This window comes from Pseudomonas sp. CK-NBRI-02 (genome assembly GCF_008124495.1).
GTDB classification, from domain to species: domain Bacteria; phylum Pseudomonadota; class Gammaproteobacteria; order Pseudomonadales; family Pseudomonadaceae; genus Aquipseudomonas; species Aquipseudomonas guariconensis.
Genome location: NZ_VSJH01000042.1, coordinates 54,523 through 242,646 on the forward strand (window position 1 = coordinate 54,523; position 188,124 = coordinate 242,646).

Consider the following 188,124-nt stretch of genomic DNA (forward strand, 5'->3'; position numbering starts at 1 on the left):
ATAGATGGGCGATTTGGAGAAGTTGCGCCCCATGTCCTGTTCGCGAAACGGGTAACGCACCAGTATCGCCCCGTCGGTGTACGACAGCCCGATGGCGCCGTCCTGGCCCACATCCAGCTGTCCGAACAGGTGCAGGAAGTTCTCCACGCCCAGCGTCACGGCAACGACGCCGGCGAAATCGCCATGGGCATCGTTGAAGCGGCGGCTGATGGTGATGACCCATTCCTGGTTGGTGCGGCTGCGGATAGGAAGGCCGATGAACGGCTCGCGGGAAGGATCGTCGCGGTGATGGATGAAGTAGGCGCGGTCGCTGCTGTTGGCACCGACGGGCATGGGGCTGTTGGAGGACATGAGCCCGCGGCCATCCTTGTCATAGATGGTGATGCCGCTCAACTGCGGCATCAACGGGTGCTGACGGCTCACCAGCTGGCTCAGGCGTTCGATCTGCGAAGGCCCGCTGCCTTCGGTTTCCAGCCGCTCGATGAGGCCGAGCAACAGCAGCGAGCTCTGTCGCACGATGCCCTCAGAATAGGTGGACAGTGCCTGGGTGAGGTTCAAGGCGTGGGTATTGATGTCTTCCAGTGCCCGCTCGCGAGAGGCCATGACCTTCCACAGTGTCAACGATGCGAGCGAACAACCGATGATCGACAGCAGCAGAACGACGAGGTGGATGTCACGCTTCACATAGATACCTGATGGGAATTCCGATTTCTCTTGCGGGTCGCGAATGCGTGGGGGATTCGCAACGGGCACTCCCGGCCCTGTGCCACACACCAAGCAGACTGACACTGCCACGGGTGGCTAACCTAGCGGTCAAGAAGTAACCAGGTGGTCCAATTGGCGAAATATAACACTGCTTATGTCGGAGTGTCTGACAGATATTATGAAGAATACGTCAGATGACTGCCTGCTGAATCATTGCTTCCAGCAGGCAGCCCGGCGGGGATCAAAGCATGAAAACGGCGATCAACAGACTGGCCAGGGCGAGCAGCTCGAGTCGGTGGCCCTGGGTCAGCCTTGCCAGCCAGTGGAAGCTCGCACCACCTTGCGAAGGCAACAGCCTATGTTCAGACGGCTTGGGCCTGAAGTGCCGGCACGGACGTTTTCTTGAATTCATCGCCGACGATTTCCTGGACCTTGGACACGATGTAGGCCCCGATCGGAATGGCTGAGGTGGCCGCCGGGGAAGGCGCATTGCAGACGTTGACGCTACGGGCGGTGTTGACGAACAGGAAGTCATCGATGAGCTTCCCGTCATTGGACACCGCCTGGGCGCGCACGCCGGCCGGGTAGGGCTTGAGGTATTTCTTCTCGAGGCTCGGGCAGTACTTTTGCACGGTCTTGAGGTAGGCCCCCTTGAACAGCGAGTTCTTCATCTCGATCAGCCCTGGGCGAAGATTGTCCTTGAGCACTTTGCGGATACCACGGTGCCCCAGCATGTTGCCCAGGTCGCTCAGGGAGACATCGGATTTGCGATAGCCCTCGCGCTTCATGGCCAGCACTGCATTCGGCCCGACGGTGACGGTGCCATCGATCATCCGGGTCAGGTGTACACCCAGGAACGGCATGGACGGGTCCGGGATCGGGTAGATCAGGTGGTTGACGATCCGGTTGTGCTCCGGTGGCAGCAGGTAGTACTCGCCACGGAACGGGCAGATGGTAAAACCTGGCTCGACACCGAGCATGCGTACGACTCGGTCAGCCATCAGGCCCGAGCACGACACCAGGTAGCGGGTCGTGTAAGCGCCCCGGTCGGTCTGGACGACGATCGAGTCTGCCTGTTCGACCAGCCCGGTGACTTCGGTATCGAACTGCAGGGTGCCGCCTTTTTTCTCGAACTGCCTGGCCATCTGAGCGGTCACCGCAGCGTAGTTCACGATGGCGCTGGAGGGCACGAAGATCCCGCCCAGGCCGACGATGTTGGGCTCGCGTTCGCGAAGTTCGCCGGCCGACAGCCAGTGACGCTCCAGGCCATTGGCCGCAGTGCGCTCCCACAGGGCGCGCATACGCTGCATCTCCAGCTCGTTGGTGGCGACGAGCAGTTTTCCGCAGTTGTCGTAGGGGATGGCGTGCTCATCGCAGAAGCGTTTGGTGGCCTTGTTGCCTTCAAGGCAGAACTTTGCTTTCAGGCTGCCGGGCGTGTAGTAGACACCCGCATGGATCACACCACTGTTGTGGCCGGTCTGGTGCTGGGCTGGGCTGCTCTCTTTCTCGAGCAGCAGCAGGCGCGCCTCGGGGTACTGGTCAGCCAGCTGCATCGCTGTCGACATGCCGACGATACCGCCGCCGATGATCACGAAATCGTACATGAGTCTGTTCCTTGCAGATGGCCCCGGCCCACAGGTGCCGAGGCCATGCTGAGCATCAGTTGGAGGTCTGGCCCCGGTGGTGTTCCATTTTCGGGAAGCTGAAGTAGCCGCGCTGACGCATCAACTCGCGGCGCAGGCCCGGGTGAGCGACGAAGCGGTCACGGCCGTGCAGCCAGAACAGGTTGTTGATCAGCAGGAACGAGCCGACCGGAACCGGAATCGACACCTTGTGCGCACTGCCTTCGAGTGACTCGCCCAACTGGAACAGCCAGGTGCCTTCCTCGTAGTTCTCTGGCTGCACGAACTGGTCGATGTAGCGCATGGTCGGGCGACCCACCGAGTCGGTATCGAACACGGCATGGAATACATCCTCCCGGGTGTTCTTGCTCGGTGGCGCGGTCCAGCGCATCACCCGACGGGCGAGCGGGTGCTTGTAGAAACGGTCCAGGTCAGCCCAGTCGTCCAGGTGCAGCAACAGGGAATTGCCGCCTTCCATGTTCTGCTCGTCGATTTTCATCATCAGTACATAGTCGGTGATCTGGTTCACGAAGGTGCCGTCGTTGTGCAGCTCCATCACCCGGTGTGGCTGGCGCAGGTAGCTGTCGGAGTTATCGACGTTCTCGACCACGAAGCGCGCGTAGAACTGGCCGCTCATGGCATCGAAATTCGATCGGCCCAGCAGATGGGCCACAGCGGTAGAGAGTTTCACCATGTCTTCAGCCTGGGAGACGTTGTCCAGGCCCTCAGGGGTGACCAGCAGGCCGCCAGTGCTGCGATCGAGCAGGGTGTTGACGATGACCGGGCGCAAAGTGCCCTGGCACAGGTCATCGAGGATCTTGCCGAACTGGAAACGCAGGAACGATTTGTACTCCAAGGCCTGGACCGGCCATTGGGCGACCGCGGCGACGAAGGCGTCGACGGTCTCCTTGGCAAAGCGCAGTTCCAACAGGCGCTCGGACTGGGAGGTCGACTGCAAGGTGAAACCGTGCAGCAGGGCAGGTTGCTCGAGGACAGGCATATCGATGTGGGTGAGGGCGTTCATGGCGACTCCTTGTTAACCGGGCGGTTGAGAGGACGGGTCAGGGCGTGGGGCAAAAATATCGCCGAAATTAAAAAATGTCTACATTTTTAAATATCGTCGTAATTATTGTGTTTTGTACACGATCTGCGTGTCTGAACGGAGTCCGGTATGATAGGTGCGCCTAGCAAGAGAGCCCTCTGGATGGACCACACAGACCTCGCTGAAACCGCATCAGATGCTGCCTATTCGCGCTTGAAATCCGACATTCTCCGTGGCGTCTTCCGCCCCGGTGAAAAACTCTTGATGAGCGCCTTGAAAGACCGTTACGCCGTCGGTGTGGGGCCGATGCGCGAGGTGTTGGCGCGGCTTGTGGCGGAGCGGTTGGTCAGCGCGATCAACCAGAAGGGCTACCGGGTGGCACCGATGTCGTTGGACGAGATGCTCGATGTCTACACCGCCCGGGCTCACCTGGAGGCCTTGATCGTGGGGCTGGCGGTAGAGAAGGGCGATGAAGCCTGGGAGGCGTCCATCGTGGCGTGCTCGCACACGCTGTCGAAGGTGGTCGAGTTGCACAGTCCGCAGGAAATGGTCGATATCTGGGATGCCCGGCACAAAGCCTTCCACAATGCCATTGCCAGTGGTTGCGGCTCCAAGAGCCTCCTGCAGGCGCGTGCCTTCCTGCAGGATCAGGCCGAACGCTACCGGCAGATCTGGCTCAAGCGCACGGTGTTGTCCGAAGCGGCGTTGCGGCTCAAGCGCGAAGAGCACGCCGAGCTGGTCAGTACCATTCTGGGGCGCGATGCCGCCAAGGCCAGCAAGATGATGCTGGAGCATTTGATGACGCCGGTGCCGATCATCACGCAGATCATCGAACGCGAATCCGACATCTTGTAGCCAAACAGCAGGCGAGTGCTTCGCACTCGATCGCAGGCTGCGCCAGCGCCCACGAACCCTGGCGCAGCGTCCCCAGTGTAAAACCGCCTCACTGGATAGGAGTTGGCCTCAGTCTCCCCGGCGAAAGCTTGGTCCTCTCTTGTAGGCGCTGGCGAAGCCTACGATGGCCGCGCGCCTGACGTCCCCCGACCTCATCTGAATCCCTGGCTATGGGTGGCAGCCGTTTGCTGCGCCTGGCTTGACGCGTGAAATTTTTCATGTATTTTTTCATGAAAAATAAATCCAATAATTTCACGGCTGCCTCTGAGCGATGAAGATGGACGAAGAAGTTGAAGCCTTGGCGATCCTCATTCATGACCTGCGCAAGTTCAAGAATCTGACGCTGGGCGAGCTGGCTGAACGCATCGACCGTTCGGTTGGTTTTCTTTCCCAAGTTGAACGGGGTGTTTCGCGCCCGACCGTGGCCGACCTCACCGCCATCAGCGAAACACTCGGCGTCTCGACCGCGTATTTCTACAACCTGAGCAAGCCCCGCGCCGTCAGCTGGGTGACCCGCCCTCATGAGCGGCGCACGTTGTACTTCGGTTCGGGTATCACCGATGTGCTGGCCTCACCGACGATCTCGGGCGCCTTCTCGATGCTCGACAGCCGCCTCGAGCCTGGTGCGAGCAGTGGCCCCGAGCACCTGAGCGATCGCTCGGAGCAGGGCTGCTTTGTGCTCGAAGGCGAACTGACGGTCTGGCTGGACGACGGCGATGCCGTGACGCTGCACGCCAACGACAGCTTCCAGCTGCAACCTCATGCGCGTTTGCGTTACGCCAACCTCACGGACAGGCTCACCCGCGTGCTCTGGGTCTTCAACTGAATTCGTTTCACCTCACAAGGACAAGAAGATGAGTGTCATCTTTCCGGATCTGCTGACTGAAGTGCGCGCTTTTCGCGCCCAACACCCAGACGTGCGTTACGTCGACCTGATTGCGCTGGATATTCCCGGGCATTTTTATGGCAAGCGCTACCCCATGGACATGCTGGAGAAAGTGGCTGCAGGCGCGCCTTTGAAGTTGCCGCAGAACTGTGTGTTGCTGGGGACCCAGGGTGGCCTCTACAAGATTGGCGACTATTGCTTTGCCGATGGTGACCCGGATGCACCGCGGCGCCTGGTGCCTGGCACCCTGAAACCGGTGCGCTGGGAAAAGGAGGCGATCGCTCAGATGATGATCACCTCCGATGGCACCGCCAAGCCCATCGAGTTCGAGCCCCGCGAAGTGCTGGCCCGGGTGCTGCGACGTCTGGCCAGTCGTGGCATTCGTCCGGTGGTTGCCTTTGAGCTTGAGTTCTACCTGTTCGACCCCGCGCTCAAGGACGGCCTGCCGCAGTACCCACGCGATGTCGCTACCGGCGACCAGGACGACCAGCCGAACATGCACATCGAACGGCTGTCGCGGTTCTCGTCCGTGCTGCATGAGATGGTGGATGTCGCCAACGAGCAGGGTGTGCCGGCGAACGTCATCACCGCGGAACTGGGCCCTGGCCAGTTCGAGATCAACTTCTCCCACAGTGACGACGCGCTGAGCGCGGCGGACTGGTCAGCCTTGTTCTGCCGCAGTACGCGCGGTGTCGCCATGAAACATGGCTATCGCGCCAGCTTCATGAGCAAACCTTACCTGGACGCACCGGGCAGCGGCATGCATGTGCATGTCAGTCTCTACGATGAGGCCGGCAACAACCTGTTGGCCGGTTACGGACAACGCAACCTGCGCCATGCCGTCGCCGGTTGCCTGGAGCTGCTGCCCCACTGCATGCCGATCTTCGCCCCTAATCACAACGCCTACCGCCGCTACGGCGCCATGGTCAACGCCGCGAGTGTGGCCAGCTGGGGCTTCGAGGACCGGGATGCGTGCATTCGCATTCCCGAGTCCGATCCACGCAACCTGCGCATCGAACACCGCCTGGCCGGCGCCGATGCCAACCCGTACCTGGTGCTGGCGGCCATTCTCACTGGCATGGAGCATGGCCTTGATCGCGGCGTGGAGCCCATCGCACCGCTCAATGACGATCGCACGAGCGGTATCGATTTCCCCAAGGATGCCCTGAGCGCGGTGGCTTCGATGCGCAACCATCCGGTGGTCAACGAGGGGCTGGGCAGTGAGTTCGTGATGGTCTATTGCGAAAACAAACGCCAGGAACAACTGGATTTCATGAACGCCATCAACGCGCGTGAATATCGCTGGTTCTTGTGAGCATCCGTTTCACCCAACTGCGCCCCACTTTCTTAATCAGTTTGAATAACTCGCAATATTGATTTGCCGGAGGATGATATGCCACGCGTGCCCGTTATCGGCATCACTGCATGCACTCGCATGATTGAACAGCATGCGACCCAGACGATCAGTGAGAAGTATGCGCGCGCCGCGGCCAAGGCGGCGTGTGGCTTGCCCATCGTGATTCCCAGTCTCGGTGAACTGATGGATACCGCCGACATCGTCGACACAGTGGATGGGCTGATCTTCACCGGCTCGCCGTCCAACATCGAACCATTCCACTACAACGGCCCGGCCAGTGAGCCGGGCACCCATCACGATCCGTTGCGCGATGCCACGACGTTGCCGCTGATGCGTGCGGCCATCGCCGCTGGTGTGCCGGTGCTCGGCATCTGCCGGGGTTTCCAGGAAATGAATGTGGCGCTCGGGGGCACCCTGCACCAGAAGGTCCATGAGACCGGTCTGTTCATGGATCACCGCGAAGGCAAGGACGAGCCTGTGGACCAGCAGTATGGCCCGCGCCACGCAATGCATATCCAGCCAGGCGGCCTGATGGACCGTATGGGCTTGCCCGCGGTCATCGACGTCAACTCCATCCATGGCCAGGGCATCGATGTGCTGGCGCCGGGGCTGAGGGTGGAGGCGTTGGCACCGGATGGGCTTGTGGAAGCGATCTCGGTTGAAGGCAGCAAGAGCTTTGCCCTGGCCGTTCAGTGGCATCCGGAGTTCCGGGTACTTGAAAACCCGCATTACCTGACGATCTTCCAGACCTTTGGCAAAGCCTGCCGGCAACGCTCGGTATTGCGTCAGTTGATGTTGAAAACCGCCTGAGCCGTGAACGCTATTGAAACGTTGAATGTTTTTACGCAGCCCGGCTGCGCCTCGTTAAGGAGAGTAATAAATGAGTGAAAAGAATTCCCAGACGCTTGCCTGGCAAGCCATGAGCCGAGACCATCATCTGGCGCCGTTCAGCGACGTCAAGCAACTGGCCGAGAAAGGCCCGCGCATCATCACCTCGGCCAAGGGCGTTTATCTTTGGGACAGCGAAGGCCACAAGATCCTCGACGGCATGGCGGGCCTGTGGTGCGTGGCCGTCGGCTACGGTCGTGACGAACTGGCCGACGTGGCTGCCCGGCAGATGAAAGAACTGCCGTACTACAACCTGTTCTTCCAGACCGCGCACCCGCCAGCGCTGGAGCTGGCCAAGGCAATCGCCGATGTGGCCCCGCAGGGCATGAACCATGTGTTCTTCACCGGCTCCGGCTCCGAAGGCAACGACACCGTGCTGCGCATGGTTCGCCATTACTGGGCGATCAAGGGCAAGAAGGACAAGAAGGTCATCATCGGCCGCATCAACGGTTACCACGGCTCCACCGTGGCGGGTGCCGGCCTGGGCGGCATGAGCGGCATGCACCAGCAGGGCGGTTCGCTGCCGGATATCGTGCATATCCCCCAGCCGTACTGGTTCGGTGAAGGCGGCGACATGTCCGAGGCCGAGTTCGGCGTGTGGGCGGCTGAACAACTGGAGAAGAAGATCCTGGAAGTAGGCGAGGACAATGTCGCCGCCTTCATCGCCGAGCCGATCCAGGGCGCAGGCGGCGTGATCATTGCGCCGCAGACCTACTGGCCGAAGATCAAGCAGATCCTGGCCAAGTACGACATCCTGTTCGTGGCTGACGAAGTGATCTGTGGCTTTGGCCGTACCGGTCAGTGGTTCGGCACCGACTACTACGACCTCAAGCCCGACCTGATGACTATCGCCAAGGGCCTGACCTCCGGCTACATCCCCATGGGCGGTGTGATCGTGCGGGACGACGTGGCCAAAGTGATCAGCGAAGGCGGCGACTTCAACCATGGCTTTACCTATTCCGGCCACCCGGTGGCAGCGGCGGTGGGCCTGGAAAACCTGCGTATCCTGCGCGACGAGAAGATCATCGAGCAGGTGCGTGACGTCACTGCACCGTACTTGCAAAAACGTCTGCGTGAACTGGCCGATCACCCGCTGGTGGGTGAAGTGCGTGGCCTGGGCATGCTCGGCGCGATCGAGCTGGTCAAGGACAAGGCCACACGGGCCCGCTACGAAGGCAAGGGCATCGGCATGATCTGCCGCCAGCACTGCTTCGACAATGGCTTGATCATGCGCGCCGTGGGCGACACCATGATCATCGCACCACCTCTGGTGATCAGCACCGAAGAGATCGACGAGCTGGTGGAAAAGGCCCGCAAGTGCCTGGACCTGACTTACCAGGCTGTCCAGTAAGCCTGCGGCACCTCGGCAGGCTCCCTGCCGAGGTGCTCTTCAGGCATCGTGCCCGCCCAGTCCGTCCCCTTCGATCCTTGATCTTGCCTTGCACGGCCCACTCCAATACCCTCCGTCGACACCATCGCTCCCACCGCTAAGACCACACGATGAAAGTGCACGAAGAAATTGAAGGGCTCGCCATACTCATTCGCGATCTGCGCAAGTTCAAGGGCTTGACTCTGGGCGAACTCGCGCAGCGCATCGGTCGTTCGGTGGGCTTTCTATCCCAGGTCGAGCGGGGCGTGTCACGCCCAACCGTGGCGGACCTAACGGCGATCAGCGAGACGCTGGGGGTCTCGACGGCCTACTTCTATAGCCTGGAAAAACCCCGCGCGCTCGACTGGGTCACGCGACCGGATGAGCGCCGTACGCTACATCTGGGAGGGGGGATTACCGATGTGCTCGTGTCGCCCACCATCGCCGGTGGTTTCTCGATGCTCGACAGCCACCTCGAACCTGGGGCCTCGAGCGGGGAAGAGTATCTGGACGACAGTTCGGAGCAGGGCTGTTTCGTGCTCGAAGGCGAACTGACTGTCTGGCTGGATGACGGCGATCCGGTGACGCTCCACCCCAATGACAGTTTCCAGCTCCAACCTCACGCGCGTTTCCGTTATGCCAACCTGACGGACAAGCCGACCCGCGTGCTCTGGGTGTTCAACTGAGGGCTCGTCCAGCGCCTAGAGCTTCCCTCCTATCGGATATTCCACCGCCAGGCGTATCTGGTCGGCATCGAGTTCTGCCTGTGCGGCGTTGCCCCGGTGCACGTTGTGCCGCAGCGAAAACACCATGCCCTTGGCATTGCCGCTCTGCACCACATACCGTACCTGCAGGTCCCGCTCCCAATGCTTGCCGCCTTTGCCGTAGCCGAGGTAGGCGTAGCCGCCGTCCGGGTCGGCATGGGTGCCGTCGATATCGAACCCGCGCACATACAACGCCGTCAGGTCCAAGCCGGGCACGCCGTAGGGGCCCAGGTCCAGGTCATACCGCGCCTGCCAGGATTTTTCGTTCGGTGCGTTGAAGTCGGACAACTGCACCGCATTGCCGAGGTAGATCGCACCCCGGGTCACGTAGTCGAACGGGGTGCTTCCATCGACCTGTTGCCAGCCGAGGCTGAACGTATGCGGGCCGTCGCTGTAGCGGGACACCAGGCTCCAGGTGGTGTTGTCGATACGGCCTGACAAGGCGTCTGCGGTATCGGTGGTGCGGTACAGGTTCAGGTCCAGGCCCAGGCTGCGTCGATCATCCAGGGCATGGCTCAAGGTGCTGCCGAAGTAGTGCTGGTTCCAGGTGTCTTCGTAGCGCGAGGTATAGAGGCTGGCGCTGACCCGGGCATTGGGAGCCCACACCATGCCGGCCAGGTCGAACGTGTTGCCTTGACGGGCATTGGTGTAGTTCACCACGAAGCCTTGGTCGTGGCTCGACGCATTGCGGTCGGTGTTTTCGTTGAAGTGACCCGCGACCAGCCTGAGCGTCGGGATCTCTTTGCTGTCGAGAAACCACCCGGTGGTGGTCTCAGGCAGCAGGCGGCTGTCGGATGAACTGAACACGGGCGTCTTGATCCGTTGTTCGCCATACGACAACACAGTGTTGGAGAAACGCAGTTTCACCGCCGCACCGCCACGGCCGTATTGCGTTTTCGGATGGCCGTCGTTGTCCAGCGCGAGCAAGCGCGCCTTGCCGGCGCGGCCGCCGCCGCTGTCGAGTTGCACGCCGAGGTAGGCGTGCGCGTCCAGGCCGACACCGACTCGCCCTTGGGTGAAACCGGACTGAAGACTACCCATCAGGCCGTAGGCCCATTCTCCGGCCTGGTCGCTGCGTTCGCGGCGCGGCTTGAAGGCGTTGCGGGCACTGCTGTTGCGTGAGCCATGGCGATAGTCGCGCTGGTCGAGCACGCTGCGGTTGAGCACGCTCCAGGTGCTGCCGTCGAGGAACCCTTCGGCGTGCGATTGCGCGGCGTCGGCCATTGCCGCAGACGAGGCGCCTGCCAGCGGCAGCAGCAGGGCGATGCGATTGAACAGGGTCATCGCTGTGACTTCTACAAATACTTGAGCCAGGCAATGTCACGTCGCCGCGCCTTGAGGCGGGCGAAGCTGCGCACCGGCAGGTACAGCGCAATGGCCAACAGCAGGGCGACCAGCCAAACCGCGCCGATGCCGTCGAAGCCGAAGTAGTCACCCTGGTTCAGCCCAAACAGCGCGACGCAAGCGAGGTACAGCAGCTTCAACACATACAGGTGCAGCAGGTAGAAGAACATCGGCGCGGCGCCGAACACCGCCAACGTACTGATCCAATGGGCGCTGCCCGCGCGTTCGAAGCCACGCAGCACCAGCAGGCCGATGCCCAGGGTCAATGCCAGGAACAGCAGCGATGGTGGGTACTTGGTGATGTTGAAGACACTCATCAGCGTCTGCGTGGCGGTGGGGTAGCCACTCCAGGGCGCCTCGCCGTAGCCATTGATCATACGCAGCACGGCGAAGCCGAGCAGGGCAGCGGCACCTGTGAGCAGCAGTCGCTGCTGGCGCTCACGGGCATCGCTGCCACGGCCGAACCATGGGCCCAAGCCATAGCCCAGGGCGATCACGCCGATCCACGGCAGCACAGGATATGAAGTGCGCAGACGCAAGTCCTCGGAGACCACCAGCCAACCACGGTCATGCAGGATCGCCCACGGCACGTGCAGGGCCGACTCTGGCCCGAAGTGCAGGCCATCGAGCAGGTTGTGCCCGGCGACGATCACCAGGCCCAGCGCCACCAGCGCAGGCCGCGGCAGCCATACCAGCAGCGACAGGGCGATCATGCTCAGGCCGATGGCCCAGATCACTTGCAGGTAGATCACGCTCGGCGGCAGTTGGAAGGTCCAGGCGAAATTGACCAGGGTGAACTCGAGCGCCACCAGGAACAGCCCTCGCTTGAACAAGAACACCGCCGCAGCGCCTTGGCCCTGGTGTTTTTCGCCGTAGAGCCAGGCCGAAAGCCCCGTGAGCAGCACGAACACCGGGGCGCACAGATGGGCCAGGGTGCGGCTGGCGAACAGGCCGGGTTCGGTCGTGTCGATGTTCATCGGATCGCCGACCTGGTGATGCAGGAAGAACGTCTCGCGCACGTGGTCGAGCAGCATGAACAGGATCACCAGGCCACGCAGGGCATCGATGCTCTGCAGGCGCTGGGTGGTTTGGGTAAGGGCGGGAGTGGCACTGGTCATGGGCGAGGAGATAATCAGTATGAATGAAACGTTATCTTATAACGTAAATTCATGCCGTGGCTATCGCCTGGGTGATCGGGACTCCAAGCAAGCCCGCGCGAGGCGGGCGTGCTTGGGGGCGTTTGAGTTCACCGCCCTTGCGGCATCTCTCCCTTCGCCAGGCGTGCATTGATGTCGGCGATGACCTCAGGCAGCTCGGTGATGGTGTCGATCAGATAATGTGGACGCGAGCCTTCGAACAATCGACCGATGCGCAGGCGCTCCTGCGCCAGCCGGTCCGCCGGCAAGGCCTTGTACTGGGCGTAGGTCAAGCCCAGGGCATTGCCCGAGCAGGTGAGGGCGACAGTCCACATGCCGGCGCGCCGGCCCTCGAGAATGCCCGGCCAGGTGTCGTCGACCTTGACGCAGGCCGCGACGTCCTCGATGCCCAGCGCAATCACGTTGGCCAATGCCTGGGCCGGGTGAGGGCGGCCATTGGGGACTTCATCGGTGGCCACTACATGGTCGGCTTCATAGCCGTTGGTCTTGGCCAGGGCAACGACCTTTTCCATCACCACCGCCGGATAACCGGAGCACGAGCCGATCTTCAGGCCTTGCGCACGCAGTTGCATGATGGCTTCCAAGGCGCCTGGAATCAGCGCCGAATGTTCGGCGATCTTCTCGATCTGCAACGGCATGAAGCGGTTGTAGATCGCCGTCACGTCCTGGTCGGTGGGGTAGCGGCCAAAGGCCGCGTGATAGCGCTCGGCGATCTGCGGCAGGTCGCACAGGGTGCGGATGTGGTCCCACTTGCCCATGCCCATCGGGCCGCGTGCTTCTTCCAGGCTGACCTCGACGCCGAATTCGGCGAACGCCTCGACGAAGATCTGGGTCGGCGCGAAGGAGCCGAAATCGACGACGGTGCCGGCCCAGTCGAGCACGACAGCCTGCAGTTTGCTGGGGGTGTGATAGTTCATGGTGTTCTCCGGTGAGTGAAATTCAGGGCGTACGAAGCCAGCCCGCACGCGGCGGGCGGCAGGCAAGGCGAAGCATCAGTGCGGGGCGTTGGGAGCGGTGCTGGCGTCGAACAGCTCGCAGATGATCGGCCGGTTGCGACGAATGCCCAGACAGCACAGGTAGTAGCTGATGTGGAACGGGTCTTCGGCGAAGGCGATCGAGCGCGTGCCGGGGCGATCGGCATACTCCACCGCAGAGACGAAGCCAATCCCGATGCCATGGACCACTGCATGCACGATCGCCTCGCGGCTGTTGAGTTGCATCGCGCAGTCGAGTGTCACGCCGTGCGCCTGGCAACCTTCCTCCACCAGCTGGCGTGTGCGCGATGCCGGCTCGCGCAACACCACACGCTGATCGGCGATCTCCTGGACGCTGATCCGCTCGCGCTGGGCCCACGGATGGTCGTCGCGCACCACCGCGAGGATCGGGCAGGTGCGATACAGCTGGGTGCTCAGGCGATGGTCGAATTCCGACAGAGCGAGAATCGCCACGTCGATATCGAAGTTGTACAGCCGCTCCAGCGTGCCAGCTTCGCTGGTGAACGAGGTTTCCAGCTCGATGTCCGGATACTGCTGCATCAACGAATAGGTCAGGCTCATGGCGATCGGCGGCGAGACGGCGCCGATGCGCAACATACCCTGCTTGCGCTGGGCAAAGCTCTGCAGCAACTGCAGGGCTTCGTCCTCCTGGCCGAACAACCCTTGCGTGATCTCGTACAACTGCTGTCCGGCAGGGCTGAGCTCGATGAAGCGACCGCGACGATGAAACAGCTCCACCGAGAAGCGTATTTCCAGGCCGCTGACCTGCTCGCTGATGGTCGGCTGGCCGATGTTGAGCAGCGTGGCGGCCTGGGTGAAGCTCCCGCTCCGGGCAACGGCATGAAACGAACGCAACCACTTGTGGTACTGGTACATGGAGCCTCTCGGTCAGGTGCGCGCGGGCAATGACGGGCATCTTCACACCCTCAGCGCCGGACGAACAGGGCGACCAAGGCACTGCAGGCGCAGGCCGTGGTGACGACGATGAAGATCAACGACGTGTTGCCGGTCGTGTCCAGCATACGTCCAATCAAGGGTTCGGCCAGGCCTGCAAACAGATAAGACGAGAAATTCATGATGCCGGTGGCGGTGCCGGCCCGGCGTGCGCCGACAAGGTCCGGGCACAGCGCCCAGAAACTCGACGCCGGCCCGTAGACGAAGAACCCGCACAGGAACAGCGCCAACAACCCCATCGCGCTGTGCGCCGGCAGGCTCCACATCCACAGGCTGGTCAGGGCGCCCAGTACCATGTAGAGCATGATCGCCAGGTAGCGCTTGCTGCCGAACAGCCGGTCCGAGACCCAGCCGTTGCTCAATGCCCCGACAGCCATGCCTACCGGCAGAGCGACGGTGATCCACTTCGGATCGATGAAGCTGTCACCTTTCTGCCAGTTGGCGCCCAAGAAGTGCACGGGCACCCAGACGATCAGCCCGTAGCGCGCAGCGTTCTGGAAGCCCAGCGAAACAGCGGCCACCAGCAGGCGCGGGTTCTTCAGCACGGCCAGGTAGCGTTGCCGGGAGGTTTCCTGGTCGGCGTGGTCGGCTTCGTTCGCACGGTCCGCCGCATTGGCCACACCTGTGTCTGACAAGGGCTCGAAGCCCATGTCCTGTGGCCGCTCGCGCGCCACCAGGTAGAACACGATGCCACCGGCGAGCATCAGCAGCACCGGCAGGCGGAAGATCCACCGCCACTCCAGGTGCAGCACATCGATGACCACCACCGAGGTCACATACGACAGCACCGAGGCGCAGCCTGCGGCGAACACGTAGAAGCCATAGACCTTGCCGCGTTCTCCTGCGCCCCACCAGTTCGACAGCAGGCGGCTTCCCGGTGCCCAGCCCAAGGCCTGGAAGTAGCCATTGACGCCCCAGGGCAGGACCAGGCTGAACAAGCCTCCGGCAAAACTGGTGACCCAGTTTGCACCGCAAGACAGCACGGCCCCCAGGCTCATGATGCGGCGCCCGCCGAACTTGTCGGCGAGGTTGCCATTGATCGCCTGACCGATGGCGTACATCCACAGCATGGCGCTGGAGGCCCAGCCGAGGGTTTCCTTGCTCAGGCCGAACTCGGCCTGGATGCCGGGGATGGCGAATCCAAAGGTCTGGCGACCGGTGTAGAAGAACAGGTAGCAGAACATCGCCGCCAGCAGCATGCGCCATTGGGCGACGCGAAAAGGCGAGGTTCCGGTCAATGGGCCAGACAGGGTTTGTGTACGGTTCATGACGGTTTTCCTTCTTGTTCGTAGGCGCCGCCGTGAGGCACGGCGGGGCGGCACGCTTGTTCGGTGCAACAGGAAAGGGCGGCGGCGCTGGCCACCGGGGTCTGGACGCGTATCAGGCGGCGTGCGAGCCGATGAAGTTACGGCCGCGTGCGCCCTGCATGGCGAAGTCGATCATCGCTTCGGCCTCGGCATCCGTCACGCCGTAGTCCTCGAACTCGGTCTTGACCCCCAGCCGGTGAAGAAACCCACGCAGCTGATGCTGCGCATCGGCCAGGTCATTGCCGAACACCTTCTTCAGGGCTTGGTCACGTCCGGCGTCGCGCCCCCAGGCAAGGCCCAGCACCAAGGGCAGGGTGAAGGAGCAGGCGATGCCGTGAGGCAGACCGTGGCGCAGGGTCATTTCGTAGGAGATGGAATGGGCCAGGGCAGTCTTGGTGTTGGAGAAGGCCATGCCGGCCTTGAGCGCAGCCAACGCCATGCGCGCACGAAGTTCGCGGTTGCCCAGATCCTGCTCAAGACGCGGCAGGCATTCGAGGATGTCTTCGATGGCCGAAATGGCGAAAGTGTCGGAAATCGGATTGGCGTTGTGGTTCCAGATCGATTCCAATGCGTGGGACAGCGCATCCAGTCCGGTGGAAACCGTCACCGCCGCAGGCACGCTGAGCATCAGGTCAGGGTCGATCAGCGCCACCTTGGGCCAGGTGCACGCCAGGTGCAGGGAATATTTCTTCTGCTGCGCGGCATCCCACAAAGTCGCCCAAGGGGTCACTTCGCTTCCGGTGCCGGCGGTGGTGGGCGCGGCGACCAGGGTCTTGCAGCGCGCAGGGGTGAACGGTTTGCCACTGGCCAGCAGTTCCAGCAATTCGTCGAAGCGCCCAGAGGCGGTCCCCACGATCAACGCCTTGGCTGTGTCGATCGCGCTACCGCCACCCAAGGCAAGCACGGTGTCGCACTCGGCGTTGACCTGCCAGAAGCGCTCATGGACCGTGCGCAGCCAGGCGACATCGGGGTTGGGCTGGACGTCGTCGATCACGTACACCAGCCGCTCGCCGAGCAGGCCGCGCACGCGTTCGACCAAGCCCAGTTGCGCGGCTTCGGGGAAGGTCACCAGTGCGACTTTGCCCGGGCAGAGCGCGGGCAGGCGTTCCAGGCTGCCACTGCCGAACACGGTGGCGACAGGGTTGTGGAAGAGAGCGGGCATGGACAGTTCCTTGTTTTTGTTGTTGAACGGTGCGCCCATGCTCGGCGGCTTGCGGTTTTCGTTCCAATCGATTGATCGCAGGTAGCTATCGGGTGGGCCGATAATGGGTACGCTCCATCGTGCGCCACCCGACCCAACGCGGCCTTACTGCATCACCGCCACCTTCTCCTCCATCATGCGGACCAATACCACGTTCTCCACGGGTTCACTGAGCAAGAACCCTTGCACTTCATGGCACTGGTCATCGCTGAGCAAGGCCAGTTGCTCGGCGGTTTCGACACCTTCAGCGGTCACTGTCATGCCCATGGCGTTGCCGAGGTTGATGATGGCCTGGACCACACTGCGGTCGCTGCCGCTCTTGCCCAGGGACTGAACGAAGCGCTTGTCGATCTTGATGCTGTCGAACGGGTAGGTGCGCAGGTAGCCCAGCGAGGAGTAGCCGGTGCCGAAGTCGTCCATGTTCAGCCGCACTCCCAGCTCCTTGAGCGCATGCATGGTGTGCAGAGCGCCTTCGACGTCATTGAGCATGACGTTCTCGGTGATCTCCAGCTCCAGGCGGTGGGCAGGCAGGCCAGTGGCCCGCAGGGCATCGCCGACGTCCTGGACCACATCGGAGCGGCTGAACTGGGCCGGTGACATGTTCACCGAGACCATCACCGCCTGCGGCCATTCCCTGGCCTTGGTGCACGCCTCGTGCAGCACCCAATTGCCCAGCAGCACGATCAGGTCCGATTCCTCGGCCAGGGCAATGAAACGATCCGGTCGCAACAGGCCGAGCCGGGGGTGTTGCCAGCGCACCAGCGCCTCGACCGAGGCGACCGATATCCCGTCGACCTTGAAGCGCGGCTGGAAATGCAGCACCAGTTCCCCGCGTGGTATGCCCTCGCGCAGCTCGCTTTCCAGCACACGTTTGTCCAGCAGCGCCGCATTCATCTGCGCCGAGAAATAGCGCCAAGTGTTCTTGCCTGCCTGTTTGGCGCTGTACAAGGCCACATCAGCGTAGCGGATCAGGTCGCTAGGGGCGCCGGGGTATTCGGCTGACAGCACCACGCCTAGGCTGACGCCGACATGAACCACATGGCCTTCGACCTGCATGGGGCGCTTGAGCGCTTCGATCACCCGCAGGCAGAAGCGGTCCATGTCCTCTCGATCTCCGGGGTGCGTCAGCACGACGATGAACTCATCGCCCCCCAGCCGGGCCACCAGGTCACTGTCCCGGGTGGCCTGGCCAAGGCGCGCAGCGACCTCGATCAGCACCGCATCCCCGGCAGGATGGCCCAGGCTGTCGTTGATCGGCTTGAAGTTGTCCAGATCCAGCATCAGCACCGCGACCTGGCGCGTCTCCCCGCCCGGACCTGAGGGCTCGAGGAAGCGGAACAGCTTGTTGCGGTTGGGCAGACCGGTGAGTGCGTCGTGCAACGACAGGTGTTGGATCTGAGCGTGGGCAGCCACTTCATCGGTGATGTCGCTGCAGGTCCCGCGAAAACCGGTACAAGCGGCCTGGGCCATGGTCGCTCGCGCGGCGATGCGGCAGATGCGTTGCTGGCCCAGGTGATCCTGGTACTGGCAGCGCAAGGTGCCGGAAGCGTCGGTCGCCGCCAGGCCGTGCAGCCAGGTTGCGAGCTCGCTGGTGTCACAGGACAGCAGCTCGGTGATCGGGCGCTGCAACCAGGCCTCGACGGTATGCCCGGTCAGTTCGGCGAAGCGCGCCGAGAGGTAGGTCAGGCGCAGGTGCGCGTCGGTTTCCCAGATCCAGTCCGAGGCGGCTTCGGCTACGGCCTTGAAGCGCTCTTCGCTGGTCTGCAATGCGTGCTTGGAGGCCGCCAGGTCGCGATGGCTGCGGTCGATGCCTGCGCTTGCGCGCATCGCATGGCGGGCAAACAGGGCCATGGCCAGGGCGATGAGCAGCACCGCGATGGCCAGCGGGACGATCACGGTCTTGATCAGTTCGGTGCCGGGTTGGGGAATCTGCCAGGTCAAGACATGGCCGCTGCCTTCGAGCGGCAGCAGGCCTCGCCCGGTAGGGGCGCTGGCCGTGTCGCTCACGGCAAGGCCGGTCAGCCCTACCGATCGACCCAGCGGGGCGAGTACCGCGGGGGTGAGGATGCGGACGAACACCATTACGGTGGTGGGCTCCGGCACGTGATGGGGCAACGCCTGCGGGCGAATCAACGAGGCTGCGAACACCGCAGGCTGGCCGCGGAACAGCAAATAGCCCGAGGCTGCCTGCTCGGTCTGCGCAGCCTGGCGGGCCAGGAGCAGGACCTTGCCGGCACTGGCGCTGTGCTGCTCGAATCCCGCATCGCTCAAGCGTCCGTCGACCATAGCGTAGTGGGTGCCGTCATCGTTGAGTACGAATACGCCGTCATAGCCATCGGCGGTGTAGAGCGTGGCGCCGACATTGTCTTCATCGTAGGCCCAATGGCTATCGACCGGCCCGGCCAGGTGGTCGTAGGCGGCTTGCCAGTTGGCGTGCGTCAGCAAAAACGTTCTGTCGTTCTTTTGCAACTGGGTCATGGCGGACTCGGCGTGGAAGCGGCTTTGCTCCACCTCACGCGCATCCAAGGTCCCGGCGAGGCGGTACAGCGAGAACAGCCCCAGCACCAAAGCCAGCAGCAAGACGGAGGAAAACACCACGATCAGTTGGCGGACCACATGACTACGGGGCGACAGGCCATTGTCAGCAAGCACGTCCATTCGTTCACCATCGCTGCCAGGGGAATGCAAGGTTGACCGGGTGCGGGCCCGGGAGGTCGATGCAGCTGACGACCGGTGGTCTATCCAGCCAGCGACCGCCGCTTTGCCAGCGCCGACAAAGTGCACGCAGGCGTCGTTGGCAGCTATGGGATGTTCGTCGCCAGGTCGGGCAGGCTCCCCGCACCACTCGATAATCCCGAAATTCACTCAGGAGACGGTCGTGAAGCTGGAAACGCGAAGTATCGAGTTTGTCCCTCACGCTGAACGCTATGGCACACCCAGGCGGTTGTTCACCATCTGGTTCAGCTCCAATTTCCAAGTGACCGCCCTGATGGTCGGTACGTTGGGCATCGCCGCAGGCTTGAGCTTTGCCTGGACGCTGCTCGGCCTGCTGATCGGCAATCTCGTCGGCACTATCTTCATGGCCGCGCATTCGGCCCAAGGGCCGCATCTGGGCGTGCCGCAGATGATCCAGAGCCGGGCACAGTTCGGTGTCTACGGCGCGGCGATTCCGTTGCTGGTGATGGTGGTGGCCGCTGTGCTGTTCCTGGCCGCCAGCGGTGTACTGATGCGCGATGCCTTGAAAGCGCTGCTACCGATCAGCGACGACCAAGCCATCGTCCTGGTCGGTGTGTTGACCTTCGTCATCGGCTTCGTCGGCTATGAGCTGATCCACCGACTGGGCGCCTGGATGAGCTTGCTGTCCACGCTGGTGTTCGGTGGCGCCCTGGTGCTGATCCTGCTGCATCCCGGCCAGGCGTCGGCGAATGCCTCGGCCACTGGCGCGTTCTCCTGGACCGCTTTCAACCTGGTGGTAGCGCAGGCGGCGTCATGGACGCTGGGATATGGCCCCTACGTGGCCGATTACTCACGCTATCTGCCGGCCAACGTGAACACCCGCACCACATTCTGGACAACCTATTCGGGTTGCGCGCTAGGCTCCTTCGCCATGATGGCCCTGGGCGCGTTGCTGGCCGTCGCGATTCCGACAGCCCTTGGCCTGAACCCGGCCACCGCGATCGCCACGCTGTTCGGGCCTTCGGCGCCGATGGCGCTGGGCGTGATTGCGCTTGGCGTCATCCAGTACAACGTGCTCTGCCTGTACAGTGCCTACATGTCGTCGGTGACGATTTTCGGCGCTTTCGGTGGGCTGCGATATGTCACCCCCACCGCCAAGGCAGTGGTGATGGCGGTGCTGACCCTCGCCGCCACGCTGATCGCCATTGCCACCCAGTACCATTTCGACACCTTCTTTGCCGACATCCTGATCGGGCAGCTCTACCTGTTGATCCCCTGGAGTGCGATCAACCTGGCGGACTACTACTGGGTGTGCCGCGGTCACTACGACGTCGCTGAGCTGTACAACGCCAAGGGCCGCTACGGACGCTTCAATCGCCGGACCCTGGCGGTGTACGCCGTCTCGATCATCGGCACCATTCCGTTCATGAAGCTGTCGTTCTACACAGGCTTCGTCGCGAGCTGGCTGGACGCGGACATCAGCTGGGTGGTGGGCCTGGTACTGGCGGGGGCGCTGTATTGCATGGTCAACAGCCCATCCTCGGTCAGGCAAGGTCAGTTCCCGTCCTCGGTGCCGGAGTAACTGGCTAGTCGGCTATTTCGATAGGCTGAAAACCCAACACGCCCGCAGGAAGCGGGCTTTTCATCCCTTGCGGGGCGTCTTGGCAGCGGGCATGTGCAAGTAAGCCATCACGCTTTCGGTCAACTCTGTCGCCAGCTTCACCGCTTCCTTGTTGCGCGCCATGACGCCGGCCACCAGCCCCTCGATCAATGCCAGCACGGCAATGTTGGAGCTGGTCAATACCGGATGATCGGCGGGCGCGAACAATACATGGTCAGCGATGGCGGTGAGAGGGGAGGCGGGCGAGTCGGTAATTGCCAGCACCGTGGCGTTGCGCTCGCGAGCAAAGCGAGAAAGCTGGAGGGTGTCCTGGGAGTAGCGCGGCATGGAAATCGCCAGCAGCACGTCTTGCTCGGTGATTGCTGCCAGGCGGTAGGCGGCGTTCTCGTTACCGCCTTCCATGCTGATGGCGCAGGCATCCTTGCAGAACGGCACTAGCGTCGAAGCTGCGAGTCCGGCCATGTAGGCGCTGTTTCCGAAGCCCAGCACATAGATTTTGCGTGCCGAGATCAGCCGGCTGACGAAGGCTTCGAACGCATCGGCTGGATTGTTGCTATCGGTGCTGGCCAAATTGCTGCCGGCACTTTGGATCTGCTCATGCAGGCCGAAGTCGCCGCTGGGCCGCTGGGCCAGCTCGTTGCGGAGTTTGTCTACGGGCGAGACCATTTGCTGCAAGGTGGCCACCAGCTCGGCTTTCATGCCAGTGTAGCCGCCCAGGTCCAGGGCCTTGGCCAGGCGATTGACCGCAGCAGGCGAGGTCGCGGTGGCCTGGGCCATGTCTTCGATGGTCAGGGTCGCCGCTTTCAGCGGGTGGCGCAGAATGTAGTCGGCGACCTTGCGCAACGACGGTGGTAGGTCGAGCAGTTGCTGCGACAACTTGCGCATGACCGGCGAGGCATAGACGGTATTGTTCTTCGATTTGCTCGGCATCCGGCGCAAGCTCCCTGAGTGATTGGCCGTAGTCTATCTCAAGGCATTCCCCGGCCACAGCCGGGGCGCTCGTGCGGACTTACTTGAGGCTGCCGGCAAGAAACTGCTGCAAGCGTTGGGACTGGGGACGTGCGAGCACCTCCTGAGGGGCGCCGCGTTCCAAGGCCACCCCCTGATGCAAGAACAGCACTTGGTTGGAGACCTCCCTGGCAAAGCCCATCTCATGGGTGACCACGACCATGGTGCGGCCTTCCTGAGCCAGGTCCTGCATGACCTTTAGCACCTCGCCGACCAGCTCCGGGTCGAGCGCCGAGGTCGGCTCGTCGAACAGCATGACCTCCGGCTCCATGGCCAGGGCCCGTGCGATCGCCACGCGCTGCTGCTCGCCTCCGGACATGTGTGCTGGGTAGGCGTCACGGCGATGGCTGACGCCGACCTTGTGCAGGTAGTACTCGGCTTTTTCGCGGGCTTGCTTGCGGTTCATGCCCAGGACATGCACAGGGGCTTGCATGACGTTGTCCAGGGTGCTCATGTGCGACCAGAGGTTGAAATGCTGAAAGACCATGCTCAGCCGTGAGCGCAGGCGCTGCAGTTGGCGAGGGTCGGCGGCGCGCAGACCGCCACGGGGGCAGTTGCGCAATCTCAGTTGTTCGCCATTGACCAGGATCTGCCCGGCATTGGGTTGCTCGAGCAAGTTTATGCAGCGTAGGAAGGTGCTCTTGCCGGAGCCGCTGGAGCCGATGATGCTGATCACATCGCCCGCCTTGGCCTGCAGCGAGACGCCTTTGAGCACTTGATGGCTGCCGTAGCTTTTATGCAGGTCCTGAATTTCCAGTTTGTTCATCGATGGGTACTCGTTGTGTCAGTCGCTGAGCAAGCGACCTTGGCGAATGGGCGTGCTACCGGCGACTTTGGCCAGCCACAGACCTGGTTGGGCGAAGCGCAGGCGTTCGCGGGCATAGAGAATGCCGTCAGTGGTGGCCCTGACCACGCTGTGACGATCGCTGAGCGGATCGATCACTTCGAACAACGGGTCCCCGACCTTCACCTGCGCCCCCAGTGGTTGCAGATAGCTGACCACGCCGGGATGTTCGGCATAGGCGTATTGAGCGCCGGCAAAGGGTGTGGCTTGGCAGCAGTGGCTTGGCGCATCGGGCCATTGGCCGCTGATCAGTCCCTGATCGGCGAGGTAGGCAATGATGTGCTCGGCGTTGGCCTGGCAGAGTTCACGTTCGGTATCGGCCATGCCGCGCAACTCCACGGTGGTGGCGATACAGGCCAACGGGATGTTGGCCTGCTCGAAGTGCTTGGACAGCTTCGTCCAAGGCACCGCGCAGGCTTCGTCGAATGCGTTGCCGCCGGCGTCTTCGGCCAACAGCGCCACCTGCACCTCCAGGCGTGCCGCCAGAGCGCGCAGACGTGGCCAGTTCTGCGGCAATGCATACAGCAACATCACCGACTCGAAATCGCAGTGCAGGTCCAGCACCAGATCGGCGTCGCACGCGTGTTGCAGGAGCAAGCGACGAAGACCGTCGAGCTCCGACTGCGCGGGGGGCATGTGCTCGAGAATATCGAGCATGGTGCGGCGAATGATGGCTACGTTGGCCTCGCCGTCCTCGCCCAGCAGGCCCTCCAGACGTTCGACCAGTGCTGTCGTCAGTTCCGGAAAATCGCGGTTGAAGTTCTTGCCGCTGTTGAACTCGAAACGGCCTTGGTGTGTGGCCTGGAACATCTGGCCGATTCCGATCGGATTGGCCAGTGGCACCAGTTCGATCACGCCCTTGAGTTGGCCTTGGGCTTCCAGCTCGGCCAGGCGGGACTTCAAGGCTACCGCCACGCGCATACCCGGCAGTTCGTCCGCGTGCAGCGAGGCCTGGATATAGGCTTTGCGCGGGCCGTTACCGAAGCGGAACAGGCTCAGGGTGCGTTGGGTACCGCAGGCACTCCAAGGCAGGATATGGTCGATTTGCTGCATGGATGCTCCTCAGTGCTTGCGTGGGGCCAGGTAGGTCAACCAGCGGCGTTCGGCCAGCTTGAACAGGCGCACCAGTAGAAAGGTCAGGACTAGGTAGATCAGCCCCGCGGTAATGAAAGCCTCGAACGGCAGGTAGTAGCGCGCATTGAAGGTCTTGGCCGCGCCGGTGATGTCTACCAGCGTGACGATCGACGCCAGGCTGGTGGTCTGCAGCATCATCAGCACTTCGTTACTGTATTGCGGCAGGGACCGGCGCAGGGCCGAGGGCAGCAGGATGCGCCGGTACAGGGCGAGACGCGACATGCCCATGGCACGTGCGGCTTCGACTTCGCCCCGTGGGGTGGCCCTCAGGCTACCGGCCAACAACTCGGCGCTGTAGGCGCTTGTGTTGATGGCGAACGCCAGGCAGGTGCAGAAAGTCGCGCTGGACAGGTATGGCCAGAGCAGGCTCTGACGCACAAGCTCGAACTGAGCCAGGCCGTAGTAGACCAGGAACAACTGCACCAGCATCGGTGTGCCGCGAATCACGTAGGTGAAGAGCCAGGCCGGGAAGCGCAGCAGATATAAGTTCGACACGCGCATCAGCGCCAGCGGGATCGCTAGCGCCAGGCCGCAGGCCAGGGAAACCAGCAGCACTTTCAGGGTCAGCGCGATGCCGCTTAGGTACAACGGTAGGTTCTGCCAGATCAGGTGATAGTCAAGCATGATGCAAACCTTCCCTTCACAGGTCCGCGGCTTTGAAGCCGAACGAGTAACGGTTTTCCACGCTGCGCAGGATCCACAGCGACAGGCTGGTCAGCAGCAGGTAGAGCCCTGCCACGGTGAGAAAGAACGTGAACGGTTCATGGGTCGCATCGGCCGCGTTCTTGGCCTTGAACATCATGTCCTGCAGGCCGATCACGGAGATCAGCGCGGTGGACTTGGTCAGCACCAGCCAGTTGTTGGTGAAGCCCGGCAGCGCCAGGCGCACCAACTGCGGTACGCTGATTCGCCAGAACACCTGCAGGCTGCCCATGCCATAAGCGGCACCCGCTTCGGCCTGGCCCTTGGGTATGGCGAGAAAGGCCCCGCGAAAAGTCTCTGAGAGATAGGCCCCAAAAATGAAGCCCATGGTGCAAACCCCGGCTATGAATGGGTTGATGTCGATGTACTGCTCGTAGCCCAGGACCAGCGCCAAGCGGTTGACCAAGTCCTGGCCGCCATAAAACACCAGCAGAATCAAGACCAGGTCAGGAATGCCGCGCACCACCGTGGTGTAGACCTCGCCCAGTGCTGCCAGCCAGCGCAGCGGCGACAGCCGGCAGGCGGCGCCGATCAGACCAAGGCCGATGGCCAGTGCCATCGCCATCAGGGCCAGGCTGATGCTCAACCACGCGCCATCGAGAATGCTCGATCCATAGCCGTGAAGCATGATGTAAGTCCTCGTTAGCCGGAGCTATTGGCCATAGATGTCGAATGGGAAGTACTTGCTTTGCACCTGCTGGTAGGTCCCATTGGCACGAATGGCTGCGATGGCGGCATTCAATCGCGCCAGATTGGCGTGATCGCCTTTGCGCACGGCGATCCCCGCGCCCCGACCGAAGTAGCGTGGGTCGCTGATGTCCGGGCCGACCAGTGCGAAGCCTTGGCCAGCGGGCGTCTTGATGAAGCTCTCTTCGGTATTGACGATGTCCGCCAGGGTGGCGTCCAGCCGGCCGGCCACCAGATCGAGGAAGGCTTCGTTTTGCGAGGCGTAGCGCAACACCTCCACACCCGCGCTTTCCAGTTGCTCGGTGGCGAAGCGGTCATAGGTAGAGGCACGCTGCACGCCGAGCTTTTTGCCTTTGAGGTCGTGGACCGGATCGGTTATCTGGCTGCCGGCCTTCATCGCGAACTTGCCGGGGGTGTGGTAGTACTTGTCGGTGAAGTCGACCGACTTGAGCCGATCTTCAGTGATCGACATCGACGACAACACGGCGTCGATCTTGCGTACCTTCAATGATGGAATCATCCCGTCGAACTCTTGGATCACCCACTGACATTTGACCTTCATCTGCGCGCACAGGGCGTTGCCGATATCGTAGTCAAAGCCCGCCAGCTCGCCTTCGGGCGTGCGGTAAGCGAAGGGCGGATAAGCCGCCTCGATGCCGATGCGCAGGCTTCCTTCATCGGCCTGAGCCAACGCGCTGCAGGCACACAGCGCCAATGCGCCTAGAAGTCCGGTCTTGTTCATATTCTTGTCTCCGGTGGATAGGGCGTTACCGGCCTGCCTCTTTGCGGGGTGCGGCTCGGTGCGAAGAGAAAATGACACGTTTAATTTCACAAATCAATGATCGTGAAAATAAAAGTATCAGTGCCTGATTGCGCAAAGCGCGCGCCTAAGACTGTCGCGTCTTACCCATCGAGGAGGTTGTGTGGAGAACACTGGGAATCGCATTTCGAGCACCAGTGCAACATCGTACGGACAGGTGCCGATAGATTTCCCGCAGAGCCTAGCGGCCCTGCAAGGCGCTTATTCGCAGCTGTTTATCGCAGACAAGGGACTTGCACACGCTCGCCACGCACGCCAAGGCCGCAAACCCAACGCCGGCCCACAGCGCCAGAAAAGCGCCCTGGGCGGAGTACACCTGGAAGAGTCCCGCCACCAACGCCGCGCCCAATACCTGCCCGAGCATTCGCATCGTGCTCGACAGGCCGCCCGCCCCACCGCTGCGCTGCGGTGCGATCGACGAAATCATGTCGCGCATGTTCGGCGACTGGAAGAACCCGAACCCCGCGCCACATACGGCCATGCGCAAGGCGATGTCCCATGGCGCGGGCGAAGACGGTAGGGTGCAGAGCAGTACCAGGCCGATCCCCAGTATGCCCATGCCCATGGCGGTGAGGGTGCCGGTCGCGTAGCGGTCCGAGAGCCTTCCAGCGATGGGGGCCATGAGCGCGGCCATGGCAGGCCAAGGCGTGATCAGAAATCCGGTCTCGACCTGGGAGAGCCCCCACTGGTGCTGCAACATGAAGGGCAGGGCGACGAACGCCAGGCTCTGCGCCGTGAGCGACGCCGCAGCGCTGGCGGCAGACAGCGCGTAGAGCGGCTGGCGCAGCAGGTCAAGAGCAAGGATCGGCGCGGGATGACCGGCCTGGCGCCGCAGCAATAGGCACAGGCAAAGCCCGGCGAGCACCGCGCTGCCCAGCGTGACGCTCCATGGCCCGCCTTGGGCAAGGCCATTCACGGCATACACCAGGGCAGCAAGAAACAGCGCGCAGAGCCCTGCGGCCATGGCATCGAATGCCCGCGCGCTGGTAGGGGTGGGCGGCAGCGAGCGCAGGCCGAGAAACACGCCGACCAAGCCCACCGGGACATTGATCAGGAACAGCCAGTGCCAGCTGGCAAGGCTCAGGATCAGTGAAGCCACGCTCGGTCCGGCAGCCAGCGAGGCGCCCACGACCAGCGCATTGACCCCCATGCCGCGCCCGAGCATGTGATTGGGAAAGACGAAACGCGTCATCGCCACACCCACACCCAGGATCCCGGCGGCGCTCAAACCTTGTACCAGGCGACCGACCAGCAGCCACTCGAACGACGGGGCCAGGCCACACAGCAGCGACGCCAGGATGAACAGCACCAGGCCCGCCATGGAGATGCGCCGGTAGCCGACGATGTCTCCCAGCGAAGCCAGTGGCAGCAGGGCGGCGATCATCGCCAGGTGATAGATGCTCACCACCCAAATCGATTGGGCGTCGGTGGTGCCCAGGTCGGCGGCGATGGTCGGCAAGGCCGTGTTGGCGATCGCCGTTTCCAGGTTGGCCATGGCGATGTTGAGCATGATCGCGATGACGGCGATGAGCCTTTGAGGTTTGGGCACCCCTTCGCCGGGGGGCGGCAGGATGGTCTGCTTGAAGGCGAACACGGCGAGACTCATGGCAGGGACTGAACGAGGGAGGCGGCAAGGCGCCTGGCACATACTAGGAAATGTCATCCGGCGCTTGAAATTAAATATCGGCATCGTTCGCAGTGGGATTTCGAATCCCTGGGCCTGCAACCTCGGAAATCATGCTCCTTCGGCTCAGCATAGGAAGAGGAGTGCCGGGTCTCATTCCAGCGAGCTAATGTCTCTCTTTACCCGTTTCAAGTGACCTTCTACATAGAACGCAGCGGCCTGCTCGTCGCCGGTCACGATGGCTTCGTAAATCAGCCGATGCTCGGCGGCATACAGCTGGATGCGCTCGGCATCGTAGATCCCGTCGTCACGCAATCGATTCCAGAGGGGTTGAGCCATGGTCTGCTCGATTTCATCGGCCATTTTGGCGATCAGGGCATCGCCGGTCATCAGCGCAAGGCGGTGATGAAACTTGCGGTCGCATTCGCTCCAGAGCGCTTGCTGGTGCACATCGGTGATGTCTTTCACTTCCGCCATTTGCGCCAGATACCGTTCTGCCAGCGGATCCCGCGTGGCTTTGCGCGCCGCCAGCCGAGCAATCGCAGGTTCCAGCAAGAGCCTGACTTCCAGAGCACTGATGGGGCTGTAGTCGGCTTCTGGCGCAGGCGAGGGTAAATGAGGTGGGGTGCCATCCTGAGCGAGTACATAGGTTCCCGAGCCATGCCGGGTAATGACCAAGCCTTCGTTCTGCAGGGCGCCAATAGCTTCGCGTACTGCGGGCCTGCTGACCTTGAGCCGAGTGGCCAGGTCCCGCTCGGAGGGCAGTCTGGAGCCGGCCGCATAGGTGCTGTCGGCGATGCTCTGTCTGATCTGGTCGGCGACCTGTTCATAGATTTGCTTGGGGCGGAATGCTGGCTGGGTGAGGCTTTGGTCTGTCGACATGACCACTGACCTTTGAAGAGAAAGACGTGCGGAGTATACGTCCGGTCTGGCGTAGAGGCTAACCACTTATGGGGCTTGTACAGATAAGTGGTTTTGTTTTTTACCTGTTCTTACATTTTTCGGCGATAACATCGTTGCCAGTTGGGTGATGTGGGCATAGGATCCAGCAGGAATTGGGCGCTTTTAAGACCGGTTGTTGCGCTGCATGACGGTCTGTTCCAGCCGGATACTATCGCTGTACTCATAGTGGTAATTTTTTTTAGCCACATGATTCCACCTCAACCCCATCCCAACGCAGAGTCATCCTCTGCGTCCACGTCATTGCCCCAGGGAGTCAGACTCGTGCGTGATGCTTCCACCCCCCAGCAAACCATCATGGTTTGCGATCAAGCCCAAACCGCTGCCTTGCTGGACTTCACCGAACTGATCGAAGCCATCGCCCGAGCGGCCCGGGAGCTGGACACCGGTACGCTTCTGAGTCCAGAACGCATGGTCGTGCCGCTCGGGGAGGGTGGGGTATTGCTCAGCATGCCTGCCACCGCGCAGGACATCGCTATCCACAAGCTGGTCAATGTGTTGCCGGGCAACGCCCAGCGCAATCTGCCAACCATCAACGGGGTCGTCACGGTTTGCGATGCCGCCACCGGCAAGGTTGTCTGCCTGCTGGACGGCCCGGAAGTGACTGGGCGCCGCACGGCCGCCGTAACGATGCTGGCCATTCGTACCTTTCTTGAGCATGCGCCGCGTGACATCCTGCTGGTGGGCACTGGCGCTCAGTCGCGCTACCACGTCCAGGCCATTCATGCGCTGTATCCTGATGCGAACATCTGGGTGCGTGGTCGCGACCTGTCGTCAGCCGTCACATTTTGTGATCGCAACCGCGAGCTTCATCGACACCTCGAAGGGGTCGGCAGCAGCGCGCCAGAGGTCGATGTTGTCATTACCGCCACTACCAGCACCGAGCCTGTCTATGACGAGCCGGGCAGGGGCGGGTGCTTGGTCGTCGGGGTGGGCGCCTTCAAGCCAGAGATGGCTGAGATCGGCAAGGTGACCCTGGACTCCAGCGCCATCTACGTCGACGAACCTGAGGGCGCCCGGCACGAGGCAGGTGATCTGCTGCGTGCGGGTGTCGATGGCTCCAAGGTCACGTCGCTGGCCAGTGCACTCAAGGATGGCGTCGACAGGTCTCGGCCTGCCGTGTTCAAGAGTGTAGGAACCGCCGCCTGGGATTTGGCCGCCGCCCGCGTGGTCCTCGCTGCCCTGGCCAACCATCCTGTGTGATCGCATTCAAGGAGACGCATCCATGCAAATCACCCGCAGCATCAGCACCGTCGAAGTCCACACCGGTGGCGAGCCGTTCCGTATCGTGACATCCGGGCTGCCGCGCATGCCGGGCAATACCATCGTCGAGCGCCGCGCCTGGTTGCTGGAAAACGCCGATGACATCCGCCAGGCCTTGATGTTCGAGCCTCGCGGTCACGCTGACATGTACGGTGGCTACCTTACCGAGCCGGTTTCGCCCACGGCGGACTTCGGCATCATCTTTCTGCACAACGAGGGTTACAGCGACCACTGTGGTCACGGCACTATCGCACTGGCGACGGCCGCGGTCGAACTGGGCTGGGTCGAGCGTACCGAGCCGGAAACGCGTGTGGGTATCGATGCCCCTTGTGGCTTCATCGAAGCGTTCGTGAAATGGGATGGCAAGCACGCCAACGGCGTACGCTTCATCAACGTGCCGTCGTTTATCTACAAGCGCGATGTGACCGTCACGACCCCAAGCTTCGGTGAGGTCACAGGGGACATCGCCTACGGTGGCGCCTTCTATTTCTACACCAGCGGCGCGCCGCATGGCCTGGAGATCCGCGAGTCCGCGGTGGAGACACTGAAGCAGTTCGGCGCGCAAGTGAAGCAGGCGGCCAACGCTGCATTCGCTGTGGTGCATCCGGACATCCCGGAAATCAACCATATCTACGGCACCATCATCGATGGCGCGCCGCGTTTCGCTGAGTCCACCCAGGCCAACTGTTGCATCTTCGCCGATCGCGAAGTGGACCGCTCGCCGACCGGTTCAGGCACCAGTGGCCGTGTCGCGCAACTCTATCTGCGCGGGCGGCTGGGCAAGGACGAGGTGTTGGTCAACGAGTCGGTGATCGGTTCGGTCTTCACCGCCAAGGTCATCCAGGAAACCACCGTGGGCGACATTCCAGCGGTGATTCCTGAAGTATCGGGCAACGCTTACATCTGTGGGTTTTGCAACTGGATCATCGATGATCGCGATCCGCAGAAGCACGGCTTCCTCGTGCGGTAATGAGAGGGGCAAGAGGTCGCTTTGTGGGAGCACCGCTCTTGCCTCCACATGGGTGTTGCTTTCTAGGTCTAAAGTCTGTCGAATTATGACTTGGACGGTCTTGGTGGGGGAGGCATAGGATGACGGCCACTGGAGTTCACAACTGACTCCCCTCATCAGGAAAGACATCAATGAGCCTCAAATCGCTTATCGCCAACCCACTGGGCTTCGGCACCGCGCCGCTTGGCAACATGTTCCGCAACGTACCCCAAGACGAGGTGCAAGCCACCGTCGATGCCGCCTGGAACAACGGCGTGCGTTACTTCGATACCGCGCCGTTCTACGGCGCCGGTCTCTCCGAGTCGCGTCTGGGCGATGCCCTGGTCGGTCGTCCACGTGACGAGTACGTGCTCAGCAGCAAGGTCGGCCGGATCATCCTCGACGAACTGGAAGACCCCACCAGCCGCGAGCTGGGCGAGAAGAGCGGCCTGTTCGAACACGGCAACCGCAACCGCATCGTCAACGACTACAGTGCCGATGCCACCCTGCGTTCGATCGAAGACAGCCTGCGCCGCCTGAAGACCGACCGCCTGGACATCGTCTGGATTCACGACATCGCCCAGGACTTCTACGGTGACGAGTGGCTGGAGCGTTTCGAGACGGCCCGCAAAGGCGCCTTCCGCGTCCTCACCCGCCTGCGTGAAGAGGGCGTGATCAAGGCCTGGGGCCTGGGTGTGAACCGCGTCGAACCGATCGAACTGACCCTGGATCTTGACGAGCCGCAACCCGATGGCTTCCTGCTCGCCGGCCGTTACTCGCTGCTCGATCATGACCGCGCTCTGCAACGTGTCATGCCGCAGGCGGTCGAGCAGGGCGTCGGCATCGTCGTCGGCGGCCCCTACAGCTCTGGCGTGACCGCCGGTGGCGAGCACTTCGAGTACCAGAAAGCCACCCCAGCGGTACTGGCCAAGCTCGAGCGTATCCGTGCTGTGGCGCGTGCCCATGGCGTCGAGGTCAAGGCCGCCGCCTTGCAGTTCGCCCTGGCTCACCCGGCTGTGGTCGCGGCCATTCCTGGCTCTACCCGCGTGGCGCACGCCAACGAAGACCATGCCGCGCTGAGCGCAGTGATCCCGGCGGCGTTCTGGAACGACCTGCGCCAACAAGGCCTGATCAACGCCCTGGCACCGGTTCCGGCCGCCTGAGCATGACGGGGCAGGGCTGCGCCGCAGCCCTGTCAACATCCGCGCCGCGCGTGGCCGATGGGGCACGCGCGGCGTTTTCATGCGTTGAGCGTGCCGCGCGTTGTAACTCGTCGTCCTCTCGGTGTGGAGCGTTGTAATGCCAGGATGGCCCGTGCAGGCGCTTCTTTCACAGGGGAAAGCGTGCTTGCGCGCGTGGTAAGGTCCAACGCATCAATCAACGAGGAGCCAACATGGATCTAGGTATCAAGGGCCGCTGGGCCATCGTCTGCGCCGCCAGTCAAGGGTTGGGCAAGGGCTGCGCCGAGGCCCTGGGCGGCGAGGGCGTCAACCTGGTGATCAACGCCCGCACTGCCACCACCCTGGAGCAGGCGGCTGCCGAACTGCGTAGCCGCTTCCCGGGCATCGAAGTCCGCACGGTCGCTGGCGATGTGGCCGAGCCTGCGGTGCGCGAAGCCCTGCTCAGCGCCTGCCCGCAGGTCGATATCCTGGTCAACAACGCCGGTGGCCCACCACCAGGCGATTTCCGGAACTGGGATCGGGAAGACTGGCTCAAGGCCTTGGACGCCAACATGCTCACGCCCATCGAGCTGATCAAGGCCGTGGTCGATGGCATGGCCGAGCGCGGTTTTGGACGGGTGGTGAACATCACCTCGGGCGCGGTGAAAGCGCCGATCGATATCCTGGGGCTGTCCAATGGTGCGCGCAGCGGCCTGACCGGTTTCATCGCAGGGCTCGCCCGCCAGCAGCGTCTGGCCGGGCGCAACGTGACCCTGAACAACCTGCTGCCAGGCGCCTTCGACACCGCTCGCCTGCAAAAGACCTTGCAGGCGGCCAGCCAGGTCAGCGGCGACCTGCAGGCAACCACCCAGGCACGTCGCCAGGCAATCCCGGCGGCGCGGTTCGGCGATGCCAAGGAGTTCGGGGCGTACTGCGCCTTCCTGTGCAGCGTCCATGGTGGCTATATCACCGGGCAGAACCTGCTGATCGACGGCGGTGCTTACCCGGGCACTTTCTGACCTAGCACGCCTGGGCGAGGCGGCTGGATCACCCCAGCCGCGTCACCCACTTGCCCGATGCATGGCCTTCCTTGAGTTGGCGCAATGCCCTCGGTAGCGCATCAAAGGCAAAGTCCAGGCGCTGTGGCACTACCAGTCGGCCCTCGGCGACCATTTGCAGCAAACGCTCCCCTTCGACCTTCAACGCCTGGCGATCGAGCAGTCGACCGTGGGCGTGGATGCTGTTGAGCGCGACTTCATGCAACGAGATCGCTGTGCTGAAGGCAGGCAGCGGCGCGGTTTCCTGGCGGTCCTGGATGCATACCAGATGGCCGTAGCCAAGCAGGCAGGCCAGGCTCGCCGCATGCGCGCCGCTGACGGTATCGAACAGGGCATGCAGCGGGCGTTCGCCCAGGGCGGTTTGCAGGTGTGCCTGCCAGTCCTCGGCGCGGTAGTCGAATACACCTATCACGCCCAGTTGCCTGAGGCGGTCATGGTGTTTCTCGCCAGCGGTGGCCCATACGCGCAAACCGCGCTGCACAGCGAGCTGAACAAGGTAGAAGCCCACCGCACCACCCGCGCCCACCACCAGTACATCACGTGAGGCGCCGTCGGCGACTTTGGCCAAGGCTTGCCAGGCCGTGAGCGCCGGGCAGGGGATGGCGGCTGCAGCGGCATCGTCGAGGTTGGCGGGGATGTGCATCACCAGCGTTGCGTCGAGCAGGCAGTACTGGGCAAAGCTGCCATCACGGGACAGCGACTGGTGATAGGCGACACGGGTGCCCAAGGGCAGGTCGATACCTTCGCCGACGGCGGCAACGAGGCCGGCGCCGTCGACGCCGGGCACGGTGCCCTGGCGCCAATCGGCATGGCCCCATTCGCAGATCTTCCAGTCCACCGGGTTCAGGGAGATGGCACGGTTGGCCACCAGTACTTGACCGGGGCCGGGTTTGGGGAGGGGTTTTTCGATGAGCTCAAGGCCGTCCAGGCCGGCGCCCGGGGTCCAGCCCCAGGCTCGATGCGTGGTGGACATGGGGAGTCCTCTTGGGGGAAGAAGGGGGAGGGTAGCGAGGTGTTGCGAGGGGAACAGCAGTGTTAGCGCAAAGGCCTGTTGACCTGCGGTCAACAATGACGAGGGGCCGCTGCGTGGCGGCCCCTTGTGTTCATCTCAGCCCAGGGTCTTGGCCAGGGCTTGCAGGCCACCTTCGTAGATGCCGGTGAACAGGGCGATGGCTTCCTCGTCGCTCACGCCAACCGGGGTGAACTCGCCGAGCCATTCCACCAGGCTGCCCTGGCCGTCGGCCTTGACCCGCAGGGTCGACAGGTAGTCGGTTACCGGGAACGGGCTGGTGAGGATCGAGTAGCTGTAGCTGCGCTGGTGTTCATCGAAGGCCATCAGACGCTCGATGATGGCATTGCCCTCCGGATCTTTCAGCGAGCGTACGCGGCCGCCTTCGCTGGAGAGGCTTTCAGGGATGAATGGCAGCCAGTCGGGCAGGCTGTCGAAGCCGCCGATCAGGGCCCAGACGTGATCAGGGCTGTGTTGGGTTTTCAAGGATGCGTAGGCGTTGGCCATGATGGGATTCTCCAGTTGAATTCAGATAGCGAGGCTGTCGACCACACCGCCGTCGACCCGCAGGGCTGCACCGGTGGTGGCGGAGGAGTAGGGGGATGCGAGGTACACCACCAGGTGGGCGACTTCGTCCACTTCGGCGGCGCGTTGAATGATCGAGCTCGGGCGAGCGGTGCGCACGAAGTTGTCCGCCTCTTCGCGAATGCTGCGGCCGGACACCTTGGCTGCTTCAGCCACCAAGGTGGCAACGCCGTCGGTGAGCGTCGGGCCAGGCAATACCGCGTTGACGGTGACGCCCGTGCCGGCCAGGCGCTTGGCCAGGCCGTGGGAGACGGCGAGGTTGGCGGCCTTGGTCACGCCGTAGTTGATCATGTCGGCCGGGATGGCAATGCCGGATTCGGAGGAAATGAACAGGATCCGCCCCCAGCCTTTGTCGACCATGCCCGGTGCGTAGTGGCGAGCCAGGCGCACGCCGGACAGCACGTTGGTGTCGTAGAAGCGGCTCCACTCGCTGTCGGGGACATCGAAGAAGTCGACGTCATCGTAGATGCCCAGGTTGTTGACCAGGATGTCGGCGCTCGGGTGGGTGTCGAACAGCGTCTGGGCGCCTTCGGCGGTGCCCAGGTCGGCCACCACGCCGTGGACTTTGCCGCGGCCACCTTGGGCGTGCAGCTCGGCCAGGGCGGCGTCGACCGACTTCTGGCTACGGCCGGCGATGACTACGTCGGCGTGGGCGCGGGCCAGGCCGCGGGCGATGGCCAGACCAATACCGCCGGTCGAGCCGCTGATGATGGCGGTACGTCCGCCAAGGTCGATGTTCATGGAATGGCTCCTGTGGATGAGTTGCATCGATGGGAGCCATGCTAGGGCGGTCTGGTAAGACTGTAAAAGACTTAATTCGACTGAGTTAAGACCTATGCGGTCTCTTCTGCCAGCGCCAGCACCCGCTCGCGGAACACGCCCACGATTGGCCGCAGGTCTACCTGGTGCCAGGCTGCCCACAACTGCACGCAGGGGCTGAACCACGGCAGCTTGCGCAGCACGACGGTGGAGCCGGCGCTGGCGGACAGGCTGCTCTGGACCATCGCCAGGCCCAGCCCGGCGGACACCAGCCCGAGCACGCTCAGCGGGTCGTTGGCCTCCAGCGACAGGCGCGGGGTGAAGCCTGCGTCGGCGCAGCGGGCGATGAAATCGTCGCGTTTGTTGATCTGGTCAGGCTGGCCGCCGGTGATGATCCATTCCTGCTCATGCAGGTCGGCGGGCGTGAGTTCGGCCTTGATGGCCAAGGGGTGCCCGGCGGGGATGGCCAGCAGCAGAGGGTCGTCCAGCACGGGGTGGCCACGCAGGTCGGGGTCGGTGCTGGGCGGGGGCTCGCAGACCAGGGCGATGTCCAGGCTGCGCTGGCGCAGGCCTTCGAACTGCTCGCGCGGGGTCATGTTGTACAGGGCGATATGGATGTTCGGACGTTCGCTGCGGATGGCCCGCACCGCGCCGGGCAGCACGCCGGCATGGATGGCGTGGTTGACGTAGCCGATGCACAAGCCGCCTTCCTCGCCCCGGCCCAGTCGCTTGCCCAGCGACTCCAGGCGTTCGGCGTGCTTGAGCAGGCCGCGGGCTTCGGACAGGAAGGTGCGGCCGTCGGCGGTCAGGTACAGGCGCTGATTGCGCCGCTCGAACAGGGCAAGGCCAAGGTTGTCTTCGAGCTGGGCGATCTGCCGGCTCAGGGGGGATTGTGAAATGTGTAGCTGCTCGGCCGCGCGTCCAACGTTCTCGCATTCGGCGACAGCGACGAAGTAGCGCAACTGACGTAGATCTTGCATGAGACCTCCAAGGGAACTGCCCAAAGTTTTACGCGGACAGCTCTGCCTTGGCTAGCCTCCTCAGGTGGGGGAACTACACGGTCTCGCCCACGGCCCTGGCGGCGACCTTGCCGCGTCCGCCCAGCCAGACCAGCAGCAGGCCGCCTGCCGCCAGCATGCCGCCGGCGACCGGTACCGCGGCGTAGCCCAGGTCCAGGCTGATGACCGCGCCACCCAGCGCTGCCCCCACCGCATTGCCGAGGTTGAAGGCGCCCACGTTGATCGACGAGGCCAGGCCCGGAGCCTCGCTGGCGGCGATCATCACGCGCATTTGCAGCGGCGGTACCACGGCGAAGGTGAATATGCCCCAGACCAGCAAGGCCAGCGCCGCGCCGACGTGGGAACCCAGCACGAACGGCATCAGCACCATGATCAGCGCCAGTACGCCGAGGAAGAGACGTGCCGAGCCGTCCAGCGACCAGTCGGCCAGGCGACCGCCGAGGCTGTTGCCCAGGGTGAAGCCCACACCGATCAGCACCAGGCCCAGGGTGACGAAGCGGTCCGAAGCGCCAGTGAGGTCCGCCAGCACCGGGGCGACGTAGGTGTACAGGGTGAACATCGCGCCAGCACCGAGCACCGTGGTGGCCATGGCCAGCAGCACGTTCGGCCGGGCGATCACTGCGAGCTCCCGACGCACATCGGGCACGCTGCCGCGCTCGCCCTTGGGCAGGGCCCACCACAGGGCGGTCATGGCCAGGATGCCAAGCAGCGCAGTGCCGGCGAAGGCTAGACGCCAGCCGACCTGCTGGCCGATCCAGGTGGCGGCGGGGACGCCGCCGATATTGGCGATGGTCAGACCCATGAACATGGTGGCGATGGCGCTGGCCTGCTTGTCGCGAGGCACGACGCTGGCGGCCACCACCGCACCCAGGCCGAAGAAGGCGCCGTGGTTGAGGCTGGTGACCAGGCGCGAGGCGAGCAGCGTGCCGTAGCCCGGCGCCAGGGCCGACAGCAGGTTGCCCACGGTGAAGATGGCCATCAGCGCGATCAGTGCGCCGCGCTTGCCAAAGCGGCTGAACAGCAAGGTCATGATCGGTGCGCCGACCATCACGCCGACGGCGTAGGCGGTCACCAGCATGCCGGCGCTGGGGATGCTGACATCGATGCCTTCGGCGATCACCGGCAGCAGGCCCATGGGGGTGAATTCGGTGGTACCGATACCAAAGGCCCCGATGGCCAGGGCGAACAGGACGTGTCCGGGTTTCATTGCAAAGGCTCCTGGGGGCGAAGTGTGTGAAGGTGAGGCGCAGTATGGCAACGGCCGGCAGGCCGATTAAGTCACGACTGCGCCAAGGACTTTTGATTTGAAATCAACGATCGCCTGGGCGGCGATCAGTGGATGGCCACCGGATTGATGTTGACCTGGGTCGAGCCCTTGTACAGCGGCTGGCCCAGCACGAAGAGGAACTCGAAGGCCTTGTCGCGCACCAAGGCGCGGGTGTCGATCAGCTCCAAGTTGTAGATACCGCGCTTGGCCAGCATGAACTGGTTGACCGGAAACTCTTCGCCTGTGGGGTTGGGGTAGACCTCCGAGGCCCAGGTGTCACCGCCAAAGGCGACGATGCCCTGGTCGGCGAGCCACTGGGCTGCTGGCAGGTCGATGCCGGGCTCGGTAGCGAGGAACTGCTGGTTGTCCTTGCCGATCAGCTCCAGCCAGCCGGTGTTGAACAGCACCACATCGCCCTTGCGCAGGGTGATGCCTTGTTTCTTCAGCACAGCCTTGATGTCGTTCACGGTGAACGATGTGCCACCCGGCACGATGGCCTTGCCGTAGTAGGCGGTCATGTCCAGCACCACGCCGCGGGTCACCATGGGCGGTACTTTCTCCACGCCGAGCTTGGTGACGCCCTCGACGGTGACGAAGTCCGCTGCCTTGTTGCCGTTGTAGTAGACGTTGTCGATACCGATATGGCCGATGCCGTTGAGCTGGGTGCCGACGCCGGTCCAGCCGTTGACCAGTTCATCGTTGAAGCTGAACTTGTTCTTGCCCAGCGTCTGGCCGGCCTGTTCGCCGGGCTGGATGTTGTAGAGGTGGAAGCTGCGATGGCGGAAGGCGGGCAGGTCCTTGCTCACAGGCACGGCCAAGGGGTAGGTCTTGCCGGTCTTGACCAGACCCACGGCCTGTTTGACCACCTCGGGGGTCAGCAGGTTGGCGGCGCCGATTTCGTCCTGCTTGCCATAAGGCGAATCCTGCCAGTCGGCTGCCAGGGTGGCCTGGGCGGTGGTGGCCAGGGCGGCGGCCAGAAGCAGGGGCTTGAAGTAGTTCATCCGGATTCTCCTGATCGGGAAGTGATGTCAGGGACGGATTCTGGGCGGGTGCAGGGGGGAGAAAAAGCAGCGGGCGGGACAATGACTTTTGCGTACGGGTCAAGGAGCGAAGCCTCAGTCGCAGGTGAGCCCGCTCCGCAGCGATCAAGCGCAACCGATCCAAATGCCTTTAACATGGTTGCGGATCGGCCCCTTCGTTGAAAGAGACCTGTATGGAGTTACGTCAGCTTCGCTATTTCCTGAGTGTCCTGGAGTACGGCAGCCTGGGCAGGGCTGCAATCGAGCTCGGGGTCGGCGCCTCCGCCTTGAGCCAGCAACTGTCGAAGCTGGAGAGCGAGGTGAGTACCCGGCTTTTGACACGTTCGAGCACGGGCGTCTCGCCGACGGCGGCGGGCCTGGCCTTCGAGTACCACGCACGCCTGGCGCTTCGCCAGGCCGAACATGCCGTTCTTGCCGCGCAAAGCGGGCGCATGAGTGGCTATGCCAGCGTGGGGCTGGCGCCGACCACCGCCTCGATTCTCGGTCTGGCCTTGATCGACAGGATGCGCGAACGCTATCCCGATATCCGTCTGCATCTGGTGGAAATGCTCTCTGGCTACCTGATGAACCAACTCAATGCCAGACACCTCGACTTGGCAGTACTGTTCCAAGCGGAGTCGGGGCCACGCCTGGATGTCCGGCCGCTTCTGAACGAGCGGCTGTTCGTTCTGGTTCCCGCCCCGTTGGTCAAGGCCGATTGGGGCGAGTCCCTCACGCTGGAACAGATCGCGACGCTTGCATTGGTGATGCCCAGCACACAGCATGGCCTGCGCACGACACTGCGTTCGATCTTCGAGGGGGCCGGGCTGGAGGCCAACATCGTCATGGAAATCGATGGCCTGTCGCTGTTGATGGATTGTGTCTGTGCAGGTCACGCCGCCACCATCCAGCCCGGCGCGACGGTGGCCCGGGCGCACCAGGCGGGCTTGCGAGTGTTCGCCATCGATGAGGCTCAGGCGCAGCGGCGCAACGTGATCGTCAGCCTCACCGATGACGAACTTTCGCCAGCGGCGTTGGCGACCCGGATCGTTCTGCAGGAGCTCGCACGGGAGCTGGTGGAGCAGGGGCGATGGCCGGGCGCCCGGTTACTTTGAGCCTGGGCACGCCATTGCCGCCCAGGACCGTTTAGCAAAACTGAATGCCTCCCCTCGGCGATCGCGTTTCGCCGTCCATGCCCGCTCATTAGAGTCCCCGGTCACGAGGAGCACCCGAACAGTCGGCTCCTCGTGATCTGGAGGCGAAATGATCGATGTGCTTGTCATCGGAGGGGGCAATGCCGCCCTCTGTGCCGCGCTGATGGCGCGGGAGGCCGGAGCCAGCGTGATGCTGCTCGAAGCGGCCCCACGTGCCTGGCGGGGCGGCAATTCCCAACATACCCGCAACCTGCGCTGCATGCATGATGGGCCGCAGGACGTGCTGGTCGAGTCATACCCGGAAGAAGAGTTCTGGCAGGACCTGCTCAAGGTCACCGGTGGCCAGACCGACGAAACGCTCGCGCGTTTGGTGATTCGCGCGTCCTCCAATTGCCGCGACTGGATGCGCCGCCATGGTGTGCACTTCCAGCCGTCGTTATCCGGTGCGCTGCATACCGCTCGAACCAACGCGTTCTTCATGGGCGGTGGCAAGGCGCTGGTCAATGCGTACTTTCGCAGTGCCGAGCATCTGGGCGTACAGATTCGCTACGACACCCCCGTCGCCGACATCGAACTGCACAACGGACGCTTCGTTGCCGCGCACGTGCCGGCGCGTGAAGTCCAAGGCCGACACTTGCCCGCCGAACGCATCGAGGCGCGCAGTTGTGTGCTCGCCGCCGGAGGTTTCGAGTCCAACCGCCAGTGGTTGCGCGAGGCCTGGGGACAGAACGAACGAGGGGAGTGGCCTTCGGACAATTTCCTGATTCGCGGTACGCGTTTCAACGATGGGGTGCTGTTGCGCCGCATGATCGAACACGGCGCCGACACGATCGGCGACCCGACACAGGCGCACATGGTGGCGATCGATGCCCGTGCGCCGCTGTACGACGGCGGCATCTGTACGCGCATCGATTGTGTGTCGCTGGGCGTGGTGGTCAATCGCGACGGTCAGCGTTTCTATGATGAAGGTGAAGACTTCTGGCCCAAGCGTTATGCCATCTGGGGACGGCTGGTGGCCCAACAGCCCGGGCAAGTGGGCTTCTCGATCATCGACCAGAAAGCCCTTGGCCGCTTCATGCCCCCGGTCTTCCCGGGGGCTACCGCCGATAGCCTGGAAGCCCTGGCCGGCCTGCTCGGCTTGCCCGTGCAGCCCTTCGTCGACACCGTGCGGGCCTACAACCGAGCCTGCCAGGCGGGCACCTTCGACCACACCCGGTTGGACGACTGCCACACCCTGGGCCTGGAGCCTGTGAAGAGCCACTGGGCACGACCGATCGATACCCCTCCTTACTACGGCTACCCGCTGCGTCCTGGCGTCACTTTCACCTACCTGGGGCTGCGCACTGACGAAACCGCCGCGGTCCATTTCGCTGGACGGCCCAGCCCGAACCTGTTCGTCGCCGGCGAAATGATGGCGGGCAATGTGCTCGGCAAGGGCTACACCGCGGGTGTCGGCATGTCCATCGGCACTGCCTTCGGCCGCATCGCCGGGACCAGCGCCGCGGCGGCTGCCGGCCATGTATATCCAGAACAAGAGAATCGCCATGACCGCACAACTGCCTGAACCCCGCCAACCTGATGCCGAGCAGCCAGCCCTCGCCCTGATCCCAGTGTTGAACCTTGAGGAGCAGGAAGTGGACCGGCAGATGCGGATCTGCAATGCCTGCCGATACTGCGAGGGCTTCTGCGCCGTGTTCCCGGCCATGACCCGCAGGCTGGAGTTCGGCAAGGCCGATATCCATTACCTGGCCAACCTGTGCCACAACTGCGGCGCTTGCCTGCACGCCTGTCAGTATGCCCAGCCCCACGAGTTCGCCGTCAACGTGCCCCAAGCCATGGCCAAGGTGCGCGGGCAGACCTACGCCGAATACGCCTGGCCGAGCCTCTTCGGGCGGCTGTATCGGCACAACGGCACCTATGTCGCCAGTGCCTTGGCAGTGGCCTTGTCGCTGTTTTTGCTGCTGGCATTGTGGGCCAACGGTACGCTGTTGCCCGGGCGGTTGGCGGGGAATTTCTATGCGGTCTTCCCGCACAACACCTTGGCGTTGATGTTCGGCAGTGTCTTTGCCGCCGCAGGTGTGGCGCTGGCGGTGGCGGTGCGTCGTTTCTGGCGCTCGGTCTCGCCTGCCCAGGCCCAGGCGCAACCGGCCAAGGGAGCGGTGCTCGAGGCCTCGAGCGCGGCGCTGACCCTGAAGTATCTGGACGGTGGGCATGGCCAGGGCTGCAACAACGCCGATGATCGCTACACCCTCTGGCGCCGGCGCTTCCATCACTTCACCTTCTACGGCTTCCTGTTGTGCTTCGCTGCCACAGCGGTCGCCACCGGCTACCACTACCTGTTGGGCTACCCGGCGCCGTATCCGCTGCTGAGCGCACCGGTGTTGCTGGGGACCTTGGGTGGGCTTGGCTTGGTCGTCGGGCCAGCCGGGTTACTGGCGCTGAACCTGCGCCGGGCGCCGGAGCAGGGCGATGTGGCCCAGCGGCCCATGGACCGGGCGTTCATCCTGCTGCTCTTGCTGGTCAGCGTCACGGGCCTTGCCCTGCTGGGCCTGCGCGACACCGCCGCGATGGCGATCCTGCTGGCGATCCATTTGGGCACGGTCATGGCGCTGTTCATCACGCTGCCTTACGGCAAGTTCGCCCATGGCCTGTTCCGCAGCGCGGCACTGCTCAAGTTCGCGATCGAAAAGCGCCGCCCCAATGACCTGGGTCTGGGAGGGGAGTGAGCCATGGATGCAGCCGGTTTCTCACCTGCACCGTTTTGCGCGTCTCGCTCACCGGTTGGGCCATTTGTCCAACAGGATCGACACGAACTTCTCCGCCGCCGGCGACAGCGATGCCCCGCGTCGGTAGACCAGCCCCAGGGTGCGGGTCACCTGGGGTTCGATCAGCGGCACGCTGACCAGCGTCGGATGATCGGCGCTGGGCATGGCCAGGCTGGGCATGGCCGAAACACCCAGCCCGGCCTCGACCATGCCCAGCGAGGTGGACAGGTGCTGGACCTCATAGAACCACTTGGGCCGCAGGTTGAGCCCGGACAGGGCATGGTCCAGCAGCATCCGGTTGCCGCTCAGCCGGCCCACGCCGATCAGTCGGTAGTCGGCCAGTTCCGTCCAGGTCACCGCGTCGCGGTTCGCCAGCTTGTGGTCCCGACGGCAGGCCAGGACAAAATGCTCCTGCACCAGGGAGACGAATTCGATGTCCGGGTGCTGGCCGCTCATCATGTTGATGCCGAAGTCGGCCTCGCCGCGCAGCACGGCCTCGAGCCCGTCGTTGGCGCTGAGGTCGAGCAGGCGGATGCGGATCTTGGGGTACTGCTCGTTGTAGTCGCGGATCACCGACGGCAGGAAATAAAACGCCGCAGTCGGGATGCAGGCGAGGGTGACCTGGCCGGTCTGTCGTTCGGCGAGTTCGCGAATGCTCAGGATCGAATCCTCGAAGTCATCCAGCAGGCGCCTGGCTTTGGGCAGAAAGTCCCGCCCGACACTGGTCAAGCTGACGCGGCGGGTCGTGCGCTCCAGCAGGGAGGTGCCCAATCCTTCCTCGAGCTTTTTTATCCGCCGACTCAGGGCGGGTTGGGACAGGTGCAGCGCTTCCGCTGCTTCATGGAAACTGCCCAGTTCGGCGATTTTCACGAAAGATCGTATGTCTTGCAGCTCGTATTCCATCTCGGATCGCTCTTTGGCCCTGGCTTTGGATTGATTCATCAATCGCAATAATGGCTACGATATTTGCATTGGATTGATTTATCCATCCCTGTCAATCTTGTGTCCACAACATCAATGATGTCCATTGATCAACAAGAGTGCGAAATCATGCAACGAATTCCTTGCGTACTCATGCGCGGCGGCACCTCCAAGGGGCCCTTTTTCCATGCATGGGATCTTCCTGCCAATGTGGTCGAACGCGACGAATTGCTGATCAACCTGATGGGTTCCGGGCATGAGCTGGAAATCGACGGAATCGGCGGCGGTAGCCCGCAGACCAGCAAGGTGGCGATCGTCAGCCCCTCGCTGCATGCCGACGCCGATGTCGATTACCTGTTCGTGCAGGTCATGGTCGCCCAGCGCCGGGTCGATACCGCACCCAACTGCGGCAATATGCTCTGCGCCGTTGGCCCGTTCGCCATTGAGCAAGGACTGGTCAAGGCCCAGGATGGCAAGACCTTGGTACGCATCCGTAACTTGAACACCAACACCTTCGTCAATTCGCTGGTGGAAACGCCCGGTGGCATCGTGCGTTACGAAGGCCGCACGGCAATCGACGGCGTACCTGGCACTGCCGCCCCGGTGCACCTGACCTTCCTCGACGCGGTGGGCAGCAAGACTGGCAAGCTGTTCCCCACAGGCCAAGCCCAGGACGTGATCGACGGCGTGCCGGTGACCTGCATCGACATGGCCATGCCGATGATGATCGTCGAGGCCAGCCAGCTGGGCGTGACCGGCTCCGAGACCCCCGCACAGCTGGATGCCGACACCCGCCTGCTGCAACGTCTGGAGGCCTTGCGCCTGAAGGCCGGCAAGGCCATGGGGCTGGGCGATGTCAGCGGCATGGTGATCCCCAAGCCCGTACTGGTTTCTCCGCCCCGCCATGACGGCACGCTGCAAGTGCGCTACTTCATGCCTCACAACTGCCATCGCGCCTTGGCCATCACCGGTGCGATCGGGATGGCGACTGCCTGCGTCAGCCCGGGCACGGTGATCATGGACATGCTTGGCGAACAAGCACAGCACCTGGATGAAGTGCGCCTGGAGCACCCGAGCGGTGGCATCGACGTCGCGCTTTCGCGCAGCGGCGCCGATGGCAAGACACTCCAGGCCTCTGTGGTTAGAACTGCCCGCCGGCTGTTTTCAGGCTTCGTCTACGCCCCAACCTTGCGCAGGCTGGCGGGGTAGGCAGCTGCTTGCATCACATCGCAACCCGCACATCCGCACAATTTCAACAATGGGTGATGCCTCATGAAACTCGCGAAATCACTGTATTTCCAGATCCTCTGCGCCGTCCTGCTGGGCGTGGTGGTCGGTCACTTCTGGGCGCAACAGGCCGTTGCGCTCAAACCACTGGGCGACGCGTTCATCAAACTGATCAAGATGATGATCGCCCCGGTCGTTTTCTGCACCATCGTGACCGGCATCGCCGGCATGACCGACAAGCGCTCGCTGGGTCGGTTGATGAGCAAGACCCTGCTGTTGTTCCTGGGGCTGACGATCGTCAGCCTGATCATCGGCCTGGCTGCGGTGTACCTGTTCCGCCCGGGTGTGGGGATGAACATCGATCCGGCCACCCTCAGCACCGAGGGCCTTGGCCAGTACGCCGCCTCTGCGGCGAAGCTCAGCGTGGTCGATTTCTTCATGCACATCATTCCGGACACCTTCATCGGGGCGTTCAACAAGGGTGAAGTGCTGCCGGTGCTGTTCATCGCGGTGCTCAGCGGTTTTGCCCTGTCGTCCATGGGCGAGAAGGGCAAGCCGGTACTCGATGTGCTGGAGTCGGCCTCGACCATGGTGTTTCGCATCTTCGGCTACCTGATGCGCTTCGCCCCGGTCGGTGCCTTCGGGGCGCTGGCCTTCACGGTTGGGCAGTATGGGGTGACCTCCTTGGGCGCATTGGCCCAGCTGGTCGGCACGCTCTACATCGCCTGCGCATTCTTCGTGCTGGTGGTGCTCGGTGGCATCTGCCGCGCGCACGGCTTCAGCCTGTGGAAGCTGCTGCGTTACTTCCGCGAGGAGTTTCTGGTGGTGCTCGGCACATCGTCCACCGAGCCGGTGCTGCCGCGCATGCTGGAAAAACTCGAGAAGCTGGGGTGCAAGAAAGGTGTGGTGGGGCTGGTGCTGCCGACCGGCTATTCCTTCAACCTCGACGGCACCGCCATCTACCTGTCGCTGGCGGCGGTGTTCATCGCCCAGGCCTGCAACATCGACCTGAGCCTCGGGCAGACGGTGACGATGCTGGCGATCATGCTGTTGTCGTCCAAGGGCGCTGCAGGTGTGACCGGCAGTGGTTTCGTGGCGCTGGCCTCGACCTTGACCGTCATCCACGACATCCCGTTGGCAGGGCTGGCCTTGCTGATCGGCATCGATCGCTTCATGTCCGAAGCGCGGGCCCTGACCAGCCTGGCCAGCAACGCCGTGGCCACCGTGGTCATCTCGCTGTCGGAGAACGCCTGTGAACGGGAAACCTTGCTGCGTCGTCTGAACGGCACCCCGGCTGCACCGGCCGAGACGCAGACTGCGCAGGCCGACTGGTCTGCCGAGCCTCGGCATCACGGCTGAAAGCCTCTTCCACCTCCCATCGTTGACGTAAAATCCCACTCGACATCCCGGCGATGCCGAGTGGGGTAGGGGGCCGTCTGCCTTGCCGATGGCCGCAACACAATAAAAACAAGAGAAAAGACCATGCTCGCACTCCTGGGCCTGATCATGGTGGTGACCTTCACCTACCTGATCATGAGTAAACGCCTGTCGCCGATCGTTGCGCTCACCGTGGTACCCATCGTCTTCGCGGTGATCGGTGGTTTTGCCCCCGAGCTGGGCAAGATGATGCTCGATGGCTTGAAGATGGTGGCGCCCTCGGCGGCACTGTTGCTGTTCGCCATCCTGTTCTTCGGCCTGATGATCGATGCTGGCCTGTTCGACCCGCTGATCCGCAAGATTCTCAAGCGCGTCAATGGCGACCCGATCAAGATCGCCATCGGTACGGCGCTGCTGTCGCTGCTGGTGGCACTGGACGGTGACGGCACCACCACCTACATGATCACCTGTGCGGCCATGCTGCCGCTGTACAAGCGCATTGGCATGAACCCGATGATCCTGGCCACGGTGTCCATGCTGTCGCTGAGCATCATGAGCGGCATGAGCCCCTGGGGCGGGCCGGCCACCCGGGCTATCGCCGCGCTCGGGCTGGATGCGACCGAGTACTTCATTCCGATGCTGCCGACCGTGATCGGGGGGGCGGCCTGGGTGGTGTTCACCGCCTACCTGCTGGGCCGTGCCGAGCGTCGACGCATCGGCAACATCGCCCTGGAGTCCGGCGGGGGCAATTGCTACATCAAGGAAATCCTTGGCGACAACCCGCACAAGCGCCCACGGCTGGCGTACGTGAATCTGGTGCTGGTGATTGCCGTCATGACGGCCTTGGTGATGGGTGTGATGCACTCCGCGCTGCTGTTCATGATCGGTTTCGTCGCGGCGCTGATGATCAACTACCCGCAGTTGGAATTGCAGAAGGAGCGCATCCTCGCCCATTCGGGCAATGCCATGACCGTGGTGCTGCTGGTGTTCGCCGCCGGCATCTTCGCGGGGATCTTCTCCGGCACCAAGATGGTCGATGCCCTGGCGCAGACCCTGGTCGACTGGATTCCCGAGGCCTGGAGCCACTGGTTCCCGCTGGTGGTGGCGCTGACCAGCATGCCGCTGACCTTCGTGCTGTCCAACGATGCCTACTACTTTGGCGTGGTGCCGATCCTGGCCAACGCGGCTGCCGCCTACGGCATCGACCCGGTCGAAATTGCACGCGCCTCGGTGCTAGGCCAGCCGGTGCACCTGATGAGCCCGCTGGTAGCTTCGACCTTGCTGCTGGTGGGCATGGTCGATCGCGATATCGGCGACTTCCAGAAAGCCACCGTCAAATGGGCGGTACTCACCTCGCTGGTGATCACGGCACTGGCGTTGCTCACGGGGGCGCTGTCCTTCTTCGTCTGATCTGCATGGGGCGCTCCTGGCGCCCACCTCTATCCAAGAACAACAACCAGAGTACCGAACATGTCCCGAGCTGTTTTCCGTGGGGCCACCTGTGGCCTGCTCTGCGGCTGGCTGCCTGTGGCCGGCGCTGCCGGATTCGTCGATGACGGCAAGCTCAAGCTGCAGCTGCGCAATGTCTATTTCAACGAAAACTTCCGTGACGAACAGGGCATGAGCCCCCGCGCTGCCGCGAACGCCAAGAGTGAGCGGGTGGAATGGGCGCAAGGTTTCCTGCTCGATTACCAATCAGGGTTTACTCAAGGCCCGCTGGGTGTAGGCCTCGATGCCCTTGGCTTGGTCGGTGTCCGGCTCGATTCGGGCCGTGGGCGCAGCGGTACTGGCTTGCTGCCGGTCCACGACGATGGCCGCGCCGCAGACGAATTCTCCAGCGCCGGGGTGACGGCCAAGGCGCGCGTGGGGCAGACCGTGGTCAAGCACGGCACTTTGCTGCCCAAGACGCCGGTGTTGGTCTACAACGATGCGCGGCTGCTGCCTCAGACCTACCAAGGCACACAGCTGATCAGTACCGATGTCGAAGGGCTGACCCTGACCGCCGGCCATCTGGATCGCTTCAAGCAGCGTGATTCCTCCGACAGCACTGGCCTATTCCTGGATGGCTACGGCGGTAGCGAGTCTGGCGATTTCAGTTTTGCCGGCGCGGACTATGCCGTGAGCAAACAGCTGCGTTTGAGTTATTTCCATGGCCAGCTCGAACACTTCTACCGCCAGGACTATATGGGGCTGGTACACGACTTGCCATTGGCCGGCGGGGTGTTCACCACCGACGTGCGTTACTTCAAGAGTCGTGACAGCGGAGCCGCTTACGGTGGCAAGATCGACAACGACATGTTCAGTGGGCAGGTGTCGTATACCCACTCGGGGCACACCGTCGGCGCCGGCTACCAAGTGCTTGATGGCGATGCTGGGCTGCCGTACATCAGCGGCGCGACGGTCTACTCGTTCAGCAACGTCGGCATCGGTAAGTTCATCGAGGAGGAAGAGAAAACCTGGATGGCAAGCTATGCCTACAACTTTGCAGCGGCCGGTGTCCCTGGGCTCACCTTCATGGCGCGCTACTTGAGCGGGGACAACGGTCGCTCCGCTGACGCTGAACTCAACGAATGGGAACGTGATGTGGAACTTGCCTACGTGGTGCAGTCCGGTCCGGTCAAAGGGTTGGGCGTGAAGCTGCGCAACTATGTCTACCGCTCTGATTTCTCCCGCGGTCGCGACAGTAACCGGATCTACCTGACCTACGACATCGCGCTCTGGTAATGCAGCGACGCGAGCCGGCGCACTTCGGTGCGCCGGCTCGCGCTGTGTCGGACTTTCTCGAAGACGAACTACACGCCGGACGGCTGTGGCGCTTTTTTGCCCAGCCGGATCAGCTCGTTGCGTCTGGAGCGGGCCCGCTGTCACAGGTATTGTTCGAGTCCGCTCAACCGGGTTGCCTCAGTGGGCCAAGTCGCCTTTGACGTAGCGCACCGTCTTTTCCAGCGTGCGCGCCATGTCGGGGTGTGTGAATTGATACTTGTGCTCCAGAAGCTCGCTTTGACGCATGTCGAAGCGCTGGGTCTGAATGAAGTCCAATGATTCGGCGCTGACCGCCAGTCGGGCCGCCAGGCCCGGAATCGTCAAAATCCACCTGAGCAAACCTATCGGTACATGGTGGCGGGGTGCCTTGACCTGCAGCGTTCCTGCGATCTGCCCGAGCATCCCTTGCAGGTTCGGTGTGTGCGCGCAGAGCGCCAGGACCTGCCGGTTGGCCATCGAAGGGTCGAACGCCACGCAGGTCATCATCTTCACCAGGTAATCGACGCTGACCAATGGCAACCAGTGCCTGGCAGAGCCGGGAATCGCTTTGAACCGGCCTTGTGCCAGGTTTCGAATGAGCTCGGCCAAAGGTTGTTCTTGCGGGATGTGCCCAGTCTCGCTGTGGCCACACACCGTAGCAGGATGGACAACGGTGTAATCCGCACCGGCATCGTGCATGTAACGCATGACTGCGAAATGGGACTCGATCTTGCTGCCTTCGTAGCCCCCAGCACGGGCGTAGACTGCAGGCCAATCTGTGTTTTCAGGGCGCTCGTTATCGACGCCGATCCTGGCAAGGTGGGCCAGGTTTTGCAGCATGAAGCCACCTACCATGAGCAAGCGGATGTCCTGGCTCGCCGCAAGCCTGGCGACTCTGAGCGCCCCTTGCACATTGACGGCGCGGGCGTGCTCCATCGTCAGCCCCCAGGAAAAATCCGCCGCAAGGTGGAAAACCACCGAAGCCGAAGACACGCACGCCTGGTCCGCCTCGCTCAGACCAAGCCCCTCTGTGCTGATGTCGCCCTCAACCGCGTGGACATGTGCAGGGTCACCGCCCAGCCGGCTTACCTGTTCTCTGAGCCGTTCGATGTTTCCAGGATTGCGCATGAGCACCCAGGTCTTGTGCCCTGTCGCAGTAAGACGGGCCAGTAGGTGTTGGCCTATAAATCCGCTGCCGCCCGTGACGAAGCATTCCACGCTCATGCCTGATTCCTTGTTTGGATGATGGGTGCAGGCTAAGGTGTAGAGCGTGCTCTACAGTCAAGGAGTTTCTTTAGGTGAACATTGGAGAGTTGGAGCGCCGAAGTGGACTCGGCCGCCACGCATTGCGCTATTACGAAAAGCTCGGGTTGATCGTGGCCCATCGACAGGCCAACAACTACCGCAGCTACAGCGATCAGACAGTTAGTGACCTGGCATTCATTCAAAGTGCCCAGGGGGCGGGATTTTCACTCGCCGAGATCGGGGACATCCTGGCGGCCAGGCGCGGTAACTCGATCAATTGCGCCCAAGGCGCAGCCTTGGTTGCCGGCAAGATGGCCGAGATTCAAGCGAAGATCTCCACCTTGCAGGCCGCGTATGTCTTTCTCGACGCCGAGCGTGCCAAGCTTGAAGCCAGTGCCATTGCCCAAGGGCTGCCGCTGATTGCCAGCTACACGAGGTAGGTCGTCCGCTCCTTCTTCGACGAAAACGGTGGACAGCAACTGTCGATACGATTTCGACTTCACCCTTACCCCTTGAGCAACACCGTAAACGTCGTCCCTTGCTCTTCATTCGACATGACTTCAATCCTGCCGCCGTGACTGGCAACGATTTCCGCCGCGATGAACAACCCTAGCCCAAGACCTGCAGCTGAACCCTTTTCTCCGGCTGCATAACTGGAATAACGCCCCTCCGGCTTGAAGAGGTAGGGGATCACGTCAGCAGGAATGGGTTCTCCCCAGTTATGGACTGTCACACGCGGACCGATAGCGTCGTTCTCCACCGTGACCTTGATAGGGCAGGCTATATCGCCGTGGCGGATGGCATTGCCTATCAAATTGGAAAAGACCTGGGCGATACGGGCCGAATCAAACGGGCCGGTCACCTGCGCGACTTCGTCAAAGACGATGTCGGCCACCGGGAAAGCGGTTTGCAACTCCTCGATCACGGTGCGGCATATCGGGTTCAGTTCGACCTCCTCTGGATAGACCGGGATGCCGGTACCCAGATTGCAGCGCGCCAGGTCGAGCAGGTCATTCACAATGGCCGTAGCGCGGCGAGCGCTTGTACAAACCTGGGATGCCAGTGCCTTGCCTTTCTCATCCAGCCCTTTCTGGCGCAAAAGCAGATCGCCAGCCATGTGTACCGCCCCCAACGGTGACCGCAGGTCATGGCCTAACACGGCAAGCACCTTTTTTCGTGTCGACTCCACTGCCACCCCATAAGCTGCGATCGACTCTACCAAGGCTTGGTCTATTGCCTCGTTGAACCGAATCATGTCTTGGACCTGGTATTGGTCGAATGCTTCGTGCTTAAGCCAGAGGGAGAGCACACTGGAGCGCAGCGCTCGATATTCGGAGACCATCTGATCCATGGAGAAGCCTGCCATCAGACGTACCACCGCATGTGTCTGGGCCGCTGTCTCGCTGGATATTTGCGGCCCCCTTCCTTGCGCTTTTTCAGACTGTTGATGGGCTGTCTGAGTCGTTCGCATGTCCTGGGCGACCGTGTGCAGGATCTTCTCGGCGTGATTCCTCAAACCGGTCGCATCCAGATTTGGCTGCTGCGTCTCCACCGAACGCGCGAAATCCTCCCAGGCTTGGAGAATCGGCTCCATGTTGCCCTCGATGAATTCGTACAGTCTCATAACGGTCCCTGGCACTGTCCTCAAACGGCGTCCCAATAGACTAGATCATCGAACTGTAGGGGTATAACAACCAGTACGTTAACTTCTGTCACGCTTTTGCAACGACGCGCTATATGGCTTGGAATTCACCGATGATCACGATGGTGAAGTCGTAGGGTTTATCCGCGAAGGATGATGTTGCCCGTCAACGGTCGAGCAGCGTTTTCATGAACCGAGCGAATGCCTTGATACGCGTGGACTCGCGATTGGCCGGCAGATACACCATGTTGATACTCGTGTCGACCGAGGTTGGATTGACTTCGAACATTGGCAGCAAGCGGATCAGCCGGCCGTGCCGCACGTCTTCGGCGACCAGCCAGTCGGCCAGCAGCGCGATGCCTTGACCGGCGACGGCAGCCTGGCGGAGAACGTCGGCGTTGTTGCTCTGCATCTGGCCGTGCACTTGGACCGGCACCGTCTGGTCGTCAATCTGGAACTGCCAGGCGCGCATGGGCCCGCCGTAATCGAAGCGCAGGCATCTGTGGCGGGGTAGCTCGAGGGGATGGGCGGGGGCAGCGTGCTGCTCGAGGTAGGCAGGGCTTGCCACCAGCCAACGCTGGAAATGGCCGAGCGGGGTGCAAATGACTTCATCGCTGGAAACCGTTGACCCTAAACGCACGGACAAATCGATGCGCTCCTTGAAAAGGTCCACCCGCTCATCGCTGAGGTTGAGGGTGACTTCCAACCCCGGGTGGCTGTCGAGAAAACGCCCCAGATGCGGTGAAATCAAGTGACGGCCGAACTCCACCGGCACGCTGACCCTGAGCGTGCCTTTGGCCTCGCTCCCCCGGTCCATCACCAGGCTGTCGGCCGCAGCCAACGCATCGAGGATGGCCACCGCGTTCGCAAAGTAGGCCTGGCCCAGGTCGGTCGGGCTGTTTCGCCGCGTGCTGCGGGTGATGAGCGTGGCCCCAAGGTCTGCCTCCAACGCTGCAACCTGACGGGCCACCGACGAGGTGGCCACGCCGAGCTTCCGTGCCGCTGCGGAGTAGCCGCCGCAGCGTACCGTCTCGACGAACATGCTCAATGCCAGAAATTTATCCATACGTACAACCTTGTCGAAGAGGACCGGGAGCGCCAGCCCGAAGGTAACGGCTGCACGGATGATAGCCATGTCAAGCGTCATCGAGATAGCGCGATGCCGGCTCAACGAGCACTCCTGTGTTTGACCACGAACACCAGCAATGCCAAGACCGGGAGCAGGGCAGCGGTATAGAGCGCGGTACTCCATCCGAAACGCTCGTACAGCGGGCTTGCCATCATCGAGCCCACTGCGCCGCCGACGAAGATGCTGGTCATGAACACGGCGTTGAGGCGAGCGCGGCTGTGAGGGTCCAGCGCGTAGACCTCACGTTGCCCCAGGACCATGTTCAACTGCACGGCAAAGTCCAAGGCGACAGCTGCCACTACCAGGCCCAGGTAGCCAAGCCCGGAAATGGCACCGATCAGTAGCGAAGCGGGCGCCAACAGCAAGGCAGCCAAAGTGCTGACCTGCCCGTGACCTGCATCGGCAAGGCGCCCGGCGATGGGGGCTGCAACCGCCCCGACCGCACCGACCAAGGCAAAGAGCGCGACGCCGTTCTGGCTGAGGCCGTAATGACGGATCAGCTCGATGGGCGCCAGGGTCCAGAAGCAGCTGAAGCTTGCGAACAGCAGCCCTTGGTACAGCGAGCGCTCGCGCAGCACTGCATAGCGTCTGGCCAATGCGAACACCGATCCGATCAAGCGGCCATAGGTGGTGTGATGGTTCGGGATCCGTTCAGGCAACAGCACCGCTACCAGGGCTGCGATGGCCACCATCAGCAGGGCGGCACTGAAGAACACGCCCCTCCAGCCAACGTACTCCGACAGTAGGCTCGAGACCGGGCGGGCGAGCAAGATGCCGAGCAACAGGCCACTCATGATGTTGCCCACGACGCGACCCCGGCTGCTTTCTGGCGCCAGGTGCGCGGCCAGGGGCACGAGGATCTGCACGGCGACGGAAGTCAGGCCGATCATCAGCGAGGCGGCCAGAAACAGCGAAGGCGAACCGGCAAAACCTGCCGCCGCCAGGCACACCCCCACTACCAAGGTAAAGCCGATGACCAGGCGTTTGTTTTCCATCAGATCTGCCAGCGGCACCAGCAACAGCAAGCCGACGGCATATCCCAACTGGGTCAGCGACACGATCAGGCTGGCATGCTGCGGCGAAAGCCCGATGCTGGGCGCGATGAGTTCAACGATCGGCTGGGCGTAATACAGGTTGGCAACGACGGCGCCGCAACAGAACGCCAGAAACACAACCAGCGCCTTGGACAGGGCAGGCGTGACGACGGCGGACGCCGACGGTGAAGCAACAATCTCAGGGCTGCTCGCTGACATGGTGGACACTCCAAATGGGTTGACAGGTCAGCGACAAGCCTAGGGCTGCGGTCGGGAAGGCGGTAGACCCACTCGCCGCAACGAACTTGTGCGTGTTGCGCAAAACTGGGCTCCCCGTCCTGACGGAACTGCCATGGCACCCAGGCTTCGAATCTGTATCTGGCCTCAAGGCGCATCGATCGCCGCTTGGCCTTGTCCTACCGCCTTGGAGCGCACCATGGCCGTTATCGGATACCACGCATCCCATGAACAGTTCGCCCCCGCCGAACTGTTGAGCTACGTCGAGCAGGCGCAGGCGGTGGGGTTCGACTGCGCCATGTGCTCGGACCATTTCCATCCCTGGAGCGAGCGACAAGGCCATAGCGGCTTTGCCTGGTCTTGGCTGGGCGCGGCGCTGCAAGCCACCACGATGAGCCTGGGCGTGGTCAACTCACCGAGTTTTCGCTACCACCCCGCTGTCATCGCCCAGGCCGCCGCGACGCTGGCGCAGATGTATCCGGGGCGCTTCTGGCTTGCCGTGGGCAGTGGCGAGGCGATCAACGAAGCCATGACCGGCCAGCCCTGGCCAGACAAGGCCCGGCGCAACGCGCGCCTGGCGGAAGCGGTGGCGATCATCCGGGCGCTGTGGGCCGGCGAGGAAGTCTGGCACCGAGGCACATTGGTGACCCAAGGGGCGCGGCTGTTCACGTTGCCTGCGGCACCAGTGCCCATGTATGCAGCGGCATTGTCGGTCGAAACGGCGAAATGGGCGGGCAGCTGGGCGGACGGCTTGATCACCATCAGCGCATCGCATGACCAGCAGCAACGCATCATCGATGCGTTCCGCGAGGGGGGCGGGGAGGGCAAGCCGCTGCTGTTGCAAGTCAAGCTGTCCTTTGCACCGGACCATGCCCAAGCCGTGCACGGTGCTCATCAGCAGTGGCGGACCAATGTGTTGCCCGGTCGTCTTGGACAGGAACTTGCGACGGTCGCGGACTTCGACGCGGCGGCCAGCCTGGTCCGCCCTCAAGACCTGGTCGGCCAGGTGCGCATCAGTGCGGACCCTGGCCAGCATGCTGCCTGGCTGGAAGATGATCTGCAGCAAGGGTTCGATCGCCTGTATCTGCACAACGTCAACCGTCAGCAGCGCGTCTTTATCGATACCTTCGCTAGCTTGGTGCTTCCGCGATTGCGTTAGCCACGCTCGCGCCGCTTTCGGCTGGCGCGAAAATCGAGCCCACCCGCCACCAGCAACAGCCGTAGCCGGGCAGCTGCAGGATCAGTTGCCCCTTCGCATCGCCCCGGCCCTTGCGCCGGGCTAGCAGCTCATAGCACTCGCGTTTGGCCAGTTTGTCATGGCGCAGGGTGACGCGCCGAGCGTCCTTGGAAAGGTTGTGTACGCAGAGAACATGGCCCTCGTCCAGATAATAGCTTTCGGCCAGAACCGATGGCCCGCCGTCGCACTCCAGCGGCTCATGGCGGCCCAGGCCCAGCTCCGGGCAAGCGCGGCGTATCTCGATCAGACGGCGGGTGTAGTTGAGCTGGGAGTCAGCCTTGAGCCACTGGGAAGTGACGTTGACCTTGGCATACCCATACGCGCCATCCTCGATCAATGGCCGGATCAGCTGCGCCTTGGGGGCTGCGGAGAACCCTGCGTTGGCAGCGGCCGACCACTGCATCGGCGTGCGCACGGCCAGCCGATCAGGCAGCTCCAGGGCGTCACCCATGCCCAATTCGTCACCGTAGTACAACATCGGCGCGCCGCTACGGCTGAACAGCAAGCTCAGGGCCAGGCGAATACGCGCAGGGTCGCCGAGCAACGGAGCCAGGCGGCGGCGCGTGCCGCGACCATAGATACGCATGTTCGGATGCGGCGCCCAGGTATCGAGCAGCGTCTCGCGGCTGGCTTGGTCCAGCCAGATCAAGCTCAGTTCATCGTGATGGCGTAGAAAGTTCATCCACTGGGTGCCAGGTGGCAGCGATGGCAGCAGGGCCCGTAGCGCATGCAAGGGCGTCGCGTCCTCCAATGCCAGGGCCTGGAAAATACGTTCGGCTCCCAGAAAATTGAACAGCTGGTTCAACTCATCGCCAGCGCCAAAGAAGCTGCCAAGTTGCGCCGGCGCCACATTGGCTTCGCCCACCAGCATGGCGCCGCGCCCGTAACGCGCGACATGGCGTCGAATCTGTCGCAGGTAGGCGTGGGGATCTTCACTGTGTTGGGCCGGGCCCTTGGGCCAGATCAGAAAGGGCGCGGCGTCTACCCTGAAGCCATCCACGCCCAGCGCCAGCCAGAAACTCAGGATCTGCATGACCTCGCGACGCACCCGCGGATGACCATGGTTCAAGGCCGGTTCGAAGTCATGGAAGCGATGGAAGTAATACCCCTTGGCTTGCGCATCGTAAGACCACACGCTGTCGTAGCGGTCCGGAAACACCACCTGGTCGGCATGGGGATCGTCCGGCTCATCCACCCAGACGTAATAGTCGCGAAACGGCGAGCCGGGTTTTCGCGAGGCTTGGAACCACGGGTGTTGATCGGAGGTGTGATTGACCACCAGGTCAAGCATCACCCGCATGCCCCGCGCCTTGGCCTCGTCGATGAATTCGCTGAAATCCCCGAGGGTGCCCAAGCGTGGGTCCACGGCATAGTGATCGATCACATCGTATCCGTCGTCGCGCTCGGATGAGGGGTGAAAGGGCATCAGCAGCAGGCTGTTCACTCCGAGCTCGCGCAAGTAGTCCAGGCGGGCCGTGAGGCCGCGGAAATCGCCGACGCCATCCCCATTGCTGTCGTGGAAAGTGGCGACGTCCAGTTGATAGGAGACGCAGTTGTCGTACCAGGTATCGTTCGCTTCCATCGACCTGCTCCTGTGATGGTGTCTTTGCAGTGGAGCAGTGGCTTGGTTGCAAGTTCCTGCGGGCACCGTGCGTCGTGCAGGCGCAACTTAGGGCAGCGCATGCCGCTCTCGGGTCGTAACGACCCACATTGGAAGGAGACAGGCATGAACGAACCCTCATGGTGGCAAACAGGCGTGATCTACCAGATCTACCCTCGGTCCTTCATGGATACCAACGATGATGGCGTCGGTGACCTGGCAGGCATTCGCGCCCGGCTCGATTACTTGCAATGGCTCGGCGTCGACGCGCTGTGGCTGTCGCCCATACAACCCTCGCCCATGAAGGACTTCGGTTACGACATCAGCGACTACTGCGATGTCGACCCGCTGTTCGGCAGACTCGACGATCTGCGAGATTTGCTGGATGACCTGCATGCACGAGGCATGAAACTGGTGCTGGATTTCGTGCCCAACCACACGTCGGACCAGCATCCCTGGTTTCTCGAGTCGCGCCAGTCTCGGGACAATTCCCGCCACGATTGGTATCTGTGGCGTGACCCAGGCCCTGACGGCGGGCCACCGAACAACTGGTTGTCCAGCTTCGGTGGCAGCGGTTGGGCATTCGAGCCCAGGCGTGGGCAGTATTTCTTCCATGCGTTTCTTGAAGAGCAGCCGGATCTGAACTGGCGCAATCCTGCCGTGCGTGAGGCGATGCTCGAGCAAATGCGATTCTGGTTGGAGCTGGGTGTGGATGGTTTTCGCATCGATGTGATCTGGCACTTGGTCAAGGATGAGCAGTTTCGCGACAACCCGATCAACCCGGACTTTCGCCCGCAAACCGGTGACCACAACCGTTTGCTGACGACCTACAGCGCCGACCAGCCCGAAGTGCACGAAGTGATCCGGGGCTTTCGTCAGCTGCTCGATCAGTACCCTCAGCGAATGATGGTCGGCGAGATCTACCTGCCGCTGGAGCGGTTGATGAGCTACTACGGCAGCGCCGGGGACGGCGTTCACCTGCCGTTCAACTTCCAGTTGATCCGCCACCCGTGGGACGCCGAGGCCATCGCGGCGACCATCGACCGGTACGAGGCGGCGCTGCCTGCCGGCGGTTGGCCGAACTGGGTACTGGGCAATCATGACAACCATCGGTTGGCTACCCGGGTCGGGGCGCAGCATTGCCGCATCGCAGCTTTCCTGCTTTTGACGTTGCGCGGCACGCCCACGCTCTACTACGGCGACGAAATCGGCATGCAGGACGTACCTGTGCCTGCCGAGGCGGTACAGGACCCTGTGGAGGGGCGGATGCCCGGGTTGGGGCTGGGGCGGGATCCGGAGCGCAGCCCCATGCAATGGGACGATGGCCCGTTCGCAGGCTTCAGTCGGGTTCGCCCTTGGCTGCCCATCGCTGCCGACCATGTCCAGGTCAACGTAGCGAGCCTGCGATCCTCGCCGACCTCGCTGTTGAATCTATATCACCAGTTGATCGCCATACGCCGTGCCGAACCTGCGTTGGCGCTGGGCCATTATCGCCGCTTCGCGACGCCGCCTCAGGTGCTGGGCTACCTGCGTGAGCACAACGAGCGACGCCTGCTGGTATTGCTGAACTTCTCGGCCCAGGCGCAGGAAGTGGCGCTGGGCATGGCTGAGGGGCGGATCTGCCTGTCCAGCTTGCTGGATCGTCCGGCCCAGACGGTAGCCGAAAGCGTCACCTTGCGGGCCCACGAGGGGCTTTTGCTGGACCTCACCTGCGAATGAAACGCTGCGTTCATGGGCGCAGGGAGATCACCGTATCGCCACCTGAGCAGGGTTTTCTGGAAGAACAAGCTGCTAAAGCAGCTGGAGCAAGGGCACGCACCGGGTTGCGCCTGCCGAGCTGGCACACACAGCGGGCGAGCGCCCGGTACGGGGCTCAGGCTGCGACGGTGATCGGAGCGGTCTGTGCGCCATACAGGAGGATGCTCCACTCGGTCAACCAGCCGAACTTGTCCATCGCCTAGCGATCCGGGGCCGCCTCACAGCATCGGCTTGCCCCCTGTCACACCATAGCGTGACCCGGAGATGTAGCTGCCCTCGTCGGAGCCAAGCAGGACAAAGACCGGGGCCAGTTCCACTGGTTGCGCTGGCCGGCCAAGGGGCGTTTGCGCACCGAACTGGGAGACTTCCTCGGCAGGCATCGTCGAAGGAATCAACGGCGTCCAGACCGGGCCCGGGGCCACGCTGTTGACCCTGATCCCCTTGCTGCCCAGCAGTTGCGCAAGACCGGCGGAAAAATTGGCGATGGCCCCCTTGGTGGTGGCATAGGGCAGCAAGGTGGGCTTGGGCGTGTCGGAATTGATGGAACTGGTGTTGATGATCGAGGCGCCCCTTGGCATCGATGGCAAGGCCGCCTGGCAAATGCGGAACATGGCGGTGATGTTGACATCGAACGTACGCACCCATTCTTCATCGCTGATGTCCTCGAGCGACTCGTGGGACATCTGGTAGGCCGCGTTGTTGACCAGGATGTCGATGCGACCGAACTGTTCCACTGTCCTGCGCACCAGTTCGTGGCAGTGCGCCTTCTGCGCCAGATCGCCGGCAATCAACAGGCATTGGCGGCCGGCCTGTTCGACCCAGCGCGCTGTTTCCCGGGCGTCTTCGTCTTCGTTCAGGTAAGCGATGGCCACATCTGCGCCCTCGCGGGCAAAGGCGATCGCGACGGCGCGTCCAATGCCGCTGTCGGCGCCGGTGATCAATGCGATTTTTCCGGTCAGGCGGCCGTGACCTGTGTAGGACTGTTCACCGCAGTCGGGATAAGGGTCCATCCGGCTCTGCGAGCCGGGCACTTGTTGGGGTTGTGAAGGAAACGGCGGGGTAGGGTAGTCACGCATGATCGTAGCTCCAGCTCGTCGGTGGGTTTCAAGATTCGAAAGGCCCAGCCATTGGAAGTTGGTGGCGAGGGGCCGATGACGCGACAGGTGGTGCCGGGTCCTGCAAGGGTGTCGTCGGACCACACCTTCCAGAGCACTCAGCGCCGTTTGCGTCGAAGCGTGGCCAGCGCGCAGCTCCCCAGGATCAGCACCGCCGCAGTGACCAGCAACGCAGGTGCAGGGTGTCCAGCGGTGCGCCAACCCCCTTGCACGCCACGGGTGCCAACAGGGGGCTGGAACAGATTGCCGTCCGACACCGCCGCCTTCGGGCTACGCTCGATGCCCAGACGGGTCAGCCAGCCGGTGAACTGGGCAAGGCGAGGCACCAGATGACTGGCCAGGTGCGCGAGCCGCGCCGCTGAGCCCACAGTGGTGTGAGCACGGGGCGATACTGCGCAGGCCACCATGGCCTTGGCCACCAACGCCGGATCGTAGACGGGCCCCGGCGGTTTGAGCGCATGGCCTGTGTAGTTGCCGCCGTCCCTGAAACCCGGCGTGTCCATCACCGCCGGGTAGATATCGCACACATGGATATCCGGATATTCCGTCAACTCGCCCCTGAGCGCTTCGGTCAGGCCACGCAAGCCGAACTTGCTGGCCGAATAGGCCGCTGCGTAGGGTTGGGCCACCCAACTGCCGACCGACAAGGTGTTGATCAGTATCCCGCGCCCCTGGGCCTTGAAGTACGGCAGCGCCGCGTGAGCGCCACGCAAGTAGCCGAGCAGGTCGGTCTGGATGACTTGCTCATGGGCGGGGAGCGGCGTCTGGTCGAAGCTGCCCACGGCTCCGACACCGGCATTGTTGATCCAGATGTCGATGCGTCCGTGGCCGAACTCCGCCGCCCGTACGGCCAGCGCTTCGACCTGTTCGCTACGGGTGACGTCGGTAACCACGACCAAGGCATCGGTGCCGCACTCGGTGCACTCATCCAGCACCTCGAACAGCGCCTGTTCGTCGCGGGCGGCCAGCACGAGGCGGGCACCTTGGCAAGCAAAGGCCTTGGCCGTGGCCCGACCGATGCCACTGGATGCGCCGGTGATGACCACCAGTTGGCCCTGCAGCCGGCGCTGGGCCGAGGGGCGGTGCGGCGTAGGACTGGGTCGTTCGGTGTGAGACGCAGCCGCTTCGCCAGCGCCGGCATCGACCCTCGACAGCTTAAGGGCCGGACCCTCCACCACATGAAGCGTGAGGTCCTCGACCGTCCCGGCGAAGCGATCCGCGAACACCGGCTCGCCTGTGGGCGTAAGGTTGTCATAGATGAACCGCCGACCTTCCAGCCAGCCGACGGCCGTCAACAGCTCAGGTTCCAGGTAATACTTTCCGTCCAGGAAGAATCCCGGAAACTGCTGGACCTCGTCGGGATCGCTTACCCGGTAGCGTTCACCCGGTTTCATTCCCGTTGCCGGATCAATCATGATCGAACCCTCTCTCAGGCAGCCATCGCCGTGAATGATCAAGGCCAACATGCAAACGGAACCGCCTGTTGGGCCGGTGGTGGTTTAAGTAGAGGAAGCTGGACAGCCTGAGGAAGTTCAGGCCAAACGCTCGATGGTCAGGCCCGCTGACACCGGGCATCCTTTTCCTGCTGGTTGGTCAAGGCATACTGCATCTCCCATCGGTCATGGCTGCAGAACACCTCCAGTCCCGGCCCCTGGGTCAGGACCAGGTCGCGCAGGCGACGCTGGTTGGCCAGGCGCAATTTGTGGTCGGTGTCCATCATGCGCTGATACAGACGCATGCCTGGCGGGCAGCGACGTTGGGGGCTGTGCACCTCCAGGTGGTGGAAGTACGCATCGCCGGCATGCAGCAGCCAGCCCTGTCCGGTGCGCAGTGCGATCCCGGCATGGCCATGGGTATGGCCGCCCAGGGGTACCAACAGAATGTCGTCCTGGACATCGATCAGCGCGCGCACGGCATCGAAGCCGAACCACTGTTCGCCCAGCTCGGGATAGAACTCCCAATCCGCCACGGCTTGCCACTGGCGGGCGCGGTAACGCCGTGATCCGATCCAGCCACCGGCCTGGGTGGCATGCGATATTTCCTCGCCCATCACATGTACCCGGGCCTGAGGGAAGTCTTCCAGCCCGCCGGCGTGGTCGAAATCCAGGTGCGTCAGCACGATGTGCCTGACATCCCGCGGATCGAAGCCCAGCCGCCTGATCTGATCCAAGGCTGTCAGGCGGTGGTCGAGGCGGATGTTGTTGAACAGCCGAAAGAAGCGGCTCAAGCGCTGTGGGTGCTGGATATCGTTGTAGCCAAAACCCGTGTCGACCAGTACCAGCCCGTCACGCTCGGTTTCGACCAACAGGCAATGGCACGGCACGGTCGCCGTCAGGCCTGGACTGTAGCCGTCGAACAGCGCACCGCCCCAAGGGCACATGCAACCGCAGTTCAAGTGATGAATGTGCATGGTCTTCCTCCAGTGGCCCGAGCCCTCAACGGCGTGCGCAACGCTGCTGAGCGCGTTGTCGACAGGCGTCGCCGAAGACTTTGAAAATGGCCAGGTAATCCGGGTTGAACATGACCTGCCACTCAGGATGCCATTGCACGCCCAGGGCAAAGCTCTGGCTGCCTTCTACCGAAAGCGCTTCCACAAGGCCGTCCTCAGCGACGGCCTCGACACGCAAGCCTTTGCCCACCTCGGCGATACCCTGGCCATGGACCGAGTTGACTTCGATACGGCCCGCCAGGCCCAGACGATAAAGCACACCGCCTGGCAACACGGTCAGGTTGTGTGTGCGCGCATATTGGTCTTCCACCGGCTCGTTGCTCGGCGGTTGATGTTCGGTGCCGGTTTCTGGCAACCGCTGTTCAAGGGTGCCGGCGAAGGCGACGTTCATTTCCTGGAACCCTCGACAGATGCCCAATACCGGCAGGCCGGCGTCGACGGCTTCGCGCCACAGCGGCAGGGCCAGATGGTCACGGGCCGCATCATGCGGGGTGTCGGGTGGGCTGGGAGGACCTTGGTAGTGATGTGGCTCGATGTTCGAGGGCGACCCGGTAAACAGCAGGCCGTCGACACGCTCTATGATGTCGCGGGGCATCAGAAGCTCGGCGAACACAGGAATCACGACAGGCAGGCCATTGGCAGCCAAGGCAACGGCGCGCCCGTATTTGTCGTCCATGATCTGCACGGCATGGGGGCCGATTTTCCAGGAGCTTGCCACTATGCCGATTACAGGAAGACGTGCCATACCTTCAGGCCTACTGGTTAACGAGAGAAAAACAACCTGTGTCTTGGCAAAGGATGCCGCCCTGTCCCGAACGTTCAAACTGCGTATGCAGGCGGTTTGGGAAATCGGCGCAGGCAGGTGCGCGCTAAAGCACGGCCCTAATGGATCGTGCACGAGCCATTGGCACCCCGGCGAACCGTTGCCGATCGCTTGGACTGAACTCCCTGTGTTGCGCCCACGTCCCTCGAATGAATGTCGCAAGTTCCGGCATTCACCCAATCGTCAACTTCGAGGACGTCATGATGGAAAAAAACGACCCCAGCGCCACCTCCAGGCCGGGCAGTACACAGGATCACCTCCACGCCATTGCCGATGAAGCCGGAGCTTTGCTCGATGATGCGAAAACCCAAGGTACCCACCAGTACGAGCAATACCGCGACCGTGCGGCGGAGCAGCTCGACGCTCTCAAGGAAGGCGCGCGTTCGGCGGCTTCGGAGCTTGAGGGCCATGACAGCCTAGGGCTTTCCCACTATCTGAACGAGGCGGCCGCCTGCATCGGCAGCTTCGCCGAGCAGGTTCGTCATGAAAGTGCCGAAAGCCTGCTACAGCGAGGTGCACAGCTGGCGCGGGACAATCCTGCGCTCTTTCTCGCAGGCAGCGTGGCGGTGGGATTTGCCTTGTCGCGTTTCGCCAGTGCCAGCAACCGCCACGCAACCGCCGAACCCCCTCAACCTACGACGCACGCGCGCCCTGAGCCCGATCACACCCTACCAGCCGTGCCCGATCGGGCGAGCGATGTGTCCACCCACAAACCCTACACCCCCGTCGACCCTGTGGGGCTCGGCGCCGGAAGGCCGGTGAGTGACAGCCCACTGGATCGCGATCCACTCAAAGGAGGCGAGTGATGAACAAGGACCCTTTGCAACACACCCCAACTGCACATTCGACGGTCGACGATCCCGTGGGCGTGACGGGCCTGCTGCGCCAATTGATGCGCGAAGTTCCGGAACTGTTCGCCAAGGAGCTGGCACTGGCCAAGGCCGAACTGCAACAGAACCTGGCCACGCTCAAGGCCGGCACGGCGGCCGTAGCGACCGGCGCGATCGTGTTGCTGGCAGGTTTTGTCATCCTCCTGCTGGCGGCGGTCTATGCCCTGGCGATGGTGCTGGAGCCGTGGCTGGCTGCGCTGATCGTGGGTGCCGTCACCGTCATCGTCGGCTTGATCATGGTGCAATCGGGCAAGAAGCAGTTCGAGCCTTCGCACCTCAGACCTGACCGTACGTTGCATGCCATGGAGCAGGACAAGGACACCTTGAAGAGGAAACTGCCATGACCAGCACCTTCGAACGCGACGCACAAAAAGACCCCGACTTGCTCGAGCAGGAAATCAACGCCAAGCGCGAGCACATCAACGAACTGGTCGATGCACTGGAGCAACGACTGAGCCCTGGGCAACTGGTCGACAGGCTGCTTGCCTATGGCAAAGGCAATGGTGGCGAGTTCCTGCACAACCTGGGCACCACCCTCAAGAACAACCCGGTACCTGCGACCCTGACGGTCCTGGGCCTGGCTTGGCTGGGCCTTAACCAGCACCGGCCCTTCAATCCAGGCCCTGCATCCACAGGGCCTGGGCTGGGTGACAAACTGGGCGATGCGGTCGATTCCGTGAAAGGTGCATTCGCCCAAGCCGCACAGACGGTGCACGATGCCAGCCACAAGGTGCGCAGCAAAGCCCACGATGCGAGGGACCGCGCCAGCGAGCTCGGCCAGGGCGCACGCGCCTCGGTGAGCGAATCTGCCCAATCCTTGGGCAGCCGGGCACATCAGATAGGCGACCAGGCCACCGCCCTGAAGGGCCAGATGGACCACCTGCTCAAAGAGCAGCCGCTGGTGCTGGCAGCGCTGGGCGTACTGCTGGGGGCGGCGCTGGGCGCTGCGCTGCCCGGCACGCGTCAGGAGGATCGGCTCATGGGGCCCAGCAGCGATCGGGTCACCGACGCGCTCAAGGCCAAGGGCGAGGGGCTCAAGGCCTCGGTGAAACACGCCGTCGACGATACCTCGGGGCAGCAGGCGCCTGGCACGGCGCGTGATGCCAAGGGGGCCGATCTCTCCGCAGGGTTGGGTTTTCCACCTTGATCTGCCGGTAATGGCCGCCAGCCTCCGGAGCGTCCCAGGAGGCTGGCGCTACTGCATGCTTAACCCCAGAACGCCTGGCCGCCATCGAGCGGCAGCGTGGCGCCGGTCAGATAGCCTGCTTCGTCGCTGGCCAACCACGCGACCGTCCGGCCGATGTCGTTTTCGCAATCCCCGACCCTGCGCAGCGGAATGCCCTGCAGGAACGCTTCGGCTTCTTGCGGGTGGGCTTGCATCCAACCTTCGAGCCCTGGAGACAAGGCGTGGGGCGCGATCACGTTGACGCGTATGCCATCAGGCCCCCATTCGCATGCGGCTGCGCGGCTGAGGCAGCGGATGGCTTCCTTGGCCGCCGCATAGGCACCATAGCCGCAGGCGTCCCAGCGCATTGCGGCAGAGGAGGCCAGGTTGACCACCACGCCGCCGCCCCGCAGATACGGGTGGCATGCACGCATCAAGCGCAGGGTGGCCAGGGGGCCTGAGTCCATGCCTTGGGCGAAGGCCTCGTCGCTGACCTCCAGCAATCGGCCCAGGGGTACGATCTGGGCGTTGTTGACCAGGATGTCGATCGTGCCGAACGCTTCCAGCACCTGGGCCACGCACTGCTCGATGGCCTGCGCCTGGGTGACGTCGCAGACCACCGCCAGTGCCTCGCCACCGCGCGCGCGGATTTGCGCGCAGGTCGCTTCCAAGGGGGCCAGTGTGCGTCCTGCGACGGCCACCCGCGCGCCCTCGGCGCACAACGCCAGGGCAATGCCTTGGCCTACGCCCTGACCCCCGCCGGTGACCAAGGCTGTCTTGCCGGTAAGACGGTTCATGCGAGAAATTCCAGAGACAGGGGGTATTGACTGGTGGGCAGTACGCCCAGCTGGTCGAAATCGATGAAGCGCTGGCAGCTGTCCATCATCAGCGCCAGGTTGTGCTGGAACTTCGCCTCATCGCCCGGCGCATCGAAGAACGCCTGCGGATCGTCCATGGCTGCCGGCGGGAAGCATTCCTCGACGATGGCCGCCAACGCGGTGGCGCCAGGGGTGAGCACCTGCACCACCAGGTTTTGCACGTACTGGAAGTTGTCCTGGGTATCGATGGCTATCCGTGTGTGGTGATTTTGCCAGATCTCGAGCCAGGCCTCGTGGCTCAAGCGCGTCGGCCGTTGCAGGAAGGCCAGTTGCGAGAAGCCGTGGGTGCGCTGGCCGGGGCTGGCGGGGAATCGCGTGTTGCGGATGGGCACCGACTCGCAGACCAGGTACCCCGCAATGCGCGAACAGATCGCCTGCAAGGCCTCGTCGAATGGGCGGCGGAATTCGCCGACGGCGCTGTCCAGCCAGAAGCTCAGTACGGCCTGGGGCAGGGGGCCTGCCTGTGTCTGGCGCAAGCCGTTGGCGGCGCTCACGTCGGCGTCGGCCAGGTTCAGCTGCAGGTGCCGGGCGCCGAGGGTGTGCAGGCGGTCGGCGAGGGGGCCGCTCAATTGCTGGGAGAACGAATCGAACGTGTCGTGCTCGGGTTGCCAAAGCAGGTAGATGACTTTCTGCACGGAGCGCTCCTTGACACAAGGCATGGTTGAGAGATGACCGTGACCATGGTTGATCGCCGTCGCTGCAGAGGAATCCTCCAAACGGACTATCCCGCGCCGATGAGCAGGCTCGTCTTACTTGTTGCCGGGCGATCTTTGCCTATGCTGCGTAGCGAGGGGCTGTATGAAATGTATTCGCGCAACGGCCAGACAAGGCGAAACCAACACGTCACGAGGGTCGATACCATGTATTACGTGCAACGCGATGCCGCAGGCCAACTGTTGCGGGTCGAAGCCGCTCCTTACGCCGACTACACCGAAATACTCCCCGCCGACCATGGCGAAATCCAGGCCTGGTTCGCGGACGATGTGGTGGAAAACAGCCTTCGCCAGCTCAAGCAGAGTGACTTGGACATGATCCGTGTGCTCGAAGACCTGATCGACGTGCTGACCACCAAGGGCGTGATCAGCATCACCGACCTGCCGCCGGATGCTCAGTCCAAACTGCTCAACCGCTCTTCGGCGCGCAAGGCGCTCGGCAGCCTGAACAACCTGATCGAGGAAGACGAGGGCGGTGGTCTGATCTGACCCCGTCCGGGGGCGGCAGCGCTGACGTCAGCGCCAGGGTGCAGGCTCGCCCACCCGCCGCCCTTGCATCCCTTGCACGCCCATTTCGCGCAGAACGTTCGATTCCCCTTCGGACTCGACCCGCTCGGCAATCAGCGGCAGGTCGATGCTGTGCGCTGCCCGTTGAATGGCTTCGATGAACAGGCGTTTATGCTGCTCCTGATCGATGTGGCGAATGTAGCTACCATCGATCTTCAAGTAGGCAAGTCCCAGGTTTTCCAGGTTACCGATCATGCTGAAGCGCCCGCCGAAGCGCTGCAGCGCCAGGCCAACGCCCAACTCGCGCAGGCGTCGGGTCAAGTGCTCGAGCGAGGCCTGCCGGGGCAGTTGCTCTTCGCCGATTTCCAGGGTCAAGCGTGCGGCCAATGCGCGATGATGGCCGAGCTGTTCGTAGACCTGGCGCATCGCGCCGTCATCGGCCAGGGTGGCGGCCGAGAGGTTCAGTGCCAGGGAGGCATCGTGGCCTTCCAGATGCCTGAGGACCTTCTCCAGCATCAACAGGTCCAGGCGCGGCATCCAACCGAAACGCTCGAGCCACGGCAGGAAGCGACCCGCCGCCAACGGCTCGCCCTGATCATCGTGCAGACGGGAAATGACCTTGTAATGCAGGATCCGGCTCGGCACCTGGCAATCGACCACCGGCTGGAAGAACAGCTCGAACAGCCCCCGGTCCAGGGCCCGGTCGAGCCGCGAGTGCCAGGCATTCTGACTGTCGGGTGCCTGTGTCGCGGCGCTGCGTTCCAGGCACACCCAGCTCGGTGCTCCCTGGTGCTCGGCGCGCGCCAGGGCTTCATCGGCCAGCTTGAGCAGTGCGTCGGGCTGATCGCCTGGCGTATAGGGGGCAAGGCCCATGCGGGCCACCGGGCTGACATCGCTGGCCTCGGTCTGGTGCAGGCTGTGCAAGGCCTGCTCCAATGCCTGGGCCAGGTGTACGGCTTGCTCGGAGTCCAGGCCAGGCGCCAGCACGGCGAATTCGCCGCCACGGCTGCGCGCGATCAGGTCGCGGGTCTGGGGATGGGAGGCGCAAGCGCGGCGTAGCTGTTCGGCCACCGCCTGGATCAACTGATCGGTACGTTGCCCGCCCAGGCGCGCGTTGAGGCCGGCCAGGTCCTGAATGCGCAGCAGCAGCAGGTAGCCAGCCCGGGCGTCCTCGACGTTGCTGACTTGGTCGTTGAGCTGCATCTGGAAGTAACGCCGGTTGGCCAGGCCAGTGAGGCTGTCCTGATACGATTCGGCACGCAGCTGCTCGCTGCGCTCGGCCTGTTCGTGGAACAGCGCCTTGAGCTTCTCGACCATCTGGTTCATGGCTTGGACTACGCGGCGCAGTTCGGGCGTGCGGGGAAGATCCGGAAGGCTGAGGAATTCCCGGCGGGCGATGGCATGGGACTGGGCAACCATGTAATCGAGCGGGCGCAATTGGCGGCGCAGCAGCAAGGCGCCCAACACGGCGCTCAAGGCCCCGCACAGCAGCAGCCAGCCCAGGCTGCCCAAGGCGCCTTGCCAGAGCTTGGCCAGGGCGAACATCGGGTGGCTGACCACCTCGACCCGTGCCGCCTGCTGCCAGCCGCGGCTGACGATGGCGTCCGCGCCGGCGGCCTGCAATCCCGCCAGGCGAATGAACCAGGCGGGCACGCCGTTGCTGTCGGGTTCGGCGTGGCGCTCCACGAGCACGGCGTTGGACGCCAGGTCGATGACCTTGATGCTGGCGTAGTACCCGCTGTCGAACAGCGAGCTCACCATCAGCTCGACCATGGCTGGATCGTCGATGTTCGGCGTCAGCGACAGGGCCAATGCAGTGGCACCGTCCTGGGCATGCGAGCGCAGCTGGTTCACGTACTGGCTACGCGAGCTTTCCAGGCTGACCATGAAGCTGCCGGTGAAGGCAACCACCAGGAACAGGCAAATGGCGAACAGCAATTGTTTGAACAGTGACATCTGCGCTCCTTAGTAGACCGGTTCGGCCGGGAAGCCTTCGGCCTGCATCTTTTTCAGCACGTCCTGCCAGCGCGACAGCCGTTTGGTATCGCCGACTTTCTTGTTCCCCGAGGCGCCGGTCAGCCAGAGACCCTCACCGTTGAAGGCGTAGACCGGCAACAGGTCGGTGCGCTCGTCCGCCGGCTTGATCGCGTCCATCAGGCTGTCGAGCACCAGCGGCTGGGCCTGTGGGGTCGAATAATAGGTCAGGACCATGTGCGCCCGATTCTGGCGCAGGGCCTTGACGTAGGTGATGCGTAGTTTCTCGCTGGGGATGCCCATGCGCCGCAGGCTGAAGTACTTGGCGATAGCGTAGTCCTCGCAATCGCCTGCGCCCTTGATCAGTGACTGGATCGGTGTGGCCCAGTAATCGATGTCGCGCCACAGGTCGATATCTTCGACGTAGCGCAACTGCTGGTTGAAGAAGAGATTGACCTGCCGCAGCCGTTCCAGCTCGCTGCCTTGTTGCTGGGTGGCAAGCAGCTGCTGCCAGGCATCGATGCGCGCCTGGCCTGGGCCCAGAGGGCCATAGAGGGCCTGGGCCCGTCGGCTGATCTGCGAGAAATCCCAATCGGCGCGTAGGCTGCCCAGCAGCACAAGCGCCAACAGGACGGCGAGGCCGAGGCGCCACACGACGGTTTCGAGCATCCTGGGTTTCGCCACTGCTAAGGCCTATTGAGTACCGATCCTTGACAACCGTGGTGCTGTCGTCCGGGAAAAGCGCAGGGCACGTCACTGCCCGGCGACAACGAGCAGTGTAGATGATAGGCGCCCAGCTATGGCCATGCGCCAGCTATGCAATGAAATCCGATTCGGCGGGCGGCTCTGCCCGGGCATCCTGCTGGATCGTGCCATGCACGGCAATGCCACACACACCGCACAAGCCAACGCTGGCGAGCACGATGTCGCCCAGGATCATGCCGACGATCAACAGCAGCAGGCTGGCGCGAAAGAGGGTGGTCATGACTGCCTCCATGGCAATTGACGTGGGGATGGTGCTAACCATAACGCCTTTGGATCCCAGGATGCAGCCTGGTTTTTGGCAGACGGCAGGCTTTCCATCGGAATTGGCCGATTGGTCCTGTCCGCGTGCTCGGCCCTGATGGCCGCTGGCCGTTGCAGGGCTGGAAACCTCATCCCGACCGAGGCCAGCCTTGGGGGAGGCGAAAGCGGCGGATCAGGCCGGGCGACGCGGAACTTCAAGCGGTGGGCCCGGTCGATAGCATCCCTTGCCTTCCGAACAAGGGCCCAGCCAACCTGGACGGCTGCAAACCTGCCCATCGTGTGGCAGTCCACCCGGTCTTGTCGAGTTCGTTTCCGATGCCAAGCACGCCTGTATGGTTGGCTTTATGCCTGTGTCTGACGGTGATCGTATCCCAGTGTGCCCTGGCTGGCGGCCGTGCCACTCAAGCCCGTAGCAACAACGCCTCCACCGCGTTGATCGAAGCCGCCTCGCAGCAATATGCAGAAGGTCATCTGGACCAGGCGGCGGCGACATTGGAACGCGCGCTGCACATACAGCCGAACAATCCCGCCACCTTGCATTACCTGGGTGTGTTGCGCCTGCAGCAGGGGCAATACCAGCAGGCCGAGACGCTGGCGGCCCGCTCCAACCTTCGTGTCGGCGCCAATCGTGCGCTGTACGCTCGCAATCTTCAGCTGATAACGGCGGCCCGCAACGCTCAGCGCTCAGGTGCAATGCCTGCGGCGATCAAGGACTCCGAGCGGGCCGGCGGCGATGCCAGCGGCATGATCACCGCCGAACAACTCATCCGCTACTGACCCCGGCAGGGCGCCTAGGCCTCACGGGCAAAGCACAGCACCTTGCTCGTCATGCGCTGCAAGGTTTCGCCCCGCTGGTTGGACGTGATGCATTCGACCACCACCATGCCGCGGTCGCGGCGCGTGCGCGAGGGCGTGATGCTCACGATGGTGCTCTGCACACGCAGCCGGTCGCCTGCTCGGGTGGGCTGCGGCCAGGAAACCTCGGCAGTGGCACCGATCACGCCGCGGGCCAGAGGCAGGCTGCTCACCAACAGCTTCATGGTCAGCGCACTGGTCTGCCAGCCGCTGGCGGCCAACCCTTCGAAGAACGTGTCCTTGGCAAGGCTTTCGTCCAGGTGAAACGGCTGCGGATCGTACTCACGGGCAAAGCGAATGATCTGTTCAACATCCAGGCAATGCTCACCGCTGGTGAAGGTATCACCTACGGCCAGGTCCTCCAGATAGATCGGGTCGGTCATGTCAGGCTCCTCACGGGGCAGAGGCCGGGAGCGGCACGCTGCGCTCGGCTCATCAAACGCGATCGTGGGGCCTTGTTCAAGTCGGCCGACACTTGTAGCCAGAGGTCGCGGCGCTGGAAAGCGCCAAGCGAAACCTTGACCTGACTCGAAGTCCACTCTCGCTATCGACAACACCCCAGGCGGCCTTGCGTCGTGAAAGCACTGCGAGGCCTTCGCCAGGGCCGATACTGCTGGTATCGGCGGCGTCTGGCTGGTGGCGCGGGCCGCGAGGAGGTGTGAAGTGAACAAATTGTCCATTGTGGGTGCCGGAATGGTGGGTGAGGCGGCGGCGCAAATCATCGCCCGGGAGGAGTTCTGCCGTGAGCTGACGTTGATCGATGTGCAAGGGGACATGGCGCAGGGCAAGGCACTGGATGTCTGGCAGGCAGCCGTCGAGTCCGGTTCCGATACCCGGGTCTACGGAGGGGGCGATGCTCAGTTGCTGCAGGATTCCGAGTTGGTGGTGATCACCGCGGGCGTGCCGCGCAAGCCGGGCCAGTCGCGCCAGGATGTACTGAGCATCAACCTGCCGATACTCGACGGCATCATGCGGGACATCAATCGGCATGCCCCGTCGGCGATCGTACTGGTGGTGTCGAACCCGGTCGATGTGCTCACTTACCGGGCCTGGAGCCTCAGTGAGCTGGGCCGCGACAAGGTGTTCGGGCAGGCCGGGGTGCTGGATACCGCGCGGATGAAGTGCTTCATTGCCGAACAGACAGGCTTTTCTGCCCGGGATATCGCGGCGCTGGTGCTCGGAGGCCATGGCGACAGCATGGTGCCGTTGATGCGCTACTGCACGGTCGGCTCTGTACCGCTTTCGCACTTTTTGACCTCTGAGCAGATCGAGCGGATCGTGCAGCGTACCCGTCAGGGAGGCGGCGAAATCCTGGGCCTGAAGAAGGTGGGGAGCGCATGCGATGCACCGGGCGTGGCAATCGCCCAGATGGTGGATGCGATCGCCAACGGTCGAAACCGCATACTGCCTGCGGTCGCGATCCTCGAGGGCGAGTACGGGCGCCGGGATATAGCCATGGGGGTGCCTTGCGTGCTGGGAGAGCAAGGGCTGACGCGGGTCGTGGAACTGCCCCTGGATGCGCAGGAGCAATCGATGTTCGACCACTCAGCCGACCAGGTGGCGCGTGACATCGGCGAAATGAAAGCGCTGTGAGCCTGTAGGGCGCGGGTTCAGCCGCAGCGCCCCTCAGGCGTGCCGCGGGCCAACGCCTGCGCGAGATAGGGCGCGGTGCGGCTGCCCTGAACCTGGGCAACCTCGGCGGCGGTGCCGGTCGCGACGACCAGGCCACCGGCCTGGCCTGCCCCGGGTCCAATGTCGATCACCCAGTCGGCCTGGGCCACCATGCGCATGTCGTGCTCGATCATCACCACGCTGTTGCCGGCATCGACCAGCTGTTGCAACTGCGCCATCAGCCGGTCGGCATCGGCCACATGCAGGCCGGTGGTCGGCTCGTCGAGCACGTACAGCGTGCGCCCTCGCTGGCTGCGCTGCAGCTCGGTGGCCAGCTTGATGCGCTGCGCCTCGCCGCCGGACAGCTCGGTGGCCGGCTGGCCCAGGCGCAGGTAACCCAGGCCGATCTCGCGCAGCACCTGCAGCGAGCGCGATACCGCTTGCTCGTCGACGAAGAAATCGCAGGCTTCTTCCACGGTCATGCGCAGCACGTCGGCGATGTTGCGGCCATTCCATTGCACCGCAAGGGTGTCCGCGTTGTAGCGGGCGCCGTGACAGGTGGGGCAGGGGGCATAGACGCTGGGCATGAACAGCAGCTCGACGCTGACGAAGCCTTCGCCTTCACAGGTGTCGCAACGCCCCTTGGCCACGTTGAACGAGAAACGCCCCGCGTCATAGCGGCGCTCGCGGGCTTCGTCGGTCGCGGCGAACAGTTTGCGCACAGGGTCGAACAGCCCGGTATAGGTCGCCAGGTTGGAGCGAGGCGTGCGACCGATCGGCTTCTGGTCCACCTGCACGACCCGTTGCACGGCCTGTACATCGCCGCCCAGGTGACCGCCGGTGCGCTCGATGATCGTCGGGCCTTCGGTGCTGGCTTCGCTGTCTTGCTCCTCAGGTTCGTGCCCCAGGTGCAGCAGCATCAACTCGGGCAATGCCTGGGCGATCAGGCTCGACTTGCCGGAGCCGGAGATGCCGGTCACCGCCGTGAGCACACCCAGCGGCACGCGTGCGTCCACGCCGTGCAGGTTATGACGTCGGATGGCCTTCAGCTCCAGCCAGCCGGTGGGTGTGCGGGCGCGAGTGCTGGGGGCGGGCAGTTGGTCGAACAGGTAGCGGGCGGTGTGCGATTCGGCCACTTCGCGCAGGCCCGCCGGGGCACCGCTGTAGAGCACGCGGCCGCCGCGCTCACCGGCATCGGGACCGACATCCACCAGCCATTGGGCGCGGCGCATCAGTTCCAGATCATGCTCGACCACGAACACCGAGTTGCCGGCGTCGCGCAGGCGGTCGAGGGCGTCGTAAAGCGCCTGGCTGTCGGAAGGGTGCAGGCCGGCTGAAGGCTCGTCGAGCACATAGACCACGCCGAACAGCAGGGCGCTCAGTTGCGTGGCCAGGCGCAGTCGCTGAAGCTCGCCGGTCGACAGTGTCGGTGTGGCGCGTTCCAGGGTGAGGTAGCCAAGGCCCAGCTGCTGCAGCGTGCGCAGGCGCGCCAACACCCCTTCGGCCAGGCGCTGCGCGGCCAGTTGTTTTTCGCTCGAGCGGGTGTCCTGGGCAGAGACTTGGCCTCGGCTGACCGGTTCGAGCAAGGCCACGACCTGGTCCAGCGGCATCTGGGCCAGGGTGCCGATGTCCACCCCGCAGAACGTCACTGACAATGCCTCTGGCTTCAGACGCTTGCCGTCGCACGCTGGGCAGGGGCGACCCTCCATGAAGCGCGACACACGCTTGCGCATCAGCGCGCTCTGAGTGTTGGCGAATGTGTGCAGTACGTAACGCCGGGCACCGGTGAACGTCCCCATGTAGCTGGGCTCGAGTTTGCGCTTGAGGGCGGTGCGGGTTTCGGCCGGCGTGAGGCCCGCATAGACCGGCACGGTGGGCGCTTCTTCGGTGAACAGGATCCAGTCGCGGTCTGCCTGCGGCAGGTCTTTCCAGGGCCTGTCGACGTCATAGCCCAGGGTGACCAGGATGTCGCGCAGGTTCTGCCCATGCCAGGCCGGTGGCCAGGCGGCGATGGCCCGGTCGCGGATGCTCAAGGTCGGGTCGGGGACCAGGCTCGCCTCGCTCACCTCATAGACGTGCCCCAGGCCATGGCACGCCGGGCAGGCCCCTTGCGGTGTATTGGCCGAGAAGTCTTCGGCATACAGCATCGGCTGGCCGCTGGGGTAGGTGCCAGCGCGCGAGTACAACATGCGCACCAGGCTGGACAGGTTGGTCACGCTGCCGACCGAGGAACGGGCATTGCTCGCACCGCGTTGTTGTTGCAGCGCCACAGCCGGGGGCAATCCATCGATCGCGTCGACATCCGGCACGCCCACCTGGTCGATCAGTCGCCGGGCGTAAGGCGCTACGGATTCGAAGTAGCGGCGCTGCGCTTCGGCATACAGAGTGCCGAAGGCCAGCGATGACTTGCCGGAGCCGGAAACGCCGGAAAACACCACCAGCGCATCGCGGGGGATGGCGACATCCACATCCTTGAGGTTGTGTTCGCGCGCGCCGCGCACCACCACATAGCCATCTTCGGTCTCGAGGTGGGCACGGTCGGTCGGGGAGGGGGTGCGTGTCATGGGGCGGCGGCTCGGCGGCTGGCAAAAGGGTTACGGTAGCCGTTGTCGGGCCTCGGCGCCTACCCCTGGGTGTCTTGAGGGCGTTGGGTGTGGAGTCTGGTGTGCATGTACTCTGGCGTGCCCTTGTCCTTTGCCAGAAGCTTGCGGGCTGTCTCTATAAAGGGCGTGACCACCAGGCTGTACAGCGTCAGGTAACGCTGCTGGTCTTGTTCTGCGGTGCCGAAGCGGATGTCTTCAGGCGTTGAGGTGGTGACATAGAGCGTGCCGAACATCCAGTCCCAGAGGGACAGGTTAGTGCCGAAGTTGCGGTTGAAATGGCGCGGGGCGTCACTGTGGTGGATCTGGTGCTGGGCCGGACTGTTCAATACATGCTCAAGCCTCGGACCGAACGACAGCCAGACATGGCTATGGCGAAGGTTGGCCGCCAGGCCATTGAAGATGAACACCAGGTAGGTCACCCCGAACAAGGTGTAGCGGCTGATTTCGCCGCCGCAGGCGTACCAGAAGCAACCGGCGTACAGGCCGATGAATAGGCTGGTGCTCAGTTTTTCGACGATCTTTTCCACGAAGTGCACCCGGCTTGCCGTCACGGGTACCAGCACGGGCGCTGAATGATGAACCTTGTGAAAAGCCCAGAGCCAGCGGGAATGAAACGCCCGATGCGCCCAGTAATGAATGAAGTCTTTGACCAGGAACACCCCCAACCCGTACAGCAGTGAGAGCCCGAGGTTTTCACCCACGCGCGGGCGTTCGCCCCAGAGATTGACGAAAAAGGCCTGGTAGTCGCCTGAATGCAGGATGTAGGGATCGACCCAGTTGACGATAGGCAGCACCAGCGCGACTTTGAGGACGGCTCGCACGAAGTAGTAGCGGTAATCCAGCAGCGCCGAGGGATGCAGGTGTACTCGGCCAGCGCCGATGAACTGCCAGAACGAAGGGGCGTCGGTCAGGCCGTGATGCTTTCTGAAGCGGAACAGGCCATAGGCGACGCCATAGGAGATGCAAAGGAACAGGACCCCGAAACGGCCGTTCAGGTTGAATATGCCGAGAAACTGCTCGGTGACGGGCGCGATCACCCACTCGGTCAGATGTTCGAAGGCAAGCGACAGTGCATCCACGAAACGGCGGCCTCGGCGAAAGAAACGGCATTGTAAATCAGATTGATTTACTTAAGCGTCTTTATATGAAGCATCAACCGTGGGTTTGTGGGCGCTACGCCACGGTATGATAAGCGCAACGCGATCCCGCCAGAGTGAATCATGAACCGTCAGAAAAAAATCAAGCAGTTGCTCAAGGCCCATGCCAAGAAAGCCAGCGCCAAGCTCGCACCGCGCAGCAACAAGCCCAAGTACATCAGCAAGGCCGAGCGGGAGAAGCTAGCCGCGCAGACGGCGAGTGAATCAAGCGCAGAGATCGAGCAAGGCGCGCATTGATCACCGCCGGCGCTTCCTATCTTCGCAGCGGCGCCACCGACCGCTGCTGATGGCGAGCCAGGTGTTCAAGGCGACGCAGTGTACTTCCTTGTGGCTGTACCTGTTCGAAAGGCACGCCTCCTGGAGGCAAAGGGGCATCCATAGCCCCTGTGCCTCCATGTCTGCCGAATCAATCAGCCGCGATTTGCAGTTCCGGCAGCTTGACACGAAACGCCCGGGTGACCCCCAGCAGGCAAATGAATCCAAGCCCCATCCAGCCCAGGCCAATCATGAACGACATGCTCGACAGGCTGGTCCACAGCCAGATCGTGCTCAGGAACCCCAGCCCCGGAAGCATGCCGTACAACAGGTAGTTGCGCAGGCCACGCAACTTCTGGCCGACCAAGTAGTGCTTGACCACCGCCAGGTTCACCGCCGAGAAGGCGAACAGTGCACCGAAGCTGATCATGTTGGCGACGGTATCAAGGGTGATGAACAGCGCGATCAGCGACAGAAGGCTGACCACCATGATGGCTGTGGCCGGCACCCGCTTCTTGGACACCAACTGGCCAAATGCGCGCGGCAGCACGCCGTCCCGGCCCATGGCGAACAGCACCCGTGACACGCTCGCCTGGGACACCATCGCCGAGGCGAAGCAACCTGCCACGTAGGTGGCCGTGAAGGCGCTCACCAGCAGTTCACCGCCCACCCGGCGCATGACGTCCACCGATGCGGAGTCGGGGTCGTGGAAAGTGCTCCACTCTGGAAACACCATCTGGGCACACCAGGACACCACCAGAAACAGCAGGCCACCGATCATTGTCACCGCCATGATCGCCTGGGGGATGCGACGTTGTGGGTTGGGGGTTTCCTCGGCCATGGTCGACACCGCGTCGAAGCCCAGGAACGACAAGCAAAGTACGGCTGCGCCGGTCATGATCAGCGGCACGCTGAAGCCTTCATGGTGGAAGGGCGCCAGCAGCGAAACAGGCCCCGCTTGCTGGTTCAGGTGACTGATCGACAGCGCGATGAAGACCACGATGAACACCAACTGGGCAACGATCAGCACCCAGTTGACACGGGTGATGGACTCGATGCCGATCAGGTTGAGGAAAGTCACCAGAGCGATGGAGCCGAGCGCCCATACCCACGCGGGGACTTCGGGGAAGTATTCGGACATGTAGATGCCGATCAACAGATAGCTCAGCAGCGGCAGGAAGATGTAGTCAAGCAGTAGGGTCCATCCGGCCATGAAGCCGAAGTAGGTGCCGAAGGCCTTGCGGGTGTAGGTGTACACCGAGCCGGAATAGGGGTGGGCCTGGACCATTCGTCCATAGCTGTAGGCGGTGAACAGCATGGCGACGAGCGTCAGTATGTAGGCGGTGGGCAGATGCCCTTGGGTCATTTGGGTGACCAGTCCGTAAGTGGTGAATACCGCCAGCGGCACCATGTAGGCTAAACCGAACAGCACTAGGGCGGTCAGGCTCATGGACTGGCGGAAACGACTTGATGAGGTGCTTTGCAACGGTGAATGGTGGGAGGAGGTATCGGCCGCATTTGTTGTTATATTCATTACTGACTCCTGAAAGTTCAGAGGCAAGGCACTGGCGGTATTTGAGTCGATCTTGACTTTGGGGGTACGTTTGTTCTCTTTGTAAAAACCTCGGTGCGGGCACGTGATGACCTGCGTTGAAATAACGCATTCAGCACGTCCAAGAGTCGCTACGTTGAAACTTGCAGCTTCACAAGCGTTTTACGGCATGAGTGGGGCGGCCTGCGGGCTCGAATGGCGCCAGGCCATGGCAGCGATATAAAACCGGGCCTTCGGAACGAGAAGAGCCGTAACAACGCAGGTCAATTCCTGTAGTTCATTAAGTAGGTGTAACTACTTAGTACTTTCAAGGCATTTATATTGCCATCGAACGGATATCGGATTTCGAATGACAACAGCGGCAATATTGCTCGATGACCACTAAATGCCTTGATCAAGAAAGCATGACAAGACAATCCCTGTTGGCCCAACGACGATCCTGTTTTCGACTTGGGGATTGAACGAGTCCGTTGTCCAACCAGGACTCAAGCTTCAGACGGTTTGGATCCACCTCTCATGGCCTGTCACTCCACCCCTGGAGTGTCAATTCTTCATATCGTCCGTGCTTGGCTATTTTTCCATGGCTGTGCGGTGGCCACCATCACCCTTTTGTGTGAGCTGGCGCTGGGCAGATACGGTCACAGGAGATACAGATTGATCAGGGCCCAGCGCCACACCGCAGCGACTATCAATTGCACGGCAAATGCGCCGAACCTGAGCCCTGCAAGCACACTAGGGACGATCGTGTCGCGTTGGCTCCATCGCTCTCTGCAGGGTCGTGTCATCGAACCTTTCCAAGAAGCGGTCGATCTGCGTCTTGCCGCACAGATGCACGGTTGGAACCTGCGGCGCCACAGTCAGGCGGATGGCTTCAATCTCTGCGCGGTAGCTGCTATCGAACTGCCAGACGAATTTCAAGAACTCTAGAAACGCTTTGTCCAGGCGTTCCTTGCAGCCAACCGGCCGGTCGGCCCGGGGCCTGTCCAGCAGGCTGCGAACGATCACCCGGGCGAGGCAGGTGAGTCGCGGGGTATCAAGCCAGATGACCAGGTCGGCTTGGGGCAGGCGCAGGTCGAAGGTGCGCCGTGCATAGTTGCCTTCACAGACCCAGGCGGGCGCGGCAACGGCATGGCGTACCCGTTCGCGAAACTGTTCGGCGTCGGGTTCTTCCCAGTTTGGTTCCCAGAACAACGTATCCAGGTGCACGACGCAAGCGCCGAGGCGTTTGCCCAGCGCCCGGGCCAATGTCGATTTGCCGCTGCCGGCGTTACCGAGTATCACAATCCGTTGCATGGGAAGACTTCCAGTCGCCAAATGAGGGGCGGCGATTTTGCGGATTTTGTGGGTGCTGTCAAGGCGAGAAGGGCCAGGCGCCCACGGCATAACTGGTGCGCGCATCGTTCGAGGCCTCATCGTTCAAGTGGCTGATGGCCGCGCTTTTCGCCTGGGCATCCACGAGCGCGGTCTGTCGATCCGAGAGCTGCTGGTTGGCCGTGAACAGGTTCGCCACCTGTTGCTCCAAGTGGTTCAGTGCATCCACAAGTACCTTCCTTTGCTCAAGCTCATCAGCCAGTTGGTGGGCGAGATCGCTCACCCGAGCGATTTGCTGCTCCTGCTCGGGCGTGACGTTCGCTGGCGAGGCAACGGTGAATCCGCTGAACACCGAAGACAGGCTGCAAAGCGCAATGCCAAAGTACTTTTCCATCAGGATCCAGAGCCTGTCACGGTGATGGGTCATCGATTCACGATGGGACCATGACAGGGCCAGGCGGCCAATAAGTTGAGTCTTAAAAGTGCCTTGGTGGGAACACCGAATGCCGGCGTGTTTGCAGTATCATGCGCGCCCGCTTTCGGAGCAGCCCATGGCCAAAGACATCGACAACCCCTGCGTCTCGCTTTGCCAGCTCAATGGCGAGCTGTGCGTGAGCTGTGGCAGAACCCGCGAAGAGATCCGCAAATGGCGCGGCATGAAGCGGCCGGAGAAGATGGCGACGGTGCAGCGTGCGGCGACGCGGTTGAAGGCCATCGTCAAGAAGGGCGCCAAGCGTCAGGCGCGTGACTGACCGGTGAATACCCTTGAGGGCTGCTCAGGGCAGCCCCAAGGGTATCGCCAGCGCACTTGAGCCTTTATCGCAACGCCTTGCCTTTGGTCTCCGGCGCCCAGGCCACCGTCACCAGCAGGCCCAGCAGCGGGAAGAGCGCCATCATGATCAAGGTCGCCGAGAAGCCGAACGCCTGCAGCAACGAGGGCAGCAGGTAGGTCACGCCTGCTGCCGATATCCGCGAGAAAGCCGCCGAGAAGCCGATCCCGGTCGCACGGACATGGGTGTCGAAAATCTCAGGCGGATAGACGAACTGAATGTTGTTGATCGCAGGCCCGATGAACATGTACGTCGCGAACAAGCCTACGACGACCCAGGTCGGCGCATGGGCGAACAGACCCAGTGCCAAGAAGATCGCCAGTACCGCGACGAAGGTCCAGATGACGAATCCGCGACGGCTCATCCAATGCACCAGGAACACCCCAAAGACCACCCCGGCGATCTGAATGGCGTTCAGCGACAGGTCGACCCGGTGATCGCCTTGCAGCCCCAGCGTTTCCAGCACCGGCACCATGAAGGTGAAGATGGCGAAGAAGGGGCCGACCTGACAGAACCAGAACAGGCCGGAGAACAAGGTGTGTTTCCAGGTGTCGCGCTTGAACAGCTCGCCCAGCGAGGCGCCCTTGGGGCTGACATCGACATCGGGAATCGCGTACTCGGCGCCGAAGTGCCGATCGACGATGGCCCGGGCCTCGGCGTCCCGTCCCTGTGCCTTGAGCCACATTGGTGTTTCCGGCAGCAGCAGGCGAAGCAGGTAGATGATGACCGCTGGAATCACACTCGAACCCAACAGCATTCGCCAGTTATCACCGTCGTAGAAGGCGCCGATGATGAAGGCGGCGGTAAAGCCGATTTGCCAGGCGATGGTGAAGCAGCCAAGCAAGGCCCCGCGGTTCTTGCGTCGGGAAAACTCGGCCAGGACCGTGGAGCCGACGGCGTACTCGACGCCGATTGCCAGCCCTAGAAGCAAGCGGATGACCACCAGTTGCCAGATGTCCTGCACGAAGAACTGGCACACCGACAGGACAATGAACGCCGCCAGGTTCCAGGAGAACACTGGTCGACGTCCGTAACGGTCGGCGAAGTTGCCGAACACCAGACCGCCGATGAATACACCGATCAACGCACTGCAGGCAATCAGGCCTTGGCTCGTGGCGGTCAGCAGCAGTTCGTTCTTGGCCAGCGCCAGCGCAGGGCCGACGATTCCCAGGATGTAGCCATCCAGCGCAGCGCCGCCCAGACAGGCGAGCGCGGCGATGACATGGATGGGCATCAGGCGCGCCTCATCCAGCAAACGTTGACCGGACGTGCTGCTTGCTTCGCGTGGACTCGAAGCGATTGGCATACCCATAAAAGCCTCCGCAATCTCTCGTTGTAATTATTGATGTGCGCAGACGGTCCCCCCGCCGTGGCGGGCGCCTGCATGACGCGTGCTGGGTCTATGTGGCGGTGCGATACCGGGGCCGTCGGAAGCAAAGACCTCAGGCCCCGGCAGTGGGACTAGGGAAGGGCGATCACCGCCTCGATCTCGACCTGGGCGCCTTTGGGCAAGGCCTTGACCTCATAACAGGCGCGCGCTGGGCAAGGCGCTGAGAAGAACTCGGCATAGGCCCCATTGACCAAGGCGAACGCACTCAGGTCGGTGACCAGCAGCGTCGTCTTGACCGTGTACTTCAAGGAGGTGCCGGCCTCGTGCGCGATGGCGGCAATGTTCTCCAGGCACTGGCGCGTCTGCGCGACGACGTCATCGGAACAGAACTCGCCGGTGGCCGGCACGATGGGCAACTGGCCCGAAACGAACAACAAGTTGCCGATCCGGATGGCCTGGGAGTAAGGGCCTATGGCAAGCGGGGCGTGGGTGCTGGAAACCTGGGTGATCATGTCGATATCCGTTGTCGTGGGAAAGGTGCGTTGCTGTAGTGCGATCAGTCGGTGCTCAAGTGATCCGTCGCGCCGTCCAGGAAGGCTTCGATGCGCGCGTACCAGGGCGCGATGTCGAGGTTGTTGCACGCCAGCCATTGGGCGTTGAAATAGGTATCTGCGTAGCGATCGCCGCTGTCGCAGATCAAGGTCACCAGCGAGCCCTCTTCGCCACGGCGTTTCATTTCGCTGGCAATGCACAGCAGTCCGAAGAAGTTCGTGCCGGTCGAGCCGCCGACGCGGCGGAACAGACGCTCCGACAGCACATGGGCGGCGGCGATCGAGGCGGCGTCCGGCACCTTGAACATGCGGTCGATCACGCCCGGAATGAACGACGGCTCCACACGCGGGCGACCGATGCCTTCGATCCGCGAAGGGTGTGCACAGGTCGTTGACAGATCCCCGGTCTGCCAGGCTTGGCAGAAGGCGGAGTGCTCCACGTCCACGACGCACAGGCGGGTGTCGAAACCGCGATAACGGATGTAGCGGCCGAGGGTGGCCGAGGTGCCGCCGGTGCCGGCGCTCATCACCACCCACGCTGGGCACGACTGCTCCTCGCACTCCATCTGGTTGAATATGCTTTGTGCGATGTTGTTGTTGCCGCGCCAGTCGGTCGCCCGTTCGGCATAGGTGAACTGGTCCAGGTAGTAGCCGCCTTTTTGTGCCGCGATCTCGGCGGCCACGCGATAGACCTCGCCGGGGTGATCGACGAATTCGCAGACCCCACCGAAACGCCGGATGGCGCCGATCTTCGCTTCGCTGGTGCTTCTGGGCATCACGGCAATGAATGGCAAGCCCAGCAGGTTGGCGAAGTAGGCTTCCGACACGGCCGTGGAACCGGAGGAGGCTTCCACCAAGGTGGTGCCCTGGTTGATTCGCCCGTTGCAGATCCCATAGAGAAACAGCGAGCGGGCCAACCGGTGCTTCAGGCTGCCGGTGGGATGGGTACTCTCGTCCTTGAGGTAGACCGAGAGCTTGCCCAGGCCTGGGAAGGTCGGCTTGATCAGATGGGTGTCGGCCGAGCGATGACCGTCGCCCTCCAACAACCTGACCGCGTTGCGTGACCAATCGATCGCTACGGATTGCGTGGTATCAGTGCCCATATCAATGTTCCAAGTTATGCCGATCGTTATGAATTGCGCCCACGACCCTGCGCGGACAGCCTCGAGGGCCGTCCGGGGTGCAATCAATTGCCGTGGGGCAGTGCGTCAGTTGCTGGAGGCGTCGGCCGACAGGCGCTCGTCCAGGTCAAGCACCGCATCGAGCAGTACCGTGGCGCCCTTGGCGCATTGCTCGGGTGAGGAGTATTCGCGCACGTTGTGCGAGAGCCCTAGGTACGACGGAATGAAGATCATTGCGCTCGGAGCCAGGCCGGCCACGTGCGCAGCGTCGTGCCCGGCGCCGGAGACCATGCGTCGTGCCGAAAAGCCCAGGGCCTCGGTGCAGGCGGCCACGACATCGACGATGCGTGCGTCGAACCTGACCGGTGGTTTGAGCCATACCCTGCGCACCTGCGCCTCGGGGGAGATGCGCCGGATTTCGGCGGTCAGTTCGGTTTCCAGGGCCGTGAGCCCTGTATCGGTGGGGTGGCGCAGGTCCACCTCCAGCGACACCGAGCCCGGTATGACATTGCGTGAATTGGGCCCGGCACTGATGTAGCCGACCGTGCCCACGCCAGGGCTATGGCGGGCTGCCATGGCCTCGACCGCCAACACGATCTTGGAGGCCGCGACCAGGGCATCCTCGCGCATCGTCATGGGACGGCCACCGGCATGGGCTTCGACGCCGGGCACTTTGATGTCCAGCCAGCAGACCCCCTGTACCGCTTCGACGACACCGATCTCCACGTTCTGCGCTTCCAGTACCGGCCCTTGCTCGATATGCAGTTCCAGGTAGGCGGCAAACGGCAGGAAGCCAGGCTCACGATCACCGGCATAACCGATGGCGTCCAGGGCCTGTGCCACTGAAACACCGGACTTGTCGCAGGTCGCAGCAACGGTTTCCAGCGAATGGGCGCCGCAATAAACGCCCGAGCCCATCATGGCCGGGGCAAAGCGAGAACCCTCTTCGTTGGTCCAGACAATGACGGTGATCGGATGGGCAGGGCGCATCCCGGCATCCTGCAATGCGCGCAACAGCTCGACACCGGCCAGCACCCCGAGGATGCCGTCGAAGCGGCCACCGGCAGGCTGCGTGTCCAAATGGCTGCCCATGGAAATGGGGGCCAGGTTTGGGTCGCGGCCTGGGTAGGTCGCGAAGATATTGCCGATCCGGTCGATGTCGATCGTGCAGCCCAGGGCACGGCACGCGGCCACGAACCAGTCCCGAACCTGACGGTCCTCCTCGCTGAGGGCCAGGCGACGCATGCCGGTTTCGCCCAAGGCGCCGAACCTGGCGGTCGACATCAAGTCCGCCCAGAGACGGTCTTGCTGGATGAGCACTTTGCGCGCCTTGCTGGTCGATACGCTCATTGCTGGCCGTCCTGTTTTTTCACGTAGCGGTATTTGAAGTCGCAGCAGGGCGCGCCTTCCATCAAGGTCTGGGTACGTTCGAGTTCGATGTTCGGGTCGTAGCCTTGCGGGAACATGTAGTCGCGGTTGCACGACAGCAGGTGCCCGATGTGGCCCAGGCCCATTTCCCGGTACATCTCGGCGTAGCGGCAGCGGTGGACGGTGTAGTTGAAGTGCTCGTCGGTGGCCGTGTCGACGGCGATGATCAGCGCATCGTCCTGGGTCCACAGCGACTGTAGCTCCTGGAAGGTGCGCAGGCTGGTGCCACCCGGGGTCTTGGCGGCGAAGGCCTGGCCGGCCTCGACGGCGGCCTTGCGGATCGCGGCATCGATGATCGATTGGGCCATGTCCTCGCCCAGGCGGGCGCAGAGTTCCTGGTAGATCGGTGCGATGACACCGGCTTCGATACGGCGCCGGGCAAGGATGCCGATCTCGCCGTCGGTGGCGGATGCCGGACGGTCACCTGGCTTGTCACTCATGCTGCTTCTCCTTTGCTGGAGTTCTTATGGGTATGTGTCGGCACTATACCCAGCAGCACTTATTGGCTGGTAACGGATTTATCTGATAGTTTGATCGCGATTTGCAATAAATCAGGCGCGATCGAGCCTGCGCCCAACGGCCTCAAGCCTGTAGAGGAAACACTCCGATGGATACCGTCCTGCTGCGCAGTTTCTACAAAGTGGCCTCGGTGGGGAGCTTCAGCGAGGCAGCGCGTCTGCTCAATGCCAGCCAGTCCACGGTCAGCGGGCATATCGCCAAGCTCGAGGACTACCTGCAGACCCAGCTTTTCCGGCGTACCACTCGCAGTTGCCAGCTGACCACGGCCGGTGACGTGCTGCTCACCCATGTCACCACCTTGCTGCAGGTCATCGACCGGATCGAGGAAGAGTTCTGCCCCGCGCGTATGGGCGGCACGATCAAGCTCGGGCTGCCGGATGAATATCACCTGTTCTCGCGCCTGGCGCCGGTGCTGCAAACCTTCATGGCCATGCGCCCGAAGGTGACCATCAAGGTCACCTCGGGGTTGTCCTACGAGCACAGCCGGGCGCTCGCCGATGGCTTTCTCGATGCTGCGCTGATGCGCGAGCCGTTGCAGGAAGGGCAGGTGGCAGATCTATGCCCCTCCCAGCTGGTGTGGATCGGCCTGCCGGGCTTTGACCTGGACCAGGCCGAGGTCCTGCCGCTGGCGCATATTTCAGGGCATTGCCTGTACTTTCGCGAGGCTTTCACGGCGCTGGACCAGGCGGGTGTGCCGTGGCGTTCGGTGTATGACTGCAACACGCTCGAAGGCATTCGCACGGCGGTGCGCAGTGGCCTTGCCATTGCTGCCATCCCCGAGGAAGACTGCCCTGATGATCTTGTGAAGCTGCATCATCCGCGGTTGCCCAGGCTGCCCATCGTGCATGGGCAGTTCAAGACTGCTCACCGCGAACCGCCGGTCATCGTGCAGCAGTTGCTCGCGACCCTGCGCGAGGCCTTGCAGGCCGATGGAAACTAGCAAAGCAGCTTGCCGAAGCCGGTCATGGAGGGCGTACGGCCCATGCAACGCAGTGCATGCCAGAAGGCTGCCTGGTTCGAGGTGATCACCGGCAGCCCTGTTTGCGCCTCCAGCGGTGCGATCAAGTCCAGCGTGGCAGCGGTGGTGCAGGAGAGGAAAAGTGCATCGGCGGTGGCGATATCCATCTGAGCGATGGCACGTCGATAATGCGCCAGCCCCGGAGTGGCGATCTGCACGTCGCTGGTCAGGCCAAAGCACAGACGATCGGAAAAACCGATGCCGGCCTCAGCGAATACCCCGCTGGTGATCTCGGCGACATCCTCGGTATAGGGCGCGATGAATGCGATCTTGCTGCATCCCAGGTACTTCAAAGCTTCCACGGCGGCGGTCGCTGGATTGGTGACCGGCACGCCGGGACGCAAGGCAGCGATTTGCCCGGCGATTTTCGCGGGTCCGATGATCGCGGAGCCGGAAGTACAGGCGAAGACGATGGCATCGAGTTGTGCTTCAGGCAGCAGCAAACCCATGGCGTCCGGGATGCCGTCTTCGAGCCGCGCGAGCGTGGTGGGCGTCAGTGGCATCGATTGCGCGATCCGCGTGGTCACGATATCGACGCCGGCCGCCAGGCCCATGCGCCAGAAGTCACGCTCGACCAGCACATCCGACGCCAGCGCGATCAAGCCCAGGCGAGGGCGGCGCTGCGGTGGCTGAGTGAAATCGATACCCGTCTGGTGCTGCTTCATGACCTGATCTCCCGGCAGTCAGTGCTATTTGGTGCCCGGTCCGCATCATAGCGGAGGGACAAACGCACGACTGACGGTGTGTTTCGGCAGGTCCATCGCGATCTGCGATGAATGAGGGCAAAGGTGGCGCCAGGTACCTGGGCATCGGGCGATGTCCAGGTACCTCGGTGAGCCAGGCGCTCGTCGCGGAGCGAGCCTGATCAGCGATCGTTCTTGGTGGAGGAGTGGACTGCGTTGTCCAAGCCTTTGGTGTTGTGACTACCCGGCGTGGTGTCGGAGATCGCTCGGGCCTTGTCCAGGCCGCGGGTTTCCTTGGAGTGTGCGACTCCGGAGGTCACCGAGCCATGCCCTTCGCTGTCATTTCTGTCCTGGCCGTAATGCTTGCCGCTCACGCCGTGGTCGCGGGTGGCTTTGCCGGCATGCAGACCACCCTCGTTGGCGCCATTGCTGTTGCTGCCATGGTTGCCGCCCAGCCCGCCCTTGCCGCCGCCATGGCCACCGCCGTGACCGCCGCCGCCGCCATGACCGCCGCCACCACCATGACCGCCGCCGCCGCCGCCGCCGCCACCCTTGGCATAAACCGAACCAATCGGGGAAAGGTCAGCGGGCAGTATGGCTGTAGCACCAAGCGCGAACGCGCACACTGCTGCAACTACCAGGGTTTTCTTCATGATCGAATCGCCTCCAGGGGCGGGATTGGGATGCCGATATGACATCGTCCAGGCCACTGAGTTCACGGCCTGGCGACGAAATGCAGGCACGCCGGTGCCAAGTTTTCGCTGTCGGGTTCTGTTGATGGGCGCTACGCTCAGTAGCGGCATTCTCAAGTAAGGAGACAGATGCAATGTCCAGACTCAACACACTGCTCGCCACCACGCTGGGGCTGGCCTTGCTGGGCGCGCCCCCAGTGCTGGCCGACCCAGGCAAGGGCAATGGCCACGGCAAAAACATGCAGCACGGTAATCAAGGTCATCAGAATCCGGGCGGCGGCAACGACTGGCGCGGTGGCCCGCAGATAGACATCGGGGGCATTCGGGTCATCCTCGACGATAATCGCGGCTACTGGAGCCCGGGAGCAGACCTGCCGCCTGGCGTGCGGAAGAATCTGGCACGCGGCAAGCCGCTTCCGCCGGGCATCGCCAAGAAGCTCGATGGGCGCCTGATTGGCCGGCTGCCTCACTATGACGGCTATGAGTGGCGCCAGGCGGGCACCGACTTGCTGCTGGTCACGATCGCCACGGGCCTGATCTATGAAGTGCTGATCAACGTGCTGGATTGATCCGCCCTGGCGCTGCCACGCCGCCTTGCAAGCTCAGCGGCGTGGCTGCTGGAAAGTGCGCGGGGGCTGCCCGAATTCCCGTTTGAACATCGCCGTGAACGCGCTAGGCGTGGAATAGCCGGCATCCAGCGAGACGTCGAGAATGTTGTGGCCTTGGGCAAGCCTGTCCAGCGCGATCAACAGCCGCGCCTGTTTGCGCCATGTACCGAAACTCATGCCCACATCCTCATGGAACCAGCGCTGCACAGTCTTGATGTTCAAGCCAAGGAAGCCGGCGCACTCGGCCAGCCCCCAGTCCAGCGTCCTGTTCTGGACAAGGTGCTGGCACAGCGCTTGAAGGCGCTGTCCCCTGGGGCGCGGCAGGTAGATCGCCGAGACTCTGGCGAGCGCCAGTTCATCGAGCAGCAACCCGACCAGGCGGGCATGCCGGCTACCTTTGGCAATCTCCAGGTCCATGCCCGAGGTCTCGATGATCAATTCGCGCACCAGATTGGAGATGGCGTAGACCGCGCACTCGTTAGGCATGCCCGGGGTGCGCTGTGGCGCGAAATAAAGCGTGCGGATACAGGTGGCACCGAGGCTGCGTGTCCAGTGGGCGACCTCGGCGGGAATCCACAATCCGTAATTGCAAGGCACCACCCAGCACCCCTGATGGGTGTTGACCATCAACGTGCCCTGGGTGGTGTAGAGCAACTGCCCATGGGGGTGTCGGTGGGTTTCGATGCAGGTGCCGTCCGCCAGATCCAGGGCCAGCGTGGCCACTTCCCGGTCAGGTGGGAGGAAATGCTGGGTCGCGATCGGGGTCTTGTTGTCCATTATTCGACGATTTGTGTCCATCAGTCGTTAGACGGGAGCGCGCCAGCTTAGCATCATGGCGCCTCATACCCTCGCCCTGTGTGCCTTCGCTCATGAACACGCCTTTGCCTGACCCGGCCGATTTCTCCCAGCAGGTCCTTGCGCAGCTCAAGCGCATCGCCGATTCCCTGGAACGCGCATTCGCGCCTCCACCCGTGCCCGTCCTGGACCCCGATGCCATCGCCTACCAATGGCAGTACCGGGCCAGCCAGGGCGGCCATCGCGCCACCTTGGTACCGGTCAGGCGGCCCATGCTCATCGGCTTCGATCAACTGCAGAACGTCGACCGGCAAAAGGCGCTGATCCGCCAGAATACCCAGCAGTTTCTCGACGGCAAGCCAGCCAACAATGTGTTGCTGACCGGCTCCAGGGGCACGGGCAAGTCCTCGCTGGTCAAGGCGTGCCTCAACGAGTTCCACTCGCGTGGGCTCAAGCTGGTGGAGATCGACAAGGAAAATATCGGGGACCTGCCCGAGGTCATCGAGATCGTCAGTCACCAGCCTGGATACTTCATCCTGTTCTGCGATGACTTGTCGTTCGAGGAAGGGGATATCGGTTACAAACGTCTGAAGACCGCCCTGGACGGTTCGGTGGCCGAGCATTCGTCGAACGTGCTGATCTACGCCACGTCCAACCGCCGGCACCTGATTGCCGAACGCGCCTCGGACAACCTGTCCATGACCCGCGGCGAGAACGGTGCACTGCACCCAGGGGAAGAGATTGAAGAGAAAGTGTCGCTGTCCGAGCGCTTCGGGCTGTGGATTTCGTTCTACGGCTTCTCGCCGGACGAATACCTGAACGCGGTGAACCAGTGGCTGGCGTTCTACGGTGTGCCTGCGCATGCCATCGAGCAGGCCCATGTGCACGCGGTTCGCTGGGCCACTCAGCGCGGCTCGCGTTCCGGGCGCATCGCCGCGCAGTTTGCCCGGGACTACGCCGGACGCTGGAGCCAGGACACGCCCTGATATCAGGGCGTGAGGCGCTTAACGACGGTAATAGCGCTGATCACGCCCGTAATAGCGTCGGTCGTGATCGTAGTAACGGTGATCGTGTTCGTAACGGGCGCGGTAGTGACGGCGTTCCCACTCGTGACGACGCTCGGCCTCCCGGCGGGCCTGCTCGCGGCGCCATTGGGCACGGCGCCAATCGTCCCGTCTGTCGTGCCAGCGGCCGTCTCGCCAGTAGCGGTCGTCGTGGGCGAGCATCGGGCCTTGTTGCTTATCGGTCAGGCTGGCCAGGCTCGGCCAAGGGTTCTCGACCACCCGAGGGGTCGTGATCGGGGCGGCGGGCGCTGGGCTTGCCGCTTTCATCGGTGAAGCAGATGCCGAGCCCATCGACGCGAACGCGAACAGGCCAAGGAGCACCATTCGTGGGACGTTGATTTTCATGAGCAAAGACAACCTCTGAATGACATTGGGATCGCGGCCATGGGGCTTAAACAGCGGTGAGCCGCGTTTATCGAGCTGAGCTCCCTCACATAGACCGATAAATAGCAAAAAGTTCTAGGCGAGGGCCCGAATGATTTTGCCCACGAACCCAGTGAACTCGCGCGGGCACTATTCTGAAACGTTGGGGCTTTCTTTCGAGGAGGTGTGCCATGCGTACGTTCACAGGGTGTTGCCTGGGGTTGATGTTGCTCGCAGGGCCCGTCAGCGCCCAGAGCGTCGTGCCGCTCAATGGCCAGAGCAGCCAGCAGATGCAACAGGACATGGACTACTGCAATGGTGTGGCCAACAACGCGGCCAACAGCGCCGGCACCTCGTCCGAGGCCCATGTCGGGGGCCGCGTGCGTGGCGCGGCAGCCGGGGCGGCGGCAGGGGCGGTGGGTGCCGAGGTCCGTGGCCGGCAGCACGAGGAACTCTATGACCGGGCCGGTGACGATGCCAAAGCGCAATACCGACAGAACCGCGCCGGCGAAGTGGCCGCAGCGGGGGCGGCAGTCGGTGGAATGCGCCAGCGTCAGGAGCGCCGGCAGGACCGCCGCAGCCAGAACCAAGCCCAGGACTCCGCCCACGCCAGCGCCTACAGCAGCTGCCTGCAGGGACGTGGCTATCAGGTCAGCCCTTGAGGTCGATGACGCGTCGCAACAGGCCGTGTGGCCTTACATATCGACTGCCCCGAGCAGACAGCGGCAGGGGGGCGATGCGCGTCTGTAAACCCTGCGCGGAAAATAAAAACCTGCGACAAGCAAACGGCCATTAATCACCCATACTCAATTCCATCTTGACTGGCGGGACTCAGGCAATCGACTTCGCGCGGGCGATTGCCTGGCATTCGAGCAAGGGGGAGGGAAATGCCTCATGACGGCAGCCTGTTGCAGGCGACGGTAGTCTTTCTGTTGGCTGTGGTGCTTCTGGTTCCTCTGCTCCAGCGCCTGAAGTTGGGCGCCGTACCTGGTTATCTGCTCGCAGGTATCGTGATCGGCCCTTCGGTGTTGGGGTTGATCGACAATCCCCACAACGTCGCACGGCTCTCGGAGATGGGCGTGGTGATGCTGTTGTTCATCATCGGCCTTGAATTGTCGCCGCGTAAATTGTGGACGATGCGCAAGTCGCTGTTCGGCGTCGGCTCGTTGCAGGTGGGCCTCACTGCGCTGGTTCTGGGAGGGCTCGCCTTTGTGCTGTTCGACCAGTCGCCTGCGGCGGCGGTGGTACTCGGCGTGGGCCTTGCATTGTCGTCCACCGCGTTCGGCCTTCAGGTACTGGCCGAGCGCAAGGACCTGAACAAGCCACATGGGCGCTTGGCCGTGGGGATCCTGTTGTTCCAAGACATCGCCGCCATCCCCTTGATTGCCGTGGTGCCGTTGCTCGCCGGTGGCGCGACGACTACGGCCGAGGGCACCCGGCCATTGCTGGCGGTGGCGATTGGTATCGGCATCGTGATCATCGGAGGGCGTTACCTGCTGCGGCCGGTGTTTCTCTGGGTGGCCAAGTCGGGGCTGCACGAGCTTTCCACCGCCACGGCGCTGCTGGTGGTGTTGGGGACGGCCTGGGTGATGGAGCACGTGGGCGTATCGATGGCGCTGGGTGCATTTTTGGCCGGTGTGCTGATGGCTGAGTCTCCCTTTCGTCACGAGCTCGAATCCCAGATCGAGCCGCTCAAGGGGCTACTGCTGGGGCTGTTCTTCGTCGGCGTCGGCATGACCGCCGACCTGCGATTGCTGCTGGGTTTCCCCCTGCAAGTGCTGGGGCTGACCCTGTTGCTGGTGGGCATCAAGCTGCCTGTGCTGTTTGGCCTGGGACGTTGGGCCGGCGGCCTGAGCTGTGCCCAGGCGCTGTGCCTGGCGGTGGTGCTGGCGTCGGGGGGCGAGTTCGCCTTCGTGGTGTTCAAGCTGGCGCTGGATCATCAATTGTTGGCGCAACAGGTGCACGACCTGCTGGTGCTGGCCATCACCTTGTCGATGGCGGTGGTGCCGCTGGTGATGATGGCGCTGGCGCGTCAGCTGCGTGAAGAGCGGCCGGTATTGGAGGCCCCGGACACGCTGCCGGCAGTGGATGAAGCGCCGCAGGTGGTGGTGGCCGGCATGGGCCGCATGGGGCGCGCCATCGCCAGGATGCTGCACGCCGAAGGTGTACGCCTGGTAGCCCTGGATACCTCGGTCGAAACCTTCGGACGCCAAGCCGACAAACAAGGCCCGCCGGTGTTCTATGGCGACCCGTCGCGCTCGCAGATCCTGCGCGCGGCCAAGGTCGGCGAGGCCGAACTGGTGATCGTCGCCACCGACGATCCGCAGGTCAATCTCAAGACCGTGGACCTGCTCGCCCAGCAGTACCCGCATACCCCAGTCATCGCCTCCGTACGCGATCATCGGGATGTCCTGCATCTGCTCGAGCTGGGCGCGAGCCCGGTCCGCGAAACCTTCCATTCCAGCCTTGAAATGGCGCGTCGCGCCTTCATCGCCCTGGGCCAGGACGAAGCCCAGGCCGCTGCCTGGGTGCGGCGCTACCAGCACCAGGAGCAGCGATGGCTGCTGGAGCTTTACCAACGACGCGCGTCCAGTGAAAGGCTCGAGGACGATGACGGTTCGGCAGACGACCACCGACCGCCGGATTGACGACCAACATCGCGCCAATCGGCGCACCGACTGTTCGACCCGCCCACGGCGGCCCGGAGGTGATTCATGCAGCCGAGTTTCAAACTGGACAGCGCCCTGTCGCGGGGATTGCTGGATGTGCTCATCAAGGCGGGGTTGGTGGCAGGCTTGGTGATTTTCGCCTTTCAGGTGTTCCAGCCATTTCTCGAACTGATGCTCTGGGCAGTGATCCTGGCGGTCACGCTGTACCCGTTGCAGCAACGGATCAAGCGTGCCAGCGGCTTGAAGGACGGCCATGCGGCGACACTGGTGGTGCTGTTGGTCCTGCTGGTGCTCCTGGTGCCGATTTACTTGGTGGTGGTGTCCCTCGGCGAGTCGGTCGAGAGCCTGGTGACACTGCTCAAGAGCGGCGCCTGGAGCGTGCCGGCGCCGCCAGAGTCGGTCGCCACCTGGCCATTGGTGGGGCCACGGGTGTATGCCCTCTGGCTGTCGGCCTCCGAAAGCCTGAGCGGGGTGCTGAACAACCTGATGCCGTACCTCAAGGATGCCGGCCGGTTGCTGCTCGGGGCCATCGCCAGTGCTGGCGGCGCGTTCTTGCTGTTTATTGCGGCGATCATCATCTCAGGGGTGATCATGGCCTTTGGCGAGCGCGGTGAATGGGCGGCGCAACGCATCGCCATGCGGGTCTCAGGCGAAGCTCAGGGCAAGCCCATCGCCAAGCTGTGCACCGCCACCATCCGTGCGGTGGCCCAGGGCGTGATCGGCATCGCGTTCATCCAGATGCTGCTGATCGGTGTCGGCTTCGTGATCAAGGGGGTGCCAGGCGCAGGCATCCTGGCCATCGCCATCCTCATGCTGGGTATTGCCCAGGCGCCTGCGACGCTGATCACGCTGCCGGTGATCGCCTACGTCTTGAGCACCGAAGGTTTCACGGTCGGCACCATCGTGTTCGCCATCTACACCTTCGTCGCCGGCCTTGCCGACAACGTGCTCAAGCCCTTGTTGCTGGGGCGTGGCGTGGACGTGCCGATGCCGGTGGTGCTGATCGGTGCGCTGGGTGGCATGGTGGTCAAGGGCATCATTGGCCTGTTCATCGGCCCGGTGATCCTGGCCGTGACCTACAACCTGTTCTGGCAGTGGGTCGCGCAGCAAGTGCCCGAAACGCCCGTCGACAAGACGTATTGAACCAGGGCTTGCCATGGTCAAACGTGTTTTTTGCTGTGCACTGAGCCTGGCCGCCTTGGGCGGTTGCACCCAGGTCGGCCCGGATTTCAAACCCGTGCCGACACCCTGGCTGGACACCTGGAATACCCCCTTGCTGGAGCAGGCCACCCACCCGGCGGCATCGCCGGACCTACGCCAGTGGTGGGCGGTATTCGCCGACCCGATGCTCGATGCGCTGATCGCCGAAGCCGATGCACATAACACCGACCTGCGCGTGGCCGGCCTGCGCATCGCTGAGGCGCGCGCGCAGTTGGCCATCGCCCAGACCGGGCGCTACCCCCAGGTGCAGCAGCTGCGTGGCGAGAGCCTTTACCTCAAACAGGACCAGTCCGGTACCCCCACGGCCCGGGACTCGGTGTTCTGGCAATCCAGCCTGGGCTTCGACATTGCCTGGGAAGTGGACTTCTGGGGGCGCTTCAGCCGCGCCATCGAGTCGGCCGACGCGCTGTATTTTGCCTCCCAGGCCAACTACGCCGATGCTATGGTGCTGTTGCGGGCGCAGGTGGCCGATACCTATTTCAGCCTGCGTACCGTCGAGGCCCGCCTGGACATCGCCCAGGAGAACGCCCAGCGCCAGGCGCGCAGCTTGCAGATCACCGAACGGCTGTTCCGCCATGGCGAGAACGACGAACTCGACTGGCAGCAAGCCCGCACCCAGTTCCTGGCCACCCAGGCCAGCATTCCAGAGCTGGAAAACCAGCTCAACGCCCTGCGTAACGTGCTGTGCGCATTGCTGGGCCGACCACCTGGGCCATTGCCTGAATTGGCGAGCGGCCACGGGCAGTTGCCGCTGCCTGACCGGGCGATCCTGCAGGACGTGCCGGCGAGCCTACTGCAGCGCCGCCCGGACATCCGCGCTGCCGAACAGGCGGTGGCGGCGCAATCGGCGCTGGTGGGCGTGGCCGAGGCCGACTTGTACCCATCGCTGAGCCTGTTGGGCAGCATTGGCTGGACGTTCGTCTCGGCCAGCCATCTGCCCGACAGCTTCCAGCTCGCCGCCGGCCCCAGCCTGATCTGGAACCCGTTCGACTATGGCCGGCGCAAGAACGCCGTGCGCGTGGAAGATGCGCGCCTTCAGCAGTTGATCGAGTTGTACCAGCGCGATGTGCGCGAGGCCGCTCGCGAGGCCGACGATGCGGCCAGCGGGCTGGTGCGCTCGCTGCAAAGTGCCGAGGTTCGTCAGCAGGCCTCCCAGGCCGCGCAACGCTCGTTGGAATTGGCCACGTCCCAGTACCGTGAGGGCTTTGCCGATTTCCAGCGGGTGCTCGATGCCCAGCAACTATTGCTGCAACAGCAGGACAGCTACCTGGTGAGCCGTGGCAATGCGGTCGGCAGCCTGGTGGCCCTGTACAAAGCCCTCGGTGGCGGCTGGGATCCGCACCGTGCGCCCATCGCCCCCGACACCCGCCAACACATGCAGCAACGCACCGACTGGGGGGATCTGCTCGACAACCCCGCCCCAGCGCGCAACGACATAGGTGAGCCGAAATGAGCGATGCCCCAGCCCCTTCGCCGACACCCGCCAAGCCCGACCGGGGCATGCGCTGGGTCTTGCTGCTGATTCTCGTGAGCCTACTTTGGTATGTGCTCGCCGACCGTTTCACACCCTATACCCAGCAGGCACGGCTGCAGGCCTATGTGGTGCCGGTCAGTGCCGAGGTGGCCGGGCAGGTGAAGCGGGTGGCGGTGGGCAACAACCAGGAAGTGCGCAAGGGCGAGGTGCTGTTCGAACTGGACCAGGCGCAATACCGCATCGCCCTGGCGCGGGCCGAGGCCGAGCTCGATACGGTGCGCCGGCAGATCGGCGCCCATACGGCCGGCATCGACGCCGCCCAGGCTTCGCTGGCTGCCGCCCAGGCCAACGAGCGCAAGGCCCGCCAGGACGCCGAGCGCCTGGCACGCCTGTATCGGGAAGACCCGGGCACGGTGTCCGTGCGACGCCTGGAGGGCGCCCAGGCCAGCCGCGAGCAGGCCAGCAGCCAAGTGGCCGCAGCCCGCGCCGAAGTCGAGCGCGCCCGCGAGCAGCAGGGCGGACAAGAGGCGGACAACGCCCAGGTGCGCAGCGCGGTGGCCAACGTCGAAAAGGCTCGGTTGGACCTGGCACGCACCGCAGTGCGGGCCGACTCCGATGGATTGATCACCGACCTGCGCACCGATGTCGGCCATTATGTCGGCGCCGGCAGCCCGGTGATGACCTTGATCGCCATCCACGACCTGTGGATCAGCGCCGACATGACCGAGAACAACCTGGGCCACCTGCGCCCGGGCACCCCGGTGCTGGTGGTGCTCGATGCCTTGCCCGGCGAGTTGCTGCACGGACGGGTACGCAGCATCGGCTATGGCGTAAGCGTCGGCCAGAGCCCGCCGCCAGGTTCGCTGCCCCAGGTGCAGAACAGCCGCGAGTGGCTGCGTTCGGCGCAGCGCTTCCCGGTGATCGTCGAGCTGGAGCGCGATGGGCGGCTGAACGTGAGCAACCTGCGGGTCGGTGGCCAGGCCGAGATCATGGCGCTGCCAGGGGAGGGCAACCCACTCAACCTGCTGGGCCGGGTGTTCATGTGGGTGATGAGCTGGTTGTCCTATGCCTATTGAACTGCGTCGCCTGCGGGCGCTGCGCCTGGCCTGGGGCACGGCACTGTGCCTGGCGGCGAGCTTCGGCCTGGACATGCCGGTGCCGATCCTGGCGCCGGTGTTCGCCGTGCTGTTGCTGGCCATGCGCAGCCAGGCACTGGGGCTGCGTGCGGCGCCGGTGCTGGCGCTGATGGTGTTGCTCAGCTGTGGAAGTGGCCTGTTGCTGATTCCGCTGCTGCGCCATGCGCCGCTGAGCGGCGTCCTGCTGGTGGGTGTTGGTTTGTTCGCGGTGTTCCGCTACGCCTTGCGCGGCGGCAACGGGCTGCTGGCGAACCTGCTGGTGATCGGCTTGACCATGATCGCCGCGGCAGGGACCAGCGATTTCACCCTGGCGTTGTCGGTGGTCGAGGCACTGGCCAAGGGCATGCTGCTGGCGGTCATCGGCTGTGCGGTGGCCCATGTGTTGTTCCCCGAGCCGGCCGACGTGGCGGCTGCGCCAGTGCCGCCGCGCTTGGGCCCCGATGAGGCGAGCTGGATCGCCCTGCGCGCGACGCTGATTGTCATGCCGGCGTTCGTGCTGGCGCTGATCGCACCGGACCGCTTCATGCCGCTGATCATGAAGGCGGTCAGCCTCGGCCAACAGGCAGACCAGACCGATGCCCGCCAGGCCGCCCGCGAACTGATTGGCTCGACGTTGCTGGCCGGGCTGCTGGCGATTGTGCTGTGGGGTGCGCTCAGCTTGTTCGTCCATCTGTGGATGTTCTTTCTGTGGGGGCTGCTGTTTGCCCTGTGGCAGGCCCGGCGGCTGTATGCGGTGATCGGCAGCCGGCATGGACCGGCGTTCTGGGTCAGTTGCCTGACGACCATGCTGATCTTGCTCGGGCAGTCGGTGCAGGACAGCGTGGCAGGCCAGGACGTGTACCGTGCGTTCGCGGTGCGCATGGCGTTGTTCCTGGCGGTTTCGCTGTATGCCAGCGCCATGCTGGTGTGGATCGACAGCCGGCGTGCGCGACGTGGTAAATCGCAGGTGCAGCGCTACCCTTAACGCACAGTCATTTCAGGCGATAGGCCTTTGCGGGAGGTGCAATGCGCGTTCCAATGCTAGGCGTCATCACAATGATGTTGTGCCTAGGCGGCACGGCGAGCCTCGCCCAGACGGCGACGACAGCGCCTGCCCCGGCTGGCGAGCCGGCGCCGAGCACGGGCGCCGCCAAGGCGGCCGTGTTCACCCAGGAGCAGTTGGATCAGATGCTCGCGCCCATCGCGCTGTACCCCGATGCGCTGCTGGCACAAGTGCTCATGGCGGCCACCTACCCGGGCGAGGTCGCCGAGGCGGTGACCTGGTCCAAGGCCAACAGCACGCTCAAGGGCGACGAGGCGGTCAAGCAGGTGGCCGGGCAGACCTGGGACCCCAGCGTGCAGGCGCTGGTGGCCTTTCCGCAGGTGCTGGTGACCTTGGGCCAAGACCCGGTCTGGGTGCAGCGTCTGGGAGATGCCTTCCTGGCCCAGCCCGACGACGTCATGAACAGCGTGCAGCGCTTGCGTCACCAAGCTCAGGCAGCCGGTAACCTGCAGAGCAACCAGTACCAGAACGTGACCGTGCAGGCCGCGCCCGCGCCGTCCTCCGCCGGCGGTACCGGCCAGAGCGCAGCGGCCGGCAACACCACCATCATCATCGAGCCGGCCGACCCGCAAGTGGTCTACGTGCCCAGCTACAACCCCAACACCACCTACGGCACGTGGCAGTACCCCGCCTCTGCGCCGGTGTACTACCCACCGCCGCCGGCCTATTACGCAGGTTCAGCGCTGGTGGCGGGGTTGGCCTTCGGCACTGGCGTGGCGATCATCAATTCGCTGTGGGGCGACTGCGACTGGGACGATCACGACATCGATATCGATGTCGATCGCTACAACAACATCAACAACATCGAAAACCGCATCGACAACAGCCAGAACAAGTGGCAGCACAACGCCGTGCATCGCGATGGTGTGCCCTATCGCGATGCCAGGAGCCGCGAGCAATACGGCCGGCAACTGGACGGCGCCCGCCAGCGCGCCGCGTATCGGGGTGACGATGCCCAGCGCGCCGAGGCCCGAGAACGCGCCCGGGCTTCGATGGACCGGCACGGCATCGAACGTCCGGCCACCACCAACCGCGAGGCCCGTGAACGGGCACGCGAAGCCCAGGCTGGCCATCGCCTGCAAGGTGCGACGAACGCACCCCGGGTAGCCGACCGTCGCCAAGGCGATGGCCAGCTCCGCCAGGCTGCGCACAAGCGGCCTACGGCCTCGGCCGGGCGGGCCCGCAACAATGCTTTCGATGGCGTTCGCTCGCCGTCGCGAGCCAACGTTCAGGCCAACCGTGGACGGTTGAGCCAGTCGTTCGCCCAGCGGCCCAGTTCCGCGCGGGCGGCGGGACGTCCGGTGTCCAGACCGGTCAGTGCGCCGATGCGCAGGGGAGGAGGGCGGCGATGAACCTCAAGTTGCTTATGGGACTATGGGCCACAGGCCTTGCCTGGTCGTGCATCGCCTCGGCCCAGCAGGCCTTCCCGACGCCGGAAAAAGCCGTCGAGGCCTTCGTCCAGGCCCTGGGTGTGGAGCACCCCGACGAAGCGCGCCTGGCGCAGCTGCTCGGCGAAGACTGGCGTAACTACATTCCCCGCGGGGGCGTGCAGCGCAGCGACGTGGATGCGTTCTTGCAGCAGTACCGCGAACGACACCGCATCGAGCCAGACGGCGAGCGCAAGGCGATTCTGGCAGTGGGCAACGCCCCCTGGACCTTGCCGATCCCGCTGGTCAAAGGCAATGGCGGTTGGCGCTTCGATCTGAAGGCCGGCAGCGCCGAGATCCGTGCGCGGCGCATTGGCCGCAATGAGCTGGCGGCTTTGCAGTCGGTGCTGGCGTATCACGACGCGCAGATGGACTACGCCACCCAGGATCGCAACGGCAACGGTGCGCTCGAGTACGCCCAGAAAATCTTCAGCAGCCCAGGCAAGCACGACGGCCTCTACTGGGCGGACGAAGGCGACGGCCAGATCAGCCCGCTGGGCCCGCTGTTCGGTCAGGACGTAGTCGGCGATGACTGGTATGGCTACCACTTTCGCATTCTCGATGGCCAGGGCCCGTCGGCACCTGGCGGCGCGTACAGCTACCTGATCGGCGACCAGATGAGCCGAGGCTTTGCGCTTATCGCCTGGCCTGCCAAGTACAACGAGACGGGGGTGATGAGCTTCATGATCAGCCATGACGGCCAGGTGTTCGACAAGGACCTGGGGCCTGATGGCGAGAAGGTCGCCAAGGCGATGAAGCGCTTCGACCCGGACGACAGCTGGCAGGTGGTGAAGGTAGACCCAGCCGAGTGAGGGCTGGCACTGAAAGCGCAGGCTGAGCCCTGGGCCGAGCTGTGCAGCGATACGTCGGCAATTGCCGAAGCCCACTTCTTGGCCTGGCTATTTTTTTCGAAGCGCCGGCGTATCTACAGTCGCAGGCGAGAGGCAGGCCTCTGTGCGGCTGCGGGCTCACCGGCGAAAGTGTCCCTACAGGCAACGCAACGACAGGGTGCCGGGGCTGCCTGTGCAGTCCTGATTCAGAACTTCTTGCTCGCACTCCCTACCCAGGTCGCCGAACACAGGTCATCGAACCCATAGCTGCTGGCGCACTCGGTCTTGGACAGGTCGGTGTCGATGTACGACAAACTCCAGGTCAGCCCAGCCAGTTCACGGGTCAGCTTCACTTCCCATTCGTGGTGGTCGGACGATGTCTTGCCATCGCCGGCCGTGTACATCGGATCCTTGAAGTCCATGCGCCCGTAACGCAGCTGCAAGCCGATCTCCAGCGGCAGGGCGGTTTCGTAGGCCACGTAGCTGTAGAGGGTGTCCTGGTCATCGCCCAGGGCGCTGCCGGTGTCGTTGGAGTAGTTCGCTCCCAGGGTCACGCCGTAGACGGTGAGGGCGGCGTAGTAGTCGCTGAGGTTGTACAGGCTCGACTTGGGGTAGGTGTACTTGAGATAGCCCACATCCAGGCTGACTTCATCGGTGGCCTGCCAGTACCAGCCGGCGTAGTAGTCCACCTCCTGGCGGGTCTGGGTGCCGAAGCCAAAGTCCACATTGGAGGTCCAGGCGCCGAGATACAGGCCGCTGGTGTGCTGCAGGGTGATGGCGAGTTGGGCGGCGGGGTCGTTCTGGGTCTGGGAGATGCCGCGGGTACGGTAATCGCTGACCAGAGCGGGTTCGATCTCCAGGTAGAAGTCATCACTCAGGGATACGGCTTGGCTGGTCAAGGGGGCCAGGGTCGAGGCAATGAGCAGGATGCGGCGCATGAAGGTACCTGTTTGTTGTGATTGTTCTGGCAGGTGCGGGCAAAGCGCGGCCTGGCTCCCGGGTAGCCCGGGAGCTTGGCGTGGTGCAGAGGGAGTCAGTGTTCGGCTTTGTAGACTTCGCGGCCGCCGAACCAGGTCTGCAGGACGCGGGTGTCGGCCAGGTCATTGTCGGCGACGGTGAGCACATCGCGGTCGAGCACGATGAAGTCGGCTTGCTTGCCGGGCGTGAGCGAGCCGATCTGCTTGTCCAGGCCAATGGTGCGTGCGGCGTTGAGGGTGTAGGCCTGGAACATGGTCTGGCGGTCGATGCGCTCCTTTGGGTTAAGCACGCCCTTGGGGCCTTCGCGGGTGATGGCCTGGTGAATGGCCAGCCACGGGTTGGGCGAGGAAACCGACCAGTCGCTGGCCCCGGCGATGGTGGCGCCGTGGCTGAGCAGCGAATGGGCAGGGTACTGGTAGGGGAAGACATGGGGGCTGACGTAGGGCTTGACCATGTCCAAGGTGTATTCGTCGCCCGAGGCCCAGAGCAGCTGCATCGAGGCGATCACGTTCAAGGGCTTGAAGCGGGCGAACTCGGTGGGGTTCACCAGTTGCAGATGAGTGATGGAGTGGGTGACGCCACTCTGGCGGTCCTTGCGCGCTTGGGCGATGCCGTTGAGCGATTCGCGTACCGCCCGGTCACCGATGGCGTGGATATGTACCAGCCAGCCTCGGGCGTCGGCGGCACTGACCAGCTCGCCGAAATGCGTCGGGTCGATCAAGAGCTCTCCGGTTTTGTGGGAATTGCTGTAGGGCTCGAGCATCGCCGCGCTTTGCGCCGGGTATTCCACCACGCCGTCGGCGAATATCTTGATGCCGGGCAGTGTCAGGTTGGGGATGCCCTGGAACTGCTGGCGAACTTTGTCCAAGGTGTCGAGATCGGCCGGCAGGCTCTTGGGGTTGGCCACCAGCAGCGCAGCGACATGGGCATTCAACTGGCCTTTCTCGGCCAGGGCCTTGTAGGCCGGCAGTACGCCGATGGATTTTTCCGTGGGCTGGAGGCTGAACACCGACTCCCCAGGTGCGGCGTTGGCGGCCGGGTCCATCCAGGCGGTGATGCCGAAGGCGTTGTTGTATTTCACCGCAGCGTCGGCGGCGTGCAGCAGGGCGTCGGCGCTGGGGGAGGGCATGGCGGCGCTGATGCGGTCCCAGCCTGCATCCACGGCAAAGCCATTGGGTGTGCCGTCTTGTTTCTTGCCCAGGGTGTCGCGTTCGGCGGCGGGCAGGGTGGCCAGGAGCCTGGCGTCGATACCGGCGCGGTCGAGCATGGCCTGGTTGGCCCAGGCGGTGTGGTGGTCGCTGCCAATGAACACCACCGGGACCTTTGCCCACTCGCCGTGGTTGAAGGTCGCGCCCAGCTCCTCGGCCTTGGCCCAGTAGGTGGAGCTCACCCCGACCACGGTCAGCACATCGCCCTGGCGGGCTGTGCCGTCGTCACGCCAGGCGCGCAAGCGTTTTTCCAGCTCCGCGGTGGGCACGTTCTCCTCATCGGCCAGGCTGGCTGCCGACAGCTCCAGGCCACCGAAGATGGCGTGGGAGTGGCTGTCGATCATCCCCGGCATGACCCGCTTTCCGCCCAGGTCGATGACTTGGGTCGTGCTGCCGGCCAGAGCCTTGATCTGGGCATCGGTGCCTACTTTGAGCACTTTGCCGTCCTGTACGGCCATGGCCTGTGCAGACGGGTGGGCGGGGTCGGCGGTGTACAGCTTGCCATTGAGCAGCACCAGATCCACAGCGGCCATCGAATCCATCGAGGCAAAGGCCAGCGCCACGGACAGCAACGTAGGCGTGAAACGTCTCATTGCAAAACCTCTTGTTTTTTGGGGGCTGTTGGCGAGACTAACGGCTGGCCCGGGCAGGCAGAACGCCCGAAATGCGCAAAAGCTTTTTTCCTGAATGGAAAAACCATGGACAAGTTCGCCGCCATCACCATGTTCGTCGCCACTGCCGAGCACGGCAGTTTCAGCCGCGCCGCCGAGCAATTGGGCAAGACCCCGTCGGCCCTGACCAAAGCCGTGAGCCATCTGGAGGATGACCTGGGCGTGCGGCTGTTCGAGCGCAGCACGCGGCGCACGGTGCTGACCGAAGCCGGCAAGGTCTACCTGGAAACCGCGCGCCAGGTGCTCATGCGCATGCATGAAGTCGGCGAAGTGGTGGGGCAGATGCAACATGGCTTGCATGGGATCCTGCGGCTGACGGCGCCGCTGGCCTATGGGCGGGCCTTTCTGGAACAGGTGTGCTCACAGTTTCTGCGCGACTATCCGCAGATCCGCCTGCGCGTGGACCTCTCCGATGACTTCGTCGACCTGGTGGAAAGCGGCTACGACCTGGCCCTGCGCGAAGGGCACAACGACTTGCCCGGGTTGATCGCCAGGGAGGTCGGCCGCAACCGCCTGACGCTGTGCGCGAGCCCCGACTACCTGGCGCGCAACCCGATACCGGTCACACCCCAGACCCTCGATCAGCACGACTGGCTGTTGTATCGCCATGCCGCCCTGAGCCGCACCTACTGGTGGGTAGAGAAGGACGGCGAACGTCTGAGCCTGCTGCAGCCCACCCATGCTCGACTGGAAAGCGACAACTACGACCTGCTGCTGGCCAGCGCGCTGGCCGGTGGCGGGTTGTTTCATGTGCCGCTGTGGAGTGGCGCGCCCTATCTGGCCGATGGGCGCCTGGTGCGCTTGATGGAAGACTACGCGATCGACCCCGACGCCTTCGGGCCGAAGATCCTGGCGGTGTACCCCAGCCATCGGCGAGCGACGGGGAAGGTGCTGGCGTTCATCGAGTACCTGGCGGCATACCTGGAGCGCATGGGGTTGGCCTAGCCTTCGATGGCCGGCTCGTTGGCTGCGCTGTGCTCGAACACATGGACACGGTTGCGTCCCGCGGCCTTGGCGGCATACAGCGCGTCGTCCGCCAGCGCCAGCAGGCGCGAGAGTTCGTAGCCTGCGGCCTCGCTGGTGACGACGCCGATGCTGACGCTCAGACTCCCTGGCGTGGGCAGTGCAGCGCTGTGAAAGCGCTGACGAATGTTCTGCGCGACCAGGGTCGCGATCTGCTCCCCCGCACCGGGCAGAAGGCAGGCGAATTCCTCGCCGCCGATCCGGCCGAACACATCGCCGTGGCGCAGGTTGCGGGTCGCCAGCTGACTGAAGGCGATCAACGCCTGGTCGCCTGCCTGGTGACCGAGGCTGTCATTGAGGCGTTTGAAATGGTCCAGGTCGAACAGCAGCAGGGTGATGGGGGTGTGGGTGCGTTTGGCCTCGGCCAGGATCTGCTCACCCTGGGTGATGAATGCCCGGCGGTTGCCGATGCCCGTCAACTCGTCGGTGTTGGCGGCCGTTTTGTACTTCTTCTCGGCCTGCTCCTTGACCATTGCCAGGGTGATATAAGCGATGCCGGTGGCATAGAGCATCGACTCGAACAGCATGACGGCAAAGAACCGTGCGCCATCGCCACTGCCGGACAAGGCGTTTTCCAGCGAGAGGCCTTCATCGACGATGAGGCGCACGAGGTAGAAGATGGTGTGCATGCCCAGGATCAACAGGGCCGGCAGGTACGCCATGTCCAGGCGATTGCGGCTGCGCCACAGCTCGACGATGCCCAGGCCCGAGTAGGCCGCGGCAAGGGTCGAATACACCGTGATGCGCAGTGACAGCGAGTCGTAGAACACCGGCGTGAAGCAGAACAGCAGCCACACCACCACACCCATGGCAATGCCGGGCAAGTAGGGCGCGCGCCCGGCCAGGGTGCGCATGGCTGTCCAGCCCAGTGCGGCTGACAACAACAGCACGATATTGCCCAGCACCAGGGGAACGAGGTCGTAGCCGCGCTCGCGCAGGCTGATCAAGGCGACGCCCACCGAGGCCAGCAACAACATCGCGCCCAGATAACCCAGCGGCCGCTCACGTTTGCCACGCGCCCAGGTGTGCAGGGTGAGTGTGCCCATCAGACCGAGCAGGAAGACGGTGACGAGAATGAGGGTGGGAATACTCAAGAGCACGGGAAGTCCTTTGGGCTCGGCGGCAGGTCCATCAGTTTTGCCATGTTAAGCGCCAGCGTGGCAGTTTGCCAATGTGCGGAAAGTTATTAAATTCGTTATGGGTGGGGCTGTCGTTAATGTCGCAAGAATAAGCTCACGGATGGCGTACTCTCGGGAAAAAGTATTTTTAAACAATCTGTTCATTGTTCGGGGAAGCATTATGCCGGGCCGGTTGGTCGGGCTTGCGCAGGTGACCAAGCACGGTGCATGCAGGCCCGGGAGCGAGCCTGAACAAGCCGGGAGGCGCCCTGCGCCTGGCCTGCCGGGCGCCGCGCCCACGGCCGAAAAGCACAAGACTTTCGCGGGGAAAAACCGGATAATGGCCGCCATTTTCGTTTTGCTCGTTATCACGGTATCCCCCGCATGGAAATCAAGGTCAACTTTCTCGACAACCTTCGACTTGAAGCCAAGTTTGATGACTTCACGGTCGTGGCCGACCAGCCGATTCGCTATAAGGGCGATGGTTCGGCACCGGGGCCGTTCGATTATTTCCTGGCCTCTTCGGCCTTGTGTGCGGCGTACTTTGTAAAGTTGTACTGCAATACACGAAACATTCCGACCGATAATATTCGTCTGTCTCAGAATAATATTGTCGATCCGGAAAACCGCTATAAACAGATCTTCAAGATCCAAGTGGAACTGCCGGCGGACATCAGCGAAAAAGACCGCCAGGGCATCTTGCGTTCGATCGAGCGATGCACGGTGAAGAAGGTCGTGCAGACCGGTCCTGAGTTCGTCATCGAAGAGGTGGAGAACCTCGATGCCGATGCCCAGGCATTGCTGATGGTGGACACCGACCCGAGCGCGAGCACCTATATCCCAGGCAAGGACCTGCCACTGGAGCAGACCATCGCCAACATGTCGCAGATCCTGGCCGGTCTGGGCATGAAGATCGAGATCGCCTCCTGGCGCAACATCGTGCCCAACGTATGGTCGCTGCACATCCGCGATGCCCACTCGCCAATGTGCTTCACCAACGGCAAGGGCGCGACCAAGGAGAGCGCCCTGGCGTCGGCCCTGGGCGAGTTCATCGAACGCCTGAACTGCAACTTCTTCTACAACGATCAGTTCTGGGGCGAGGACATCGCCAACGCGCCGTTCGTGCATTACCCGGACGAGCGCTGGTTCAAGCCGGGCCGCAAAGACGCGCTGCCAGCGGAGATCCTCGACCCGTACTGCCTGGAAATCTACAACCCTGAAGGCGAGCTGCGTGGCTCGCACCTTTACGACACCAACTCTGGCAACGTCGAGCGTGGCATTTGCTCGCTGCCCTATGTGCGTCAGTCCGACGGCCAGGTGGTGTATTTCCCGTCCAACCTGGTCGAGAACCTGTTCCTGAGCAACGGCATGAGCGCCGGCAATACCCTGGCTGAAGCGCAGGTGCAGTGCCTGTCGGAAATCTTCGAGCGGGCGGTCAAGCGCGAAATCCTCGAAGGCGAGCTGGCATTGCCGGATGTGCCGCAGGAGGTACTGGCCAAATACCCCGCTATCCTGGCCGGTATCCAGGGGCTCGAGGAGCAGGGTTTCCCGGTACTGGTCAAGGACGCCTCGCTCGGCGGTGAATTCCCGGTGATGTGCGTCACCTTGATGAACCCGCGTACTGGCGGTGTGTTCGCGTCCTTCGGTGCACACCCAAGCTTTGAAGTGGCGCTGGAGCGCAGTCTGACCGAGCTGTTGCAGGGGCGCAGCTTCGAGGGCCTGAACGATCTGCCTCAACCGACCTTCTCCAGCCATGCGGTGACCGAGCCGAACAACTTCGTCGAGCACTTCATCGATTCGAGCGGTGTGGTGTCCTGGCGCTTCTTCAGCGCCAAGGCCGACTTCGAATTCGTCGAGTGGGACTTCTCCGGCCACGGCGAGGATTCCAACGCCGAGGAGGCCGCCACGTTGTTCGGCATTCTCGAGGGCATGGGCAAAGAAGTGTACATGGCGGTGTACGAGCACCTCGGTGCAACTGCCTGCCGCATCCTGGTGCCGGGCTACTCGGAAATCTATCCGGTGGATGACCTGATCTGGGACAACACCAACAAGGCCCTGTTGTTCCGTGCCGACATCCTCAACTTGCACAGCCTGGACGATGACGCCCTGGCGGCGCTGGTCGAGCGGCTGGAAGAGAGCGAGCTGGACGACTACACCGACATCACCACCTTGATCGGCGTCGAGTTCGACGACAACACGGTCTGGGGGCAGTTGACCATCCTGGAGCTCAAGCTGCTGATCTACCTCGCCCTGGAGCAGTTCGAGGCGGCGAAGGAACTGGTGGAGACCTTCCTGCAGTTCAACGACAACACCGTCGAGCGCGGGCTGTTCTACCAGGCCTTGAACGTGGTGCTGGAAGTGGAACTGGACGAGGACTTGGAGCTGGCCGATTACGAAGCCAACTTCCGCCGCATGTTCGGCGATGCGCGCATGGATGCGGTACTGGGTTCGGTCGATGGCAGCGTTCGTTTCCATGGCCTGACACCGACGAGCATGAAGCTCGAAGGCCTCGACCGCCACCTGCGCTTGATCGACAGCTACAAGAAGCTGCACAGCGCCCGGGCCAAGGTGACCCTGCGCTAAGCCAGTCGCCAGCCTTGGTGGCTACCGGGGGCGCGGTGCGCCCCTTTTCGCGGCCCTTCGCCGCTCCCGCAGACGCCGTAGTCCTCCTCGCACAGTTTTTGCGGATGAACCCGCTCCCATCGGATCGGCACCGATCCTGTGGGAGTGGGTTACCCGCGCAGAACACGCTGCACAAAGGCTTGGCTTTATGCGCAGGCGCCGGCCAGCGCCTTGCGTCTGCCCATCAGCCAGTAATAGGTCAGCGCTGGGAAAATCAGGCCCACCGCCCAGGCCAGGTCAACCCCTTGCAGGTGGGTGGCGATGGGCCCGGCGTACATCGAAGTATTCATGAACGGCACCTCGAGCACGATGGTGACCAGGAATACGCCGATCGCGACGCCATTCACCCGTCCATAGATCCCGCTCGGCCGGAAGATGTCTTCGATGCGGTATACCCCTTTGCGCACGACGTAGTAGTCGACCAGGTTGATGGCCGTCCACGGGATCAGGAAGTAGCTCATGAAGAAGATGAAGTTCAGGAAGAACGCAATGAAGTCATCCTGGGCAAGCGTGCACAACCCTGTAGCCGCAGCGGCAATCACCAGCAGCAACCCTGCCCGCACCCACGCGGTGACCTTGAGTGCGGTGAAGGGTTCGATCACGGTCACTGTCGACATGAATGCTCCGTACAGGTTGAAGACGTTGATGGCGATCTGACCGTAGAGCACGAAGGCGAACATCAACACCGTGCTGCCGCCGAGCAATCCCACCAGGTTCAAGCCAACGTTGTCTCCGAACCCGGCCATCGCCTTGGCCAGCACCGCACCCAGCAGCATCATCCAGCTCCCGCCGATCACCGTGCCCAGGTAGCTGTACCAGAACACCTGCTGCGTCGGGGTTTCGGTAGGCAAGTAGCGGGAGTAGTCGGCCACGTAGGGCGCATAGGAAAGTTGCCAGGTGACCGCGATGCTCACCGAGGCGAGGAAGGTCGGCAGGCTGAAGCCCTCGAGCGACCATTGCCCGGCGGGCACCGGCAGGCTCAGTGCCATCCAGGTCGCGATGCCGAACACCCCGAGCGAAGCCAGCGTCAGCAGCTTTTGCAGGCGATGGATCAGTTGGTAGCCGAACAGCGCGACCAGGAAGCACACCGCACCCAGCACCACGATGTTGCCGCCATTGCCGATCGGGCTGGCGCTGGCGACGGCCTGGGCGGCGAGCAAGGTATTGCTGACGAAGAAGCCCAGGTAGATGAGCATGACGAACAACAACGGCACGATCGCGCCATAGACGCCGAACTGGGCCCGACTCTGGATCATCTGTGGGATGCCCAGCTTGGGCCCTTGGGCAGAATGTGACGCCATGAAGAGGGCACCGATCATCGAGCCCAAAAGAATCGACAGCGCACTCCAGAACAGGTTGAGGCCCAGGCTGATGGGCAAGACGCCGGCCGCGACCGTGGTGATGTTGGCATTGGCGCCGAACCACACGAAGAACAGCGAACGCGCCTGGCCGTAGCGCTCGCCCTCAGGGATGAAATCGATGCTGCGATTTTCAACTTTCATCAGGATCTCTCCACACTCAGCAATCATGGGCAAGGCGGTGTTCGAAGCGTTGGATCGCGTCGACGAATGCCTCGGGGTGGAAGGCGAGGTGGTCGGGCGTATCGGTGCGCACCGAGCCTGCCGGCTGCTGCTGCCAATGGCGCAGCAGCTGTGACGTGGAGAAGATCTCCAGCCCGTAGATCCAGTTGGAGAGGATCATCAGGGCTGAATAGTGCGCACCCAGCGTCGTGGCCGTGCAGGCATCGGCGACCAGGCTCAGGGTGAAGCCGTGCTGGTAGGCATCGAACACGCTGGTCATGACGCACACATCGGTCAGCACGCCGAACACCACCAGATGCTCGATCCCCTGGCTTCGAAGCCGCTGCGCCAGGTCGGTGCCATGGAAGGCGCTGTAACGGTGCTTGTCCAACACCTGGTCGCCGGCGTGTGGCGCCAGGGCGTCGAGGACCTCCACCGCCGAGGTGCCGGCGCGGTAGCTGGTCGGTTGGCCATGCTCGTCCACCGGCTCCCCGTGCGCCAGGTCGTGGCCTTGGGCGTTGTTCACGTGGCGGGTGTAGATCACGGGGATGGCAAGGCGGCGGGCTGCGCCGAGGAGGGCGCCGGCGTTGCCGACGACTTGGTCGAAACGCTCCAGGGGGAAGCCGTCCTCCTGTTGCAGGTCGATCAGGAGAAGTGCGCTGGTACAGGTCATGGTAAATCACTCGGGTACAGTGCCCCTGGCGCCGTCGCAGGAGGCGCCTTGAGGGCGAACGAACAGTCGCAGCGTCCAGGCGAGCCGGGCGCTTGTGGGAAGGTCGAGACGACGCTCGAAGGGGACTTACGCGACTATTTGCCAGAACCCGTTCTGTTTGGCTGCCACGCAGGCAGGCAGGCGTGGCAGGGTGACCTGGGCGGGCGCGCGCCCATGGCGAAGGAAGCCTTGCATGGCACTGGGCAGGTCATGTCTGTCAACGCCTGCCCTGCAGAGGGCAGCGTGACGACGATTGCCTGTGAGAGTGAAAAAAGTGCCCATGTGAGGTGCGCCTTGGAACGGTTGAGCAGGAGCAAAGCAAACGTCGGGCCATTATTGGCGTTTTGGCCGTAAGGCGCATTGCAGGGGCATTTGGGGTGCTTAGCGGGGTCGTGTTTCTAGGTATACCGTAATACGGTGATACCAAAAGTAGCGATTTGCGCTGAATCAACAGGCCGTGAGGTCCAGCGCGGCATCCTTGATCCAGATCCGCGCCCCGGCATCGCCCGCCACCGCCTGAACCGCAGCCCCCGGCGGTCGGCGCATCCAGCTCCAAGGCCGCAACGCGAAGTCGTCACCTTGTAACTGGCCGTCGAGTACGAACAGCTCCAGACCTCGCGGGTTGGCAATGTTCAGTGTCTGTCCGGGCTGGGCCTGCTGCACCCAAACCCGTTCATGGATGCTGTGCCACAGTAGCTGGTCACCCTGCTCGGGCACCTGTGCGACTACGCGTTCATGGTCCTCGGGATGGAACTGGCGCAAGTGCACGAAGATGACGCAGCCCTGGGCCGACCCCGGCGAGTGCTGGCTGCCGGGTGGGTTGCGTACGTAGCTGCCAACTGGATACTGACCCTGTTCGTCCTCGAAGACCCCCTCCAGCACCAAGAACTCCTCACCCCCCGGATGGGCGTGGGCATTGAACCGACTGCCAGGCGCATAGCGCACCAGCGAAGTGGCGCGGGCCTGCTCCTGTCCGATGCGGAACAACAGGCGTCGCTCCACCCCGGCTTGCGGGCTGGGAATCCAGGGCAGGGCATGTCCCTGCACGATCACCGTTTGCCGCAGGTCGGCATTGATCAGGGCCGGCATTACCATCGAAGTCATCTCCACACATCCGACCGACTGATGATCCACCGCCATGGCCCGAAAATCGAGCGTAAAAAAAGCCCAGCGCTGGCGCTGGGCTTGGGCGTCTCCGTTACTGCACGACGCCGTTGTACACCACCGTCGCGACGCCATCCTTCTTGATCGTCAGCTTGTTGCCCTCGGCCAGCGACTCGACCACTTCGGAGCAGCCATCGACTTCCTGTTTGCCGTCCACGTACTCGCCCTTGGCGTCGAAGCTGAAAACATAGGTGGACGCGGGGCAGGCGTTACCACCTTCACCGGTGGACACCACCACGACGTACTTGCTGGGACCGAACGAATAGGCCTTCTCGATGGTGACATAGCCGGTGGCTTCGACATCTTCGACGACCGACTCCATGACGTTCACGACGCCGGCCCGCGACGGGTACATCAGCGCGGTCCCCAGTTCCATGCGCTGGATGCTGAAGGGACCTGCGCTGTCGCCGCTGACCAGCAGCGTTTCGTAGGCCATGGTCGGTGCAGCGGGGGCCAGTTCCGGCGCCACCGGGGGCTTGGCGGCGAGGGCTTGCGGGGGCTGCGGGCTGACGCACTGGCCGCTTTCGCAGATGCGATCGCCTTTGCAGTCGATGTCCTTGGCGCATTGTCCGGCGGGTACGGTGGCCTGGGCGGTGTTCTGCTCGGTTTTGTCACAACCGGCCAGGGCCAGTGCGACCAGGGTGCAGGCAAACAGACGCTTCATGGGGTGAAGTCCTTTTCCAGAAAAAAGTGGTGGCACAATAGTATCGCGCAATCGCGCCAGGTTGTCTCAAACGCTTGATTTCAGGCGCGTATCAGCGTGTGCCCGAACGCTGTCGCTTGATCCGGTACATGTCGTGATCGGCATGGCTGAGCAGCGCGTCGGCATCCTCGCCGTCCGCCGGGTAGCAGGCCACGCCGATGCTGCAGGAAGGCATCTCGACCTCGCCGAACTCGGCGCCCAACGGCTCGGCCATGGCCGCGAGGATCTGCGCGATCTTTTCGGCCACCGCGCTGTGCGACGGGATGTCGGTCAACAGCACGATGAACTCATCACCGCCCATGCGTGCCACGGTGTCGGTCTTGCCCACGCAGGCTTCGAGCCGTCGGGCGACCGTGCACAGCACGCGGTCGCCCGCCGCATGGCCATGGACATCATTGATGCCCTTGAAGTCGTTGATGTCCACGAACAGCAGCGCCAGTGCGCTCTGTTGGCGGTGCGCCGTGCGCAGGGCCGATTCCAGCCGGTCATTGAACAGCGAGCGGTTGGCCAGCTGGGTCAGCGGGTCGTGGTGGGCGAGAAAGCGCAGCTCCTTCTCGGCCTGGGCCAGGGCCGTGACGTTGCGCGCCACGCCGATGCGAGCCCCGACCTCATCGGACCAGAAGGCCGCCCACAGGATGTGCACCACGCCGCCATCCTTGCGGATGTAACGGTTGCGAAAATCCACATGGGGCTGGCCATTCATGATGCGGATGATCGAGGCGCGGGTGGCTTCCAGGTCGTCGGGGTGCATGTAGTGGGTGATCGGGGTGCCGACCAACTCGCTGGCTCGATAGCCGAGCAGGGTTTCGCAGGCGTCACTCACGAAGACGATTTCGTTGTCCCGGTCGACCACAAAGACCGTGTCCAGCATCAGGTGGATCAACTTGGGGTAAAGCGCTTGGAGGTCGACGGCCATAGGTCAGCGGAGTCCGGTGCAGAAGGGCGTTCGCGGCGCAGGACAGCATACAAGGCTCATGCCTGCGTCACTACTGGGGCGGGCAAGAAAACCCTCGCTGGCGATGGCCGGCAAGTCGTTCAAGTTCTTCTAGAATTTCGCTAATGCGGGCACCGCTCTGTTGGGAGCCTGATCCTGGTCTCGGCGGTGCTGCTGTTGCTCAATGTCAGCGATACGCTGCACCGCTTGGCCAAGTTGCCTTACCACACGGTGCTGCAGGTGGTGTTGTGCGTGCTTTATCTGGTTCTGGCTTCACGGGTGGTCGAAATCGTCTGGAGTTTCAGGGGCCAATAGTCGCGGTTGAAATCTTCAGGCAGACCGGCCAGGCTCTGCAGCTTTTGATTCTGGAGTCCTCCAAATGTGGGGAAAACCTGCGCGCCAGAGCCCGCCATGGGCCTTGTGCACCTTGCTCGCCATCAATCTCGCCCTGGCCGCCGGCTGCAGCAGCAAAGCCAGCACGGCTCGGTATGCCGCAGCGACGGCGGGGTCCAACTGCTATGCCAAGGCCTTGCCGACAGCGGGCGAGGGCGGTCTGGCCTGGGGGGCGAGCATGAGCATTGCCCGGCAAAAGTCCCTTCACAACTGCATGCGCTACGCAAGCCGCTCCGGCGGTACACCGCATACCTGTCAGGTGGTGTTGGCCAAGTGCAAGCGCTGATGGCCCGAGCCCTGTGACCGAAAAAAAACATTCATCTTTAATGCCTGTGGCGAAAGTTCGTACATCGGCGCGACAAGTTGTCTGCTTGACTTTGCCAGAGGCGCGGTCGTTGCGCTAAACTTGACGCCAAGGTCAGTTTTTGTGATTTCCACTCCGACCTTGCTTTCGGAACGTCAGTGATTCCGCCCTCCGAGCTATCAAGTACCAGAATACGTCATGGGCAGGCGCGCTCTGCCCAGAGGATGAAGCATGACCCACCGTGATATTTCCCGGCGCGCCTTCCTGCAAGGCGGCGTGATTGCGGGCGTAGGGGTGACCCTCGCACCGCTCGGCAGCCCGGCCTTCGCCGCCCTGATGGAAAACAGTGTCACCACTTCCCCGCAGAAGTGGATGAGCCATGACGGCAAGACACGTTTTCGCAACGATGCGCTGTCCAAGGTGTGCGGCAACAAGGTGTTCGCCCGCGACATCCGCGCCAAGGACATGCCCGGCTGGCCGCAGCAGCAAGGCCACGCCCTGTTGCTCAAGACCATCAAGGCCGACCGCATCTATGCAGGCCTGGACCTTGCCTGGCTGGGCGCCGACCTGCAGCCGGACCGCGTCGTCACCGCCGAGGACCTGCACAAGGATGGCATCGCCTGGCCTGAGGCCCACTCGCCGGACCCGCTGCTGCCACCTGGCAAGGTGCCGATGTTCATCGGCCACCCGGTGGCGATCCTGATCTGGAACGACTTCGAGCGTTACCGCCAGGCCAAGCTCAAGCTGCAATTCAACGACAAGGCCATCCGCTACGGCGCCCAAGCGCCGCTGTATCAAGGCGACCCCTATGGCAGCTTCCGTTTCGTGCGGGTGGCTGGCAAGACGCCGTTCGAGGAGGACGAGTTCTCCAGCCTGAAGAACTCCATGCTGTTCCCCACCATCCTCAACCGCAAACCGGTCTGGACCAACGAGCCCAAGCAGCACGGCACCCTCACCGAGCAAGGGTTGTTCTATGCCGATCGCATGGCCGACCAGCTCAAGCAGGCCCCTGAGGACTGGCTGGTGTTCGATGAGCGCTACAAGACGCCCTCGATCGAACCGGCAGCGCTTGAGCCGGACAACGGCAACGGCTGGTACGACCCGCAAAGCGGCACCCTGCATTTCGTGGTGGCGACGCAGTGCCCCTTCGAGGTGGCACAGGAATGCGTGCACATGATCAAACCGTCGCGCTTTGCCCTCAAGACGCTGAACATGCACCCCGGCTACACGGTCGGCTACGGCTCCAAGGACAACAACATCTTCGTGTTCTACGCTGCCGTCGCGGCCCTGTACGGCAACGGTGTGCCCGTGCGCCTGGCCAACGACCGCTACGAGCAGTTCCAGAGCGGCATCAAGCGCCACCCGTTCGACATCCACTACCAACTGGCGGTGGACAAGAAAGACATGTCGTTCAAGATCTTCCGTGCCGACATGAGTGTCGACGGTGGCGGACGCGCCAACTACAGCTCCTCGGTGGCCGCCGTGGGCGCGACCGCGGCGCAGTCGATCTACTACATGCCTCAGAGCGATCTGGCCGTGACCGCCTACCACTCCCGCGGTGTCGAGGCCGGTTCCATGCGGGGTTATGGCACCCTGCAGACCATGGCCGCGACCGAGATGATGGTCGACGAGATCGCCGGTCGCCTGGGTGTGGATGCCATCGAGCTGCGCCGGGTCAATGCCCTGAAGTCGGGCATGAAGAACACCCAGGGCGCCGTACCCGCCGGGGCCTTGCGCCTGCATGAGATCCTCGACAAGGCCAGCGCCCACGAACTGTGGAAGAACCGCGACGCCTACAAGAAGACCATGGAAGCCAAGGACGCCGACAACTGGTACGGCGTGGGCTTTGCCATCTGCCAGAAGGACTTCGGCACGGGTGCCGAAGCGCCCATGGCGAGCATCGAATTCACGGCCGACGGGCGTATCAGCCTGCGTCATATCGGCACCGAACTGGGCACTGGCATGTCGACCTCCCAGGCGTTCGTGGTCAGCGACTTCCTGGGGCGTCCGGCCGATGAAGTGAAAACCGCCGAGACCGAGTGGCCGGAGCTGCAACTGGCCACCCACGGCAACCCCTATCTGATGAGCCAGGCCGAGCAGGACGCTGCCCTGCGTGACCCGCGCTGGGTCGGCAAGCTGGCCTCGCCATCCTCGGCGACCAACTCGGCCTTCTACTTTAGCCACGCCACGCGCGAAGCCGCTCGGGTGCTGTTCAACCATGGCCTGTGGCCGGCGGCGTTATCGCTGTGGCGCCAGGGCCCGTTCGGTGGGCAGGCCAACCCGCTGGTGGTGCGCCGCGAGAACGCGGTCTGGGTCAACGGTGAACTCACCGGCAATGGCCTGGCCCCGATCCCGTTCGCCGAGCTGGCCAAGAAAGCCCATGAGATGGGGCTGGTGACCGGCGTCAGCGTCCACGCATTCAACCGCTGGAGCTGGGCTGAATCCGATTTCGTCATCGATGGCGTGCGTGAGCGCCTGCCGCTCGATGCGATGGCGGTCAAGTACGGCGACGGTGCGCCGAACGTCAAGAAAGCGCAGATGAACAGCGCCAGCTACCACCTGCTGGACCGCCAGAACGCCGCCTATCCGGCCACCCAGCTGAACAACGCCATGGTGACTTACTACAGCCCGGTGGCGACCCTGGTGCAGGTGAAAGTGAACAAAGGCAGCGGCCAGGTGCAGGTACTCAACCACCACAGCTGGGTGGAGTGTGGCCGTGTACTGGTACCGGAACTGGTCAAGGGCCAGCTCGAAGGCGGTATCGCCATGGGCATCGGCCATGCACTGACCGAAGAAATGCCGCTGTACGAAGGTGGCCCGGGCGAGGGCGACTGGAACTTCAACCGCTATCGCCTGCCGATGGCCAAGGACGTGGCAGTGTGGCAGCAGACATCGGAGATCCTGCCGCCACTGTCACCGACCGACCCCTCCAAGGGCATCGCCGAAGTGGTGATGATCCCGGTGGTCGGCGCGATCGGTAACGCCGTGGCCCATGCCATCGGCAAGCGTGTTCGCGACCTGCCTATCACCCCCGCCCGCGTCAAGGAGGCCCTCAATGGCTAACCGCCCGCTTCAAATGACCTTGAATGGTCAAACCGTCGGTCCGGCCGAAGTGCCTGAAGACCTGGCAATGATCGACTACCTGCACGAATACCAGAACCTCACCGGCTCCCGCCTGGGCTGTGGGCAGGGCATCTGCCACGCCTGCGTGGTGATCGTCGACAACCCTGACGGCACCAGCGAGGAAGTGCGCACCTGCATCACCGGCGCGCATTACTTCGAAGGCAAGAAGGTGCGCACCATCGAGGGCCATGCCAAGCATGACGAGGCGGGCAACCTCAGTGAGCTGAACCCGATCCAGCAGAAGTTCGTCGACCGCTTCGCCTTCCAGTGCAGCTACTGCGCACCCGGCTTCGTCAATGCCGCCACCGTGCTGGTGGAAAAGGCCCAGCGCCAGCCGCTGAAAAAGAGCGAGCTCGAAGGGGCCATCGAGGCCAGTCTCGGCCATCACATCTGCCGCTGCACCGGCTATGTGCGTTACTACGACGCCACTCGCGAAGTGCTCAGTGACCTCGGCCTGGTCAAGGAGGGTTGAGCATGAGGCACGTTCTTTCGGGCCTGGCGCTGGCCATGGGTGCGGCGCTGTCGCTCGGTGTACAGGCAGCCGACCAGGCGCAGGTCAAGCGTGGCGAATACCTGGCCCGCGCGGCCGACTGCATGGCCTGCCACACGGCCGAAGGCGGTGCGCCGTTCGCCGGCGGCCTGCCGATCCATTCTCCGTTCGGCACCATCTACGGCACCAACATCACCTCGGACAAGCAGTTCGGTATCGGTGACTACAGCCGCGACGAATTCTTCGCCGCCCTCACCGAGGGCAAGCGCAAGGACGGCGCCAACCTGTATCCGGCGATGCCCTACACCTCGTACCACTTGATCAAGCGCGAGGATGCCGACGCCATCCACGCGTACTTGATGACCGTGCCGCCGATCAACCGGCCCGCGCCTGAAACCAGCCTGAGCTTCCCGTTCAACGTGCGCATGGGCCTGGCCGGCTGGAACATGCTGTATGGCAAGAGCGTGCAGTTGCAGGCCACCGAGGGCAAGAGCGAGGCTTGGCAGCGCGGGCAGTACATGGTGGAGGTACTCGGCCACTGCGGCGAATGCCACACCCCGCGTAACCGCATCGGCGCCCTGGAGCAGGACAAACGCTTGACCGGCGGCCTGTTGGCCGGCTACCTGGCACCCAGCCTGCTGGCCCAGGACCTGGCCGAGCGCGGCTGGACCCAGCCGGACCTGACCACGTTCCTCAAGCACGGCATCAGTGCCCAGGGCAGCATGTTCAACGAGATGTTCCCGGTGGTGCACCACAGCACCCAGCATCTGGAAGACGCCGACCTGGCCGCGATGGCGACCTATCTGCTGGGTGACCAGCCACCGAAGGCCAAGGTCGTGCAGGCCGTGCCGGTGGACCAGCTCGGCGAGAGCGCCCAGCGTGGCCGCCAGCAGTACCTCAACGTCTGCGCCGGCTGTCATGGCGTCGAGGGCGAGGGCAAGCCGCACATCGCGGTCGCCATGCAGGGCAACACCGTGCTGCGCCAGGCCGACTCGCGCAACCTGGCCAAGGTGATCCTCGAAGGCATCCGCGAGCAGCAGTTCACCGGTTTCGAGCGCATGCAGCCCATGCCGGGCTTTGCCGACAAGCTCGACGACGGGCAAGTCACCGACCTGGTGAACTACCTGCGTGAAGCATGGGGCGGGCTGCCGGGGGACTTGAGTACCCAGCAGCTGGCGAACCTGAAGACGGAGTGAGCCGTGCAGCATCTTGATCTGCAAGTGGTACGACAGGCGCTGCAATGGTCCGGCCAGGGCCAGCGTGTGTGGCTGTGCACCGTGCTCTTCACCTACGGCTCGGCGCCCCGTGCGCCGGGCTCGCTGTTGGCGGTCAATGAGCGCGGGCAGTGGGTGGGGTCGCTTTCTGGCGGCTGCGTCGAGGAAGACTTCCTGGCGCGGGTCGGCGAAGGCGAGTTTGCAGGGCCGGTCGCGGTTGTGCGCTATGGCGATGGTAGCGACAGCCGCTCGAATATTCGGCTTCCGTGCGGCGGTGTGCTCGATGTCCTGGTGGAGAACCTGCCAGCGGATTGCGACGTGCAGGCGCACTTGCGCGAGCTGGAGTCGGCCTTGCTCGGCCAGCGTCGGCTGTTACGCCAGGTGAGCCTGCACGATGGCCAGCGCCGGTTGAGCGACGATATCGAGCAGGGGCCTCGGGTGGCCTACGACGAGGCCGCCGTCCATCTGCGGGTGGGCGCGGCCCAGCGTTTGCTGCTGGCAGGGTATTCCAGCGTCGCGCACTTCTGCGCGGAGTTCGGCAAGGGGCTTGGTTTTGAAGTCATCCTCTGCGAACCCCGCGAGGAGGTGCTCGACGGCGTGGAGCTCGACGGCATCGAGATTCGTCGCGAGCTGCCGTCGGTGTTCATTGCCAATGGCGGCTGCCACCGCGACACGGCGGTCGTGGCCCTGACCCACGATCCCAAGATCGATGATCTGGCCATGCTCGAAGCGGTACGCACCGAGGCGTTCTACATTGGGGTGATGGGTTCGCGCACCACCTCAGAGAAACGCCGCGAACGCCTCCAGCGCATCGGCAAGCTGGATGAGCAGGCGCTGGGGCGGATTCACGCTCCCATCGGCCTGAACCTGGGCAGCAAGACACCTGCGGAAATCGCCTTGGCAGTGCTTGCGGATGTGCTGCGTACCCGCAGCGGCATCGCCCGCGAGGCGCTGTGACGGTCGTTGCGCTGGTACTGGCCGCCGGACGCAGTGCGCGTTTCGGCAGCGACAAGCGCCGTGCGCCTCTGGCTGACGGGCGTAGCCTGTTGGCGCACAGTGTCGAGCAGGCCTTGGCCGTGTTCGACGAGGTGCGGGTGGTGCTGCGTGAGGGGGAAGGCATGCAGGAGTTGGGACTGCCTGCCGGCTGCCGGGTGGTCCCCAGCCCGGATGCTGCCTTGGGCATGGGCCACAGCCTCGCGGCGGGCGTGGCCTCGCTTCAGGACGGCAATGCCCACGCGGTCGCTATCTTGTTGGGGGACATGCCCTGGATCTTGCCGGACACCTTGCGGCGAATGGCGCAGGCCGCTTCGGCATCCAGCATCCTGTTGCCCTCGCATGAGGGGCGACAGGGGCATCCTGTGGTGTTCGGCCGTACCTTTTGGCCGGAACTGATGCGCCTTACTGGCGACGAAGGTGCGCGCTCGGTGCTGCGCTCACACCGGGATTGCTGCGTGCTGCTCGAGGTGGACGACGCCGGCGTATTGCGTGATGTGGATACGCCGGACGCGTTGGCGGCAAGGGCCTCGCCCCTGTAAGAGCGGGTTCACTCGCGAACACCGGCCACCGCTGCACGGTCTGCTTCGCGGCGGTTCGACGCTTAGATAACCCCCCATCCACAGGCTCAGTGGTGCTGTCCTTGTGGGTAGGGGGCTTGTCCTGCGCCGGGCTGCGCAGCAGCCTCGATGGTCTTCCGTCTGGCTAGGCCGCCAGGCGCCCACTGGCAATCGCCTGCGAAGCCGCCAGCATGGCGCGCAGCAACACCGCGCAGCCGGCCGCCAGGTCCTCTGGCGTGGCATTCTCGATTTCGTTGTGGCTGATGCCGCCTTCGCAGGGTACGAAGATCATCCCTGCAGGGCCAAGCTCGGCGAGGAAGATCGCGTCGTGCCCCGCACCGCTGACGATGTCCATGTGCGCCAGGCCCAGGTTGCGCGCCGAGTCGCGCACGGCTTCGACGCAACCTGTGTCGAAGTACAGGGCAGGGAAGTCCGCGGTCGGTGTCAGCGTGTAGCTCAGGCCATGCCGCTGGCAGGTGCTGTCGATCACCTGGCGGACCTCAGCGATCATCGCATCCAGCTGCTCACCCTCCAGGTGACGAAAATCGAGGGTCATGCGCACTTCGCCGGGGATGACGTTGCGCGAGCCAGGGTAGGCCTGCAGGCAGCCCACGGTGCCGCAGGCGTGCGGTTGGTGGCTCAGTGCGGCGCGGTTGACCGCGGCCACCACGTCGGCCGCGCCCACCAGGGCGTCCTTGCGCAGGTGCATCGGTGTTGGACCGGCATGGGCCTCGACGCCGCGCAGGGTCAGGTCGAACCACTTCTGGCCCAAGGCGCCCAGCACCACGCCGATGGTCTTGGCTTGGTCCTCGAGGATCGGCCCTTGCTCGATGTGCGCCTCGAAGTAGGCACCCACCGGGTGACCGAGCACGGCCCGTTGACCGGCATAGCCGATGGCATCGAGCGCCTCGCCGACGGTCATGCCCTGGGCATCGACTTTGGCCAAAGTTTCTTCGAGGGTGAACTTACCGGCGAACACGCCTGAGCCCATCATGCACGGGGCAAAGCGCGAGCCCTCCTCGTTGGTCCATACCACCACTTCCAATGGCGCCTCCGTCTCCACACCCAAGTCATTGAGGGTGCGGATCACTTCCAGGCCGGCCATGACCCCGAAGCATCCATCGAACTTGCCCCCGGTGGGCTGGGTGTCGATGTGGCTGCCGGTCATCACCGGTGGCAGCTTCGGATTGCGTCCTGGCCGGCGGGCGAAAATGTTACCGACTGCATCGATGCTGACGTCGCAACCGGCGGCCTCGCACCATTGCACGAACAGGTCGCGCGCCTGGCGGTCGAGGTCGGTCAGGGCCAGGCGGCAGACGCCACCCTTGGCGGTGGCGCCGAGGCGCGCCAGGTCCATCAGGGATTGCCACAGGCGCGCACTGTCGATATGGCGCTCGCTCGATTGCAGGACATGCTGGGCGGGAGTGCTCATGGGTATCTCCTCAGGCTGTTGTTATCCGGTTGGGCGCAGGTCTTGCGTCACGGTATTGGTTTGACCAGTCGGCTGGGTTTGCGCAGCGCCACGCTGCCCAGGGCGTAATAGAGCGTGCCGCCGAGCAGGGAGCCTGTGAACCAGCCGTAGTCGTAGAACCAGCTGAAGCGGTCGTTGCCGATGGCCATGATCGTCAGCGCCACGGGCAGGGCGAAGGCGGCGAAGCCCGCCCAGTTCCAGGCGGGGTAAACGTCGTCACGGTACAGACCAGCCAGGTCCAGGCGTTGCCGGCGGACCAGGAAGTAGTCCACCACCATGATTCCGGCAATCGGCCCGAGCAGGCTGGAGTAGCCCAGCAACCAATTGGAATAGACACTCTCAAGGCTCAGGTCCGAGACGATCCAGCCAAGCTTTTTCAACAGCTCGTGAGCCATCAGGGCCAGGCCGATGAAACCGGTGAGCCACACGGCGCGGCTACGGCCGATCAGCCGTGGGGCGATGTTCTGGAAGTCGTTGGTGGGCGAGACGATGTTCGCCGCCGTGTTGGTCGACAGCGTGGCGATGATGATCAGCGCCATGGCCAGTGCCACCCAGCCTGGGCTCTGGATGTGACCGATCAGGCTGACAGGGTCCGACACTGTCTCACCGACCAGGGACGCCGAGGCCGCCGTCATGATCACGCCCAGGGAGGCGAACAGGAACATGGTCAGCGGCAAGCCGAAGATCTGCCCGAGGATCTGGTCTTTCTGGCTCCTGGCGTAACGGCTGAAATCCGGGATGTTCAGCGACAGCGTCGCCCAGAACCCCACCATGGCCGTGAGCCCCGCGCAGAAGTAGCCCACCACGCTGGCGCCTTCCGGACGCTTGGGCGGCTGGGCCAGCAACTCGGTCATCGACATGTGCGGCAGCGCCCACATCAGCAGGCCGAAGCCCACCGCCACGAGCAGTGGGGCCGACAGGGTTTCGAGCCATTTGATCGACTCCGCACCGCGCAGCACCACCCACAAGTTGAGCGACCAGAACACCATGAAACCGATCACCTCGCCGGTGCCGCCCAACGACTTCCAGCCCTCGAACAGCGACCCGAGGAACAGGTGAATGGCCAGGCCACCGAACATTGTCTGGATACCGAACCAGCCGCAGGCGACCACTGCGCGGATCAGGCAGGGCACGTTGGAGCCCAGGATGCCGAAGGAGGCGCGTAGCAGGACGGGGAAGGGGATGCCGTACTGGGTGCCGGGAAAGGCATTGAGCGTCAAGGGAATCAACACGATCAGGTTGGCCAGCAGGATCGCCAGCAACGCCTCGCCGACGCTCAGGCCGAAATAGGCGGTGAGCACGCCACCGAGTGTGTAGGTGGGTACACAGATGGACATCCCCACCCACAGGGCGGTGATGTGCCATTTGTTCCAGGTCCGTTGATGCACCTTGGTCGGTGCGATGTCGTGGTTGTAGCGCGGGCTGTCCAGGACATCGCTGCCGGCGGACAGCTCAAACAGCCCGTCCTGCTCGATCACTTGCGATCTGCTCTGTTGCATGGGGCTCTCCAGGTTTTTCTTGTAGTTGTTCGCTCATCGGGCTGATGCGATGGCCGGAGTACACACACCATCAGTACTGCACCTTCGGTCCGGCCAGGCGGTTGGGGCCGCACTCAACAAACGTGCCGGGTTGGCCCTGGACCTTCCCGGATGGCCGCCGCCGACCGAAGGTAATGCGCTGCAAAGCATTTCTCGACAACAACAGCGGGCGCGGCACCTGCCGCGCCCGCTGTTTTCGTGTTGTACGGACCAGATTTCAAACAGCTGAATTTGCATGGAAAATCTCGACCAATTTCGCTTCTTGTCAAGTGAGTCAAGCTGGTTCGAGGTCCGCTGTTTTTCCTGTTTTTTATAAAAAACTAATAAAAACAAGATGTTAATGATTGACGGTTTTGCCAATTAATTTTTTGACCAAACCCGGATCAGCAACTAGATTCCAATCTTGTCAGGTCTGACAGGATTGCATGTTCCTTTCCAGGCCTAGGCCACATAACAATTTCAAGAACCGGCCCTGACCGGTCAGCCTGCGAGGAAAACGGCATGTCCCTGTTGATCCGTGGCGCCACCGTGGTTACGCATGAAGAACACTATCGCGCAGATGTCCTGTGCGCCGATGGCCTGATCCGCGCCATCGGGGAAAACCTCGACCCACCGGCCGACTGCGAGATTCTCGACGGCAGCGGCCAATACCTGATGCCAGGCGGCATCGACCCCCACACTCACATGCAGTTGCCGTTCATGGGCACGGTAGCCAGCGAGGACTTCTTCAGCGGCACGGCCGCAGGCCTTGCCGGTGGCACCACGTCGATCATCGACTTCGTCATCCCCAACCCGCAGCAATCGCTGCTGGAGGCTTTCCACACTTGGCGTGGCTGGGCGCAGAAATCCGCCGCCGACTATGGCTTTCATGTCGCCATTACCTGGTGGAGCGAGCAGGTGGCCGAAGAAATGGGCGAACTGGTCGCCCACCACGGGGTGAACAGCTTCAAGCACTTCATGGCCTACAAGAACGCCATCATGGCGGCCGACGACACTCTGGTGGCCAGCTTCGAACGTTGCCTGCAACTGGGGGCGGTGCCCACGGTGCATGCCGAGAACGGCGAGCTGGTGTTCCACTTGCAGCAGAAGTTGCTTGCCCAAGGCCTGACCGGGCCAGAAGCGCATCCGCTGTCGCGTCCCTCCCAGGTCGAGGGCGAAGCCGCCAGCCGCGCCATTCGCATCGCCGAGACGCTCGGGACACCGCTGTACCTAGTGCATGTCTCCAGCCGCGAAGCCCTGGATGAGATCACCTACGCCCGGGCCAAGGGCCAGCCGGTGTACGGCGAGGTGCTGCCGGGCCATTTGCTGATCGACGACAGCGTCTACCGCGACCCTGACTGGGCCACGGCCGCAGGCTACGTGATGAGCCCGCCGTTCCGCCCGCGCGAACATCAGCAAGCGCTGTGGCGTGGGCTGCAATCGGGCAGTCTGCATACCACCGCGACAGACCATTGCTGCTTCTGCGCCGAGCAGAAGGCCATGGGCCGCAACGACTTCAGCCGCATTCCCAATGGCACCGCCGGCATCGAGGACCGCATGGCGGTGCTGTGGGACGCCGGCGTGAACAGCGGGCGCCTGTCGATGCACGAGTTCGTTGCGCTGACCTCCACCAACACCGCGAAGATCTTCAACCTGTTCCCGCGCAAGGGCGCCATTCGCGTTGGGGCCGATGCCGACCTGGTGCTCTGGGACCCCCAAGGCACGCGCACGATTTCCGCCCAGACCCATCACCAGCGAGTGGACTTCAACATCTTCGAGGGGCGCACGGTCCGTGGCGTGCCCAGCCACACCATCAGCCAGGGCCGCGTGTGCTGGGCCGATGGCGATTTGCGCGCCGAGCCCGGGGCAGGGCGCTATGTGGAGCGTCCGGCCTACCCAGCGGTGTACGAAGTGCTGGGCCGACGTGCCGAGCAGCAGCGGCCGACGCCCGTCAGCCGCTGAGCCTGAGGGCTGCGCTGGCAGCCCTTCAGACACCACGAACTGCCGTTGACTGCCATCCCGAGAACGCCGGGCGGGTGACCGCCGCCCGGCCAATAAGAAAGAGAGGCTACAACCGTGATCGATGCCCTGAACCACTTGCCCAAGCCCCGGGCCAGCCGTGAGCAGCTGGCCGAGGCGTTCACCGATCTTGCACCTGCGCTGACGGCGCGCCAGGCTGCCGTGGAAAGCGCACGCTGCCTTTACTGCTACGACGCGCCTTGCGTCAATGCCTGTCCCAGCGAGATCGACATCCCCTCGTTCATCCGTCGCATTGCCGACGAGAACCTGCAGGGCGCTGCCGAGCGCATCCTTTCGGCCAACATCCTCGGTGGCAGCTGCGCCCGCGTCTGTCCGACCGAGATCCTCTGCCAGCAGGCCTGCGTACGCAACAACGCCCAGGAGTGCGCGCCAGTGCTGATCGGCCAGTTGCAGCGCTACGCGCTGGACAATGCAGGCTTCACCGGGCATCCGTTCCAGCGCTCACCGGCTACCGGCAAGCGCATTGCCGTGGTCGGCGCAGGGCCGGCCGGGCTTTCCTGCGCCCATCGCCTGGCCATGCAGGGCCACGATGTGGTGATCTTCGAAGCGCGGGAGAAGGCCGGTGGCCTCAATGAGTACGGCATCGCCCGCTACAAGCTGGTGGATGACTACGCCCAGCGCGAGGTCGAGTTCCTGCTCGGTATCGGCGGTATCGAAATCCGCCATGGCCAGGCGCTGGGAGCCAACCTCACCTTGACGGAGCTGCGTGGGCAGTACGATGCAGTGTTCCTCGGCCTGGGCCTTGGGGCCGTGCGCCAACTGGGCTTGCAGGATGAAGAGGCCCCAGGCGTGCTTGGCGCTACTGCATACATCCGCGAGTTGCGCCAGGCCAGCGATCTGACGCAACTGCCCGTGGCCGACCGCTGCCTGGTCATCGGTGCAGGCAACACCGCCATCGACATGGCGGTGCAGATGAGCCGCCTGGGCGCGCGGGACGTGAATCTGGTGTATCGCCGCGGCCAGGCCGACATGGGCGCGACCGGGCATGAGCAGGACATCGCCAAGGCCAACCAGGTGCGCCTGCACACCTGGGCCCGCCCCGACGCGGTGCTGCTCGATGACTGCGGCCGGGTGCGCGGCATGCGCTTTGCCCGCACGGCGCTGGTCGATGGGCGACTGACCGACACGGGCGAGACATTCGAACTGGCCGCCGACGCCATCTTCAAGGCCATTGGCCAACGCTTCGACGATGCAAGCCTGGCCGATCCGCTGGCGGCGCAGCTGGAGCGCGACGGCGAGCGCATCCGCGTCGATGCGCAGATGCGCACCAGCCTGCCAGGCGTCTATGCCGGTGGCGACTGCACCGCGCTGGGCCAGGACTTGACTGTCCAGGCCGTGCAACATGGCAAACTGGCTGCCCAAGCCATCCATGCCGAACTCATGCTCAACGTGGAGGCTGCGTAAATGGCCGACTTGTCTATCGTCTTCGCCGGCATCAAGGCGCCTAATCCTTTCTGGCTGGCCTCCGCGCCGCCCACCGACAAGGCCTACAACGTGGTGCGCGCCTTCGAGGCCGGTTGGGGCGGGGTGGTATGGAAGACCCTCGGCGAGGACCCTGCGGCGGTCAACGTGTCGTCGCGCTACTCCGCGCACTACGGCCCCAACCGCCAGGTGCAGGGCATCAATAACATCGAGCTGATCACCGACCGCTCGCTGGAGATCAACCTGCGCGAGATCACTCAGGTGAAGAAAGACTGGCCTGACCGCGCATTGATCGTGTCGCTGATGGTGCCCTGCGTGGAGGAGTCCTGGAAATTCATCCTGCCGCTGGTGGAGGCCACGGGCGCCGACGGTATCGAGCTGAACTTCGGTTGCCCCCATGGCATGCCGGAACGGGGCATGGGTGCGGCGGTCGGCCAAGTGCCGGAGTACGTGGAGATGGTCACCCGCTGGTGCAAGACCCATTGCTCGCTGCCGGTGATCGTCAAGCTGACGCCCAACATCACCGACATACGCCAGTCAGCCCGCGCCGCCCATCGTGGCGGAGCGGACGCGGTGTCGCTGATCAACACCATCAACTCCATCACCAGTGTCGACCTTGATCGGATGGTCGCGCATCCGATCGTGGGCGAGCAGAGCACCCATGGCGGTTACTGCGGTTCGGCGGTCAAGCCGATTGCGTTGAACATGGTGGCCGAGATCGCGCGGGATCCGCAGACGCGCGGCCTGCCGATCTGCGGCATCGGCGGTATCGGCAACTGGCGGGACGCCGCGGAGTTCGTCGCCTTGGGCTGTGGCGCGGTGCAGGTGTGCACGGCAGCGATGCTGCACGGTTTCCGTATTGTCGAGGACATGAAAGATGGCCTGTCGCGTTGGATGGATCAGCACGGCCATCACAGCCTGGAGGCCTTCCGCGGTCTGGCGGTGGGGCACACGACCGACTGGAAGTACCTGGACATGAATTACCAGGTTGTGGCCCACATCGACCAGCAGGCCTGCATCGGCTGCGGTCGCTGCCACATCGCCTGCGAGGACACCTCGCACCAGGCCATCGCCAGCACCCTCAAGGCCGACGGCACCCATGCCTACAGCGTGATCGACAAGGAATGCGTAGGCTGCAACCTGTGCCAGATCACTTGCCCGGTGGAGGGCTGCATCGACATGGTGGCGCAGGACACCGGCAAGCCCTACCTCAACTGGACCCAGGATCCACGCAATCCCTATCGCGAGGCCAGTTGATCCCTGGCTGGCCGGACGTGAGCTTGGGGCTGCTGCGCAGCCCATCGCAGGCTGTCGCCAGTTCCCACGGTTAAACAGCAAGATCTGTGGGCGCTGGCGACAGCCTGCGATGGGGCGTGTATCGGCCCCAGGGGCAGCAATGGGATCAGGGTTCCAGGCCGATGCCGCGCAGGATCACGCAGGTCACGGTCTGCACGGCCCGCTCGAAGGCCGGGTCTGACAGCGGCTCGCCGCCATTGAGCAGCGTCACCTGATAGCCGAAGTCGGCGTAGTGCTGGGTCGCGGCCCAGATCATGTACAGCAGTGCCGAAGGCTCCACCGGCAGGATACGTTTTTCCTCCACCCAGCGACGGATCTTGGCTTCCTTCATCAGCGCCCAGGGCACCAAGTCGTCGTCCAGGCTGGCGCCGAGCAGGGGCGCGCCATGCAGGATCTCTTCGGCCCAGACCTTCGAGCCCAGCGGCCGCGAGCGCGAATGACCCATCTTTGCGCGAATGTAGCTGGTCAGTACCACCCGCGGATCCTCGAAGCGCTCGAAGCACAGGGCGTCCTGCTTCCACACTTCCAGCAGATCGCGCAGCACCGCCTGGTACAGCTCGTCCTTGGTGCTGAAGTAGTAGTGCAGGTTGGAGCGGGGCAGTTCGGCTTGCTCGGCGATATCGCCCATGGAGGTGCCGGCGTAGCCTTTTTCGGCAAATACCTTTTCGGCGGCCTGCAGGATCTTTTCGACGTTGCGTCGACGGATCTCGATCTTGTGGTTGGTCATAGCCTGTCCATTGCAACCTTCGCCCGCCAAGGCTAACAGCTTTACAGGGCACGGCCCAAAGCGAATGCACGACCTGCAAGCCTCTGGTTGGCATCTATGGCCACTGTGCACTACCGTTCAAGCAACGGGGCCTGCGCCATTTATCGCTTTCTTTGATGCCCAGACCACGAATCAACGTTGTCAGGACGACGTCACTCGTTTGGCTTACGGAGTAGACAAGCAAATGCAGGATGTCCGTCCGAACCCGCGTCTTCTCTTGGCCCACGATGCTGGGCAGCCGATCTTCATGGAATTTTTGCAGCAGGCTCAGCGCTCGCCGCAGGCGCCTGCCATTGTTTCCGAGCATGGCATCTGTACTTTTCTTGAGCTTGAGGCGATCAGCCGGGGTATTGCAGCGTTGCTGATCGAAAGCGGGGTGCATCAAGGCGATCGCGTCGTGATCGTTTCGAGCCGGTGCGCGGGGCTGGTCTACGCCATGCTCGGTGCCTCGCGGGCGGGCGCGATCTTCACGGTGGCCGACACGGCCTACCCGAAGGCGCGTATCGCTCAGATCCTGCATACGCTGCAACCTGCCTTCGTCTTGTTGGCCGGGGCGGCGCAGCTTGAACTCGATGACGCGTCCATTCGGGTGGAACGGGTGCCTGAGCCGGCAGGTGAGGCCCTGGCGCGCTTTGCCCATCATCAACAGCAGTTGCCGTTGGTCGATCCTGATCAACCGGCCTATATCACCTTTACGTCCGGCAGCACTGGCGAGCCCAAGGGCGTGGTGACGACCCACGCGCCATTGGTGCACTTCATCGGCTGGCATGTTCGCCAGCATGGATTTTCCCAAGACGACTGCTTCTCGCTGCTCTCCGGGCTGGGCCATGACCCGGTGTACCGGGATGTGTTCACGCCGCTGTCCATCGGTGCCAGGGTTGCGATCCCTGCACAGACCACAGTGATCGACCCGACTGCACTGGCGGCCTGGCTGCAGGCCCAGGCGGTCTCGGTGGTTCACCTCACACCGCCCCTGGGCAAGCTGATCGAGACCGGCGCCAGGCTCGGCGGCATCAGGCTCGATGCGCTGCGCTACCTGTTCTGGGGCGGCGAAGCGCTGGGCAGCGCCCTGTATGGGCAAATACGCGAAATCGCCCCCAACGCCTGCTGCGTCAACTTCTACGGCACCACCGAAACGCCCCAGGCCATGGCGTACCACCGGATCGATCCGGGCGCCGACCACAGCAGGATCCCCCTGGGCAAAGGCATCGATGGCGCGCAGCTGCTGGTCGTGGATGACGCTAACCAACTGGCCGGGCAAGGGCAGGTTGGCGAGATCCTGATCCGCAGCCCCTATCTGTCCCAGGGGTACTGGGGCGATACGGTCCAGACCCGCCAACGCTATGTGCCCAACCCCTTCACCCAGGCCGAAGACGACCTGTGCTACCGCACCGGTGACCTGGGCAGTTACGGTGCCGACGGCAGCGTCACGTTCCTTGGCCGTGGAGACAGCCAGGTCAAGATACGTGGGCACCGGATCGAACTGGCGGAGATCGAAGCGGTGTTGGCCCGGCACCCGCAGCTCAGGCAATGCGTGGTGCTGGCCGACACCGAAGGCCCCAGCACCAAGCTGGTGGCCTATTGCGTTGCCAACGATGCGACGTCCTCCCAGGCGCTGCGCGAGTACGCTGCCAGCCAATTGCCGGACTACATGGTGCCGGCGTTGTTCGTGATGCTCCAGGCGATTCCGATCACGCCGAACGGCAAGGTCGACAAGCGTGCCTTGCAGGCGCTGCGCGGCGACATCGAGGCGAGCACCGTGCAGGCAAACCAGGCGCTGTCGCCGGTGGCGCAAAAGCTGGTCAGCGCCTGGTCAGAAATCCTGCAGACGCCTGAGATCGACCCGAACCTGTCATTCGTCGAACTGGGCGGCGATTCGCTGTCGTTCGTCCAGGCCTCGATGGTGCTGGAGACGCTCATCGGCCCGCTACCGGCGCAATGGGAGCTCAAGCCGATCCATGAGCTGTGTCAGCTAAGTGCCACGCGGCCAGCGGCCAGGCCTATGATCCGCGCCGTGGAGATCCCGGTGCTGTTGCGGGTGCTGTCGATCCTGCTGATCGTCATCGGGCATTTTCACGGTGGCTCGGGTTGGCCGATCGTGGGCGAAACGTCGGTGTTGTTCGCGGTGTCCGGGCTTGCCCTGGCGCGGTTTCAACTCAAGGCCATCGACGACTATGGCAGCGTGCGCACGCTGATTCGCTCGATCGCCGTCATCGTGGTGCCGACCCTGCTCTATACGCTGTTGACCCAGGTCGTGTTCGGCAACGTGCACTGGCAGGCTTTCTTGCTGATCGCGAACTGGTACCCGCCAGCGGTCACCGGAGGTTTTTCGTATTGGTACATCGAGCTGCTGGTGCAGATGCTGGCGATCATGGCGGTGGTGCTGTCGTTCGCCCGGGTCAGGACGCTGGTCATGGCGGCGCCGTTTCGCGTGCTGCTGGCCGGCGCCTGCGCGGCGGCCGTGGCGGGCCTGTTGATCGATGCCTATATCTTCGATGCAAGTGCGCTCTACAACCGCGTGCCCCAGCATTACCTTGCGGTCCTGGTGCTGGGCATGGCGATTCATTTTGCCCGGACCACGCCGCAGAAATGGCTGGCCAGCGCGGTGGTGGTGCTCGTGCTGGGCGGGCAGCGTGTGGTGGATGTGCTGGCGCATGGGGTGGACTTCAGCCAATACGTCGATGTGGCCATCCCGGCGGTGCTGACGATGATTTGGTGGCGCGCCGTTCCCCTGCCTGACCTCATTGCCCGTGGGGCTGCCTTGATCGCATCCTCGACGCTGTTCATCTACCTGACCCACTATCAGTTCCAGTCCGTCGCGCGCCGTCTGGGCGATGTGCCGGGGCTCGATGTGGTTCTGGCCATCGTCGGCGGGATCGCTGTGGCTTATGCCTGGAACAAAGCCGTCCGCTTCGTCTCGATGCGCTGGAGTGGCGGCGCCAAGCGCAGCGCGGAAAAGTTCGAGCGCGTCCTGTGACGGGGCTGTGCGGGGGCTGACTGGCCTGCTAACGTGCCCACTTGCACCTGCACAGGCCTCGCCCCATGCCCGTCGTCGACAACCTGATCGCCTTCACCTTCGCCGCCACGGTGCTGACCCTCACGCCGGGCCTGGACACTGCATTGATTTTGCGTACAGCCACGGTGGAGAGCCGCACCCAAGCCATGCGCGCCGCCTTGGGCATCAACGCAGGCTGCCTGCTGTGGGGCGCTGCGGTGGCATTCGGGCTCGGGGCCCTGATTGCGGTCTCGGAGCTGGCCTACAACCTGCTGAAATACTGCGGCGCGGCCTACCTGGCTTACCTGGGGCTGAACATGCTGTTGCGCCCGCGCCAGGCCTTGTCGGCTGCCGGCGAGCAGGCCAGGCCTGTGGCCAACTGGTTTCTCAAGGGCATGATGGGCAACCTGCTCAACCCCAAGGTCGGCATCTTCTATGTGTCCTTCTTGCCTCAGTTCATCCCCCAAGGCGAGCCGCTGGTGGCCTGGACCTTCGGCCTGGTCGGGATCCATGTGGTGCTGGGGCTGCTCTGGGCGAGCGCCCTGATCGCCGCGACCCAGCCGCTGGCGACGGTGCTGCGCCGGGGCCCGGTGATCCAATGGATGGACCGCACCACCGGGCTGATCTTCGTTGCCTTCGCCGCGCGTCTGGCCTTGAGCAGGCGCTGAGCAGCACGCAGTTCAGCGGCGCACGGGAAGTACCACCTGCGCCAGCAATCCGCCGCTGTCGCGATTGCGCAGGGTCAGCTCGCCGCCCTGCTCGCGAACGATCGCCCGCGCCGCCGAAAGCCCCAGGCCAACGCCACCGGTGTCACGGTTGCGCGAGGCCTCCAGGCGAAAGAACGGGGCGAACACCTGCTCCAGCGCGGCCTCGGGAATCCCTGGCCCTTCGTCGCTGACATCGATGCGCACCGCCTGATCGTCCTGGGTCAGGGTAATGGCCGGGTTTCGTCCGTACTTGAGGGCGTTTTCCAGCAGGTTGACGACCACCCGCTTGATGCCCAGCGGACGCCCCAAGTGCACCAGGTGGGCGGGGCCCGTGAAGTCGACGGCGATGTCCTGGTCGCGGTAGTCGTCGACGATGGTGTGCAAAAGCTCGGAGAGATCGAACGCGGTGCTGGGCTCGCGCTGGGTGTCTTCGCGAAAGAACGCCAAAGCGGCGTTGATCATCGACTGCATTTCCTCGACATCGCGAATGAGCTTGCGCTGGTGATCCAGGTCTTCCATGAACTCGCTGCGCAGGCGCATGCGTGTGAGCGGGGCGCGCAGGTCGTGGGAGATCGAGGCGAGCATGTGGGTGCGTTCTGCGACGAAATGCTGGATCTGCGCCTGCATGGTATTGAAGGCGATGATCGCCTGGCGGATTTCCTCGGGGCCTTGCACCTCGATGGGCGGGGCGCGCAGGTCATCGCCGAAGCGCCGCGCCGCGCTGGCGAAGCGCTGCAAGGGACCTGCCAGCTGGCGCGTGGCGATCCAGGCCACCAGCAGGGTGGCCACCAGGCCGAGGGCGATGATCACGGCGATGCGCACGTTAGCGCGCAAGCCCCAGCTGCGTTCGGGCGGGGTGAAGGACAGCCAGCTGCGGTCCTGAAGCTGAACCAGCGCCACGTAACGGGCCTGAGGGCTATCGCCGGGCCAGTCGTCGGGGGTGAAGATGTCGATTTCCCGGCCATCGCCCAGCAATCGGTGCAGCACCGGCACCTGGCCTGCATCGAGCCGTGCGCCGTCGCTGGGCAGCTGGAAGTCGGCGCGCTGCGCATTCCAGGCCACCCGCAGCATGGGGTTGCTGGCGGCGCTTGCCAATTGCGCTCGCAGCGGCGCAGGCGCAGCTTCGATCACCCGGGTGGTCGAGGCGATCTGCTCCAGCAGGCCGGTGCGTTCGATGGGCGGGCGCGCCCAGGTGCCGGCGACCTGGACGAACAGGGCGTTGAGGGCCAGCGAGGCGAGCATCGCGGCGACGATGGTCAGGGCGATACGGCGCCTGAGGGTGTCGCGACGCAGCAGTGGCTCGATCATGAGCGGGTGACCTTGGCCGTGAACAGGTAGCCACCGTTGCGCACCGTGCGGATCAGTTCGGGGCGTTTGCTGTCCGGCTCGATCTTGCGCCGCAGGCGGCTGACCTGCACGTCGATGCTGCGGTCGAACGCCTCATGGCCCTGGCCGTGGGCCAGGTCGATCAACTGCTCGCGGGTGAGGATGCGCTGGGGGTGTTCGAGAAACACCACCAGCAAGTCGAACTCGCCACCGGACAAGGGCACCATCACGCCCTCGGAGGAGCGCAATTCGCGGCAGGTGATATCCAGGTGCCAACCTGCAAAGTGGATGACCGGCCGTGTCGGTTCGCCTGCCGGGAGGTTTGGCTGGCCGATGCGTCGCTGCAGCGCGCGAACCCGGGCGAGCAATTCGCGCGGCGCAAAGGGTTTGGTCAGGTAATCGTCCGCACCGAGCTCCAGGCCCACGATGCGATCGCTCAGCTCGGCCATGGCGGTGAGCATGATGATCGGAATACCGGTCTGGGCATGGACCTTCTGGCACAGGCTCAGGCCGTTTTCCCCGGGCAGCATCAGGTCGAGGATCACGGTGTCGGGCCGCTGCGCCGCAATCGCCGCCCACATGGCCTCGCCGTCGGCTGCGACGTCCACCTCATAGGCGTGCTGAACGAAGAATTTCTTCAGCAGGGTCAGGATTTCCACGTCGTCGTCGACGATCAGCAATCGGCTCACGTTCACAGGGTCCAGGGCTAGAAAGGGCGGTATCTAAAACCATTCTGCTGCTTGGGTCATTTATTTCAATCGAGCAACATTCCTTCAGGCCTGACATCAAGCGGACATCCTCTGGCAAAACGCCTTGGGTACTTTGCACGCCTTCGTTTTTGGGGGCTTGCATGAAGGATTTGAGCAACAGGTACACCACCGATCAGGGCGCGGCTGCACGCCCGTTGATCCTGGCCCAACGCACCACCGCGCCAGAGCAGGATGCACCGATTCTGTTCCAGCAGTCCTGCCTGGGCGTGGCCGAGGATCAAGAGCGCATCGTCCTGCGTCGCTATTTCGAGCGCTACAGCCCGGACAGCGGACATTGGGTGCAATACGTCCACTCGATCCCCACGGCCGATTTCATCCACTGGATCATGACCCATGGCCAGTTGCACATCGAATGCTCGGACAACACCCCGGACACCCACGGCCACGCCTGAGCGGCGCCGGCCATCGAGCAGAACAAGGACCTTTGATTGATGAAAAAGCATCGCTCGCTGCCGCTGGTGCTGGCGGCCACCCTGAGCTTGTCGGCATGCAGCAGCAAGACCGTCAGCCCCAAGATGTACACAGGGTTTCTGAAGGACTACAGCCAGTTGGCGCCGCACCAATCACCCTCGGGCCAGCAGGTGTCGAGTTGGGTCAGCCCGGCGCTCAAGACCGGTCGCTACAAACAGGTGTACCTGGAACCGAGCCAGTTCTATCCGCGGCCTGAGCCGACCGAGCGGATCCCCCGCAGCACCTTGATCAACGTCACCGGCTACTACGATGCGGCGCTGAGGCTGGAGTTGGGAAAAGTCGTCCCCCTGGCCTCCAAGCCTGGCCCGGACACGCTGGTCGTCAGGCCTGCCATCACCCGGATCGCCACCTCCACCCAAGGCCTGCGCTTCTATGAGTGGCTGCCGGTCACGCTGGTGGCCGCTGGCGTGAGTGCGGCGACGGGGATACGCGACCAGGACAGCGAGATCGCCACCGAGGTGTCCTTCGAGGACGGCGAAACCGGCGCGGTCGTCGCCGAGCTGGTGCGCAAGGGCACGGGTGTACCGCTGGACAATGACAAGCAGGTCTTGACCGCGCACAACGTCAAGGCAGTGCTCGATGGCTGGGCGGGTGACCTGCGTACGGCCTATTCGGCGCGTCTTCAGTAGAAACTCTTGCGCGGGATGAACGAAAGGGCTGCGTAACAGCCCTTTGTTTTTGCATCGGTAGACGTTTGCCGTGGCTCAGTCCCAGATCGGCGCCAGGCCGTCAGGGCTGACCTCGCGTCCGTTGCGCTCGAGCTTGGCGATGCGCGCCATGTCCTCGTCGTCCAGGCGCAGGTCTCGGGCAAGCAGGTTGCTGGCCAGGTTCTCGGGCTTGGTGGAGGAGGGGATGACCGCATAGCCCAGCTGCATCGCCCAGGCCAGCGCGACTTGTGCGACGGTCGCCTTGTGCTTGGCGGCGATGTCGGCCAGCACAGGGTCCTTGAGCACCTTGCCGTAGGCCAGGGTCATGTAGGACGTGACGGTGATGCCTTGCTCCTTGAGGAATGCTGCGAGCTTGGTGTTCTGCAGGTACGGGCTGAGTTCGATCTGGTTGGTGGCGATCTCGCCCTTGCCGACCACCTCGATGGCCTGGCGGGTCAGTTCGATGTTGAAGTTGGAGACGCCGATCTGACGCGTCAGGCCTTGCTTCTTGGCGTCGGCCAGGGCGGTCATGTATTCGCGCAGTTCGACGCCGTTGCCGGGGGCTGGCCAGTGGATCAGCAGCAGGTCGACATGATCGGTGCGCAGCTTCGCCAGGCTCTCGCGCAGGCTCGGGATCAGCTTGTCGGCGGCATAGTTGTCGACCCAGATCTTGGTGGTGATGAACAGCTCGTCACGCGGTACGCCGCTCTCGAAGATCGCCTGGCCCACGTCGGCTTCGTTGCCGTAGATCTGCGCGGTATCGATGACGCGGTAGCCCAGCTCAAGGGCGGACTTGACCGAGTCGATGACGGCTTGACCGGTGAGGCGGAAGGTGCCGAGGCCGAAAGAGGGAATGCTCATTGATCTGCTCCTGGTAAGTGTGGCAAGGATCGAACCCAGAGATAGTGTGGCCCGGAATCGATCGAGTGAGACCAGTGTGCGGATTTACCGAAGATTGATTAAGACGCCGGTGAACCAAGGTCATTTGACTTCAAATCATCAATGGCCGGTGGCGCGTGCGTGAGGCAGGGGCAATGGGCGAAAACGACACGGCCCGCCAAAGGGCGGGCCGGTCGGTGCTGGCTGTGACGATCAGCGGCGGCGGAACAGCGGCAGCGGCTCGTCGGTGGCGCCCTGGTAGGTCACCGAGAAGTCCTTCAGGCTCTGCAGCGCGTCTTCTGGGTCCTTGTCCGCGCGGATGGCGAAGGCGTCGAAACCGCAGCGGGCCATGTAGAACAGCTGGTCGCGCAGCACGTCGCCAATGGCGCGCAGCTCGCCTTTGAACCTGTAGCGGTCCCGCAGCAGGCGCGCGTTGGAGTAGTTGCGCCCGTCGGTGAAGGCCGGGAAGTTCAAGGCGATGACCTGGAAGGCATCCACGTCTTCGCCGATCTCTTCGGCTTCTTCGTCGCTGTCCAGCCATACACCCAGGCCGCCGTCGCGTGCCTTGAGGGCATGGGCGTGGTCACGCCACATTTGCAGCGGGACGATGTAGTCGTCGCAGTTGGTCAGCTCGTCGAACGAGGTGCCTTTGGGCAGCAGGTGCCAGGTTTCGTCGACCAGTTGGTTGTTTTTAATGATTCGCTGCATAGACGCGTTCCTTGAAGGGGTCGATGCCAATACGCTGGTAGGTGTCGATGAAGCGCTCGTCTTCGGTACGCTGTTCCACGTACACGTCGATCAGCTTCTCGATCACATCGGCCATTTCGTCCTGGGCGAAGGAGGGACCGAGGATCTTGCCCAGGCTCGCATCGCGCGCGGCGTTGCCACCCAGGGAGACCTGGTAGAACTCTTCGCCTTTCTTGTCCACACCGAGGATGCCGATGTGGCCAACGTGGTGGTGACCACAGGCGTTCATGCAACCGGAGATGTTCAGGTCGATCTCGCCGATGTCGAACAGGTAGTCCAGGTCGTCGAAGCGGCGCTGGATGGATTCGGCGATCGGGATCGACTTGGCGTTGGCCAGCGAGCAGTAGTCGCCGCCCGGGCAGCAGATGATGTCGGTCAAAAGGCCGACGTTCGGCGTGGCGAAGCCCTGTTCGCGCAGCTCCAGCCAGAGGGCGTGCAGTTGGCGCTGCTCGACGTCGGCCAGGATGATGTTCTGCTCGTGGGAGGTGCGCAGGAAGCCGAAGCTGTAACGTTCGGCAAGGTCGGCCACGGCGTCGAGCTGCTTGTCGCTGATATCGCCCGGGGCAACGCCGGTGGGCTTGAGCGACAGGGTGACAGCGACATAGCCGGGCTTCTTGTGGGCGCGGGTGTTGCGTGAGCGCCAGCGGGCGAAGCCTGGGTATTGCTCGTCCAGCGAGGCGTAGTCGACGTTGTCCAGGGCCAGGTAGGCCGGGTCGACGAAGTGGCGCGACACGCGCTGCAACTCGGCTTCGGTCAGGGTGGTCGGGCCGCCACGCAGGTGGGCCATCTCGGCCTCGACCTTCTCGGCGAACACTTCCGGGGTCAGGGCCTTGACCAGGATCTTGATCCGCGCCTTGTACTTGTTGTCACGGCGGCCGTAACGGTTGTACACGCGCAGGATGGCGTCCAGGTAGCTGATCAGGTCTTGCCAGGGCAGGAATTCATTGATGAACGAGCCGACCACAGGAGTACGGCCCAGGCCGCCGCCGACCAGTACACGGAAGCCCAGCTCACCGGCCTCGTTGTACACCGGCTCCAGGCCGATATCGTGGACTTCGATGGCGGCGCGGTCTTCCTTCGAGCCGTTGATGGCGATCTTGAACTTGCGCGGCAGGTAGGCGAATTCCGGGTGGAAGGTGGTCCACTGGCGGACGATTTCGCACCACGGGCGTGGGTCGATCACTTCATCGGCGGCGACGCCGGCGAATTGGTCGGTGGTGGTGTTGCGCAGGCAGTTGCCGCTGGTCTGGATCGCGTGCATCTGCACGGTGGCCAGCTCTGCCAGGATGTCCGGGATGTCCTCGAGTGCCGGCCAGTTGTACTGGACGTTCTGGCGGGTACTGATGTGGGCGTAGCCCTTGTCGTAGTCACGGGCGATCTTCGCCAGTACGCGGACTTGGCGTGCGTTCAGCTGGCCATAGGGCACGGCGACACGCAGCATGGGCGCAAAACGTTGGATATACAGGCCGTTCTGCAGGCGCAGAGGGCGGAATTCTTCTTCGCTCAGCTCACCGGCCAGGTAGCGGCGGGTCTGATCCCGGAACTGCTTGACGCGGTCCTCGATGATCCGCTGGTCGTACTCGTCGTATACGTACATATAAGTCCTGTCTCAGGCTGCAGGCAGCTATTCGCGCGCACGGCCGCGCACTCCGCTTCGGAGCCGGAGCACGATATCAGGTTGTGTTTATGCGCTAAAGTGATGTTTTTGCATATGAAAAGAACCAATAGGACTAAGTGAGATCCACTGGCATTTGCCCGCCTTCAGGCCCCGTCCGTTTATACTCGCGCGTTTGTTTCGCAACGGATGTCATCGAATGCTCAAGGCCTTGTGCCAGGCCCTGTCGCTGAGCTTGCTCCTGGCAGCAGCGAACGCGCAGGCCGCCTCCGTGGTGTTCCTCAACCCAGGCTTTTCCCATGAGGCTTTCTGGGTCGGCTACTCGCGCTTCATGCAGGCGGCCGCGCAGGAGCTGGGCATGGACTTGCGCATCGAATACAGCGAGCGGCGCACGGACCTGGCGCTGGCCCAGGCCCGCGCGGTGCTGACCGGGCCCCAGCGCCCGGACTACCTGGTCTTGGTCAACGAGCAATACCTGGCCCCGGAAATCATCCGCCTGGCACAGGGGCTTGGCGTCAAGTTGTTCCTGGTCAACAACGGCCTGACCGAAACCCAGGCGCGCAGCATTCAGGCTCAGCCGGACCGCTATGCGCAGGTGCTGGGCACCCTGACTGCCAACGACGAGCAGGCGGGCTACCAGATGCTGCGGCAGATGGTTGCCATGCTGCCGCCAGGTCCGGGACCGGTGGACCTGGTGGCGTTCGCCGGGGTCAAGACCACCCCGGCCTCCCAATTGCGCGAGCAAGGCATGCGCCAAGCCCTGGCGGACTTCCCCCAGGTGCGCCTGCGCCAGGTGGTCTATGGCGGCTGGAGTCGCAAGCGCGCCTATGAACAGGCCCAGTTGCTGGCAGAGCGCTATCCGGATACGCAGTTGGTGTGGTCTGCCAACGACGAGATGGCTTTCGGTGCCATGCAGGCATTTGAAGAGAAGGGACGCACGCCTGGGCGTGATGTGATCTTCGGCGCCATCAACAGCTCTCCCGAAGCGCTGCGCGCGCGAATCGATGGGCGTCTGAGTGTGCTGATGGGCGGGCATTTCACTTTGGGCGGCTGGGCCATGGTGATGTTGCATGACGATGCCTTGGGGCTGGCGATCAATCGTGATGGTCTGCAAGCGCACACGATGCCGGTGTTGCAGTCCTTCGACCAGGCCAAGGCCCGCCGCTGGCTCAAGTTGCTTGAAAGCTGCGACGACATGGGGGTGGATTTTCTGCGCTACAGCGCAGAAGGGCGACCGGAAGGTTTTCGTTATCCGTTTTTGGCCAAGCCTGTCGACTATTGAAAGACCTTGCTTGAGAGAAGGCCATTGCTGGGCTTAACTGCTGGTTGAAGTGCATTCCCATAACCACTACAAGAGGCAATGCAATGGGAAACTCGACCAAGTTGCGCAAAGCTGACAGCACTGTCGACGCCTGGGCGATCCTCTGCCTGATCGTCCTGGTCGTCGTGGCCGCCGTGTATTGGGTCAGCCACCAATAGCGCCGATCTTCAGACCTTGAGCAAACCGGAACCGCCCGCGGAAGGGATATCCGCGGGCGGCTTGCGTTCTAGCGGGCGGTCAGGTGCATGGCCAATTGCACCAGGCCGATCAGTGCGAGGATGAACACCAGGGTGAACAAGGTGCCCAGTGCGATGAAGTGACTGGCCTTGCCATGGGTGAAGTCGCGCGCGCGGTTCTTGCCGCTCTGCACGCCGAAGGCGGCGGCGAGGATGCTGTGAAGCATCTGCCAGAAGGTGGGCGGTTTGCCGGGGTCGTTGTCATCCATGAAGGGCTCCTGAAAACAGAGACAATCACACGACAGTGTAGACAGGCCTGTGGACGCTGCGCAGCTCTTCGCGGGTAAACCAGCTCCCACAAGGATCACTGTGAACCCTATGGGAGCGGGTTTACCCGCGAGAGTGCCGCAGCGCGGCCGCCTAGCAGATCAGCTCTCGTAACCGAGGTTCGGTGCCAACCAGCGCTCGCTGACGCTGATGTCCTGGCCCTTGCGCGCGCTGTAGCGCTCGATCTGGTCTTTGTCCACCTTGCCCACGGCGAAGTACTGCGCCTGCGGGTGAGCGAAGTACCAGCCGCTGACCGCCGCTGCCGGGAACATGGCGAAGTGTTCGGTAAGGAACACACCGCTCGGCCCGGTCTCGCCGATGGCTGTGCCGTCGAGCAGGCGGAACAGCGTGGCTTTCTCGGTGTGGTCCGGACAGGCCGGATAACCAGGAGCAGGGCGAATACCGCTGTACTGCTCCTTGATCAGCGCTTCGTTGTCCAGGTGTTCGTCCTTGGCATAACCCCAGTACTGCTTGCGGACCTGCTCGTGCAGCCACTCGGCGCAGGCTTCGGCCAGGCGATCGGCCAGGGCCTTGACCATGATCGAGTTGTAGTCGTCGCCTTTGTCCTGGTAGGCCTTGGCCACTTCCTCGGCACCGATACCGGCGGTGGTGATGAAACCGCCGACGTAATCGGTCACGCCACTGTCCTTGGGCGCGACGAAGTCGGCCAGGGAGAAGTTCGGCTTGCCGTCCGGCTTGATGGTCTGCTGACGCAGGTGGTGCAGGGTGGCGAGCTTCTCGCCGTTGTCGCCGTAGACCTCGATGTCGTCATGCTCGACCTGGTTGGCCGGCCAGAAGCCGAAGACCGCACGGGCACTGATGAGCTTTTCGTCGATCAGCTTGTCGAGCATCTCGCGGGCATCGTTGTACAGCGAGGTAGCGGCCTCGCCGACCACTTCGTCGGTGAGGATACGCGGGAATTTGCCGGCCAGGTCCCAGGAAATGAAGAACGGCGTCCAGTCGATGTATTCGGCCAGTACGCGCAGGTCGATGTCCTCGAGCACCTTGACGCCCGTGAAGGAGGGCACCGCTGGGGTGTAGCCGGCCCAGTCATACTGAGGCTTGGCGGCGATGGCCTGGTCGTAGCCCAGGCGCTCGGTGCGGGCGCTGCGGTTGGCGGTGCGCTCACGGACTTCCACGTATTCCTGGCGGGTCTTCTCGACGAAGGCCGGCTTGAGTTCCTTGGACAGCAGCTGAGTGGCCACGCCCACCGCACGCGAGGCGTCGGTGACGTAGACCACCGCGTCGTTGGAGTACTTGGGCTCGATCTTGACCGCCGTGTGGGCCTTGGAGGTGGTGGCACCGCCGATCATCAGCGGCAGCTCGAAGCCTTGGCGCTGCATTTCGCGGGCGACGTGGACCATTTCGTCCAGCGACGGGGTGATCAGGCCGGAGAGGCCGATGATGTCGCATTTCTGCTCTCGGGCGGTCTGCAGGATCTTCTCCGCTGGCACCATCACGCCCAGGTCGACGATGTCATAACCGTTGCAGCCAAGCACCACGCCGACGATGTTCTTGCCGATGTCGTGCACGTCGCCCTTGACCGTGGCCATGAGGATCTTGCCCTTGGCCTCGGGGGTATCGCCTTTCTCGGCTTCGATGAACGGGATCAGGTGGGCCACGGCTTGCTTCATCACTCGGGCGGACTTGACCACCTGAGGCAGGAACATCTTGCCGGCACCGAACAGGTCGCCAACTACGTTCATGCCGCTCATCAGCGGCCCTTCGATGACCTCGATGGGGCGCGCGCACTGTTGGCGGCACTCCTCGGTATCCTCGACGATGAAGGCGGTGATGCCTTTGACCAGCGCGTGCTCCAGGCGTTTTTCCACCGGCAGCGTGCGCCACTGTTCGTTTTCCACTTCCTTGGTCGCGCCGCCGCCCTTGTAGTCGTCGGCAATCGCCAGCAGTGCGTCGGTGCCGTGCGGGGTGCGGTTGAGCACCACGTCCTCGACCTTCTCGCGCAGCGCCGCCGGGATCTCGTCGTAGATTTCCAGTTGGCCGGCGTTGACGATGCCCATGGTCAGGCCGTTCTTGATGGCGTGGTAGAGGAATACCGAGTGGATCGCCTCGCGCACCGGGTTGTTGCCGCGGAAGGAGAACGACACGTTGGACACGCCGCCGCTCGACAGGGCGAATGGCAGATGCTCGCGGATGTAGGCGCAGGCTTCGATGAAGTCCACGGCGTAGTTGTTGTGTTCCTCGATGCCGGTGGCCACGGCGAAGATGTTCGGGTCGAAGATGATGTCTTCCGGCGGGAAGCCCACTTCATTGACCAGGATGTCGTAGCTGCGCTGGCAGATTTCCTTCTTGCGCGCGGCGGTGTCGGCCTGGCCGACCTCGTCGAAGGCCATCACCACCACGGCGGCGCCGTAGCGCTTGCACAGGCGGGCATGGTGCTTGAATTGCTCGACGCCTTCTTTCATGGAGATCGAGTTGACGATGCCCTTGCCCTGGATGCACTTGAGGCCCGCTTCGATTACCTCCCACTTGGAGGAGTCGATCATGATCGGTACCCGGGAGATATCCGGCTCGCCCGCGATCAGGTTGAGGAAGCGGACCATGGCAGCCTTCGAATCGAGCATGCCTTCGTCCATGTTGATGTCGATCACCTGCGCGCCGGCCTCGACCTGCTGCAGGGCCACTTCCAGTGCTTCGGTGTAGTTCTCCTCGCGGATCAGGCGGGCGAACTTGGCGGAACCTGTGATGTTGGTGCGCTCGCCCACGTTGACGAACAGCGACTGACGATCGATGGTGAACGGCTCCAGACCCGACAGGCGGCAGGCCTTGGGGATGTCCGGAATTTCGCGTGGTTTGTACTTGGCCACGGCCTCGGCGATGGCCTGGATGTGCGGCGGGGTGGTGCCGCAGCAACCGCCGATGATGTTGAGAAAACCACTGGCAGCGAATTCCTCGACCACCGCGGCCATTTCAGCCGGGGTTTCGTCGTACTCGCCGAAGGCGTTGGGCAGGCCGGCGTTGGGGTGGGCCGAGACGTGGGTGTCGGCCTTGGTGGCCAGCTCTTCAAGGTAGGGGCGCAGGTCCTTGGCGCCCAGGGCGCAGTTCAGGCCTACGGAGATTGGCTTGGCGTGGCGCACCGAGTTCCAGAACGCCTCGGTGGTCTGGCCGGACAGGGTACGGCCGGAGGCGTCGGTGATGGTGCCGGAGATCATGATCGGCAATTCGACGCCGTCTTCCTCGAACACTTGCTGCACGGCGAAGATCGCCGCTTTGGCGTTGAGGGTGTCGAAGATGGTCTCGATCAGCAGCAGGTCGGCGCCGCCTTCGATCAGGCCGCGGGTGGCCTCGGTGTAGTTTTCGACCAGCTCGTCGAAGGTGACGTTGCGATAGCCCGGGTCGTTGACGTCCGGGGAGATCGAGCAGGTGCGGCTGGTAGGGCCGAGCACGCCAGCGACGAAGCGAGGCTTGTCCGGGGTTTCCAGTGTCTTGGCGTCGGCCACCTGGCGGGCGATGCGCGCGCCTTCGACGTTGAGCTCGTACACCAGCGCTTCCATGCCGTAGTCGGCCTGGGAAATCTGCGTGGCGTTGAAGGTGTTGGTCTCGAGGATGTCGGCGCCGGCGTCGAGGTAGGCTTTCTCGATCGAGGCGATGACATCGGGGCGGGTGAGCAGCAGTAAATCGTTGTTGCCCTTGACGTCGCTTGGCCAATCGGCGAAGCGCGTGCCACGATAGTCGTGTTCCTCGAGGCGGTAGCTTTGGATCATAGTACCCATGCCGCCGTCGAGGATCAGTATGCGCTCCTTGAGTGCTTGCTGGAGTGCTTGGAAACGAGCGCTGCGGTCGGACATAGGAACTACCTGGTCGGGCGAATTTCGGAAGGTGCTGAATAATAACAAAGCTGCACGGATTTTAGGCGTGCCGGCCATTTGCATGAATTTCCTTCATGTTGGTGAGCGCGCCAAAGCACCCAAGGACCGGTCAGGCAATCGTGATGGCTTTCAGGAATCAGGACATTCGGCACATGGTGCATCGTTTACTTGCTGGCGCTTTCGCACTGCTCATCAGCGGCGTGGCGTTCGGGCAAGCCCCTCAATCGAGCCCGGCGATTTCGTACACCCGGGACATTCAACCGATCTTCACTGAGAAGTGCGTGGCCTGCCATGCATGCAACGACGCGGCCTGCCAGCTCAAGCTGGAAAGCCCAGAAGGTGCGGTGCGCGGTGCTTCCAAGACGCCGGTATACCAGGGTGAGCGCAGCAAGGCGGTGCCCACCACGCGGCTGTTCTATGACGCCCACGACGAGCAGGCCTGGCGCAAGATGGGCTTTTATTCGGTGCTCGACAACCAGGGCAGCCAGGCCGCGTTGATGGCACGTATGCTCGAGCTGGGTCACAAGACGCCGCTGACGCCCAACGCCAAGCTGCCCGAGGAGATCGTCTTGGGGCTCAACCGTAACAACATGTGCCCATTGCCCCATGAGTTCGACGCCTACGCCGGTGCCCACCCCAAGGAGGGGATGCCGCTAGCTGTCACCGGGCTCACCGATGCCGAGTACCAGACCCTGCAGCGCTGGCTGGCGGCCGGTGCGCCGGTCGAATACCAGCCGATCCAGCCCAGCGCCATCGAGTCCCGGCAGATCGCCGAATGGGAAGAGCTGCTCAACCGTCCGGGTTCCACCGAGGCCCTGGTGGGCCGCTGGCTGTACGAGCATCTGTTCCTGGCGCATGTCTATTTCACCGGGGGCGAGCCGGGGCACTTCTTCCAGTGGGTGCGTTCGCGCACCCCAAGCGGCAAGCCGGTGGACATCATCGCCACCCGCAGGCCCAACGACCCGCCCGGCACTGACTTCTATTACCGCCTGATCCCGGTACAGGGTGTGATCGTGCACAAGACACACATCACCTACCCGATGGGCCCGCAGAAGCTCAAGCGCGTCAAGCAACTGTTCTACAGCGGCGACTGGCACGCCACGTCACTGCCGGGGTACGGCCCGCGCCACCGCTCCAACCCGTTCGAGACCTTCGAGGCGATCCCGGCGGTGGCGCGCTACCAGTTCATGCTGGACAACGCCGAATACTTCGTGCGCACCTTCATCCGTGGCCCGGTGTGTCGTGGGCAGATCGCCACCGATGTGATTCGCGACAACTTCTGGGCGCTGTTCCAAGAGCCGGCCCATGACCGCTACATCACCGATGCCGAGTACCGCGGCAAGGCGACACCGCTGCTGGCGATGCCTGGGCAGATCGACGACGTGGGCAGTGTGCTGAGTCTGTGGCATGCCTATCGCGACAAGCGCAACGAGTACGAGAAGCTGCGTCGCGAAGCTTATGCCCAGATGCCTGCACCGAGCTGGTCGACCCTGTGGGCGGGCAATGACAATGCGCTGCTGACCATCTTCCGCCACTTCGACAGCGCGTCGGTGAGCAAGGGCCTGATCGGCGACGTGCCGCTGACCACCTGGTTGTTCGACTACCCGCTGTTCGAGCGCACCTACTATCAATTGGCGGTGAACTTCGATGTATTCGGCAACGTCTCGCACCAGTTGCAGACCCGCCTGTACTTCGACCTGATCCGCAATGGTGCCGAGATCAACTTCCTGCGCCTGATGCCGGCCGACCAGCGCGGCGCGATCCTGAGCGACTGGTACCAGAACAGCGGCAAGGTAAAGATGTGGCTCGACTACGAGGACATCGACACCAGTACACCAAGTGCGCTGAAGCTGGACGAGGCAAATCCCAAGCGTGATTTCGGCCTCAAATTGCTGCAACGCACTGGTAGCCTCAACGCGGCGCCCGATCCGATCAACCGCTGCACTGGTGCCCATTGCTCGCGTCCGCAGATGAGCGCCGAGTTCCAAGATGCCGAGCAGAGTCTTAGCCGCCTGGTCTCGCGCCCGGCTGCCGGGCTCAAGGTGATCAACCAGTTGCCCGAGGCGACCCTGCTGCGCATCGAAGGGCAGGGCGGCCAGCGCCAGGTCTACAGCCTGTTGCGCAACCGCGCCCACAGCAACGTCGCCTTCCTGCTCGGCGAGGCCTATCGCTACCAGCCAGGCCTGGACACGCTGACCCTGTACCCGGGCGTGCTCAGCAGCTACCCGAACTTCATCTTCAACATCCCGACCCAGGATGTACCGGAGTTCGTCGAGGACATGGAGGCTGCCCGCGACGATACGGCCAAGTTCGAGCGGATCGTCATGCGCTGGGGCGTGCGCCGCAGCCACCCTGAGTTCTGGCGCTACTTCCATGACCTGAACACGTTCATCAAGGAGACCGAGCCTGTGGAAGCGGGTGTGCTGGACATGAACCGCTACGAGAACCTTTGATCGGGTCGGGCTGACCTTTTCGGATACGTTGCGGTCGGACCTGCCGGGTGGTCCTGATCCATCGCGGGGGCTACGTGGCAGCCCTTGGCGGGTAAACCCGCTCCCACGGTTTCGCCGCAAGCCGTGCGCAAGCGGGTTTAGCTTCGACGAGCGCGCAGTGCGCGCCGCTGCGTTCGATCGGGGCCTCAATGCACCGAAAACCGCAGGAACCGGCATGCTGTATTCGCTTCAGGCTCTCCGGGCATTCGCCGCCTGGGTGGTGGTCTGCCACCACTTCATGCAGATCTTCTTCGACTTCAACGCTACCGGGCCGATCGGCCGACTGCTCGCCGAACGAGGCGCCGTGGGCGTGGATATCTTCTTCGTCATCAGCGGGCTGGTGATATACCTCTCGACCCGCGACAAACCTATCGCGCCCGGGCAGTTCCTGCTCAATCGGGTGCTGCGCATCGTTCCTGCCTATTGGTTCTACACATTGCTGATGGCCTTGCTGTTGCTGGTGGCCAGTCGCTGGATGCCGCACCAAGTGTTCGACGGGCAGCATCTGCTGCTGTCACTGTTATTCATCCCGGCGGAGAACCCCGGCGGCTACGGCTTGTATCCGACACTCAACGTCGGCTGGACGCTGAACTTCGAGATGTTCTTCTACCTGTTGTTCGGCCTGGCCTTCCTGGTGCGACGGCGACACCATCTGTTGCTGGTGAGCGCAGCTCTGTTGATGGTCAGTGAGGTGCTTGGACGCATGGGCGTACTGAGCCGCTTCTACAGCAACGGCATCATCTACGAGTTCTTGCTGGGCATCGGCATTGGCGTGCTGTACCGCCGCGGGCTGGTGCGCGAAGGGCTGTGGTTGCCGCTGATGGTACTGGGGTTGGCGGGGTATGCCTTGTATCAGCTGGATGCCTCCGTGCGCCTGCTGCACTGGGGCGTGCCGAGTGCGTTGGTAGTGTTGGCGTTTGTCGCACTGGAGCCGTATTTCCATGGCAACCGGGTGCTCAAGGCACTGGGCGACTGCTCCTATTCGGTGTACTTGATTCACGTGCTGGTGCTCTATGGCGGCTGGTTCGCCAGTCAGCGCCTGGGCTTGAATCCCTATGCGGTGTTTGCCGTCTGCGTGCTGTCCATTGGACTAATGTCGTGGCTCAGCTTCCACTGGCTGGAGCGCGGCCTGTACCGGCGTATGCAGGCCTGGTTGCGTGAAGACAGGGAGCCAGCCCAGGTGCTGGCGCTTTCCCGAGTCAAATACTAGGACTTTGTTCGGGGGCCAGGTTGGCGTACACTTGCCGACAAGTCTGTGAGGAACTTCCATGAGCGCTATAACCATTACCGACGCCGCCCATGATTACCTGGCCGATCTGCTGTCCAAGCAGAACACCCCGGGCATCGGCATCCGCATTTTCATCACCCAGCCGGGTACCCAGTACGCTGAAACCTGCATTGCCTACTGCAAACCAGGCGAGGAGAAGCCCGACGACACGGCCGTGGGCCTGAAGAGCTTCACCGCGTACATCGATGCGGTCAGCGAGCCGTTCCTGGAGGACGCGCTGGTCGACTACGCCACCGATCGCATGGGTGGTCAGCTCACCATCAAGGCACCCAACGCCAAGGTGCCGATGGTCAACGAGGACAGCCCGCTCAACGAGCGCATCAACTATTACCTGCAGACCGAGATCAACCCGGGACTGGCCAGCCACGGCGGCGCCGTGAGCCTGGTGGATGTGGTCGATGACGGCATCGCCGTGTTGCAGTTCGGCGGCGGCTGCCAAGGCTGCGGCCAGGCCGACGTCACCCTCAAGGACGGCATCGAGCGCACCCTGCTCGAGCGTATCCCGGAGCTCAAGGGTGTGCGTGACGTGACCGACCACAGCAACAAGGAAAACGCCTACTACTGATCCATGCTCCCTGGCGTGGGTTCATCCAGCGTTCTCTTTGCAAGATGTTGCACCTAGCAACAAAGTGTTACGGAATCAAGCCCTGCGACAACAGGCCGCAGCCCGGATTTCAAGGGCTGCAGGCCGATCCCTCCTTCGTCGGGTGGATGCCCCTGGGGTGTCATGCCAGAATGCCTCGGTTTTTCGTCGGCCCATCCCAGGGGCCGGCACCTTCCCTATAAAGGATGGTTCCATGACTGATTTACTGACCCGGCGTGCTGTCGTCGCCGGGATGGGCGTTCTGGGGCTTGGCCTGCTGGCCGGTTGCAACCCGGCCCGGGGGCTCGAGTTCAAGTACGGCAAGAACATGAGCAACGAAATCCTCGGGCGCAAATTCCGCCTGAAGGACACCCAAGGCAACGAGCGCACCCTGTCGAGCTTCTATGGCTCCATGCCGATGATCTTCTTCGGCTTCACCCAGTGCCCGGCTGTCTGCCCGACCGCCATGGCGCGCGCGGCGCAAATCAGGAAGTTGCTCAGGGGCCGCGACCGCGACCTGTTCCAGGTGGTGCTCATCACCCTGGACCCGGAGCGTGATACCCCAGAAGTGCTCGATGCCTACGTCAAGGCCTTCGACCCGTCGTTCACCGCCCTGACCGGCACCCCCGAGGAAATCGCCGAGGTGGCCAAGGAATTCAAGGTGTTCTACGAGAAGGTCCCCGCCGGCGATACCTACACCGTCTCTCATTCGTCCACCAGCTACGTCTATGACACGCGTGGCACTCTGCGCTTGAGTCTTGGCCATTCCCTGACCGCCAAGGAATGCGCCGAAGACCTGGTCACCCTGATGGAGATTTGCTAATGGCTGTTTCACTGCAACCTGCCAAACGTACGCTGGCCGTTCTGGCCATGATGGGCCTGGCCTTGCCGGCCCTGGCCCAGACCACCGTGAGTGATGCCTGGGTTCGCGCCAGCGTGCCGCACCAGCAGTCCACTGGCGCGTTCATGACGCTGACTGCCGACACCGACAGCAAGCTGCTCAGCGTGGCCTCGCCGGTCGCCAAGACCGTGCAGATCCACGAGATGAGCATGAAGGGCGACGTGATGAGCATGGGGGAGGTCAAGGCCGTCGACCTGCCCGCCGGTAAAGCGGTCTCCCTCGACCCTAACGGCTACCACGTGATGCTCATGGGCCTGACCCAGCAGGTCAAGGAAGGCGAGCAGGTGCCGCTGACCCTGACCATCGAAGATGCCAAGGGAACAAAGCAGACCCTGGAAATCCAGGCACCGGTTCGCCCGCTGGGGGCTGAAGCCGGGCATGATCACGCGCACATGCACTGATCGGTGGCATGGGCTGCCGCGCAGCCCAACGCGACACAAGGCCGCTCCCACCGTGTGGGCGCGGCCTTGCTACATAAAAGGGGCGCCAAAGCGCCCCGATCGACTTTACAAATACTGCTCAGCTACGAAACCTCGGCAACGGTCGCTCGATGGTCAGCGAGGTCAAGGTCTTGCGTACCTGGGCGTCTTCGGCCTCCAGTGCCTTGAGGCTGGCGCGGATCTTGCCAGCCGCGGGCACATCGCCCTGCCGGTCGATCCAGTCGGCAATCTCCTTGCAGGCACTGCTCAGACAGGCTTGGCGCTGGTTCATCAGCGTCAGGAGGGTGGTGAGCTCTCTATCGGACATGGCAGGTTCCTCCGTTCAGCCCTTTCAGTGTAGCAGGGGGTGGGGCTCCTGCCTGATGTGGTGGCTGGGTACTCACTGCGCATCAGCACCCTCACGTCTCGCGCGATGCACAACGACTGCATTATCCATTGAATGGCATATACACACAGCTTGGGTAAGACGGTCTTCATCCTCTCTATATGGGTCTTGGTCGGAGTGCGAGGCGCCTGTTGGAGTTGGTATAGGGCAGGTGCTGTTTACAATATTTTGTATGCGTGGGAATTTTCATACAAGTTTGGCTTCATGATTTTTCCTGTTACGGCTTCGTCGTGGATTCATGTTGTTTTTATGGGCTTATCAAACTACGGTTTATTTGCTCGGTCATTGCTGGGGAAACAAAAATCATCAAGTGCTAGAGAGGATGTTTAACATGAAATCAGCAAATTCGTGTTGGGTAGAGAAGGCGTGACGGGGTTGTTCCTGCTTTGCGAATCTCATCTTTCCTACCATACCCATCCCGAGAATAGTTACATCAGTATCGATGTCTACACCTGTGGCAAGAGCAATGCGTCTCGACACGCCTAGGCGGGACATCAGTGAAGACGAACTGATCTATGTGACGGCTTAGGGAAGGCGAAGCGGCATGCGTGGATTGAACTTGAATGCGGGTACCCGGGCGCTGGCGACCGGCTACTTCTTTTCCAAATGGGCGGCGGTTGGCTACGTTTTCTCGCTGCTGGCCACGGGTACCGTGCTGGGCGGCCTGCTCTACACCAGGTTCAATCGACACACCTCGGCGCGTCTTGTGTTGCGCTATTGGGGGCTATATGGCGCGTTGTTTTTCATCGCTGCCGTGGCGCTTCAGTTCAACACCTGGCTGTTCCTGTTGGTACTGTTCTTTGTGGGGTTCATCGGCGCCTTTGTCGATATTGCCATCGTGACCAATATCCAGTGCTTGTCGAACGAGCAGGAGGTCGGGCGCAACTTCTCGCTGTACTACTTCACTGCGGTAATCGGTGATGCCTTTTCAGGGTTGATTGCCAGCGTCGTCTATTTCCTGGTCGGCCCGGCCACCTTCGTTGGGATGACGTTCATGCTGGTTGTCGCTCCCCTGCGCTGGAATATCAAGAAAGGAGCTCCGGATGAGCATCAGGATCGTGCATAGTGCTGTTATTAACCTTTGAAACCCCTGCACAAGGCCTGGAGCCAGAGGTCTTCCTGGGGCTGTGCAGACGGATTTGGGAGACCAAGCGCCAGGGGCGTGCAGTGCGTTTGGTGGGCATTGCGGTCAAGGTGCGACGCAAGGCATTGACCCATCTGCAGTTGGAGCTGCCTTTTTGAACTGTGTGACCGGGTGCTAAACGAACCGACACGCCTGCCGATACGCCCCCGGCGTCACGCCATAGGCCTGCTTGAATTGCCTGCTGAGGTGGCTCTGGTCGGCAAAACCCAGGGCGAAGGCGACTTCTGAGGCGGGGAGGCCGCTCTTGAGCAGCTCTCGGGCGCGGGACAGGCGGCGCTGCTTGAGCCAGGCGTGGGGTGGCAGGCCGGTGGCCTGGCGGAACACCCGGGCGAAGTGGAAGGGGGAGAGGTTGACCGCTGCGGCCAAGGCTTCGAGCGACGGTGGGTCGGCCAGCTGGCTTTCGAGCAGTTCGCGGGCGCGGGCCACAGCGCGCGGTTCGTTGCCGGGGGCGGGCGCCTCGGCGCCGTGGCCATGGCGTTGTACCAGCGCCAGGACTGCCTGGCGCCAGGCGGTCTGTTGTTCCAAGGCGCTTGCGTCGGACTCCGACAGCCGATGCAACTCGCTGAACAGGGCGGCCAAGGCGGGGTCCTGGATCACGCTGTCCTTGAAGTGCGGCATGCCATGGCGACCCAGCTCCAGCTCGTCGAGCACGCCGGTGACCCGTTCGTGCTCGGGGTAGAAGCCACGATAGCGCCAGCCTGCCTCGTGTGCCGTGGCGCCGGTGTGCAACTCGTCCGGGTTGATCAGCACCATGCTGCCCACCGGTGCCAGGTGCTCGCTGCCACGATGCCAGAATCGCTGGGCGCCGGACTCGATCACAGTGAACACGTAGCCTTCATGCACATGGGGGGCGAAGCGTTGCTGGAAATACCGCGCGTGCAGCATTTCCACATCGCCCAGTGCCGGGGCTTGCCAGAGGTGGGTCTGTTCGCGCGGGGGCGTGTTCATGCCAGCCAGCTGCGCAGGAGGAAGAAGATCAACATGCTCACCAGCATGCTCAGCAACACACTGCGGGTCAACAGCACCAGGGCGATGGCCACCAGTGAGCCGAGCAGGTAGGGGTTGGTGAGGCTCAGGTCCAGTTGATGCCCAGGCAGGAAGATGATCGGCCCGCAGATGGCCGTCAGCATGCCAGGTACGGCGAAGCCCAAGAATTGCCGGGCATTGGAGCTCAGGCGCAGGGGCAGGCGCGGTTCCAGGAAAGCGTAGCGGTTAAGAAACACCACAAGGCCCATGGCGAAGATCAGCAGCCAGGTCATGAGCGGCCTCCGGTGAGTTTCTGGCAAGCGAAGCCGGCGCTCATGCCCAGCAGGCCGGCGGCGACCAGAGCGGTCTCCCAATGCCAGTGGCTGAACAGCACCGAACACAACAGCGACACCGCCACGCACACCACTGTCGGCAGGTTGCGCACCAGCGGTGCGATCAACGCGACGAACGTGGCGACGATGGAAAAGTCCAGGCCCAGCTGGTCCAGGTGTGGAATGTTCTGGCCTAGCAGGATGCCGGCCAGGGTGAACAGATTCCAGGCCACATAGAACGTCAGGCCGACGCCCAGGGCGTACCAGCGGTTGAACTGCTGTTGGTCGTAGCGGCTGGTCAGGGCAAAGAATTCATCGGTGAGCAGAAAGCCCAGCCCCAGGCGCCAGCGCAGCGGCTGGCCGGACAGCACCGGACGCATGCTCAGGCCGTAGAGCAAATGTTGGGAGGTCAGCAACAAGGTTGTGAGCAGGATCGAGAACAGGTTGGCACCGCCCTTGAGCATGCCGATCGCTACCAATTGCGCGGCCCCTGCGAAAACGATGGCCGACAGCCCTTGGCCCTCCCAGGCGCTGAGGTTGGCCTCGATGGCCATGGAACCGGCGAGCAGGCCCCAGGGGGCTACGGCCAGGGATAAGGGCATGATGGCGATGGCGCCATGGAGGAATGCTTGGCGGGCGACAGGTGGGCTGCAGGGCATGGTGGTGACTTGAATCGGCAAGGCAGTCCAGCATGCCAGAGCGGATGGGGCATGGCTTGAACATTCTTGCTGCCTGCCCCTTGCTAAGCGAGTCTAGCGTTTGCTGGTCAGGTGTCGTTGGGCTGCGGCGCAGCCATTGATGTCCACTGCCTTTTGCAGCAAGGTCTGGCGTTGTTGAGGATCGAGGTCGCCGAGCAGACGATACACCTCCGCCTGGTAGTCCCGCTGGCGCCCCCACTGCATTTCCAGGCCTTGGGGTTGACTGCGGTTGCAGGCCAGCCGTATCGCAGGCTGAGGGTAATAGGCGGCATAACGGGTGGCCATGCTGGGGATCGCTTCCAGCGCCTGACGGTAGGCGGGGCTTGCGTTGTAAGGCGGGCACCAGGTCGCGATCGCCGGGGCGGGTGGCGCGAATCCTTGTTGCAGGCTGGCTTCGAGCAGCGGGCAGGCCGCATCCGGAATTTGCGCCGTCGGCAGGTAGGTCATGTAGTACAGCGCCAGGCGGTACTGGGCGACCGGATGGTTGAGTGCCACCGATTTTTTCAGCAAGGCCACGGCGGTGGGCAGGGTTCGCGCCAGGGCCTGGCCTTGGCGGCTGAGTTCCGGGTCGCTGCCAATCGAGGTGCGCAGTGGGCTGGGGCTGTCGTCCTGGAGGTCGGCCTGCTCCAAGAGGGGCAGGGCCTGGCGGTAGAGCAGATCGGCATGGGGGTCGATCTGTACTTCCAGCGCTTGGGCGTCGAGCGCCAGCACGGCCATGAACAACGGCGACCAGAAGAAGGCGCGGTTCACAGGTAGGCCTCGCAGGCGGACTGGCCAGGGTGGGCCAGATACGGCAGGACGGCTTCGATCATCATGGCAGTTACGCATGTACCTCAAGCGAATCAAGAGCGACGACGCCGTATTCTAGCCACCCAACGCTGCCTGCCGAAAGGCCAATCCTGTTTTGTCAGACTAGCCTGACGGGCGGTGGTCGATAATTGGCGTGCTTTTCCTGGGCCAGCCCGAGCTTGGCGGTGATCACCTTGGCCAGTGCACTGTTGCCCAAGTCGTTGAAATGCAGGCGGTCGACGAACAACGGTTGGTCGAACATCGCGCAACTGCTGAGCATGCAGTTCATGTCATAGCAGGGCACCTGCGCGGCCTGTTGCTTGATGCGTCGAAAGAAGTCCGTGTGCAACTGGCTGTCGAAGACGTCGGCCAGCAGGCGGTCGAAGTTCGTCGGCTGGCGTTGCAGGTGCTGCAGCATGAGCTGCTCGCCCTGTGGAATGGCCTCCCGGCACCAGGGCAACAGGGGCTGAAGGATGAAGGTGAGGGTGGCATAGCCACCGCCCAGCAGGCGGTCCCACTGCTGCAGGCTGCGGCCGATGGTGTCGGCGGCGCGTGCCAGGCGTTTGTCGGGGGGCGACAGCTTCCAGGCGGGGGCCGGCGATTGTCTGCGAGGCGCCAGGGCTTGGCCCAGGCGGCGCCAGAGCGACTCGCCGGGTGGTGGATGGGCGGTGTGCACGCCTTCGTTGAAGCTGTTGAGCAGGTCCTGGTAAGCCAGGGCGTGCCCTTGTTCGTGATCGCCCGCCAGCACTTCGCCCAACGCCTCGTGTGCCACGGTGTTCAGGCCGCTGAGTACGACTACGTGGCCGACCTCTGTGAAGCGATGTTGGTGGGTCAGGAACATCAGCAGTTCCTGAGTGGCATTGAGGCCGCAGCCGGCCAGGCTCAGCCAGACCTCGCCGGTCAGCGCCGACAGGTAGGAGGCGATCGTGTGTTTGTCGGAGCTGGCGCCGATGCCCAGGGTGGTCGAACCACCTACCAGCAGATTGACCCGCTTGACGCCGCTGTGCTCGGTCACCGAGCAGCGTCTGTCGGCACAATGGCTGTAGCGCATGCCATGGCTGTCGGTGTTGATGGTGCCGGAGCGATAGCCTCGTTCATGCATGTAAAGGGTATGCGGTGCGCGACGGCTGCCCAGTAGCAGGAAGCGCTGATAGTCCTGCTGCAGGGGAAGAGGGCTGCCCTGGACGTTCGTGTCATGGTCGATCGGTCTCATGGGCGCTCCTTTGGCACGCGAGGTCGAGGGTGGCGCGGTTCAGCCGGCCAGCTCCTTGATGTTGTAGGCCAGTCCGGCAAGGGCGATCAGCAACAGGGCAATGCCCGAGGCAAGTGTGATGATGCGGTTGCTGCGTTGCGAGGCGATCTTGCCGATGGCGAATATGTACAGGCTGAGCACGGCGAAATCGATGGCAATCCATAATAGCGACAGCACCACCATGCTCTTGCCGAACGATTCGGTGATCTGGATGAACTGCGGGAAGAAGGAAATGAAAAAGATGATGTCCTTGGGGTTGGAGATGCCCACCATGAACCCTTGGAGCAGCCCGCCGCGTCCAGGCTGTTCAGGGGCCTGCGCTGGCACGTCGAGGGCTGGCGCTTGCAGCGCTTCCCGAAGGGTAGTGATGGCGATGTAGGCGATGAACAGGCAGCCCAGCAGGCTCATGCCGCTGAGCCAGGTCTTGTCGACCGCAGCGCTGGTCATGATGATCCAGGCAGCGGCGGCGATCAGGACAAGCGAAGCCCAATTGGTGCCGATGGCGGTCGACAGCGCCTTGCGCGAGCCTGAGGTAGCCGCGGTATTGACGATCAGTGCCACCACTGGGCCAGGGGTGGCGATCAGCAGCAGCACGGTGAGGGCATAGGTGGCGGTGAGTGCGGTGTTCACGGTCAGTTCTCGATCAGGGTTTCAGGTGTTGCATGCGCATGGAATGGGCAGCGCGAAGGGTTGAGCGAGCCCGGTTCCTGGAGTTGATACTGGCGCCATTCGAAATTGTCCTCCTGGCCGAAGAAGCCCAGGGTATCGGGGACGACGCCATCGTTGTAATGGCGTACCCGCTCGCGAATGCGTGCACGGATGCGACGGCCGCTTTCGGTGGCGGCGCTGGCGACCTCGTCGAAGCTCTCCCGCGGGTTGATGACGAAGGCGATGTGCGCGCCCAGGTTGCGGCTTTTCATCTGCCGGTGGGCCGGGAAATTCATGTTGATGAACAGCGCCATGCCAGCGAAGCAGAACGACCAGCCGCTGTCATGAGGGTCTGTGGGTAGCGTCCGAGGCCAGGGTTGCGGGTCCAGTTCATGGACTTGTTGCAGCACCGACCAGGCCAGCGCCTGCTGTTCGGCCAGCGTGCTGTCTGGCTCGGTTTCGAGAAACACCAGCAAGGGGTTGCCGATGCGCTGCCTGAGCGGGATCGGTTCGAGGATGCTCACGTAATCGGCGAGCCCTCGGGCAATGTCTGTCGCCAGTTGCGTCGCGCGCGCGAAGACCAGATGGCAGGTGCCGGCGGCGACCGCCTTGCGGCCGAACAGGCAGGGAAAGTCGGGATGGCCGAGCAAGGTACGAAACTGTGCGAGGGTTTGATACGCCCAATGTTGGCATTTTTGGATATGTTCAGCGGCCAGCTCTAGCGCATCCAGGCGATAGCAATTTCCATAACCCGTAAACATGGTGTCCCCAGAGATTCAGTGACATCTAAGCAAGATGTATGCGGTTTCCATTGTAAATTTGTGATTTAACAGCATTTTCTGAGAACCCTCCGACGTTGTAAAACGTGTGGAACTATGACCTACTATTAGTCTCACTCATGCTTTGGGCAGGACCATGTCAGAACGGATTCAAGCACTCCACGCCTTACGCGCCTTCGAAGTGGCCTCGCGCTACGGCTCCTTCACCCGAGCAGCCCAGGAGTTGGCCTTGACCCAGGGAGCGGTAAGCCATCACGTCAAGACCCTAGAGGCCATGTTCGGCTGCGACCTGTTCGAGCGGCGCGGACCCAAGCTGCGCCTGACCGAGCATGGCCGGTTGCTGGCCCAGGAGCTCAAGGTGGGTTTCAAGATCATCGAAAACGCCTGCGCCTTACTGCGTCAGGACCGCTACGGCCTTCGTCTGAAGGCGCCTTCGACCCTCACTGTGCGCTGGTTGCTCAAGGCGCTGGATGGCTTCAAGAAAATCGACAATAGCTGCACTGTGCAGTTGTCGAGCGTCTGGATGGACATCGACACGGTGGACTTCTATTCCGAGCCCTACGACTGCGCCATCCTGTTGGGCAATGGACGCTTCGCCGCGGATGTCGAGAGCCTGAAACTGTTCGACGAGTGGCTGATCCCGGTGTGCCATCCTGAGTATCTTCAAGGCGCTGAGCCGGGGCTATCTGCGCTGCAGCATTGCGACCTGTTGCACCCCTCGCCGGATCGGCGCGACTGGCGGCGCTGGCTGGCGCGGATGGACGCCCAGGACATCAGCATCGACCAGGGACAGGTTTTCGACACTCTCGACCAAGGTATATCGGCGGCCCAGCAGGGCCTGGGCATCTCGGTGGTCGACCTGGTGCTGGCCAGCGCCGACCTGGCCGCGGGCCGTCTGGTGACGCCGTTCAAGCACGCGGTGGCCACAGGTGATGGCTATTACATGACGTGGCTCAAGTCCAGCCCCAAGGCGCGCCACATGCAGCGCCTGCGGGACTACTTGCTCAGCCAGGTGCCGCCACTGGCTCACAAGGACATCGATTACCTCTACGGCTGATGACAAGCCCAGCGTACGGATCGGGCGCGCCCTGGATTGAATGGCCCCATGCAATCAAGACAGTCGCTCCCGTCCCGGCGCGGTAGAATGACGCTTTGCCAACGAACATGATCGAGGTCGACGCGGTGCAGTTGCAGCAGGGCTTTGTCCTCACCCGCCATTGGCATGACACGCCCGAGGGCACCTGCGTGGAGTTCTGGCTGGCCACCGACCAGGGCCCACGGCAGTTGCGTCTGGCGCCGCAGGTGTCGGTGGCGTTCATCGCAGCCGGGCAAGGCGAGCACGCGCGGCTGTTGCTGGGGAACGAGCAAGGGGTCGAGCTGCGCCCGCTTGGCTTGCGCGACTTCGAACAGCGTCCGGTATTGGGCCTGTATTGCCGGCAGCACCGTCAATTGATGCAACTTGAGCAGCGCCTGCGCAGCGCCGGCATCGAGGTTTTCGAGGCTGACATCCGCCCACCGGAGCGCTACCTGATGGAGCGTTTCATCACCGCGCCGGTGCTCTTCAGCGGTCAAGCCGATGCCCAGGGCGTGATCTGCGATGCCCATCTCAAACCCAACCCTGACTACCGCCCTGCGTTGCGCCTGGTGTCGTTGGACATCGAGACCAGCGAGCGCGGCGAACTCTACAGTATCGCCCTGGAAGGCTGCGGCCAGCGGCAGGTCTATATGCTGGGGCCGGCCAACGGCGATACCCGCGAAGTGGATTTCGACCTCGAATACTGCGAGGACCGCGCCCAGTTGCTTGAGCGCCTCAACCAGTGGTTCGCACGCCATGACCCGGACGCGATCATCGGCTGGAGCCTGGTGCAATTCGACTTACGCCTGCTGCATGAGCATGCCGCGCGTCTGCAGGTGCCGCTGACCCTGGGACGCAACGGTGCGCCGCTGACTTTGCGCGCCCATGGCAGCCGCAACCACGTGTTCGCCGATGCCCCAGGCCGGCTGTTGATCGACGGCATCGAATCACTGCGCTCGGCCACCTGGAGCTTTCCGTCGTTCAGTCTCGAGAGTGTCGCCCAGACCCTGCTGGGCGAGGGCAAGGCCATCGACTCGCCCTACCAGCGCATGGACGAAATCAACCGCATGTTCGCCGAGGACAAGCCTGCGCTGGCGCGCTACAACCTCAAGGACTGCGAACTGGTCACGCGCATTTTCGCCCATACCCGTCTGCTGGAGTTTCTCCTGGAACGCGCCACAGTCACGGGCCTGCCGGTCGATCGCAGCGGTGGTTCGGTGGCAGCGTTCTGTCATTTGTACATCCCGCCCATGCACCGGCTGGGGTATGTCGCGCCGAACCTGGGCAGCCGCCCGGACGAAGCCAGCCCCGGCGGCTTTGTCATGGATTCGCGCCCTGGGTTGTACGATTCGGTGCTGGTGCTCGATTACAAGAGTCTGTATCCCTCGATCATTCGTACCTTCCTGATCGATCCGGTGGGGCTGGTCGAAGGCCTGGCCCAGCCGGACGATGCGCATTCGGTGGAGGGATTTCGCGGGGCCCGGTTCTCCCGTACCCGGCACAGCCTGCCGGCGATCGTCGAGCGGGTCTGGCAGGGCAGGGAGGCGGCCAAGCGCGCAGGCAATGCGCCGTTGTCCCAAGCACTGAAGATCATCATGAACGCCTTCTATGGCGTGCTGGGTTCCAGTGGCTGCCGGTTCTTCGACTCCCGGTTGGCATCGTCGATCACCATGCGCGGTCATCAGATCATGCGTCAGACCCGGGCGCTGATCGAAGCCCGTGGCTTCGATGTGATCTATGGCGACACCGACTCCACATTCGTCTGGCTCAAGGGGACGCACAGCGAAGAGGCCGCCGCGCGTATCGGCCGTGAGCTGGTAAACGAGGTCAACCAGTGGTGGCGCCAGCACCTTGAGACAACCATGGGCCTGGACAGCGCCTTGGAGCTGCAGTTCGAAACCCACTATCGACGCTTTCTCATGCCGACCATCCGCGGTACCGACGAGGGCAGCAAGAAGCGCTACGCCGGCCTGGTCCGCCGCGCCGAGGGCCAGGAGGAGATGGTCTACAAGGGGCTGGAGTCGGTGCGCACCGACTGGTCACCGCTGGCCCGGCAGTTCCAGCAGGAGCTGTATGGACGTATTTTCCGCGGCCAGCCCTATCGGGACTATGTGTGCGATTTCGTGCGACGCACTTTGGCCGGTGAGCAGGATGACTTGTTGGTCTATCGCAAGCGTCTGAGGCGTCCTCTGGCCGACTACCAACGCAACGTGCCGCCGCATGTGCGCGCCGCGCGCTTGGCCGATGAGTACAACAGCCGCCTGGGGCGAGCGCAGCAGTACCAGAACGGCGGCTGGATCAGCTACGTCATCACCACGGCCGGTCCCGAGCCGTTGGAAAACCAGCAGTCTCCGATCGATCACGAGCATTACCTGTCGCGTCAGTTGCAGCCAGTGGCCGACGCGATCCTGCCTTTCGTCGGTGATGACTTCGGCACATTGACCGGTCGGCAACTGCTGTTGTTTTGAGGTGGTAGCTATCTAGCGTTCCTTCGCCAAGCCAGGCGCCTAGCCTTGTCGCTCCAGTCAACCAGGAGATGGACATGGGCGGCGAGTGCAATGAACCGCAAGTGAACGAAGCAACGCAGCTGGCAGCGGAGCGTGCCTATCAGGATGGCTTCATCGCCGAACGCCTGCCGCTGTGGATGAAGTCGGCGACACCGCAGCAACGGGCTCGGTTTGCAGATGCGATGGACGAAAGCGTGGTGCTGCGTTCGCATCTCAAACACGTGCTGGGGCGGATCGAGGCGCTGGACGGCTTTATCAAATCCAAGCTGCAGGCCGCATTGCGAGCGCGCTATTCGGCTCAGTTCAATCTTCATCAGTGGAGCTTCATCGGCGGGTACCCGGAGCTTGTGATCTATGCCCAGCCCGTTGGCGTCCACCTGACCAAGCAGCAGTACGACCAGCGTTCGCTTCTGGAGGTGGCAGTACGCAACTTCACCGCTGAGGAAGCCGTAGCGGGCGGGCAACCGCGCGGCAATCGCTTGACCAGCGCCAGGCAGGGCAGGATCAAGGCGCCGTCTGCAACCGAGTTTGCCAAGCTGTGTCGTGAACTCGATCTTGGCAGCGCATACCAAGCGCATCTGGCCGAGGTTTTGAGCGGACCTGTGACAGACGACAAACCGGCATGGACCGTCCCATGCTTGCTGGCTGACTGGAGCCGCCATGCCATGCTGTTTGATGCCTACCAGGCCCGTGACCGCGCTGGACTGAGCGAGCGTGAGCTCGAGACGATTGCCGAACTCTGCGCGAAAGAGGGCGCGCAAAACAAGGCTTCGACCGTGACAGCGCAACGTCTGCGTCTGCTGGACTGCGACCTGCAGCAGATCGTAGTCATCGATGAGTCGCACAACGACGGAAGGTTGCTGCTCTATGTGCCTGGCGATCCAAACGGGGCCTGGAGCGCGTTCTCCAGCCTTCGCAAGCTCGCCAACGAACTGGGTAGGCGCCTACGCAGCCAGGCGTACCAGACATTCTTTCGCCGCTTCGTGCGCAGACGCGACAGTCATGCGTTCTATTCAATCGTGATTCCCGCGTACAAAGACTTGGTCATCTGGGCCAACATCAGCCTGGATGAAAGCCTCGTGCCCTATGGCACGCCGTTTTTTCAACGCCTGGCCCATGCGCGTATCGAGCAGATAAAAGATGACGCGAAGGTGCTCGTGGCGCCGGTTGAAGAACTGGACCGCACCCTGCAGCGCGAATACGACGAGCGCCTCGCTGCCGATGGCCAGGCATTGTTGTCCGCCGCAGGCCTGTTTGTGCCGGTGCTTGGCGAGGTGCTTTTGGCCGTCAGTGCCTGGGAAACGCTCACTGAGGTCTACCACGGCATCGAGGCCTGGCAAGACAACCACACACGCCAGGCATGCAAGCACCTGCTCAATGTCGTTACCGCGGTCTCGGTGGCCGGCGCCACCACCGCGGCGGTCGCTGGGGTAGAGGCCCTCTCGGCGCGCTCGAGCATCATGGACAACCTGTTGCCGGCCTATCTGGAAGACGGTTCGGCAAAGCTGTGGGCTGCGGACGTCAAGGCCTTTCGCAGTGACGTGCCACCGTCAGGCGCGACGCGCGATACAGCCGGGGTCTTCCGGTTGGGGGAGCAGGCCTGGATCGAGATGGACGGACACTACTACCGCGTGCGTCAGCGAACCCAGGACGGGCAATGGCAACTGCTGCCGCAGGCTGGGCATGGGCCGTTGTTGAGACACAACGGTGCGGGTGCCTGGCGGTTGTGGTTCGAGCAGCCGGCCCAGTGGGAAGACGTCCATTACTTGTTCCGTCGATTGGGTGGGCACTTTCGCGAGCTGGATGACGAGCGGATCGATCTCGTCCTGAGTTTCCACGGACTAAAGGCGGATGATCTGCGGGGGTTGCACGTGTATGGTCGCGCGCCGGCTTCCGGGTTGCTGGACAGCACGGTCCGTGCCCACCTGGACTTGCGCATCCGCGACATGGTCGAGCGCTTGCGCTCGGGCAAGCAGGTGGAGGATGCCTTAGCATTGCAGGGCGCCCAACGTCTTCCCGGAGCTGGCGGACTGCCTGACCAGGCATTGGCCGAGGTCGCATGGAAGGCTCGGCGCGAGTTGCTGCAGGATCTCTACGAACACATGCCCAACGGCGAGAACCTCGCCAGCACGATGTTGCGTCGAGTGTTTCCCAGTCTGCACTGGCGTGCTGCGCAAGGGTTGGTGGACGCGGCGACGACTACGGACCGGCAACGCCTACTCGACAGTGGACGTGTGCCGCTGCAACTGGCGGAATCGTCCAGAGCGTATGTACAAAACATGCGTGTGACACGCGTGTATGAAGCGCTGCACCTGGACACGCCGCAAAACGCTGATGTGGCCCGGGTCGCCATCGGCATGCTGCGCTATTTGCCCGGTGCTGCCACGGGTATCCGCTGGCGTTTGCTCGAGGGCAGTGCCAGCGGCCCCTTGCTCGTTGCGAGCGAGGAGGGGGCCACCGCCTGCGATCTGATACACGTCGAGGGTAAGTTCCTGGTCGTCGATTCTGAAACGAACCTGTTGGGCGAGCCGCATGAGTTGTTCGACGCGCTGGCCGCCGCCTATCAAGGCCAGCAAGCGGCCATGGGCATTGCCGATCCCTTTGCCCACAACCTGCGCGTGCTGCTGGCCCGCCAGGCGATCGAACGCCCCAGCGAGGTCAGGGAGCTGTTGAGCAAAGGGCAAGGCAAGGACCGCTGGTTGGCCCCGCTGCGCCAGGACGATGGCCGGCTCGGTTATCCCTTGAGTGGGCGCCTGTCCGGTAGCAGCCGGAGCCGAGGAGGGCCTTGGATGATCCAGGCGGAACTGCGGCGGATCTATCCCACTTACTCCGACGCCCAGGTCAGTGCCTGGCAAGTGAAAATGCAGCGTACCGGCAGGGACATGGCGCAGGAACTGCGTCAGCTTCGTCACGAACTCAAGACCCTGGAACAATCGCTCAATACTTGGCTCACAGCCACCACTGCGCTGTTGGAAAGGTCAGACCGCAGGCGGGTCACGGGGCAATTGCTGGCGTGCTGGCAGCGAGTCACCGACGAGCCTTCGCTGCTCAATTCGTTGGCGATCGACTATCGCTTGGAACTTAACGGCCTGAGGCCAGGATTCTTGCCCCCTCTGCCTACCCGCAGCTTCTCCCATGTTTCTGAGCTGGCGATTCTGGATATGGACTTGGCGCATGTGCCGGACTATTTCCTGCAGGCGTTTCCCAACCTCCGGACGCTGCGGGTCAGCGGCAACCGACTGTCTCGACTGCCGGCACGCCTGCATCAACTGCCGCGCCTGCGTGAACTGAACCTGTACGACAATCAAATCGCCCTGGATGACAGCCAAGTCTCTGAGCTGACTCGCTGCTCCCGCCTGGAATACATCAATCTTTCGCACAACCCTCTGGGGCTGGTGTTTTCCGTCAGCGGATTTTCCAGGCTCAGGCGACTGCTGCTGCGCAACACTTTCATCGATGTGCTGCCTCCGGGATTGCTAGAGTGCGCGGAGCTGGACTACGCGGACCTGAGCGACAATCGAATCACCCGGATACCGCCGATGTTCCATCAGGCCCCCTTGTGGCTCAGGCATCGCGTGCTGTTGATGGGCAATCCGCTGGCCGAGGACGATGTCCAGGCCTTGCGCGTGGCGTTCCAGTCCGTCAGGGGAGCCAATACCCATGCCATAGCCTGGAGCAATGCCGTTGCGAGCGCTGACCGGGACCGGCTGCTCGAGCTGTGGCATTCGATCGAGGCGGCCGAGGGCTCGGCTGGGCTCATGACACTTCTGCGCAGGTTGCTCGATACCGCGGATTTCCAAAAACAACCGCAGGTATTGGCCCAGCGTGTGCTGACCATGCTGAAAAACATGCACGAGCAGACTGATTTGCTCACAGAGTTGTTTACCCATGCTGACGATGACCTGACTTGCCAGGACAGTGTGGCGTTGCGGTTTCACAATTTGGAGGTGCGGATGTTGGCGGTCCAGGCCAAGGCCCAGGCCGGCACCGAGCAGGGCGCCACGACGCAGGCATTGCTTAGGCTCGGACGGCGCTTGTGGCGCCTGGAGCAGGTCCGGGATCATATCTTGAGCTTCCTGCGTGCCCAGGCTGAAGCCGGCACCCCCCTAGATGAGGTCGAGGTAATGCTGGGCTATAAGCTGGCATTGCGTGAATCGCTTGATTTACCCATCGAGGCGGGCGAAATGGCGTTTCCCGAGTATGCCCATCTGGATCCGGCCCGGGTCGACCGGATCCGTACCCAGGTTCGCGCCGCAGAACAGCACGAAGCGCTGGCCGGCTGGATGGTGGATCAGGATTTCTGGCGTGAGCACCTGTTGGCGGAAAACCCTGGGCACTTCGACAAAGGCAATGCACGGCATCACCGACAGCTTGAGCAATTGACGGCGCAGAGGGATGCGTTGACGCAGGGCGACACCCAGGCGCAGGCCTTATCGGCCCAGGTTCTGCAACAGGTGGAAAACATCGAAGACCAGATGAAACGAATCCAGAAGCTGCAAAAAGCTGACGAACGATACGAGATGCGTGTTTTGACCAACCGGGTGCTGGGGAAGGCCCCGGCCGGTGCCGGCATCGATGTCCGTTGATGCCAGAATTGCCTGCAGGTGCCGCGCTGGCTGGAGGGCTTTGGACTATGCTCAGTTAGGGGGGCCGCGGTTTCTGCAGAGGTCGCAAGCCTGGTTCGACGTGCTGCTGGTAATGGCCAGTTACCTTTCGCCTTATCACCTGACTTGTCAGGTGGTTTAGGCTCGCACGTCGGATCTTTCTCAATGATCTGTAGTCTTTGAGTTATCGAAATAAGGAGATGCGCATGCTCGTCCGGTCACTGACCCTCGCCACTCTGCTTGCCCTCGCAAGCCCTGTGTTCGCTGCGGACAGCGATGCTCCGCTGGCCAAGGAACTGGGCAAGGCAAGGCCCTTGGTCATCATCGCACCCAGCAGCGCCGACCCGACTTTGCGCGGGTTGAACGAGGCACTCCAGGACCCCGCTACCCAAGCCGCCTTCAAAGAGCGCAGCCTGGTGCTGTACAGCGTTGCCAACATGATGGGCAAGCGCGAGGACAAGAACCTCGAACAGCAGACCACCATGGCGTTGATTCGCGAACTCAAGCTCGGCGCCAGCAAGGGCACCAAGGTGATCCTGGTGGGCAAGGATGGCGAGCGGCATGTGCTCAAGGACGACGACAGCGGCGAGAAGATCGATCCGCAGGTGATCATCAAGGCCGTGGACGAACTACCTGCCAGCGAGAAGGCCGTGAGCGCGCCGGAGCCGGTGGCGGCTTCCGCGCCTGCTGAGCCCAAGTCCAAGGGCAAGGACAGCAAGCCTGCCAAGCCGGCAAAACCGGCGGCACCGCCAAAGCCGCTCGAGGACTGATCGATACAAGCGAGGCGCCGGTCGGCCTGGCGCCTTGCCTGCGTGAGCAGATGACCCTACGCTTCGGCTTGCTTGGGCTGCGTCGAAGCTTGCTGTTTCTTCGCAGGCTTCAGGCGTGTCACGCCGTACAACACCAGCGCCAGACCCGCCAACTGATACCCCGAGATCTGCTCGCTGAGGATCGCCCACGACGCGAGCATCGTCAGCACCGGTCCCAGATTGCCCACCGCTGCGGTATGGGTGGGGCCCAGGCGCTGGATCGCCAGGGCCACCCAGTAGATCGGCAACACCGTGGAAAACACCGCCATCAGCCCCGCATGTATCCAGATCGCCAGTGGCTGCTGCCACAGCTGGCCGATGTCCGCCACCAGCAGGTAGTGCGCCAGCACCATCAATGACGAGGCGATGCCGCAGAGCCCAGCCAGACGCATCGAGCTCATGCGCTTGAGCATGATGCCCGTACCCGAGTAATAGAGCGCGTAGCTCACCGCACTGGCCACCACCCACAACGATCCCAGCACCACTTGCTCGCCGACCCCGGCCACACTGACATCGTGTACGAAGGCGATGCCCAGGCCCAGGTAACACAAGCCCATGGCCGTCAGGGTCCGCAGGGTAGGGCGCTCGCGCAGGGCGATGGCCTGGAACACCAGCACGAGCGTGGGATAAGTGAACAGGATCAGCCGCTCGAGGCCGGCGCTGATGTACTGCAGACCATAGAAGTCGAACAGGCTCGCCAGGTAGTAGCCCAGCAACCCGAGCCCGGCCACGCGCAGGCCGTCCCCAAGCCCCAGCTTCGCAGCGGACTGGCCACGGCTGAGCCAGGTCAGCCAGGCGAACAGCGGCAGTGCCAACCCCATGCGCATGGCCAACAGGGTGATGGCGTCCACCGGACCTGCGGCATAGGCCAGCTTGACGAAGATGGCCTTGAAGCTGAATCCCAAGGCCGCCAGCACGGCATAGACACCGCCGTTGTGAATCGCAGTCTGAAGGCGAAGGTGCAAACGCGTCATGGCAAAGTCCAGGCAATTGAAGGCAGGACTTATTCTGTACAGAACGGGTTGTGGCTAGAATCGCTTTTTCTCGAACATGGCTTTCGCTTTTGGAGAACGCACAAGGATGCACTTCGACTTGCCCGATCTGCGCCTGTTTGCCGCAATTGCCGTTACCGGCAGCCTGAGCAAGGCGGCGGCGACCATTCCGGTGGCGGTGTCCGCTGCCAGCACCCGCCTGCGCCTGTTCGAGTCTCGCTGTGGCTTTGCCCTGTTCGTTCGCAAGGCTGATGGCATGCAACTGACCCCCGCTGGCCGGCTGGTACTGGAGGCGGCCCGTGGTGTGCTGGGGGAGGCGCAAAAGCTGCAGGACACCTTGAAGGAGTTGGCAGGGCAGCGGCGCATCACGCTGCACCTGGCGGCTTCCACCGTCAGCAACAGCACGCTGTTGCCGGCGGTGCTCGGACCCTTTCTGGCCGACTACCCTGAGGTCGACCTGCAACTGGTCGAGCACAAGAGCATCGATGTATTGCGCGTGGTGCTGGCCGGTGAATGCGAGTTAGGGGTGTATGACGGCAACCTGATCGACGAAGGCATCGTCTCGCTGCCGTTTCGCAACGAGCGCCTGGTAATGCTGGTACCAGTGGATCATCCCTTGGGCGGGCGCGAACAATTGCGCTTGGTTGATGCCCTGGGTTACCCGTTTGTGTGTCTGCCGGCAGAGCGGGCGATGCAGCGCTTCGTCGAGGAGCTGGCGATGAATCTGGCCATGCCGTTGAAGGTGCGTGTGCGTGCGCCGAGCTTCGAGGCCATCGCTCAATTGGTGGCCCAGCGCGCGGGTATCGCCATGCTGCCGGAAACCGCCGCTGTGCGCGCCGAGCAGGAGCTGGCGGTTCGCAGGGTGATGCTGGAGGAGCGCTGGGCCACCCTGGAGCTGCGTATCTGTTTTCGTGACTGGGAGCGCCTGAGTTCTCATGGTCGGCAATTGGTCAGCTATCTCTCGACGGCGTGAGCCCACCGGATCGGCGACTGACATGTTGATGTTTCGCCGCCCGCGAGGCGCTTTTGAAAGGACCCTCCAGTCGGTAGCGACCTGCTAAAAGTGCATCCGAACGCTTACAATCCACGCCCTTCAATACGATCGCTCAGGCCTGTCCGCTCATGGCTCTAGACCCCCTCACGATGTTGACCATCAGCATTGCCCTCGCGGCTGCGGCTGCTTTGTACCTGGCGGTCGAGTGGCGCACCGTGCGTGCCACCTCGCTGCTGTTCTGGGCCGCTGGGTTCGCCACCATCAGTGTGGGGTCGACCTTGGCATTGTTGCGCGTCAGTGGGCTGATGCTCGTCGGGGTGTGGTTCGCCAATGGCTTGCTGGTGTTGGCGCATTGGTTCTTTCTCGTGGGTGTGGCGCGGTTTACCGAGATGCGGCTTTCCCGTGGCTGGTACCTGTTGCCCGTTGTCTGGCTGATGCTGTTGCTGCTGCCTGAAAGCCCGCAGTGGTCGAAGGTGATGTTGCTGGCCAACTCGCTGCTGGTGGCCTTGCCCACCCTGTGGGCCTGCGTGCTGCTGCGGCCCCATGGCAAGTCGTTGCGCGTGGGGGCGGTGCAGCTGCGTTATGTGCTGCTGGCCCACGGCATCTTCTACCTGGCCAAGATGATTCCGCCGTTGGTGCCTGGGACGCTGATCGATCTGGCGGCCTTGCGTGGCGCGATCATCCAGGTGTCGCTGGTCGAGGGCACGATGGCGATCATGCTCATCGCCTTGTCCATGACTGGCACCGAGCGCCACCGACGCGAACGGCAGATCGCCCGGCTGGCGGCGCGCGATCCCTTGACCGCCCTGTATAACCGGCGCGCCTTGGAGGCACGCGCCCCGCGTCTGCTGGATGACGTGGCAACGGACCGCCCCGGTGCGCTTTTGCTGATCGACATCGACAACTTCAAGATGGTCAACGACCTGCATGGCCATACTGCCGGTGATCGCCTGCTGGTTGCATTGGGCGAGATGATTCGCGCCTCGACCCCCGCCAGTGGCTTGGCCGCCCGGTTGGGCGGCGATGAGTTCGTCATCCTGCTGGGTAACGCGACCCGTGAAAAAGTCGAAGGGTTGGGGAGCGTTTTGCGCGAGCAGTTCCATCGGATGACCGCGCAGACGTTCGCTACGCCTGCGGCGGTCACCCTCAGCATCGGCGTCAACCTGTTCGATCGGGCGCCTGCCAGCCTGGCGGCACTGATCGAACAGGGTGACGTTGCACTCTACGAATCCAAGCGAGGCGGGCGTGACAGCATCCGCCTGGTCGATCGCACCCAGCCTAAGGCATAGCGAAGGGTCGTCTCGGCATCGGAACCGCATCGGCCCGGTCGGGCCGGCGTTTTTCTTCTTCAGCCCACCCGCAACCAGAGCGCCGATGCGTCGTCGCTCATCTTGAACCGTGGATAACGAACGCAGGCGGCATCGTCGCGCTCGATCTGCCGTAGTCGCAGCGCAAGTTCTGCCAGGCCCTGCTCGCGCAGCTGGGTCATGAAGGTGTGGGGCGTGCAGGCCCGGTAGGTATCGAACAGGGCCGCGAAACCATCGCTCATCAGCACCAGGTCGTCGCCGCGCCTTACAGGTGCGCGGGTGTATACGGTACCAGCCCTGGCCACTTCGGCATCGACGCTGAGCACGGCCTTGGGACGCTCCCGGGCGATGCGCCGATCTGCCTGCACGGCAGGTGTGCGCACGCCATGGGCGCCGGTGCCAGGGCCCAGGGCGAGCGCCTCGGCGCGTTCGGTTTCGCGGTCCGGCTCAGGTGTCAGGAAGGCAATGCCGTGCTCGCTGCGGTGAAGTACGACGCAGTCCGCCAGATGGGCGCAGACTACTTCGTCATCTTCCAGCGCCACCGCCGCAAAGGCCGCGCGGGGCAGCTCCCAGCCGGCGACCGGCTCACGTCGGCGGTCGCGTTCGTAGGCTGCGGCCACGGTAGCGAACACCTGTTCGCACAGGCTCTGCAACGGCCCGCTTGCGCTGACAAAGGCAGCCTGCGCTGCCGCTGCCAACCAGGCCGCGCCCCCTTGTTCACCCAGCAGACCAGGCGGGCCCAGATCGGTTGCGCCGTCGATAACCCAAGCATGACGGCTTGCACAGCCAATACGGTCGTCATTGGGAACATCGGCCTTGCCGGCCAGGTTGAGACTTTGGATCAGGTCGAAATGCATGGTGTGTCGTCTATCTCGTGAAAAAAGAAGCTTCGACAAGCGCGGCTACCTTGAGTTGTGCTGCGCCGGCGCGTTGTGCAGCCGATGCTGGTGAAGCAGCGCCAAGCGCTCGAGACTAGGCCAAATACCGTTTCAATTATGTAGGAAACCACCGTGAACCACGCTCTGACTGCGCGACTATCGCCTGGCCCATCCGCAAGCGTCTGCAACCGACGAAGCGCTGGCCCAGGCCATCGCCTGCCAGGGGTGAGGGTCTAGACTCTAACCTTTGCGATGTGATCGTGGAGGCTCCAATGCCCAGCAAAAACACCATCTGCCTCTGGTTCGACGACGATGCCCTGGAGGCGGCGACTTTTTACGCCAAGACCTTCCCCGACAGCGCAGTAGGGGCAGTGCATCACGCACCGGGCGACTACCCATCGGGCAGGGCCGGCGATGTCATCACTGTCGAGTTCACCGTGGCCGGTATTCCCTGCGTCGGCCTGAACGGGGGGACCGCGTTCAAGCACAGCGAGGCATTTTCGTTCCAGATCTGCACGGAGGATCAGGCCGAGACCGACCGTCTGTGGCAGGCCATCGTCGGCAACGGCGGCCAGGAAAGCGTCTGCGGCTGGTGCAAGGACAAGTGGGGCATCTCGTGGCAGATCTCGCCCCGGGTGCTGCTCGAGGCCATGGACAACCCAGACCGGGCCGCCGCCAAGCGCGCATTCGACGCCATGATGCAGATGGGCAAGATCGACATCGCCGGGATCGAGGCGGCGCTCAAAGGTTAGCGGCATCATGCTTTGCCGTGCCCTGGCAATAGCCCGCTGATCAGCTGGTGCGCGGTTTGGCGCAGGATGCCGGCTTGGTCCGGGTCGCCTTGCAGCAGGGCGCCGGCGAACTTCTTCGCCTGCTCCAGGGTGATGTGCGGCGGCAGCGGCGGGACATCGGGGTCGGTACGAAAATCGATCACCACGGGCACCTCGCTGGCCAAGGCCTGCTCCCAGGCGCCGGCCACGTCCTGCTCGCGTTCGACATACAGGCCCTTCAGACCGATCGAGAGGGCGAACAGGTGGTAGGGCACGTCAGGAATGTCCTGGCTGGCGGCAAACTTGGGGTCTCCCTCCATCACCCGCTGCTCCCAGGTGACCTGGTTGAGATCCTGATTGTTGAACACCGCGCAAATCCAACGTCCGTTGCCCCATTGTCGCCAGTACTTGGCCACGGTGATCAGTTCGGCCATGTTGTTCATCTGCATGGCACCGTCGCCTACCAGGGCCACCACGCAGCGCTCGGGGTGAGCGAACTTGGCTGCGATGGCGTAGGGCACTGCCGCGCCCATCGAGGCCAAGCCCCCGGACAACGAACATTCCATACCCGGGCGGATCCGCAGGTCGCGGGCGAACCAGTTGGCGCAGGAGCCCGAGTCGCACGTGATGATGGCGGCGTCCGGCAGGCGAGGCGAGAGTTCATGGACGACCCGCTGCGGATTGATCGGCGCAGCCTTGCTCAGGGCGCGTTGCGTCAGCTTCTTGTCCCACGCCTTGCGCCAACCTTCGACCTTGGTTCGCCAACTGCGGCGGGTCTTATGCTCGATCAGCGGTAGCAGGGCGTCCAGCGTCTGTGCGGCATCGCCCATCAAGTTCACTTCCATGGGATAGCGCAGGCCGAGCATGTCGGCAGCGATGTCGATCTGTACGCCGCGGGCCTGACCTTCCTCTGGGAGGAACTCGGCGTAGGGGAAGCCTGAACCGATCATCAGCAGCGTGTCGCATTCGTTCATCAGCTTCAGGCTGGGTTCGGTACCCAACAGACCGATGCAACCGGTGACCCAAGGCAGGTCATCGGGCAATACGGCCTTGCCCAGCAGGGCCTTGGCGACGCCTGCACCGAGCTTTTCGGCGATTGCGCTCACCTGCTCACGGGCCTGCAGCGCGCCGGCCCCCACCAGGATCGCGACTTTCTTGCCGGCGTTGAGTATCTGCGCAGCCTGCTGCAATGCGTCGGGGTGGGGCACGATCCTCGGTGGGTTGAAGCCTGTGCCCGAATGCAAGGTGCCATGGGCCCGTGCAGGCGACTCGTAGGGCATTTCCTGCAGATCGTTGGGCAGCACCAATGCGGTGACCCGGCGTTCGCCCAGCGCCGTGCGTACGGCGCGATCCAGCAAATGGCGCACTTGGGCCGGGGCCGTGGCCTGCTGGACGAATGCACCGGCCACGTCCTTGAACATCGAGACCAGGTCCAGCTCCTGCTGGTAATGCCCACCCAGCGCGGTGCGGGCCTGCTGGCCGACGATGGCCAACACCGGCATGTGGTCCAGGCGGGCGTCATACAGGCCTGTCAGCAAGTGCGAAGCGCCAGGCCCGGACGTTGCGATGCACACGCCAAGCTCACCTGTGAACTTGGCATGGGCGCTGGCCATGAATGCCGCCATTTCTTCATGGCGGCACTGCACGAATTCGATCGTACCGGCCCGACGCAGTGCACCGAACACGCCATTGATGCCATCGCCCGGATAGCCGAATACCCGCTTCACGCCCCATTGGCTCAAACGCTCAACCAGAAAATCGCCTACGGTGCTCGCCATCGTTCCTACCTCCATGCAAACCGTCACAGCAGTGGAACTTCCGACGACCCCCAGGGCCGGATGTTCAGATTCATTTGACAGGCTGAATGAATCCAACTGGTGGCTTGGGGAAAGTTGCGCTAACTATCTAGAGGGCTGACTTCGCTTGCGAGGCCGATCAGGCGCAGGGGCGGCAGACAGATACGCCGCACGAGCCTTGCGCACGACAGGGAGTACACAACGAGGCATCACGTCTCGCAGGAGGAAACATGAACACCACGAAGACGTTGCGATGGGCCTTGGTAGGCCTCACGTGCGGCATGCTCAGTGCCCAGGCCGCCGAGACCAAACGGGTCGACGTACTGCTGGTCGGGGGCGGGATCATGAGTTCGACCCTGGCGGTCTGGCTGAATGAGCTGGAGCCGGGTTGGTCGATGGAAATGGTCGAACGCCTGGACAAAGTCGCCGAGGAAAGCTCCAACGGCTGGAACAACGCAGGCACCGGGCACTCGGCCCTGGCGGAGCTCAACTACACACCGGAGAAGAACGGCAAGATCGACATCGCCAAGGCCATCGAGATCAACGAGTCGTTCCAGATCACCCGGCAGTTCCTCGCCTGGCAGGTCAAGCAGGGCGTGCTCAAGGACCCGCATTCGTTCATCAACACCACACCGCACATGAGTTTCGTGTGGGGTGACGACAACATTCGGTTTCTGAAAAAACGCTACGAGGCCCTGCAGGCCAGCCCCCTGTTCAAGCCCATGCAGTATTCGGAGGACCCGGAACAGATCAAGCAGTGGGTGCCGTTGATGATGGAGGGTCGTGACCCCGCGCAGAAGCTCGCGGTGACCTGGACGCCCATCGGCACCGACGTCAACTTCGGCGAGATCACCCGCCAGTACGTGGGCTACCTGCAAGGCCGACCGAACTTCGACCTGAAGCTCTCGAGCGAAGTCCAGGACATCACCCGCAACGATGACGGCTCCTGGCACGTCGAATACAAGAACCTCAAGGACGGTACCACGTCCGCCACCGACGCCAAGTTCCTGTTCATCGGCGCCGGCGGCGCCGCCTTGCCGCTGCTGCAAAAGTCGGGCATCCCTGAAGCCAAGGACTATGCGGGCTTCCCGGTGGGCGGCTCGTTCCTGGTGACCGACAACCCGGCCATCGCCCAGCGGCACATGGCCAAGGCCTACGGCATCGCCGCGACCGGCGCGCCGCCCATGTCGGTACCCCATCTGGATACCCGTGTGCTCGATGGCAAGCGCATGATCCTGTTCGGCCCATTCGCCACCTTCTCCACGCGTTTTCTAAAAGAGGGCTCGCTGCTGGACCTGTTCGCCAGCATGTCCGTGCACAACACCTGGCCCATGGTGCGCGTCGGGGTACGTGAATTCGACCTGGTGCAGTACCTGATCGGGCAATTGATGCAATCCGACGATGACCGCTTCGAGGCGCTGCAGACCTACTTCCCCCACGCCAAGAAAGAGGACTGGCGCCTGTGGCAGGCGGGGCAGCGGGTGCAGATCATCAAGAAGGACCCGGAGCTGGGCGGGGTCCTCAAGCTCGGCACCGAAGTGGTGATGGCCAAGGACGGCAGCATCGCTGGCTTGCTGGGCGCATCGCCGGGGGCCTCGACCGCGCCGCCGATCATGCTCGACCTGCTGCACAAGGTGTTCAAGGACAAGGCTGCCTCTGCGCCCTGGCAGGAGAAGTTCCGGCAGATCATTCCGTCCTACGGGATTCGCCTGAACGATCATCCTGACAAGCTCGAACAGGAGTGGGCCTACACCAACGAGTTGCTCCAGTTGGCGCCGCCGTCGAGCCACGCAGGGCAGACCGAAATCGCAGCGCCGTAGTGTGCACGATGCCCCGGGTGGCCTTGCGCCTCCCGGCGGCTTCTACTCCACGTGATTGGCCACCTCCCAGACTTTTTGGCGGAACCACCTGCGCAATGGATCGGCGTGCGTGCGCTCGTGCCAGATCTGCATCAATTCGACCCTCGGCAGCGCCAGGGGCAGCGGGTATACCGCAAGCTCCGGGTCCCGTGCCGCCGCATCTTCGGCCAGCGAACGCAGGCAGGTGAGCAGCAGGTCGGTGCCACTGACCAGGCGGGCTGGGGCAAGAAAGCTCGACAACCCCGCAATCACACGTCGTCGATGGCCTTGGGCGCGCAGCGCGCGGTCCACCAGCCCATCGAGGTCACCGGTGAGGGTGGTCAGCACATGCTCGCAGGCCAGAAACGCCTTCAGGTCCAGGCCGTCGGTCAGGTGTGGGTTGCTCCTTGCGGCCAGCACCACCAACTCTTCGCCGAGCAGACGCTGCTGGTGGAAGGTGTCCGGCAGGTCGGTGAAGAATCCGGCGATGGCCAAGTCGCACGTGCCTTTCTCCAGGGCTTCGCGCGGCAACTGGCCACGGGTGTTGTGGGTGACCAGCACCAGGTTGGGGGCCTGGCTGCGCAGTATCGGCAGCAGACGGGGCAGCAGGGTTTGCTCCAGATAGTCGGTGCTATACAGGTGCAGGCGGGCAGGGCGGGTGAGCATGTCCGCGCCGTCGCAACGTTCGTAGAACAGCTCCAGCTGCTCCACCAAGTGCTGAACCTGAGGCGCCAGCTCATGGGCGCGAGGTGTCGGTGTCAGCCCGCGAGGCGCCCGGACGAACAGCGGGTCGCCGAATTGATGGCGCAGCTTGTTCAGCTTGTGGCTCAGCGCCGGCTGGCTGAGCGCCATGCGCTCGGCGGCCAGGGACGCGTTACGTTCCTGATAGAGCATCTGGAAGACCAGCAGCAGGTTCAGGTCCTTGTTTGCGATATTCATATTTTGGATCGCTGAAATTAGATCTTTAGAATTATCGAATCATAGCGCAGTCGATAGCATGGCCTCACTGACCGATACCGACCTTGGAGTCCAGTCATGCCTATCAGCATCTTCGCCACTATTTTCCCCAAGCCCGAACACCGCGACGCGGTGGAACAGGCCCTGCGGGTGATGGTGGAGCACTCGCGCGCCGAGCCCGGCAACCTGCGCTATGACCTGTTCGTTCGTGAAGCAGACGAACTGGCCTTCGACCTGTTCGAGCTGTATGTCGACTCGGCGGCCATCGATGCACACCGCAACAGTGCTCATTACCAGGCCTATCGCGCTGCAACCGCTGACTGGGTGGCTGCACCGACCCAGGTCCGCGTTGCCCACCCACTCGACATTGACCCCTTCGCCTGAACAGGAACCTGACCATGAACAAGATTTCCACCCTGGCGCTCACGGTGGCTGGCGCATTGCTGGCCGGCCAGGCCACTGCCGCGTCCAAAGGCGAGGTGCTGGTCTTGCTGTCGAGCGAGCATCAACTGCAGCTCAAGGACGGCAAACCGTACCCGACCGGCTATTACCTCAACGAGTTCGGTGTGCCGGCCGACCAACTGCTCAAGGCCGGCTACACGCTGGTGCTGGTGACGCCCAAGGGCAATGCGCCGAGCGTCGATGAGCGTTCGGTCGACCCGCAGTATTTCGGTGGCGATGCGGCCGAGATGCAGCGTATTCACAAGGTTGTGCAGAGTCTGCCGGGCATCGACGACACCTTGTCGGTCAAGGAGGTGTTAGCGGGTGACCTGGACCGTTACGCCGGCCTGTTCATCCCCGGTGGCCATGCGCCGCTGATCGATCTTGCCAACAACCCTGACGTCGGGGCATTGCTGCGCCACTTCCATCAGGCAGGCAAACCGACCGCCGCGATCTGCCATGGCCCGATCACCCTGCTGTCGGCCCAGCAGGACCCGGTTGCCTACCGCGCGGCCTTGGCACGCGGCGAGACGCCGGCCGCCAGTGACTGGGTGTACCAGGGCTATCGCATGACGATCTTCTCGGATCCGGAAGAACAAGTGTTCGAAAGTTCGCTCAAAGATCAACGCCTGCAGTTCTACCCGGCCAAGGCCATGGCTGCGGCGGGCGGCGACATGAGCTACGCGAAGGCCTGGGCGCCCCATGTGGTCATCGACCGTGAGCTGATCACCGGACAGAACCCGTTCTCCGACAAGGCGCTGGCCAAGGCATTGGTGGAGAAACTGGACGGTGCCAGGCAGTAAGGCCAAGCCTTCGGTGCCGGCGGTGGCACGTGCCATGCTCGTCTAGACTTAAAGCCCGGGCCTGTTTCGCGCAGGCCCGGCAATCATCCATCCGACCACCGCCTCCCGGCCCGGACGTCGCCGACGGTGGCCTTCTTGCAGAGGAGGGCAGGTCATGGACGAGGCAAGACTTCACGAGTTCATGGGCAAGCTGGTGGGCGACATGGGCGCGGCGGCGACACTGGCCAACGTGATCCTGGGCGATGAGCTGGGGCTGTATCGGGCCATGGCCGATAGCCAACCCGTGACACCCGAGGTGCTGGCTCAGCGAACCGGCTGTCATCCACGGCTGCTGCGAGAATGGCTCAGCGCCCAGGTAGCAGCCGGCTACATGGTTCACCACGACGGTACGTTCAGTCTTCCCGAAGAGCAGGCTCTGGCCCTGGCCATCGAGGAGTCGCCAGCCTACATGGCCGGCGGCGCGTCGGTGGTAGCGGCACTGTTTCATGACAAAGACAAGCTGATCGCCGCCATGCGTGGCGATGGAGGGCTGCCTTGGGGTGACCATCATCCGTGCATGTTCAGCGGCACCGAGCGTTTCTTCAGGCCCGGTTACCGTACCTTCCTGGTGGCTGAGTGGCTACCGGCGCTGGAGGGGGTGACCGCCAAGCTGCAGGCCGGAGCCAAGGTGGCCGATGTGGGATGCGGCCACGGCGCCTCGACCATCGTCATGGCCCAGGCTTTTCCCGCGTCTCGCTTTATCGGCTACGACTACCATGGGCCCTCGATCACGACCGCCACTGCGCGTGCCGAGGAGGCGGGCGTAGCCGGGCAGGTCAGCTTTGCCCAGGCCTCGGCCAAGGACTATCCGGGGCATGATCATGACCTGGTGTGCTTTTTCGATTGCCTGCACGACATGGGGGATCCGGTCGGTGCGGCCAGGCATGCCTACCACGCGCTCAAGGACGACGGCACGGTGATGCTGGTCGAGCCCTATGCGGAGGATTCGCTGGAAGGCAACCTGAACCCGGTGGGGCGGTTGTTCTACGCGGCCTCGACATTCATTTGCACCCCCAACTCGCTGTCTCAGGAGGTAGGGTTGGGGCTGGGGGCCCAGGCCGGCGAGGCGCGGCTGCGGGCGGTGTTCGAGGAGGCGGGGTTCACGCGGTTCCGGCGGGCGACGCAGACACCGTTCAACCTGATCCTGGAGGCGCGCAAGTAGCGGGCGAGCCTGTGAGAGCGTTGCGACTTCAAAAGGAGCACCGTGCGCAGTGGGGCGTCTGTGGGCACTGGCCACACGCAGAAGGGGCGCCATCTGGCGCCCCTTCTGTTTGCTGCTTAGGCTTCAGCGTCCCAAGGACGATCGCCTTTTTCGTCTTTGATGCGGGTCGGCAGGCCCATCACGTCCAGCGCCTTGAGGAACGGCTCGGCCGGCAGCTCCTCGACGTTGACCATGCGCTTGGCATCCCATTCGCCACGGGCGACCAGCAGGGCCGCGGCCACTGGCGGCACACCAGCGGTATAGGAAATACCCTGGCTGTCGGTCTCGGCGAACGCCTCTTCGTGGTCGGCCACGTTGTAGATGAACACTTCACGCGGCTGGCCATCCTTGGTGCCCTTGACCAGGTCACCGATGCAGGTCTTGCCGGTGTAGCCCGGAGCCAGCGAGGACGGGTCAGGCAGCACGGCCTTGACCACTTTGAGTGGCACCACTTCCAGGCCTTCGGCGGTCTTGACCGGCTGCTCGGAGAGCAGGCCCAGGTTCTTCAGGACGGTGAACACATTGATGTAATGCTCGCCGAAGCTCATCCAGAAGCGGATGTTCGGCACGTCGAGGTTCTTCGACAGCGAGTGGACTTCATCGTGGCCGGTCAGGTAGAGGTTCTGCGAGCCCACCACCGGCAGGTCGTCGGTGCGCTTGACCTCGAACATTTTGTTGCTGGTCCATTGGCTGTTCTGCCAGCTCCAGACTTGACCTGTGAATTCGCGGAAGTTGATTTCCGGGTCGAAGTTGGTGGCGAAGTACTTGCCATGGGAGCCGGCATTGACGTCGAGAATGTCGATCGAGTCAATGCGGTCGAAATACTGTTGCTGCGCAAGTTTGGCGTAGCTGTTCACCACACCCGGGTCGAAGCCGACGCCGAGAATGGCGGTGATGTTCTTTGCTTGGCACTCTTCGAGGTGTTTCCACTCGTAGTTGCCGTACCAAGGCGGCGTTTCGCAGATCTTGCCCGGCTCTTCGTGGATCGCGGTGTCCAGGTAGGCGGCGCCGGTATCGATGCAGGCACGCAGCACCGACATGTTGAGGAAGGCGGACCCGACGTTGATCACGATCTGCGATTCGGTCTCGCGGATCAGCGCCTTGGTTGCCTCGACATCGAGGGCATTGAGCGAGAAGGCCTGGATGTCGGCGGGTACCTTGAGGCTACCCTTGGCCTTGACGCTGTCGATGATGGCCTGGCATTTGGAGATGTTCCGTGACGCAATCGCAATACGACCGAGCTCGTCGTTATGCTGTGCGCACTTGTGGGCCACCACCTTGGCGACACCTCCTGCACCAATGATAAGAACGTTCTTCTTCAATTTACCTTTTGCTCCTTACTGAAAGGGCCTGCCTCAGGACAGGCTGGAAACGTAGTCTTCGAAACCGAACTCGCGCACCACCTCGACGCTGCCGTCGAGCTGCTTGACCACGATGGCCGGCATTTTCAGACCGTTGAACCAGTTTTTCTTGACCATGGTGTAACCGGCGGCATCGACGAACGACAGGCGGTCACCGATAGCCAGAGGCTTGTCGAACTGATACTCGCCGAAGATATCGCCGGCCAGGCACGACTTGCCGCAGACCATGTAGGTGTGCTCGCCGTTGTTGGGGGCCATCTTGGCGTTGAGGCGGTAGATCAACAGGTCGAGCATGTGCGCTTCGATGGAGCTGTCGACCACGGCCAGGTGCTTGCCGTTGTACAGGGTGTCGAGAACGGTGACTTCCAGCGAGGCGCTCTGGGTGATGGCTGCTTCGCCGGGCTCCAGGTAGACCTGCACGCCGTACTTCTCGGAGAAGGCCTTCAGGCGCGCGCAGAATGCGTCCAGGGCATAGTCTTCGCCGGTGAAGTGGATCCCGCCACCGAGGCTGACCCATTGGACCTTGTGCAGCAGGTGACCGAAGCGCTCCTCAATGTGCGAGAGCATCTTGTCGAAGAGGCCGAAATCGCCGTTCTCGCAGTTGTTGTGGAACATGAAGCCGGAGATCTGTTCGATCACCTTCTCGATCTTCTCAGGGTCCCATTCGCCCAGACGGCTGAACGGGCGTGCCGGGTCGGCCAGCAGGTAGTCGGAGCTGCTCACCTGCGGGTTGACGCGCAGACCGCGCACCTTGCCCTGGGACTGTTCGGCATAGCGTTGCAGCTGGCCGATGGAGTTGAAGATGATCTTGTCGCAGTTCTCGAGCATCTCCTCGATCTCGTCGTCGGCCCAGGCCACGCTGTAGGCGTGGGTTTCGCCGGCAAACTTCTGGCGACCTAGCTTGAGCTCGTAGAGCGACGAAGAAGTGGTGCCATCCATGTACTGCTGCATCAGGTCGAACACCGACCAGGTGGCGAAGCACTTGAGTGCCAGCAGGGCCTTGGCCCCGGAGTGTTCGCGCACGTAGGCAATCTTTTCCATGTTGCCCAGCAGCTTTTGTTTATCGATGAGGTAGTACGGCGTCTTGATCATTTAAAGGCCCCCGGCCAGGCCGGCCAAAAAAAGGACACGCATTGTGCCTTCACTTGCCCCGGATCGAAAGGGTCGAAGGCGCATTTCGTCCGAGTTGCACGTGTATTTGTTGTCCCTTTGCCATCAAGGCATCGGTCGCTTCGGTCAGAGGAGCCTCATCAGGGTATCTGCAGCCTCGTGGCAGACCCAGTTGAGCAGATGAATATGACCGTTGCGATCACAGGGTTTGCGCCGCCATCTGTCGGAAGGAGGGAGCAGGGCATGTGCCGTGGGGCTCGAACCTTCAGAACTGATCCATGAGGAGAACCCCATGACCAAGCATCACGAAAGCTCCCACGGTTTTGCCGACGACCCACAGAAAGTCCACGATGCCGGCCGCAAGGGCGGCACCAACCAGGACGTGAAGACCGACCGGGCAGAAAAGGCCCGGGTCGGTGGCCAGCACAGCCATGGCGGTACCCCGCGGCGCAGCGATCGCTGAGCGCCGTTCAGCCCTGGGCCGCCAGCCACGCCTGGATCTGCTCCAGCGTGGCGGTGGCCCCGCCGCAGACGATCACCAGGACATTGCGGTACGCCGCCAGGGCCTCGGGTTGGTAGGCCAAGGCCAGTGCCGCGCCGCAGGCCGGCTCGACCAGTACGCGGTGATCCAGTAGAAAACGCTCGCAGGCCTGCAGCGCGGCGCGGTCGCTGACCAGGCAACTTTCGACTGGGTGACGCTGTGCACAGGCCAGCGCCTGTTCTGCGACGCGCTTGGCGCCCAGGGAGGTGGCCACCGAAGTGATGCGTGGCAGTTCCACGGTCTGTCCGGCTTCAAGGGCTGCATGCAACGAGGCCGCACCGTCGGTTTCCACCGCCAGCACCGGCACGTCGTGCCAACCGTTGCGTTCGAGTCCTTCGACCACGCCACTGAGCAGGCCGCCGCCACCCACCGAGAGCACCACGGCATCGGGCTTCATGCCGGCGCGGGCGACTTCGTCGATCATGCTGGCATGACCGGCCCACAACAGTGGATCGTCGAACGGGTGGATGAAGGCATCGTCTGGCCCGACCAATGTCTGCGCCAGTTCGTTGGCCTCCTGCCAGGAGCTGCCGTGCACCACGACCTTGGCGTCTTCCAGGCGCAGCAGCGCCTTGGCGCGTTCGGTGGTGGTTTCTGGCACCACCACGGTCACCGGCACGCCGAGCTTGCGCCCGGCATAGGCCACAGCCAACCCCGCGTTGCCACCGGAGGACGAGACGAAGTGGCGCGCACCGCGGGCATGATGGACCTGGCAGGCATGGCCAACGCCACGCAGCTTGAATGAGCCGCACGGCTGCAGGGCTTCGAGCTTGAGCCAGACCGAGCGGCCGGCGATCAGCGAGAGAGGACGGGATTCGATCAGGGGCGTCTGGATGTGCAGGGACATGTGGGCTCTCCAAAGGGATGCTTCATTGTTCCGGCAGACGCAATCGCGGGGCAAGGGCGTTTTTTCAGGTGTATCGGGGGGGGGCCCGTTTGCGCGTTGGCGATGATCGTAGTGGGAGCGGGTTTATCCGCGAAGCAACCGATTCAGTGCTTGCGGATAAACCTGTTTCCAGCCAGGCGTTGGATCAGCCCAGTGGCGGGGTGCGCGGCGGAATCATGCGACGCGAGCCGGTGGCCTCGAAGGCGGCACCGAAGCTCAGCAGTGCATTGTCGCTGTAGGCACGGCCTGCGAAGGTCAGACCGACCGGCATACCGATGTCGGCCATCACGCCCATGGGTACGGTGACAGTGGGCACACCCAGGTGACGGATGGCCAGGTTGCCGTTGGCGACCCAGACGCCGTTGCTCCAGGCGATATCTGCCGATACTGGGTTGACGTCGGCATCGGCCGGGCCCACGTCGGCCACGGTCGGGAACAGCACCGCGTCCAGGCCCAGGTTGTCCATCCAGTCTTCCAGGTCCATCTTGCGGGTCTTTTCCAGCCCACGCAGGCCGTCCGGCAGGGTCTCGATCTGATCCCAGGTCTTCAGGCCGCGCTTGGCCATGTTGACGTACTCATCCATGCCGGCCGCCAGGTCGTCCTCACGGTTGGGCAGGGTGCCCGGGTCGTGGGGGAAGATCTGCGGGCCGTCGACGTCGGCCAGGCGGTTGAGCTTCGGATCATTGTTGGCGCGCAGGAAGTCATCGAAGGCCCAGCCGGACAGTTCCCACAGTTCATCGTGCAGGAATTCCTTGGAGACGATGCCGCGGTTGTACACCGTCGGAGCGCCCGGGCGGTCGCCTTCGCAGTTGGACACCAGCGGGAAGTCCACTTCGATCACTTCGGCACCGGCGGCTTCCAGGGCTTGACGCGCCTGCTTCCACAGGTCGATGACGCTGGCGCGGGTATTGATGCGTTGGCCGGTCGGGCCACCGATGCCAGGTTTTTCCGAGGTGCCGGCGTCAGGGTCGGCATTGATGTACATCTTCGGCACGCCAAAACGCTTGCCCTTGAGGGCGCTGGCGTCGACGGCCAGATCCAGGTAGGAAGCCGGGCGTACCGAGGACGCAGCCGGGATCGGCACCCATGGCTGTAGACGCCACAGGTCGCCACGCTTGTCGGCGTCATCGGCAACGACGACATCGAGGATTTCCAGCAGATCGGCCATGGTGCGGGCGTAGGGCACCACGACGTCCATGGTCGGCGTCAGCGGCCAGTTGCCGCGCACCGAGATGACCCCGCGCGAGGGGGTATAGGCGCACAGACCGTTGTTCGAGGCAGGGCCACGGCCGCTGGACCAGGTTTCTTCTGCCAGGCCGAAAGCCGAATAGCTGGCAGCGGTGGCGGTCCCGGCACCGTTGGACGAGCCGGAGGCGAACGGCGCGGTCAGGTAGGCGGCGTTGTACGGGCTTTCGGCGCGGCCATAGACGCCACGCTGCATGCCGCCGTTGGCCATCGGTGGCATGTTGGTCTTGCCCAGGCAGATGGCACCGGCGGCGCGCAGGCGCTCGATGGTGAAGGCGTCGCGCTGGGCCACCAGGTCCTTGAAAGCCGGGCTGCCGGAAGCGGCGGTCAGGCCTTTGACCAGGTAGCTGTCCTTGGCGGTGTAAGGGATGCCATCGAGCGGGCTCAACGTCTGGCCCTTGGCTCGGCGAGCGTCGGAGGCCTCGGCCTCCTTGAGCGCTTCAGGATTGCGTACCACCACAGCGTTCAGGGCAGTGGCGGTGTCGGCTCCGTCATAGGCGTCGATGCGGGCCAGGTAGGCCTTGACCAGCTCAACCGCCGTCGTGCGGCCGGACTCGAGCGCGTCGCGCAGCTCGGCAATGGAAACCTCAGTTACCTCGATCATGCTGTCACCAGTTATGCAGGTGGAAACTCGTGGCGCGAGTGTAGCAAGAAGCCCTTGCCCGGCGCAGGCATGCAGCGTGGCAATGGTCATTTGCACGGCGGCAGTCTCGTGCGCTGCATGCGTGCGTCAGTGCATGTGTCGAGGTCGAGTCTCAGACCGCCTCGAATGGCGTTTTTTCTGGTTTGCGAAGGCCACTACGCGCCCCATCCGCAGGCTTCGTCAGCGTCTACAGGTTCCGTAGGCGCTTGCTCGGTGGAAGCTGGCAAGCCTGCGATGGGCTGCAAGGCAGCCCAGGCATTTCATACCAAGTCTGCCGCCGAATGCCGCTCCGGCACCTGGCTTTGCTCATCCCCCCAGGTCCGGTTCACCCGGGTACCTCGCTGCACGGCCGGCCGTTGGGCGATGGCCTCGGCCCAGCGCTGCACATGGGGGTATTCATGCACAGCAAGAAACTCTGCCGCGCCATACAGGTTGCCGCGCACCAACTGGCCATACCAGGGCCATACGGCGATGTCGGCAATGCTGTATTGCTCGCCGCCCAGGTAGTCGCTTTCGGCCAGACGTCGGTCGAGCACATCCAGTTGGCGCTTGGCCTCCATGGTGAAGCGATTGATGGCGTACTCGAACTTCTCGGGTGCATAGACATAGAAGTGACCAAAACCACCGCCCAGGTAAGGCGCCGAGCCCATCTGCCAGAACAGCCAGTTCAGGCACTCGGTCCGGGCAGCTGGGGCCTTGGGCAGGAAAGCGTCGAACTTCTCGGCCAGGTACAACAAGATCGAACCGGACTCGAACACCCGCACGGGCGGCTCGACGCTGCGATCGAGCAGGGCGGGGATCTTCGAGTTGGGGTTGATCTGCACGAACCCGCTGGAAAACTGGTCGCCTTCGCCGATGCGGATCAGCCAGGCGTCGTACTCGGCGCCGGCATGGCCGAGAGCCAACAGCTCCTCCAGCAAGATGGTCACCTTGACCCCGTTGGGCGTGGCCAGTGAGTACAACTGCAGCGGGTGCTTGCCCACCGGCAGCGCCCGCTCGTGGGTGGGGCCGGCGACAGGCCGGTTGATGTTGGCGAACTGACCGCCGGACGGCGCCTCGTGGGTCCAGACCTTGGGCGGGGCGTAGGGTTTGCTCATGGGCGAAGTCTCCTGAAGGCTCGAGGTAGGCACATCGTAAGGTGGACCTGCATCTATGCCATGGGTTCGCCGCCGGGGGCAAATGCATTGTGGGGGTGCGTTGGGGGCATCACGCCATGCGCTGAAGGCGTGGCGGTATGGGCGCGGGCCCTCGCTTACAGTGGGCGGTGACGCTGTAAGCGAGGGAATGGGCTAATAGAAAGCGGCGCTCACCACGGCGCGATTACTTTATTGGCTGGCGACAGATGGTGCCTCGGAACCAATGATCAGGCCGCGTCTGGGTCCCCCCGACTGGAAACCCGGCATATTGTGGCGTCAGCATCCAACGCATGCCTGGCCCCGCTGCATCAGGTAGCCAGACCTCATATGTTAGCCAGTTGATTTGCATATAGCCCCATTCTGAGGTCGGGGTGCCCAGGGCGCGAACATTATCGCCTTTTGTCGCTTCGGCTTTTGATACTTGTACAAGTCCCAGGGAACTACAGATTTTCATCGCGTCCTTCCAAGGTTCCATATAGTCGTGCGCCATATGGAACCAGTTACTTACCTTGAAGGTATAACGGTGTGTCACTGCGCTGCCCTTGCGAGCGCCGGTAATCGTTATCGTGCCCGAGTCGGTTTCACTGGGTTGCGCAGTGAACTCGAAGTATCCATTGCTTGAGGGCGTTAGCCAACTTGCCGTTGAAGTCCATGTGTAATCCACTGGGTCGGCGCCGTTTGCCAATTCCACCACAAAACTGGCTTCCAAATGAGCGGTAGTCGGGAACCCGGTACTTACAGGAAATCGATGCCGGGGCCGGCCGGCATTCAGTGCTACGATCTCGGTACTCATCAGCTCGATGGGGCGCTTCAATGAGTTCATGTTGATTCCATCCAGGCGTGGGACAACTTCATAACGGCCTACCTTCGGCCCTTGCAGTTGCACCTGATAGCCCTTGGCCGTTGATGTGACTGCGCTTAGCGTGACATCGGACGTGGGCTTTCCAGCGCTGTCCGTCACGAGGAACGAGACCCGATCGAGCAGGTCGGCTATCGATTGATCGAGCTCGTTGCGCACGTCAAATGTAATGGCGGCTTGGTGCACGTCATCGGCGAATATTTTGGAGTTCGACAGCGTGATCGTGGAGTGCGCCTCTGATGGCAGCAACGTCAATACGGTCAACTCCGCTGTCAGGCTATCCATCGAGTTGTTTTCAACGCGAGGGGTGATGGTCAGGTCGCCCGGTATCTTCGTTTTGAGCGTGGTGCGGTAGTTGCCCTCCACGGTTTCCTGCACAGGGTCCAACTTGAAGCCCTCAGGTGGCAGTGGTTGGTTGCTGGCGTCCCGGACGATGAATGTCAGTGCATCGGCCAACCCACTCACCGGCTTGTCGTTGATGTCCTTGGCGGTGAAGTTCAGGGTGGAGAACTCCTTCAAATTGGCCTTGATCGTGTCCGGCTTGATCTGAAACTTCGAGTGGCTTGCAGCTGGCGGCAGAGGCAGCAGCTCGACGTCGGCTTTCAGCGTGCCGAACGGGGCGCCGTTGTAGTGCGGTATGAAGGTGTAGTGGCCTGGGATAGTGCCCTGGAGCGTCGCACGGTACTCACCGGTCTTGGCTTCTGAAATGTCGCCGAGCGTAATGCCCGGGGCCGGGCCGTTGGCCAGTTCGAACTTCAGCTGATCGGCGAGACCTCCCACGGGCTTGTCGTTTGCGTCCCTGGCGGTGAAAGTCAGCGTCGATGGGTCGGTGCCACTTGCCGGGATCTTGGGCGGTGCGGCCTCGAACGTCGAGCGGCCTAGTGCAGGCGGCAAGGCCTTCAGTTGCACGGTGGCACTCAAGCCATTGACCGGCTGGCGCCCGATGGTCGGGACAAAGGTGTAAGTGTCTGCTTGCAGGCCGCGCACTGTGGTGACGTAGATGCCGGTATTGCCGCTCTCCTGGATCGGCTCGAGGGTGAGCTCGTCAGGTGCCGGTGGCAGGCCGCTGCTATTGGTGGCATTCACTGCCAGCCGGTTGCCCAGGCCGGTGACGGGATTACCGTTGATGTCCTTGGCCACGAAGGTCAGTGTCGAGGGATCGGAGCCGTTGGCCGGGATGATGTCTGGCTTGGCCTCCAATTTCGAAGTGGACGGCACGGGCCGCAACGCCTGCAGCTCAACCTCGGCGTTGAGGCGGCCGATGGGCTTACCGCCCAGCTGGGGGGTGACGGTGTAACGGCCGACCAATTTGCCCTTGAACGTCGCGGTGTAGCGGCCTTGGGCGCTTTCCACGATGCGGCTCACCGTCACATCCGGAGGCGACGCGCTGCCCTTGTCGCTGTGCACCGCGAACTTCAGGTGTTTGGCGATGCCCTCCACCGGTGCGCCATTGGCGTCCTGAGCGGTGAAGGTGAGTACAGCATGGGTTTTGTCGTCCGCCGGGAGTGAGCTGCGGTCTGCGGCGAAGGCGGATTTGCCGTCGTCCGGCACAGAGCTGACCGTGCTGACCTGCGCTTGCGACAGCGCAGTCCCTTGAACGGACGGGGTCAAGGTAATCGATTGCGGCGCGCTGCCCGCGGTCACCCGTACTTCATAGTTGCCCGCCGAAACACGCTCAGGCTTCGAAACCACGATGCCGCCGGCGCGCGTTTGCGTCTCGGCGACAGCGATCTGAATATCCGCCAAGGCGATGTCCACCGGCTGCTGCTGCTCGTCGCGGATGGCGAGGGTCAGGGTTTGCTGAGTCTTGCCATCGGCCGGCAGCACGGTATGGGCAGGGGTGAAGGTCGAGTGGCGCGCGCTGACCGCGGGAGCGTTGACGATCACGCGGGTCTCGCTGCGCCCGGAGCGGTTGCCTTTGCTGTCCACGGCCACGCCATGGAGGGTGTAGACGTTGGTTTGCTGGGTTTGGTAGTCGGGCAGCAGCACGCTGTAGTGGGGGCCGCCGTCGTGCACGAGCCGGCCGCCGGCCTGCAGCAGCGCCGGGGCTGTCCAGTCGATGTGCGACAGCGGGTACTTGCTGTTGACCCACACGCTCAGGGATTTGGTCTCGCCGCCCTGGCCGCTGACGTGGGCGGCGG

General features: G+C 63.2%; 166 protein-coding genes and 1 pseudogene (1 of these 167 only partly in view). 77 read left to right on the top strand and 90 right to left on the bottom strand.

What is annotated here, in order from left to right; genetic code table 11:
• The 3 genes from DQ397_RS23615 to glaH form a co-directional block, all read right to left on the bottom strand.
• Nucleotides 1-684, bottom strand: the 5' portion of a protein-coding gene (locus tag DQ397_RS23615; RefSeq protein ID WP_043208981.1) for a sensor domain-containing diguanylate cyclase. The gene continues 849 nt to the left of window position 1, outside the view; 684 of the gene's 1,533 nt are visible here — the first part of the coding sequence; it begins with the start codon at nt 682-684; its stop codon lies beyond the left edge, outside the window.
• A gap of 383 nt (nt 685-1,067) precedes the next feature.
• Nucleotides 1,068-2,309 carry an L-2-hydroxyglutarate oxidase gene (lhgO, locus tag DQ397_RS23620; protein WP_043208979.1) on the bottom strand — a complete coding sequence of 414 codons (1,242 nt, stop codon included), beginning with the start codon at nt 2,307-2,309 and terminating at the stop codon, nt 1,068-1,070.
• Nucleotides 2,310-2,364: 55 nt separating this feature from the next.
• Entirely contained in the window at nt 2,365-3,351 is a 987-nt protein-coding gene (gene glaH / locus DQ397_RS23625; protein ID WP_043208977.1) for a glutarate dioxygenase GlaH, read from the bottom strand.
• 180 nt (nt 3,352-3,531) lie between these two features.
• Between glaH and csiR the strand changes: the two genes are divergently transcribed.
• From csiR to DQ397_RS23655, 6 genes are all read left to right on the top strand, one after another.
• Complete coding sequence (gene csiR, locus DQ397_RS23630) at nt 3,532-4,224, top strand: DNA-binding transcriptional regulator CsiR (RefSeq protein ID WP_043208975.1); 693 nt, start codon at nt 3,532-3,534, stop codon at nt 4,222-4,224.
• Nucleotides 4,225-4,534: 310 nt separating this feature from the next.
• Nucleotides 4,535-5,089, top strand: coding sequence for an XRE family transcriptional regulator (locus DQ397_RS23635; protein WP_043208973.1), 555 nt, complete (start codon nt 4,535-4,537; stop codon nt 5,087-5,089).
• A 28-nt stretch (nt 5,090-5,117) separates the two neighbouring features.
• Nucleotides 5,118-6,464, top strand: a complete 1,347-nt coding sequence (locus DQ397_RS23640) for a glutamine synthetase family protein (protein WP_043208972.1) — start codon at nt 5,118-5,120, stop codon at nt 6,462-6,464.
• Nucleotides 6,465-6,542: 78 nt separating this feature from the next.
• Nucleotides 6,543-7,316 carry a gamma-glutamyl-gamma-aminobutyrate hydrolase family protein gene (locus DQ397_RS23645; RefSeq protein ID WP_043208971.1) on the top strand — a complete coding sequence of 258 codons (774 nt, stop codon included), beginning with the start codon at nt 6,543-6,545 and terminating at the stop codon, nt 7,314-7,316.
• Nucleotides 7,317-7,386: 70 nt separating this feature from the next.
• A complete protein-coding gene (locus DQ397_RS23650) occupies nt 7,387-8,745 on the top strand; it encodes an aspartate aminotransferase family protein (RefSeq protein ID WP_043208969.1) in 1,359 nt (452 codons plus the stop codon).
• A 149-nt stretch (nt 8,746-8,894) separates the two neighbouring features.
• Nucleotides 8,895-9,449, top strand: coding sequence for a helix-turn-helix domain-containing protein (locus DQ397_RS23655; protein WP_043208966.1), 555 nt, complete (start codon nt 8,895-8,897; stop codon nt 9,447-9,449).
• 15 nt (nt 9,450-9,464) lie between these two features.
• Here the strand turns inward: DQ397_RS23655 and DQ397_RS23660 are convergent, their stop codons facing one another.
• The 7 genes from DQ397_RS23660 to DQ397_RS23690 form a co-directional block, all read right to left on the bottom strand.
• Nucleotides 9,465-10,811 carry an OprD family porin gene (locus DQ397_RS23660; protein ID WP_043208965.1) on the bottom strand — a complete coding sequence of 449 codons (1,347 nt, stop codon included), beginning with the start codon at nt 10,809-10,811 and terminating at the stop codon, nt 9,465-9,467.
• 11 nt (nt 10,812-10,822) lie between these two features.
• Entirely contained in the window at nt 10,823-11,989 is a 1,167-nt protein-coding gene (locus DQ397_RS23665; RefSeq protein WP_043208963.1) for a DUF1624 domain-containing protein, read from the bottom strand.
• Between the two features lie 128 nt (nt 11,990-12,117).
• A complete protein-coding gene (gene phnX / locus DQ397_RS23670) occupies nt 12,118-12,945 on the bottom strand; it encodes a phosphonoacetaldehyde hydrolase (RefSeq protein WP_043208961.1) in 828 nt (275 codons plus the stop codon).
• A gap of 75 nt (nt 12,946-13,020) precedes the next feature.
• Nucleotides 13,021-13,899: a LysR substrate-binding domain-containing protein gene (locus tag DQ397_RS23675; protein ID WP_043208958.1), complete on the bottom strand. Its 879-nt coding sequence runs from the start codon at nt 13,897-13,899 to the stop codon at nt 13,021-13,023.
• Nucleotides 13,900-13,949: 50 nt separating this feature from the next.
• Nucleotides 13,950-15,245 (bottom strand): MFS transporter, encoded by a 1,296-nt coding sequence (locus tag DQ397_RS23680; protein WP_043208955.1) that lies wholly within the window; start codon nt 15,243-15,245, stop codon nt 13,950-13,952.
• Nucleotides 15,246-15,357: 112 nt separating this feature from the next.
• Nucleotides 15,358-16,446, bottom strand: a complete 1,089-nt coding sequence (gene psrA / locus DQ397_RS23685) for an iron-containing alcohol dehydrogenase PsrA (RefSeq protein WP_043209080.1) — start codon at nt 16,444-16,446, stop codon at nt 15,358-15,360.
• Between the two features lie 144 nt (nt 16,447-16,590).
• Complete coding sequence (locus tag DQ397_RS23690) at nt 16,591-19,143, bottom strand: EAL domain-containing protein (RefSeq protein ID WP_043208952.1); 2,553 nt, start codon at nt 19,141-19,143, stop codon at nt 16,591-16,593.
• Nucleotides 19,144-19,363: 220 nt separating this feature from the next.
• On the opposite strand from DQ397_RS23690, the gene DQ397_RS23695 reads away from it, so the two are divergent.
• The gene (locus DQ397_RS23695) at nt 19,364-20,743 is read left to right on the top strand and encodes a cytosine permease (protein WP_043208950.1); all 1,380 of its coding nucleotides are present in this window, start codon (nt 19,364-19,366) and stop codon (nt 20,741-20,743) included.
• Nucleotides 20,744-20,803: 60 nt separating this feature from the next.
• Here the strand turns inward: DQ397_RS23695 and DQ397_RS23700 are convergent, their stop codons facing one another.
• From DQ397_RS23700 to DQ397_RS23735, 8 genes are all read right to left on the bottom strand, one after another.
• The gene (locus DQ397_RS23700; RefSeq protein WP_043208948.1) at nt 20,804-21,712 is read right to left on the bottom strand and encodes a MurR/RpiR family transcriptional regulator; all 909 of its coding nucleotides are present in this window, start codon (nt 21,710-21,712) and stop codon (nt 20,804-20,806) included.
• 79 nt (nt 21,713-21,791) lie between these two features.
• Nucleotides 21,792-22,556, bottom strand: coding sequence for an ABC transporter ATP-binding protein (locus tag DQ397_RS23705; protein ID WP_043208946.1), 765 nt, complete (start codon nt 22,554-22,556; stop codon nt 21,792-21,794).
• Nucleotides 22,557-22,574: 18 nt separating this feature from the next.
• Nucleotides 22,575-23,687: a succinylglutamate desuccinylase/aspartoacylase family protein gene (locus DQ397_RS23710; RefSeq protein WP_043208944.1), complete on the bottom strand. Its 1,113-nt coding sequence runs from the start codon at nt 23,685-23,687 to the stop codon at nt 22,575-22,577.
• Nucleotides 23,688-23,696: 9 nt separating this feature from the next.
• The gene (locus tag DQ397_RS23715; RefSeq protein ID WP_290446781.1) at nt 23,697-24,392 is read right to left on the bottom strand and encodes an ABC transporter permease; all 696 of its coding nucleotides are present in this window, start codon (nt 24,390-24,392) and stop codon (nt 23,697-23,699) included.
• 16 nt (nt 24,393-24,408) lie between these two features.
• Nucleotides 24,409-25,098, bottom strand: a complete 690-nt coding sequence (locus DQ397_RS23720) for an ABC transporter permease (protein ID WP_043208939.1) — start codon at nt 25,096-25,098, stop codon at nt 24,409-24,411.
• Nucleotides 25,099-25,122: 24 nt separating this feature from the next.
• On the bottom strand, nt 25,123-25,899 hold the full coding sequence (locus DQ397_RS23725; RefSeq protein WP_043208937.1) for an ABC transporter substrate-binding protein: 777 nt from the start codon (nt 25,897-25,899) through the stop codon (nt 25,123-25,125).
• A 259-nt stretch (nt 25,900-26,158) separates the two neighbouring features.
• Nucleotides 26,159-27,583, bottom strand: a complete 1,425-nt coding sequence (locus DQ397_RS23730) for an MFS transporter (RefSeq protein ID WP_238556599.1) — start codon at nt 27,581-27,583, stop codon at nt 26,159-26,161.
• Between the two features lie 171 nt (nt 27,584-27,754).
• Nucleotides 27,755-28,483: a FadR/GntR family transcriptional regulator gene (locus tag DQ397_RS23735; protein ID WP_043208935.1), complete on the bottom strand. Its 729-nt coding sequence runs from the start codon at nt 28,481-28,483 to the stop codon at nt 27,755-27,757.
• Nucleotides 28,484-28,825: 342 nt separating this feature from the next.
• Here DQ397_RS23735 and lhpI point away from each other — a divergent pair, with 342 nt between their 5' ends.
• From lhpI to DQ397_RS23755, 4 genes are all read left to right on the top strand, one after another.
• Nucleotides 28,826-29,764, top strand: coding sequence for a bifunctional Delta(1)-pyrroline-2-carboxylate/Delta(1)-piperideine-2-carboxylate reductase (gene lhpI / locus DQ397_RS23740; RefSeq protein ID WP_238556598.1), 939 nt, complete (start codon nt 28,826-28,828; stop codon nt 29,762-29,764).
• A 22-nt stretch (nt 29,765-29,786) separates the two neighbouring features.
• On the top strand, nt 29,787-30,794 hold the full coding sequence (gene lhpH, locus DQ397_RS23745; RefSeq protein ID WP_043208933.1) for a trans-3-hydroxy-L-proline dehydratase: 1,008 nt from the start codon (nt 29,787-29,789) through the stop codon (nt 30,792-30,794).
• Nucleotides 30,795-30,964: 170 nt separating this feature from the next.
• Nucleotides 30,965-31,975 (top strand): aldo/keto reductase, encoded by a 1,011-nt coding sequence (locus tag DQ397_RS23750; RefSeq protein ID WP_043208931.1) that lies wholly within the window; start codon nt 30,965-30,967, stop codon nt 31,973-31,975.
• 230 nt (nt 31,976-32,205) lie between these two features.
• Nucleotides 32,206-32,991, top strand: a complete 786-nt coding sequence (locus DQ397_RS23755; protein ID WP_043208929.1) for an SDR family oxidoreductase — start codon at nt 32,206-32,208, stop codon at nt 32,989-32,991.
• A 28-nt stretch (nt 32,992-33,019) separates the two neighbouring features.
• Here the strand turns inward: DQ397_RS23755 and DQ397_RS23760 are convergent, their stop codons facing one another.
• The 6 genes from DQ397_RS23760 to DQ397_RS23785 form a co-directional block, all read right to left on the bottom strand.
• Nucleotides 33,020-34,003 (bottom strand): zinc-binding dehydrogenase, encoded by a 984-nt coding sequence (locus DQ397_RS23760; RefSeq protein ID WP_043208927.1) that lies wholly within the window; start codon nt 34,001-34,003, stop codon nt 33,020-33,022.
• Between the two features lie 135 nt (nt 34,004-34,138).
• Nucleotides 34,139-34,546, bottom strand: coding sequence for an SRPBCC family protein (locus DQ397_RS23765; RefSeq protein WP_043208925.1), 408 nt, complete (start codon nt 34,544-34,546; stop codon nt 34,139-34,141).
• A gap of 21 nt (nt 34,547-34,567) precedes the next feature.
• Nucleotides 34,568-35,365 carry an SDR family NAD(P)-dependent oxidoreductase gene (locus DQ397_RS23770; RefSeq protein ID WP_043208921.1) on the bottom strand — a complete coding sequence of 266 codons (798 nt, stop codon included), beginning with the start codon at nt 35,363-35,365 and terminating at the stop codon, nt 34,568-34,570.
• Between the two features lie 92 nt (nt 35,366-35,457).
• On the bottom strand, nt 35,458-36,363 hold the full coding sequence (locus tag DQ397_RS23775; RefSeq protein WP_043208918.1) for a LysR family transcriptional regulator: 906 nt from the start codon (nt 36,361-36,363) through the stop codon (nt 35,458-35,460).
• A 73-nt stretch (nt 36,364-36,436) separates the two neighbouring features.
• Nucleotides 36,437-37,609, bottom strand: a complete 1,173-nt coding sequence (locus DQ397_RS23780; protein ID WP_102081505.1) for an MFS transporter — start codon at nt 37,607-37,609, stop codon at nt 36,437-36,439.
• A 125-nt stretch (nt 37,610-37,734) separates the two neighbouring features.
• Nucleotides 37,735-38,670, bottom strand: coding sequence for a cyclase family protein (locus tag DQ397_RS23785; protein ID WP_090344703.1), 936 nt, complete (start codon nt 38,668-38,670; stop codon nt 37,735-37,737).
• A 212-nt stretch (nt 38,671-38,882) separates the two neighbouring features.
• On the opposite strand from DQ397_RS23785, the gene DQ397_RS23790 reads away from it, so the two are divergent.
• From DQ397_RS23790 to tcuB, 3 genes are all read left to right on the top strand, one after another.
• Nucleotides 38,883-39,803, top strand: coding sequence for a LysR family transcriptional regulator (locus DQ397_RS23790; RefSeq protein WP_043215834.1), 921 nt, complete (start codon nt 38,883-38,885; stop codon nt 39,801-39,803).
• Nucleotides 39,804-39,951: 148 nt separating this feature from the next.
• Nucleotides 39,952-41,406, top strand: coding sequence for an FAD-dependent tricarballylate dehydrogenase TcuA (tcuA, locus tag DQ397_RS23795; RefSeq protein WP_043215832.1), 1,455 nt, complete (start codon nt 39,952-39,954; stop codon nt 41,404-41,406).
• Nucleotides 41,387-42,568 (top strand): tricarballylate utilization 4Fe-4S protein TcuB, encoded by a 1,182-nt coding sequence (gene tcuB, locus DQ397_RS23800; protein ID WP_043215831.1) that lies wholly within the window; start codon nt 41,387-41,389, stop codon nt 42,566-42,568. Before tcuA ends, tcuB begins: the two co-directional genes overlap by 20 nt.
• Nucleotides 42,569-42,616: 48 nt before the next feature.
• On the opposite strand, the gene DQ397_RS23805 is transcribed toward tcuB, so the two are convergent.
• A complete protein-coding gene (locus DQ397_RS23805; protein ID WP_043215830.1) occupies nt 42,617-43,510 on the bottom strand; it encodes a LysR family transcriptional regulator in 894 nt (297 codons plus the stop codon).
• 147 nt (nt 43,511-43,657) lie between these two features.
• Here DQ397_RS23805 and DQ397_RS23810 point away from each other — a divergent pair, with 147 nt between their 5' ends.
• The 4 genes from DQ397_RS23810 (at nt 43,658) to DQ397_RS23825 (ending at nt 48,856) form a co-directional block, all read left to right on the top strand.
• Nucleotides 43,658-44,737: a 4-oxalomesaconate tautomerase gene (locus tag DQ397_RS23810; RefSeq protein WP_148921637.1), complete on the top strand. Its 1,080-nt coding sequence runs from the start codon at nt 43,658-43,660 to the stop codon at nt 44,735-44,737.
• 63 nt (nt 44,738-44,800) lie between these two features.
• Nucleotides 44,801-46,114 carry a dicarboxylate/amino acid:cation symporter gene (locus DQ397_RS23815; RefSeq protein ID WP_043215619.1) on the top strand — a complete coding sequence of 438 codons (1,314 nt, stop codon included), beginning with the start codon at nt 44,801-44,803 and terminating at the stop codon, nt 46,112-46,114.
• Between the two features lie 123 nt (nt 46,115-46,237).
• Entirely contained in the window at nt 46,238-47,542 is a 1,305-nt protein-coding gene (locus DQ397_RS23820) for a CitMHS family transporter (RefSeq protein ID WP_043215617.1), read from the top strand.
• A gap of 60 nt (nt 47,543-47,602) precedes the next feature.
• Nucleotides 47,603-48,856 carry an OprD family porin gene (locus tag DQ397_RS23825; RefSeq protein WP_043215615.1) on the top strand — a complete coding sequence of 418 codons (1,254 nt, stop codon included), beginning with the start codon at nt 47,603-47,605 and terminating at the stop codon, nt 48,854-48,856.
• Between the two features lie 177 nt (nt 48,857-49,033).
• Here the strand turns inward: DQ397_RS23825 and DQ397_RS23830 are convergent, their stop codons facing one another.
• The gene (locus DQ397_RS23830; RefSeq protein WP_043215613.1) at nt 49,034-50,098 is read right to left on the bottom strand and encodes an SDR family oxidoreductase; all 1,065 of its coding nucleotides are present in this window, start codon (nt 50,096-50,098) and stop codon (nt 49,034-49,036) included.
• A gap of 74 nt (nt 50,099-50,172) precedes the next feature.
• On the opposite strand from DQ397_RS23830, the gene DQ397_RS23835 reads away from it, so the two are divergent.
• Nucleotides 50,173-50,559, top strand: a complete 387-nt coding sequence (locus DQ397_RS23835; RefSeq protein ID WP_043215611.1) for a MerR family transcriptional regulator — start codon at nt 50,173-50,175, stop codon at nt 50,557-50,559.
• A 65-nt stretch (nt 50,560-50,624) separates the two neighbouring features.
• On the opposite strand, the gene DQ397_RS23840 is transcribed toward DQ397_RS23835, so the two are convergent.
• From DQ397_RS23840 to DQ397_RS23850, 3 genes are all read right to left on the bottom strand, one after another.
• Entirely contained in the window at nt 50,625-51,743 is a 1,119-nt protein-coding gene (locus tag DQ397_RS23840) for a sensor histidine kinase (RefSeq protein WP_148921638.1), read from the bottom strand.
• Nucleotides 51,744-51,927: 184 nt separating this feature from the next.
• Nucleotides 51,928-52,827: a LysR family transcriptional regulator gene (locus tag DQ397_RS23845; protein ID WP_043215626.1), complete on the bottom strand. Its 900-nt coding sequence runs from the start codon at nt 52,825-52,827 to the stop codon at nt 51,928-51,930.
• Nucleotides 52,828-52,928: 101 nt separating this feature from the next.
• A complete protein-coding gene (locus DQ397_RS23850) occupies nt 52,929-54,143 on the bottom strand; it encodes an MFS transporter (protein ID WP_043215609.1) in 1,215 nt (404 codons plus the stop codon).
• Nucleotides 54,144-54,360: 217 nt separating this feature from the next.
• Here DQ397_RS23850 and DQ397_RS23855 point away from each other — a divergent pair, with 217 nt between their 5' ends.
• A complete protein-coding gene (locus DQ397_RS23855) occupies nt 54,361-55,320 on the top strand; it encodes a TIGR03885 family FMN-dependent LLM class oxidoreductase (protein ID WP_148921639.1) in 960 nt (319 codons plus the stop codon).
• Here the strand turns inward: DQ397_RS23855 and DQ397_RS23860 are convergent.
• Nucleotides 55,292-56,980, bottom strand: a complete 1,689-nt coding sequence (locus tag DQ397_RS23860; RefSeq protein WP_148921640.1) for an alpha-amylase family protein — start codon at nt 56,978-56,980, stop codon at nt 55,292-55,294. The two genes, DQ397_RS23855 and DQ397_RS23860, sit on opposite strands and share 29 nt — an antisense overlap.
• Before the next feature lie 144 nt (nt 56,981-57,124).
• Between DQ397_RS23860 and DQ397_RS23865 the strand changes: the two genes are divergently transcribed.
• Nucleotides 57,125-58,717: an alpha-amylase family glycosyl hydrolase gene (locus DQ397_RS23865; protein WP_043207061.1), complete on the top strand. Its 1,593-nt coding sequence runs from the start codon at nt 57,125-57,127 to the stop codon at nt 58,715-58,717.
• A 257-nt stretch (nt 58,718-58,974) separates the two neighbouring features.
• On the opposite strand, the gene DQ397_RS23870 is transcribed toward DQ397_RS23865, so the two are convergent.
• The 4 genes from DQ397_RS23870 to DQ397_RS23885 all read right to left on the bottom strand — a co-directional run bounded on the left by DQ397_RS23870 (nt 58,975) and on the right by DQ397_RS23885 (nt 63,065).
• A complete protein-coding gene (locus tag DQ397_RS23870; protein ID WP_043207059.1) occupies nt 58,975-59,832 on the bottom strand; it encodes an SDR family oxidoreductase in 858 nt (285 codons plus the stop codon).
• A gap of 137 nt (nt 59,833-59,969) precedes the next feature.
• Nucleotides 59,970-61,286: an SDR family oxidoreductase gene (locus DQ397_RS23875; RefSeq protein WP_043207108.1), complete on the bottom strand. Its 1,317-nt coding sequence runs from the start codon at nt 61,284-61,286 to the stop codon at nt 59,970-59,972.
• A 137-nt stretch (nt 61,287-61,423) separates the two neighbouring features.
• On the bottom strand, nt 61,424-62,281 hold the full coding sequence (locus tag DQ397_RS23880; protein WP_043207057.1) for an MBL fold metallo-hydrolase: 858 nt from the start codon (nt 62,279-62,281) through the stop codon (nt 61,424-61,426).
• Nucleotides 62,282-62,306: 25 nt separating this feature from the next.
• Nucleotides 62,307-63,065 carry a gamma-glutamyl-gamma-aminobutyrate hydrolase family protein gene (locus DQ397_RS23885; RefSeq protein ID WP_043207055.1) on the bottom strand — a complete coding sequence of 253 codons (759 nt, stop codon included), beginning with the start codon at nt 63,063-63,065 and terminating at the stop codon, nt 62,307-62,309.
• Between the two features lie 227 nt (nt 63,066-63,292).
• Here DQ397_RS23885 and DQ397_RS23890 point away from each other — a divergent pair, with 227 nt between their 5' ends.
• The 3 genes from DQ397_RS23890 to DQ397_RS23900 are packed head-to-tail and all read left to right on the top strand — an operon-like array spanning nt 63,293 to nt 65,180.
• On the top strand, nt 63,293-63,949 hold the full coding sequence (locus DQ397_RS23890) for a hypothetical protein (protein ID WP_232095183.1): 657 nt from the start codon (nt 63,293-63,295) through the stop codon (nt 63,947-63,949).
• Nucleotides 63,949-64,377 carry a phage holin family protein gene (locus DQ397_RS23895; protein WP_043207053.1) on the top strand — a complete coding sequence of 143 codons (429 nt, stop codon included), beginning with the start codon at nt 63,949-63,951 and terminating at the stop codon, nt 64,375-64,377. Before DQ397_RS23890 ends, DQ397_RS23895 begins: the two co-directional genes overlap by 1 nt.
• Complete coding sequence (locus DQ397_RS23900; protein WP_043207051.1) at nt 64,374-65,180, top strand: DUF3618 domain-containing protein; 807 nt, start codon at nt 64,374-64,376, stop codon at nt 65,178-65,180. Before DQ397_RS23895 ends, DQ397_RS23900 begins: the two co-directional genes overlap by 4 nt.
• Before the next feature lie 59 nt (nt 65,181-65,239).
• Here DQ397_RS23900 and DQ397_RS23905 read toward each other — a convergent pair whose 3' ends face one another.
• Both DQ397_RS23905 and DQ397_RS23910 read right to left on the bottom strand, forming a co-directional pair.
• Nucleotides 65,240-65,995, bottom strand: coding sequence for an SDR family NAD(P)-dependent oxidoreductase (locus tag DQ397_RS23905; RefSeq protein WP_043207048.1), 756 nt, complete (start codon nt 65,993-65,995; stop codon nt 65,240-65,242).
• Nucleotides 65,992-66,711 carry an EthD domain-containing protein gene (locus DQ397_RS23910; RefSeq protein ID WP_043207045.1) on the bottom strand — a complete coding sequence of 240 codons (720 nt, stop codon included), beginning with the start codon at nt 66,709-66,711 and terminating at the stop codon, nt 65,992-65,994. Before DQ397_RS23910 ends, DQ397_RS23905 begins: the two co-directional genes overlap by 4 nt.
• A gap of 225 nt (nt 66,712-66,936) precedes the next feature.
• Between DQ397_RS23910 and DQ397_RS23915 the strand changes: the two genes are divergently transcribed.
• Entirely contained in the window at nt 66,937-67,278 is a 342-nt protein-coding gene (locus DQ397_RS23915; protein WP_043207044.1) for a hypothetical protein, read from the top strand.
• 27 nt (nt 67,279-67,305) lie between these two features.
• Here DQ397_RS23915 and lapD read toward each other — a convergent pair whose 3' ends face one another.
• The 3 genes from lapD to DQ397_RS24600 all read right to left on the bottom strand — a co-directional run bounded on the left by lapD (nt 67,306) and on the right by DQ397_RS24600 (nt 70,255).
• Nucleotides 67,306-69,252, bottom strand: coding sequence for a cyclic di-GMP receptor LapD (gene lapD, locus DQ397_RS23920; RefSeq protein WP_043207042.1), 1,947 nt, complete (start codon nt 69,250-69,252; stop codon nt 67,306-67,308).
• Nucleotides 69,253-69,261: 9 nt separating this feature from the next.
• The gene (gene lapG, locus DQ397_RS23925) at nt 69,262-69,939 is read right to left on the bottom strand and encodes a cysteine protease LapG (RefSeq protein WP_148921641.1); all 678 of its coding nucleotides are present in this window, start codon (nt 69,937-69,939) and stop codon (nt 69,262-69,264) included.
• A 145-nt stretch (nt 69,940-70,084) separates the two neighbouring features.
• Nucleotides 70,085-70,255 (bottom strand): hypothetical protein, encoded by a 171-nt coding sequence (locus tag DQ397_RS24600; protein WP_167358089.1) that lies wholly within the window; start codon nt 70,253-70,255, stop codon nt 70,085-70,087.
• A gap of 401 nt (nt 70,256-70,656) precedes the next feature.
• On the opposite strand from DQ397_RS24600, the gene DQ397_RS23930 reads away from it, so the two are divergent.
• Nucleotides 70,657-71,073, top strand: coding sequence for a tetratricopeptide repeat protein (locus DQ397_RS23930; RefSeq protein WP_238556594.1), 417 nt, complete (start codon nt 70,657-70,659; stop codon nt 71,071-71,073).
• 14 nt (nt 71,074-71,087) lie between these two features.
• Here the strand turns inward: DQ397_RS23930 and DQ397_RS23935 are convergent, their stop codons facing one another.
• Nucleotides 71,088-71,534, bottom strand: a complete 447-nt coding sequence (locus DQ397_RS23935; RefSeq protein WP_043207036.1) for a MaoC family dehydratase — start codon at nt 71,532-71,534, stop codon at nt 71,088-71,090.
• Between the two features lie 280 nt (nt 71,535-71,814).
• On the opposite strand from DQ397_RS23935, the gene DQ397_RS23940 reads away from it, so the two are divergent.
• Nucleotides 71,815-72,744, top strand: a complete 930-nt coding sequence (locus DQ397_RS23940) for a malate dehydrogenase (protein WP_043207034.1) — start codon at nt 71,815-71,817, stop codon at nt 72,742-72,744.
• Nucleotides 72,745-72,761: 17 nt separating this feature from the next.
• Here the strand turns inward: DQ397_RS23940 and DQ397_RS23945 are convergent, their stop codons facing one another.
• Together DQ397_RS23945 and DQ397_RS23950 are read right to left on the bottom strand one after the other, a co-directional pair.
• Entirely contained in the window at nt 72,762-75,326 is a 2,565-nt protein-coding gene (locus tag DQ397_RS23945) for an excinuclease ABC subunit UvrA (RefSeq protein ID WP_052352383.1), read from the bottom strand.
• Nucleotides 75,327-75,385: 59 nt separating this feature from the next.
• A complete protein-coding gene (locus tag DQ397_RS23950; RefSeq protein ID WP_052352381.1) occupies nt 75,386-76,444 on the bottom strand; it encodes a sterol desaturase family protein in 1,059 nt (352 codons plus the stop codon).
• A 141-nt stretch (nt 76,445-76,585) separates the two neighbouring features.
• Here DQ397_RS23950 and DQ397_RS23955 point away from each other — a divergent pair, with 141 nt between their 5' ends.
• The gene (locus DQ397_RS23955; protein ID WP_102081520.1) at nt 76,586-76,759 is read left to right on the top strand and encodes a DUF2986 domain-containing protein; all 174 of its coding nucleotides are present in this window, start codon (nt 76,586-76,588) and stop codon (nt 76,757-76,759) included.
• Nucleotides 76,760-76,928: 169 nt separating this feature from the next.
• Here the strand turns inward: DQ397_RS23955 and DQ397_RS23960 are convergent, their stop codons facing one another.
• The 3 genes from DQ397_RS23960 to DQ397_RS23970 all read right to left on the bottom strand — a co-directional run bounded on the left by DQ397_RS23960 (nt 76,929) and on the right by DQ397_RS23970 (nt 80,067).
• Entirely contained in the window at nt 76,929-78,311 is a 1,383-nt protein-coding gene (locus tag DQ397_RS23960) for an APC family permease (RefSeq protein ID WP_043207028.1), read from the bottom strand.
• 750 nt (nt 78,312-79,061) lie between these two features.
• The gene (locus DQ397_RS23965) at nt 79,062-79,622 is read right to left on the bottom strand and encodes an AAA family ATPase (RefSeq protein WP_052352379.1); all 561 of its coding nucleotides are present in this window, start codon (nt 79,620-79,622) and stop codon (nt 79,062-79,064) included.
• Between the two features lie 58 nt (nt 79,623-79,680).
• On the bottom strand, nt 79,681-80,067 hold the full coding sequence (locus DQ397_RS23970; RefSeq protein WP_148921642.1) for a hypothetical protein: 387 nt from the start codon (nt 80,065-80,067) through the stop codon (nt 79,681-79,683).
• Between the two features lie 124 nt (nt 80,068-80,191).
• On the opposite strand from DQ397_RS23970, the gene DQ397_RS23975 reads away from it, so the two are divergent.
• Nucleotides 80,192-80,392, top strand: coding sequence for a DUF1289 domain-containing protein (locus tag DQ397_RS23975; protein WP_043207024.1), 201 nt, complete (start codon nt 80,192-80,194; stop codon nt 80,390-80,392).
• A 64-nt stretch (nt 80,393-80,456) separates the two neighbouring features.
• Here DQ397_RS23975 and DQ397_RS23980 read toward each other — a convergent pair whose 3' ends face one another.
• From DQ397_RS23980 to DQ397_RS24000, 5 genes are all read right to left on the bottom strand, one after another.
• Nucleotides 80,457-81,782, bottom strand: a complete 1,326-nt coding sequence (locus DQ397_RS23980) for an MFS transporter (protein ID WP_052352377.1) — start codon at nt 81,780-81,782, stop codon at nt 80,457-80,459.
• 149 nt (nt 81,783-81,931) lie between these two features.
• Nucleotides 81,932-82,312 (bottom strand): RidA family protein, encoded by a 381-nt coding sequence (locus DQ397_RS23985; protein WP_043207021.1) that lies wholly within the window; start codon nt 82,310-82,312, stop codon nt 81,932-81,934.
• Nucleotides 82,313-82,356: 44 nt separating this feature from the next.
• Entirely contained in the window at nt 82,357-83,454 is a 1,098-nt protein-coding gene (locus DQ397_RS23990; protein WP_043207019.1) for a PLP-dependent cysteine synthase family protein, read from the bottom strand.
• A 105-nt stretch (nt 83,455-83,559) separates the two neighbouring features.
• Nucleotides 83,560-84,822 (bottom strand): hydantoinase/carbamoylase family amidase, encoded by a 1,263-nt coding sequence (locus DQ397_RS23995; protein ID WP_043207016.1) that lies wholly within the window; start codon nt 84,820-84,822, stop codon nt 83,560-83,562.
• A complete protein-coding gene (locus DQ397_RS24000) occupies nt 84,819-85,340 on the bottom strand; it encodes an L-2-amino-thiazoline-4-carboxylic acid hydrolase (protein WP_043207015.1) in 522 nt (173 codons plus the stop codon). The genes DQ397_RS23995 and DQ397_RS24000 overlap by 4 nt, the downstream gene beginning before the upstream one ends.
• A gap of 167 nt (nt 85,341-85,507) precedes the next feature.
• On the opposite strand from DQ397_RS24000, the gene DQ397_RS24005 reads away from it, so the two are divergent.
• On the top strand, nt 85,508-86,359 hold the full coding sequence (locus DQ397_RS24005) for a LysR family transcriptional regulator (protein ID WP_052352375.1): 852 nt from the start codon (nt 85,508-85,510) through the stop codon (nt 86,357-86,359).
• Here the strand turns inward: DQ397_RS24005 and DQ397_RS24010 are convergent.
• Together DQ397_RS24010 and DQ397_RS24015 are read right to left on the bottom strand one after the other, a co-directional pair.
• Nucleotides 86,356-87,102, bottom strand: a complete 747-nt coding sequence (locus DQ397_RS24010; protein WP_052352373.1) for an aspartate/glutamate racemase family protein — start codon at nt 87,100-87,102, stop codon at nt 86,356-86,358. The two genes, DQ397_RS24005 and DQ397_RS24010, sit on opposite strands and share 4 nt — an antisense overlap.
• A 200-nt stretch (nt 87,103-87,302) precedes the next feature.
• On the bottom strand, nt 87,303-87,773 hold the full coding sequence (locus tag DQ397_RS24015) for a hypothetical protein (protein ID WP_043207013.1): 471 nt from the start codon (nt 87,771-87,773) through the stop codon (nt 87,303-87,305).
• A gap of 173 nt (nt 87,774-87,946) precedes the next feature.
• Between DQ397_RS24015 and DQ397_RS24020 the strand changes: the two genes are divergently transcribed.
• Nucleotides 87,947-88,381, top strand: coding sequence for an anti-virulence regulator CigR family protein (locus tag DQ397_RS24020; protein ID WP_043207012.1), 435 nt, complete (start codon nt 87,947-87,949; stop codon nt 88,379-88,381).
• Nucleotides 88,382-88,414: 33 nt separating this feature from the next.
• Here the strand turns inward: DQ397_RS24020 and DQ397_RS24025 are convergent, their stop codons facing one another.
• Nucleotides 88,415-89,197, bottom strand: a complete 783-nt coding sequence (locus DQ397_RS24025) for a helix-turn-helix domain-containing protein (protein WP_052352371.1) — start codon at nt 89,195-89,197, stop codon at nt 88,415-88,417.
• Nucleotides 89,198-89,289: 92 nt separating this feature from the next.
• Between DQ397_RS24025 and DQ397_RS24030 the strand changes: the two genes are divergently transcribed.
• Nucleotides 89,290-90,201: an ATP-binding protein gene (locus tag DQ397_RS24030; protein ID WP_052352369.1), complete on the top strand. Its 912-nt coding sequence runs from the start codon at nt 89,290-89,292 to the stop codon at nt 90,199-90,201.
• Between the two features lie 18 nt (nt 90,202-90,219).
• On the opposite strand, the gene DQ397_RS24035 is transcribed toward DQ397_RS24030, so the two are convergent.
• Nucleotides 90,220-90,624: a hypothetical protein gene (locus DQ397_RS24035; RefSeq protein ID WP_043207010.1), complete on the bottom strand. Its 405-nt coding sequence runs from the start codon at nt 90,622-90,624 to the stop codon at nt 90,220-90,222.
• Nucleotides 90,625-90,833: 209 nt separating this feature from the next.
• Here DQ397_RS24035 and DQ397_RS24040 point away from each other — a divergent pair, with 209 nt between their 5' ends.
• The 8 genes from DQ397_RS24040 to DQ397_RS24075 all read left to right on the top strand — a co-directional run bounded on the left by DQ397_RS24040 (nt 90,834) and on the right by DQ397_RS24075 (nt 100,423).
• Nucleotides 90,834-91,304: a YMGG-like glycine zipper-containing protein gene (locus DQ397_RS24040; protein WP_043207008.1), complete on the top strand. Its 471-nt coding sequence runs from the start codon at nt 90,834-90,836 to the stop codon at nt 91,302-91,304.
• 225 nt (nt 91,305-91,529) lie between these two features.
• On the top strand, nt 91,530-93,290 hold the full coding sequence (locus tag DQ397_RS24045) for a monovalent cation:proton antiporter-2 (CPA2) family protein (protein WP_080642050.1): 1,761 nt from the start codon (nt 91,530-91,532) through the stop codon (nt 93,288-93,290).
• Between the two features lie 66 nt (nt 93,291-93,356).
• The gene (locus DQ397_RS24050) at nt 93,357-94,454 is read left to right on the top strand and encodes an AI-2E family transporter (RefSeq protein ID WP_043207007.1); all 1,098 of its coding nucleotides are present in this window, start codon (nt 93,357-93,359) and stop codon (nt 94,452-94,454) included.
• A 13-nt stretch (nt 94,455-94,467) separates the two neighbouring features.
• Nucleotides 94,468-95,985, top strand: coding sequence for an efflux transporter outer membrane subunit (locus DQ397_RS24055; RefSeq protein ID WP_043207005.1), 1,518 nt, complete (start codon nt 94,468-94,470; stop codon nt 95,983-95,985).
• Entirely contained in the window at nt 95,982-97,082 is a 1,101-nt protein-coding gene (locus DQ397_RS24060; RefSeq protein ID WP_043207002.1) for an HlyD family secretion protein, read from the top strand. Before DQ397_RS24055 ends, DQ397_RS24060 begins: the two co-directional genes overlap by 4 nt.
• Nucleotides 97,072-98,106 carry a DUF2955 domain-containing protein gene (locus DQ397_RS24065; RefSeq protein WP_043207000.1) on the top strand — a complete coding sequence of 345 codons (1,035 nt, stop codon included), beginning with the start codon at nt 97,072-97,074 and terminating at the stop codon, nt 98,104-98,106. Before DQ397_RS24060 ends, DQ397_RS24065 begins: the two co-directional genes overlap by 11 nt.
• Before the next feature lie 41 nt (nt 98,107-98,147).
• Nucleotides 98,148-99,536, top strand: a complete 1,389-nt coding sequence (locus tag DQ397_RS24070; protein WP_043206998.1) for a DUF3300 domain-containing protein — start codon at nt 98,148-98,150, stop codon at nt 99,534-99,536.
• Complete coding sequence (locus tag DQ397_RS24075) at nt 99,533-100,423, top strand: DUF2950 domain-containing protein (protein ID WP_043206996.1); 891 nt, start codon at nt 99,533-99,535, stop codon at nt 100,421-100,423. Before DQ397_RS24070 ends, DQ397_RS24075 begins: the two co-directional genes overlap by 4 nt.
• Nucleotides 100,424-100,647: 224 nt before the next feature.
• Here DQ397_RS24075 and DQ397_RS24080 read toward each other — a convergent pair whose 3' ends face one another.
• Together DQ397_RS24080 and DQ397_RS24085 are read right to left on the bottom strand one after the other, a co-directional pair.
• Nucleotides 100,648-101,379 carry a TorF family putative porin gene (locus DQ397_RS24080; protein WP_043206993.1) on the bottom strand — a complete coding sequence of 244 codons (732 nt, stop codon included), beginning with the start codon at nt 101,377-101,379 and terminating at the stop codon, nt 100,648-100,650.
• Between the two features lie 95 nt (nt 101,380-101,474).
• A complete protein-coding gene (locus DQ397_RS24085) occupies nt 101,475-103,220 on the bottom strand; it encodes an amidohydrolase (RefSeq protein ID WP_043206992.1) in 1,746 nt (581 codons plus the stop codon).
• A 105-nt stretch (nt 103,221-103,325) separates the two neighbouring features.
• Between DQ397_RS24085 and DQ397_RS24090 the strand changes: the two genes are divergently transcribed.
• On the top strand, nt 103,326-104,243 hold the full coding sequence (locus DQ397_RS24090; protein WP_043206989.1) for a LysR family transcriptional regulator: 918 nt from the start codon (nt 103,326-103,328) through the stop codon (nt 104,241-104,243).
• Here DQ397_RS24090 and DQ397_RS24095 read toward each other — a convergent pair.
• Nucleotides 104,240-105,421: a GGDEF domain-containing protein gene (locus DQ397_RS24095; RefSeq protein ID WP_043206988.1), complete on the bottom strand. Its 1,182-nt coding sequence runs from the start codon at nt 105,419-105,421 to the stop codon at nt 104,240-104,242. The two genes, DQ397_RS24090 and DQ397_RS24095, sit on opposite strands and share 4 nt — an antisense overlap.
• Nucleotides 105,422-105,823: 402 nt before the next feature.
• On the opposite strand from DQ397_RS24095, the gene DQ397_RS24100 reads away from it, so the two are divergent.
• Nucleotides 105,824-108,022, top strand: a complete 2,199-nt coding sequence (locus DQ397_RS24100; RefSeq protein ID WP_043206985.1) for an OsmC domain/YcaO domain-containing protein — start codon at nt 105,824-105,826, stop codon at nt 108,020-108,022.
• A gap of 185 nt (nt 108,023-108,207) precedes the next feature.
• Here the strand turns inward: DQ397_RS24100 and DQ397_RS24105 are convergent, their stop codons facing one another.
• From DQ397_RS24105 to DQ397_RS24125, 5 genes are all read right to left on the bottom strand, one after another.
• Nucleotides 108,208-109,563 (bottom strand): cytosine permease, encoded by a 1,356-nt coding sequence (locus tag DQ397_RS24105; protein WP_043206983.1) that lies wholly within the window; start codon nt 109,561-109,563, stop codon nt 108,208-108,210.
• A 16-nt stretch (nt 109,564-109,579) separates the two neighbouring features.
• Nucleotides 109,580-110,254 (bottom strand): isochorismatase family cysteine hydrolase, encoded by a 675-nt coding sequence (locus DQ397_RS24110; protein WP_043206982.1) that lies wholly within the window; start codon nt 110,252-110,254, stop codon nt 109,580-109,582.
• A gap of 486 nt (nt 110,255-110,740) precedes the next feature.
• Nucleotides 110,741-111,397, bottom strand: coding sequence for a cupin domain-containing protein (locus tag DQ397_RS24115; protein WP_238556593.1), 657 nt, complete (start codon nt 111,395-111,397; stop codon nt 110,741-110,743).
• Between the two features lie 94 nt (nt 111,398-111,491).
• Entirely contained in the window at nt 111,492-112,121 is a 630-nt protein-coding gene (locus DQ397_RS24120) for a hypothetical protein (RefSeq protein ID WP_043206977.1), read from the bottom strand.
• Nucleotides 112,122-112,212: 91 nt separating this feature from the next.
• Nucleotides 112,213-113,076: a sensor domain-containing diguanylate cyclase gene (locus DQ397_RS24125; protein WP_043206975.1), complete on the bottom strand. Its 864-nt coding sequence runs from the start codon at nt 113,074-113,076 to the stop codon at nt 112,213-112,215.
• Nucleotides 113,077-113,262: 186 nt separating this feature from the next.
• Between DQ397_RS24125 and DQ397_RS24605 the strand changes: the two genes are divergently transcribed.
• From DQ397_RS24605 to DQ397_RS24155, 7 genes are all read left to right on the top strand, one after another.
• A complete protein-coding gene (locus DQ397_RS24605) occupies nt 113,263-113,409 on the top strand; it encodes a hypothetical protein (RefSeq protein WP_178113815.1) in 147 nt (48 codons plus the stop codon).
• Nucleotides 113,410-113,473: 64 nt separating this feature from the next.
• Nucleotides 113,474-113,773, top strand: a complete 300-nt coding sequence (locus tag DQ397_RS24130; RefSeq protein ID WP_043206972.1) for a hypothetical protein — start codon at nt 113,474-113,476, stop codon at nt 113,771-113,773.
• Nucleotides 113,774-114,022: 249 nt separating this feature from the next.
• On the top strand, nt 114,023-116,854 hold the full coding sequence (locus DQ397_RS24135) for a xanthine dehydrogenase family protein molybdopterin-binding subunit (protein WP_043206969.1): 2,832 nt from the start codon (nt 114,023-114,025) through the stop codon (nt 116,852-116,854).
• Entirely contained in the window at nt 116,847-117,386 is a 540-nt protein-coding gene (locus DQ397_RS24140) for a (2Fe-2S)-binding protein (RefSeq protein ID WP_043206967.1), read from the top strand. The genes DQ397_RS24135 and DQ397_RS24140 overlap by 8 nt, the downstream gene beginning before the upstream one ends.
• A gap of 2 nt (nt 117,387-117,388) precedes the next feature.
• Entirely contained in the window at nt 117,389-118,600 is a 1,212-nt protein-coding gene (locus DQ397_RS24145) for a cytochrome c (protein WP_043206964.1), read from the top strand.
• A 3-nt stretch (nt 118,601-118,603) separates the two neighbouring features.
• Entirely contained in the window at nt 118,604-119,575 is a 972-nt protein-coding gene (locus tag DQ397_RS24150) for an XdhC family protein (protein ID WP_043206962.1), read from the top strand.
• Nucleotides 119,572-120,153: an NTP transferase domain-containing protein gene (locus DQ397_RS24155; protein WP_043206960.1), complete on the top strand. Its 582-nt coding sequence runs from the start codon at nt 119,572-119,574 to the stop codon at nt 120,151-120,153. Before DQ397_RS24150 ends, DQ397_RS24155 begins: the two co-directional genes overlap by 4 nt.
• A gap of 163 nt (nt 120,154-120,316) precedes the next feature.
• Here the strand turns inward: DQ397_RS24155 and DQ397_RS24160 are convergent, their stop codons facing one another.
• Together DQ397_RS24160 and DQ397_RS24165 are read right to left on the bottom strand one after the other, a co-directional pair.
• A complete protein-coding gene (locus tag DQ397_RS24160) occupies nt 120,317-121,603 on the bottom strand; it encodes a Zn-dependent hydrolase (RefSeq protein WP_043206957.1) in 1,287 nt (428 codons plus the stop codon).
• A 47-nt stretch (nt 121,604-121,650) separates the two neighbouring features.
• A complete protein-coding gene (locus DQ397_RS24165; RefSeq protein ID WP_043206955.1) occupies nt 121,651-123,141 on the bottom strand; it encodes an NCS1 family nucleobase:cation symporter-1 in 1,491 nt (496 codons plus the stop codon).
• A gap of 540 nt (nt 123,142-123,681) precedes the next feature.
• On the opposite strand from DQ397_RS24165, the gene hydA reads away from it, so the two are divergent.
• From hydA to preA, 3 genes are all read left to right on the top strand, one after another.
• Nucleotides 123,682-125,121 (top strand): dihydropyrimidinase, encoded by a 1,440-nt coding sequence (gene hydA, locus DQ397_RS24170; protein ID WP_043206953.1) that lies wholly within the window; start codon nt 123,682-123,684, stop codon nt 125,119-125,121.
• Between the two features lie 114 nt (nt 125,122-125,235).
• Nucleotides 125,236-126,603, top strand: a complete 1,368-nt coding sequence (locus tag DQ397_RS24175) for an NAD(P)-dependent oxidoreductase (RefSeq protein WP_043206950.1) — start codon at nt 125,236-125,238, stop codon at nt 126,601-126,603.
• On the top strand, nt 126,604-127,878 hold the full coding sequence (preA, locus tag DQ397_RS24180) for an NAD-dependent dihydropyrimidine dehydrogenase subunit PreA (RefSeq protein WP_043206949.1): 1,275 nt from the start codon (nt 126,604-126,606) through the stop codon (nt 127,876-127,878).
• A 145-nt stretch (nt 127,879-128,023) separates the two neighbouring features.
• On the opposite strand, the gene DQ397_RS24185 is transcribed toward preA, so the two are convergent.
• Nucleotides 128,024-128,644, bottom strand: coding sequence for a TetR/AcrR family transcriptional regulator (locus DQ397_RS24185; protein ID WP_043206947.1), 621 nt, complete (start codon nt 128,642-128,644; stop codon nt 128,024-128,026).
• A 223-nt stretch (nt 128,645-128,867) separates the two neighbouring features.
• On the opposite strand from DQ397_RS24185, the gene DQ397_RS24190 reads away from it, so the two are divergent.
• Complete coding sequence (locus DQ397_RS24190) at nt 128,868-131,660, top strand: amino acid adenylation domain-containing protein (protein WP_043206945.1); 2,793 nt, start codon at nt 128,868-128,870, stop codon at nt 131,658-131,660.
• A gap of 65 nt (nt 131,661-131,725) precedes the next feature.
• Nucleotides 131,726-132,346: a LysE family translocator gene (locus DQ397_RS24195; protein WP_043206943.1), complete on the top strand. Its 621-nt coding sequence runs from the start codon at nt 131,726-131,728 to the stop codon at nt 132,344-132,346.
• 12 nt (nt 132,347-132,358) lie between these two features.
• Here DQ397_RS24195 and DQ397_RS24200 read toward each other — a convergent pair whose 3' ends face one another.
• Both DQ397_RS24200 and DQ397_RS24205 read right to left on the bottom strand, forming a co-directional pair.
• Nucleotides 132,359-133,693 carry an ATP-binding protein gene (locus DQ397_RS24200; protein ID WP_148921643.1) on the bottom strand — a complete coding sequence of 445 codons (1,335 nt, stop codon included), beginning with the start codon at nt 133,691-133,693 and terminating at the stop codon, nt 132,359-132,361.
• Nucleotides 133,690-134,415, bottom strand: a complete 726-nt coding sequence (locus tag DQ397_RS24205) for a response regulator (protein ID WP_043206941.1) — start codon at nt 134,413-134,415, stop codon at nt 133,690-133,692. The genes DQ397_RS24200 and DQ397_RS24205 overlap by 4 nt, the downstream gene beginning before the upstream one ends.
• A 146-nt stretch (nt 134,416-134,561) precedes the next feature.
• Between DQ397_RS24205 and DQ397_RS24210 the strand changes: the two genes are divergently transcribed.
• The gene (locus DQ397_RS24210; RefSeq protein WP_043206939.1) at nt 134,562-134,873 is read left to right on the top strand and encodes a hypothetical protein; all 312 of its coding nucleotides are present in this window, start codon (nt 134,562-134,564) and stop codon (nt 134,871-134,873) included.
• 39 nt (nt 134,874-134,912) lie between these two features.
• Complete coding sequence (locus DQ397_RS24215) at nt 134,913-135,581, top strand: DUF3313 domain-containing protein (protein WP_043206936.1); 669 nt, start codon at nt 134,913-134,915, stop codon at nt 135,579-135,581.
• 75 nt (nt 135,582-135,656) lie between these two features.
• Here DQ397_RS24215 and dkgB read toward each other — a convergent pair whose 3' ends face one another.
• From dkgB to DQ397_RS24230, 3 genes are all read right to left on the bottom strand, one after another.
• Complete coding sequence (gene dkgB / locus DQ397_RS24220) at nt 135,657-136,460, bottom strand: 2,5-didehydrogluconate reductase DkgB (protein ID WP_043206934.1); 804 nt, start codon at nt 136,458-136,460, stop codon at nt 135,657-135,659.
• Nucleotides 136,461-136,691: 231 nt separating this feature from the next.
• Nucleotides 136,692-137,186, bottom strand: coding sequence for a DUF934 domain-containing protein (locus DQ397_RS24225; RefSeq protein ID WP_043206931.1), 495 nt, complete (start codon nt 137,184-137,186; stop codon nt 136,692-136,694).
• Nucleotides 137,170-138,822, bottom strand: coding sequence for a nitrite/sulfite reductase (locus DQ397_RS24230; RefSeq protein WP_043206929.1), 1,653 nt, complete (start codon nt 138,820-138,822; stop codon nt 137,170-137,172). The genes DQ397_RS24225 and DQ397_RS24230 overlap by 17 nt, the downstream gene beginning before the upstream one ends.
• A gap of 217 nt (nt 138,823-139,039) precedes the next feature.
• On the opposite strand from DQ397_RS24230, the gene DQ397_RS24235 reads away from it, so the two are divergent.
• Nucleotides 139,040-140,122, top strand: a complete 1,083-nt coding sequence (locus tag DQ397_RS24235; RefSeq protein WP_043206926.1) for an ABC transporter substrate-binding protein — start codon at nt 139,040-139,042, stop codon at nt 140,120-140,122.
• Between the two features lie 265 nt (nt 140,123-140,387).
• Here DQ397_RS24235 and DQ397_RS24240 read toward each other — a convergent pair whose 3' ends face one another.
• Both DQ397_RS24240 and metH read right to left on the bottom strand, forming a co-directional pair.
• Nucleotides 140,388-140,606, bottom strand: coding sequence for a DUF2970 domain-containing protein (locus DQ397_RS24240; RefSeq protein WP_043206924.1), 219 nt, complete (start codon nt 140,604-140,606; stop codon nt 140,388-140,390).
• A gap of 159 nt (nt 140,607-140,765) precedes the next feature.
• The gene (metH, locus tag DQ397_RS24245; protein ID WP_043206921.1) at nt 140,766-144,473 is read right to left on the bottom strand and encodes a methionine synthase; all 3,708 of its coding nucleotides are present in this window, start codon (nt 144,471-144,473) and stop codon (nt 140,766-140,768) included.
• Between the two features lie 173 nt (nt 144,474-144,646).
• On the opposite strand from metH, the gene DQ397_RS24250 reads away from it, so the two are divergent.
• The 5 genes from DQ397_RS24250 (at nt 144,647) to DQ397_RS24270 (ending at nt 150,159) form a co-directional block, all read left to right on the top strand.
• Nucleotides 144,647-146,947, top strand: coding sequence for a fatty acid cis/trans isomerase (locus tag DQ397_RS24250; RefSeq protein WP_043206919.1), 2,301 nt, complete (start codon nt 144,647-144,649; stop codon nt 146,945-146,947).
• Nucleotides 146,948-147,161: 214 nt separating this feature from the next.
• Nucleotides 147,162-148,196 carry an acyltransferase gene (locus DQ397_RS24255; RefSeq protein ID WP_043206917.1) on the top strand — a complete coding sequence of 345 codons (1,035 nt, stop codon included), beginning with the start codon at nt 147,162-147,164 and terminating at the stop codon, nt 148,194-148,196.
• A gap of 58 nt (nt 148,197-148,254) precedes the next feature.
• The gene (gene nfuA, locus DQ397_RS24260) at nt 148,255-148,839 is read left to right on the top strand and encodes a Fe-S biogenesis protein NfuA (RefSeq protein ID WP_043206916.1); all 585 of its coding nucleotides are present in this window, start codon (nt 148,255-148,257) and stop codon (nt 148,837-148,839) included.
• A 232-nt stretch (nt 148,840-149,071) separates the two neighbouring features.
• Nucleotides 149,072-149,680: an SCO family protein gene (locus DQ397_RS24265; protein ID WP_043206915.1), complete on the top strand. Its 609-nt coding sequence runs from the start codon at nt 149,072-149,074 to the stop codon at nt 149,678-149,680.
• Nucleotides 149,680-150,159 carry a copper chaperone PCu(A)C gene (locus DQ397_RS24270; RefSeq protein ID WP_043206913.1) on the top strand — a complete coding sequence of 160 codons (480 nt, stop codon included), beginning with the start codon at nt 149,680-149,682 and terminating at the stop codon, nt 150,157-150,159. The genes DQ397_RS24265 and DQ397_RS24270 overlap by 1 nt, the downstream gene beginning before the upstream one ends.
• 118 nt (nt 150,160-150,277) lie before the next feature.
• On the opposite strand, the gene DQ397_RS24275 is transcribed toward DQ397_RS24270, so the two are convergent.
• Nucleotides 150,278-150,505: a hypothetical protein gene (locus DQ397_RS24275; protein ID WP_043206911.1), complete on the bottom strand. Its 228-nt coding sequence runs from the start codon at nt 150,503-150,505 to the stop codon at nt 150,278-150,280.
• A gap of 426 nt (nt 150,506-150,931) precedes the next feature.
• Between DQ397_RS24275 and DQ397_RS24280 the strand changes: the two genes are divergently transcribed.
• The 3 genes and pseudogenes from DQ397_RS24280 to DQ397_RS24610 all read left to right on the top strand — a co-directional run bounded on the left by DQ397_RS24280 (nt 150,932) and on the right by DQ397_RS24610 (nt 151,825).
• Complete coding sequence (locus DQ397_RS24280; RefSeq protein ID WP_372240781.1) at nt 150,932-151,069, top strand: S-adenosylmethionine decarboxylase; 138 nt, start codon at nt 150,932-150,934, stop codon at nt 151,067-151,069.
• A gap of 112 nt (nt 151,070-151,181) precedes the next feature.
• Nucleotides 151,182-151,649, top strand: a pseudogene (locus DQ397_RS24285) (MFS transporter); the annotation flags it as partial.
• Complete coding sequence (locus tag DQ397_RS24610; protein WP_178113816.1) at nt 151,649-151,825, top strand: hypothetical protein; 177 nt, start codon at nt 151,649-151,651, stop codon at nt 151,823-151,825. The pseudogene DQ397_RS24285 and the gene DQ397_RS24610, both read left to right, overlap by 1 nt.
• A 16-nt stretch (nt 151,826-151,841) precedes the next feature.
• Here DQ397_RS24610 and DQ397_RS24290 read toward each other — a convergent pair whose 3' ends face one another.
• The 7 genes from DQ397_RS24290 to DQ397_RS24320 all read right to left on the bottom strand — a co-directional run bounded on the left by DQ397_RS24290 (nt 151,842) and on the right by DQ397_RS24320 (nt 157,173).
• Nucleotides 151,842-152,675 (bottom strand): AraC family transcriptional regulator, encoded by an 834-nt coding sequence (locus DQ397_RS24290; RefSeq protein ID WP_043206909.1) that lies wholly within the window; start codon nt 152,673-152,675, stop codon nt 151,842-151,844.
• Nucleotides 152,672-152,986 carry an AzlD domain-containing protein gene (locus tag DQ397_RS24295; protein ID WP_043206906.1) on the bottom strand — a complete coding sequence of 105 codons (315 nt, stop codon included), beginning with the start codon at nt 152,984-152,986 and terminating at the stop codon, nt 152,672-152,674. The genes DQ397_RS24290 and DQ397_RS24295 overlap by 4 nt, the downstream gene beginning before the upstream one ends.
• Nucleotides 152,983-153,684: an AzlC family ABC transporter permease gene (locus DQ397_RS24300; protein WP_043207072.1), complete on the bottom strand. Its 702-nt coding sequence runs from the start codon at nt 153,682-153,684 to the stop codon at nt 152,983-152,985. Before DQ397_RS24300 ends, DQ397_RS24295 begins: the two co-directional genes overlap by 4 nt.
• A gap of 93 nt (nt 153,685-153,777) precedes the next feature.
• Nucleotides 153,778-154,440, bottom strand: a complete 663-nt coding sequence (locus tag DQ397_RS24305) for a hypothetical protein (RefSeq protein ID WP_043207070.1) — start codon at nt 154,438-154,440, stop codon at nt 153,778-153,780.
• Nucleotides 154,441-154,630: 190 nt separating this feature from the next.
• Nucleotides 154,631-155,725 (bottom strand): hypothetical protein, encoded by a 1,095-nt coding sequence (locus DQ397_RS24310; RefSeq protein ID WP_043206904.1) that lies wholly within the window; start codon nt 155,723-155,725, stop codon nt 154,631-154,633.
• A 39-nt stretch (nt 155,726-155,764) separates the two neighbouring features.
• Nucleotides 155,765-156,394, bottom strand: a complete 630-nt coding sequence (locus tag DQ397_RS24315) for a LysE family translocator (protein ID WP_043206902.1) — start codon at nt 156,392-156,394, stop codon at nt 155,765-155,767.
• Between the two features lie 2 nt (nt 156,395-156,396).
• Nucleotides 156,397-157,173 carry a YqcI/YcgG family protein gene (locus DQ397_RS24320; protein ID WP_043206900.1) on the bottom strand — a complete coding sequence of 259 codons (777 nt, stop codon included), beginning with the start codon at nt 157,171-157,173 and terminating at the stop codon, nt 156,397-156,399.
• A 154-nt stretch (nt 157,174-157,327) separates the two neighbouring features.
• Between DQ397_RS24320 and DQ397_RS24325 the strand changes: the two genes are divergently transcribed.
• From DQ397_RS24325 to DQ397_RS24340, 4 genes are all read left to right on the top strand, one after another.
• On the top strand, nt 157,328-158,248 hold the full coding sequence (locus DQ397_RS24325; RefSeq protein WP_043206898.1) for a LysR substrate-binding domain-containing protein: 921 nt from the start codon (nt 157,328-157,330) through the stop codon (nt 158,246-158,248).
• 125 nt (nt 158,249-158,373) lie between these two features.
• On the top strand, nt 158,374-160,734 hold the full coding sequence (locus DQ397_RS24330; RefSeq protein ID WP_043207068.1) for a DNA polymerase II: 2,361 nt from the start codon (nt 158,374-158,376) through the stop codon (nt 160,732-160,734).
• A gap of 101 nt (nt 160,735-160,835) precedes the next feature.
• Nucleotides 160,836-165,359, top strand: coding sequence for an NEL-type E3 ubiquitin ligase domain-containing protein (locus DQ397_RS24335; RefSeq protein WP_178113817.1), 4,524 nt, complete (start codon nt 160,836-160,838; stop codon nt 165,357-165,359).
• A gap of 224 nt (nt 165,360-165,583) precedes the next feature.
• Complete coding sequence (locus DQ397_RS24340; protein ID WP_043206895.1) at nt 165,584-166,147, top strand: DUF4174 domain-containing protein; 564 nt, start codon at nt 165,584-165,586, stop codon at nt 166,145-166,147.
• A 56-nt stretch (nt 166,148-166,203) separates the two neighbouring features.
• Here the strand turns inward: DQ397_RS24340 and DQ397_RS24345 are convergent, their stop codons facing one another.
• Complete coding sequence (locus tag DQ397_RS24345; RefSeq protein ID WP_043206893.1) at nt 166,204-167,160, bottom strand: DMT family transporter; 957 nt, start codon at nt 167,158-167,160, stop codon at nt 166,204-166,206.
• Between the two features lie 118 nt (nt 167,161-167,278).
• Between DQ397_RS24345 and DQ397_RS24350 the strand changes: the two genes are divergently transcribed.
• Both DQ397_RS24350 and DQ397_RS24355 read left to right on the top strand, forming a co-directional pair.
• Complete coding sequence (locus tag DQ397_RS24350) at nt 167,279-168,151, top strand: LysR family transcriptional regulator (RefSeq protein WP_238556592.1); 873 nt, start codon at nt 167,279-167,281, stop codon at nt 168,149-168,151.
• Between the two features lie 149 nt (nt 168,152-168,300).
• Nucleotides 168,301-169,461 (top strand): GGDEF domain-containing protein, encoded by a 1,161-nt coding sequence (locus tag DQ397_RS24355; protein ID WP_043206888.1) that lies wholly within the window; start codon nt 168,301-168,303, stop codon nt 169,459-169,461.
• Between the two features lie 59 nt (nt 169,462-169,520).
• Here DQ397_RS24355 and DQ397_RS24360 read toward each other — a convergent pair whose 3' ends face one another.
• A complete protein-coding gene (locus DQ397_RS24360) occupies nt 169,521-170,336 on the bottom strand; it encodes a protein phosphatase 2C domain-containing protein (RefSeq protein WP_043206886.1) in 816 nt (271 codons plus the stop codon).
• Between the two features lie 293 nt (nt 170,337-170,629).
• Here DQ397_RS24360 and DQ397_RS24365 point away from each other — a divergent pair, with 293 nt between their 5' ends.
• A complete protein-coding gene (locus DQ397_RS24365) occupies nt 170,630-171,109 on the top strand; it encodes a VOC family protein (RefSeq protein WP_043206885.1) in 480 nt (159 codons plus the stop codon).
• A gap of 5 nt (nt 171,110-171,114) precedes the next feature.
• Here the strand turns inward: DQ397_RS24365 and DQ397_RS24370 are convergent, their stop codons facing one another.
• Entirely contained in the window at nt 171,115-172,905 is a 1,791-nt protein-coding gene (locus DQ397_RS24370) for a thiamine pyrophosphate-requiring protein (RefSeq protein ID WP_043206883.1), read from the bottom strand.
• A gap of 248 nt (nt 172,906-173,153) precedes the next feature.
• Between DQ397_RS24370 and mqo the strand changes: the two genes are divergently transcribed.
• Complete coding sequence (gene mqo / locus DQ397_RS24375) at nt 173,154-174,743, top strand: malate dehydrogenase (quinone) (RefSeq protein WP_043206880.1); 1,590 nt, start codon at nt 173,154-173,156, stop codon at nt 174,741-174,743.
• Between the two features lie 42 nt (nt 174,744-174,785).
• Here mqo and DQ397_RS24380 read toward each other — a convergent pair whose 3' ends face one another.
• On the bottom strand, nt 174,786-175,700 hold the full coding sequence (locus tag DQ397_RS24380; RefSeq protein ID WP_043206878.1) for a LysR family transcriptional regulator: 915 nt from the start codon (nt 175,698-175,700) through the stop codon (nt 174,786-174,788).
• A gap of 96 nt (nt 175,701-175,796) precedes the next feature.
• Between DQ397_RS24380 and DQ397_RS24385 the strand changes: the two genes are divergently transcribed.
• The 3 genes from DQ397_RS24385 (at nt 175,797) to DQ397_RS24395 (ending at nt 178,163) form a co-directional block, all read left to right on the top strand.
• Complete coding sequence (locus DQ397_RS24385; protein ID WP_043206877.1) at nt 175,797-176,102, top strand: putative quinol monooxygenase; 306 nt, start codon at nt 175,797-175,799, stop codon at nt 176,100-176,102.
• A gap of 14 nt (nt 176,103-176,116) precedes the next feature.
• Nucleotides 176,117-176,962 (top strand): type 1 glutamine amidotransferase domain-containing protein, encoded by an 846-nt coding sequence (locus DQ397_RS24390; protein ID WP_043206876.1) that lies wholly within the window; start codon nt 176,117-176,119, stop codon nt 176,960-176,962.
• A 154-nt stretch (nt 176,963-177,116) separates the two neighbouring features.
• The gene (locus DQ397_RS24395) at nt 177,117-178,163 is read left to right on the top strand and encodes a class I SAM-dependent methyltransferase (RefSeq protein ID WP_090344841.1); all 1,047 of its coding nucleotides are present in this window, start codon (nt 177,117-177,119) and stop codon (nt 178,161-178,163) included.
• A gap of 116 nt (nt 178,164-178,279) precedes the next feature.
• On the opposite strand, the gene DQ397_RS24400 is transcribed toward DQ397_RS24395, so the two are convergent.
• Nucleotides 178,280-179,524 (bottom strand): saccharopine dehydrogenase family protein, encoded by a 1,245-nt coding sequence (locus tag DQ397_RS24400; protein ID WP_043206871.1) that lies wholly within the window; start codon nt 179,522-179,524, stop codon nt 178,280-178,282.
• Nucleotides 179,525-179,557: 33 nt separating this feature from the next.
• Nucleotides 179,558-180,655, bottom strand: a complete 1,098-nt coding sequence (nspC, locus tag DQ397_RS24405) for a carboxynorspermidine decarboxylase (RefSeq protein ID WP_043206869.1) — start codon at nt 180,653-180,655, stop codon at nt 179,558-179,560.
• A gap of 310 nt (nt 180,656-180,965) precedes the next feature.
• On the opposite strand from nspC, the gene DQ397_RS24410 reads away from it, so the two are divergent.
• A complete protein-coding gene (locus tag DQ397_RS24410; protein WP_070571654.1) occupies nt 180,966-181,136 on the top strand; it encodes a KGG domain-containing protein in 171 nt (56 codons plus the stop codon).
• Nucleotides 181,137-181,143: 7 nt separating this feature from the next.
• Here the strand turns inward: DQ397_RS24410 and DQ397_RS24415 are convergent, their stop codons facing one another.
• The 4 genes from DQ397_RS24415 to DQ397_RS24430 all read right to left on the bottom strand — a co-directional run.
• Nucleotides 181,144-182,061 carry a pyridoxal-phosphate dependent enzyme gene (locus DQ397_RS24415; protein ID WP_090344845.1) on the bottom strand — a complete coding sequence of 306 codons (918 nt, stop codon included), beginning with the start codon at nt 182,059-182,061 and terminating at the stop codon, nt 181,144-181,146.
• Between the two features lie 184 nt (nt 182,062-182,245).
• Nucleotides 182,246-183,949, bottom strand: coding sequence for an amidase (locus DQ397_RS24420; protein ID WP_043215839.1), 1,704 nt, complete (start codon nt 183,947-183,949; stop codon nt 182,246-182,248).
• Nucleotides 183,950-184,248: 299 nt separating this feature from the next.
• Nucleotides 184,249-185,085: a glutathione-dependent disulfide-bond oxidoreductase gene (yghU, locus tag DQ397_RS24425; protein WP_043215838.1), complete on the bottom strand. Its 837-nt coding sequence runs from the start codon at nt 185,083-185,085 to the stop codon at nt 184,249-184,251.
• Nucleotides 185,086-185,308: 223 nt separating this feature from the next.
• Nucleotides 185,309-188,124: invasin domain 3-containing protein (locus DQ397_RS24430; RefSeq protein WP_218573710.1), on the bottom strand; the 2,816-nt coding region annotated here is incomplete at its 5' end.

Coding starts and splice junctions, on each gene's coding strand:
- lhgO (WP_043208979.1), bottom strand. CDS start 2,309: ATGTACGATTTCGTGATCATCGGCGGCGGTATCGTCGGCATGTCGACA.
- glaH (WP_043208977.1), bottom strand. CDS start 3,351: ATGAACGCCCTCACCCACATCGATATGCCTGTCCTCGAGCAACCTGCC.
- csiR (WP_043208975.1), top strand. CDS start 3,532: ATGGACCACACAGACCTCGCTGAAACCGCATCAGATGCTGCCTATTCG.
- DQ397_RS23635 (WP_043208973.1), top strand. CDS start 4,535: ATGAAGATGGACGAAGAAGTTGAAGCCTTGGCGATCCTCATTCATGAC.
- DQ397_RS23640 (WP_043208972.1), top strand. CDS start 5,118: ATGAGTGTCATCTTTCCGGATCTGCTGACTGAAGTGCGCGCTTTTCGC.
- DQ397_RS23645 (WP_043208971.1), top strand. CDS start 6,543: ATGCCACGCGTGCCCGTTATCGGCATCACTGCATGCACTCGCATGATT.
- DQ397_RS23650 (WP_043208969.1), top strand. CDS start 7,387: ATGAGTGAAAAGAATTCCCAGACGCTTGCCTGGCAAGCCATGAGCCGA.
- DQ397_RS23655 (WP_043208966.1), top strand. CDS start 8,895: ATGAAAGTGCACGAAGAAATTGAAGGGCTCGCCATACTCATTCGCGAT.
- DQ397_RS23660 (WP_043208965.1), bottom strand. CDS start 10,811: ATGACCCTGTTCAATCGCATCGCCCTGCTGCTGCCGCTGGCAGGCGCC.
- DQ397_RS23665 (WP_043208963.1), bottom strand. CDS start 11,989: ATGACCAGTGCCACTCCCGCCCTTACCCAAACCACCCAGCGCCTGCAG.
- phnX (WP_043208961.1), bottom strand. CDS start 12,945: ATGAACTATCACACCCCCAGCAAACTGCAGGCTGTCGTGCTCGACTGG.
- DQ397_RS23675 (WP_043208958.1), bottom strand. CDS start 13,899: ATGTACCAGTACCACAAGTGGTTGCGTTCGTTTCATGCCGTTGCCCGG.
- DQ397_RS23680 (WP_043208955.1), bottom strand. CDS start 15,245: ATGAACCGTACACAAACCCTGTCTGGCCCATTGACCGGAACCTCGCCT.
- psrA (WP_043209080.1), bottom strand. CDS start 16,446: ATGCCCGCTCTCTTCCACAACCCTGTCGCCACCGTGTTCGGCAGTGGC.
- DQ397_RS23690 (WP_043208952.1), bottom strand. CDS start 19,143: ATGGACGTGCTTGCTGACAATGGCCTGTCGCCCCGTAGTCATGTGGTC.
- DQ397_RS23700 (WP_043208948.1), bottom strand. CDS start 21,712: ATGCCGAGCAAATCGAAGAACAATACCGTCTATGCCTCGCCGGTCATG.
- DQ397_RS23705 (WP_043208946.1), bottom strand. CDS start 22,556: ATGAACAAACTGGAAATTCAGGACCTGCATAAAAGCTACGGCAGCCAT.
- DQ397_RS23710 (WP_043208944.1), bottom strand. CDS start 23,687: ATGCAGCAAATCGACCATATCCTGCCTTGGAGTGCCTGCGGTACCCAA.
- DQ397_RS23715 (WP_290446781.1), bottom strand. CDS start 24,392: ATGCTTGACTATCACCTGATCTGGCAGAACCTACCGTTGTACCTAAGC.
- DQ397_RS23720 (WP_043208939.1), bottom strand. CDS start 25,098: ATGCTTCACGGCTATGGATCGAGCATTCTCGATGGCGCGTGGTTGAGC.
- DQ397_RS23725 (WP_043208937.1), bottom strand. CDS start 25,899: ATGAACAAGACCGGACTTCTAGGCGCATTGGCGCTGTGTGCCTGCAGC.
- DQ397_RS23730 (WP_238556599.1), bottom strand. CDS start 27,583: ATGAGTCTCGCCGTGTTCGCCTTCAAGCAGACCATCCTGCCGCCCCCC.
- DQ397_RS23735 (WP_043208935.1), bottom strand. CDS start 28,483: ATGTCGACAGACCAAAGCCTCACCCAGCCAGCATTCCGCCCCAAGCAA.
- lhpH (WP_043208933.1), top strand. CDS start 29,787: ATGCAAATCACCCGCAGCATCAGCACCGTCGAAGTCCACACCGGTGGC.
- DQ397_RS23750 (WP_043208931.1), top strand. CDS start 30,965: ATGAGCCTCAAATCGCTTATCGCCAACCCACTGGGCTTCGGCACCGCG.
- DQ397_RS23755 (WP_043208929.1), top strand. CDS start 32,206: ATGGATCTAGGTATCAAGGGCCGCTGGGCCATCGTCTGCGCCGCCAGT.
- DQ397_RS23760 (WP_043208927.1), bottom strand. CDS start 34,003: ATGTCCACCACGCATCGAGCCTGGGGCTGGACCCCGGGCGCCGGCCTG.
- DQ397_RS23765 (WP_043208925.1), bottom strand. CDS start 34,546: ATGGCCAACGCCTACGCATCCTTGAAAACCCAACACAGCCCTGATCAC.
- DQ397_RS23770 (WP_043208921.1), bottom strand. CDS start 35,365: ATGAACATCGACCTTGGCGGACGTACCGCCATCATCAGCGGCTCGACC.
- DQ397_RS23775 (WP_043208918.1), bottom strand. CDS start 36,363: ATGCAAGATCTACGTCAGTTGCGCTACTTCGTCGCTGTCGCCGAATGC.
- DQ397_RS23780 (WP_102081505.1), bottom strand. CDS start 37,609: ATGAAACCCGGACACGTCCTGTTCGCCCTGGCCATCGGGGCCTTTGGT.
- DQ397_RS23785 (WP_090344703.1), bottom strand. CDS start 38,670: ATGAACTACTTCAAGCCCCTGCTTCTGGCCGCCGCCCTGGCCACCACC.
- DQ397_RS23790 (WP_043215834.1), top strand. CDS start 38,883: ATGGAGTTACGTCAGCTTCGCTATTTCCTGAGTGTCCTGGAGTACGGC.
- tcuA (WP_043215832.1), top strand. CDS start 39,952: ATGATCGATGTGCTTGTCATCGGAGGGGGCAATGCCGCCCTCTGTGCC.
- tcuB (WP_043215831.1), top strand. CDS start 41,387: ATGACCGCACAACTGCCTGAACCCCGCCAACCTGATGCCGAGCAGCCA.
- DQ397_RS23805 (WP_043215830.1), bottom strand. CDS start 43,510: ATGGAATACGAGCTGCAAGACATACGATCTTTCGTGAAAATCGCCGAA.
- DQ397_RS23810 (WP_148921637.1), top strand. CDS start 43,658: ATGCAACGAATTCCTTGCGTACTCATGCGCGGCGGCACCTCCAAGGGG.
- DQ397_RS23815 (WP_043215619.1), top strand. CDS start 44,801: ATGAAACTCGCGAAATCACTGTATTTCCAGATCCTCTGCGCCGTCCTG.
- DQ397_RS23820 (WP_043215617.1), top strand. CDS start 46,238: ATGCTCGCACTCCTGGGCCTGATCATGGTGGTGACCTTCACCTACCTG.
- DQ397_RS23825 (WP_043215615.1), top strand. CDS start 47,603: ATGTCCCGAGCTGTTTTCCGTGGGGCCACCTGTGGCCTGCTCTGCGGC.
- DQ397_RS23830 (WP_043215613.1), bottom strand. CDS start 50,098: ATGAGCGTGGAATGCTTCGTCACGGGCGGCAGCGGATTTATAGGCCAA.
- DQ397_RS23840 (WP_148921638.1), bottom strand. CDS start 51,743: ATGAGACTGTACGAATTCATCGAGGGCAACATGGAGCCGATTCTCCAA.
- DQ397_RS23845 (WP_043215626.1), bottom strand. CDS start 52,827: ATGGATAAATTTCTGGCATTGAGCATGTTCGTCGAGACGGTACGCTGC.
- DQ397_RS23850 (WP_043215609.1), bottom strand. CDS start 54,143: ATGTCAGCGAGCAGCCCTGAGATTGTTGCTTCACCGTCGGCGTCCGCC.
- DQ397_RS23855 (WP_148921639.1), top strand. CDS start 54,361: ATGGCCGTTATCGGATACCACGCATCCCATGAACAGTTCGCCCCCGCC.
- DQ397_RS23860 (WP_148921640.1), bottom strand. CDS start 56,980: ATGGAAGCGAACGATACCTGGTACGACAACTGCGTCTCCTATCAACTG.
- DQ397_RS23865 (WP_043207061.1), top strand. CDS start 57,125: ATGAACGAACCCTCATGGTGGCAAACAGGCGTGATCTACCAGATCTAC.
- DQ397_RS23870 (WP_043207059.1), bottom strand. CDS start 59,832: ATGCGTGACTACCCTACCCCGCCGTTTCCTTCACAACCCCAACAAGTG.
- DQ397_RS23875 (WP_043207108.1), bottom strand. CDS start 61,286: ATGATTGATCCGGCAACGGGAATGAAACCGGGTGAACGCTACCGGGTA.
- DQ397_RS23880 (WP_043207057.1), bottom strand. CDS start 62,281: ATGCACATTCATCACTTGAACTGCGGTTGCATGTGCCCTTGGGGCGGT.
- DQ397_RS23885 (WP_043207055.1), bottom strand. CDS start 63,065: ATGGCACGTCTTCCTGTAATCGGCATAGTGGCAAGCTCCTGGAAAATC.
- DQ397_RS23890 (WP_232095183.1), top strand. CDS start 63,293: ATGAATGTCGCAAGTTCCGGCATTCACCCAATCGTCAACTTCGAGGAC.
- DQ397_RS23895 (WP_043207053.1), top strand. CDS start 63,949: ATGAACAAGGACCCTTTGCAACACACCCCAACTGCACATTCGACGGTC.
- DQ397_RS23900 (WP_043207051.1), top strand. CDS start 64,374: ATGACCAGCACCTTCGAACGCGACGCACAAAAAGACCCCGACTTGCTC.
- DQ397_RS23905 (WP_043207048.1), bottom strand. CDS start 65,995: ATGAACCGTCTTACCGGCAAGACAGCCTTGGTCACCGGCGGGGGTCAG.
- DQ397_RS23915 (WP_043207044.1), top strand. CDS start 66,937: ATGTATTACGTGCAACGCGATGCCGCAGGCCAACTGTTGCGGGTCGAA.
- lapD (WP_043207042.1), bottom strand. CDS start 69,252: ATGTCACTGTTCAAACAATTGCTGTTCGCCATTTGCCTGTTCCTGGTG.
- lapG (WP_148921641.1), bottom strand. CDS start 69,939: ATGCTCGAAACCGTCGTGTGGCGCCTCGGCCTCGCCGTCCTGTTGGCG.
- DQ397_RS24600 (WP_167358089.1), bottom strand. CDS start 70,255: ATGACCACCCTCTTTCGCGCCAGCCTGCTGCTGTTGATCGTCGGCATG.
- DQ397_RS23935 (WP_043207036.1), bottom strand. CDS start 71,534: ATGACCGACCCGATCTATCTGGAGGACCTGGCCGTAGGTGATACCTTC.
- DQ397_RS23945 (WP_052352383.1), bottom strand. CDS start 75,326: ATGACACGCACCCCCTCCCCGACCGACCGTGCCCACCTCGAGACCGAA.
- DQ397_RS23955 (WP_102081520.1), top strand. CDS start 76,586: ATGAACCGTCAGAAAAAAATCAAGCAGTTGCTCAAGGCCCATGCCAAG.
- DQ397_RS23960 (WP_043207028.1), bottom strand. CDS start 78,311: ATGAATATAACAACAAATGCGGCCGATACCTCCTCCCACCATTCACCG.
- DQ397_RS23965 (WP_052352379.1), bottom strand. CDS start 79,622: ATGCAACGGATTGTGATACTCGGTAACGCCGGCAGCGGCAAATCGACA.
- DQ397_RS23970 (WP_148921642.1), bottom strand. CDS start 80,067: ATGACCCATCACCGTGACAGGCTCTGGATCCTGATGGAAAAGTACTTT.
- DQ397_RS23975 (WP_043207024.1), top strand. CDS start 80,192: ATGGCCAAAGACATCGACAACCCCTGCGTCTCGCTTTGCCAGCTCAAT.
- DQ397_RS23980 (WP_052352377.1), bottom strand. CDS start 81,782: ATGGGTATGCCAATCGCTTCGAGTCCACGCGAAGCAAGCAGCACGTCC.
- DQ397_RS23985 (WP_043207021.1), bottom strand. CDS start 82,312: ATGATCACCCAGGTTTCCAGCACCCACGCCCCGCTTGCCATAGGCCCT.
- DQ397_RS23990 (WP_043207019.1), bottom strand. CDS start 83,454: ATGGGCACTGATACCACGCAATCCGTAGCGATCGATTGGTCACGCAAC.
- DQ397_RS23995 (WP_043207016.1), bottom strand. CDS start 84,822: ATGAGCGTATCGACCAGCAAGGCGCGCAAAGTGCTCATCCAGCAAGAC.
- DQ397_RS24000 (WP_043207015.1), bottom strand. CDS start 85,340: ATGAGTGACAAGCCAGGTGACCGTCCGGCATCCGCCACCGACGGCGAG.
- DQ397_RS24005 (WP_052352375.1), top strand. CDS start 85,508: ATGGATACCGTCCTGCTGCGCAGTTTCTACAAAGTGGCCTCGGTGGGG.
- DQ397_RS24010 (WP_052352373.1), bottom strand. CDS start 87,102: ATGAAGCAGCACCAGACGGGTATCGATTTCACTCAGCCACCGCAGCGC.
- DQ397_RS24015 (WP_043207013.1), bottom strand. CDS start 87,773: ATGAAGAAAACCCTGGTAGTTGCAGCAGTGTGCGCGTTCGCGCTTGGT.
- DQ397_RS24020 (WP_043207012.1), top strand. CDS start 87,947: ATGTCCAGACTCAACACACTGCTCGCCACCACGCTGGGGCTGGCCTTG.
- DQ397_RS24025 (WP_052352371.1), bottom strand. CDS start 89,197: ATGGACAACAAGACCCCGATCGCGACCCAGCATTTCCTCCCACCTGAC.
- DQ397_RS24030 (WP_052352369.1), top strand. CDS start 89,290: ATGAACACGCCTTTGCCTGACCCGGCCGATTTCTCCCAGCAGGTCCTT.
- DQ397_RS24035 (WP_043207010.1), bottom strand. CDS start 90,624: ATGAAAATCAACGTCCCACGAATGGTGCTCCTTGGCCTGTTCGCGTTC.
- DQ397_RS24040 (WP_043207008.1), top strand. CDS start 90,834: ATGCGTACGTTCACAGGGTGTTGCCTGGGGTTGATGTTGCTCGCAGGG.
- DQ397_RS24045 (WP_080642050.1), top strand. CDS start 91,530: ATGCCTCATGACGGCAGCCTGTTGCAGGCGACGGTAGTCTTTCTGTTG.
- DQ397_RS24050 (WP_043207007.1), top strand. CDS start 93,357: ATGCAGCCGAGTTTCAAACTGGACAGCGCCCTGTCGCGGGGATTGCTG.
- DQ397_RS24055 (WP_043207005.1), top strand. CDS start 94,468: ATGGTCAAACGTGTTTTTTGCTGTGCACTGAGCCTGGCCGCCTTGGGC.
- DQ397_RS24060 (WP_043207002.1), top strand. CDS start 95,982: ATGAGCGATGCCCCAGCCCCTTCGCCGACACCCGCCAAGCCCGACCGG.
- DQ397_RS24065 (WP_043207000.1), top strand. CDS start 97,072: ATGCCTATTGAACTGCGTCGCCTGCGGGCGCTGCGCCTGGCCTGGGGC.
- DQ397_RS24070 (WP_043206998.1), top strand. CDS start 98,148: ATGCGCGTTCCAATGCTAGGCGTCATCACAATGATGTTGTGCCTAGGC.
- DQ397_RS24075 (WP_043206996.1), top strand. CDS start 99,533: ATGAACCTCAAGTTGCTTATGGGACTATGGGCCACAGGCCTTGCCTGG.
- DQ397_RS24080 (WP_043206993.1), bottom strand. CDS start 101,379: ATGCGCCGCATCCTGCTCATTGCCTCGACCCTGGCCCCCTTGACCAGC.
- DQ397_RS24085 (WP_043206992.1), bottom strand. CDS start 103,220: ATGAGACGTTTCACGCCTACGTTGCTGTCCGTGGCGCTGGCCTTTGCC.
- DQ397_RS24090 (WP_043206989.1), top strand. CDS start 103,326: ATGGACAAGTTCGCCGCCATCACCATGTTCGTCGCCACTGCCGAGCAC.
- DQ397_RS24100 (WP_043206985.1), top strand. CDS start 105,824: ATGGAAATCAAGGTCAACTTTCTCGACAACCTTCGACTTGAAGCCAAG.
- DQ397_RS24105 (WP_043206983.1), bottom strand. CDS start 109,563: ATGAAAGTTGAAAATCGCAGCATCGATTTCATCCCTGAGGGCGAGCGC.
- DQ397_RS24110 (WP_043206982.1), bottom strand. CDS start 110,254: ATGACCTGTACCAGCGCACTTCTCCTGATCGACCTGCAACAGGAGGAC.
- DQ397_RS24115 (WP_238556593.1), bottom strand. CDS start 111,397: ATGACTTCGATGGTAATGCCGGCCCTGATCAATGCCGACCTGCGGCAA.
- DQ397_RS24120 (WP_043206977.1), bottom strand. CDS start 112,121: ATGAAGCGTCTGTTTGCCTGCACCCTGGTCGCACTGGCCCTGGCCGGT.
- DQ397_RS24125 (WP_043206975.1), bottom strand. CDS start 113,076: ATGGCCGTCGACCTCCAAGCGCTTTACCCCAAGTTGATCCACCTGATG.
- DQ397_RS24130 (WP_043206972.1), top strand. CDS start 113,474: ATGTGGGGAAAACCTGCGCGCCAGAGCCCGCCATGGGCCTTGTGCACC.
- DQ397_RS24135 (WP_043206969.1), top strand. CDS start 114,023: ATGACCCACCGTGATATTTCCCGGCGCGCCTTCCTGCAAGGCGGCGTG.
- DQ397_RS24140 (WP_043206967.1), top strand. CDS start 116,847: ATGGCTAACCGCCCGCTTCAAATGACCTTGAATGGTCAAACCGTCGGT.
- DQ397_RS24145 (WP_043206964.1), top strand. CDS start 117,389: ATGAGGCACGTTCTTTCGGGCCTGGCGCTGGCCATGGGTGCGGCGCTG.
- DQ397_RS24160 (WP_043206957.1), bottom strand. CDS start 121,603: ATGAGCACTCCCGCCCAGCATGTCCTGCAATCGAGCGAGCGCCATATC.
- DQ397_RS24165 (WP_043206955.1), bottom strand. CDS start 123,141: ATGCAACAGAGCAGATCGCAAGTGATCGAGCAGGACGGGCTGTTTGAG.
- hydA (WP_043206953.1), top strand. CDS start 123,682: ATGTCCCTGTTGATCCGTGGCGCCACCGTGGTTACGCATGAAGAACAC.
- preA (WP_043206949.1), top strand. CDS start 126,604: ATGGCCGACTTGTCTATCGTCTTCGCCGGCATCAAGGCGCCTAATCCT.
- DQ397_RS24185 (WP_043206947.1), bottom strand. CDS start 128,644: ATGACCAACCACAAGATCGAGATCCGTCGACGCAACGTCGAAAAGATC.
- DQ397_RS24190 (WP_043206945.1), top strand. CDS start 128,868: ATGCAGGATGTCCGTCCGAACCCGCGTCTTCTCTTGGCCCACGATGCT.
- DQ397_RS24195 (WP_043206943.1), top strand. CDS start 131,726: ATGCCCGTCGTCGACAACCTGATCGCCTTCACCTTCGCCGCCACGGTG.
- DQ397_RS24200 (WP_148921643.1), bottom strand. CDS start 133,693: ATGATCGAGCCACTGCTGCGTCGCGACACCCTCAGGCGCCGTATCGCC.
- DQ397_RS24210 (WP_043206939.1), top strand. CDS start 134,562: ATGAAGGATTTGAGCAACAGGTACACCACCGATCAGGGCGCGGCTGCA.
- DQ397_RS24215 (WP_043206936.1), top strand. CDS start 134,913: ATGAAAAAGCATCGCTCGCTGCCGCTGGTGCTGGCGGCCACCCTGAGC.
- dkgB (WP_043206934.1), bottom strand. CDS start 136,460: ATGAGCATTCCCTCTTTCGGCCTCGGCACCTTCCGCCTCACCGGTCAA.
- DQ397_RS24225 (WP_043206931.1), bottom strand. CDS start 137,186: ATGCAGCGAATCATTAAAAACAACCAACTGGTCGACGAAACCTGGCAC.
- DQ397_RS24230 (WP_043206929.1), bottom strand. CDS start 138,822: ATGTACGTATACGACGAGTACGACCAGCGGATCATCGAGGACCGCGTC.
- DQ397_RS24235 (WP_043206926.1), top strand. CDS start 139,040: ATGCTCAAGGCCTTGTGCCAGGCCCTGTCGCTGAGCTTGCTCCTGGCA.
- DQ397_RS24240 (WP_043206924.1), bottom strand. CDS start 140,606: ATGGATGACAACGACCCCGGCAAACCGCCCACCTTCTGGCAGATGCTT.
- metH (WP_043206921.1), bottom strand. CDS start 144,473: ATGTCCGACCGCAGCGCTCGTTTCCAAGCACTCCAGCAAGCACTCAAG.
- DQ397_RS24250 (WP_043206919.1), top strand. CDS start 144,647: ATGGTGCATCGTTTACTTGCTGGCGCTTTCGCACTGCTCATCAGCGGC.
- DQ397_RS24255 (WP_043206917.1), top strand. CDS start 147,162: ATGCTGTATTCGCTTCAGGCTCTCCGGGCATTCGCCGCCTGGGTGGTG.
- nfuA (WP_043206916.1), top strand. CDS start 148,255: ATGAGCGCTATAACCATTACCGACGCCGCCCATGATTACCTGGCCGAT.
- DQ397_RS24265 (WP_043206915.1), top strand. CDS start 149,072: ATGACTGATTTACTGACCCGGCGTGCTGTCGTCGCCGGGATGGGCGTT.
- DQ397_RS24270 (WP_043206913.1), top strand. CDS start 149,680: ATGGCTGTTTCACTGCAACCTGCCAAACGTACGCTGGCCGTTCTGGCC.
- DQ397_RS24275 (WP_043206911.1), bottom strand. CDS start 150,505: ATGTCCGATAGAGAGCTCACCACCCTCCTGACGCTGATGAACCAGCGC.
- DQ397_RS24290 (WP_043206909.1), bottom strand. CDS start 152,675: ATGAACACGCCCCCGCGCGAACAGACCCACCTCTGGCAAGCCCCGGCA.
- DQ397_RS24295 (WP_043206906.1), bottom strand. CDS start 152,986: ATGACCTGGCTGCTGATCTTCGCCATGGGCCTTGTGGTGTTTCTTAAC.
- DQ397_RS24300 (WP_043207072.1), bottom strand. CDS start 153,684: ATGCCCTGCAGCCCACCTGTCGCCCGCCAAGCATTCCTCCATGGCGCC.
- DQ397_RS24305 (WP_043207070.1), bottom strand. CDS start 154,440: ATGGCCGTGCTGGCGCTCGACGCCCAAGCGCTGGAAGTACAGATCGAC.
- DQ397_RS24310 (WP_043206904.1), bottom strand. CDS start 155,725: ATGAGACCGATCGACCATGACACGAACGTCCAGGGCAGCCCTCTTCCC.
- DQ397_RS24320 (WP_043206900.1), bottom strand. CDS start 157,173: ATGTTTACGGGTTATGGAAATTGCTATCGCCTGGATGCGCTAGAGCTG.
- DQ397_RS24325 (WP_043206898.1), top strand. CDS start 157,328: ATGTCAGAACGGATTCAAGCACTCCACGCCTTACGCGCCTTCGAAGTG.
- DQ397_RS24340 (WP_043206895.1), top strand. CDS start 165,584: ATGCTCGTCCGGTCACTGACCCTCGCCACTCTGCTTGCCCTCGCAAGC.
- DQ397_RS24345 (WP_043206893.1), bottom strand. CDS start 167,160: ATGACGCGTTTGCACCTTCGCCTTCAGACTGCGATTCACAACGGCGGT.
- DQ397_RS24355 (WP_043206888.1), top strand. CDS start 168,301: ATGGCTCTAGACCCCCTCACGATGTTGACCATCAGCATTGCCCTCGCG.
- DQ397_RS24360 (WP_043206886.1), bottom strand. CDS start 170,336: ATGCATTTCGACCTGATCCAAAGTCTCAACCTGGCCGGCAAGGCCGAT.
- DQ397_RS24365 (WP_043206885.1), top strand. CDS start 170,630: ATGCCCAGCAAAAACACCATCTGCCTCTGGTTCGACGACGATGCCCTG.
- DQ397_RS24370 (WP_043206883.1), bottom strand. CDS start 172,905: ATGGCGAGCACCGTAGGCGATTTTCTGGTTGAGCGTTTGAGCCAATGG.
- mqo (WP_043206880.1), top strand. CDS start 173,154: ATGAACACCACGAAGACGTTGCGATGGGCCTTGGTAGGCCTCACGTGC.
- DQ397_RS24380 (WP_043206878.1), bottom strand. CDS start 175,700: ATGAATATCGCAAACAAGGACCTGAACCTGCTGCTGGTCTTCCAGATG.
- DQ397_RS24385 (WP_043206877.1), top strand. CDS start 175,797: ATGCCTATCAGCATCTTCGCCACTATTTTCCCCAAGCCCGAACACCGC.
- DQ397_RS24390 (WP_043206876.1), top strand. CDS start 176,117: ATGAACAAGATTTCCACCCTGGCGCTCACGGTGGCTGGCGCATTGCTG.
- DQ397_RS24395 (WP_090344841.1), top strand. CDS start 177,117: ATGGACGAGGCAAGACTTCACGAGTTCATGGGCAAGCTGGTGGGCGAC.
- nspC (WP_043206869.1), bottom strand. CDS start 180,655: ATGATCAAGACGCCGTACTACCTCATCGATAAACAAAAGCTGCTGGGC.
- DQ397_RS24410 (WP_070571654.1), top strand. CDS start 180,966: ATGACCAAGCATCACGAAAGCTCCCACGGTTTTGCCGACGACCCACAG.
- DQ397_RS24415 (WP_090344845.1), bottom strand. CDS start 182,061: ATGTCCCTGCACATCCAGACGCCCCTGATCGAATCCCGTCCTCTCTCG.
- DQ397_RS24420 (WP_043215839.1), bottom strand. CDS start 183,949: ATGATCGAGGTAACTGAGGTTTCCATTGCCGAGCTGCGCGACGCGCTC.
- yghU (WP_043215838.1), bottom strand. CDS start 185,085: ATGAGCAAACCCTACGCCCCGCCCAAGGTCTGGACCCACGAGGCGCCG.